The sequence below is a fragment of the Stutzerimonas tianxiuensis genome (assembly GCF_053470365.1).
The window spans coordinates 230,421-461,106 of sequence record NZ_JBPVWS010000002.1 but is presented as its reverse complement, the minus strand read 5'-3'; the positions used below and the strand labels follow the sequence as shown (position 1 = coordinate 461,106).

Sequence of the window (230,686 nt, the reverse complement as noted above, 5' to 3'; positions counted from 1 at the left end):
GTTGTTCAGCTCGAACGAGGGGTTTTCTGTAGTCGCACCGATAAATATAAGCGTGCCATCTTCGACATAGGGGAGGAATGCGTCCTGCTGGGACTTGTTGAAGCGGTGGACTTCGTCGACGAAGAGAATCGTACGTCGTCCGTACTGGGCCGCCTGCTGTTTAGCAATCTCGACTGCTTGCCGGATCTCTTTCACACCGGCTAGCACCGCCGAGACGGTTTCAAAATGAGCGTCCGAGACTTTCGCCAACAACCGGGCAAGTGTGGTCTTACCAACTCCAGGCGGCCCCCAGAACACCATTGAGTGCAAAGCGCCCTGCTCGAGGGCCTCGCGCAACGGCTTGCCACGCGCCAACAGGTGCTCCTGCCCGACATATTCATCCAGGCTGGCGGCGCGCAGGCGCGCAGCAAGGGGTTGGGCGACAGGTTCACGACTGAACAGGTCCATCGGCGACGCAAGCCTCTGATGCAAACGGCCTGCAGGAAAGCAGGCCGTGTAGGTAAACGGAGTGGCGAGCAGCTGTTACTCGGAAATGACGTCAGCCCCTTCCGGTACTTCGAAGGTAAACAGGTCAGCCTTGAGTGGCTGGTTCAACTTGACGCCCTGAAACAGGATATTGGTGCGCTGACCAACGCCATCAACCATTTGCATGTCGTTGATCACCCCACCGCGGAAAGACAAGCGAAGGCTGTCGAACAGCGTGTCCTTGGCTTTCGGCTTGAGAGTGAAATCAACCACTTCGCCCGCCTCTTGATGCGACACCTCGAAATTCTCGTTGATCGCCGAGACATCACCCGACAACAGTAATGCAGGGGTATGCGTCAGGCGCTGATCGAGCGTCTGGATGGTGACCTGTTCCAGATCCGGATCGTACAGCCAGACTTTCTTGCCGTTGGAAACCAGCAACTGCTCCATCGGCTCATCGGTGTGCCAGCGAAACTGGCCAGGGCGCTTAAGCGACATTTCACCAGAGGTCTCCTGCAGCTGGGTTCCAGTGCCATCCAGAGACAATTGAGAAAACCGGCCGGTCAAGGTTTCGGCCTTCTGCAGCAAGCCCGTCAGGCGCTGCACAGAAGCCGCCTGGTCAGCGTGAGCTGGAGCCAGGGTAAAAAGCAGAGCGGATGCAAACAACGCACGAATCAATTGCATGATGCCCTCGGCGAACTAGTCGCGGGTAGGAGGCGGCGCGAGCACTTCGCGCGAGCCGTTAGTGTTCATTGATGTCACCACGCCCGCCATTTCCATGGCTTCGATCATCCGCGCGGCGCGGTTGTAGCCGATCTTGAGCTTGCGCTGAACGGCAGAAATCGATGCGCGGCGACTTTCGGTAACAAAGCGTACCGCCTCATCGTAAAGCGGATCGTCTTCACTGTTCTCACCGCCGCCTTCGCCTCCGCCGCCATCGAAGCCGCTACCGGCCTCTTCCACGCCCACCAGAATTTCTTCGATGTAATCAGGCGCACCGCGAGCCTTCCAGGCTTCAACCACGCGATGAACCTCTTCATCGGAAACGAACGCACCATGGACGCGAATCGGCAGCCCGGTGCCCGGTGGCAGGTAAAGCATGTCGCCATGCCCAAGCAATTGCTCGGCGCCGCCCTGGTCGAGGATCGTCCGCGAGTCGATCTTGCTCGACACCTGGAACGCCATACGAGTCGGAATGTTGGCTTTGATCAAACCCGTGATGACGTCCACCGAGGGCCGCTGGGTCGCCAGGATCAAGTGAATGCCCGCTGCCCGCGCCTTTTGGGCAATGCGCGCAATCAACTCCTCGACCTTCTTGCCGACGATCATCATCATGTCGGCGAATTCGTCTACCACAACCACGATGGTCGGCAGTTTCTTCAGCAGCGGCGCTTCATCTTCCATGCTTTCGCGGCGATACAGCGGGTCGGTCAGCGGCGTACCGGCCTCCTCCGCGTCTTTCACCTTACGGTTGAACCCGGCCAGGTTACGCACGCCCATGGCCGCCATCAGCTTATAGCGCCGCTCCATTTCGGCGACGCTCCAGCGTAGCGCGTTAGCGGCTTCCTTCATGTCAGTCACGACCGGGCACAGCAGGTGCGGGATGCCTTCGTAGATCGACAGTTCGAGCATCTTCGGGTCGATCATGATCAACCGCGCATCTTCCGGCGTCGACTTGAAAAGGATCGAGAGGATCATCGCGTTCACACCGACCGACTTACCTGAACCGGTGGTACCGGCAACCAGCAGGTGCGGCATCTTTGCCAAGTCAGCAATCACCGGCTTACCGCCGATGTCGTGGCCAAGCGCGATGGTGACGGGCGATTTGGCATCATCGTAGGGCGCCGACGAGAGGACCTCGGAGAAGCGCACTATCTGGCGATCCTCGTTAGGAATCTCGATACCAACAGTGGTCTTGCCGGGGATTACCTCAACGACGCGCACGCTGATGACTGCCAGCGAGCGCGCAAGATCCTTCGCCAGGTTGGAGATGCGGCTGACCTTGACCCCAGCGGCCGGCTGGATTTCGAAACGCGTGATCACCGGGCCAGGGTGAACCGACTCGACAATGACCTCTACCCCGAATTCCTTCAGTTTGATTTCCAGCAGCCGCGACATGGCCTCAAGCGATTCCGGCGAGTACTGTTTCTGCTGTTTTTCCGCCACGTCCAGTAGCGACAATGGCGGCACGCTGCCTTCGATCAGCGGATCGACGAACAGGTTGGCCTGCTTCTCCTTTTGCACACGCTTGCTTTGCTCGACCGGCTTTTGCGGTGCGGCGGGAGGAATCACGGGAGGCGGTCGCTTGTCACGCTCGCTCATGTGCTTGCTCAACGACTCTTCGCGCTCCAGTAGGCGCTCCTTGACCTTGGCCCGTTCCCGCTGATCCGGAAGCGAGCTGGCGACGTCGTTTACCACATCGTCGGCTTCGCGCAGCTGCGCAACAATCTGCTTACGCTCGTTACGAGCAGACCACCAGCGACTGAAGAAACTCTGAATCAGTTCCACCAGGTCGAGGGTGATCTTGCCGGTAAGGTCCATAACTTTGAACCATGAAAGGTCCGTAAACACCGTTAGGCCAAATAGGAAGAATGCCAGCAGCAGCAACGTGCTGCCTTGGACATTAAGCGCTGCCTCTGCGAGCTGGCCCAAGCTCTCGCCCAACGCCCCACCCGCAGAAGCAGGCAGACCATCTGCAAACTGGAAGTGGATATAGGCAAGTGCGGATCCGGAAAGAATCAAAAAAACGAGCCCGATCAGCCGCCAGGAAAACAGCCACCCATTCCAACTCCAGGGTTGGTGACGCGCACGAAAGATCTGCCAAGTCTTGACGCCTAGCAACAACGGAAACAGGAAAGCAAAGTAGCCAAGGGCCATGAACAGCACGTCGGCAAACCAGGCGCCAGCGCGGCCGGCGGCGTTCTGGACCTGCTGGACATTGCTGGTATGCGTCCAACCAGGATCGGAGGGATCGTAGGTAAGCAGTGCCATCCAAAGGTAGGCACAAAGCGCGCCGAGCGCGATCAGCGCACCCTCTTTGAGACGGTAGTGCAGCTGCTGGCGCCAGACGGAAGCTGGCGCGGTAGAGGAGGTATTCTTCAAAACGCTTTATTTCCTGCGCCTGCGGCGCGCTCTATGAACCGTAATCTGCCTGAACTTGCACATTGTACGGGTTTGTCGATTCGATGGCATTGCCGGTTCCGTGCCGGCTTGGGCTTTTGTCCGTGCTTCGGTGTAGCATAAACGCCAGTTTTTTAAGCGTGACTCGACTGGAGCACGCTTCTCCATTGGCAACAAAGGCTTATGAGGGCTTTTTATGAATGAAGTCAAGCATTCACGTCTGATCATCCTCGGCTCGGGCCCGGCCGGTTATACCGCCGCCGTCTATGCAGCCCGGGCCAACCTGAAACCGGTGATGATCACCGGCATTCAGCCTGGCGGCCAGCTGACAACCACCACAGAGGTCGACAACTGGCCGGGAGACGTCGAAGGCCTGACTGGTCCGGCACTGATGGAGCGGATGCAGAAACACGCAGAGCGTTTCGACACCGAAGTAGTCTTCGATCACATCCACACCGCCGAACTGCAGCAGAAGCCCTTTATCCTCAAGGGCGACAGCGCAACCTACAGCTGCGACGCCTTGATCATCGCAACCGGCGCATCGGCCCAGTATCTCGGCCTGCCATCAGAAGAAGCGTTCGCAGGACGAGGCGTGTCGGCATGCGCCACCTGTGACGGGTTCTTCTACCGCAACCAGGTCGTGGCCGTGATCGGTGGCGGCAACACCGCTGTGGAGGAAGCGCTGTATCTCTCAAACATTGCCAAGGAAGTGCATCTGATCCACCGCCGCGACAAGCTGCGCTCCGAGAAGATCCTGCAGGACAAGATCATGGAGAAGGCAGCCAATGGCAACATTCGCCTGCACTGGAACCACACGCTTGAAGAGGTGCTGGGCGATGCGAGTGGCGTAACCGGAGTGAGACTGAAGAGCACCGAGTCCGGCGAGGAGCAGAAGCTCGACCTGGCAGGCGTTTTCATCGCTATCGGACACAAGCCCAACACGGACCTTTTCCAAGGCCAACTCGAGATGAAAGACGGCTACCTCATGATCAAGGGCGGCAATGAGGGAGACGCGACAAGCACCACTATCCCAGGCGTGTTTGCTGCAGGCGATGTAGCCGATCACGTTTATCGCCAGGCGATCACTTCGGCCGGCGCTGGCTGCATGGCCGCGCTCGATGCCGAAAAATATCTCGACCTGTAAACCTTCTACGGGCGGATGCGCCATCCGCCCCCGTGACTATCAATATGCTGACCTGGCTGCAGCGCGACGACCTGTCGTTCCCCCCCCTCGAAAAAGCCATGCGCGATCCCAACGGGCTTCTCGCTGCAGGAGGCGATCTCTCGCCTGAGCGTCTGCTTGCAGCCTACCGTCACGGCTGCTTTCCCTGGTACCAGGAAGGACAACCACTCCTCTGGTGGTCACCCGACCCGCGCACCGTCCTCTACCCCGAAGAACTGCATGTCTCACGCAGCCTCGGCAAGAAATTGCGGCAAGGTGCATTCAGCATCACCTTCGACAAAGCGTTTAGAGACGTCCTTGAAGGCTGTGCCGGCCCACGGAACTACACCGACGGCACATGGATTACCCTACCGATGCAAGAGGCTTATCTGAAGCTGAATCAACTCGGCATCGCCCACTCAGTTGAAGTCTGGCAAGACGAACGGTTGGTCGGAGGCCTCTATGGCCTCGCAATGGGTCGACTATTCTTCGGCGAATCAATGTTCAGTCGAACGACCGACGCGTCCAAGGCGGGATTCGTGACATTAGTGGAACGTCTCCGCGACTGGGAATTCAAATTGATTGACTGCCAGATGCACACGCAACACCTAGCCAGTTTTGGCGCGAGAGCCATACCACGCCAGACCTTCGCCAAGACGCTAGCCCACTATCTGGATGAACCCAGTACGGCCCGATGGGAGCCCTAGTCGACGAAGCCAAGCTGACCTACACTGATTTCAAGATTTTCGAGAGCTGCCCATGACTTCACTGGCTCGTCTCAAGTTCTACGCAACACAGCCTCACGCCTGCAGTTATCTGCCCGACGAGCAGGCCACTACGCTCTTCCTCGACCCCAGCCAGCCGATGGACGTACAGGTGTATGCAGAGCTGTCCGAAATGGGCTTCCGGCGCAGCGGTGACCATCTCTACCGCCCACACTGTCAACGCTGCACCGCTTGTATTCCAGCACGGATACCCGCCGACGGGCTGCAACTCAATCGCCAGCAGAAACGTATCCTCAAGCGCAACGCCGACCTTACCGTCACCGACGTCCGCCCTTCGTTCACCGAGGAGTACTACGCGCTCTACGCAAACTATATTGAACAGCGCCATGCTGACGGTGATATGTATCCGCCGAGCCGAGATCAGTTTCATACCTTTCTGGTTCGCGATCTGCCGTTTTCACGATTCTACGAGTTTCGCCTGGAAGGACGTCTGCTTGCGCTGGCGGTGACGGACCTCCTGCCCAACGGTTTGTCCGCTGTTTACACCTTTTACGACCCCAGCGAGGAACGTCGCAGCCTAGGCCGCTTTGCAATTCTCTGGCAAGTTGGTGAGGCGGCCCGCCTAGGGCTGAAGGCGATCTACCTGGGCTACTGGATCAAAAACTGCCGCAAGATGAACTACAAGACCGAATACAGACCAATCGAGCTGTTGGTTAACCAGCGCTGGATAACTCTAACCTGAGCTCTTGGCTCTCGGGGTCCTTTCAGGCACAATACTTGCCGCTTTTACCCGGGCATTCTTCGCACCGGGTCTATCATTGGACACCGAGGGCTTTACTGAATGTCGAAAGAAGACAGCTTCGAAATGGAAGGTACTGTCGTCGACACCCTGCCCAACACCATGTTTCGTGTGGAGTTGGAAAATGGGCACGTCGTTACTGCGCACATCTCCGGAAAGATGCGCAAGAACTACATCCGGATTCTTACCGGTGACAAGGTTCGCGTTGAACTTACGCCTTACGACCTGAGCAAAGGCCGCATCACTTACCGCGCCCGCTGACAGGACGCGAGCATGAACGCCCGGCATCGACCGGGCTTTTTTGTTGGCGGTCGCGCAACGGAGCGATCCAGCTCGCCCGGTTGCGTCAGCAGGTACGGCGCCGCGCTTCTCCTGGATAGGCGCCCCGCCGTCACCATTAACAGAAACGCCCGGCGATGCCGGGCGTTTCTGTTTCGGGGCGTCAATGTGTTAGGCCAGCTCGGCAGACGTTTCGAAGTCGAAGTACGGCTCGCCATCACGTATGTCGATGTGCACCACCCCACCGTGCTCAGCCAGCTCCCCGAACAAAATCTCCTCAGCCAGCGGCCGCTTTATTTTGTCTTGGATCAGACGAGCCATTGGCCGCGCACCCATTTGCACATCATAGCCACGCTCAGCCAACCAACCACGCGCCGCATCCGACACCTCAAGCGTGACGTGCTTATCCTCAAGCTGCGTCTGCAGCTCAATGAGGAATTTGTCGACGATGCTCTTGATGACTTCGTGACTGAGGCGGCCAAACTGGATGATCGTGTCCAAGCGGTTCCGGAACTCCGGTGTAAAGCTCTTCTTGATCACTTCCATCGCATCTGAAGCGTGATCCTGATGCGTGAAGCCAATTGAAGCTCTGGCCGCGGTTTCCGCTCCGGCATTGGTCGTCATGATCATAATCACGTTACGGAAGTCAGCCTTGCGGCCGTTGTTATCCGTCAGGGTGCCATGATCCATAACCTGCAAAAGCAGATTGAAGACTTCAGGATGCGCCTTCTCGATCTCATCTAGAAGCAGAACGCAGTGCGGCTGCTTGGTGATCGCCTCGGTTAACAATCCTCCTTGATCAAAGCCAACGTAGCCTGGCGGCGCACCGATAAGCCGAGACACGGTATGGCGCTCCATATACTCAGACATATCGAAGCGAACAAGCTCTATGCCAAGCGCCCGCGCAAGCTGCCGAGCTGCTTCTGTTTTACCGACTCCGGTAGGGCCGGCGAAGAGGAACGAGCCTACCGGCTTATCTGGAGCCTTCAGCCCTGCACGCGATAGCTTGATCGCCGTGGACAGTGAATCGATAGCGTCATCCTGACCGAATACGGTCAGCTTCAAGTCACGCTCCAGATTGCGCAGCAGCTCCTTGTCTGAGGTGCTCACATGCTTTGGGGGGATGCGCGCAATCTTCGCGACAATGTCTTCAACCTGCTCGACGTCTATCCGTGAGACGCGTTTGTCTTCAGGCTGTAGACGCTGATAGGCGCCCGCCTCATCGATTACATCGATTGCCTTGTCCGGCATGTGCCGGTCATTGATGTACCGAGAAGCGAGTTCCGCTGCAGCGCGAAGCGATTCGTCGCTGTACTCAATATTGTGGTGCTGCTCGAAGCGACCCTTCAGACCTCTCAAGATACCGATTGTGTCTTCAACGGACGGCTCTGAAACATCGACCTTTTGGAAGCGACGCGCGAGCGCCCGATCCTTTTCGAAGATGCCACGGAATTCCTGAAAAGTGGTGGACCCAATACAGCGGATCTCTCCAGATGACAGCAACGGCTTGAGTAGATTTGACGCATCCATCACACCACCCGAGGCGGCCCCGGCCCCGATAATGGTGTGAATTTCATCAATGAACAGCACAGCCTGCGGACGCTTGCGAAGCTCGTTCAAGAGCGCTTTAAAGCGCTTTTCGAAATCCCCGCGATACTTCGTACCAGCCAACAAGGCGCCAAGATCGAGCGAATAAACCACGCTGTTGGCGAGCAGCTCGGGCACTTGATTGTCGACGATGCGCTTGGCGAGGCCCTCAGCAATCGCAGTTTTACCCACCCCGGCCTCACCAACCAGCAACGGATTATTCTTGCGGCGACGAGCCAAAATCTGAGCGACTCGCTCGACCTCATGCTCACGGCCGACTAGCGGATCGATACGACCCTGACGAGCCAAGTCATTCAAATTGCTTGCATAAGCATCGAGCGGGTTGCTCGCTGTAGAGGATTCACCGCCCTCCTCATCCTGCATTTCCGCGTCGCCATCAGGATTGCCATTGTTACCCGGCACCTTGGAAATACCATGAGCGATGTAATTGACGACATCGATGCGAGCCACGTTCTGCTGCTTTAGCAGGAATACCGCCTGGCTTTCCTGCTCGCTGAAGATCGCAACCAGCACGTTGGCTCCAGTAACCTCACGCTTACCCGAACTCTGGACATGAAAGACCGCTCGCTGCAATACCCGCTGAAAGCCCAGGGTTGGCTGGGTTTCACGCTCGTCATCATGCTGTGGAATCAATGGTGTCGTGGAGTCAATAAATTCCTGGAGGTCGTGACGCAGTTTATCGAGGCTGGCTCCGCAGGCGCGCAAAACCGTTGCGGCCGCTTCATTGTCCAGCAGGGCTAGCAGAAGGTGCTCAACCGTCATGAACTCATGACGTTTGGTGCGCGCCTCCTTGAAAGCCAGATTCAGTGTGACTTCGAGCTCACGGTTCAACATAGCTTTCACCTCTTACCCAGCAGTCGGGTTTAACCGTCCTTCTCGATCTCACAAAGCAACGGATGCTGGCATTCCCTTGCATATTGATTGACCTGCATTGCTTTGGTTTCAGCGACGTCGCGCGTATAGACGCCACAAACGGCCCGCCCTTCGGTATGAACCGCCAGCATGATCTTGGTGGCCAGCTCCCGATTGTGATTGAAAATTCCCTCGAGCACCTCCACGACGAAATCCATCGGCGTGTAGTCATCATTAAACATGACAACTTTGAACATCGGTGGTGCCTTCAGTTGCGGCTTGGCTTCTTCGACCGCCAGGCCAGAAGAATCGTCGTCCGACGGCTTCGGACGATCCTGATTGAATGTTAGTCGAATCTTGGGAAATGCACGCATGCGTATAACAGTTCTAGATCGGGGCGCCGAGGCCGGGTAAATAGAAGGGCTTCACAGCCACCTGACGAGTCGCCTTGACTATCGGCAAAACGATGATACAAACAGTATGTGCCACAACGGCAACGGGCTGCGCATGTGGGCCATGTGCTGCATCAGCGCGGAATGAAATGGATGTTACTCCAGTGATGGACTCCTTTGCAGAGGGATAACAGCATGCTAAGCGGTAAGGTCAAGTGGTTCAACAACGCTAAAGGCTACGGATTTATCGTAGCAGACGGCGGCGATGAGGACCTGTTCGCCCACTACTCGGCCATTCAAATGGAAGGGTACAGAACTCTGAAAGCTGGGCAAGCGGTCATGTTCGACATACTGCAAGGTCCCAAGGGCCTACACGCAACCAACATACGGTCGCTGCAAACCACTGCGGAGGCAGTTGCGCCTGCCTCTCAGGACTCGACCGTAGACGCCTGACGCTAGGCAACAAAAAGGCCGATCATTGATCGGCCTTTTTGTGTTTCTCCCGAACAGTTACATGTGGGAGATCATGGCGTCGCCAAATTCAGAGCAGGACATAAGCTTCGCGCCGTCCATCAGGCGCTCGAAGTCATAAGTTACTGTCTTGGCAGCGATAGCGCTTTCGGTCGCCTTGATAATCAGATCCGCAGCTTCCAGCCACCCCATGTGACGCAGCATCATTTCCGCCGAAAGGATCAGCGACCCCGGGTTGACTTTGTCCTGACCCGCGTACTTTGGCGCCGTGCCGTGCGTGGCCTCAAACATGGCAACCGTATCCGAGAGATTGGCGCCCGGCGCGATACCGATGCCGCCTACTTCCGCTGCCAACGCATCGGAGAGGTAGTCACCGTTCAAATTAAGGGTTGCAATAACGTCGTACTCGGCGGGACGCAGCAGGATCTGCTGGAGCATTGCATCAGCAATGGCATCCTTGACGACGATATTCTTACCTGTGGTGGGATTCTTGAATTGCATCCACGGGCCACCGTCCAGCAACTCTGCACCGAACTCGTCGCGTGCCACCTCGTAGCCCCACTCCTTGAATGCGCCTTCGGTGAACTTCATGATGTTGCCCTTGTGCACCAAGGTGACCGAGCTACGGTCATTGTCCACTGCATATTGCAGCGCCTTACGCACCAGCCGCTTGGTCCCTTCCAGCGAAACCGGCTTGATACCGATACCGCAGTTTTCAGTAAAGCGGATCTTCTTGACGCCCATTTCTTCAGTTAGAAACTTGATGACCTTTTCGCACTCAGGGGAACCGGCCTTCCACTCTACGCCCGCGTAAATGTCTTCTGAGTTCTCGCGGAAGATGACCATGTCTACATCGGCAGGCTTCTTCACTGGGCTAGGCACACCGGTAAACCAGCGAACCGGACGCTGACATACATAAAGATCAAGCTCCTGACGCAGCGCGACGTTCAACGAGCGAATGCCGCCCCCGACCGGAGTGGTCAGCGGCCCCTTGATCGACACCACAAAATCACGCACTACATCCAGGGTTTCCTTGGGTAGCCAGGTGTCCTGGTCATACACCTGCGTTGCCTTCTCACCTGCATAGATCTCCATCCAGGCGATCTTGCGCTCACCGCCGTAGGCCTTCTCTACGGCAGCATCGACTACCTTGATCATCACTGGGCTAATGTCCACGCCAATACCGTCACCTTCTATATAAGGGATGATCGGATTGTTGGGTACGTTCAGAGTGTTATCGGTATTGACGGTGATTTTGTCACCGCTGGCAGGCACCTGGATCTTTTGGTATCCCATGCTGGACTCCGTTTTGTGGTTAAACATTAAACAGTGGTCATCTTCGAAGAGTAACCCAGTTGAATCGGCCAGAACCATATGTTCATTCGTCGTATGGCCAAGGCATTCTTTGACAACGGGCGTCGGTGATATACTGCTTAGGTGACTAACGAGTCATGAGAGGCAGCCGATCTTTGACGAGATCCTTGCCTTTGCACCGCCAGGCTGCCAACCGCAGCCGGTCGGATCAAACACTCAACACTCCAGTGGTGCTGCATCCAACATCATCGCGGCGAACCTCGAGACTGGCACGGCTGACGCAGCCAGGGCGCCTACCTGCGCACTTCGAGTTTCTGTGCACGCTCAGCAAGAGAGAGTCAACTCTACATGTCCACCCGCTCGAAGATTATCTACACCTTCACCGACGAAGCCCCGGCGCTGGCCACCTACTCGCTTCTGCCAATTGTAGAAGCCTTTGCCGCCTCCGCTGATATAGCCGTCGAAACACGTGACATCTCTCTCGCAGGGCGCATTCTTGCAAGCTTTGCTGACCAGCTGGATGCCGATAAAGTAGTAGACGATGACCTGGCCATGCTTGCCGAGCTGACGAACCAGCCGGACGCCAACATCATCAAGCTGCCCAACATCAGCGCCTCCGTACCTCAGCTCAAGGCGGCTATCGCCGAACTGCAAGCCTTGGGCTATAACCTCCCCAACTTTCCAGAAGATCCGCAAACAGAAGCGGACAAGGAAGTGCGTGCACGCTACGGCAAGGTGCTCGGCAGCGCGGTAAACCCCGTCTTGCGAGAAGGAAACTCTGATCGGCGCGCACCAGCGGCCGTTAAAGCCTTCGCTCGCAAGCACCCGCACTCTATGGGCAAGTGGAGCAAGGCGTCGCAGTCGCATGCGGACTACATGCGCGGCGGCGATTTCTTCTCCAGCGAACAATCCATCACCATGGAAGCAGCCGGCGATGTGCGCATCGAGTTTGTCGGCAAGGATGGTAACGTCGAGGTCAAGAAGCAGCTCGCCCTACAAGAAGGCGAAGTGCTCGACGGCATGTTCATGAGCTGCAACAAGCTGCGCGAATTTTTCGAGCAAACGCTGCAGGATTGCAAAGAAACCGGCGTTATGTGGTCACTGCACGTCAAGGCGACCATGATGAAAATCTCGCATCCGATCGTCTTCGGCCATGCCGTTAGCGTTTACTACAAGGACGTCTTCGACAAGTACGGCGAGCTCTTCAAAGAACTGGGCGTTAATCCGAACAATGGAATCAGCAGCGTCTACGACAAGATCAAGTCGCTGCCCGACTCCCAGCAGGAAGAGATCCTTCACGACATCCACGCCTGCTATGCCGAGCGTCCTGAAATGGCGATGGTTGACTCTGTCAAAGGCATCACCAACCTGCACATCCCGAGTGATGTGATCGTCGACGCCTCCATGCCCGCCATGATCCGCAATTCGGGTCAGATGTGGGGCAAAGACGGAAAGCAGAAAGACACCAAAGCGGTGATGCCGGAGAGCACCTATGCTCGCATCTACCAGGAGATGATCAACTTCTGCAAAACCAACGGCGCCTTTGATCCTGTGACCATGGGCAGCGTACCGAACGTTGGCCTGATGGCACAAAAGGCCGAAGAGTACGGCTCTCACGACAAGACGTTCGAGATGCAAGCGGACGGCATCATGCGTGTCGTGCTGGCCGACGGCACCGTACTGATGCAGCACCCCGTGGAGAAAGGCGACATCTGGCGCGCTTGCCAGACCAAAGACGCACCAATTCGCGACTGGGTCAAGCTGGCCGTGACCCGCGCGCGCCAATCTGATACGCCGGCGATTTTCTGGCTTGACCCAGAGCGCGCTCATGATCGCGAGCTGCAGAAGAAGGTTGAAACCTACCTGCAGGACCATGACCTAGCTGGCCTCGACATCCGCATGATGGGCTACAACGAAGCCATCCGCGTCAGCATGGAACGCCTGATTCGTGGCCAGGACACCATCTCCGTGACCGGCAACGTGCTGCGCGATTACCTGACCGACTTGTTCCCGATCATGGAACTCGGGACCTCAGCGAAGATGCTGTCTATCGTCCCTCTTATGGCCGGTGGCGGCATGTACGAAACCGGTGCCGGTGGCTCTGCACCCAAGCACGTCCAGCAGCTGATCGAAGAAAACCATCTGCGCTGGGACTCGCTGGGCGAATTCCTGGCGCTGGCCGTGTCACTGGAAGAGACCGGCATAAAAACTGACAACGTCAAAGCCAAGCTACTTGGCAAGACGCTGGACGCTGCTACGGGCAAGCTGCTCGACAACAACAAGTCCCCGTCTCGCCGCACCGGCGAACTGGACAACCGCGGCAGCCACTTCTACCTGGCGCTGTACTGGGCGCAGGAGCTCGCAGCACAAACCGAAGACGCCGACCTGCAGGCCCAGTTCGCCCCCCTGGCGAAGCAGCTGAAGGATAACGAAGAAGCCATTCTTGCTGAGCTGGCCGAGGTGCAGGGTAAGCCAGTCGACATTGGCGGCTACTATCGCTCGAACCCCGAGCTGACCAGCAAGGCGATGCGCCCTAGCGCAACGTTCAACGCTGCGCTCGCCGCCCTTGCTTGATCAGGGCTGCTGTTACTGACGCATGAAACTGAACCCCGGCGCTAAGCCGGGGTTTCTTTTTTCGGACGTGCCCAATGCGCTGTCATCGAAGCTCGATAAAATGCAGAGGCCAAAAATGACCTGGCACCCACACATCACCGTGGCGACGATTGTCGAAGCCGATGGCCGCTTCCTCATGGTCGAGGAATCAAAAGGCGGTCGATTGGTACTCAACCAACCGGCGGGACACCTAGAGCCCGACGAGACATTACGCCAGGCGGCGGTACGCGAAACCCTTGAGGAAACCGGCTGGGAAGTCCAGCTTGAGGGCGTAGTGGGAATCTACCTTTACACAGCCCCAAGCAATGGCGTGACCTACCAGCGCGTTTGCTTCTCGGCCTCGCCGATTCGCCATGACTCGCAGCGCGAGCTCGACACTGGCATTGTCGCCGCCCTCTGGTTGACTCGAGACGAACTGGCCCGGCAACCAGAACGTTGGCGCAGCGAGCTGATTCTTCGCTGTATTGATGACTACCTGACAGGCCCGACCCACGACCTCGCAGTCATCCGTGACTGATCGACCTTAACCGCTGGCTATGCCGGCCTGTTAGAATTGATGCTTTGCAGTTAATCCTGAGTCTTTATGCCTGATTCACCGCTCATTGCCCCTGAAAACCTGCGCGTCATCGTCGGCATGTCCGGCGGCGTCGACTCCTCGGTTTCCGCCCTGCTTTTGCTTGAACAGGGATACCAGGTCGAAGGCCTGTTCATGAAGAACTGGGAAGAAGATGACGGCACCGAGTACTGCACTGCGCGGGAAGATCTCGCTGACGCTCAGGCCGTCTGTGATCGGATCGGCATCAAACTGCATACAGCGAACTTTGCCGCCGAGTATTGGGACAACGTGTTCGAGCACTTTTTGGCTGAATACAAAGCCGGAAGGACGCCGAACCCGGACATTCTTTGCAACCGCGAGATCAAGTTCAAGGCGTTTCTTGATTATGCCCTGGCGCTCGGCGCCGATCTGATTGCCACCGGACACTACGTGCGACGCCGCGACATTGATGAGCGCAGCGAGTTGCTCAAGGGCCTAGACCCGAACAAGGATCAAAGCTATTTCCTTCATGCTGTTGGCGGCGAGCAGCTGGGCAAGACACTGTTTCCGGTAGGCGAACTAGAAAAGCCCGCAGTCCGGGCAGTTGCCGAAAAACACGGCTTGGCGACGGCAAAGAAGAAGGACTCGACAGGAATCTGCTTCATTGGCGAACGCCGGTTCAGCGATTTTCTCAAGCAGTATCTGCCTGCTCAGCCGGGCGACATCGAGACGATTGAAGGCGAGATCATTGGGCGCCATCACGGCCTCATGTATCACACCATTGGCCAGCGACAGGGTTTGGGAATTGGCGGCCTTAAGGATGCCAGCGACGAGCCCTGGTATGTTTTGAACAAAGATCTTGAACGCAACGTGCTGGTAGTAGGACAAGGCAATGATCACCCCTGGCTGTTTTCCCGCGCCCTGCTGGTGTCGGAAATTTTCTGGGTCAATCCGATCGACATGTCCACACCCTTGCGACTCTCAGCCAAGGTTCGCTACCGCCAAAGCGACCAGACCTGCACGCTGGAGCAGACCGATAACGGCTATCGAGCGGTCTTCGAGGAGCCGCAACGCGCCGTAACGCCTGGCCAGTCCGTGGTGTTCTATGACGGCGAGGTCTGCCTCGGTGGCGGCGTGATCGAAACTGCAGAGCCCTGGTTCGCTGGAGCCCGCCCATGACGCCGCGACAGGAGCAGCTCGTTGCCCTCGGCGCTGTATTCGAAGCTGCGGCACTGGTTGATCGAATAGCCCGAACCGGCCAGGTACCAAACGCTGCCTTGGCAAACCTGCTAGGCAGCCTATTGGTTCGAGAAGACAAGCCTGCTCTGGAAATCTATGGCGGCGATGACTTGAACCTTCGGGAGGGCTATCGAGCCCTAATCGGCGCACTGGAACGAGACACCAGCAGTCTGCAACGCGAGCCGCTGCGCTATGCGCTGGCGATGATAGGCCTGGAACGGCAACTGGATAAACGTAGAGACCTGTTACAGGTGATCGGTAGTCGCCTGGACCAGATACAGCAGCAGGCCGACCACTTTGGCCTGACGCACGAGAATGTGATCGCCTCATTTGGTGGACTGTACCAAGACACACTTAGCACCTTTCGCCAGCGTATTCAGGTCCAAGGCGATATGCGCCACCTTCAGCAGAGCGACAACGCCGCCAAGATCCGCGCGCTTCTGCTGGCAGGCATTCGTTCGGCGCGGCTCTGGCGCCAGCTTGGCGGGCACCGGTGGCAGATGGTATTCAGCCGGCGCAAGTTGCTCGACGAGCTCTACCCTATGCTCCGCTCGGAATAAGCCGCGACAGGTGGCTCGATAAGCAATGTCGCCACTGCAGCAGTCTACCCTTCGCTTTCATGTATAATCTGCGCCCTCTTTTCGTTGCTCGACTGTCCGAGAATGCCCTTTATGCAGCTTTCCTCGCTCACCGCGGTTTCCCCTGTCGATGGCCGCTACGCCGGCAAAACCAGCGCCCTGCGCCCCATTTTCAGTGAGTTCGGTTTGATTCGCTGCCGTGTCCAGGTTGAAGTTCGCTGGTTGCAGCGATTGGCGGCGCATGCCGGCATTCCTGAAGTGGCGCCCTTCTCGGACGAGGCCAACGCCCTTCTAGATCAGCTTGCCGAGAACTTTCAAGTCGAGCACGCCGAACGCGTCAAGGAATTCGAACGCACGACCAATCACGACGTGAAAGCTGTGGAATATCTCCTCAAGGAGCAAGCCAAGCAGCTGCCTGAACTGGCCAAGGTCAACGAGTTCATCCATTTCGCCTGCACCAGTGAGGACATCAACAACCTGTCCCACGGACTGATGCTGCGCGAAGGCCGGGACGAGGTGTTGTTGCCGCTGATGCGCCAACTGGCGGATGCAATCCGCAGCCTGGCCATCGCCCACGCCGATGTGCCGATGCTCTCCCGCACGCACGGCCAGCCGGCGTCGCCCACCACGCTGGGCAAGGAGCTGGCAAATGTGGTTTATCGTCTCGAACGCCAGATTGCACAGGTGGCGGCAGTACCACTGCTCGGCAAGATCAATGGCGCCGTCGGTAACTACAATGCCCACCTCTCAGCCTATCCCGACGTTGACTGGGAAGCTAACGCACGTGAATTCATCGAAAACGATCTTGGTCTTTCCTGGAACCCGTACACGACTCAGATCGAACCGCACGACTACATTGCTGAGCTGTTCGATGCAGTAGCACGCTTCAATACGATCCTCATCGACTTCGACCGCGACATCTGGGGCTACATCTCGTTGGGTTATTTCAAGCAGCGCACCGTCGCTGGCGAAATCGGCTCTTCGACCATGCCTCACAAGGTCAACCCGATCGACTTCGAAAACTCGGAAGGCAACCTCGGCATTGCCAATGCACTGCTCAGCCACTTGGCGAGCAAGTTGCCCATCTCGCGCTGGCAGCGGGACCTGACCGACTCCACCGTACTGCGCAATCTGGGTGTTGGTTTCGCTCACAGCATCATTGCGTACGAAGCCAGCCTCAAAGGTATCGGCAAACTGGAGCTCAACGAAGCGCGCATTGCCGAAGACCTCGACGCGTGCTGGGAAGTACTGGCCGAGCCGATCCAGACCGTCATGCGTCGGTATGCCATCGAAAACCCCTACGAGAAACTCAAGGAATTGACCCGAGGCAAAGGCATCAGCCCCGAGGCGCTGCAGACTTTCATCGAAGAACTGGATATGCCCGCCGAAGCCAAGCAGGAGCTGCGCAAACTGACTCCGGCCGCCTACATCGGCAACGCGGCCGAACAGGCCAAGCGGATCTGAGCGACCCATTTTTTGCACGCCCGGCTGTGCCGGGCGTTTTTATTTGCGGCTCTTAATAGAGCAAGGTACCTGGCATGACTTCCGACACCCCTTTGCAAATCCTCGGCGGGATCAGCGCGCGCGAGTTTCTTCGTGACTACTGGCAGAAAAAACCCCTACTGGTCCGCCAGGCCATTCCTGGGTTTGAAAGCCCGGTGTCTCCAGACGAATTGGCCGGTCTTTCGCTGGAAGAAGAAGTCGAGTCGCGCCTGGTCATCGAGCATGGCGACACGCCTTGGGAACTCCGCCGAGGACCGTTCAGCGAGGACACCTATCAGAACTTGCCAGAACGAGACTGGACTCTGCTTGTACAGGCCGTCGATCAGCTGGTGCCGGAAGTCGCCGAGCTGATCGAGCATTTTCGTTTCCTGCCAAACTGGCGAATCGACGACGTCATGGTCAGCTTCGCCGCGCCGGGCGGTGGTGTGGGTCCGCATTTCGACAATTACGACGTTTTCCTGCTACAGGCCCATGGACAGCGGCGCTGGCGCGTAGGACAGATGTGCGACAGCGAGAGCGCAATGCTCAAGCATGCCGACCTGCGCATACTTGCCGATTTTCAAGGCACTGACGAATGGGTTCTCGAGCCAGGCGACATGCTTTATCTGCCACCGAGACTGGCTCATTTCGGCACTGCCGAAGACGCATGCATGACCTACTCGCTGGGTTTCAGAGCACCCAGCGCAGCGGAGGTTCTAACCCACTTCACCGACTTCCTCGCGCAGTTTTTGCCAGATGAAGAACGTTACAGTGATGCAGACCTCCTCCCGATCGAAGACCCACACCAGATCCAGAGCGATGCGCTGGATCGTTTGCGAGCGATGCTCGCCGAGCATATGGGTGACGAGCGCTTGCTGCTCACCTGGTTCGGGCAGTTCATGACCGAGCCGCGCTATCCAGAGCGAGTACAGGGGCCGGAGATTGACGAACAGGCAATGCTGGCAGCGCTTGAGGATGGCGCCATACTGGTCCGCAACCTGAGTGCACGGCTGGCTTGGAGCGAGGTAGACATCGGCCTGTTGCTGTTTGCCAGCGGCCAAAGCCGACTGCTGCCAGGGCACTTAAAAGAGCTGCTGAAATTGGTTTGTTCCGCCGACGCGCTCCATGCAGAAAACCTCGCTGGGTGGCTGAGCGATGAGGATGGGCGTAATCTCATGCTGCAACTGGTCAAACAAGGAAGTCTGGAGTTTGCTGATGAGTGACATAGAAGTTCGCATCGTCGACTGGCAGCAGGACAACGCCGACCTACGCCGGATTCGGGAGACTGTGTTCATTGCTGAGCAATCGGTACCGCCCGAATTGGAATGGGATTCGGATGATGCTGAGGCCGTGCATTTCCTAGCTCTGGAAAGCGGCTATCCGATCGGTACCGCCCGACTACTTAATGACGGACACATTGGTCGCGTTTCGGTACTGCGCGACTGGCGAGGGATGAACGTCGGCGGCGCGCTGATGAAAGCGGTTATTAACGAGGCCGAGCGGCGCGGCCTCAATGAACAGCGACTCACCGCCCAAGTACACGCCACGTCGTTCTATGAGCGTCTTGGCTTTAAAGTCGTCAGCGAAGAATTTCTCGAGGCCGGCCTCCCCCACGTCGATATGCTAAGAAAGAGCCACTAGTTATATGGCGCATGACGACCCGGATCACTCTGTCAGTAAAGACGCCCCGTCGATGATCGAGTTCCAGTCACCGGGTCGTTTCCAGATTGACAACCCAGCGGCAACGCCAACACCGCTTCCAGAATGGAGCGCAGCGCCGTTTTCGCTAGGTGTCGATACAACAATTCAGCCATTCCATGACATGACTGGAGCACGTGAGCACGCGCTTTCGCTGATTGAGCAAGTCAGGCGCAACCTGAGCATCTACACACCAGATCTGGAACCCTGGTTGTACAACCACAGCAGCATTCAAATGTCATGCTCGCGGTTTTTGCGGGCGCATCCACGCAATCGCCTGCGTATCCTGGTGGGTGACTCGTCTCGCGCAGTCATCGAAGGGCACCGCTTGGTCACCCTCAGTCGCAGGTTAACCAGCAACTGCCGCATTCGCAGCGCTCATCCGGATTATCCAATACAAGCCTCCGCATTTCTTATAGCCGATGAATGCGGCGTGCTGATTCGACCGAACGCTGATCAATTCTCTGGTCATGCGTTATACCGGGACCCAGGGCGTGCTCGCCAACAGCAAAGGCTATTCGATGCCGCCTGGGACCGTAGTCTCCCTGATCCCGATATGCGGAGTTTTCTATTATGACTCGTAACGTTCTCGTTGCCTGCCTGTTGATCATTAGCTCGACGCTGCAGGCCGCGACAGAGGTCATTCCTCTGGATTTCCGCATGGCTGAAGACGTCCTACCGATTGCTCAATCAGTGGTAGGTGATCAAGGCAAGGTCGACGCATATGGCAACCAGCTGATCGTAAATGCACCGCCAGCTGTAATCACTGAATTGCGCGAGGTGCTGACCAGGCTCGATACTGAACCCCGCAGATTGCTCATCAGCGTCGATACGCAAAACACGGCTACAGGCATCGAAAGTGGCTACCGCATCGACGGTGCTACGCGCATCGGCGACGTCGAGATCCAGAGCGGACGCGGCGAGAACAGAGGTCGGGACCAGGTGAGGATTATTCGTCACAGTACTAGTAGCCAAGGCGGCGGAGTTCAACAAGTGCAAGCCACCGAGGGCTATCCGGCGCTGATCCAGGTAGGTCAAAGCATCCCAATCAACACCACGGGGAGCGATGGCTACGGGCAGATCTATCAGCAAACGCAGTATCGGGATGTAACTCGGGGCTTCTACGCCACCGCTACGGTCCAAGGCGACCGGGTGCAGGTGACAATCAGCAGCCATAACGACCGCATGAGCAATTCTCAGCCAGGCGCGATCAATATCCAGCAAACCGATACTCGAGTGAGCGGGCGGCTTGGGGAATGGATTGAGCTCGGTGGCGTCGACGAATCCGCAAGCTCTAGCGAGAGCGGCCTGGCACGCAGATATTCCACCGGCGGTCGCCAAGACCTATCGCTACGACTCAAAGTAGACACGCTGAATTAAAAAGGTTCAGCGGCGAAACACCGCTAAGTTAAAAAATGTAGTGCCTACTAAAGTTCACTACAAAACATTTGACGAACACTTTTCGCCAGCGCATTATGGCTCCGCTCCCGCTAACCAGGGGCCCTGAAGAGGGTCTCCGGATCGCACTCAGCCAACCAGCAGAGGCGTTCCGTGACTGTACTGCCCACAAGGCGGACTGACGAGGTTGCGACTGGAACGAGTCGTCCTGAGGGACGGGGAAGCGATTAACGCATCAGCTCGAGACATCAGTATGCTGACTCACTCAACGGCCCACGCGTCGCTGTGTGCAGGAATGCCACGATCATTCCACAGCTAACCGAAATCTCTTGCGGTCGTAACTGCATACCCTCCTCTCCTTGGTTCAATCCTCGTCTCGGTCGATATTTCGACGCTCTGCCGCGTGTTGCCCGCATCATCAGCGCAAACACGCAGGTTTCAGTGGGAAAAGTCGGTGCTCAACCAAACACGAATCTCTTTGAAGGATTGACCATGTCCGCTTATCAAAACGACATCAAAGCCGTTGCCGCTCTGAAAGAAGCAGCTGGAAGCAGCTGGAGCGCGATTAACCCTGAATCCGTAGCTCGCATGCGCGCTCAGAACCGATTCAAGACCGGTCTGGAAATTGCGCAGTACACTGCCGACATCATGCGCAAGGACATGGCCGAGTACGACGCCGACACGTCCGCCTACACGCAGTCCCTCGGCTGCTGGCACGGCTTCATCGGTCAGCAGAAGCTGATCTCCATCAAGAAGCACCTGAAGACTACCAACAAGCGTTACCTCTACCTGTCCGGCTGGATGGTTGCTGCTCTGCGCTCCGAGTTCGGCCCGCTGCCGGACCAGTCCATGCATGAGAAGACTGCCGTATCCGACCTGATCGAAGAGCTGTACACCTTCCTGCGTCAGGCTGACAGCCGCGAGCTGGACCTGCTGTTCACCGCGCTGGACGCTGCTCGTGAAGCTGGCGACAACGCCAAGGCTGCCGAAATTCAGAATCAGATCGATAACTACGAAACCCATATCGTACCGATCATCGCCGACATCGACGCTGGCTTCGGTAACCCGGAAGCCACTTACCTGCTGGCCAAGCGCATGATCGAAGCAGGCGCTTGCTGCATCCAGATCGAAAACCAGGTTTCCGACGAGAAGCAGTGCGGCCACCAGGACGGCAAAGTAACCGTTCCTCACGCCGACTTCCTGGCCAAGATCGCCGCCGTCCGCTATGCATTCCTCGAGCTGGGCATCGACAACGGCGTTATCGTTGCGCGTACCGACTCCCTGGGTGCCGGCCTGACCAAGCAGATCGCAGTGACCAAAGAGCCTGGTGACCTGGGCGACCTGTACAACTCCTTCCTGGATTGTGAAGAGGTCTCCGCTGCCGATCTGAACAACGGTGACGTGGTTCTGAACCGCGAAGGCAAGCTGCTGCGTCCTAAGCGCCTGCCGAGCAACCTGTTCCAGTTCCGCAAAGGCACCGGCGAAGCCCGCTGCGTCCTCGACTGCATCACTTCGCTGCAAAACGGCGCCGACCTGCTGTGGATCGAAACCGAGAAGCCTCATGTTGGCCAGATTGCAGCCATGGTTGACGAGATCCGTAAAGAGATCCCGAACGCCAAGCTGGTCTACAACAATAGCCCGTCGTTCAACTGGACCCTCAACTTCCGCCAGCAGGTGTTCGATGCATTCGTTGCCGAAGGCAAAGATGTCTCAGCCTACGATCGCGCCAAACTGATGAGCGTCGAGTACGACGAAACCGAACTGGCTCAAGTTGCCGACGAGAAGATCCGTACCTTCCAGAAGGATGGCTCCGCTCACGCCGGTATCTTCCACCACCTGATCACCCTGCCGACCTACCACACCGCCGCACTGTCGACCGACAATCTGGCAAAAGGGTACTTCGCAGATCAGGGCATGCTGGCCTACGTCAAAGGTGTACAGCGTCAAGAGCTGCGTCAGGGTATCGCCTGCGTCAAGCACCAGAACATGGCTGGCTCCGACATCGGCGACAACCACAAGGAGTACTTCGCTGGCGAAGCGGCTCTGAAAGCGAGCGGTAAAGACAACACCATGAACCAGTTCCACTAAAAGCTGGATCTGACCCAGACACCGTCTGGGTCAATGGTCTGCAGATGCCTTGGCATCTGCCTAAAGGCTGCCCCTTAAAAGGGGCAGCCTTTTTGTTTGTGCAAGCGCTGCAATCTAGGCATGGGCATCACCTCAGTCGCCATACGAGCTCCTCTACTTTGACACCCCCAAGCATTACGCTGCAGAGCAGCTGCAGATGCTCGGGAATATCCGTTCTGGATCGAAACTTGTGAGCGGGCTGCGGCCGCCCAATAAGGAATACTGTGCAGGCATACTCCCAACCTGCCGAACGCTTGGTTCATAGCGGTATGCCGCTAGCAAACTCCCCTGAGGCAGCAGAGTGACGCACCTGGCATCTACCTCAGAGCATCATGCCACTGGCAAGCAAAGAGGCGGACTTCCATACATCGGAGCAATGATTGTGGCGGCTGGGAGAAGGAACTGTGAGGAACAGATACACGCCGAACGCCCGTGACGCGGGCGGCAGCCCTCAGGGTTATCAAGATGTGCGCCTTTCAGATAGCGCCTAGGGGCGATGGGTGCTGACGCTACTCACGTAGCACTTCCAAATGAAAAGGCGCTCACGATTGACATAACCGCGTGGCGACAAAAGCAAAAAACCCGATGCCAGAGTCTGGCATCGGGTTTTTTTATAGCTAGAAGGCATCTAAGACTTGCCAGGCGCCGGCTGAGCTAGCAAAACAAGATCATTAACGAACCTGTGCTTCGACTTCTGCTTCCACGCGACGGTTAATCTGACGCCCTTCTTCAGTGCTGTTGTCAGCAACCGGCCGGGTTTCACCGTAACCGACGGAATCGACACGCTGGCTCTCAACGCCGTACTGGTTAACCAGTACTTCGCGAACGGCCTGGGCACGACGCTCGGACAACCGCTGGTTGTACTGATCGGTACCCACCGAGTCAGTGTGACCCTCAACGGTAGTGTTGGTCTGAGGATACTGCTGCATGAAATCAGCCAGATTCTTGATGTCGTTGTAGCTTTCTTCGCGAACACGCGCCTTGTCAAAATCGAATTTGACGTCCAGCTCGACGCGGACCAGTTCCGGTTCCGGCTCTGGCTCGTTGTCGACCATAGGTGCTGGCGCTGGAGCCGGGGTCGGCTCGACCTGTGCAACCTGCTGCTGAGCACCACCACCGAAGTTCAGGCCAACGCCTACGCCAGCCATCCACTCGGCTTCGTCCGCGTCGATGTTGTACATGCCGTCAACACTTGCCTTGGCAAAGAAGTTTTCGGTGAAGTAGTACTTCACGCCCGTACCGACATTGGCAAAGGTGCTGTGATCACGACCGCCACGCGCGGCTTGACCGATGCTCTGGTGAGCTGCCCCGGCGGACACATAGGGACGCAGACCGACACCTGGCTGACCGAAGTGATAGGTAGCATCAAGGGAAGTCAGGCTGCCTTTGATGTCCTTATGACCGCCCGCGCCAACAGGGTCTTGGGACGTCAAGTCATGGTATTCGCCATATGACAAACCAAGCGAAACGTCATCAGTCAGGAAATAGCTAGCGCCAGCCCCGTACAGTTCGCCGTCACGCTGCACATCGCGCGAGCTATCGGTGAAATAATGCTTACCGAATGCCTCCACCTCTACGGCACCTTGGCCTTGGGCCAGCGCGCTAATAGAAGTGGCGGCAACCAAAGAGCCAATTACAACGCCTAAGGTGTTTTTAAGCTTCATCCGTAAATCCCCATCTGGTGGTGAGTATCAGAACAATCTAAGGAAACCGGCTAACTGCAAGCCCAAGCTGTTCGCTAACAATAGGACAGCTTAATGCCATTAAGTTTCAGCGACTCCCGAGAATTTTTCGCGCAATTTATCAAGCGCTCGTTTGTAACGCATCTTCGTTGCGCTTAGTCCCATGTGCATGATGTCGGCAATTTCCTGAAACTCCAGTTCCGCGACAAAACGCAAAACAAGAATCTCCCGATCAATCTGATTCACATGAACGAGCCACTTGTCTAGCTCGGGCCTTTGTTCAACGCTGGGAGCCTTTTCGTCGGATGCTTCCTCGACAGGATCAAGGCTCAATGCATCAAGTAAACGCCGCTTGCGACGCTCCTTTCGGTATTGGGTAATGCACTCGTTATAAGTGATGCTATATAGCCATGTTTTAAACTTCGATTTACCTTCGAAGTTCTTCAAGCCATATAAAACCTTAAGCATCACTTCCTGACAGACGTCATCTGCGTCTCGGTCGTTTCCCAAATACCGCGCACATACATTGAAGAGCGTGCGTTGATAACGGCGCATTAACTCTTCATAGGCGCGTGTTATATGAAACAGCTCGGCATGGGCACGCTGCACCAGCTCCTCATCGGAGAGCTGGCGGGGGTCGTAGCTCATGGTCGGCGGTTGGGCTTTAGTCAAGACGCTTCGAACCGGCAATAATCGTGGCGGCCGTTTGCGGTAACCCGCAAAAGAGGCGGCGCACTTTAACAGAATACCGGGCCTAACGGCTGCCTACGCGCTGCTCAAGCAGCACTCTATTTGCAACCGAGATCAGCTCGCCCTCATCAGTGAGCAGCAAGGTTTTCGCTGTCCCGATCTCTTCAATCGAACCCTCCAGCTCTTCGATGCGCACCCTTTGGCCAACCTCATATAGTTCACGCACGTAGATGCCAGCGAGAATCTGACTCACCAGCTCTCGGCTGCCAAGGCCGAAAGCCAGCGCAACAGCCAACCCAATGGATATCAGCGCGATGGCAATAACGTAGTTGAGCAGCTCCGTCTTTACCTCGAGCTGACCGATTGCCACCGAGATGATGATGATGATCACCAAGCCTTGCGCAATCCGCCCGAGCCCAGCGGAGTATTCAAGGCCGACGCTCTCCGCAGCTCCTCTCACCAGCCCATTGACCAGCTGAGCCAGCAGTATGCCAACCAACAGAATCAGCCCCGCGCCAAAAACCTTAGGCACATAAAGCGCGAGCATATCGAGTGTTGCCGAAACGCGGGCGAGGCCCAGGGATTCTGCAGCCGACACCAAGAAGATCAGCAACACGAACCAATAGACAATCTTGCCGATCAACACCGAGATCGGCATGCGAATACCTGCACGCCCAAGCAGCTTTGTCGCCCCGGTACCGGCAACCAACCGGTCCAGTCCTATTTTGGCTAGGACCTTCGACAGCAGCGTGTCCAAAAGTTTGGCAACCACAAAACCGATAGCTACGAGCAACAGCGCCCCGAACAAGCGCGGGATGAATGCAGCGACGGGTTGCCAAAGAGCGCTCATAGCACCCAGAAAGCTCTGGCTCCAGGGATCAAGTTCCATGATCAATCGGCCTTATTGAAAGAGGTACGGGAATCGGAATGACGACGGGTAACAGCCGAGGTGTGCGGAGCGCCGCTATTGAAGGCGATCATAACGCCCTGCAGCCAGTGGCCAATCAGGCCAAACAGGTCGCCAGCACCCACCTGTCGATTAGCTGTTTTCAGAACACGATCCAGACGGGCATCGTCGTGACGCTCCGGCTGCGTATTGAGCATGTCCCGCAGGGATTCTTCAAAGGGGTCGTGCATGGTATACCTCGACAACAGTGTGACTCTGACGGCTCAGCCCTACGAGTAGTCACATCACACCCATTTCAGCCGGCGAAAGATCCACCACTGAAAAAACGCAACCGCTCCAATGAGCACACAGGCTATTGCGAACCCATAAGGGTTTTCGGAGCCAGGGATGCCGCCGACATTGATCCCGAGCAATCCGGTAAGAAAACTCATCGGCAGGAAAAAGCCGGTAATGATGCCGAGCAGGTACATGGTTCTATTCATTCGCTCGCGCATTCGCCTTTCTTCGGCTTCAAGCACCAGATTGACGCGCTCACGGACCAGCTCCAGCTCTTCCAGGTAACGTATCAACCGGTTGCTAAGCTCATTCCAGTAGTCCGTATCGTCGTCGACAAACCACGGCAGTCGATTGCGTGTCAGCTGCGCATAGATTTCGCGCTGCGGTAGCAGGAAACGGCGCAGACCAGCCGCCTGGCGCCGCAATGACAACATCTTGTCTTGTGGCGGCGTGTACCGTTCATCCGTCTCGACTCTGTCCTCTTCTGCATCCAGTTTTTCGGTCAGGACGGCGACGAGTTGATCAACCCGATCGGTAAGCGCGTCAGCCAGGCTCAGTAATACTTCGGACGCCGTTTTCGGACCAACTCCAGTTTCCAGTTGATGAAGCACCACCTCGGTCGAGCGCAGCGGCCGCAGGCGCAACGAAATCACTCTGCGCGCATCGGCAAAAACACGTAGCGAAACCATGTCCTCAGGCTCGGCGTCGGGGTTCAGGTTTACGCCCCGCAGAAACAGAAGCAACTCGTCGTCGGGCAGCGAAAGCAAACGCGGACGAGTATTTTCCTCCAACAATACGTCGCAGGCGAACGCACTCAAACCGCTATGGTTGCGCAGCCAAGCCTGTGCTTGTGCCTGACTTCGATCCCAATGGAGCCACAAGCTTTCATGCTCGGCCAATTCCAGACTGGAGATGTCCGTATAGCCAATCCTGCGTGCACCGCCTTGCCCGTTCAACACAAGGGCATGCAGAAGCCCTGTACGCCCTAGTTCATCATGCAACGGCCCCGCCTCCTACAAATCGCAAAAAAGCCCGGCATTGCCGGGCTTGATCAACCGACGCCCCTGCTCAATCAGGCATCTTGAGCTCTTCGGGCGAAACGATAATACCGTTGTTGTCGGCATACACGTATTCACCAGGGCGGAAAGTAACCCCGCAAAACGTCACCGGAACATTGAGGTCGCCGATGCCGCGCTTGTCGGTTTTCATCGGATGGGTAGCCAAGGCCTGAACGCCCAGTTCCGTCTGCGCGATCACGTCGACATCACGTATGCAACCATAGATAACCAGACCTTCCCAGCCATTGCGTGCCGCCTTTTCGGCAAGCATGTCACCAAGCAATGCGCGGCGCAGCGAGCCGCCACCATCAACTACCAGCACCTTGCCAGTACCGTCGAGATCCACCTGCTCCTTGACCAACGAATTGTCTTCGAAGCATTTGATGGTGACGATTTGACCGCCGAAGGAGTCGCGGCCACCGAAATTACTGAACATCGGCTCAACCACCTGCACCAACTCGGGGTAGGCATCGCAGAGATCAGGGGTGATGTATTGCATGGTAAGTTTCCTTATTCTTGAAACGCGTCCGGCGTTGGACGTAAACATCCACCATGGACAAGCAGTTCGGTCACCAATCTCTATCACCGAGTCCCGCAGCAATCGCTACAACAGTCCTGGCAAAGCCGCGCCTAACGCGACAGCGGTAGACGGCTGAGATTATGACGCGATGGAGATCAAGCAGAAGGGCGACAATCACCCTTCTGCCGTTCTGCTGCGTTTATTTGATTTCGGCGTCCGCCAGGAAGAACCAGGTATCGAGTACAGAATCCGGGTTCAGCGATACGCTTTCAATGCCCTGCTCCATCAGCCATTTGGCCAGATCAGGGTGATCGGAAGGACCCTGACCACAGATGCCGATGTACTTCCCCGCTTTATTACAAGCTTCGATCGCGTTCGCCAGCAGCTTCTTGACGGCCGGGTTACGCTCATCGAACAGATGAGCAATGATTCCGGAGTCACGGTCCAGACCAAGCGTAAGCTGGGTCATGTCGTTTGAGCCAATGGAGAAGCCGTCAAAGAACTCCAGGAACTCATCTGCCAACAACGCGTTGGACGGCAGCTCGCACATCATGATGATGCGCAGCCCGTTCTCGCCACGCTTGAGACCGAACTGTCCCAGGATGTCGATAACCTGGGAGGCCTCGCCCAAGGTGCGCACGAAAGGCACCATCAGTTCGACATTGGTCAGTCCCATCACGTCACGAACCTTGCGCATCGCACGGCATTCGAGCTCGAAGCAGTCGCGGAAGGATTCGCTGATGTAACGCGATGCGCCGCGGAAGCCGAGCATCGGATTTTCTTCTTCCGGCTCGTAAAGCTTGCCACCTATCAGATTGGCGTATTCGTTGGACTTGAAGTCAGACAGCCGCACGATGACTTTTTTCGGCCAGAACGCAGCCGCCAGGGTGCTGACGCCCTCGACCAACTTCTCGACGTAGAAGTCGACCGGGTCGCCGTAGCCGGCAATGCGCTTCTCGACACTGCTCTTCACATCAGCCGGCAAGCCATCGAAGTTGAGCAGCGCCTTGGGGTGGACACCGATCATTCGGTTGATAATGAATTCGAGACGCGCCAGACCGACGCCTTCATTGGGCAGCTGGGCGAAATCAAACGCACGGTCCGGGTTACCGACGTTCATCATGATCTTGAACGGCAGTTCCGGCATAGCGTCGATAGAGTTCTGACGGATGTCGAAGCCCAGCTCGCCCTCAAAGATCAGGCCTGTGTCGCCCTCGGCACAGGTGACGGTGACCCGTTGGCCGTCCTGAAGCAACTCGGTGGCGTTACCGCAACCGACCACTGCAGGGATACCCAATTCGCGAGCGATAATGGCCGCGTGGCACGTGCGACCACCGCGGTTAGTGACAATGGCGCTAGCGCGCTTCATCACCGGCTCCCAGTCAGGGTCGGTCATGTCGGAAACCAGCACATCGCCCGGCTGAACCTTGTCCATCTCGGAAACGTTGTGAATGATCTTTACCGGACCTGCACCAATACGCTGACCGATGGCTCGGCCTTCGACCAGTACCTTGCCTTTCTCCTTCAGCAGGTAACGTTCCATGACGTTACCGCTGCTGCGGCTCTTAACTGTTTCAGGGCGCGCCTGGACGATGTACAGCTGATTGTCATCACCATCTTTTGCCCACTCGATGTCCATCGGGCGGCCATAATGCTTCTCGATGGTCATCGCCTGATGCGCGAGATTAGCCACTTCCTCATCGGTCAGGCAGAACCGCATGCGGTCAGCCTGGTCAACCTCGACGGTCTTGACCGACTTGCCGGCACTCGCCTCTTCCCCGTAGACCATCTTGATAGCCTTGCTGCCGAGATTGCGGCGCAGGATGGCTGGGCGGCCGGCTTCGAGGGTGTGCTTGTGTACGTAGAACTCATCTGGGTTGACCGCACCCTGGACAACAGTCTCGCCGAGGCCATAGGCACCAGTGATGAACACGACGTCGCGAAATCCTGACTCAGTGTCCAGCGTAAACATCACGCCTGCAGTGCCGGTCTCGGAGCGAACCATGCGCTGAACACCCGCTGACAGCGCGACCAACTTGTGGTCGAAGCCCTGATGGACACGGTATGCGATTGCACGGTCGTTGAAGAGGGAGGCGAAGACCTCCTTGGCAGCACGAATAACGTTGTCGACGCCACGGATGTTAAGGAAGGTTTCCTGCTGTCCGGCGAACGAAGCGTCCGGCAGGTCCTCCGCAGTCGCCGAAGAGCGAACTGCAACCGCCATGTGCTCATTGCCACCGGCCATTTCAGCAAATGCGGTTCGGATGTCGGCATCTAGCTTGGGAGGAAATTGCGCCTCCATGACCCAGCCGCGGATCTGCGCGCCGGCTTTGGCAAGCGCGTTGACGTCGTCCACGTCCAGCGCATCGAGAAGCTCATGGATTTGCTCGTTAAGACCGCTAAGCTCCATGAAATCACGATAGGCCTCGGCGGTAGTGGCGAAACCACCAGGTACCGAAACACCTGCACCTGCCAGGTTGCTGATCATCTCGCCGAGGGAGGCGTTCTTGCCCCCTACACGCTCAACATCATGATTGCCGAGCTTATCGAGGGAAACTACGTACTCTACCAAGGTGATCTCTCCACGTTGTGTTGGAAACTCGGTTCGTGCCCATCCGCGGCACGGTGGCCTGGCCCTGCAAAATAAGTAACAATGCCTGCCAATCGAGGCTCGGCGAAGGGGCCTACTATAGCTGAGAACCGTTCTTGACTTAAGGTCCCAAGCGCAATGAAACGAACTGCATTTTTCATATCCGACGGTACCGGGATTACGGCCGAAACGCTCGGCCAAAGCCTACTGGCACAGTTCGAAACCATTACTTTCACAAAGCTCACGCGGCCATATATCGATACGGCTGAAAAAGCGCGGGCAATGGTACAGCAAATCAATAAGGCGGCGGACAGCGACGGCGCCCGACCGATCATATTCGATACGCTGGTAAACCAGGAGATACGTGACATCCTGGCCGAGTCCAATGGATTCATGATCGACATTTTTTCATCCTTCCTTGCCCCGCTGGAACATGAACTGATGTCACGTTCTTCCTATTCCGTCGGCAAATCCCATTCGATCAGCCATAACGCCAACTACATGGAGCGAATTGACGCTGTCAATTTCGCTCTGGACAACGATGACGGTGCCCGCACGCACTACTATGACAAGGCCGATCTTATTTTGGTCGGCGTCTCCAGGTGCGGCAAAACGCCCACCTGCTTGTACATGGCAATGCAGTACGGCATCCGGGCCGCCAACTATCCGCTGACCGAAGACGACATGGAGCGCCTGCAACTTCCTACCGCCCTCAAGACCCACCGCGACAAGCTGTTCGGTTTGACCATTGACCCTGACCGTTTGACCGCCATTCGCAACGAGCGCAAACCAAACAGCCGCTATGCCAGTTACGCCCAATGCGAGTTCGAAGTTCGCGAGGTCGAGAACTTATTCCGTCGCGAGAACATCAACTACATCAACTCGACCCATTTCTCGGTGGAAGAAATATCCGCCAAGATTCTTGTCGAGAAAGGCGTGGAACGCCGGCTCAAATAGCTGCCGTTTTGCTAGACAACAAAAAGTCCGCTTTGTGCGGACTTTTTTGTTATTCAACTCCAACCGAACCCGGTTCCGTCGCAAATCAGTCGTCGAGTGTCGTTATATCGTCAGAAGGTATCGCCGGGCACACACACACACCCCTCCATCAATATTCGAGCGCTGCGGCTCATGATCGCTTTGGTTACGCTCCACTGACCGTCGACCTGTTTTGCCTCTGCGCCGACACGTAGCGAGCCGGACGGATGGCCGAAGCGCACCGCCTGAGGCTCGCCGCCACCAGCAGCCAGATTGACCAGCGTACCCGGGACCGCAGCTGCCGTACCAATGGCCACCGCGCACGTACCCATCATCGCGTGATGCAGCTTGCCCATCGACAGAGCGCGGACGAGAAGGTCCACTTCGGTCGCATCAATGGTTTTTCCACTTGAGGTTCGATACGTTTTAGGCGGCGAGACAAAGGCTACCTTCGGCGTGTGCTGACGGGTCAGCGCTTCGTCCGCGGTCTTGATCAAGCCCATGCGCAACGCACCGGCCACACGAATCGACTCCAGACGAGACAGAGCGTCCGGATTGCCGTTGATGTCCTCACGCAGTTCGGTGCCCTGGTAGCCGATGTCCTCGGCATTGACGAAAACCGTCGGGATGCCCGCACTGATCATGGTCGCCTTGAGCGTACCGATGCCGAGAACCTCCAGATCATCCACCAGGTTGCCGGTGGGGAACATCGAACTACCCTCCTCGCCGTCATCGGACGGATCGAGGAATTCGAGCACGATCTCGGCAGCGGGAAAGGTCACGCCGTCCAAATCGAAATCACCGGTCTCCTGCACCTGGCCGTTGGTGACCGGCACGTGGGCGATGATGGTTTTGCCTATGTTGGCCTGCCAGATCCGAACCACGCAGGTGCCGTTTTTCGGAATGCGCTCGGCGTCCACTAAACCGGCATGCAGCGCGAACGCACCGGCGCCGGTTGAAAGGTTGCCGCAGTTGCCACTCCAATCGACAAAGGGCTTATCGATCGACACCTGTCCATAGAGGTACTCGACGTCGTGTTCAGGCCGACTGCTCTTCGACAGGATGACGCATTTGCTGGTGCTCGACGTGGCCCCGCCCATACCGTCTATGTGCGCCGAATACGGGTCGGGGCTGCCGATCACGCGCATGAACAGCTTGTCGCGCGCAGCGCCCGGCACTTGGCAGCTTTCCGGCAGGTCCTGCAGCCGGAAGAACACGCCCTTGCTGGTGCCGCCACGCATGTAGGTCGCGGGAATTCTGACCTGGGATACATGAGCCATGGAAATCTCGTCCTCATGAAACCGCTGCCACCGGCTGGCCACAGCGCAGATGAAAGATGCAATCGCCGCCCCGCTTCAGTACATGAGGTTGCACCGAAGCAGAGCGGCCGATTGGTAGTCACGCCTGTCCGAGGAAGTCCTTGGCGAAACGCTGAAGCACGCCGCCGGCCTCATAAACGCCGACTTCGGCCGCGGTGTCGAGGCGGCAGGTGACTGGGACACGGGTCTCTTCACCGCTCTTGTGGCGAATGACCAGGGCCAGGTCGCAGCGCGGCGACAGTTCACCTTCAATATCGAAGGTTTCCGTGCCATCGAGACCGAGGGTCAGGCGAGTGGTGCCAGCCTTGAACTCGACGGGTAGCACGCCCATGCCCACGAGATTCGTACGGTGAATGCGCTCGAAGCCTTCGGCGACGATTACCTCGACACCCGCCAGGCGCACGCCCTTGGCAGCCCAGTCACGTGAGGACCCCTGCCCGTAGTCAGCGCCAGCCACAATGATGAGGTTCTGCTTACGAGTCATGTAGCTCTCGATGGCTTCCCACATGCGCATCAACTTGCCTTCCGGCTCGACGCGCGCCAGCGACCCCTTCTGCACCTTACCGTCGACCACGGCCATCTCATTGACCAGCTGCGGGTTGGCGAACGTCGCCCGCTGCGCCGTGAGGTGGTCGCCACGATGGGTCGCGTATGAATTGAAGTCTTCCTCCGGCAGGCCCATTTTCGCCAGGTACTCGCCGGCGGCCGAGTTCAGCAGAATGGCATTGGACGGCGACAGGTGATCGGTGGTGATGTTGTCCGGCAGGATCGCCAGCGGACGCATACCCTTGAGCGTACGCTCGCCGGCCAGCGCACCTTCCCAGTACGGCGGACGACGGATGTAAGTGGACATCGGACGCCAGTCGTAGAGCGGGCTCTTGGCTTCCTCGATGGTGCCCAGATCGAACATCGGAATGTAGATCTGCTTGAACTGCTCCGGCTTGACCGAGGACGCGACGATGGCGTCGATCTCCTCGTCGGACGGCCAGAGATCCTTCAGGGTGATCGGATTGCCGTTCTTGTCGGTACCCAGCACATCCTGTTCGATATCGAAACGTACGGTACCGGCGATGGCATAAGCGACTACCAGCGGCGGCGAGGCAAGGAAGGCCTGCTTGGCGTACGGATGGATACGGCCGTCGAAGTTGCGGTTGCCAGAGAGGACTGCGGTGGCATACAGGTCGCGCTCGATGATTTCCTGCTGAATCACCGGATCTAGCGCACCGGACATGCCGTTACAGGTGGTGCAGGCGTAAGCGACGATGCCGAAACCGAGTTTTTCCAGCTCGCTCAGCAGCCCAGCTTCTTCCAGGTACAGCTTGGCGACCTTGGAACCCGGCGCGAAGGAAGTCTTCACCCAAGGCTTGCGCACCAGCCCCAGCTCGTTGGCCTTCTTGGCCAGCAGGCCGGCCGCAACCACGTTGCGCGGGTTGGAGGTGTTGGTGCAGCTGGTGATGGCAGCAATGATCACCGCACCGTCCGGCAACAGGCCTTCGGCCTCCTCCGCCCTGGCCGCAGCCAGCATGTCTTCGTCGGCGATGCCACGCTCGTGCAGCGCCGAGGTCGGCAGACGCTTGTGCGGGTTGGAAGGGCCGGCCATGTTGCGCACCACGCTGGACAGGTCGAATTCGAGCACGCGCTCGTATTCGGCACCTTCCAACGCGGTTGCCCACAGGCCCGTTTCCTTGGCGTACTGCTCGACGAGCGCAACCTGCTCCGGCTCGCGACCGGTCAGTTTGAGGTAATCGATGGTCTGCTGGTCGATGTAGAACATCGAAGCGGTGGCGCCGTATTCCGGACACATGTTGGAGATGGTCGCGCGATCGCCGATGGTCAGGCTGTCGGCGCCTTCGCCGAAGAACTCGACCCAGGCCCCGACCACACGTTCCCTGCGCAGGAACTCAGTCAGCGCGAGGACGATATCGGTGGCGGTGATGCCAGGCTGACGCTTGCCGGTCAGACGTACGCCGACAATGTCAGGCAGGCGCATCATTGAAGGTAGACCGAGCATCACGGTTTCGGCTTCCAGGCCGCCAACGCCGATGGCGATCACACCCAGCGCATCGACGTGAGGAGTGTGCGAGTCGGTGCCTACGCAGGTATCCGGAAAGGCCACGCCACCGCGAGCCTGAATCACCGGCGACATCTTCTCCAGGTTGATCTGGTGCATGATGCCGTTGCCGGCCGGGATCACGTCGACGTTCTTGAACGCGGTCTTTGTCCACTCAATGAAGTGGAAGCGGTCCTCGTTGCGTCGCTCCTCGACGGCTCGGTTCTTTTCGAACGCATCGGCATCGAAACCGGCAAATTCCACCGCCAGCGAGTGGTCTACGATCAACTGAGTCGGAACAACCGGGTTGACCTTCGCCGGGTCGCCGCCCTGCTCCGCGATCGCATCGCGCAGACCGGCGAGGTCGACGAGCGCGGTCTGGCCAAGAATGTCATGGCAGACGACGCGTGCCGGATACCAGGGAAAGTCGAGGTCGCGCTTGCGCTCGATGATCTGCTTCAGCGAATCGGTAAGCGCTTCGGGCTCACAGCGACGCACCAGCTGTTCGGCCAGGACGCGGGACGTATAGGGCAGCTTGTCATAGGAACCCGGTTGAATCGCTTCGATCGCCTCGCGGGTATCGAAGTAGTCAAGCCCAGTGCCAGGCAAAGGTTTGCGGTGTTCTGTATTCATGCCGAAAGAACTCAATTCAGTAATGTTCTGTGGGGCAAGGTTTGGGGAGCCCGGCGACGAGCTCCCTCGCTCCGATCAACGCTGGGCGATCGGGACGACCTTGCGCTGCTCCGGACCGATGTACTCGGCGCTCGGCCGAATGATCCGGTTGTTGCTGCGCTGTTCGAACACATGGGATGCCCAGCCGGTAACGCGCGAGCAGACGAAGATCGGCGTAAACAGCTTGGTCGGGATGCCCATGAAGTGATAGGCGGACGCATGGTAGAAGTCGGCGTTCGGAAAGAGCTTCTTCTGCTCCCACATGGTTTCGTCGACGGCGACCGAGACCGGATAGAGCACGGTGTCGCCCACTTCATCGGCGAGCTTTTCGGCCCAGACCTTGATCACCTCGTTGCGCGGGTCGGAAACGCTGTAGATCGCATGACCGAAGCCCATGATCTTGTCCTTGCGCTCGAGCATGCCGAGGATGGCTTCACGCGCTTCTTCCGGGCTCTTCCACTGCTCGATCATGTCCATGGCCGCTTCGTTGGCGCCGCCATGCAGTGGGCCACGCAGCGAACCGATAGCGCCGGTCACGCAAGAATAGAGATCCGACAGCGTTGAGGCGCAGACGCGGGCCGTGAAGGTCGAAGCGTTGAACTCGTGCTCGGCATAAAGAATCAGCGAGACGTTCATCACCTTGACGTGCAAGTCGCTAGGCTTCTTGTCATGCAACAGCGCGAGGAAATGACCGCCCAGGGTCTCTTCGTCGCTGGTGCAGTTGATGCGCACGCCATCATGAGTAAATCGGTACCAGTAGCACATGATTGCCGGGAAAGCGGCCATCAGGCGCTCGGCCACATCGCGCTGCTGGTCGAAGCTGAGCTCCGGCTCCAGCGTGCCGAGCACCGACGAACCGGTACGCATGACGTCCATCGGATGCGCACTGGCAGGGATGCGCTCGAGCACTTCCTTTAGCGCCTGCGGCAGGTCCCGCATGGTCTTCAGGCGACTTTTGTAATCGGTCAGCTGCTGTGTGTTTGGCAACTCGCCGTAGAACAGCAAGTAAGCCACCTCCTCGAAATCGCACTCGGCCGCCAGCTCACGTACGTCGTAACCGCGGTAGGTCAACCCGGCACCGGTCTTGCCCACGGTACACAGGGCAGTCTGGCCGGCGATCTGGCCACGCAGGCCTGCGCCACTCAAAACTTTTGCTTCAGCCATTGCTATCTCCTTCTTGGATTTGTTCTGGATACTGCAAATCACGTTGAAAAATGAACCGCACAGCCCCCGCTGGCTCGCAGCGGGGGCTTTCTGTCAGCTCTTCTTCTGAGCGAACAGTGAGTCGAGGTGCTGCTCGAATGCGTGGTAGTTGATGCGATCGTAGAGCTCCATGCGCGTCTGCATGGTGTCGATCACATTTTTCTGAGTACCGTCACGGCGCAGCGCGGTGTAGACATTCTCGGCCGCCTTGTTCATGGCGCGGAACGCCGACAATGGGTAGAGCACCAGGGACACATCGACGCCGGCCAGCTCTTCGGTGGTGTACAGGGGCGTTGCACCAAACTCGGTGATGTTGGCCAGAATTGGCGCCTTCACGCGGTCGGCGAAGGTCTTGTACATCGCCAGCTCGGTGATGGCCTCGGGGAAGATCATGTCGGCACCCGCTTCGATGCAGGCGGCGGCGCGGTCCAGTGCGGCATTCAACCCTTCCACCGCCAGCGCATCGGTACGCGCCATGATCACGAAACTGTCGTCGGTACGTGCATCAACAGCCGCTTTGATGCGGTCGACCATTTCCTGCTGGGTGACGATTTCCTTGTTCGGGCGATGGCCGCAGCGCTTGGCCCCGACCTGATCCTCGATATGGATCGCCGCCGCGCCGAACTTGATCATCGACTTGACGGTACGCGCCACGTTGAACGCCGAGGAGCCGAAACCGGTGTCGACATCTACCAGTAGCGGCAGGTCGCAGACATCGGTGATGCGACGCACATCGGTCAGCACATCGTCGAGACCGGTGATACCGAGGTCCGGCAGCCCCAGCGAGCCCGCGGCAACGCCGCCGCCGGACAAGTAAATGGCCTTGAAGCCGGCGCGCTTGGCCAGCAAGGCGTGGTTGGCATTGATGGCGCCAACGACCTGCAGCGGATGCTCGCTGGCCACCGCGTCACGGAAACGCTGACCGGGGGTAGGAAGTGTCATGCCTCACCTCTTGGTTGTGATGTCTGTTGTTGAGCAGCCAGGTAGTGCCGCTCGATATTGCGCTTGGAAGCGCAGATGTGGCGCCGCATCAGCAGCTCCGCCAGCTCGCCGTCACGGTCGGCGATGGCATCGAGAATCCGGTGGTGTTCGGCGAACGCCTGACGCGGGCGGTTGGGCGTTGCGGAAAACTGGATGCGGTACATACGGACAAGTTGATACAGCTCGTCGCACAGCAACTTGGCCAGCGTGCGATTTCCGCTGCCCTGGATAATCCGGTAATGGAAGTCGAAGTCGCCTTCCTGCTGGTAGTAGCCAACGCCGGCCTGGAAGGCCTCATCGCGTTCGTGGGTGCTCAGTACCTTGCGCAGGTCTTGAATTTCCGCCTCGCTCATACGCTCGGCCGCCAGGCGACAGGCCATGCCTTCCAGTGACTCACGGATCTCGTAGAGCTCGATCAGCTCCGCATGGCTGAGCGACACCACCCGTGCGCCCACATGCGGCACGCGAACCAGCAGCTTCTGCCCTTCCAGCCGGTGGATCGCCTCGCGAAGCGGCCCGCGACTGATGCCGTAGGTACGCGCAAGCTCAGGCTCCGAGATCTTGCTACCGGGCGCGATGTCGCCTTTTACAATGGCCGCCTGAATCCGTCGAAACACGTGCTCGGAGAGGGTTCCGCTGTCCACCTGATCAAGGCGAGGGACTTCCAGCGCATCCAGCATATTGTTGACACCTCAGCCATTTATGGCCACAACTTAGCCCCGAGAACGCTCTTGGTCAATGATACAAAAGTAGATTGTCGACAATCAGCTTGCCGATACTGAAGTCGCCTGGCCCCATGGCGCCGCAGTACGGCTGGAGCCTAGCTTCGTGATCTGCCGCCCATGCTAGAATGCGCCGCTATATATGCCACGTCCGGCGCTCGCTCCGACGTGCTTCAGCCTGGCTCGTTGTTCCGGCCGCTTTTCCGACTCGACTACCTGGATTTATGAGCACCAAAACCCGCCTTCTATTGCTCTGCCTCTTAAGCGCCCCGCTCTTGTCACAGGCCGATGACAAAACGATCTACGGCCTGAATGAGCACGTGGCATTGCCGGATTTTGGTCTGGAGGTGCCAGCCAAGCTTGATACCGGCGCCCAGACTGCCTCGCTCAGCGCGCGCGACATCGAGCGTTTCAAGCGCAACGGAAAAAGCTGGGTGCGCTTTTACCTGGCTATTGATGAAGCCCATGACCGCCCTATCGAACTCCCGTTGCAGCGCATCAGCAAGATCAAACGCCGTGCGGGTGACTTCGATCCAGAGGAAGAGAAAACCTATACGCCGCGCCCGGTTGTTGAACTCAATTTGTGTATGGGCAAGGCAAAACGCAGCATCGAAGTGAACCTCACGGACCGAAGCGCATTCCAATACCCACTTTTGATCGGTTCCGATGCGCTCTCTCGCTTCGGTGCCTTGGTCGACCCTGACCTTAAGTACGCTGCTGGCAAACCCGGCTGCATTATCGAATCTGACGCTGACGAGTAACCCCATGCGCGCACTTACCCTGCACCTGAAAATCCTGATTCTTTTGCTCGTCTCGCTGGGCATCGCAATCACCGCCTACCAGATCTTCATCTTGGGCATTCCGGTGACTGAAGATGAAACCGATGACCTTTGGAATATTGACGCCAAAGTCGAATTCCAGGCCAACCCGCGCGAGCCGGTGAAGCTGCAGATGTACGTACCGCCGCTCAATCAGGAATTCGTCAGCCTCAATGAGAGCTTCATTTCCAACAACTATGGCGTGAGCATCAATCGTGCCGATGGCAACCGCCGGGTTACCTGGTCAGCGCGGCGCGTCAATGGCAAACAGACGCTGTACTACCGACTGGTACTGACCCGACGCTATAGCGGTGAACAAACCAAGGCTACCGGCCCGATCTTCCGTGACAGCATTCCGGTTGAAGGGGCTGAGAAAATTGCGGCAGAAGCATTGCTATCACCCATTCGCCAGCATTCGGCAGACGTTGAAACCTTCATCAGCGAAGCCATCAAGCGGGTTAACAATGCCAATGACGACAACGTCAAGCTGCTGCTTGGCGGTGACGCTTCGACGCCCAACAAGGCAAGGGTGATCGAGCTATTGCTGTCCATAGCCCACGTTCCCATGGAGCGCGTACACACGGTTCGCCTGCAGGCCGACATGGCGCAATCTCCGGAGCTCTGGCTGCGGAGCTTCAACGGTGACAAGTGGCTGTACTTCAATCCGGAAACCGGTGAGCAAGGCCTGCCGGATGACCGCCTGGTCTGGTGGACTGGCAACGAGCCGCTGATGAACCTCGAAGGCGGACGTAACCCGCAAGTCACCTTCACGCTAAACAGCAGCGAGATGAACGCCATCCGCCTGGCAAAGCTGACTGACGAAAACACCGACGCAGACTTTCTCGAATATTCGCTTTATGGGCTGCCACTGCAGACCCAGCAGACGTACCAGATCATGATCATGATTCCGATCGGTGTTCTGGTGATTCTGATTCTGCGCAACCTTGGCGGCCTGCAGACACTGGGTACCTTTACACCAGTGCTGATTGCTCTGGCTTTCCGTGAAACCCAGATCGGGTTCGGCATCATCCTGTTCACCGTCATCACGGCAATGGGTCTGTCGCTGCGCTCGTATCTTGAGCATTTGAAACTGCAGATGCTGCCACGCCTGTCAGTGGTGCTCACGTTCGTCGTAGTGCTGATCGCGGTGATCAGTCTGTTCAGCCACAAGCTTGGGCTCGAGCGCGGCCTATCCGTTTCACTGTTCCCCATGGTCATCCTGACCATGACCATCGAGCGCCTCTCCATCACCTGGGAAGAACGTGGCGGCGGTCATGCATTCAAGGTGGCGGTCGGTACGCTCATCGCAGCGGCGCTGGCATTCCTGCTGATGAATATTCCGGAGCTGACCTACTTCATGTTCACCTTCCCGGCAGTGCTGCTGATCATGGTTGGCTTCATGCTTGCGATGGGTCGTTATCGCGGCTACCGCCTGACCGAACTGTTTCGTTTCAAAGCCTTTTTGAAGGATTGAGCCATGTTCGGTCTAATCAAGACGTGGAAGGCACTCGAAGCCAAAGGCATCATGGGCATCAATCGCCGCAATGCGGACTACGTGCTCAAGTACAACAAGCGCAACCTGTATCCGATCGTCGATGACAAGATCATCACCAAGGAGCGAGCAATCGAAGCCGGTATCGATGTCCCGGAGATGTACGGGATCATCGAGACCGAGCGTGATATCGAAAAGCTCAAGGACATCGTCAAGGACCACACCGACTTCGTGGTCAAGCCGGCACAGGGTGCCGGCGGTGACGGCATCCTCGTCATCGCTGATCGTTTCGAGGGGCGTTATAGAACGGTGTCAGGAAAAATCCTGACACACGACGAGATCGAGCATCAGATCTCCAACATCCTCACCGGGCTGTATTCGCTGGGTGGGCACCGCGACCGCGCTCTGATCGAGTACCGCGTAACCCCCGACCCGATCTTCAAAAGCATCAGCTACGAAGGCGTGCCGGATATCCGCATCATCGTCCTGATGGGCTACCCGGTCATGGCCATGCTACGCCTGCCAACTCGGCAGTCCGGCGGCAAGGCCAACCTCCACCAGGGCGCAATTGGCGTCGGAGTGGATCTGGCGACGGGCATCACGTTGCGCGGCACTTGGCTGAACAACAAGATCACCAAACACCCAGATACCACCAATGCTGTAGACGGCGTACAACTGCCAAACTGGGACGGTTTCATGAAGCTTGCAGCCGGCTGCTACGAGCTTTGCGGCCTTGGCTACATTGGTGTGGACATGGTACTGGACGAGGATAAGGGACCGTTGATCCTCGAACTCAACGCGCGCCCGGGCCTCAACATTCAGATCGCCAACGACTGTGGCCTGACCCACCGCGCGCATGCCGTGGAGAACCGCGTCGAGGAGCTCAAGAAAAGCGGGGGGCAGGAAACCCCAGAAGAGCGCGTGCGATTCGCTCAAGAGCTTTTTGGCCACATCCCGGCTCACGATTAAGCCATAGCCCGGTCTATTGGCCGGGTCACCCCCCGAACGAAGCACATCATGCCCCTCTGCACGCTTCACGCCCTTCCCTATCGCCCCGATCCAGCCTTTTGGTTCGAGCGCATTCGCCATGCGCCAGGCGCGGTGCTGCTCGACTCAGGCCGCCCTGTGGCGGAACGTGGCCGATTCGACCTGCTCAGCGCTTGGCCAATACAGGTGTTAGACCCGAGCGCATCGGAAACAGGGGACGCATTTTTTTCAAGACTACGAGAGGCGCTCCGATCACTGGGTGACGCCGAAGCGCCTTCGGGCACTGACCTACCCTTCGTAGGTGGCCTGCTGGGCTATATCAGTTACGACTTCGGCTCGCGACTGGAAAGGCTGCCCGATCATGCTGCCGATGACCTGGGCCTACCGCACGCCCGGTTCGGCGTCTATGCCTGGGCCTTAGTGAACGATCACCAGCGTCAAACCACGCACCTGGTCTTTCATCCGTCATTGGTCCAGGCGGAACGCAGTCGCCTGACCACCTTGTTCGAGGCTGATTGGGCATCCCCACCCTCGACGTTCAGCTTGTCGTCAGCTTTCGTCGCGGACCTGCTGCCCAGCGAATATCAAGAGGCTATCGCGCGTATTCAGCGGTATATCCAGGCAGGTGACTGTTACCAGGTGAACTTCGCCCAACGGTTTCAAGCGATCTATAGCGGCGATCCGTGGCAAGCGTTCCGCCTCTTGCGCGACGCCTGCCCGACCCCCTTCGCCGGTTTCATGACGATGGCAGAAGGCGCAATCGCAAGCGTCTCCCCTGAGCGTTTCTTGCGCGTGAGCGACAGGACAGTTGAGACCCGCCCGATCAAGGGCACCCGTCCAAGAAAACTGGACCCGAAAAGCGATCTTGCTCAAGCCGACGCGCTGATGGCCAGCACAAAGGACCGGGCAGAGAACCTGATGATTGTTGACCTGCTACGCAACGACCTAGGCCGCAGCTGTGAGATCGGAAGCGTACGGGTTCCGGAGCTTTTCTGCCTGGAAACCTACCCCAATGTGCATCATCTGGTTAGCAGCGTCACTGGCCGACTCGATCCGAACAAGGATGCGCTTGATCTGCTCACCGGTGCCTTTCCGGGCGGATCGATTACAGGCGCACCGAAGATTCGGGCCATGGAAATCATCGATGAGCTAGAGCCGACTCGCCGCTCCATTTACTGTGGCTCACTGGTCTATCTGGACGTGCGTGGCGAAATGGACAGCTCTATTGCGATCCGCACTCTTCTGTTCCGCAAGGACGGCGTGTATTGCTGGGGCGGCGGCGGAATCGTGGCTGACTCGGCGTGGCAGGCCGAATATCAGGAGACGCTGGACAAGGTGAGCGTGTTACTGAGAACCCTGGAGACGACGCTGGCGTCATAGGCTCCACGGGTCTTGGACAGCTACCGTGGAGCCTGGTCGTTTAGAGCGTCAGCTTGCGGTTAGATGCCTTGATGAATTCTTGCTTGAGCGCGTCGAAAGTATGCACCGCGGGAAACTGCGGGAACTCGCGAATCACTTTGTCCGGTGCATGAAAGAGGATGCCAGCGTGCGCCTCGGAGAGCATGGTGGTGTCGTTGTACGAGTCGCCTGCTGCGATGATGCGGTAGTACAGGCTCTTCAGCGCAATGACCGACTGGCGCTTGGGGTCCTTCTGACGAAGCTGGTAATCCACGACGCGATCCGATTCGTCAGTGATCAAGCGATGGCAGAGCAGCGTCGGAAAACCTAGCTGACGCATCAGCGGCTGCGAAAACTCGTAGAAGGTGTCCGAGAGAATGACCACCTGGAAACGCTCACGCAGCCAGTCCACAAACTCGATGGCACCATCCAGCGGCTGCAATGTGGCAATAACCTTCTGGATGTCCGATAGCTTCAGGTTGTGCTCATCCAGAATACGCAGCCGCTGCTTCATCAGTACGTCGTAATCAGGGATGTCGCGCGTGGTTGCCCGCAACGATTCAATTCCAGTGGCCTCGGCAAACGCGATCCAGATTTCCGGAACCAATACCCCTTCAAGGTCGAGACAGGCGATTTCCACGGACGCGCTCCTTACAGCAGAAAAATTGAAGCGGCACTCTAACGGCAAGGTCTCTGCGAAGCAACGCGCTGCTTATGCCACAAAGAATGGACGCTCTTCCTTAAACGTTATTTAGGGTAATAAAGACTCTTTGTTACCATCGCGCAACAGAGCGCCAAGCGCCAACCAAGGAAGCCGCCTGATGAGCCAAACCATTAATACAGCTGAGCTGGCAGCCTCATATGCCGGCAAATCCCCGCAGGACATACTCAAACTTGCCTTCGATCTCTTTGGGGATGATTTGTGGATCTCGTTCAGCGGAGCCGAGGATGTCGTATTGGTCGACATGGCCTGGAAGCTGAACAAGAACGTGAAAGTGTTCAGTCTCGATACCGGACGACTGCACAGCGAAACCTATCGGTTCATCGAGCAGGTCCGCGAGCACTATGGCATTCCCATCGAGTTCATGACGCCAGACCCGGCGTTGTTGCAGCCGATGGTTAACGAGAAGGGACTGTTCAGCTTCTACCGAGACGGCCATGGCGAGTGCTGCGGGATTCGCAAGATCGAACCGCTTCGCCGCAAGCTGTCAGGCGTGCGCGCTTGGGCGACGGGCCAGCGCCGCGACCAAAGCCCGGGAACACGCAGCCAGGTTGCGGTTCTGGAAATCGACAACGCGTTCTCGACACCCGACCACAGCCTGTACAAATTCAATCCGCTGGCACAGATGACCAGCGAAGAGGTCTGGGGTTATATCCGTATGCTCGAGCTGCCCTTCAATAGCCTTCACGAACGCGGGTTTATCAGCATCGGATGCGAGCCTTGCACACGCCCAGTGCTGCCGAACCAGCATGAGCGAGAGGGGCGCTGGTGGTGGGAAGAGTCGACCCAGAAGGAATGCGGCCTACACGCCGGGAACCTGATCGCTAAAAACTAACGATCTACGCCGGACTCTCTCTATCAAGGGGATTCTAAACGGCCCCTTGCCGAGCCTGGCGTACTGTTGTCGGTTTAATGGATGGGATGGCGGCCGGATTAGAAGGTCGGTAGGTCGACATCCATGAACAATTCATCCAGCTCCACTTTGTTTTTGCATTGCACAGCTTTCTCGAGCATTTCTCGATCAAGATGCGGGGCAAAGGTTTCGATGAAGTCACACATGAAGCCGCGCAGAAAGGTGCCCCGACGAAAACCGATTTTGGTCACGCTGGGCTCGAACAGCTCGCTGGCGTCAAGCACGACCAGATCCGGGTCAAGCTTCGCGTCGACGGCCATGCGCGCGACGATTCCGACACCCAACCCCAGACGTACATAGGTCTTGATGACGTCGGCATCGGCGGCGGTAAACACCACCTTTGGCGACAGGCCCCGGTGGCTGAAGGCTTCATCCAGCTTGGATCGCCCGGTGAAGCCAAACACGTAGGTCACGATTGGATGTTCGGCCAAGGCTTCCAGCGTGAGCTTCTGCAGCTTGGCCAACGGATGCCCCTGGGGCACAACAACGCAACGGTTCCAGCGATAGCAAGGCATCATCACCAGATCGCCAAACAGCTCCAGCCCTTCAGTCGCAATGGCGAAATCAACGGTTCCGTCAGCCGCCATCTCGGCAATCTGCATCGGCGTGCCTTGATGCATATGCAGCGAGACATCCGGGTATTGCTTGATAAATGCACTGATCACCGGCGGCAGAGCGTAGCGCGCTTGCGTGTGGGTTGTGGCGATGCTGAGCGTGCCGCGTTTTTCATTGGAGAACTCCTGCGCAATCTGTTTGATGCTTTCGCACTTGCGCAGAATTTCTCCAGCGGTGGTGATTATTCGCTCGCCGGCTGGCGTAACCCGGGTCAGATGCTTCCCACTGCGCGCAAATACCTCCACGCCCAGCTCGTCTTCCAACAGCCGGATTTGTTTGCTGATACCGGGCTGTGAAGTGAATAGGCTTTGCGCCGTTGCCGAGACATTGAGGTCATGGTGCGCCACCTCCCAGATGTAACGCAGTTGCTGAAGCTTCATAGAGATCCCTCAAAGGCCAATGGCGCCCGGACGCCACCCATGTTTTTATAACGTTATGCACCAGAATTGAGAAATTCTAGGCCATTTCCATATGAATCGCCGGTAGACCGCTGCTTGATCTGACATACCAGCGCGGCAAGCCTGACGCGTCAATCCAGTCGAGCCACCTACCAAATCACACCCCACCCGCCGGCCACAGGCCTCGAGTCATGGCTGGACTTGATTGAGCTTAGCAGCCGGGAAACAAATCACTATGCACCGAGCTCGCCCTGCCACCTGCCGCGCCGGGGGTGCCAGGCCAGCTTGTCAGTGCGTGCGCGCCGACAAAAAACGCAGAGCTTGATACAGCGCCTCTGTTTTCGGCATCGCGAAACCAGCATCTGCCGCAGCGGCCAGCGGAGCCGCATAGATCGCATCGAGCTCCATCGGGCGCCCCTGCGCATGATCGTGGTACATGCTCGGCAGATAGTCGGGCATTTTATCGGTGAACGTCATCATTCGATCCACAAGCGCATCGGGTAGCGGTAGGCCACAGGCAGCGGCGGCGCCGCAGGCTTCCAACATGATCGATTTGACCAAGGCTCGGCTGTCAGGGTTTGACATCAAGGGTGCTGTGCTGGCATCGAGCAGGACGGAGAGACCGTTATACGGCAGGTTCCACACCAGTTTCTGCCACCGCGCCTGTGCGAGATTCGTGGCTGCATTGGAATCGATGCCCGCCGCTCGAAACATGGCAGCCGCTTCTTCTACCAGCCTCTGCTGATCAGCTTCACTGGCCGGCCCAGAATGGTAACCAATGTTTACCCCGCCTAGTGCCTGATGCTCGACGACACCCAACGCCGAGCGGTGCGCACATATCAAACAGAGGCCACCCAGCAGATGAAGGTCACTCGGAAGCGCTTGGCGCAAGGTCTCTTCGACGCCCAGACCGTTCTGCAACACCACGACCTTGGCGTCTTCCGCTGCAGCCTCGGCAATCAGAGGGGCCAACTCTTTATTACTGGTGCTTTTCGCTCCGATCAACAACCAGTCGCATTTTGGCATCTGGGCGGCAGTGCGATACGCCTGGACAGAGTCCAGGTGCATTGAGCCATGCACCGCGCTGTTTATCTGCAAGCCGTTCTGCAGGACCGTCTCGTACTCGCTTCGCAGAAGAAAGTGCACATCGTATCCCGCCCGAGCGAGCATCGCGCCGTAAAAGCCGCCAATGGCGCCTGTACCAATGATTCCGATTCGAATGTTGGGAGCAGTCATGCAAGGACTCCAGCGGCAGATCAGTGAGGCGCCATGATGGGGGCGCGAATAAACGACCACCTTATCAGCGTCCACAGACAGCGCCCAGTGGCTATAAACAGCGGCATGACAGAACAGGTACCAGCGATATCCGGCCAGCCGTCCGACTTCAAGATGATTGTCGAGGCAACGCAATACGCGATAAGGTTCCGCTCCCCGCTGCGCCCTCAAGCTCTGCTCCGCCGCACCGGGATTGGCTGGCGGACGGCATCTGTGACCCCGACGAGAACACGATGGCTGATTTACCGATCGACGACCTTAACGTTTCTTCCAACGAGACACTGATCACTCCAGATCAGTTGAAGCGTGAAATCCCGCTGACTGCTGCTGCGTTGGCGACCGTCTCCGAAGGGCGACAGGTGATACGCAACATTCTCGACGGCAAGGATCATCGCCTGTTCGTCGTGGTGGGACCCTGCTCGATTCATGACCTGAAGGCCGCGCACGAATATGCCGAACGCCTCAAGGTGCTAGCCGACAAGGTTTCCGATAGCCTGTTTCTGGTCATGCGGGTGTACTTCGAAAAGCCACGCACGACGGTCGGCTGGAAAGGCCTGATCAACGATCCTTACATGGATGATTCGTTCAAGATTCAGGATGGCCTGCATATTGGCCGCCAGTTACTGCTCGACCTCGCCGAGATGGGTTTGCCGACTGCTACCGAAGCCTTGGACCCGATTTCCCCACAGTACCTGCAGGACCTGATCAGCTGGTCGGCCATCGGTGCACGTACCACCGAATCCCAGACACACCGAGAAATGGCCTCCGGCCTGTCCTCTTCGGTGGGTTTTAAAAATGGCACCGATGGCAGCCTGACGGTTGCAATCAACGCGCTGCAGTCGGTTTCCAGCCCGCACCGTTTCCTGGGCATCAACCAGTCCGGCGGAGTGTCCATTGTCACCACCAAAGGCAACGCCTACGGTCATGTTGTGCTGCGTGGCGGGAACGGCAAGCCGAACTACGATTCGGTCAGCGTTGCAGTATGTGAACAGGAATTGAGCAAGGCTGGCATCAAGCCGAACATCATGGTCGACTGCAGCCACGCCAATTCAAACAAGGACCCAGCCTTGCAGCCACTGGTGATGGACAACGTGGCCAACCAGATCCTAGAGGGCAACAATTCAATCGTGGGTCTGATGGTGGAAAGCCACCTGGGCTGGGGCAGCCAGCCCATTCCCAAGGATTTGAACGATCTGAAATATGGCGTCTCCATCACCGATGCCTGCATCGACTGGGAAGCCACCGAAAAAGCGCTGCTCGGCATGCACACGAAGCTGAAGGACGTTCTGCCTAAACGCGCCCGCAACTGACGCTGTCAGAGTTGGAAAAAACGCCGCTTGCCGGCGTTTTTTTATTCCCGGTCAGGACCGTCCGCAGCGCCCGCCTGCCGTTCGATATACCACTCAACATACGAGCAGGATGGAATAACCGTATATCCCTCGCGCTCGGCGTATTCCAGCGCATGCTGGGTCAACACCGCAGCCACACCTCGACCACGAAGCGCATCGGGCACGAAGGTTCGATAGATATCAAGCGTCTGCTTGCCTAGATCAACATAGGCCAAGTAAGCGCGATGGCCATCCACGACTGTCTCGAACTGGTGGCTCGTTCGATCATGATGGATATTCAGCTGTTCGGTCATCTCGCCTCCTCAGCAGGCTGGACCTGCCATGATTGTCTGGAAGTTACGTGGATCACGCTCACGCACTCTCCGTTTTTATTGTTAGCTGGACGACGCATGCTACCGCCAGGCAAGACTTGGCTTCAATTGCTTAAATCATCAGCGCGCTGCAATGAACCGAATGGGCTGTAAACAAACGGTCAACGCCGATAAAAACTGCAACTTTTCGGCACTCGCACCGGTCCATGTAGCGAGTGCAGCGTTGGCTCTGATTGTTTTTCAATCAGTTCGGCCAGCAGATGCAGTTAAAAGAATGAGCATGCAGAAAAAATGTGGTAGCAGCTGCTTGGCTCAGTTTACTTAGCGCAACTAATCGGTAGTATGTGCGCGCCAACTTTCCATAACGGGAGTTGCCATGGATTTCATCCTTAAGGGGAACACGATGAACAACGTTCTGAAATTTTCTGCTCTGGCTTTCGCCGCAGTTCTGGCTACTGGTTGCAGCAACAGCATGACCAAAGAAAGCGAAGCCCGCCTGACCGCGACCGAAGACGCCTCCGCCCGCGCTCAAGCGCGTGCTGACGAAGCGTACAGCCGTGCCGACGAGGCTCTGCAGGCTGCTCAGAAGGCTCAGCAGACTGCTGACGAAGCCAATGAGCGTGCGCTGCGTATGCTGGAACGCGCCAGCCGCAAGTAAGCTTCAGGCAAAAAAAAGCCGACCTGCAATCAGGTCGGCTTTTTTATGGGCGCCTGGTTTTACAGACGCCATATGCAGGCTGCAAAATTCTAGAAGACGGGTTCTTCATGAGTGGCCAGAGCCTGGCCCTGCTCGGCGATCTGGATTGGCAGACCGTCCTCGCCCGCAATAATCTCACGAACCATTTCCCAGTCCAGCTGCAGCGAACCTGCAGGCTCGTCACGCTTGAGCAATGTGTTGATCACCACCGCATGCTTGTCCATGAGCGTCATCTTCTTTTCTTCATCCTGCAGCGGAGTGTGCGCCTCCAAATAGACCTTGCCCTGGCTCACGCCAAATTTGTAAGGCTCATCGATGATCCGCACCGAGGTTCCAACCTTAACCAATCCCGCCAGCTCCAACACGTTGTGGTTGAGCATACGGAAGCAACCATGGCTGACGCGCATGCCGATTCCGAATTTCTTGTTCGAACCGTGGATGAGATAACCGGGCAACGCCAAGCTCATCTTGTAAGGACCAAGCGGATTATCCGGCCCTGGCGGCACCACCTTCGGCAGCGGATCACCGTCGGCGGCGTGTTCGTCGCGGATCGATTGCGGCGGATACCAGGCCGGGTTGCTGGTCATCGCTGAAATTCGCGTGTTACCAACAGGAGAACCCCAGCCTTCACGCCCAATGCCGAGCGGAAAGGTGTGCACCACGTTCTCGCCCTCCGGGTAGTAATAAAGACGGTACTCCGCAAGATTGATCACAACGCCTTCCCGCGGTCCGGGGGGCAGAATGTACCGAGTCGGCAGAATGATGTCGGTCCCCTCGCCTGGCAACCATGGGTCTACGCCCGGGTTTGCCGCAACCAATTCCAGATAGCCCAGATCATGTGTTTCGCCGAGCGCAGCGAAGGTGTCTTCGTACTTGGCCTTGATCACTTGGATCTGCCCGACGACGTCCTCGCCGTCTGGCGGCAGCGGTAATTCGAGTGCGACAGACTGGCTGGCCGAGAATAAAGCTGCGATAGACACACTGCAGGCGACTGCAAACGCACGCGAGAGCATTCAGGGGTTTCCTTGGGAGAGTGTTCGTGTTGCGCCGATTGTACTCGAAGCACCGGCGGACGCCGACCTACCAGGCGCTGACGGCAGACGGAAGGCCTTTTCTTTGGGCGCTGAGTGCATCGCGACACGCAGGGCAAAGTCGGCGATCCTTGAGCACGGAGCGCTCGATATCTTTCCAGAGCGGGCGCGCTGGCAGAAAACCTCCGCACAGCGTGCGATCAACCTGCCCGCTCAACTCCAGCTGCCGTAACGCCAGGTGCAGCCGATTCTCCCGACAAGCAAACAGGTCGAACTGCTCGTCTGGAACGATGAGGCGATAGGCAAAAAGGGTCCAGGCTGGGCGCGGCATCTGAGGCTCCGATTCGAGGGGCGCGACAGTAGCCGCGCGCACGCTTCAAAGCAAGGGTTCGAGCACCGGCCAGACGTTGTCCAGCAGCCGCTGCTGGGCACCCGCAGTGGGATGAATGCGATCGGCTTGCATCAGGCCCTCAACACCCCCAACCCCATCGAGTAGAAACGGGACGTATGGCAGGTTCCGCTCGGCTGCAAGCGAGTCGAACGCTTCCTCAAAGGCGCGTGTGTAGCGTTGCCCCAAGTTCGGCGGCAAACGCATCCCGAGCAACACGACATTGGCATCGGCGTCACGTGATAGGTCGACCATTGCCGACAGATTTCTGTTCAGTTGCTTCGGCGACTGGCCGCGAAGCCCGTCATTACCCCCCAGTTCAATGATGACTACCTCCGGATCGTATTCCGCCAGCAATGCGGGCAACCGCGCCAGCCCCCCCGCACTGGTATCACCGCTGATCGAAGCATTCACCACCCGATGGTCGAGATTCTCTGTATCAAGGCGTTGCTGGAGCAGCTGTACCCAGCCCTGGCTGGTTTCCAGCCCGAAAGCGGCGCTGATACTATCCCCGACCACCAACACCGTTCCCGCCATGGCGCCCTGAGCCCAGCACAGCAAAACCAGGACCCCACCTCTCAGCCAATTTCGCATCGGATTCTCCATGAGCACCAGCATTCTTTACGCCCGGAACCTTAGCAAAGCGGTACCCAGCGCGGAAGGCGAGTTGGCGATACTAGACGATGTGTCGTTGAGTCTCGACAAAGGCGACAGCCTTGCCATCGTTGGCACTTCAGGTTCCGGCAAATCGACGCTACTCGGTTTATTGGCTGGCCTGGATCTGCCGACATCAGGCGAGGTACACCTGGCTGGTCATCTGCTTGGCGCGCTAGACGAAGACCAGCGCGCCCGTGTGCGGGCCGAACATGTCGGCTTTGTTTTTCAGTCGTTTCAGCTACTCGACAGCCTCAACGCACTGGAAAACGTCATGCTTCCGCTTGAGCTGCACGGCCGTTCCAACGCACAGGCGAAAGCTACCGAGTTGCTCGACCGGGTCGGCCTTGGTGCCAGGCTGCACCATTATCCAAGGCAACTGTCAGGCGGCGAACAACAGCGCGTCGCTGTCGCCCGCGCCTTTGCCGCCGAACCCGCGGTGCTGTTCGCCGACGAACCGACCGGCAACCTCGACAGCCACACCGGCGCAACCATCACCGAACTGCTGTTCGAGCTCAACCGGGAGCGAGGCACTACATTGGTGTTGGTCACCCATGACGAACGCCTGGCCCAACGCTGCCAGCGCCTGCTTCGCCTGGAAGGCGGTCGCCAACTCGTCGACGAGTTGAGTCAATGAAGCATGTGCCCATCAGCCGTTTGGCAAAGTTAGCGCTGCGTCAGCTGTTGCGAGATGCGCGAGCTGGCGAGTTGCGCGTGTTGTTTTTCGCATTGCTGATCGCCGTTGCGGCCAGTACAGCCATTGGTTATTTCGGTGCGCGCCTGAACGACGCCATGTTGTTGCGCGCGACCGAATTTCTGGGCGCCGACCTCGTACTGCGCGGCAGCGCGCCCGCCGAGCCAGAGCAGATCGAAGTAGGCAGGCAAATACAGCTCAAGCACGCTCGCGTGGTTGAGTTTTCCAGTGTCGTCGCCACGGACGACAACCTGCAGCTGACCAGCGTCAAGGCCGCTGATGACAGCTATCCGTTACGCGGTGAGCTTCGCAGTGCAGCGGCGCCATATCAGCCCGAACAGCCCGGAACAGGTCCGAAGCCCGGGCAAGCTTGGGCCGAGGCACGCTTGTTCGCCGCTCTGAACCTCCAGATCGGTGACTGGATTGAAGTTGGTAACAAGCCGCTGCAGCTGACTCGCGTGCTGACCTACGAGCCCGATCGCGTCGGCGATTTCTACAGTTTGACACCACGCGTGCTGATGCACCTGGATGATCTCGAAGCCACCGGCGTGGTACAGCCGGGCAGTCGCGTGCGCTATCGCGAACTCTGGCGAGGCTCCCCTGAGCAACTGGCAGATTACGAAGAAGCAATCAAAGCTGATCTGCAACCGCACCAGCGCATCGAGACTGCCAAGGACGGAAACCGCCAGATTGGCGGCGCACTGGGACGCGCCGAACGCTACCTCAACCTGGCCAGCCTCGCCGCTGTGCTGCTCGCGGGGGTGGCGGTGGCGCTATCAGCCGCACGCTTCGCGGCGCGCCGTTTCGACGCCAGCGCGCTGTTGCGCTGCCTTGGCTTGTCACGCCGCGAAGCATTACTGCTCTATACCTTTCAGCTCGCCTACCTCGGTTTGGTTGCCAGCACAGCTGGCGCGCTACTGGGCTGGGCCGCACAACATGGACTGTTTTTCCTGTTACGTGAACTCGTCGTGAGTGAAGTGCCGCCCGCCACGCTTTGGCCGGCGCTGGCTGGGATTGCGACCGGCCTGGTTGCACTGGCGGGTTTCGCCCTGCCGCCGCTGGCCGCGTTGGGACGTGTGCCCCCGCTGCGGGTTCTACGCCGCGACATGCTGCCGATCCCGCCGAGCTCCTGGCTGGTGTATGGGGCCGCCGTTATCGCACTCGGCTTGATCATGTGGCGCCTCAGTCTGGACCTGAAGATTACCCTCGCGCTGCTAGGCGGCGGTCTGCTCGCCACCGTGGTTCTCGGTGGACTGCTGTTGCTGGCATTGAAGGGGCTGCGTCGGGCGCTGTCAGGCGCATCACTGACATGGCGTCTTGGCTTAGGACAGCTACTCCGTCACCCACTGGCGGCAGCTGGTCAGTCGCTGGCTTTCGGGCTGATACTGCTCGCCATGGCGTTGATCGGTTTGCTGCGCGGCGAACTGCTCGACACTTGGCAAAACCAGTTGCCGGATGACGCCCCCAACCATTTCGTACTGAATGTCCTGCCCGCCGACCGCGACGCGTTCGCCGCACGCATTGAGGCCCTCTCTGATCACGCGGCTCCCCTGTACCCGGTAGTCCCAGGTCGCCTGGTTGCCATCAACGGCGAACCGGTGCGCCAGTTGGTAAGCAAGGAAAGCCAGGGCGAGCGGGCGATTCGTCGAGACCTGAGCCTGACCTGGGCCAAGGACTTGCCGTCCGACAATCGGCTGACTGCCGGCCAATGGTGGACCGGAGCACCAGGCGAACTGCCTGGCGTGTCGGTGGAAGCCGAGCTGGCCGAAAGTCTTCAAATCCAGCTGGGCGATCGACTCAGCTTCACCGTTGGCGGGCTCACCCGCGATGTCAGCGTGACCAGCTTGCGCGAGGTCAACTGGGACAGTTTCCAGCCCAACTTCTACATGATCTTCGAGCCGGAAACCTTGCAAGACGTGCCCGCCACCTACATGACCAGCTTCCACCTGCCGGAAGGCAAGGACCGCGAATTGGTGAAGCTGGCCAGGGACTTTCCGTCTGCGACGATATTGCAGGTCGAAGCCTTGCTCAGCCAGTTACGCAGCATCCTGGCGCAGGTCTCGCTAGCGGTCGAATATGTGCTGATGTTCGTGCTGGCGGCAGGCCTGGCGGTATTGTTCGCCGGCCTACAAGCAACGCTGGACGAACGGATTCGTCAAGGTGCGCTGCTTCGGGCGCTGGGGGCGGAGCGGAAATTACTGCTCAGAGCCAGACGTACCGAATTCGGCGTATTAGGCGCCGCCAGCGGTGTGCTCGCAGCGTTGGGTTGTGAACTGGTCAGCGCCCTGCTCTACCACTTCGTCTTCGATCTTCGCTGGCAGCCCCACCCGTGGCTGCTTTTGCTGCCCCTGATCGGCGCGCTACTGGTGGGCGCTGCGGGTGTGCTGGGTACGCGCCGAGCACTTAACGCCAGCCCGCTGAATGTGCTGCGTGAAAATTGACCGGAGCAGGCAGCGGGTTGGACTGCCTGTAGAATCCCCAGCCCGTGCCTGAACTGGAAACGCCATGAGCCGTTATCGTCCACCTCGCCCTGCCGGTACCCCTCTGATCACCCCCGAAGGCGAGGCAAGGTTGCGAGCCGAGCTGCATGAACTGTGGCATGTAAAACGGCCTCAGGTTACCCAGTCGGTCAGCGAGGCAGCCGCGCAAGGGGACCGTTCGGAAAACGCTGAATACACCTACGGCAAGAAGATGCTGCGCGAAATCGACAGCCGCGTGCGTTTTCTGACCAAACGGCTGGAGAAGCTCAAAGTGGTCGCAGAACGGCCCAGCGATCCCGGAAAGGTCTATTTTGGCGCCTGGGTGACTGTCGAGGATGAAGACGGAGAACAGGCCCGCTACCGTATCGTCGGCCCCGATGAGCTGGACCTGCGCCAAGGGCTGATCAGCATCGATTCACCGCTGGCGCGCGCTTTGGTGGGCAAAACGCTGGATGCCGAAGTCCAGGTGCAGACGCCTACCGGACCGAAGCTCTGGTACATCACCGCCATCGACTATCCATGACCAGCTAGTTGCTTTCGGACCTATTGGTCACAAAATCTCTCGATCTAGTGGATAAATTCGGTCAACGTGCGCGCTATCACCTTCCCACCCAGCCGCTTGTTCCATCTGGTAACAGACGTTTCGCTGATGCCGCTATGCCCACTAAGTTTCCGCGTAGGCGAGCCAGCGTGCCAGAGCACTTCACCCAGTCGCTAGACAAACTGGCACGAATGCTGCGCCGGTTATCGCTGCAGTACGCGCTAGGCGCGGTGAATGGCGAGGGATTGCCCAATCTCCAGTCACCCTAGATGAGTGCATTCATGAATAAGAACAAGACAGTGTTTGCTCTATGCCTCGGGACCGTAATGGCTGTTTCCAGCCAGGTCCAGGCCGGCCTATTCGGCTCCAGCGGCTATACCCAGACGCGTTATCCAATAGTGCTGGCGCACGGCATGCTCGGTTTCGACAGCATACTTGGCATCGATTACTGGTACGGCATTCCCCAGGCGCTTCGACGTGACGGTGCCCAGGTGTACGTCACTGAAGTCAGTCAGCTCAACACCTCGGAGCTTCGTGGGGAGGAGCTCCTGCAACAAGTCGAGGAGATCGTCGCGATCAGCGGCAAACCAAAGGTGAATCTGGTCGGCCACAGTCACGGCGGACCGACTGTGCGCTACGTCGCTGCGGTCCGTCCCGACCTGGTGGCGTCGGTCACCAGCGTAGGCGCGCCGCACAAGGGGTCCGATGTTGCTGATCTGATACGTCAGATTCCGGAAGGCTCCGGTGGCGAAGCCATCCTCGCCGGCATCATCAACGGAATGGGCGCATTGATTCACTTCCTTTCGGGAAGCACCAGTACCGAACCACAAGACTCGCTCGGTACGCTTGAATCGCTCAACAGCGAAGGTGCTGCTCGTTTCAATGCGAAGTATCCGCAAGGGGTGCCGACCAGTGCGTGCGGCGAAGGCGCCTACAAGGTCAACGGTGTGCGTTACTACTCCTGGAGCGGCACCAGCCCGCTGACCAACCCACTGGATGTGAGTGACGCCATGATGGGAGCAGGCTCGCTGGCATTTGACGAGCCCAATGACGGGCTCGTTGGCCGTTGCAGCTCGCATCTGGGCATGGTCATCCGCGACAACTACCGGATGAACCATCTGGATGAAGTCAATCAGGTGTTTGGCCTGACCAGCCTGTTCGAAACCGATCCGGTGACGGTGTATCGGCAGCATGCCAATCGGCTGAAAAACGCAGGTCTCTGAGGCTCCGGTGGGGCCTACTGGCCCCACCTTCTGACTAGAAGGCATCCTGATGAAACTTATCGCCGCCCTGTTTGTGCTGACGCTGCTGATCGGCATTGTGATGAACGGCAGTGCCCCGCCCGACTCAGAACCTGCCCAAACGCAGAGCCGCACCGAGAACGATCGGATCAATACCAGCGAGACCCGTCTACCAGAGCGCTCAGCTCCAATTCCGCGGCCGCGGACAGACGCACTTGGCCGCCTGCCAGGCTCCTTTGCCGGCACCCAAGTGGACGGTCGACTTCAGGTTGACGCCGCCGGAAAGCTGATCATTGATGCAGAGATACGCCGCGTATTCGATTACTTCCTTGCCTCAATTGGCGAGGAGCCCCTGGAAACCAGCGTAAACCGCCTACGTCGCTATATCGAAGCGCAGCTGCCCACACCTGCAGCAGGCCACGCCACCCAGCTGCTGAGCCAGTACCTGGACTACAAGCGGCAGCTGCTGATGCTGGAACAGCAGCATATGCAGCAGGCAGACATAGACGCCATGCGCAACCGGCTGCGAGCAGTTCAGCAGTTGCGTGCAGGAATATTCGATGACCGGGTCCATCAGACCTTCTTCGGTCTGGACGAGGCAGCTGACCGCTTCATGCTGGAACGCCTGGCAATTCGTCACGATCCAAGTCTTGATGCGTCAGGCAAGGGCGCCGCACTGGACCGTTTGCGCAACAACCTGCCAGCGGAACTGCAGGATCCGATGGCGGCACAGATGCAAGTACAGCTGCGCGAACAGACCCGCGCATTAGCAGCCAGTGGTGGCAACCCCACGGACCTGCGCCAGCTACGCCAGCAATTGGTTGGCAACGCAGCCGCAACCCGTCTGGAGCAGCTCGACGCCAAGCGTCAAGCATGGCAGGCCCGCGTCACCGCCTACCGCGAGGAAAAACTTCGGATTGAACGCAGCCGGGGCCTCGGCCAAGCGGATAAACGTGCCGCCATTTCCCGCTTGGCGACCGAACGTTTCACCGAGCATGAACGTCAGCGCCTTCAAGCGGCTGAGCAACTGGTTGCGGCTGAGCGCGGCTGAGCGTTCAGTTGCCGGCGCTTTGCGGGCCACCCTCGAGCAGATACCGCTCGCGGGTATAGGCCAGGTAATACTTGTTCACGGCATTGACGTAGCTGACCACACCCATGCCCATGGTCGACATGGCAACGCGCTCGACCTGAAAAAACCATTGATCAGGATTGAGACCTCGACGCCGCGCTTCCGCACGCAAGCTCTGGACCCGCTGCGGACCGAGGTTGTACGCGGCCAGCACAAACGCCATGCGCTCGCGCTCATTCAGCCTGGGGCTGGAGAAAAATGATTTGCGGATGCTTGCCAGATATTTCGCGCTGGCCAGCACATTGTTGTCCAGTTGGCCAATGTCCTGCACCCCCATGCTCCGAGCGGTCGCTGGCGTTACCTGCATCAGCCCGGTGGCGCCGGAGGCTCCGCGCGCAGATGGGTTTAGCGTCGACTCTTTGAAAGCCAGAGCCGCCAGGTTGAGCCAGTCAATCTCCTGCCCCTGAGCATGCCGCTGCAAGGTCGGACGCACCTTTTCCAGGCGCTGTCTGCCGACACGATCGAGCGGGTACTGAACCCGATAGAGCCTGCGGTAGACGCGAACAAATGCCGCGTCCTGGTTATCCGGCGCGTTGTAGGTCTGAAGAAAACGGTCGATGCTCGCGCGCAACATCCCCGCATCCTTTTGCACAAACCAGTGCATGTCAGCGGGAGCGCCCAACGTCAGCGTCGACTCGATGCGCAATTTCGGAAGCACTTTGACCCATCGCTCTGCAATCGGCTGCTCCACCACCGTTGCCGGATAGACGCCGGCCTGTACCATCTCCAGCACGTCTTCCACCGCCAGCGTGGGATCGACCCATTCGACGGCAATCGGTGCCCGCCCAGCTTGCATCAAGGTTCTATTGAGCTTGTCGAGAGCGGAGCCTGCGGCATTGCCAGCGGACAACGCCAAGCTACGACCGGATAGCTGCTCGAAACTGTGATAGCGGGGACCACCCTGCCGACTCACCAATACCATCGGCACCGGACCGATTAGCGAGCGACTGCGGCTCAGCCTGCGTATCGTTCCTTGCGGCAAGATTTCCCCGGGCGCGACCAGATCGCCCTCCCCGCGCTGCAGCGCGCCGAGCAGCTGATCCTTGGCCTTGGGAATGATCTTCAAGGTGATCGGAGGCCCTTTCGACCCGCGATTGAGATGCTGCTCGAACGCACGCAGGCGTACATACTCAACACCAATAGCTTCGCCTTTAACCTCGCCGGAGCTATTGCGACTTTGATTGACCAGCACACGCAAAACGCCGCTGCGGCGGATGTCCGCAAGATCGCGTACGGTATCGCCCGATTGCCAGGCCTGCGGCCCCATCACCCGCGCAGACGCCGGCCAGGGCATAAGCACGAGCAGACACAGCAGCAAGGAAAATAGTCGGGTCATTTCCGGATATCGGCTCGAATCAGACAAGCTATACAGCGGCTACCCCGCCGCAGGGTGGCGAAGATTGTCACAGCCTTGGCCTGATCGCCAGCAACACCTTTTCATCTACATTAATTATCATGCTCAAGTGGCTGATTTTAAAGCATATATTTTGATCTCATAAGCGAGACATTTCATGCAGCTTGTCGACATCGGAGTCAACCTTACCCACCCTACCTTCGCCCGAGACCCACGCGCGGTCGTAGATCGTGCCCACGCAGCGGGCGTTGCCCAGCTCGTCCTGACGGGCACCAGCCTCGACGAAAGCGAATCGGCGTTAGCACTCTGCCGGGAGCTGGATGAAGGCGGACATCGGCTGTTCTGCACAGCAGGCATTCACCCTCATGACGCGAGCCAATGGACTTCCAGTACCGGCGCACAGCTCAAGGCCCTACTCGGCGAACCCGAGGCACGCGCGGTTGGTGAATGCGGGTTGGATTTCAACCGGGACTTGTCTCCTCGCGCGCAACAGGAGCGAGTGCTTGAAGAACACCTGCAATTGGCAGTAGAAACCGGCCTGCCGGTGTTTCTTCATGAGCGCGACGCCGACCAACGTCTGGTACAAATCCTCAGGCCGTTCCGTGATCTGCTCAGCGCTGCAGTGGTGCACTGCTTTACCGGCGAAAAACGCGCCCTCTACGCCTATCTCGATCTCGACCTGCATATCGGCATCACCGGTTGGATCTGTGACGAGCGCCGCGGCACCCACCTGCACCCATTGGTGCGCGACATTCCTGCGACCCGTTTGATGCTCGAAAGCGATGCCCCATATCTGCTACCGCGCACGCTGCGACCCAAGCCCAAGGGTGGCCAGAACGAGCCAGCGTTTCTTCCTGAAGTGCTTCGTGAAGTGGCCCGGCACCGCGGTGTCAGCGAAGAACAGCTGGCGCAAAGCACGACGCATTGTGCTCAAGAATTCTTTCGCATACAGCCGATTAATGAGGACTGAACTGACTCAAGCCCAACACGTTTCGGCCGTTAACAGAACGGGTTCGCAAAAAAGCGGCGATGCCTCCGCGCGACGAACCGTTCCGGTCATCGACATAAGAAGAGCATGCAATGGCTTTATGGATTCGCGATCTGTCACTGAAGTACAAGTTCTGGGCGCTGAACCTGGTGTCGTTCGCTACCACCCTGCTGCTGGTGCTCTTTGCCCTGCAACTTGAACAGCAGTCGCGAAGCCAGGACGCCCAGAACAACGCGCAGCAGATAGGGGCACTGATACAAAGCTGGCCGGAAGGCACAGCAATGCCCACGGGTGGTGCCATTCAGGTGTTTCCGGCTGGCCAGGCCATCACCATCGAGGGGCGACCAGTAGCCGCCCGCCAGGGGTGGGTAGCCATCGAGCATGACCGTCTGTTCGACACTACGCCGGTGCTGGGCGCCCAGCTTGTGACCAGACCGGGCGGAGAAACCCTGGCTGTGCTGGCGCGCGTGCCCAGTGCCATACAGCTGCTGGGTGAACATTTTCTGAGCTATGCCGTTGCTGTTGCTGTGCTGATGTTGGTGCTGCTGGCCGCATCACAGCTGCTGATTCATTTCCTCCTCAGCCATCTCAATACACTCAAGAATGTCATGGTGCATGTCGAGCGCAGCGGCGATCTTGCGATGCGGGTGCCGTTGGCGAGCCGTGATGAAGTGGGCGAGATGGCAGCGGCATTCAACGCCATGCAGGCCGGTTATCAGCGCATTGTCGGCACCGTAGCCCAGGCGGCCACCCGCCTCGATGAAGGAGCGGCTCGCCTTGCAGCGAGCATGGGTGAGGTCCGCCAGGGCATGCTCGGCCAGCAGAGCGAAACCGACCAGGCCGCAACCGCGATCAACGAGATGACCGCCACGGTCTACCACATCGCCGAACACGCCAGAGAGACGCGCGACCAATCACAGAGCGCGGACCAGCTTGCGGGCAATGGGCAGCAGGTCGTAGGGCGAGTCGAGCGCTCGATATCCAGCCTGTCGCAGGGCGTACAGCAGACTGCCGAAACCATCGAGCAGCTTGCCGCCGACAGCCAGAAAATCAACGGCGTGGTCAGTGTCATTCACAGCATCGCCGAACAAACCAATCTGTTGGCATTGAACGCAGCCATTGAAGCGGCACGTGCGGGGGAAATGGGCCGAGGCTTCGCGGTGGTTGCGGATGAAGTGCGTAGCCTGGCCAAACGCGTTCAGGTATCCACAGACGAAATCACGCAGATGATCGCCGGGCTGCAGGGCATGACCCGCGACGCCGTCGAGTTCATGCAGGAGAGTTCGCTCAAGGCGGACGACTGCGTGCGCGAGGCACGTGAAGCAGGACTTGCACTTGAAGCCATCACCGCAGCGGTGGCACAGATGCGCGAGAGCAACACGCAGATTGCCGTCGCCGCCGAGCAACAAAGCGAAGTTGCCGAGGAGCTGAACCGCTCGGTCACCGGCATTCGCGACGTTACTGAGCAAACCGTTCAGCAAACCGTCGAGTCGGCGAACACCAGCGCTGAACTCGCAGCACTTTCCGGCGAACTCAGCAAGGCGATCCACCAGCTCAAGCTCTGAGCGCATCAGCCTGTACGGATGACGTGCCTGCCCGCGGGTTTAACGACCCAGCGGGCAGCGTCCTAATTAACCGAAGACGGTTACCGTTTGCCGACTCAGGGCAATCAGCTCACCTTTGCCGGTCCATAACGCCGCGGCGCAATGACCGTAGCCGTCCTGAGCGTGCTCGATCACCGCGCGGTATCGGCACCACTCGTGAGTGTCGATTATTGGCAGTGGCTGAACAAATTCGATAGCCCAGGTCAGCGAGCTGCCCGGCGCGAAACTGTTCAGATGAGGCAGCACTGCTGGCGGCCACGCGTCGACGAGCGCCAGCAGATGCGAGACGGTTACCGGCTCCCGGTCGACCTCGCCACGCTGACGAACCCATCCGCCCATTTCCCGTGAGGTATTACCAGAGAAAGGCAGACCACCGATGCCCCAGCGCATGACCAGATGGCGAGTGAACTCAGGTGTGGCGCCGCTGATGTAGGGCAACTCCTGACAGGCCTCCACCGGTGGCAGTTCAGGCGCCGGCTCAGCTTCCACCCTGACGGTAGAGACACGCGCCGCACCAAAACTGCCTTGCACCAATGTGACTACCTGCCCGTTCTGCACGGCACGGCCGAGCACCTGACTTACCGCCTTGCCTTCGCGCAGCACCTCGGCCTCAAAGCTAACGGGCACATCAACCGCAAGCGGCCCTACAAAGCTGATGGACAGCGACCGCACCGGGCGATCACTTGGCACCTTGGCCTGCATGGCTTCGAATACCAGCGCGGCGGCCAGCCCGCCGAAGCCGGCTCGCCCCTGCCCCCAGCTGGAGGGCACGACGACATCTTGAGGAGTTTCACGCACGGCTTGTAGCAGTTCGGACAGGGTCATTCCCAACCTCGGCTCGTTATTATTGGGTTTATCTTATCGCCGCACCCACCAGCACAGAAATCGGCGAAAGATCGGTGATGTCATGCCATCGCGACCAGCTATGGCTTCTCGCTGTCGATGTCACGCCGCCTTTTGCTCCCACTGCCACGCCAGGGTAGCTGTCGGCGCAACCTGTAGAGCGCAGCCTTCATCTCGGCCAGCTCGGTTGGCTGCCCCCCATAGCGGGCTTGTTCATACAGCCCGGAAAACCTCTGGATCTGGGCAGCAACATCCGGCAGCTGCTCTGCCGCGCGTTGTGCGAAGTCGCGCGCGCCCTCACCCGACTGCCGCGCTATGCCATGTCGCGCCAGCAGCTGTTCGAAGCGCTGGAACTGACGCAGCTGAGCATCCAGTTCCCGGCGCCAGGGCTTCAGGAGCGCAAGCGCCAGCAGGACAATCAGCAACGCACCCAGGGCGACCATCATAAAACCGAGATTACGGGCGTCGACCTTGCCGAACAGGCCTCGCAACACTTCCAGCTGTCGTTCGCCCTGGTAATTCAGCACCCAGCGCTGCCAGCCATAATTAAGACTGTCCCAACCAAACCGCAAGTCGTTCAGCCAGCTGATATCACGGTAGCGCCGGAGGTCCATCATGGCGCCTTCGATCAGATCCTGCTCAGCGCCAAGCGCCTCCTCCAGCCCTCGTTCGATACGTTCCGGCGCGACCTGAAAGGTCGGATCCACACTGACCCAACCGCTGCCCGCCTCCCAGTATTCGACCCAGGCATGAGCATCGAGTTGACGCACCGACAGGTAGTTGCCCGACGGGTTGACCTCCCCACCCTGATAGCCGGCGACCACCCGCGCGGGAATGCCTGCTGCGCGCAGGACAAAGGTCATCGCGCCTGCGTAATGCACGCAAAATCCGTTCAAGGTCTCGAACAGGAAACCGTCGACGATATCCTCGCCAACGGGCGACGGACGCAACGTATAGCGGTAGGGCTGCTGGTTGAAATGGCTAAGCAGTGCTTGCACGGTTGCCTTGGGTGTCTGGTGCTGACGCCGCAGTTCTGCGGCCCAGGCCCTGCTGCGTAAGTTACCCGATAAGGGCAGCTCTAGAGCCCGTCCGAGGGTCGTTGGTGCAGCGTCTGGTTCACGCAGCGCCTCCGGCCAGGATGTCGCCCGGTACAGCAGCGGCTTCTCAACCGGCCGTGGGCGCGCCAGATGGAAGTCGCTCATCAGTCGCACGTCGCCTGCATCTACCTGCGCTACGTCTAGTGCATACAACCAAGGCCGCCCACTGGGCTGCATGACGATGCTGTACTCAACCGGCGCGCCCCGCGGCGACCACTCGGGGGCTCGTGGAAGCTGCGATGAAAAAGACTGAGACCACCGCCGGCCATCGAAACGCTCGAAGGTGACCGCACGCCAGTACAGTTGGTCCCGCTCGGGGATCGGGCCTTCAAAACTGGCGCGAAACGACAGTGCATTCGAGCGACTCAGTTCGGCCATGTCGCCCGGCGACATGCTGTCAGCCAGCCCCGTCACGCCGCGATCCTTCGGCTGCGGCAATGACCAGAGCGGTCCCAGCCGCGGAAAAAGCACAAACAGGACCAGCATTAAGGGAATCGCCTGCAGGAGCAAAGCGCCTGCCAGTCGCAGCGTTGGCCAGGGATGTGTGCCCACCGGACTCTGCTGCAGGCCTATCATCGCCGCCAGCAGCGCGACGATTGGTGCCAGACTGTAAAGCCCGGCGAGCAGCCCGTCATTGAACAAATAGCTGGTGACCACAGCAAAGAAGCCAAGAAACACCAGGACAAGGGCATCGCGACGGCTGCGCATTTCCACCAGCTTGAGGATGAACGCCGCGATGAGCAACACCACGCCGGCGTCTAGCCCAATCAACCCCCCGCGCGAAAAATAGACGCCAAACGCAGCGCCTAGCATCATCAATGCTTTCACCCAGCCCCGCGGATATCGAGCGCGCATGCGAAAAATCTGCACCCGCCAGATCGCGCAACCCAGCCAGAGGCCAATGATCCACAGCGGCAGATGAGCCAGATGCGGCAAGATGACCAGCACCTGGGCTACCAACAGCCAGATCAGGCCGTTGCGCGGAATGGGCTGCAGGCTGCTCATTTCGGCTCCACTGATGGCTGTCCGAACAATGCCAATGCCCGAAGGCTGCGGTTGCGGTGCTCTACGCCAGCGCCAGCTTCGATGGTGTCGTCCGCGACACGGAGGGCGAAGGGCTGCTGGCGCGCCGACAGCTCCACTACCCAGTGGCAGAGCAACGACAATCGGGATTCGACATCGCCGTCGAGTGCAGCAAAATCCAGTAATGGGTCCTCGCCGGACAGCGCAGTGAAATCCTTGACCAGCAAGCCTTGCCCTCGAGAGTAGGCTTTCCAGTTCAAACGTTTTCTCGAGTCGCCTGGTTGCCAGGGGCGCAAGCCTTGGTAATCGTCGATGCCGCTGCCTTGCGCCAGCGAACCCTTAGCGCTCTCTTCGGCGTGCCCGCCGGTTTTTGGCGGCTCGCCTGCGACTGGGCGTGGATAGACCAGTGCGGCCTGCTGCAGGTCTACCCAGCTCCAAGCCACTAGAATGCCCAAGGGAAACCTGCTTTCCACACGTAACCGTCCTGGTCTCAACCAGCCACGGTGCTCGGTGGGCAAGCTCAGTTCTAATTCGCAGGTCCCTGCTGCCGGCACGTCCACCAACTGCAGGCCACTTTTAGGCCAACCCACCGAGACGGCCTGGTACAGGCGGCCCCGGCTTTCCAGGCGCACCCGCAAGCGTGCCTGCTCGCCGAGGAAAACCGCTTCCGAGCCCCCCGCTTTCAATTCGAGCCCTGCCAGATTGCGCCAGGTATGCAAAATTGCCACGACAAATACCGAGCCCAGCAAAAATGTCAGTGCGTAAGCCAGACTGTTCTCGTAGTTAATCGCGGCAAGCAACATCAACAGCAGCGCTACCAGGAAACTCATCCCGACCGCCGTAGGCATGATGAAGATGCGACGCTGGTTGAGGCGCACACTAGGGCCTGGCGGTATGCGTTTCAGCAGCCAGCGATCTCGTATCCGTGGTAGCACTCGCATATCCGCCCCCGTCAGTCCGGCAGAGGCGGCGTCACAGCGCCGGCACTTCGCGCAGCAGCCATTGCACCAATGCGCCGCCGCCATGTCCGGTGGCATCGGCGCGTTCGCGCAACCGATGGCCAACCACCGAGGGCAGCACCGCCTGGACGTCTTCCGGGATTACATAGTCTCGGCCGTCGAGAAAGGCCCAGGCACGGGCTGCCGCCAGCAGCGCCAGGCTCGCACGGGGTGACAAGCCCCAGGCGAATTGCGGCTGGGTGCGCGTGGCCTCGACCAGGCGCAGAACGTAATCGACCAGAGCATCACTGACGCGAACGGCGCTCACCGCCTGCTGGATAGCAGCTAACTCGGCGCGATCCAGCTGGGGTTGTAATCGGGCGAGCAAATCGCGACGCGAATCGCCGAGCAGCAATGCTTTCTCCGCCGCTTTAGCCGGGTAGCCCAGCGAAAGGCGCATGAGAAAGCGATCCAGCTGTGATTCAGGGAGGGCAAATGTACCGCCGGAGCTGACCGGGTTCTGCGTGGCGACCACGAAGAAGGGCTCGGGCAAAGGTCGCGTCGCGCCCTCGATCGTTACCTGCCCTTCTTCCATGGCTTCAAGCAACGCACTCTGGCTCTTCGGTGTAGCCCGGTTGATTTCGTCCGCCAGCACCAGCTCGGCGAAGATCGGTCCCGGATGAAACACAAACTGAGCGCTTTCCTTGTCAAATACCGAGGTGCCGAGAATATCGCCCGGCAGCAGGTCGGAGGTGAACTGGATGCGCTGGAAATCCAGCCCCATGACCTTCGCAAGCGCATGGCTCAAGGTCGTCTTGCCCATACCGGGCAGGTCCTCGACCAGTAGGTGCCCCCTCGCCAGCAGGCAGGCCATGGCTAATCGCACCTGCGATTGCTTGCCGAGCAGCACTTCATTGACCGACCGCAGACAGACTTCCAATCGGGTGCGCATGCAACTCTCCTTTGTTTGTTCCTTCGATCCTACTGACCCGGCCAGCGCAGGCAAAGCGGTGAAACTTGGTGTTGCGAACTTGTGATACGTCACTTGATCCGGCGGGTGACGACGCCACACCGCTTCACAGCTTGGGTCGCTTCCTGACCTAATCGATCAGAAACATGAGTGCCTGCTAGGGTCGCTGCATCTCGAAACGCTCGCGCGTATAGCTGTACGCCGCACCGCCCAGCCTGCCAACCAGATCAAGCCGGGCCGAATCGACGCGACCTCGCTCATCGAGAACACTGTCGTCGATGTGCGCCAACAACACTTCGGCGAAGATGAGCTGACAATTAGGCGACTCGGGCGGATACGGCAGGATCTGCGCTACGCGACATTCGAAGGCAACCGGCGCACCGGCGACCCGCTGCACCTTCACGAGGCTAGCCGGTTCGCTGGCAATCACGCAGTGCTCAAACTCGCTGATGCCGTGTGGCAAGGTAGCCGCAGAGGCGTTCATCGCTTCGGCTTGCTCGGCGCTGACGAGCTGAACAACGAGCTCCCCTGTCTCGTTCGCGTTCCGGGCGGTGTCTTTTGGTAGGCCGTCTTTCAAGCCGACGTTGATCAGCAACGTTGGAGGGTTACTGCTGATGACCTGGAAGAAGCTGAACGGGGCAAGATTGCTGACGCCCGAGGTCGAGCAAGTCGAGACCCAGGCAATGGGTCGCGGCGTAATGGTGGACGTTAGCCAACGATAGGCCTCGACTGGTGCCAGCGTGGAAAAATCAAGCTGCATGTAGATCCCTGCTGAATCGGTTCCGTGATTGCGTGGAACCGATGGATAAGGAAGTGGCAGCCAGGCGACCGCCACAACATGGCAACAACATCAGCGTCCTGCGCGCGACTCACGCAGATAGAAACGGGCCTTCTTGGCCTTCTCCACGCAGCCCTGGTAGGCCTCGAATTGTTGCTGGGTCTTGGCGCCGGTCAGCAGTGCCATCGCCTTGGAATAGCTGACGGTGCCGGCGAAGCCTTCCGCCTCGGCCAGGCTTTGCTCTTCCCAGGCGGCGTTCAGCTGAGATGCACAGCTGTCTCGGTAGGCAGTCTTGGCGGCGCAACCGGTCAGGGTCAGTGCCAACAGCGATAGACAGATTAAGTTCTTCATCCCTAGATCCTCGTTTTGAGACCTGCTCAGTGTTGATGACCCGCAGCGCGCTCGCGCAAGAACTCGACGACCGCGTTTTGCTCACCAGCGAACTCGATTCTGGCGGCCTTGTTTTCACGCTGGTAGGCATACATCGGATCGTAGTACTGCCTCAACAACGCCTCGATCCATCCGCGGTGCAGATCAACCGAACCCGTACTTGCCTGTTCGGCAAGTGCCTGATCCATGATCGCTGCCAGCCGTGTGTAGCATTCGCCGCCGAGCCGCTTGCTGATATTGACCAGGCTTTGCTGCAAACGCTCGGCAAATGCGGTGAAACCTTCGTCGCCGAACTCGGTGGTGAACTCTGCACAGAGATCGATCACATAGTCCTTGAGGATACGATCAACCCGGCCCTCGAAACTGTCTTCGAGCCAGACCAGGGGATAGTGCTGCATACCCTGGAACAAGGGCAGCGGGATAGAACAGCGTCCGACCAGCCGCGCTTCATCTTCCAGCACGAACTGCCTGGCACCGGCTTTCTGCATCTTCAACAAGCGGATCGCCAGAGCGTTCTCGAAGTCGATCTGCACCGGCTGCGGGGTGGCGCGCTTGCCAAAGCTAGAGCCGCGATGATTGGCAATGCCTTCCAGATCAACTCCGTCTTCCAAACGCGCCAGCACCTCGGTTTTACCCGTCCCGGTCATACCGCCGACCAGCACGAAATTGTCATGCGCGGCCGCACGCTCTATGGTCTCCAGCAGAAAATGGCGCATCGCCTTGTAGCCACCGGTCACGCGCGGATAGTCGATCCCCGCCTCGGTCTTGAGCCACTGCTGGACCAGCTGCGAGCGCAATCCACCGCGGAAACAGTAGACATAGCCCTGAGGGTTGTTGCGCGCGAAGTCTGCCCAAGCCTGAATACGCTCGGCCTTGACTTGACCACTCACCAGCCGGTGGCCCAGTTCTATAGCCGCTTCCTGCCCCTGCTGCTTGTAACAGGTGCCAACCTTCTGGCGCTCGAGATCGTTCATCAGCGGCAGGTTGACCACGCCAGGGAACGCGCCCTTGGCAAACTCCACAGGCGCTCGTGCGTCCATCATCGGCACATCGTTAAGAAACAGCTCGGCAAAATTATCGGTATCGCCACGCATCAACGTACCTCGACGGCAAAGGCGCCGGCTTCGATCAACTCACCGATCGGCTGGAGCATCAGGCCGAGTTCAGCGGCAACTGCGAGGAATTCGGCCTCCCCTTCAGGGGCAACGGCGACCAACAATCCGCCGCTGGTCTGCGGATCGCACAACAACTGCTTCTGCACTTCGTCAATGGGAGCAATACGGTCACCATAACTCTCGAAGTTGCGCCCCGTACCGCCAGGCACACAGCCCTGTTCGAGGTAATACTCGACACCTTCCAGACGCGGCACGTGAGCGTAATCGATGCACGCAGTCACAGCGCTGCCATCAGCCATTTCGACCAGATGCCCGAGCAGCCCGAAACCGGTGACGTCCGTCATCGCACGCACGCAGTCGAGCTTGCCGAAGCGGCTACCAGGGGTATTGAGCGTGCACATCCAGTCACGCGCCCTGCCGACATCCTCGGGTCGCAACTTGGCCTTTTTCTCCGCGGTCGTGAGAATGCCTATACCTAGGGGCTTGGTCAGATAGAGCTTGCAGCCAACCGAGGCTGTGTCGTTACGTTTCATCTGGTTCTTTCTGACCAGACCGGTCACAGCCAGGCCGAATATCGGTTCGGGCGCGTCGATCGAATGCCCGCCGGCTAGCGGAATGCCTGCGGCCTCACACACGGCTCGGCCACCCGCGATGACCTCGCGTGCCACCTCAGGCGGCAGCACGTTGACGGGCCAGCCAAGGATGGCGATCGCCATGAGAGGATCACCGCCCATCGCGTAGATATCACTGATGGCGTTGGTCGCGGCGATACGGCCGAAGTCGAAAGGATCGTCGACGATTGGCATGAAGAAATCGGTAGTCGATACCACGCCGCGTTCTTCGTCGATGCCGTAGACCGCGGCATCATCACGCGAGGCATTTCCGACCCACAGGCGGGGGTCAAGGTTCTGTGCCCCGCTGCCGGCGAGGATCACGTCCAGCACCTTGGGCGAAATCTTGCAGCCGCAGCCGGCACCGTGGCTGTATTGGGTGAGGCGGATGGGTTCGCTCATCTGGGAAAGACTCTCGTGATGCTGGCAAAACGGGCGTCGATTGTAGCAAGGCTGGTGACCACATCGCTGCGGCGTGAGCCGAAGGGATTGCACGGAAACGACCAGCTCCTCGCTTTAGCTTGAAGCTTGCAGCCTGAAGCTGGAAGCTATCGCCCAACGCCAATAGGGAGAACTACATGGGCAACAAGGTCGCACTGGTGTTGGGGTCGGGGGGGGCTCGCGGTTACGCGCACATCGGCGTAATCGAAGAACTCGAGACCCGGGGCTACGAGATCACCTGTGTCGCAGGTTGTTCGATGGGCGCAGTCGTAGGCGGGATCTACGCAGCCGGGAAGCTTGGGGAATATCGCGAATGGATTGAAAGCCTGGACTACTTCGACATGCTGCGATTGGTCGATCCGAGTTTCAGCCTCGGGGCGATACGCGGCGAGAAGATTTTCGGACGCATCAGGGAGATGCTCGGCTCGGTCAACATTGAGGATTTGCCAATCCCATTCACGGCCGTCGCCGCCGACCTGACGAATCAGCAGGAGATCTGGTTTCAGGAGGGCAATCTGGAACTGGCGATGCGCGCCTCGGCAGCTATCCCGAGCCTGTTCACGCCGGTCATGCAAGGCAACCGAATGCTGGTCGACGGCGGCATACTCAACCCACTGCCCATCGTGCCGGTGGTCTCTAGCCACAGCGACATCATCATCGCCGTCAACCTCAACGCCAACAACCATCGACAATACCCGCTGCCGGAAGTAATCCGTCCAGGACGCTTCGATGCCATGGTCAGCTCGATCAGCTCACACCTGCCGTTCTGGCGCAGCAAAGGGCTCGAAGAGCATATTGCCGAACTCGCTGCCGTTGGTGGACCTGGCGAGGCCCAGCCGCCGGCCGCCCCATCAGGGCAAAGTGCGCCGAAGTCGGCCGAGGGATCGATGGTGATTGATGTGGGCGGTCCGGCATCATTGCTGGAGCTCATCAACCAGAGCTTCGAAGTGATGCAATCCTCATTGACCCAATACAAGATCGCTGGCTATCCGCCCAACGTCCTGGTGAACATCCCCAAGCGCGCATGCCGTTTCTACGAATTCTACAAAGCCCCTGAGCTGATCAAGCTGGGACAGATCGTTGCCAGCGATGCGCTGGACAAATACGAGAGCGAGCAGCTCTAGCGGCTCGAACCTGCGTAACCGACCGGCAACAGAGCTGCCAGCAACAGTCAGCTAGTCGCGTACCGCTGCATCTTCCAGTTGATCACTCGGACGCTTTGCTGGCGAGACGATGCCTGGCACTTCCTTGACCAGCCAGTCTTCCAGCAGGCTGTAAGCAACTGCCAAGAGCGTCGGACCGAGGAAAAGCCCCATGAAGCCGAACGCCAACACGCCACCAAACACGCCAAGCAGCACCACCACCAAGGGCAGGTTACCGCCGCGGCTGATCAGGTAGGGTTTCAGCACGTTGTCCACGCCACTGATGATGAACATGCCCCATATCCCCAGAAATACGGCCATGCCGTACTGACCCTGCCAGGCAAGCCAGAGCGTGGCGGGGCCCCAGATCAGCGGCGGCACCATCAGGAAACTGAAAGCGAAGGTCAGCAGACCGAGGATCAGCGCACCGGGTATGCCGGCAATGCTGAATCCGACGTACGCCAGAATCGCCTGGGCAGCCGCGGTGCCGATCACACCGTTAACGACACGCTGAACCGTACCGGCTACCAACTCCAGGTAGTGATCAGCGCGGTCACCAATCAGTCGATGCAGCAGACTATGTACGAACGCAGCCAGTTTCGGCCCATCTCGATAAAAGAAGAACACCAGTACCAGGCTGAGCGCCAGTTCCAGCATCCCACCGCCAACGCGTGCGCTGCGCACCAACAACCAGTTGCCCACCTGACCTATATAAGGCCGGATCGTCGCGAAGAAGGCCGTACCTTGCTCATCCAGCGTGTTCCAGAGACTCAGCAGGTTGTCGCCAATCAGCGGCAATTCAGCGAGCCACGCCGGCGGTGGCGGCAGCCCCTGCACCTGCAGATTGTGCACCAGCACGTTGACCTCGCGGATCTGGTCAGCAATGTTGAACCCCAACCAGACCAGCGGCACGGCTACCAGGACCATCCATCCGCCCGTTAAAAGGGTGGCGGCAAGCGTGGAATTGCCGTTCATCCATCGGGTGAGTACGCGCATGATCGGCCAGCTGGCGAATGCCAGCACCGCCGCCCAGAAGAGCGCTGAGGCAAACGGGGCCAACACCCACACGCAGGCGCCGAGCAACACCAGGAGCAGAATCTGCACCAGCAGACGATCGTTGTTGAGCATGGTGTTACCTATGGAAGAAGGTGGCGCACTTTAGAGCAAAGTGCGCCTGGAAGAGCAGTGGCTTTTGCAGACTGAAACGGAGCCTCAACGCAACAACGTGATCCGCAGCCCATCCTCGTCGGTGGCTTCTGCTTCGATGCGCCGCGCCTTGATCCTCTCTTGCGTCAGCGCTTCGTACCAAGCCGCTGCGCCCTTGCCTCTCAATGCGACCCGTATCGTACTATCGAGCCGCAGCACGTTCGCCAGCAGCGCCCCCCACTCTGCCGTGGGCTCTTGTGGTAATCGCGGCAGCCAGAGTTCGCCGGTGCTTTTCAACTGACGCAACAGGGTGCCCGGATTCGGCAGGATAATACCGAGCGGCTCATCCGGCTGGAACTGCTCCACTTGCAGATAGGGACGGCCGTTGCCACGGGTAACGCCATAGAGCGCCATGAGCCGATCCGAATCGCCTGGCAGGCGCGCCAGCAGGTAAGCCTGCCTTGCCTCCGGGCCGTAAAGTGTCGAGCGGTGAAACACTTCATTAGCCCACAGGCTGCTCGACCCGCATTCACGCCCCTCACACCAGAAGAGCAGCTCAGCACCCTCTTGCAACAGGCGACTCCGCGACCGCTCGAAGGCCTCTATGCCCGTATGGACGTCGGGCAACCTATAAGTCACCGCCGTCAGATAGCCGCTGGCGGTGATCTGATCGCTCATTCGTAGCCGCCCACTGATACGCCGAATCGAATCCAGAGGATAGGTTCGGTCCAGCACGTCGCGCTCTTTGAAGGCCACAATTTCAGACTGTGGGTATCGTGGCAGCATGTCGAAATCTCGGCTGCCCGGAAGATCTGCCGCTTCAGTGATGCCGACAGCCAAAAACAGCCCTGTTACCGATATAACTCGCATACGGCACCTCAATGGAGCACCGCCGTCGACGCGGTCCGACCGTTGGAGATGGCAATGGTATGGAAGTTAATCATCGAGGTGGTCCCTGCTGAAGCGATGGCCCAGCGTCACCAGTTGCTAAAAGCAAGTCAAGCAGGGCTTTGCGACAGATTCTTGCGTAACGCCGTCCTGCCTCGGCTCAGCCTGCGAAGAACGGATTGAAAACGGCCGCCACCGCCTCAGCACCCAGCTGATTATCCAGGTGCAAATGATGGCCGCCGGGAAGGCGATGCAGCTCGAACGGCAAGGTCTGGATTAATTCGACCATGGCTGGCTGGTTGAGCAACCCTTGCTCCGCCAGGATCAGGCTCGCCGGGCAAGCTACGCAATGTACGAATGCTAAAGCATGAGCGCGGGTCAGTCGCATCGATGACGGCAGCATCAAACGCGCATCAGTTCGCCAGGTATAGCCTCCTGGAACCGGCATCAATCCTCGCTGCGCAAGCCGCTCGGCCGCCTCGTGACTAACCGCCCCCACGCCTTTCATGCGTGCCGCGACAGCCTGCTCGAAGGTGGCGTAAACCGGCTTTCGCTTGTCGTCCACGGCGAGCAACTTCTGCAGCGATTCACCAAGCTTCTGTGGCGCAGTTTCGGCTTCGCCGGTAAAGGGAATCACCCCATCGATCAATGCCAGCCGCTCGACCCGCTCAGGCATGGCACCGGCCAGCAACACCGACACGATGGCGCCCATCGAGTGTCCCAATAAAGAGAACCGCTTCCAGCCGAACTGCTCGGCCGTCTGCAGTACATCATGCGCATAGTCCCAGATGTTATAGGCGGCACCGAGCGGTCGATGATCGGAATGGCCGTGTCCTGGAAGATCTAGCGCAACGATGCGGAGACCCTCGAGCAACGGCGCCAAACGAGAGAAGGTAGCCGCATTGTCCAACCAGCCGTGTAGGGCAATGACAGGCTGGCCGTCCTCCGGACCGTACAGGTGGGCAGCGACCTCGATATGGGGCAGGCTTAGCCGGATCTCTTCGAACGTAACACTCATGCAGCACCCCTTCTGTTCGATTCGCTCCAGCGAGTGAACAACTGCCTGAGCAGGACCGCGGTGTCATCCGGTCGCTCAAGCGGAAACATATGCCCACCAGGTAAGGTGTGTGCCTCCCCGTGGGCAACCAGTCGCAACAAATAGAGATGATGAGGCAGCACCACGCGGCTCTGACGCCCGCGCACCACGGCCAGCGGCATTTTCAGTGCATGGGGCCAGCCGGGCGTCACATGGGGCACGCTGCGATAGATCCGAATCTCCGTTTCCGGATCGAAGCGCAAGCGGACGCCTTGCTCGGTGGGCTCCAAACCATGCTCGACATACGCATCCAGGCAGGCAGGATCAAAGGCGCGAAACAGTGCTTTGCTCGCGAAGTAACGTCTCGCTTCGTCGACGCAGCTGAACTGCTCGCGACGGCCCAGGGTACGGCCGGCGGGCGTAAGGCGATCAATGAAACCAAAACGTTTGCCCGCCCAGATCAGCGTCTGGTCGAGCCAGGTCGGCATGGGTGAATCGAGCATGACCACCCCACGATAAAGCTCCGGGCGTTGCAGGGCAGCGTGGTAATGCAGCATTCCGCCAAGCGAATGCCCGACACCCCAGACCGGCTCCTGCAACTCGACCAGCTGCTCAATAAGCTCTTGCACCAGGTTCTGCCAATTGTCATTCACCGGAAAGCGCGGGTCATGACCGTGCTGATCGAGGTGGGTAACGGCGTACTCGGGCGTCAGGTTTTCGAACAGCTTGTGATAGGTAGCCGATGGAAAACCGTTGGCGTGAGCGAAAAAAATGCGTTGCGTCATGGGTTCTAAGCAGCTGAATGGAAACGACGGCCATTGTCTGGCGCCCCTTCCCTTAACGGCAATCGGCCGAAGCGGCAGAAGCAAAGGCAGTCCTGCCAAACAAGGGCGTCTACAACGTCCCTACAGGTTGTGGGCTATTTTCGCCAAGAGGTACGACTGCAACGGTCAAACGCGAGATACAGCTCAGCTTGCCGTCATCTCCGTGCAGCCGGATATCCCAGACGTGACTGGAGCGTCCAAGATGAACCGGTCGGCAGACTGCAGTGACACGGCCGCTACGCACCGCGCGGATATGGTTGGCGTTCACTTCCAGGCCGACACAATAGAATCGGTTGGGGTCGATGCACTGATAGCTAGCCATTGAACCAACGGTCTCAGCGAGCACAACCGAAGCGCCGCCGTGCAGCAGACCATAAGGCTGGTGGGTGCGGGAGTCGACAACCATGCTCGCCGTGAGACAGTCCTCTTCGACTGCTTCGAAACGAATATCGAGCAGTTCGACAATGGTGTTCTGCCGGTTGGCGTTGAGTTGTTCGAGGCTCGGTGGACGTTGCCAGATGCTCACGTGTGTCGCTCTCCTGTTTTTATCATTGTTTATGGATCATCACCTGCAGCAGTAGGCGCAGCATAGATAGGAAGCCGTTGACTTCAGACCGGGTGCCGCAGCCCAACCAGGTGCATCAACCCCGCCGCCACATGTTCCCCTTCCAATTCCGCCAGGCTGGCGGTTGCCATTGGTATGGGCGCTTCACGGTGACCACTGACCAGCCAGCCGCCGAACACACCGACAAAGGGCTGATGAGTGACCAGCAGCACATGCTGTTCGCTGCGACGATCAAGATAGAGCAGCGCATCGGCCGGGTCAGATTCCGGCGTCAGCCAGGGTACGGTTTCAACTGGACCGCCGAAACCGAGTGTCTGCCGAACAAGTTCAGCGGTCTGTTGGGCTCGCTGGTAGGGGCTTGCCAGAATGGCCTGCACCGGTCGCCCTTGCAGATGCGCGGCAGCGCCCTCCACTTCAACTCGACCGGCTGCAGTGAGGTTACGCTCGGCATCAGTGCGGTTCCGGGGCTCAGCTTCGCCGTGGCGTAGCAGCCACAACCTCACGGCTGAGGCTCCTGCTCCGAAGGGGCCGGTTGCACGGGAGGAGCTGCATCCCGGTCGGCTGGACGCGGCTTGGGCCAGTCGGACATTGGCCAGGGTTTACGGTCCGTATTGAAGGTGCCAAAACGACCAATTTGCGCCACGTACTGGCTGAGGCTGTCACCGAGCTCCAGCAAGCTGTCATTCGCTTTGCCGTTAACCGCCTGCAGCACCAGCTGCGCCACGACAATGACCAGCAATACCAATTCAGCCAGTTGCCAGACAAAAAAGAAAACCAGCATCCAGAGTGCGCGCAGAATCAGCGACTCGCGCTCTGCGCTGCGTTGTGATGTGTTCATTGATAGCTCCGTTGTCGTATCAGAAACCGTCGGTGGAAATGAAATCGACGTCAGTCTTCGGTTCGCCGCGCATCAGCAGCGCAATGACCTGATCCAGCGTACGCCCCTCGAACAAAATGGCATGCAGACCTGCGACCAGCGGCATGTAGACCTGCAGCTCCTCTGCCTTGACCTTCAAAACCTTGATGGTGTTGACGCCTTCAGCGACTTCACCCAGCCGTGAGACGGCCTCATCGAGACTCAACCCCTCGCCGAGGGCATAGCCCACCTGAAAGTTTCGGCTTTTCGTTGAGGTACAGGTCACGATCAGATCACCTACTCCGGCCAAGCCGAGGAAGGTCATCGGATTCGCTCCGAGCCTAACAGCAAAACGGGTCATTTCGGCCAGGGCGCGAGTGATCAGCATGCTACGGGTGTTTTCTCCCATACCGAGCGACGCGGCCATGCCGGCCATGATGGCGTAAACGTTTTTCAATGCGCCACCAAGCTCGACGCCAAACCGATCCGAGCTGGCATAGACCCGAAAGGTCCGCCCGTGCAGCGCCTGCTGCACACAACGGCAAAGCGCCTCGTCGTCACTGGCCACAACCGTCGCAGTTAAAGCGTGTTCAGCCACTTCGCGCGCCAGATTGGGCCCTGATATCACGCCGATGCGGGCCTGAGGCGCGATCTGTTCCAGGATCTGACTCATCAGCATGAAGCCTTGCGCCTCGATGCCTTTAGTTGTGCTTACCAACATCTTGCCCGACAGCTGCTCTGCGAAGGGGGAAAGAGCCTGGCGCAAGGCACTGGAGGGCAGCGCAACAAAGATCAGCCGACAATCGGCCAGCGTCTGCCCTAGATCAGTGACAGCGTTTACGGCCGGCAGCAGCGTCACGCCTTTCAAATAGCGCGGGTTCTGGCGGTGCGCTCGAATACTCTCGGCCTGCTCGGCATCGCGCATCCACAAGCGGACGCTGTGACCGTTCTCGGCGAGCAGGTTTGCGATGGCGGTTCCGAAGCTGCCGCCGCCAAGCACCGCGATGGGTTGCTGTTCAGTCATGAGGGATCCGTTTAGGCACCAAGTGCAATGGCCGGCATTATACGTGCCGCTTCGAGCGCAACCAGTGCAAACCCCTATACCCGCGGAATCATCAGATTACAATTTCCGGCCGATCTACCGAGCTGTGTCGCAGACGTAGCAAGGAGACATTCCCCAATGGTCTATACAGAGGCAGAACGTCACATGGTCGTGGTGACGGGTCAGGAGTGTTAAAGTATGGGCCCGTTTCCACCATGGTCGTCTCGTGGATGGTCGAAACGAGCGGTACTCATGTCCCTGCGCTGTGACTTTAAGCGCAAGGCAGCAGTCTATGACTAGTCTTATGACCGGACTCGCTATTGTCGAGTCGGATGAATGCAGCAAGCCCTCCATAAAGGGACCATTGAGGAATACGCATGACCAAACAACAGGCCTTTACTCGGGAAGATCTGCTCCGTTGCAGCCGCGGCGAGCTGTTCGGCCCCGGTAATGCGCAACTGCCGGCACCGAACATGCTAATGGTCGACCGCATCGTTCATATCAGCGAAGTCGGCGGCAAGTACGGCAAGGGCGAGCTGGTTGCTGAGCTGGATATCAATCCTGACCTCTGGTTCTTTGCCTGCCATTTCGAAGGGGACCCAGTCATGCCTGGCTGCCTGGGCCTCGACGCCATGTGGCAACTGGTCGGCTTCTACCTAGGCTGGCAAGGCAACCCAGGCCGTGGTCGTGCGCTGGGATCTGGCGAGGTCAAATTCTTCGGTCAGGTCCTGCCGACCGCCAAGAAAGTTACCTATAACATCCATATCAAACGCACCATCAGCCGCTCTCTGGTTCTCGGCATCGCCGATGGCACCGTTAGCGTGGATGGTCGCGAGATCTACAGTGCCGAAGGTTTGCGTGTCGGCCTGTTCACATCTACTGATAGCTTCTGAAGGACTTCCGCATGCGTCGCGTCGTAATCACCGGCCTGGGCATCGTTTCATGCCTCGGCAATGACAAAGACACCGTTTCCGCCAACCTGCGGGCCAGCCGCCCCGGTATTCGCTTCAATCAGGCCTATGCCGATATGGGGCTGCGTAGCCAGGTCTCCGGCTCGGTCGACCTGAACCTCGAAGAGCTGATCGACCGCAAGGTTTTGCGCTTCATGGGCGATGCGGCGGCTTACGCCTATCTGGCGATGCAACAGGCTCTCGAAGATTCGGGGCTCAGCGCCGATGATATCTCCGATCCACGCATCGGCCTGATCGCCGGCTCCGGCGGCGCTTCCACCATCAATCAGATGGAAGCCATCGACATCCTTCGCGAAAAGGGCGTCAAGCGCATCGGCCCATACCGCGTACCGCGCACTATGAGCAGCACGGTATCCGCCTGCCTCGCAACGCCGTTCCGGATCAAGGGCATCAACTACTCCATCGCCTCGGCCTGCGCGACCAGTGCGCATTGCATCGGCCATGCGATGGAGCAGATTCAGATGGGCAAGCAGGATGTCGTCTTTGCCGGCGGCGGCGAGGAAGAACACTGGAGCCAGAGCTGCCTGTTCGACGCCATGGGCGCCCTGTCCAGCCAGTACAACGCGACGCCGGAAAAGGCCTCGCGGGCTTACGACGCCAAGCGTGACGGTTTCGTCATAGCCGGCGGCGGCGGCATGGTGGTGGTTGAAGAGCTGGAGCATGCGCTCAAGCGCGGCGCCAAGATCTATGCGGAAATCGTCGGTTACGGCGCTACTTCCGATGGCTACGACATGGTTGCGCCGAGCGGCGAAGGCGCACTGCGCTGCATGCAGCAGGCGATGGCCACGGTCGAAGGTGACATTGATTACCTGAACACCCATGGCACCTCGACACCAGTGGGTGACGTCGCTGAGAGCAAGGCCGTACGCGACATGTTCGGCGATAAGATCCCAGCTATCAGCTCGACCAAGAGCCTGTCCGGACATTCGCTGGGCGCTGCAGGTGTCCACGAAGCGATCTATTGCATGCTGATGATGCAGGGCAACTTCATTGCTGGCTCGGCCAACATTGAAGAGCTCGATGCAGAGGTTGCCGATATGCCGATCGTTCGCGAAACCCGTGAAGATGCGAAAATCGACACCATCATGAGTAACAGCTTTGGCTTTGGCGGTACCAACGCAACGCTGGTACTGAAGCGCTGGAAAGGCTGATCGATTCCTCGCTACAAACAATAACGGCGCCTAAGGGCGCCGTTATTGTTTGTGGTGGGTTTTGTTCACTGGTAGATCACGCCGGATCGAGTAGCCTAAGCGGAACGCGACCTAGCAGACGCAGGCGGTTCAGGACGTCTGCACAGCGCCTTCTACATCTCCGTGCGCCATGCACGATGCTGCGGTAAAAAGCGCATCCGTCGACGAGTTCAACGCGGTCTCGGCGGAGTCCTGGATCACGCCAATGATGAAGCCGACCGCAACGACTTGCATCGCCAGGTCGTTAGAAATTCCGAACAGGCTGCACGCCAGCGGAATCAACAGCAGCGAGCCGCCTGCAACACCAGACGCACCGCAGGCACAGATCGCCGCCAGCAGACTGAGCAGAATTGCGGTTGGGATGTCCACAGCGATACCCAGCGTGTTAACGGCCGCCAGCGTCAACACTGTAATGGTAATAGCCGCACCGCCCATGTTGATGGTCGCGCCAAGCGGAATCGAAACCGAATAGGTGTCTTTATGCAGTCCCAGTCGCTCGCACAACTGCATGTTCACCGGGATGTTGGCTGCTGAGCTGCGGGTAAAGAATGCGGTTATGCCACTCTCCCGCAAACAGGTCAGCACCAGTGGATAGGGATTCCCACGAATCTGCCAGAACACGATCAGAGGGTTAACCACCAGCGCCATGAACAGCATGCTGCCGACCAACACCATCAACAGCTGTAGGTAACCGGCCAGCGCTGCGAAGCCGGACTCAGCCAGGGTACCGGCTACCAGTCCGAAAATGCCCAGCGGGGCAAACCCGATAACAACCTTGACGATAAGGGTCACGCCTTCTGACATATCGGAGATCAGATCGCGGGTGCTCTGACGGGCATGCCTGAAGGCAAATCCAAGTCCGATTGCCCACGCCAGGATACCGATGAAATTGCCTTCAATCAGCGCATGGACTGGGTTATCAACCACGTTGAACAACAACGTTTTTAGAACAGCGCCTACCCCCGCAGGCGGTATGACGTCATTCGCCTGGCTGACCAACGTCAAACTCGTCGGAAACACGAAGCTGGCGATAACCGCAACGATTGCAGCGCTGACTGTACCCAATGCGTAGAGAACCAGGATTGGGCGAATGTGCGTCGGCTGCCCCCGCTTGTGGTTAGCCAGTGATGCAGTGACCAGGACGAAGACCAATACCGGCGCGACAGCCTTCAATCCCGCAACGAACAAATCACCCAGCAAACTGACCGACGCTGCGGTCTCAGGCCACAGCCAGGCCAGAAAACAGCCGGCAACAAGCCCAACGACGATCTGTGTAACAAGGCTGACTCGGTTGTAAGCGCGGAATAACTGGGTTGAAAGGCTAGACATGATGAAGTCTCGGCGTAGACGGCTGGGTCAGGCGAAGCCAATCGCCCTGGAAGCGACAGCCAATGCCTTGCGAAAAACGCCGAATGGTACCCATCTCCTCGCGCCCTGCCCAGCTTTGGGGCGAAACGGATAGTCGAACTCTCGAACCAATGGTGCTGAATACGTTCCTTACCAAAGCGATAGCCTCGGCGGAGCTGGGCGCTGAGTGCTTGACCGATACACGCGTCGGCCTTGAGATCGCCACCGTGCGTGTACCTCATTCATCACTGCCTCATCTCACTCACCGCGGCCACGGTTTCGCGGCAGCACATCAAGGAAATTGTCTCGCGCCACCTTCTGCGCTGTAGGTTCTGACAAAGCATCAAGGAAAGGATCAAATGCGCGCATTGCTTCGCCGACCCCATCAAACCGGCCAACCACATCCGATCCGATCATGAAGCGCGTCGGATGGCGCTCGACCAAGGCCACCCAGGCTGGGTCGACATTACCCGAACGATCCAGTAGGTAAGGCTCCAGCATGGTCCATGACAGATCGATATACAGGTTTGGGTAGTCATCAAGCAGTCGCTTAACGGTAGGCAAGAGAAAGTCGAGCTTCTTCTGATGACGATACAACTCCATACTCGTCCCGGCATGCGCCCAGATGAAACGGGTATGCGGGTGATTTCGCAGCGGCTCTTCGAGCTCCTCAAGATAGAGCGGATTGCGCTCGCGCTTGGAGGTGATGTTCGAATGCAGCATCACCGGCAGATCGAATTCGGCTGCAAGGTGATACACGCGCGTAAGCGCTTCATTGTTGGCGCGCGGCGTGTCGCCCTGGGTCAGGGCGGTTATATCGTCATGCCGAGTAAAGACCTCGCCTAACCCCTGCCATAGCCCAGGATCGAGATCCAGCATCCGACGGATGTGCGCATCGGCATTTTTGTCGTTTGGATTGAACCCTGACAGAAACGGGTGGAAGCGTTTGCGCTGGTCTTCGTCCAGCTCTTTAAGCGCGGCCGCAACTAACACATCGGTCGCGCTGTACCAGTAAACGGCGGCGTCATCCCCGGCGTAGTATCGCGGACGCTTAGGCTCGTTCTCGTGCCACTTCTTCGCAACCGGAATGCCGCTGATCATCACGTGGTCAATGTTGCTCTCGTCCATGGCCTTGAGCAGTTGCTGCATGCCATCGGTCTCTTGGAAAAAATCGACGAAATGAAGATGTGAATCGCTGTAGTGGTAATCCCGTGCCTGCACCGGCGTGACGGTAACAACCAGGCACAGCGCCGCGAGACAGTTTCGTATATTGAGCAACCGATGTCCTCCTAGTGAACAAGCGGATAGACCGTGCCGCCTCGTAGCGGTTCATAACGCCGCAACGGTACCGACGACAAAGCCCCGCGCCGCGTTCGAAACAAAAAAGGCCCGTCAATGACGTAATGCTGTTCACTTAAGCATTTGAGCCCTGACGGGGCTTCCCCGAAAATCCGATGTCAGGTCCCTGGCATCGGATTTTTTATGTCTCTGCAACAGCAACTGCTCGACTTAGGTGAACTGTTCAACTTCTCGATGTGGTCGCCAGCCGCCTCAAGGAGGAATACAAGGTCGAGTGCGCCTACGAGGCGATCAACGTCTGGTCGGCGCGCTGGATCGAATGCAGTGACGAGAAAAAGCTCAAGGAGTTCAAGGACAAGGCCTTCGAGAACCTGGCGGTGGATGGCGGTGGCCACCTCACCTACCTGGCGCCGACCCGGGTCAACCTGAGCCTGATGGAAGAGCGCTGGCCGGACGTGAAATTCCGCGCCACCCGCGAACACCACTAACCCCCTGCCAGCCAAGTCGGCTTGGCCGTGCAACGCGGCCAAGCCGAACACTTTTTGCCAGACAACGCGCCTCTTTAACCTAAACTGAGTAGGTTTATCCGTTCGTTCACATAACGCACGCCTGAGCCCGTGACAAATCGCTGAGCTGCACTCAAGTTCCGCCCAGCCACGACGATACAAGCTCACACTGCCCTTCCTTGCTCCGAGGTGAATATGTCCATTCGCAATGTCCGCGTGGCCACGCGTGCCGGTGTCGGTTTTGCCCTGCTTGCCCTGCTGGTTCTGCTGGTAGGCAGCTTTTCCCTCGGGCAGATGCGCAACTTGCACAGCAAGGGTGAATACATCAACACGATCACCCTGCCCAGCCTGCAAACCATCAACAACATCAGCACCGACATCCTGCGCATCCGTGTGCTCACCCTGCGCCTGATAATCCAGCGTGACGCCAGCCAGCAACAGCAAACCATACGCACACTGGAAGAGCTCAAACAGGAGCTGCAAAAAGACGAAGCGCGCTATGAAAGCCTGCTGGAAGCCGACAACGAGCGCGCCATGTTCCAACGCCTGGTCAGCGCCCAGCGCGCGTACATGAGTGAGCAACAGCGCATCATCGAACTGGTACCGCAGGGGCGTCATGATGAAGCCCTGGCCGCAGCCAACGGCCCGCTCAACCAACATGCCGACGCCATGTTTCGCGCCCTCGACGAACTGACCCAGTTCAACAATGACAACGCGGCGGCGGCGCAAAAACAAAGCGAGGCGATTTATCAGAGCGCCTTCAACCTGGTAGTGGCGATCATCGTCGCCGCCATCGCCCTGACCATCCTGCTCGCCGTACTGCTCACCAACAGTATCGTGCAACCGCTGCGCAAGGCCGTCGGCGTCGCGCAAGTCGTGGCCAAGGGCGACCTCTCGCAAAGCATCCAGCTGGAAGGCAACGACGAACTGACCAGCCTGATGCGCGCCCTGCAGGAGATGCAGCAAAGCCTGCGCAGCACCATCCAGCAGATTGCCGATTCCTCGACCCAACTGGCCTCTGCCTCCGAGGAGCTGCACGCGGTCACCGAAGACTCCACGCGAGGCATGCACCAGCAGAACAACGAACTGGAGCAGGCAGCCACCGCGGTCAATGAAATGACCGCAGCGGTCGATGAAGTCGCGCGTAACGCCGTCAGCACCTCGCAAGCCTCGCAAGCCTCGAGCAAGACGGCCGAGCAGGGCCGCGACCAGGTGCTGCGTACCGTCGATTCCATCGACAGCCTGGCCGAAGACGTCACCCAGACTGCCGGCCAGGTGGAACAACTGGCCGACAAGGTACGCGACATCAGCAAGGTGCTCGACGTGATCCGTGCGATTGCCGAACAGACCAACCTGCTGGCACTCAACGCCGCCATCGAAGCCGCACGCGCCGGCGAGCAGGGTCGCGGCTTTGCCGTGGTGGCTGACGAAGTGCGCCTGCTGGCACAACGCACCCAGCAGTCCACCCAGGAAATCGAGCAAATGATCGGCGGTATCCAGCAAGGTACCGACCAGGCCGTGAATGCCATGCGCCATAGCAATGAACGCGCCCGCACCACCCTCGACGTCGCCCGCGCCGCCGGCGAGGCACTCGACCTGATCGCCCGCTCGATCACCGAGATCAACGAGCGCAACCTGCTGATCGCCAGCGCCTCCGAAGAGCAGGCCTCGGTGGCCCGCGAAGTGGACCGCAACCTGGTGAATATCCGCGACCTGTCCCTGCAAACCTCGGCCGGCGCCAACCAGACCAGCGCCTCCAGCCAGGAGCTGTCACGCCTGGCCGTGGAGCTGAACAGCATGGTCAGCCGCTTCCGCCTGTAATCCGGCCAGCGACGAAAAAACCCGGCGCCAGGCCGTAATGCTGTTCACTTAAGCGGAGCAGCCTTTCGATCCACTGGATAACGGGTCTTTGAGATCTTCACCGTCCTTGGTCTTGATGGCCTTGGACGGTGATCCAGAAACAGCCCACCGATTCCTGCTCTCAGCTCCGACAATCGTCTTCCTGTTGCTGAAACCGGGTTGGCCGCCGCCATCACGATCAATTGCACGGCGATGTATTGGGCTACTGGTTTGAAGCGGATGTCGCCCGGAGAGCGGCCGAAGGCGACGGCTGCCTGACCGGCTTCGCGGCGGATGATGTTGTAGGCCAGCAACAAGCCCCAGACCTCCTGGTAGACCAGCTCCGTTACCTTGCTGCGCAGGGTCATCGCATTCTGCTGCAGAGAGCTTTTGATATCCCGGAAGCCCAGCTCGATCTCCCAGCGCTCCTGATACAGCTCGGCGATGGTCTTGGCGCTGTAAGTATCCGCAGGCAGTGAGGTGAGCACTGTCTTGATCTTGTCCTTCACGGCGTAGCTGACTTCACGCACCTCCCAGTGCGTCGGCAGGTCGGGGTTGCGCTTTCGTGCCTGTGCCGACACCTTCATGCGCAGCAAACGATCGCCCTTGCCGTAACGAGCGACTTCCTCGCTAACCAGCCCTTGGCGGGCCGGAATCAGCCAGTGCCGGCTTTCCCCTGCGGCGCCCAGGCGCAACAGCAAGTCGGCACTCCAGAAGCCCTTATCGAACAGCGTCACCGACTGATTGGGAATCTGCTGCATAAACTCATCGGCCAAGCGCATCTCACTGCGCCGGTAGGGACTCACCTGCGCATCCAGAATCAGGTGCGAGCGCACGTTCATCAGGGCTACCAGTCGCAGCATGGGAAACGGCGTCTGGCGCTCGGTGGAGGTATTGCCGGAGCCGAAATGCTCTCGGAGTTCAGGCGTGTCTGGGGTGCGCAGGAGTGCGCCATCCACGGCCAATACTTGCAGGCCCTGCCAGGTATCGCCCTCATAGCGCTCGCAACCCCAATGGTTACCCGTCTGACGAAACAGCCACTCAACCGGATCGGCACCCAATCGTTTACGCGCCTCGGTGACACCGCTTCGGGCCAGCAGGTCGTGAGAGGCCAGCCCCTGGGCACAGATATTCAGGCGTCGTGCGACCTCATGCACCGGCTCGTCACGGAACAAGGCCATGCCAAGCACCAGCCAGAGCACCTGATCGCTGGGCAGACGCCGCCGCCTTATGGTGGCCTGGGCGGACAAGTCCAGAGCGGATGCCACCCACTCGATCGGGATGTTTTGGGTGAAGGTGCTCAGATCCGAGAAGTTGAACAGTTCACCTAAGTCGAGCAGTTGCTGTTGCAGAGACATAAAAAATCCGATGCCAGGGACCTGACATCGGATTTTCGGGGAAGCCCCGTCAGGGCTCAAATGCTTAAGTGAACAGCATTACCGTCAATGACGGGCCTTTCAATGACACAGCTAAAGGTTAAGCGGACAGCTCAACCAGGAGCTTGTTGAGACGCTGCACATAAGCCGCAGGATCTTTCAGGCTATCGCCAGCTGCGAGTGCCGCCTGATCGAAGAGGACGTGTGACAGATCGGAGAAGCGATCTTCGTCCGGCTCGGCATCAAGCTTCTCTATTAGAGGGTGTGCCGGGTTGATTTCAAAAATCGGCTTCGACTCCGGTACTTTCTGTCCGCTGGCTTCAAGAATCTGACGCATCTGCAGGCCCAGGTCTTGCTCACCGATCGCCAGGATTGCCGGCGAATCAGTCAGACGGTGCGACACTCGCACCTCTGCGACCTCGTCACCCAGCGCAGTCTTGAGACGCTCCACCAGTCCTTCCTTCGCTTTGGCAATCTCTTCCTGAGCCTTCTTGTCTTCTTCCGTATCCAGCTTGCCGAGGTCAAGGTCGCCGCGCGCCACGTCAACGAACTGCTTGCCGTCAAACTCGGTCAGGTAGCTCATCAGCCACTCATCGATGCGGTCAGTCAGCAGTAACACCTCGATGCCTTTCTTGCGGAAGACTTCCAGGTGCGGACTGTTTTTAACCTGCGCATAGGACTCACCGGTGAGGTAGTAAACCTTGTCCTGACCTTCCTTGACGCGGCCCAGGTAGTCAGCCAGCGAAACGCTTTGCTCACCAGAAGCATCTTGGGTGGAAGCGAAACGCAGCAGCCCCGCGATCTTCTCCTTGTTGGCGAAGTCCTCCGCAGGGCCCTCTTTGAGAACCTGGCCGAACTGCTTCCAGAAGTTCTTGTAGTCTTCCGGCTTGTCTTTGGCCAGCTTGTCCAGCATGTCCAGCACGCGCTTGGTCAGCGCCGACTTCATCGAATCGATCACCGGATCCTTCTGCAGGATCTCGCGGGAAACGTTCAACGAGAGGTCATTGGAGTCGACTACGCCTTTGATGAAACGCAGGTACAACGGCAGGAACTCATCCGCCTGATCCATGATGAAAACGCGCTGGACGTAGAGTTTCAGCCCCTTGGGCGCTTCGCGCTGATACAGATCGAAAGGCGCGCGGCCAGGCACGAACAGCAGCGAGGTGTATTCAAGCTTGCCCTCGACCTTATTGTGGCTCCACGCCAAGGGATTCTCGAAGTCGTGACCGACGTGCTTGTAGAACTCCTGATACTCCTCGTCCTTCACCTCGGTGCGGGGACGGGTCCAGAGTGCACTGGCTCGGTTGACGGTTTCCCACTCAGCCTCTGCCGGCTTGTCTTTCTCCTCGCCATGAAACTCCTTCGGCAATTCAATCGGCAGTGCGATGTGGTCGGAGTACTTCTTGATGATGTTGCGAAGGCGCCAACCGTCGGCAAATTCCTCTTCGCCAGACTTGAGGTGCAGAACGATGCGGGTGCCGCGCTCCACCTTTTCGATGTTGGCAACCTCGAAATCGCCCTCGCCCTTCGAAGACCAGTACACGCCCTCCTCTGCAGAGGTCCCGGCACGGCGGCTGAATACTTCAACCTGCTCCGCGACGATAAAGGCGGAATAGAAGCCGACGCCAAACTGACCGATCAGATGCGAGTCTTTCTTCTGGTCACCGGTCAGATGCTTCATGAAATCAGCCGTACCCGACTTGGCGATAGTGCCCAGGTGGGTAATGACATCTTCGCGGTTCATACCGATGCCGTTGTCATCAAGCGTGACAGTCTTGGCATCCTTGTCGAAGCTGACGCGAATCTTCAGGTCCGCCCCGCCCTCAAGCAGCTCAGGCTTGGCCAACGCTTCGAATCGAAGCTTGTCGGCGGCGTCCGAGGCGTTGGAAATCAATTCCCGAAGGAAGATTTCCTTATTCGAATACAAGGAATGAATCATCAGGTGAAGCAGCTGCTTCACTTCGGTCTGGAAGCCCAGGGTTTCTTTGTTTTGAGTCTCCACACTCATCGTCTTGCAAACTCCACTTCGTCAATGGCACGGACCGCGACTGCGGCGATGACAAGCAGATGGGGTCTTGCGCGGGAAATTCAAGTGCAGCCCTTGCAAGGCGAGCTGCAGTCTTTCCTGGAGTAACGCTCGAGGCGCGAGCTAGGGTTCTAGCAGTTCGATCAGAACGATGTCGTCAGGACTTAAATTGAAAACCGCCTCTCCGGCGCCCTTCAGCCTTTGCCGGATAGCCAGATTGCCGTCTCGATCCAGCCCTTGGAAGCGCCCTTCCGCGACTCCCCCTCGTTTGGTCTGTGCGCGTACTTGCAGGTGCTCGTAACGCTCCGGATTGCGCAGCAACCGGGCCAGGGAAAACCGCTGGCGACGATCGACTCGGGGCGATGCAGTGCTGTCCGGCAGCGACGCTCCTTGGGTAGCGGTATGCTTGAGCGGCGTTTCGGCTGCGGCGCTCAGAGGGGGAAAAGTGTCATCTTCTACCGCCCAACCCTGGTCACCCTTGCTGATAGCCAGGTCGAAAAGCTGCGCCGCTCCCTCAATCTTGGCGCTTATCGAGAGCACCAAGCTCGACGCGGGTAAATTGACAGGCGCTACGCTTTCGATGTTCACATCCCGCGTCTCGAACCGTCGCTGCAAATAATCACCGGCCACATAAGCTAGGGTATCAACCGAGTCATGCGTAAGATCCACGCGACCCGCGCGATAGCGAAGGTTGTCGGTGAACAGTTCGACCTGCCCGCTGAGGCTTGTTTGATAATGGGCCGGCAAGACCAGGTGGAAGTCACCGATCAGCTTGTTCGGCGGCGCTGGCTGCAGGTTCAGGTGAAGGGTATAGCCGCTCTGAATTCGGCGTGCCTCTGGAAGCTCCTGCTCTGGACGCATCCAGTTGATTTCGACCACGGGAGCAGGATCAACGTCCTGAGGAAGCACATCGACCTGTATAGCCCCAGATGGCTTTGCACCGAGGCGAATGCTCACTTCCTGCCGAGCGAACAACTGGTCGCCTTCACGCAGTGTCAGCACGCCATCAACGTAGCTCCCGAACTGAGGACTGAATGAACGACCATCAAGCTCGCCGTGCAAACGAAAACTCAGCTGTTGACTCTGAGTCTGTTCATCAGGCTCAAGCCATTCAAGACTGGCAATGGCCGCAACTCGCTCCGGCTCGTGGTTGGCGAGCAAGGTAAATCCGACCACAAGAGGGATAACGCCCAAACCGGACAGCCCCACCGCCTTCCGAGCGACCTTCCAATGCCGAGCTACATACACCAGGGTTACCGGAGGCAGTAGGCTGCCCACGCCCCACAACAAGCCTGTACCGAACGCCAGAACAACCAACCAGATCAGGCCCGCCAGGATCAGCAGTAGCCCACCCAGTATCAGCAACGCATCCATTCAACACCTTCGAGACAGCTACAGTAGCGCCGGCGGCTGGCCTGTCAGGGCTCGTTGACCTTGAAATGGCAACGCGCAGTCGCGATTGGCTCAGCCTGGTTGGTTTGCCAGGCTGTCACAGCAACATTGGCTACACGACGTCCCTGGCGCCAGACCTGGCAGGCGGCAAAGGTGTCACGATAGTGACCCGCTCGAAGATAATCTATCGAGAAGTCGATGATTTTGGGTAAATGTGGTGCGCCCATGAACATCAACAGATGGAGCATCGCCGCATGTTCCATGAAGCCCGCAATCACGCCGCCGTGGATCGCCGGAAGCGTAGGATTTCCGATGTTGTCCTGATTCTTTGGAAGGCGGAACACCATTTCATCGCCCAGTCGCAAACACTCAATACCGATTAGACGGGCGTACGGCACCATTTTTAACAGTGCGTCATAGTCATTGCTGGCGTGCGCTTCACTGACCAAGGCATCGAGATCGAGTACGCTCATTGCGGTGCCTCCGAACCTGTCATCAAGCCATTCTTGCCCATGCGCATGAAGGCGCCGACTACGTGGGCAATCGGCTCATTGATATCGCGCTGGTAAGCGACTCCACGGGTAAAAATGACCGTCGGCGTCACGCGGTAGCACTCGGCAAAGCCAAACACGTCATGATTGGGCTCGGCGGGATGCATGTAATCGATGCGCAGATCCAGTGTGGGGCAGATCTCAAGCTCAGGCAGCGCGCATGCCGTCGAGATGCCACAAGTGGTGTCCATCAGGGTGGTAATCGCTCCGCCGTGAACGAGACCGCTTTCGGGATTGCTGACGATCTTTTCACTATAGGGGAGGCGCAACGTGAGCCCCTTGGTATCCGCATGCTCGACACGCATACCGAGCACCTGACAGTGACGTAACAGGGAAAGGAAGCGCTGGGTACGCTCCAGTATCAGACTATCGCTCATGCGGACTCTCAGAAAAGATCAAGCCAAGCAGTTTACCGGCTCTCCCTGCGCAAGCCCTACTCCTTAGGTTGCTCGACAGGCAATGTTGGCGTGAACACCATGACTTCAAGTACATCGGAATGAAATTCGCGGCGATAAAGAACCAGCACCACGCCGCTGGTCACCATCATGAAGAACCAGGGATGGATGAACCAGGACAAGGTAGCCATACCGAAGTAATACGCCCTCAGACCGAAATTGAACTGGTTTGCAGCCATTGAGATAACCCTGGCAGCCCGCTCGGCGAAAGACTTGCGCTCAAGATCGCTCACATTACGCTCACCCGCCATGGGTGCCGAGGCCACCAGCACTGCAGCGAAGTTGTACTGCCGCATGCACCAGCTGAACGTGAAAAAGGCATAAACGAAGACGACCGCCAATGCCAACAGCTTGATCTCGGAAAGCCCACGGCTGACCGGCTGCGCAAAGGGCAAGTCTGCCAACAGCGAAACAGCACGTTCCGACGCGCCGAGCGCGGTCAGAATACCGGCCAGAATGATCAAGGTACTGGAGGCGAAAAACGCCGCGTTGCGCTCCAGATTGCCGATCACATTGGCATCGGCAATGCGGTTATCGCGCAGCAACATGCGTCGCATCCAGTCTTGGCGATAAAGGTGCAGGACGCTGGCGAGGCACGCCGTGTCCCTGCCTCGCCAGCTTGCGTACCGGGTGTAGCCGGCCCAGCACAGCACGAACCACGCGACTGCGATCAGATGAGGCAGCAGATGACTGGGAATAGGCATGACGATCCCTCTGGGCACATGCGCGTCATTATAACCAGCGGAACCGCTGACCAGGCATCCAGGCGATCAGCCCTACCCCGGGACCAACGGACCTCACGTTGCTAGACGCCGCTTACCAGCCAGTCGATCCATTGCGAACGCAATCATTAGCGTCACCAGCACCGGAACCAGCCAGCCCATGCTCTGCGCGGCTAAGGGTAATCGGGTGAACAGAACGGGAACCAGCTCGGTGAAGCCTGCAGCCGACAGCCCATCCGCAACACCGAAGACCAATGTCACTGCCATCACCGGGACGAAAACCCGACTAGGCGAAACCCAGCAGCGATCCAGCAGATTCAGCGCCACCAGCATGATCGCCAGTGGGTAGAGTCCGACCAGCACGGGCACAGAGACACTGATTAGCTGTGTCAGGCCCTGATTGGCCACCAACAGGCTGAACAGCGTGAATACCACCACAACAGTGCGATAACCAACCGGCATCAAACCGCTGAAGAATTCGCCACAAGCAGTCGTCAGCCCAACCGCTGTCGTCAGGCAGGCCAGCGTAATCACGATCGCAAGCAACAGGCTCCCTGTAGTACCGAAGGTGTGTTGCACGTACGTAGTCAGAATCTGAACACCGTTTTGTGCCTCGCCAGCGATTCCCTGACTGGTTGCGCCCAGATAGAACAACGCCAGATACACCAGTGACAATCCAAGCGCGGCTATGGCACCGGCAACCATTGAGTAGCGGGTTACCAGCGCCGCATTGGACACACCGCGATCACGGATCGCTGTTGCGATCACGATGCCGAATACTAGGGCGCCCAGGGTGTCCATGGTCAGATAGCCTTCCAGAAACCCCTTAAGCAACGGACCGCTGCGGTAGCTCTCGGCAGTGACGCCAATGTCGCCAGCCGGCGCGAACACGGCCGCGCCGCCCAGCACAAGCAGCGCCGCCAATAGAACCGGCGTGATGAACTTGCCGACGCGGTTCACCAGCTGACCTGGATTTACTGCAAGGAACAACGTCGCCGAAAAGAACAGCGCCGTATAAACGAACAGGGGAATGGCAGCGTTGCCGGTGAAGGGTGCAATTCCCATTTCAAACGACACCACTGCCGTTCGCGGTGTCGCGAACAGCGGCCCGATGGCCAGGTACACTGCGACAGCTAGCAGCGTGCCGGCACCGCGGCCCAGCGGAGCGGTCAAGCGATCCATCCCGCCACCGACCCGCGCTAGCGCGACCACAGTCAGCAAGGGCAGGCCGACGCCTGTCAGCAGAAATCCCAACGCAGCAAACCAAAGTGACTGTCCCGCAGCCATACCGGCACTGGGTGGAAAAATGATGTTGCCAGCGCCGAGAAACAGCGCGAACGTCATAAAGCCAAGGGCCAGCAGATCGAGACCTTTCAGTCGAGTCATTGAACTATCACCACTACAGAAGGTTCCGGCACGAGTAACGCGCCAAGCGCTTACTTCCAGATACGACTACGCCGAGCCGCCTGAAAAAAAGCACGCACCTTAATCGAAATCGCCCTTAAGGGCGAGGAGTCACAGCCCCATGAGAGGCAGCGCAAAGCCGGCCGACTGCTGCTCGGGTTAGCTACGACGGAGCAATGCCACCGATGCCATCCTGCAGAAACAAAAATGCCAGTCAGACAGGGCTGACTGGCATTTGGCACGCAAGCTGAAAATCAGGCCTACTTGGCTTCCCAGCCAGTGACTTCCGCCAGCGCTTTACCGATATCGGCAAGCGAGCGAACTGTCTTCACGCCTGCATCCTGCAGCGCTGCGAACTTCTCGTCTGCGGTGCCTTTGCCGCCGGAGATGATCGCGCCAGCGTGCCCCATCCGCTTGCCCGCAGGCGCCGTAACGCCGGCAATGTAGGACACTACCGGCTTGGTGACATTGGCCTTGATGTAAGCAGCAGCCTCCTCCTCAGCAGAACCACCGATCTCGCCGATCATGACGATCGCCTCGGTCTGCGGGTCTTCTTGGAACAGCTTGAGGATATCGATGAAGGTCGAGCCAGGAATGGGGTCGCCACCGATACCCACGCAGGTGGACTGACCGAAACCGGCATCAGTGGTCTGCTTGACCGCTTCGTAGGTCAGCGTGCCCGAACGAGACACGATGCCGACCTTGCCCGGCATGTGGATGTGACCAGGCTGGATACCGATCTTGCACTCGCCGGGCGTGATCACGCCCGGGCAGTTCGGCCCAATCAGGCGAACGCCCATTTCGTCGCACTTGATCTTCACTTCGAGCATGTCGAGGGTCGGAATACCTTCGGTGATGCAGACGATCAGCTTGATACCGCCAAACACCGCTTCAAGAATCGAGTCCTTGCAGAACGGTGCTGGCACGTAGATCACTGATGCATCCGCGCCAGTCGCCGCAACCGCTTCTTTGACCGTATTGAAAACAGGCAGCCCCAGATGCGTAGTTCCACCCTTACCCGGGGTAACACCGCCGACCATCTTGGTGCCGTACTCGATAGCCTGCTCGGAGTGGAAGGTGCCCTGCGAGCCGGTGAAGCCCTGGCAAATGACCTTGGTGTCTTTATTGATCAGGACGCTCATTACTTGCCCTCCGCGGCTTTGACGACTTGAATGGCCGCATCGGTCAAGCTGGTTGCGCCGATGATGTTCAGACCACTTTCACCCAGCATCTTGGCGCCAAGTTCGGCGTTGTTACCTTCAAGGCGCACAACTACTGGCACCTTGACGCCGACCTCTTTGACCGCACCGATGATGCCTTCGGCAATCATGTCGCAGCGAACGATGCCGCCGAAGATATTGACCAGAACCGCCGCAACGTTTTCGTCCGACAGGATGATCTTGAAGGCCTCTGTCACGCGTTCTTCAGTTGCGCCACCGCCGACGTCGAGGAAGTTGGCAGGCTTGCCGCCGTGCAGGTTGACGATGTCCATAGTGCCCATGGCCAGACCGGCACCATTGACCATACAACCGATGTTGCCTTCCAGAGCAACATAGTTCAGTTCCCACTTGGCTGCGTGAGCTTCACGCGGGTCATCTTGCGAGGGATCCTGCATGCCACGCAGCTTGGGCTGGCGATAAATGGCATTGCTGTCGATATTCAGCTTGGCATCTAGGCAGTGCAGGTTGCCGTCTTTCTTGATCACCAGCGGATTGACTTCCAGCAACGCCAAATCGTAGTCGACGAACAGCTTGGCCAAGCCTACGAAAATATGGACGAACTGCTTGACCTGATCGCCTTTGAGCCCAAGCTGGAACGCCAGCTCACGACCCTGGAATGGCTGAGCGCCAACGAGCGGATCAATGGTTGCCTTGAGGATTTTTTCCGGCGTGTCGTGAGCGACTTTTTCGATGTCGACGCCGCCTTCGGTGGAGGCCATGAAGACCACCCGGCGAGTGGCACGGTCAACGACGGCACCCAAGTACAGTTCTTTATCAATGTCGGTGCAGGCTTCTACGAGAATCTTGCTGACCGGTTGTCCGTTGGCGTCGGTCTGGTAGGTCACCAGGCGCTTGTCCAGCCACTGCTCGGCGAATGCTCGGGCTTCGTCTTTGCTGCGGACGAGTTTGACGCCACCCGCCTTGCCGCGACCACCGGCATGTACCTGTGCTTTGACCACCCACTCGGTACCGCCGATCTGATCACAGGCTTCAGCCGCTTCTTTAGGGCTATCGATCGCGTAGCCCTTGGAGACCGGCAGTCCGTACTCGGCAAACAGTTGCTTACCCTGATATTCGTGAAGATTCATCTTAGCTACCGTTCGGTTTGATGTGCATCAGACACCACATTGCTGCGGCGTCACCTCAAGTCGCTGAAAACTATCGAAGATACCTTTCAAAGACCTGTCATACCTTGCGCGAAGGTATTCGGCGCCTGCACCGGGCCTGGAAGCCCAGTGCATGCCGCCGTTTGTTGCTACGCGGTTAGCGCTTCTTGCGGTTGGCGATGTGAATGGCGTGACCATTTACCGCCAGTGCAGCTTCGTGAAGCGCTTCGGACATTGTCGGATGCGAGAACACCATCATGCCAAGGTCTTCGGCGCTAGTGCCAAATTCCATGCCGATTGCACCCTGCTGTACCAGCTCGGCTGCCGCTGGCCCCATGACATGCACGCCCAGAACACGGTCAGTCTTGGCATCAGCGATGACCTTGACCAAGCCAGCTGTGTCGTTTGCTGCCATGGCACGGCCACTGGCGGCGAACGGGAAGGTGCCCACGTTGATTTCGACGCCCTCGGCCTTCAACACCTGCTCGGTCTTGCCCACCCATGCGATTTCCGGATGGGTATAGATGACCGATGGAACCAGGTCGTAGTTCATTTGCGATTTATGCCCAGCGATCCGCTCAGCAACCATCACACCCTCTTCCGAGGCCTTGTGCGCAAGCATTGCTCCACGGACAACGTCTCCAATGGCGTAAACACCCGGAACGCTGGTCGCGCACTGATCATCCACGAAGATGAAGCCGCGCTCATCCATATCAACACCCGCGTCAGCAGCGAGCAGATCGGTAGTCACCGGACGGCGGCCAACTGCAACAATCAGCTTGTCGAAGGTCTGCTGCTGCTCGCCTTCTGCATTGGTGAAGTTGACCGTGACCTGATCGCCATTGACTTGGGAACCAGTGACTCGGGCGCCGAGCAGAATTTTCAAGCCCTGCTTGCTCAGCACCTTGAAAGCCTCTTTCGAGATCTGCTCATCCGCGGCAGGCAGGAACTTGTCCATCGCTTCAAGGACAGTAACTTCGGCCCCCAGACGCGCCCATACCGAACCCAGCTCCAGTCCGATAACGCCAGCGCCGATTACACCAAGCTTGGCTGGAACGCTTTGGAAATCCAGTGCGCCCGTGGAGTCAACAATGATGTTCTGATCAACAGGTGCTGGCGGAATGTCGACCGGCTTGGAACCCGAAGCCAGGATGACACTATCTGCCGCCAAAACTTGCGCGTTGCCGTCGAGCCCGGTGACTTCAACCTGCTTGCCGCTGAGCAGCTTCCCGTGACCTTCGAAAACAGTCACGCCATTAGCCTTCATCAGGCCGGCAACGCCGCCAGTCAGGTTCTTAACGATCTGGTCCTTGCGGGCGACCATGGTCGGAACATCCATGGCCACTTCGCCAGTGCTGATGCCGTGGACCTTGAAGCTCTCGTGGGCTTCGTGGAATTTGTAGGAGCTGTCCAGCAGCGCCTTGGATGGAATGCAACCGACGTTCAGGCAGGTTCCGCCCAGCGCGGTCTTACCTTCCTTGCCCTGATATTTTTCGATACAGGCGGTCTTCAGACCCAGCTGCGCTGCGCGAATGGCTGCAACATAACCGCCGGGGCCGGCACCGATCACGACGACGTCGAATTTCTGGCTCATTACGAATCCTCTTGAGTGCAGCAAAAAAATCAAAGGCCACAGACAGCAGGCCCAGCAAATGACTAGCCTGCCAACTGCAGCCCGCGACGCTTGTTAGATGTCCAGCAACAGACGCGCCGGATCTTCCAGCAGGTTTTTGATGGTCACCAGGAAGCTCACCGCTTCCTTGCCGTCGATCAGGCGATGGTCATAGGACAGTGCCAAGTACATCATCGGCCGGATAACCACCTGACCATTTACAGCCATAGGACGCTGCAGAATGTTGTGCATGCCCAAGATAGCGGCCTGTGGCGGGTTCACGATCGGGGTCGACATCATCGAACCGAACGTACCGCCATTGGTGATGGTGAAGGTGCCGCCAGTCATTTCATCAATCGACAGCTTGCCATCACGCGCCTTCTTGCCAAAGGTGGCGATGCCGCTTTCGACTTCAGCCAGGTTCATCAGTTCTGCATTGCGCAGGACTGGTACAACCAGGCCACGATCACTGGAGACTGCGACACCGATGTCCTGATAGCCGTGGTAGACAATATCGGTGCCGTCGATCGACGCATTGACTGCCGGGAAACGCTTCAACGCTTCAACAGAGGCCTTGACGAAGAAGGACATGAAGCCCAGACGCACGCCGTTGTGAGTCTTCTCGAAAAGGTCCTTGTACTTCGAACGAAGCGCCATGACTTCGGTCATGTCGACCTCATTGAAGGTCGTCAGCATCGCCATGTTCGACTGAGCCTCGACCAGACGCTCGGCAACCTTCGCACGCAGACGGGTCATCGGCACTCGCTTCTCTGTGCGATCACCGCCGGCTGCAACAGGAGCAGCAGCAGTACTGGCAGCAGGCTTGCTAGCAGCCGGAGCGGACTTCTTGGCTTCGATAGCGGCAACCAGGTCTTCTTTAGTGACGCGACCGTCTTTACCAGTACCCTTGACGCTGTTTGGGTCAATGCCGTTTTCCTCTGCCAGCTTGCGGGCAGCAGGCGCGAGGATGGCATCATCAGCGCCGGCTGCCGGTGCCGAAGCTGCAGGGGCTGCCGGAGCGGCGGCTTCAGCAGGCGCCGACGCGGCGGGAGCAGAAGCTGTAGCACCTGCGTCGAGCTTGCCAAGCAGCTCACCGCTGAGCACGGTGTCCCCTTCGTTTTTAACGATTTCGCTCAGCACGCCATCCGCTTCTGCCAGCACTTCCATGACAACCTTGTCGGTCTCGATGTCGACAATGAGTTCGTCACGCTTTACCGCATCGCCCGGTTGCTTGTGCCAGGTCGCAACGGTGCCGTCAGCAACCGATTCCGGAAATTGAGGGGCTTTGATCTCGATAGCCATTAGCTGGGTCCTATTGATTCGGTTTTTACATCGAGGCCGCGATGTTCGCGGCCTCTTGCAAGAATGATTAAACGGTGAAGGCGTCCTGCAGCAGTTTTTCCTGCTGTTCGGCGTGCATGGAGGCGTAGCCGACCGCAGGCGCTGCAGAAGCTTCACGCCCCGCGTATTGCAGGAACAGCTCCTTCTTGTGTGCGACCGCAACACGACGCATATGATGCTGGCTGCAATACCAGGCGCCCTGGTTCATAGGTTCTTCCTGACACCAGACGATATTCTTGATGTTCTGGTAAGGCGCAAGCACCTCAGCCAAATCATCTTCTGGGAACGGATACAGCTGTTCCAGCCGAACGATGGCGATATCATCACGACCCTCATTGCGGCGCTTGTCCAGCAGATCGTAATAAACCTTGCCACTGCACATGACAACGCGTTCGACCTTGCCCGGATCGATCTGATCGATCTCCGGAATCACGGTCAGGAAGGAACCTTGGGTTAGATCTTCCAGCGTCGAGGTCGCCAGTTTATGACGCAGCAGGGACTTCGGCGTCAGCGCTACCAGAGGCTTGCGCAGAGGACGGATCGCCTGCCGGCGAAGCATGTGATAGACCTGAGCCGGGGTTGTCGGCACGCACACTTGGATGTTGTGCTCGGCGCACAGCTGCAGATAGCGCTCCAGACGTGCTGACGAATGCTCTGGCCCTTGCCCTTCATAACCGTGCGGCAACAGCATGGTCAGACCACACAGCCGGCCCCACTTGTGTTCGCCGCTGGTGATGAACTGATCTATTACGACCTGTGCACCGTTGGCAAAGTCACCGAACTGTGCCTCCCACACCACCAATGCGTTCGGCATGGTAGTGGCATAACCGTACTCAAACGCCAGCACCGCCTCTTCCGACAGGAAGGAGTCGTAGAGGTCGAAGCGAGGCTGCCCTTCGTACAGATGCTGTAGCGGGATGTAAGTGCTGCCGTCCTTCTGGTTATGCAACGCCGCATGGCGGTGCGAGAAGGTTCCACGGCCCACGTCCTGGCCGCTGATACGAACCGGGTGGCCTTCGAACAGCAGGGTTGCATAGGCCAGTGTCTCGGCGTAGCCCCAGTTGATGGCGAGCGCACCGGCACCCATCTTCTGGCGATCTTCAAGAATTTTCGAAACCTGCCGCTGAACGACGAAGCCTTCCGGCACAGCCAGCATCTTGCTGGACAGTTCCTGCAGCGCCTTTAATTCAAAACGCGTGTCATAGCGAGCAGTCCAGGTATGACCCAGGTAAGGACGCCAATCAACAAACAATTCCTTGTTTGGCTCTTTGACCAAGCTTTTTACCACGTGAAGACCGTTGTCCAACGCGGCACGATACTCGTCGACCTTGGCCTGAACGCGTTCATTGTCGAGCACGTTGGATTGCGTCAGCGCATCGGCATACAACTCACGTGTAGTGCGCTGCTTGGCGATCTTCTGATACATCAGTGGCTGAGTTCCGCTAGGCTCATCCGCCTCGTTGTGACCACGACGGCGGTAGCAGATCAGATCGATAACAATGTCGCGCTTGAACTGCATCCGATAATCGACAGCGAGCTGGGTGACGAAGAGAACAGCCTCAGGATCATCCGCGTTCACGTGGAAGATTGGAGCCTGGATCATCTTTGCAACGTCGGTCGCATACTCAGTGGAGCGCGCATCTTCTTGTCTGTTGGTGGTAAAGCCAACCTGATTGTTGATCACGATCCGGATGGTACCTCCCGTGCGATACGCACGAGTCTGGGACATCTGGAACGTTTCCATCACAACGCCCTGCCCCGCCACGGCGGCATCACCATGAATCGTGACCGGCAAAACCTTGTCGCCCGCCACATCACAACGACGATCCTGCCGTGCACGGACGGAGCCTTCAACGACCGGCGAAACGATTTCCAGGTGAGACGGATTGAATGCCATCGCCAAGTGTATTTCGCCACCCGGAGTCATAACGTTCGACGAAAAGCCTTGGTGATACTTCACATCGCCGGAACTGAGCCCTTCGACCTTTTTGCCTTCGAATTCGTCGAACAGGTCGCGCGGGTTTTTGCCGAAGGTGTTAACCAGTACGTTGAGACGGCCACGGTGGGCCATGCCAATGACGATTTCCTTGGTGCCATAAGAACCTGAGCGTTGGATGATTTCATCCAGTAATGGAATCAGACTCTCACCACCTTCCAGTCCAAACCGCTTGGTTCCCGGATATTTGGTGCCCAGGTACTTTTCCAGGCCCTCAGCTGCCGTCAGCCGCTCAAGCAGGTGACTCTTGATTTCCGGTGAAAAAGACGGCCGACCACGAACGCTTTCGAGTCTCTGCAGAAACCAATTGCGCTGGTCTGAATCAACGATGTGGGTGAACTCAGCCCCAATAGTGCGGCAATACGTCTCTTGCAGCGCCTGGTGAATTTCACGCAAGGTTGCCTGATCTTTGCCCATGGCAAGGTCGCCGGTACGGAAAACCGTATCCAGGTCAGCGTCAGTCAGGGCGTAGTTGTTGATTGCCAGGTCGGCAGGCGCCGGCCGTTGCTGCAAGCCGAGCGGATCAAGCTGGGCTACCTGATGGCCACGCATCCGGTACGCTTGAATAAGACGCAGGACTTCGACCTGTTTCTTCTCATGCTCGCTACTGACACTACTGGCCGAAGCAGGCTGAGCGCGGCGTTGGTTTTTGGCCAACAGCACGAAGTGATCGCGGATTGTCGAATGCGATACATCGGACGAAGCGCCACCGCTGACGGGCAGCTTCTGGAAATAGGTGCGCCACTCTTCGGGCACAGCGTTGGGATCGTGCAGGTAGAGCTCGTAGAGCTCTTCCACATAGGCAGCGTTACCACCGGATAGGTGGGCACTGTCCCACATGCGCTGCATTACGCTTTCTTGCATGTCTGGTCACCTTCGATAAGGAGACACCACCAGCGTGGAGACCGCAGCATGACTTCCCAAGTTCTGAAGCAGCGACCCAGGTAAAGCCACTACGGACCGCGCAGATAGTTTCCGAGAACCACCCCGGATGCCCCTGCTGGTCATCAAATTTTCAGAGCGAAACCACGGCTTTGTGAGCTGGGGTTCCTACTAAGACTACGGCGCCGAGTTGAACTCAGGCGCCGTAGGTGTCGCGGTAAAGCATTAAAGGCCTGCGACTACTATTAATACTCGCAGACGCTTTGGGCGCATCAGGTTGCGCTCTGCAGCAGCATATTCCGCACATGGCCAATGGCCTTGGTCGGATTCAGCCCTTTCGGGCAAACGCTCACGCAGTTCATGATGCCCCGGCAGCGAAACACGCTGAACGGATCATCCAAAGCAGACAGACGGTTCTCGGTCTCGGTGTCGCGGCTGTCGGCTAGGAATCGATAAGCCTGCAGCAGCGCAGCGGGTCCGAGAAACTTGTCTGGATTCCACCAGAAGGACGGGCAGCTTGTGGAGCAGCAAGCGCAAAGGATGCACTCATACAGACCGTCAAGCTTTTCCCGATCTTCTGGACTTTGCAGACGTTCGATAGCCGGAGCCGGGGTATCGTTCATCAAATACGGGCGAACCTTCTCGTACTGCTTATAGAAGATGCCCATATCGACCGCCAAGTCACGAATAACTGGCAAACCGGGTAGGGGACGAACAACCAGCTTGTTGCCTTTGACTACAGACGAGAGCGGCGTGATGCAGGCCAGCCCGTTCTTGCCGTTCAGGTTCATGCCATCGGAGCCACAAACGCCTTCGCGGCACGAGCGACGATAGGAGAAACCCTCGTCCTGCTCTTTGATAAGGGCAAGCACGTCGAGCACCATCAGGTCCTTACCGTCGGTATTGACCTGAAAATCCTGCATGTAGGGCTTTGCGTCTTTATCCGGGTTATAGCGATAAACGCTCACTTGCAACATATCGGCGACCTCAGTAAGTCCGAACCTTAGGTTCGAAAGTCGGAACAGTCTTCGGAGAGAAGTTCACGGCACGCTTTGCTACGCGCTTCTCACCCGGAAAGTACAGGGTGTGGCACAGCCAGTTTTCGTCATCACGCTCTTCGAAATCTTCGCGGGCATGTGCGCCGCGCGATTCCTTGCGATTTTCCGCAGCGATGGCAGTTGCCTCAGCCACTTCGAGCAAGTTCTGCAGTTCCAACGCTTCAATACGCGCGGTATTGAAAGCCTGGCTCTTGTCAGAAATTTTAACGTTAGCGATGCGCTGGCGAAGATCAGCAAGCTGAGCAATACCCTTCTGCATGTATTCGCCGGTACGGAATACACCAAAATAGTTCTGCATGCAGCTCTGCAGCTCTTTACGCAGTGAAGCGACGTCTTCGCCCTCTGTCCGCTCGTTCAAGCTGGCGAGACGATTCAGAGCAACGTCCAGGTCGGTTTCAGTCGCACCGCGGTGCTCGATACCATCCTTCAGAGCTTTTTCCAGATGGAGACCGGCCGCACGGCCGAAGACAACAAGGTCAAGCAGCGAGTTGCCACCCAGACGGTTGGCACCATGAACCGATACGCATGCCACTTCGCCTACCGCAAAAAGCCCGTCGATAATCTTGTCATTACCGTCGGCATCCTGGGTCATCGCCTGGCCATGAATGTTAGTGGCGATGCCACCCATCATGTAGTGACAGGTCGGAACCACAGGCACCGGAGCAGTTACAGGATCAACGTGCGCGAAGGTCTTCGACAGCTCACAGATGCCAGGTAGACGACTGTGCAGAACCTCCTCACCCAAGTGATCGAGCTTCAGCATCACGTGGTCACCATCCGGACCACAGCCGTTGCCAGCCAGGATTTCCTTGACCATCGATCGAGCAACAACATCACGGCCAGCCAGATCTTTGGCATTTGGCGCGTAACGCTCCATGAAGCGCTCGCCATGCTTGTTGATCAGATAGCCACCCTCGCCGCGGCACCCTTCTGTCACGAGTACGCCAGCACCGGCAATACCAGTCGGATGGAACTGCCACATTTCGATGTCTTGAACCGGCACACCAGCACGCAGCGCCATACCGATTCCATCACCGGTATTGATCAACGCATTGGTAGTCGATGCATAGATTCGACCGGCACCACCGGTCGCCAGCACAACAGCCTTGGAACGGATATAGACCGTTTCGCCGTTTTCGATGCAGATCGCGATGATGCCGACGATAGCGCCATCCTGGTTCTTCACCAAGTCTACGCCATACCATTCGTTGAGGAAGGACGTTCCCGCCTTCAAGTTGGCCTGGTACAGAGTATGCAGCAACGCATGACCGGTACGGTCAGCAGCTGCGCAGGTACGAGCCGCCTGACCGCCCTTGCCGTAGTCTTTGGACTGACCACCGAATGGGCGCTGGTAAATACGACCCTGCTCGGTACGGGAGAACGGCAGCCCCATATGCTCGAGTTCGAACACAGCTTCCGGACCAACTGAACACATGTATTCGATAGCATCCTGGTCACCGATATAGTCGGAGCCCTTGACGGTATCGTACATGTGCCAGCGCCAATCGTCGTTCGGGTCAGCCGAAGCGATAGCGCAGGTGATGCCACCTTGCGCGGAAACAGTATGCGAGCGCGTCGGGAAAACCTTGGTAACCACCGCCGTTTTGTGGCCACCTTGAGCCAACTGCAGCGCGGCACGCATGCCCGCGCCACCACCACCAATAATGATGGCGTCATAGGAAAGAGTACGAATGCTAGCCATGGATCAGATACCCCAAAGAATCTGCACGCCCCAGACGAAGAAAGTGAACATGGCTATGCCACACACCGCCTGGAAGAGAAAACGCACGCCGGTTGCCCACTTACCGATAGCCATGCTGGTCAGGTAGTCAGTGGAAATCGTCCACATACCAACCCACGCATGAACGCTGAGGGCAACGAGTGCAAGGAGACTGAAGATGCGCATCCACTGAGCAGAGAACAACCCATGCCACTGAGCGTAGTCCAGCCCCGGATTTGCCATGAGGTATCCGATCAGGAACAGAAAATAAGCCGCCAGGACCACCGCTGAAACGCGCTGAGCCATCCAGTCATAAAGACCCGAGCGGGAAAAGTTGGTGACATTGGTTACCATATCCAAACTCCCGCCAGAACGATCAGCACCGCCGATACGGCCAAAACGATTTTCGAGCCTAGCTTCCCGCCTTCCAGCGTTTCGCCATGGCCGGTATCCATGACCAGATGGCGCACACCGGCCACCAGGTGATACAGCAAGGCAGAGAGCAAAGCCCAGACCACCAGCTTAGCCAGCGGACTACCGAGATACGCCTTCACATCTTCAAAGCCTTCGACAGAAGACAAAGAGACATCAAGCGCAAGCAGTAGAACGGCCACACCAACAAACAAGATCACGCCGGAAATGCGGTGAAGGATTGAGGTGTAAGCAGTGATTGGGAGTTTTATTGTCCTAAGATCTAGGTTTACAGGTCGTTGGCTTTTCACGGCTTTTTATCACACTTGAGAGCCCCGAAACCGCAGGGCAAAGTTGTTGGGAAGAGCACGCAGCGGTACCCGCCACCCACGAGTGACAACCCACAGGAAACTGCCTGTAAGGCCCCTGCCGGTCGGTCGCCGATTATAAACAGTTAGGTCGCTAATGACAATGTGGTGAAGTGCCACTAAAGGCGGATGGCGCCTGGGTTTGTAATTCGCGTAAATAGCCTTTTCTGTGATGCGAATTCACCCCTAAACCCCTCTACAGCTGGCGGCTCGCCCAAATTGACTTTGTGATTTATCTCACTATAGTGATGCGGGCCCTGCGTGGGGGGCCATGATGATTCCAAGCATAAAACAGGAGGCCATACATGGCTGACAACAAAGCGCAGTTGATCATCGAAGGCGCAGACGCCATCGAACTGCCCGTTCTATCCGGCACCGTAGGGCCCGACGTAATCGACGTACGAGGCTTGACCTCCACGGGTCGCTTCACTTTCGACCCCGGCTTCATGTCCACCGCCTCTTGCGAATCCAAGATCACCTATATCGATGGTGACAAGGGTATTTTGCTACACCGCGGCTACCCGATCGAGCAGCTGGCCGAAAAAGCTGATTACCTCGAGACCTGCTACCTTCTGCTCAACGGCGAACTGCCAACAGCTGAAGAAAAAGCGAAGTTCATCAGCACCGTCAAGAACCACACAATGGTTCATGAGCAGCTCAAGTCCTTCCTTAACGGCTTCCGCCGCGACGCGCACCCGATGGCTATCATGTGCGGCGTTGTAGGCGCACTTTCAGCCTTCTATCACGACTCCCTAGACATTAACGACCCACATCATCGCGAGATCTCCGCGGTCCGCCTGGTCGCCAAGATGCCGACTCTCGCTGCCATGGTATACAAGTACTCCATGGGTCAGCCGATGATGTACCCGCGAAATGATCTTAACTACGCCGAAAACTTCCTGCACATGATGTTCAACACACCGTGTGAAGTGAAGCCGATCAGCCCGGTCCTGGCCAAAGCCATGGATCGCATCTTCATTCTGCACGCAGATCACGAGCAAAACGCATCGACGTCCACCGTACGCCTTGCCGGCTCTACTGGCGCCAACCCTTTCGCATGCATCGCGGCAGGCATTGCAGCACTTTGGGGCCCAGCACACGGCGGCGCCAACGAAGCCGTACTCACCATGCTGGATGAGATCGGTGATGTTTCGAACATTGAGGCATTCCTGGCCAAGGCCAAGGACAAGAACGACCCGTTCAAGTTGATGGGCTTCGGTCATCGCGTGTACAAAAATTTCGATCCACGCGCAAAGGTGATGAAGCAGACCTGCGACGAAGTACTGAGCGAACTCGGCATCAACGACCCGCAGCTTGAACTCGCCATGAAGCTTGAAGAGATCGCCCTGAATGATCCCTACTTCGCCGAACGCAACCTTTATCCGAACGTTGACTTTTACTCCGGCATCATCCTCAAGGCGATTGGCATTCCGACTAGCATGTTTACAGTGATCTTCGCACTGGCACGCACAGTCGGCTGGATATCGCACTGGAAAGAAATGATTGCGATGGGGCAGAAGATCGGTCGCCCACGCCAGCTGTACACTGGCCACCCGCAGCGCGACCTGCCTCGCTAAGTTAGAGCAAAGCGCCAACCTGAAGTAGGCCTATAGGCCTTCAGGATAAGGCACCCTCAGACGCCCGGCGCCGCACGCCGGGCGTTTTCTTGTTAGGCAAAGCAAGTTATCCCACAGTGCATTTTGCGGATCAAATACACGCAAACCTACGTATTTATCGTAAGCACGTCGGCCGCCAAGGCAACCATCTCACCCTCATCGAGCCACACCGCCAGCCCCCTCCTTCCCAGGTCAATAGCCGAAACCAACCTGGCAACCCGGCTAGTGTAGTGGTCTACTGATCCCAGACACCGATTTTGGCGAAAATCCTCGCCATCAAGAGGTGCTCGATGAGCAAGCAACGACGTACGTTTTCCACCGAGGCAGCTGCCTTGGCACTAGATCAGGGCTACAGCCATATCGAGGCCTGCCGTTCGCTGGGCGTCGTGGACTCGGCATTACGCCGCCGGGTGAAACAACTCCAAGACGAGCGCCAGGGCGTTACCCCAAATAGCAAAGCACTGACACCCTAGCAACAGAAACTCCAAGAGCTAGAGGCCAGGATCAATCGGCTGGAGCGGGAGAAAGCAATATTAAAAAAGGCTACCACTCTCTTGATAGGACGAACTCGATCGTACGCGCCGATAGACCACTTGAGTGAGCAGGAGCCGGTAGAAGTGGTCTGTTCAGCCTTCGATGGGACGCGGTCTTGCTACTAGGCCCGTCGCCTTCGACGTCGCCTTCGACGTCGCCGTGTCGATGCTCGCCGCGTCGCGCTACGTAGTCGGGCCAGCGAGTTGTTTAGCCAAAGCCGAGGCCTGGCTGGCAGCCGAAGCATCCTGGGCATGCCGCACGAGGACGGCGTGGCGATTGGCCGTTTCCGTGTGCGTAGACTGATGCGTGAGTTGAGGCTGGTCAGCAAGCAGCCGAGCGCACACGCCTACAAGCAGGCCACGGTTGAGCGCCCGGGATATCCCGAATCGGCTGAATCGCGATTTCGCTGTCCAGCGCCCGAACCAAGTGTGGTGCGGCGACATCACCTACGTATGGGTGCAAGGTTGTCGGCACTACCTGGCCGCAGTGCTGGATCTGCACACGCGTCGGGTGATTGGCTGGGCGTTCTCCGCCAAACCGGATGCCGAGCCGGTAATCAAAGCCCTCGATATGGCCTACGAGTAGCGCGGCAAGCCAAAGCAGATGCTGCTCCATTCGGATGCAGCAGAGCATGAGCCGCCGAGGAAACTGCTGGGACAACTCGCCGATGGAGCGCCTGTTTCGCAGCTTAAAGTCAGAGTGGATTCCGGCAACTGGCTACCTGACGGCACAGGAAGCTCAGCGGGACATCAGCCACTACCTGATGCACCGCCACAACTGGATCAGACCGCATCAGTGCAACGGCGGGCTACCACCGGCGGTGGCCGAAGAGAAACTTAACCCACTGCCCGGGACGGGTTGACCACTACATAGAGCTCTCTGGCGACAAGTTCGCAAACAGGCGATCCATGCTGTTTCCCTTTGCCCAAGCGATACAGGTGGCGATTCGAGCCCAAACATAGCTCAGCCCGCGCCCAGCAGCTTGACGAGGGGTTTTGCTGGTATTTTGCAGGCCCCAGAAATAAAAAAATCCAGCCACCGCGAGGTGACTGGATTTTTTAGGTTTTTTTGGTCGGGACGGAGTGATTCGAACACTCGACCCCTTGCACCCCATAAAGGTAATTCATGATCCATTACCTTACAAAGAAATCCAAAGCAAGAGATGTAACCCAGTAAAAACAGGCCATCCAGGGATTTCTCTGTCCAATCGCATGCAATAGGATACCAAGCAAGCCTACGAGAAACGGTGACCAAACGGTGACCGGGATTGGCGAGGATGCGATGGCTACGATTACCGACAAACAAATGAATGCAAAGCCAGATAAGCCGACTTGGCTAATCGAAGATGCGCCGCGTGGTTGCGGTCGCTTCATGGCAAGGCTACGACCGAATGGGGAACGCCATTTTTACTTTCGCTACACGAGCTCAAGCAGTGAGCGCATTTTCCTTCCGCTTGGGGTGTATGACCCAGCCGGGGTAGATGGATTAACCCTAAAGGAAGCCCGGACGAAGGCAGGCGAGCTTTCGCGTCTCTATCAGGGTGGAATTCGCGATCTGCGGGAGTACATTCAGGCCGAAGAAGATGATCGAAAAGCGGCTCGTGAAGCAGAGCAAGCCCGAGTTGCAGCCGAGAAAGCCGCTGCAGAAGAAGCACGGGCTCGACAAGCCGCCAGAAAGACCGTCCAAGACCTATTTGATCACTGGGCCAAGGTTGATTTGATCAACCGTAAAGACGGCGGAGATGAAGTACGCCGCATGTTCAATAAGGACGTCTTGCCACTCCTAGGCAGCATACCTATCGATGAGGTAAAGAAAGGCCATATCACCGAAGTGACGGACGCTTTGCTTGCCCGTGGCGTAAATCGGATGGCCAAGATGATCTTCAGCCTTATGCGGCAAATGTTCCGATTCGCCGTTGATAGGGACTTAATCGATCACGACCCTACCGCTAGCATCCGCAAAGCGAAGATTGGTGGCAAGGACGTTGAACGAGACAGGGTGCTGAACGACGAAGAACTTCGTGCTTTAGCGAGGCAAGCACCAGCAGCCGGTCTGCTCCCCTCGACAGAGGCAGCAATCTGGATTGCGCTCTCTACCTGCTGCCGTATTGGCGAACTAATAAATGCTCGTTGGGATAATGTCGATCTGGATACCGGTATTTGGCTTATCCCCCCAGAAGACAGCAAAAATGGAAAGGCTCACAGTATCAGCCTCTCCAAATTTGCGATTCAACAATTCGAAAAAATCAAAATTTTATCTAACAAAAGTCAATGGTGTTACCCCAATACAAAAAATACCGGCCCTGTCTGTTCGAAGACCGTGACCAAACAATTGGGGGACAGGCAGCGCCAAACAAACCAAAAAGTAATGAGCAACCGCAGCGCCAACGCTCAAGCTTTAATTCTAAAAGGAGGAAAATGGACTCCACACGATCTAAGGCGGACAGGTGCAACTTTGATGACTGCGCTGGGTGTTATTCCTGAGGTAGCAGAGCGATGCCTAAATCATACCGAAGAAAATAAGGTGAAACGAACATACCAACGTCACAGCTATACAAAAGAAATGGCTAATGCTTGGAACATCCTTGGCGACCACTTATCAAATCTCCTTCAAAAAGATGATTCACATTTTAATGGCTAGCTCAGAATCTGGACTAAAGAATGGAAAACAGCAATAGCCAAATAATACCTATCACAGAAATTCGGAAAGAATATAAACTCTCAGAGTCAGAGCTGAAAGAAAATCTTATTCAATTAAAAATAGACCTTTTAGTTCGTCGCCCTGGAAATTGTGATATTTACACATCCGGCTCAGCAATCATTCTAAATTCAAATGAACCAAAAACCATAAAAGACCATTACAAGAAGCGAAAAGGGACACCATTTAGCGACGAGCATGACTCCTGCAACAAGCTAAGCGAAAATGTGCTCTTTTTAACTATATCCCTCACAGATTGGCTTGATGCGATAAGTTTCGGCAAGACGTTAGTAAATAAATTCCAATCAATTTACCTTCAGACAACTGAAGGAACACTTACAAAAAAATCAGCACAACAGTTATTTAGAAATGCTCACTCGCCACTTACACCAATATTTATTGACTCAGGAGTATTTCTGTCATCACGAGCAGGAGAGCCATCATTAATAGATTTCCCTTTAACCGAAAACGACATCCATATAACGTCTGACGCATATAGCTCACTAAAGGCCAAACTAACTGGCGACACAAATAGCGAGGCAAACTCAACTATCAAAGACTACTGGATGTCCGAAAAGCTCTTAGTTCTCAACAGAGCGTCTGATTTATTCTTTTCAAGAATAAACCATAACAATCGAGATGAAATTCTCAAAAATATTGAAGACTGGCTAAGCGAAAAATGGAACACCCCTAAAGCTCGCCTTATTGAGCAAGCAGCCTTATCTGTGATCCCAGATGAGCTTTATCGATCAGCCCCAAAAAAAACAAGCAACAAAGTAACTGGTAATCATCGATCAAGCGCACTAACCATAATCAACGAAACTGCAAAAGCTGTCGAAGATAATTTCTTGAAGAAAGGCGGAAGGCGGGACAAAGCACAAACAATAGAAAGCGAACTCATCAATAAACACGGATTCACAAAAATTATGGCTACCGCAGCCACCACCATCATCAGCTTAAAAGTAAAAAAGACAAACAAATAACAGCCTTTAAAGTTCAGAAGCAACCAATCTATAGAGCTTTCTAGGGCGCCCTCTCTTCACTGTATTCTTCTTGGGCATATTACCTCTAAAGAAAGCTCTCCCTTTACATGGAGACAAACGAACCCAGTAATCAATTTTAGTAAGATAAGATGCCACACGATTTTTTAAAGCATCTCTACACCTCGTCTGATCAAAATTAATCATACCTATTCCCAAGTGCCGATATTTCGTCTTCACAGCGTTACAGTTAAAATATGTCCCTGCGCCAGCTGTGACAGAATATTTCCAATGCTCTCCCACCATTTTGCCCAATACACCATCTTGACGACGAACTGAACCGTTATAGAACAATAACAGATGGAGATGAAACCCTTTCAACTGCCCATACTCAAGCTTGCAGGCGAATCCAAGAAGGCTATCAGCTGGCTTTCCCTTGTAAAGATCCCTTTGCATCGCAGCCCAATGCGCTTTCACAAGAGCTAGCTTTTCATCAAATCTATCGTCTTTGTTAAAGAAGTCGGCGCGATAAGAAAGATCAACTCTGACCACAAGCAACCTAGAGTGCTTATCGAAAAGTGCATCTATGTAACTATCCAAGCTGTCTGATCTTTTTTTTGATGCCTTATAAAACCGGCCTTTCAATTTTTTGAAAGCCTTGCCGGACATCTCACTTCGTGCAAAGCAAACGAGACGGTTCATTGCTTCTGAAAAGACCACAGCATCCTTATCAATCAACCTCTCCCAACCATCAAACATAAATGATTCATCGAGACGCTTAATGCATTTATAAAAAACCTCAATGTAAGGATTGACCTCATGAACTGGAAAATGATAATCAAACTTATATACACCTTGAAGTAAACTCAACACAAAATCATTCCCCAGCCTTTTAGCTTTTATCCTCACAACCCCTCTCTCAATGAAGCATGTAAAAAGATTACTCTCTTTACAAATCTCCAAGCGCCTCATCATTTTTTCAATCCTACGCAGATCAAGCAACAAGCTTTCCTCTAGCCTTAGTAGAGGAATCTCTTCAAGATCCTCTACTATCAATCCTGTTACACCTTCATAATCAATCCAGTCTTTATCCTCATACATCATGAATCACCATTACCTCTAACAATGCCATGATGTTGGCATCATGGCATTAAGCATTAATGTAAAGCATCATTGAACTAGATAACCATATGGCTATAGTTAATTAACTATTAAATTAAATAGTAAACCAAAAATTAATACCAACAAGATGCTCATGAATTTAGAGTATTCACAACAAAACTTTGAAGGCAGAGAGGTCCAATCAGACTTAGATCGTTGAGAAGTTAGTGGAATTCACGTAAATCGGTATGGCCGGCATAACGCCCTGCCTTGGGCTGACATCCACATAAATTGTCTTATCACCAGGCCATGAACAATATTGTACAACTCCATTACTTACGAGATAACCAAGCAATCTATCAATAGTATCTTTCTTTCTAAACTTAACCGGTCCATACTGCCTAATATAATTTTTTTTAATCACCCGCCTACCAGACATTCGCAACGTATCTAGCCAAACATCCAACTCTCGCGCGTCAAAATTCTCCCTGGCTGCACAGCTAAATAATTTTATAAAATTATCTGAGTACCACTTAGCGACACCCTCGGCTGCTTTCAGCGTACTGATTGAGATATTTCCAGTAAACCCTTCAAAATAGTGGAACAACGCTGCCAGTCGACAAATTACATCCGCAAGTTTTGAAGCATGATCTCCCAACCCATCCATCAATCCATTTTTGCAAATCTTTGATTCGATTTCATTTGCAATGCCTATCCAATACCGAGAAGCATCATCATCAAAATGTATTAGATCCCTTCCAAAAGCCTTAGCTTCAAATTTCTTCAAATTTCTTACCAGAAGTTGTTCAATGCGCTCATTGAATTTATCCACACACGACCATGTCGCTGTTACACCGTCAATAAACCTGGTGCCTTGCTTAGATTGAGGGCGGCATAATAAGAATCTTGCCAACAGTCCGGAGCCTCTTGACTGCTCTCCCTTATTTTTCATGTACTCTGAAAAAGCACTGTCTTGCACCATCATTGAAACTGTCAACCGCCCTCCAATAAGCTGAAAGCTTTCTGATGCCTTACGATCAACCGTAATACTATCTCCACTCCAAATTGTATTTTGCTTTGAAAGATCGTTAAAAGCTCGACCACCTAGAACCGCTCCCCCCTCACTAGAAACCAAACCCGCCGCAGGCAAGTTTTTATACATTCCATAAAACAGAGCTTCAGATGTTGAGTCCTCATAAAGTATTTTGAATTCTTTTGGCCTCACTGGAAACTCACGACCTAGCGTAACTAGTGCCTCTTCAGCCTCCTTAGTCGATAGTCCTTTCGACATTTGTTTTTCAATATTCCTTAGAACCGCTTTACGCCTAACGGACCAACCGTCATGCGCCGCCCTCCAATCCTGCAGCTTTGCGGAGAACGCCACGGCCTGTTTGGATTGAAACTCCCTAATAGATCTTAAAAAAACGTTGTCAGCCGTAGACTTTCTTTCTCCTGAATTCGCTATAGCTAAAAGCATCAAGGAAACAGGAACCTTCTGATTGTTCGGCTTATTTACGTCTATGAGCCCCTGCAAAGCTATGGAGGCTGCTGTTAATGCAGCATTCAAAAGCAGCCCTCTCGGCGCTTGTATATTGCGCTCCGCCTCATTTATTGCAGAGCTCAACAACGGCAGCGAACTAATTGAAATTCGATCATCGTCTAGCACAACATCACACTCTTTATTCCACTTTTCACCTCTATAGCTCATACCTTTCTCCAGTTGACATTAGACCTACTTACCCATCCCCAATAGCAATCTATTGCGCACCGTTTTCCCTTGATGAAACTATGCACTTCTCAATCCATAAATCTATTTCGGATTCTATCCATCGTACTGCCCCACTCCCAACACGCACCTGCCTTGGAAATTTCTCATCGTAGTGCGGTGAACTTGCATCTAGCTTGTTGTAAATAGTTGACCTTGAAAGTCCTGTTCGATTTAAAACATCTCTAAGACGAAGCATTACCAATGGCTCTAATCTTTTGCTGGACATAATTGCGTTCTCCTTTTGATTGGTTGCGCAGATCCTATAAGCCATGAATCTAGATCCAAAGAAAAATGAGCTAACGTTGCCTAACGTTATGAATTTTGAAAAGGGTAAACAGCATTCCAGCTACTAATAGCTGGAATAGCCATCAAACCTCAGAGCCGTGAGTTCCTAGTTTTGTAGGCCAAACCTGATTCAAAAAGATTTAAGAGATGTATTACCCATAGGAAGACGGGCACGAAAGGCTCGTTTCTACCTTTGGGTATCTTCTTTTGAACAGGAGTCTGAATGATGAGTATTTGCTGTCCTTCCTGCGGTTCTCTTCGAGTCGTGGCTCGCAATCATGGTCGCAAGATCGGCGGTGCTGTCGGTGCCGTTGGCGGTACAGCGAGCGGAGCAGCCGGCGCTATGGCCGGTGCAAAAAGCGGCGCTCTTATTGGGGCTTTCGCTGGTCCAGTAGGGATGACGCTGGGAAGCCTAGCGGGCGCGATTCTAGGTGGCCTGGCAGGTGGAACTGCCGGGGGCCTTGCCGGAGCCAAGATGGGTGAGGAGATCGATTCTCACGTACTCGACAATTATGAGTGTCACCACTGCGGCACTGCTTTTACACAAAGTGATCGCTGACTCCCTTTACCAATCAATGAAACGTTATGACGTATAAACCATAAAGGAGTACTGCAATGGCTCATCTCGTCGAAGCCATGGCCTACGCTGGCGCCACCCCTTGGCACGGCCTAGGCAACAACCTGCCGCAGAAACAACCTATTGAAATCTGGCAACGTGAAGCCGGCATGGACTGGCAAATCCTGGAAAGCCCTGTGCACTTCAAATCGGATGCCATCGGTCACTTGGGCACGATCCATTCCTTTCCGGAACAGAAGGTGCTCTACCGTTCAGATACTAAGGCTCCGCTTTCGGTGGTCTCCAATCGTTATCAAACAGTGCAGCCACGCGAGGTACTGGAGTTCTACCGGGATCTCACCGAGGTCTCCGGCTACGAGCTGGAAACCGCTGGTGTGCTCAAGGGTGGGCGCAAGTTCTGGGCGCTTGCACGCACTGGGCAAGGCACGGCGATCAAGCGTAACGACCAGGTCAACGGCTATCTGCTTTTGGCTACGTCGTGCGACGGTACCTTGGCCACCACCGCAACGCCGACCACTGTTCGCGTGGTGTGCAACAACACCCTGACCATCGCCCTGGACAGCACCAGCCGAGCGATCAAAGTGCCGCACAACACTCGCTTCGATCCGAATATGGTAAAGAAGCAGCTCGGTATAGCCGTCTCGCAATGGGACGACTTCATGTACCGCATGCGCCATCTGGCTGAGCGCAAGGTGCAGTGGCATGAGGCAATGGGCTTCTTTATTAACGTCATGTGCGAGGTCAGTCCGACCAGCCAGCTTCCTGAACAGCTGCCCAACGAGCGCGCCCTGCGCAAGGTTCAGGAGCTGTTCGAAGGCCGTGGCCGGGGCAGTCAGCTGGAGTCGGCCAAAGGCACTGCATGGGGTTTGCTCAATGCCGTGACCGAATACGTAGATCACGAGCGGCGTGCACGCAGCACCGAATACCGGCTGGATTCTGCTTGGTTTGGCCAAGGCGCACAGATCAAGCAACGCGCCCTGGATGCAGCCCTGCAACTCACTGCCTAACCCGCCCCATCTCAACCGTATCGCCCGGTCAGCTTCACGCTGGCTGGGCGTTTTTATGTCTGCAGGAGAAGCATGATGTCAGCCATTTCATTGAACCGCAGCCCCAGCAACTCCCGACCAGCTCTACGCCTGATCAGCACCAAGGAATTGCCTCGCGAAGACTGGCTGCAGATCCGCAAGCAAGGCATCGGCAGTTCCGATGCAGCTGCAGCCGTCGGCCTCAACCCCTACAAGTCGCAGCTGGAGCTGTGGCTGGAAAAGACCGGACGCGATACCGGACTGCCAAAAACCGATCCTGATGATGAGGACAGCCCAATGTACTGGGGCAACGTCTTGGAACCCATTGTGGCGTGGCACTACAGTAAGCGCACCAAAAACAAGGTCCGCCGCGTCAATGCCGTACTGCAGCACCCTGATCCGGAGCTGTCCTGGATGCTGGCCAATATAGACCGAGAGGTTATCGGTGCCGACGACGTGCAGATCCTCGAATGCAAGACAGCCGGCATAAACGGGGCACGCCTCTGGAAAGAGGGCGTGCCGGAATATGTGCAGTTGCAGGTGATGCACCAGCTCGCCGTTACAGGCAAGCAGGCTGCCGATGTGGCGGTTGTGCTCGGTGGGCAACACCTGGAGATTCATCGCATTGAGCGAGATGAGCAGATGATTGCTCGCCTGATCGAGCTCGAACACCGTTTCTGGCAGTACGTGGAAACGGATACCCCACCACCCGCTGACGGTTCAGCTTCGGCCGAGACCGCTCTACGCTGCCTGTTTCCAACGGATTCAGGCGAGACCGTTGATTTCAGCGGTCATGCTGGATTGTCAGCGGCTTACATTGAGCTCAAAGCACTGCGCCAAGCGATTGCCGATAAGGAAAAGCGTGAAGCCCAGCTCAAGCAGATGCTGCAACAGGCCATGGGCGAAGCGGGTCGGGCTGATTTCACCGGCGGATACATCAGTTGGCGTAAAGCCAAAGACAGCATCGGCTTCGACGTGGCCCGGCTACTCAAGGAGAGACCGCACCTAAAAGCCAAATATTCGCTGATCAAACCCGGCGCACGGCGTTTCTTGGTCGGCTAATTTCAACCTCTTCATCACTCCCCCCCTAGGCCAGCCCATGCAGTTCGCGCTGTGTGGCTGGCCTTTTTTCATTTCCAGGAGAACCACCATGCTCAAAGGTCTGGCTATTACTCCGCCGGTGCTCGGGCGGATTTCCATCGGCAAGGTCATCGAAAAGAACGGCAAGCGCCTGCCGGAAAAGGACGATCAATTCACCATCACTTCCCAGGTACAGAGCCGCGACGGTTGGCTAGTGCATCCGCTCAATGATGAGCTGCGCCAAGGTAAAGACGACAAGCTGCGCAGCATTCCGGTACGTCTTTTGTTCAATGAACCGGAGCTGAATTTCCGAGCGGATTACACACTTTTTGACCGGCAATCGGGTCGCCCCGTTTGCGTAGGCAATGGCGAGACCTGCAAGCGGGTTAACCAGGACGGCATGCAGGTACTGCCCTGCCCTTCACCGGATGCCTGCTCGCTGGCTAAAGGCGGTGCCTGCAAGCCGTATGGCCGGCTGAACGTGGTCATTGGCGACGAGGATCCGCTGGGCAGCTTTGTGTTCCGCACCACCGGCTTCAACAGTATCCGCACCCTGGCCGCTCGCCTTCACTACTTCCAGGCCATCTCCGGCAACCGCTTGGCTTGCCTGCCGTTAGAGCTGCGACTACGCGGCAAGTCCACTCGCCAGAGCCACGGCACGCCGATCTTCTACACCGACCTGACAGTACGCAGCTGCATGGACATGACTGAGGCGCTGCGCTTGGCCGGTGAGCTCGATGAACAGCGGCAAGCGGCGGGTTTCGATCAGAACGCGCTAGACGAAGCGGCAAAGCGCGGTTTCGGCAACGGCGCCTTCGAGGACAGCGAGGAAGACGTCGGCGCCATCGTCGAGGAGTTCTTCCCCGCTGAAAGCAGCAGCGATGAGCACCGCTCTAGATCCACCACTCACCCCTCGGGCAAGCCCAGCCTGGCTGAAAAGCTAGAAGCCCAGCACCAATCCCTGAATGCCTGAGCTGACCACCCTGCCAAAGGAGCTGATGATGAGACTGCACAAAATCAAGGCCGGCGAGACCGCTGGCACCTACCTGATCGAATCGCCGGTCACCGAAGCCGACATCCTACTGATGGCCAAACAGCTGGCCAGCTTACGCCTGCGCCGGGGACGACAACTGACCGCGCCACGGGATGTATTCAGCCACCTGCAGGCCGTGCTGGAGGCCTATGAATACGAAGTCTTCGCTCTGCTGATGCTGGACAGCAAGCACCGGGTCATTGCCTTCCACGAGCTGTTCAGGGGCACCTTGGATGGTGCAAGCGTCTACCCCAGGGAAGTCGTCAAGATTGCTCTGGAGCACAACGCTGCTGCCATGATCCTGGTTCACAACCATCCTTCCGGCGATCCCGAACCTAGCCAGGCGGATCGCGCGCTGACCATCAATCTAAAGGAAGCGCTGAGTCTGGTCGGGGTGCGAACTTTGGATCACGTCGTCGTCAGCCAGGAAGGCTGCGTGTCGCTTGCGGAACAGGGCTGCTTATAAGAGCAACCGAATCCAATACGGCGCTTCCGGCAGTACCTTGGGTCGGTCGTGTGCCAGCCCAACAGCGATTCGGAATTCTGGATGAACTAGCGTGAGCAGCCGCTCGGTTGCTCACGCTAACCGCGGCATCTTTTTTTTGCGCGTTCGCATTACGTGGGCGTGATAAAGCGTGCAGACGGCACCCATGCGTATTTTCGAAACCGAGGCATACTGGCCGCCGATGCAGAAGATAGGTCGGCCTAGCATGACTGGATAACCGATACGACCCAGCCACGGGCCATATCGGCACCGACACTATACGGAAGCTAGAGCAGGTCTCGCGACGGTCCCCGGAAGCTCCAGGGCCTTGAGTTTCTGCTGAACAAGCCTGACTCTCTCCCTGCTGGCCCGTATTTCATCGCTCTTTCCGTCTATTTCCGCGACGATTTTCTCGAACTGTTTGATCTGTGGAGCGAAGAATTCAAACACTCGCTCATCGTTACCAAGCACATCATATATGTCTTTGAAAGCATCCTTGATTAGTTCGGCAATCGAAGCCTTTGTCTGCAAAAGCTCTTGCTCTAGTTCACGCTCCTTATAGGCTCCGTAAAGATCTGCCCCAAGCGTAAAGGCCGCGCCCGCCGGCCCCGCCCACTTGGAGATATTCCCCGCTAGCTTTGTTGCTTCCCACGGCTTGAATTTATAGACGTAACCCGTCAGCTTGCCGAGTGTGTCGCGTGCGACAAATATGGTGGCCTTGATAGCCTCAGGGCTTACGCCTGCAAGGCTCTTTGCGGCTCCGCCCAATGATTTGAGTGCGCCCTGCCCCATGGAGCTGACAAAGCTCTCGCTTGAGTTGAGCTGGCTTCCAATATCCCGCGAAAGGCGGCTGGTCACAGCAGACGACATGTCGAAGAACCTGTCGATCACGGTCTTGATTTGACCATGCAATATGTACCCTGCGCCTTGTTCAGAATAACCAATCTCGTCGTCGAGAAAGCCCCGAATATCCTCGAGCGCCAGCGGTCGCAGCCGCCCTAGCAAACGACTTTCGAGCCCCCGAAGCTCGTTGAAGGCTTCTCCGGCCAAACGCTTTACCTCGCGTCTTCCTTGGCTGATATCGTCCCTGATGCGAGCAGACTCCTGTTCATTCTGCTTAGCAAAAACCTCCAACTCCATCAACTGACCTTCTGCATAGGCCACTCTCTGGCCCACCAGATCCCTGACGACGTCCAGTCCCGTCTTAGCAATAAGCACTTCGGGCACGTTCGTTTTAAGAATCTGACCGGTCACAGCCTTGAGATCGTTTATTCGGGAACGACTTTCATACTGCTCGGGCTTACCGAACCAGAAATTCAGGCCGCGGCCATTTGGGTTGGAGGCAATGCAACAGATGTTTAGGCGAGCCATCTCGTCAGGACTGAGGTTCGCAGCTCTCTGCAGCTTCGCCTTGAGGTTGTCTTTTTTTATGACGGCCTGTTCCTGGAACAGAGCCTGCTCGGTGAGATCCGTAACCTCGTCCATCTTGTTAATCACGAACACGGTCGAGGTCAGCTTGTTGAGGTCGCGCAGTACCCACCTGACTATATCGGTGTGACTGTCCTTCAAAGGATTGGTCGCATCCACCACGTACAGAACAAGGTGAGCCTCGGATATGTAACGTTTGGTGACGTCCTCATACATCACCTGCTCCCCATCAATATTCTTTTCCTTATCGCCAAAGAGACCGGGTGTATCGACGATCTCACACTTGTCCGGCAAACCCTCGGGCTTATAAATCGCCAGGCGGTCGGAAGACTCATCCATGTCGATTTTCATGTCATCCATCACCTTCCCAAGCCAAGCGGCGATGACGCTGGTTTTCCCATCGGAAAACGCCCCGAGCAATGCAACTCGGAGCACATCGGACCGAACAGACTGCAGGGCCGAAGCAATCTTTTGAAGATCGTCGTCTACATCGATGCCAACCTTGCCAAGCTCAACCACGACTTCGCGGAGATTTTCGAGCGTATCGATGGCAGCCTGCTTTTCAATATTGAACTGCTTGAATTGTTCCATATGGCATCTTCTCTAAGTTTTCTTTTAACTTTGTCATCATCGCGATCTGTTTTTCGAGTATCTTCTCTGGCCGACGCAAGCTGTCATACAGATCATCTACCTGGGAAAGCATGTCCTTGTAGAAGGCGCCTTCGATTGTGACTACGAGACTTTCAACCTCCTTTTCTAGCCCCTGCAGGACTTCGTCCTGAACTTCCTCAATCTTTTCTCTCACCTGCGACTGGGCCTTTCTGATGCGTTTGTCCTTGCCGCCAAACAAGCTCACCAGACTCATGAGCAGTCCAATCGCCGCACCTACTGCCGCCCCGATTGCATTGCCTACTCCCGGAAAAGCGCTACCAATACCGAAACCGGCCATCGCATAGCTGCCGATCTGAAAGGCCATCGAACCAAAATCAAGGAGCCCGAGTCCCCAACCCAAGTCGTCTTTGCTCTCTAGTGCCCACTTGTGGCCCGCCTTAAGATCCACACGTTGTTGAAACTCAACACGTTGAACATCCTCAATCAAACGTGTCATTGCCTGCTGAAGCAGTTGCTGCAACTGCTCAACATTTTCAACCAGATTTTTTTCCACCCCCTTGGCAGCATCCTTCTGGAGTTTCCTGTAGGCTCGACCGATCTCATCCTGGATACGCTCACCCTCACCGAAGTGCTCGGCGACAATTTCGTCAGACCTATCAATCAGATCGTTAAACAGCCCAATCCACATAGTTTTTCGGCCGGCATAGACCAGTCGCTTGAAGCTCTTGAGCGATTCATCAAAGGCAGAGCGGCATTTTTCGAACTCGGGCTCAATGCTGAGCATGAAGGCCCGATGCCCATTCAGGCATTCATGGAGAACGGTCAAGTTCTCGGCAAGCAACTCTCTCACCTTGATTTTGTTGCTTTCGACAATGTCGTCTCTAAACGTATCGATTCTGCTATGCAGGACTTGAGCGACAGCCTTTATCTGGCTGAATTCATACATTTGCCTCGTCGAACCGAAGTACTTCAGGTAATTGCGCTGCTGAATGACTAGGTCACGATTACGGGTGGGATCAATGGTTGTACTGGCCGTCTTCGCGTCGTAGGCCAGCGAAGAGAAGGCCAGCAAACCCTGTACGCAATGGCCCGACAGCAGAACCTCTGTTCCTAACACCGACTCCAGTACTTCAACCGTCTGCTCCAACGCAGCGCCAGCTCCACCCTGCTGCGCCAGTGAAAGACGATCCTCCTCGAATTCATACGCATCGGCACTGCCGCGCACATTGAATAGGGGGCAGACTTTCGTACCGCGACGTAGATACGAGCGGATCTTTTCTGCCGTGGCCCTTTCCGGTTTTTTGTGCGTTCCGTTGACGTAGAAAACCAGATGCGCCCTGGCAATCGCCTTGCGAACCTCGTCAACGTACCGCGCCTCATCACCCTCAATCCCCGGAACATCGACAAGCAGAAAGGTCTTATCCCTGTAGTTGAGGGTGTACGTCGTATTGCCCTTGGTGAAATCGGCTTCACCGGTTCCGATGATAGAGCCATCTACCCGACGTGCCGATTGCCTGTGCCGTTCGAACTCGACCAGCAGCTGCGTCAGCCTGGGAAGGTCATCATTGAGCAATGGCCGTAGCACCGGTGAAGCGGCTTTTAACACTATTTGCTTCGGGCTTTCGGGCACAGGTGCCGGAACCGGAGTATTGCGCGTAGCGGCATCGAACAGATCGCCGAACTCCTCAGGACGCCCCATCTCAACCCCCGATCAGCATGCTGAAGATTGCATAAGCGCCTGCTCCAGCTGCGAGACCTGCCGCCGCAGCGAGCGCCAGCATTCGCCTGACTCTTGCGCTCATATCTTCCCGAGCAATCTTCAGGCGAGCCTCCGCCTCATCTTGAACAATCGCGGAAAGCTGCCTTGTGCTCTCGCGAATGGATGCAATCTCGGCGGCGTGCTCGGCGTAAACTTTGTTCAGTCCGGCACGCACCCTTTCAATGTGTTCAAGCAGCGCGCACTCGAAGGAAGCGAGGTTTTGATCGTTCTCCTCCAAAAGCTTCCGGCGTGACTCCTCCTTGAACAGGATCCGAAGCGATTCGATGATCGTGCTCTTGCCCGCGTTTGTTTCACCAAAGAACGCCATGGTGAATCTGTCCCATTCAGCATGCTCTTCAAGAAACTCCAATTCCTGATCGAACCCTTCCTGTATTCCACGAAGTCTGAGCATCATGTTGCTCAGTTGTTGCTGGCCGTCTTTATGGTCCACCTTTAGCTCAGCAATGTCCGCCATGGCATTGGCTATGCTCTGGGACACATCGCTATATAAGCGGCTGAAATTTTCGGCGGTGCTGGTCATTATCATGCTCTCTAATTAAATTGCGCAGCGGTCTAGCCGGGCGATTAGGGTGCTCTAGGCTCTGTACAAAAAGTCGATCAGCCTTGGAAAGAAGAGCTGAAGCGGCCTCGAAAAATGCTTTCAGACTCAAGATTCGGCATGTTTCGCTCGTTCTTGAGGCTTGTAGATCAGTTCAAGTCTTTCCGCAGCAAAACCTAACGCAGCGGCGTATCGGTCCCGCTTTCGGTCGTTCGGTACATCTTGCGCAGAGACTCAAGTCGCTGCCTTATTTCGTCCACCCAGACTTGGGGCGCATGTACGTGAATCTGGTCGTTCAGCCCGAAAATCCACCAAAGCGTTTCCCTATCCAGTGGCACATGTGCGACGAGCCGTGGCCAATCACTACCGGAGCGCACGCTAATAGTTTGCTCACAGCTCAACGGCGTCTCTCTCAGCAGGGCGGCGAGCTGAGGGTGGACATCGGCAATGAGTTCGACCTGCTCATCGCCCTCGCGTAAATTGAAAACGCCACTCGCGATGTATCGGTCAACATCGAAGTCTTGATGACGATCGGCAGCGAGGTTGAGGATTTCGGCTTGGTGAATACGGTGAAGCGCAAATTGGCGGAGATCACCGTAGCCCTCGACGGAACCCAGCAGGTAGCTGATAGAGTGACGGGAAACTAGGCCTGCTGGATATATTCGGAGACTCGTCAGCGCCTCCTTGCTGCGGCTGCAATAGCCAATTTGAAGCTGTCTCTGCGTCAATAGCGCCTCAGACACGATTCCCCATACGCCAGGTACCAGCTGTGCCGGCAACAGCGTTTTGCCGTTGGGCAATGCCCGTACACGACGCGCCCAGTCCGCCAGACCGTTCCGACCCAGACCGTCGAGGTAGTTGCGTGCTCTGTGAAACTGCGGGCGCAACTGATCAATCACACCTTGGGGAAGAAGCGTCGCAAGATGGCTTTCGGACAAATAGAGCGCCAATGCGGTTGGCGTATCCATCTCCAAGAGGTTCAGCGGCGCATTGCGAGTGAAGCTCCAGCGAAAAGGCGTCTCGCTGTCGTCGCATTGCAGAGAGAACGGTGTAGAGAGTCGATGCAGGTCGCGCTGAATTGACCGGAGCGTGACAGAGAAGCCACGGTCCCTTAATTTCTCTAACAAGGTAGGCGTAGCAATCCGTCGAGGCTCGGTTGGAATCAACCGTAGCAGAGCGAAAAGCCGGAGTAGCGTATCCTTCGCTTCAGACATAGAAATCCTTAAGGTCTGCTTGCGCGCCAGAATCGCAGCGTCAAATAATAGCAATCGTATCAAGCCCCGATATCACAGCGCCATCACACAAGTGCAGCAGCTAAGGAAACGCATCAAGTCTCGAGCTCATACGCCGTGGGGGGCCAGCTCCAGCACGCCTCGTTGGTTGCGCTGTAACGCCATACCGGGCGAAGCAAGCCCGAGAAGAGCTAAACGCAACCTCAGCAGGCGCTCAGCCACCCTCACTTCACGAATGCAACCGGAAGAACTGCTCGAGCCGGGCCTTTAGTATCTCCCGCTGCGAAGCAGGTACGTGCTTCAGCGACTCGCTTCCACACTTAGGACACTGGGTGAACCAGTCGCGCCCTATGACAAGCGCATCACTTAGCGGGATAGTAGTTTTTGTCCAGGAGCAACGGGTGCACATGAAGGTAAAGGGGTGGGGTTGTCTTGGCATCTCGAACGCTCGTAACCAATTGGTGCAGTCAAGCTAATCGAAGCAGGCGACAGACGGTGTCGCAGGTGCTGCTGCTTAATCACCCTGAACGGATGCTCGACTTTGGATCGTGTCTGCGCCTTGGCTGTTCTTGATCTTGCGCTCGGCCTTGTAAAGGGCACTGCGTTTGCTCAAATGCGTGTAGCTGCTGCTCGGGGCTGCGATCTGCCAGATGACCTCGCGCCCTTCACCCTCGGGGCGCTTCTCCACTCCAATGTATCCCGCGTCAGCACAGGCCACGCTGTCCGGCGCGCCCGCCACGCTGTGCACCAGCCCCGACTCGTCATCCACACCGATGTGGGCCTTCATGCCGAAGTAGTACTGGTTGCCCTTCTTGGTCTGGTGCATCTCCGGGTCGCGCTTGCCGTCCTGGTTCTTGGTCGAACTGGGTGCATGGATCAGCGTGGCATCGACGATAGTGCCCTGGCGCAGCGACAGGCCGCGATCCCCCAGGTAGCCATTGATTACGCCGAGGATGCCGGCTGCCAGCTCATGTTTCTCCAGCAAGCGACGGAAGTTGAGGATGGTGGTTTCGTCGGGAATACGCTCCAGGTTCAGCCCGGCAAACTGGCGTAAGAACGTGGTCTCGTACAGCGCCTCCTCCATCGCCGGATCGCTGTAGCCGAACCAGTTCTGCATCAGATGTACACGCAGCATCGCCATCAGCGGATACGCTGGACGGCCCCTTCACCCTTGGGGTAGTGCGGCTCGATCAGGGCAACCAAACCCCTCCACGGCACCACCTGATCCATCTCGATCAGGAACAACTCGTTACGGGTCTGCTTGCGCTTGCCGGCGTACTCGGCGTCTGCAAAGGTCATTTGCTTCATCGGGAAACTCAGGCAACGGGATCGGCTATTTCACCAGAAACGGGAAGTCTTCTTCAGGATTTCCCTAAGCATCGGGGACGAATAAAGCACCTCTACTTGTTGCCGTTCAGGTCAGCCAACCTCCCCAAGTACCTTGGCTTATTTTCAGAACTGTACTCATCAAGAATAGACCTAACTAGCCCCTCAACATTCCTCACGCGAGCTGGATCCTCAGTGATATATCCAAACGGAATTGGCACAGGGTAACGGTCAGGCACCACAAGATGATAGATAACTACTGCAAAGCAGCCGCTCAGCATAAAGACCTCTAGAGGCGCCAAGGTTTCAGACTCAACAAAACCGTGCAAATACTCTTTCGCTTCTGCGCAATCGTTATTAGCAGCCTTTTTCGACTGCCAATCTTTGCTAGACGACAGGGGAATCAGAATCTCCACCTCAAAAGCATGCCTGTCGTTTCGCTTGCTTTTCAAACCCGCAAACTCAACGAACTTACTTAAAGCTTGACCATGGCGAGAGCTTTTACCCCACAACCCATGGGAGCATGGCGCGAGCCAGGTAAGTCTTGTGGCAACCTCACGCTCAGAATCAGAAGTTTTCTCATGGTGCTTTTTCAATAGGGAGCACACCTGATCCCAATTTCTATTCAGCTGTAAAGAGCCATAGATTCTTACATCGCCACGGCGCTCATCCAAACCAAACGACAATGCACGTTGAGCAACCCCTCTGAAATCCATCCATCCACTCGAAAGAGTATCAATCGTTTCTGAATCGCCTAACCTATCTGCCAATCGAACAACATCATCAACATTGTCGCGCCCATTAAGGCTATGCAGCATAGCTGCACGGCGCTCAAAATACTCTTCTTCCTCGGCTATCCCCTTTTTCACCTCAAAACTCAAATCGAGACTATCTGCATCAAGGCACAGTGCTTCCTCAACAAGAAAGCACACATCTGAGCTCTTCCTCACATCGCTTATTTTGTACAATTCCGGGACAGAATCTTGCTGATCCTGTCCTGTCAAATCACCGCGACGAAATATCTCGTGCAAATTATTCTGAAATGCGCCAACAGCCCTTTGCTGTGAAACAGCCCTAACTTCAACACCGGCATCTAGAAGGACTGCTCGCTTTGTACTTGCCGATGAAATCCTCCCTCCAAGATAGGAGAACGTTAGCAAGTCAAAAGTGAATGATCTTCGATACTCCTGCCTAGACTTGACGCTAGGAGAATCTTCATTTCCTGAAAAAAGTCGAAGCCCTTTCTCTGAAAGAGCAATCCGCCCATCTGGCTGGACAGAGACCTCTCCCTTCTGGAAAAAGGGAGTCAGTGCCGCACTCAATTCTTTCGAAGTGAAACCGAAGTATCTAGCTATATCAGCCGACATCAAAGGCGAGACTTTCAACAAGCGCAGCAAAAACTCAGAAACGAATGGAAGCCCTCCCTTCTCAATCAGAGAATATTCAATTCTGAACTGCTGCGCTGGCACACAGATATCAACCTCAAACAAAACCAAAGCGTCACCAGCCATCATGCAGCTCCTTTTGCATTTTCTACCGATGCAATCTTGTAGCGTTCACCATCCTGACGATCTTGAATATAAGTGGCAACTTTACCCAACGGCAGCTCCGCATTCCGCCCAGCCCACATACTCATGTCACCGACAATAACCAAACGATCCATGGCGCGGGACATTGCCACATTTATTCGATTCGGCAACCGTAAGAAGCCTGGAGAAAGATCTGCAGAGGATCGCGTCAGAGAAACAATGACAATGCGATTTTCTTTTCCTTGATAACTATCAACAGTGTCAATCTTGACCAATTTTTTGAAATCTTCCGACCATGTCTTCTCGGCAAACTTTTTACGAACCAACTTCTTCTGCTCAGAATACATACAGATAATCCCGATAGGAGGCTCCATGGTTTCGGTCATTTCTTCCACCAGTGCTGAGCTGAATTCCATATCACTTTCGATATCTTTGAGCATCCTAATTATGGAGTTTGCCTCAGCATGGTTTACCAAGCTTGTGCTACCTTGCTGCTCCGAGTGATTAGCTTGTTTCCCGAGAACGCCCGTATCTAGCCAAGTTACGATTGAGCCGATAACATCTGGGGCATTCGAAAAGCATTCCGGCACAGGCCGCACACCAGTCATTAGCTCACCACCGTAGAAAACCTCCGAAACTAGATCCCCGATCGGTGGTTGCATACGGTACTGAACCTTCAGAGTGGCACTGACACCTCGGCCATAAGCAGACTCAAAAGCGCGCTCAAAATCGCTACGCATGATCCGCCGAAAATCGTCCGATTGACTATGTAGTCCCAAATCACGGGCGATGGCCTTGAGATGCTCGTCTGCATAGGTTGGGGGAAGCTGCCGATGATCCCCTACCAACAGGATTCGGCTTCCCACCTGCATGGCAATCGCCAGCTCGCTAGGTGAAGAACGTGCAGCCTCATCGATAATGACCCAGTCAAACCGGTTTTCAGCAAGCTTCAAGTGCGGTAGACCAACACCTACACAGGTTCCACAGACAAGTGTTCTGGCGCGCATTAGAAACTCATCGTAATTGGCGCCATCAGTGGCAATACGTTGCAGCAACTCCTCAGACAGCTTGATTAGATCCATGCATCGCTTAAATTCATGCGGCCTGACACCATGGCTGGCGGTAACACTGGCATAGGCCTGCTCAAGCATATTCCGAGCAGTCGACTCTGGGGCTGCAGAGATACCATAGTCACTGGCAAGCGCCTCAAGCAGATCCTCTTGCATTCGACTCAGGCTTGCACTCAATTGCTTGGACTCGAGAGTTCCCTCACCAGCGTCTTGCAGATCCTTATCCAGGCGCTCAATGCTTTTGACCAGTCCGTGAATCCTCGACTCAAGCTCAACCAGGCTCGCGATAAACCCGGCGCTAACCCCAAGCGAGGGAGCCATCAGAGACAAACGCCTTTTTAGCTCAGCGCTAAAGCTCGATTGTTGCTGGGTGACAATCGACTTGGAATAGACATCCTGCAACTCATCTGAGACTACCTGTTCGCGGTTGCTGAAACGAACAACATCGAGATCGGTATTCAATCTGCGGCAGTGGGCACGAATGCGCTCTGCCGCAGTATTTACAGCCTCATGCGACTGGCTAACAAGAAGGATATTCCTAGCCCCCTCTTCACTTATCAGGTAGTGGCAGAATGCGGCAATAAACTCAGTCTTACCGGTACCGGGTGGCCCCTGCAAAAAACCCACTGGCCCGTTTGTTACCAACTTTGAAAAAGCATCCTTCTGTGCATCATTGAGACCTATAGTCTGCCCGCTTGAAGTCTCTCGTTGGTAGACTGCGAAACCTTCCTCAGTTGGCGGCACAGAAAATCGCTCAGGAACTATACTGCAGCCTTCGTCAAAATAATCAACCAGCCCTGTTACAACTGATTGACGGCCCAAAATACGCTCTATCGCGCGCTTACGCCGGGTCAGCGATGACCTGTTTTTATTGCTTTGAAGATAGAGCACATCATCAGCTTTAATAGCAGCTCTGGTTTTTCCTGAGTACACTAAACACAGTGCAGATTTTGTACTCTTACGAAGATCTACCTCACCAAGATTGATTTGCTTTTCACCGTCTTTCTTGATGAGATTAATTTTGTCATCAGTCTCGAACGACTCTAAAATCTCCCCATTGGCTGTATATGGAATCATGAGACCAGTTTTGTCTTTATTAAAGACAGGCTCACCCGACACTTCAAGTGTTGGTAGCCCCTCGACCTCTGTATCCATAATAGCTTTCCAGACTTTGCTAGTCTGAATAGACCTCACCTTTATCTCTGGAACATGCTCTTCTGGGATATCAATGTCAGCAGCCAAATCGGTGGAGTTTTGCGCACCTTCGCCCCACTGATTTTCTGAGGAAGCACGAGCAGCATCCAGAATACTGGCAACAAGCTCATCAAACGCCAGATTACTCCCCATAAAGACTGACAGCTCTTTAAGGCTGCTAATGTTTGTAACAGCAACATTAATTTCGACATCAATCTCAAAGTCTGCGTTACGCTCAATCCAGTGCGGCACAGCCTCCTGCTGACTGGGCTTAAATCCCCTAACGAAGGTTTTCGAGACCTTCTCATATGCAGCTGAAAAACTTCCACCCACGCCACTAAAAGTAACAACAGCCTGTTTAGCATCCTTGGCATCAGGCTTGACGCTGACAAAAAGGCGTCCATTGTCAGGATAAATAGCGTAATTGAGAGAGTCATTTCCGCGAATAGCTACTGAGATGATCTGCCTAACTTGCTTCGGACAGAACTCGCGATTAAGAGCATCATTAAATCGCTCTAGTGCAACGAAGCCTGATTCGCTCTGTAACTCCTCATTAATTGCCTTACGTAGCTCAGCCAGATCATGTTCCCCTGGCTGATCCCAGTCCATTCCGAGCAACTCTACAGCCATACGCATAACAGCAAAGTTATCACGCTCGAAAGGTGTGCAACTTTCGGCTAGAGGGCTATATCGATTATTAAAAGGTTCGCTTCCTGAAACTGTAAGATCCGGAAGATCTAGCAGGTAGATCTGTGCAGGCTGCCCATCATCAACTGGCACTATGACTTTGATATTTCCAGGATGGAGATCTCCGTGAGTCAACTGCTGCTCATGCAGACACTCAACTGCAGAAATCAAATTACGGATCAGCTCTTCGGCTCGTCGCGAGCTCAGCTGTGATAATTCGCTCCAGTGTTGACCATCGATAAATTGTTGAACTAAAAAAGGAGTACCGCTCCTTTCGTATCCAAACTGATCTATCCTAGGCAAAAATTCGTAGCCACTTTTATTCAGCAATTCTATTTTTTCAAAAAAGCTGAGCAACAACGGACCTTGCCCTCCCTGCGGAGCATCTGCATGGATTGTAGGCCATAGCTTTACAATGCAATCACCCGACCGATAAACCTCCTTCTCAGGGGTATCAATGATTTCCTCATCCGCCGGATAAATTTTGTAAACCCTGACGTTTGAAGCGGAAAAACGCTCAAGTTGTGACTGATCGAAAGCAAACTGCTCTGTATCTTCTGGTGTTACCTGGTTCAACTCGTCCAGCAACTCACCGGCGTTGGCGTAGCGTGAGCTTGGATTGTGCTCCACCGCCTTGGCGAGAACGCCTGCGTACCATGTATCCGAACCCAGGATGTCATCCCGAACGCTATCGATGTAATCGGCATTCAGCTTGAGAGGTAAAGACTTGGCTTGAGCCAAGTGCCAGCAAAGGAGTCCAAGCGCGAAAACGTCGCGGTGGAACGGCGTACCACCGTGACCTTCATCAGTACGATCTTCTGGAAGAGCAATAGAGCCAATACTCAGTTGATCACGACGCGGCCCAACCGTACCTGCTGGCTGATGATAGGCTGCAATGAAGTTGGACAAAGCAATGGCGCTGGATGGCGAGAACCATACGCTATGGTCGCCCAAATCACGGTGAGCGACCTTAAATCCGTGCATGGCAGCGAACTGCGCGACCAAGATCTTGGCCAACTTTACCCGTTCACTCTCCTCATAGTTCTGCGCATATCGATTGATGAATTCGTTGAGCCGGTAGTGACTTGCCGGAAGCTCGCACAGCTCAGAAAATTCTTGAGTAACGGACTGCACGGAGGGGTTTCTGATAGGACGCAGACAACGTTTTGCCAACTCATGATCCCGCTGTCCAAGATAGACCAGAACATCCCGCTCCCTGGAAAGAATCTTGAACCGCCCCTCTGGGGTTTTGGCATCTACATCATCAAGCTTATTGAAGTCCCACAAACGTAAAAGAGCACGATCGGCCTTGTTATTTTCGTTTGCAGCCTCGTACTCAACATAAACCTCGCCGGGATGCTTGAAAATCGGCTCCCCCTGCGCTCGGAACCCGTCAACCATGAGTTCCTTCGGCTTGACACTTCCCTGATTGAGCAGCTGATCAAACACATCAAAATACTGATTCAGACCTGCCGCCTCGGGATGCGGGCGAAACTTATTATTAAATAGACGCTCGTTGGCCAGCTTCACGAAGTCATCGAGATGCATTACATGCTCGAGTTCATTATCAGGTAGCTGATCAAACGTACACTTACCGCTCAATACCACGCAAAATTTGATATTTGGCACAATGCCCTTCGGAAATTGCTGCCTAACTGCATTGAGCTTTTTCTTGAGTAGAAAGACTTTATTCTGAGTAACCGATATTGGTGAGCGATCACGCTCATCACCATCCTGGTACCACTTGCCACCATGGCTGGTGATAACACCATTCCAATGCTTCAGCTCAACTATGATGACGTTTTTATGGGTCACAATGACAAGATCGAACTCGCCTTCTTTACCGCGCGAGTCCGCAAAACGGAACCCTGCATACCCCTTCCAAGGCCACATACCAGAAGGATGATCGGCCCCTTTACCTTTCAGAGACAGATTACTGAGCTGCTGAGCCAGAGACTTACCACCCGTTGGAGCGACCGTACCAGGTTGTTCTAGTTCAGGCTCGCCCTTGAAGGCCTTACGCATGCTCTCGATAGCTTCGACCTCATGCCGCAGCAGGCCTCCTTCCCAGTAACGTACTTCCATTTCTAATCTCCATAACTGCCCCACCGCAGCTCATTTGGGCGGAGCAAAACTTCTGTGTCGAGCGCAGCTTACTGATACAAACAAGCGAGGCTCAGCCCGAAGGAAGACAATCTATTGACTTGTTGAAAGATAACGGCGAAATGTCATCGATCTCGCCGGCATCAAGTTATCGGTGTGGGTTAATATCTCGCGCTGCAATCCTGCCCTTAATCCAGTCCTGGATCTCACTCTCAAGCCAACCAACACTGCGGCCTACCAATGGGACGGGCCTCGGAAACCCGTCCTCACTGATGAGCTTGTAGATTGTTGATCGAGCAAGGCCGGTCGTCTCGATAACTCCGCTGAGACGGATAATTTTCATATCAAGCTTCTTCCTTCAACCACAGAACGGCGAGCGAGATTCGACTGAACTGCTTGAAATCACTATCCACGGAGTACCGTTCTCCCAGCTCACGATCAATTTCCTTCTGGCTTAAGCACTCAGCAAATTTCAGCTCTTGTACAAAGGCTTCATCCAGCAGCACCGCTAAATTATGCGCGTCACCTGCAAGAATCTCTCGAATAGCACGTACCAACGCCTCGGCTGAATAGACGTGCCGAAAAGTCATGCACTCATTGTCCGCGATGAGCTTATCTGCCTCATCAGCCAGCAGATCCTTCATGGCCGAATTCAGCAGCTTACCTGCGAAGTTCCACCAAACTGCATTGCCATCGGTATCAAAGATCAGAGTGCTTCTACCCGACTCCATCCATCCGTACTGATCACGGAGATCGGCAAGCAGCCCTTGAGCCCTGGATGAAAGACCTTCTGGAACGAGATCTGAAATCAACACATCAGCAATCGCACGACACAGCTCATATCTCAGCGGCTGCGCATCACTAACCCATTGCGACTTACCGCGTACCTCTGAAGGCTCGACAAAGGCTTTTTTCCGCGGCCAGTCGATATAGGTCGTCTGCCAGCTGCGCCCACCTAGCGTAAGCAGCGCCGGGCCGTTATCACGGACAGCGAAGGTCAGTTGGTGAACCTCACCTAGCTCTTGCTTACCCCAAAAAACCTTGACCATGGGGGGCGTCGTGAAGACCGAAAAGAGCTCCATGAAGTTCTTCTCACCAAACGCCCTCTCGCCGGCCTTGCCAATCCCGATGAGTCCCTCATCAGAGTGCAATATCCCGGCCCCAAACATGTAGCTGATAACACCAGCCCGGTCATCGGGCGTGACTCCAGCAAAACCAGGCATGCGCCCCACCCACTGATCGACGTCGGCTGCGATGATGCCTTCTTGCTGAAGCGCCAATGCCATCGTTTGCTGCGCATAGATGTGCATTGGCCTCGCGGGCGGTTCGATAGGTTCGACATACCCCTTCCGCCATAGCTGCAACAATGCCAAAGCGCGAAGAAACGCATCTTCCTTGGTAGCCAGAAACAGACAGTTTCGAGAGCTGCCCGAGCGTCTGCCAGTGCGGCCAATACGCTGCAGGAACGAAGCAACCGTGTACGGGGCATCGATCTGGATCACCCGATCGAGGTCGCCCACATCGATACCCAACTCCAACGTCGAAGTAGAAACGATGACGCAGTCATTACCTTGGGAGAACGCTTCTTCAGCAGCTCTCCGCTCCTCCAGGCTTAAGGAACTGTGCGAGATGTAGGTGGCAACACCTAGGCAACGCAGCTCAACTGCAAGCTCCTCAACCTTGGAGCGGCTATCCACGAAGACGAGACGCTTCTCGCCCTTGTGCAATCTTGAAATCACAACTGCTGCGTTCTTCAGCGACCCAACCCAATCGACCTGGACGTCAGGAATCACATTGTTCTCAGCAGGAGGGTTGATCACGCTTCTTCGGGCATTACAGCTACCGGCAAGCCAATCGCAGAGCGTGTCAGGATTACCTACGGTTGCTGAGAGCCCTAAGCGCTGGATTTCTCGGCCTGCTAAAACGCTGATTCGCTCCAGGACAGACAGCAAGTGCCAGCCACGGTCATCACCGGCAAAGGCATGAACCTCATCAATAATCACTGTCCGCACGTTGGCAAAAAGCTGCTGATGATCAACCTTGTTGGAGACAAGCATGACCTCCAACGACTCAGGTGTTGTCAGCAGAATGTCCGGTGGCGAGGCCACAATCTTGGCCTTACGCGCGGCACTGATATCGCCATGCCATAGGGCGACGCTGCGCCCCAGGAGATGTCCGTAGTAACTCAATCGCTGCTCAAGGTTATTGAGCAGCGCCTTGATCGGGCAGATGTAGAGAACAGAAAGGCCTTCCCAGCTCTCACTGAGCATGCGTGAAAACACCGGAAAGCTTGCCGCTTCGGTTTTTCCGCCAGCCGTTGGCGCCAACAGAATCGCGTGCTCGCCATCCAGAACGGGCTGAATGGTGGCCTCTTGCAAAGGCCGCAAACCGTTCCAACCCAGAGAGTTGACGATGTGGTGCTGCAAGGCAGGGTGGAGCTTGTCGAACTCACTCATGCAACAAAGCTCCAATCAGGCAGCTCAAAGATCGAGCTCGATATCATCTACCGAGCTTGCCGAACTGGTAGCGCGCTCGACCGATGTCAGCTCGGTATCTGAAATGGTCAATGCGTAGTGCTGTCGCGGATTGAAGTCTTCGAACTGGTCAATACGATCCAGGACCTCACCCACCAGCTTTTTCAGGAAAATCCGCGGTGCAATTCCGACCTTGCCGCCCAGCTTACCGGTCACCGCCTTTGCCAGCTCAGCGATGTAGTCATCGTCTGCCAGCCGCAGAATGCGGTCAGCCATAGCGCTGTTATCGGCATACAGGTTGCGCACCTTGCGACCAACCTCCTCCAGAGACTCCTGGCTGAAGCCACGAAGGCGAATTTGCACGGCGCGAGGATTATCGAACCGAGCATCAGTGGTGAAGTCGACCGCCAGACGCTGAGCTAGAGGAGACAGCCGCTGGACACCCATAGGGCCATCGTAGAAGGCTGGAGTGCCAGTGATCACTAGATAAAGGCCAGGGAATCGCCCAGAGTCCACTTCGTCCATCAACTGACGCAGTGCGTTCAGGCTCTTGTCGCGAACATCTCCCCGCATACGCTGGAGTGTTTCAACCTCATCGAGCACCAGCAGCAGACCAGGATGCCCTGAATCCTTGAGTATGGTTAGAACACCTTGCAGGAAGCTTAACGCGCCGAAATGATCGATGTCGCCCTTGATCATTGCATAGCGCTTAACCGCAGCAGAAATGTTCGGCTGACCTGCCATCCAGGCCAAAAGCCCGTTGGCGATCTCTTCCTGGCCTTCAAGGAGTGCTCTCCGGTAGGCACGTAGAGTTAGGGCAAATGCAGGTGCAGAGCGCACCACTTCGCCCAAGCGCTTTTCCATCAGTAAATCAGTGGCATCGATCAACGCTTCGGAGTCATTCGGATCGATGTCATGCTGGGCCAGTACATCCTCTTCAAGGGTGTAGAACCAGGCTTCGACGATATTCTGAAAAGCGCCCGAGGGCATATCTGGCGTCGTCAAACGCTCCATCAGACGCCGATAGACCGTCTCCAAGCGATGCAGCGGCGTCTCAGTCTCGGAAATTTGTACCTCGGCGCAGGCAAAGCCGAGTCGGTGTGCTTTTTCACGGAGCCAACGTGACGCAAAGGTTTTACCGCTGCCGTACTCGCCACGAATAGCCTTGAATACCGCCCCGCCTCGACTGACCTTTTCCAGCTCCTCATCAAAGGCGCGCTCGAAGGGCAACAAGCCAACAGCTAAGGCATCTAAACCATACTGCGGCACAGTTCCACGCCGCAGAGCGTCCAGAATATCCTGACGACGTTGTTGGCTAATCGACATGCCTACACCCTGTAGTTATTGAATTTCAAACTGCTTCTTCAGATCTGCAACGTTCAAGCGAACTGTCTGAGAATCACGCTCGACTGAAAGGATTGGATAGCCATCCACATTGAGCAGTTTCTGAGCTCCCGCGAGAAACCCACGAATCCGCAGTTTCGGGATCAGCAACTGGGAACAAAGCACCGCCTCCATCACCTGCCAGCGATGCTTCTCCATCAGCCTCAGCAGCCCCTGCATTTGTTCATCACTGATCGCTGTGCGGCCTGCCCTATCACGAACTTGGCCATAGACCGGCGAACTGAGCAACTCAGCAACCCAATCGCTTGTAGCGACCACCGGAGCGCTTTTGCTCAAGGCTTTGGCTGGCGATGCAAAGCCGAACATGTCCTCGACAACCTCAGCCACAGCCTGCTTCTTGCCAGCTGCTTTCTTGGTGGGTGCTTCGACAGCTACGGTGGGCTCATCAACCGCGCTCGGCGTGTCTGACTGAATGGCCTTCGTCGAATACCACCAGGCTGGCAGTCGTCGAGGCACCTCACGCCAACCCTCTACCCTTTGCCGCGTGGCGGCATTGATATAGACCCCAAGCGGTATCACTACCTCCTGGAGCGAACCACCACCGTGGTAACCATGGTTCTTACTTCGGGTGTAACGCAGGCGTTCTGACCAAGGCAGGATCACCTGTTTATTGGCCGTCACGACACGCTCACCCGACAACTGGACTTCCAGCTCAGAGGGAACAATGCCAGGGGCCACCGGGTGGTAGCGCTCGCCGTTCTCGTCGGCTGACTGCTGGTAGACTGAATCATGATCCAGCACGTGACCGTGATCACTGGTAATGATCACCACACGGCCAGCCTCGCGAGCGGCCTCCATGACATGCCGCAGCAAGGCCACGGTTTCAAAGGACCAATCGACCTTAACTTGCGAGCTACTGGACAGCTGATCATCGATCGCATTGATCACCACCGCCAGAACTCGGTGCTCCGTACCCGCAATTATCCCCCGAACGTTGCTGTGCAAACTGCCAGATCCAGACTGGGACAAATCCTGCTTATGGAACACTTGCGGTGGGAACTTGGTGGAGGCCAGCTTTTTTAGCTGCGGGTGGCTACTGAAAGCCTTCTTCTCGTCGTTGGCATTGCCCTCACACAGAGCCCCCGATAGCAGCGAGCAACGGCTGACCTGAGTCACAGTGGGCAAGGCTGCAACCAGACATGCATCGCCCTGTGCGCCAACGGGCTGTAGCTCCAACCAATGATTACGGGTGAGGTCTGCGCTTAACTGCCTGTAGACGGCTTCGCTCATCCCATCCAGCACAAGCAAAAGCACTTGCCCCTGCTCGGCCAATGGTGCAACCAGATCATCCAGGGCCCGCTCGACGGGAATGAATCGAGCAGGCAGATGATCACCGCGAGCGATGCTTGCCAGTTGCTGCCCGAAAGCCTGGTTTTGCCGTTCCCTGTAACGCCCAACGTGCTGCGAGAGCTTCTGGTAGACCGTACTTAGAGACTCCTCAGCATCTCCAGCCCAAATTTCGGTTCGTGCCCAATCGCAAAAACCACCCTGCTCGATGTAATCGCCGATCAGGCTAACTGCAGTTCCGTCCACGTTAGGCGCCTGCTTGAGCCAACGTAGAAGGCGCATGGCCATATTGGCCCGAGCAACAGTCTCGCTGTAGCGATCCAAGCCAGCCAGACGATGCCCCTCTATCTGCTGCAGAGCGAACTCCGCAGCTATGGAGTCGCCACCATCCAGAGCTTGATCCAAGGCAGAAGCAAAAGCGCTAAAGCGAGCATGTAAACCGCAAGGCAACAGCGCGGAATGCTCGGCGGCAGCCTGCATATCCAAGCTTGCAAGAATCTGCTCTGCTTTCGACAAGAAGCGTGCATAGCTAGGGAAACCGAGAGCACCTATCCATTGCCTGACCAGGACAACTGCGACCTCACCCAGTGGCTGCAGGACTCGGAATTCGATCTTCTTCCCACCCAAAAAGCGCTCACGGAAAATCCCACGACTGATATGCAGCTGAGTTAAATCAAGCGCTTGCAGACGTTCAATATCCGAGGAAAACAGCACGGAGCACGCCAAGGCGACGGCGAGCAGATCACTCCCCTGATCATTCAGAAGCAGCGTCGATACCACCTCATGAGTGTCGGGCAGGCCTCGGGCCAACCAATCCCCAAGGTTGTCTCGAATATCGCCTGGCAGAGCCGTAATCAGTGCACTGACATCACCCTTAGTGCTCCAACTCAACACCGACTGCAGATCCAACGTGGCTTCTTGGTAGTTCAGATGAGCCATGGCGATAGCACGCCAGGCTGTCTCCTCATCCAGAATCTCGCCGAAGCTGATTTTCCCCTGATAGTGTTCAACACCATTGAGCATCGCCTCAGCTACCCAACGGCTCTGCTTGCGTGTTAGACGAGGATCAATGTCCCTGACACGAATCAGTTGCTGCAGGGTCTTCCAAGGGCTTATCCGCTGCGGCTCGTTGCGCCAAATTCTGGCCAACACGTCCATAGCCAAATCCGTCTCGGCAAAGCCCGACAGCAGCACAAGACGCTCTGAGCTCTCCTTCCGATCTTGTTGATGCTTGACCAAGGCCTCTCGCATCGCCAACTCAGAGACGCAGTAGATGGCCCTGACTTTTCGCCCTTCAACAACTTGCTCTACAGCTAAAGCCGCTAAAGGGTTTGGCCACACTAATGCCACGCAGTCAGCCTCAGCGTCACGCTGAAAAACTGCCTGCAGTTGGGTCACCACCGGCATCGGCAATGTCGCGCTCGCCTGCATGATCGACATCACCTCAATCCCCTGCCCCATCCATGCGCACAATGCTGTAGCTCACATCCAGCACATAGCCGTCCTGCAATTTGCTCTCAATCTCGGCGAACAAAGTGCGCGCCTGCTTGCTGGTCAAACCGCTCTGCTGAACCTGCTCCAGCACCTTTCTGCCACCGGCACCTTTGATACTGGTATCGGCAGGCAGAACGTTCTGAATGACCGGCGGAACGACGTTGCGCGTCAACTGCGATGTAGCATCTGCCTGAGCTTGACGAAGCGCTTGGGCCAGCGCCGTCACCAGCTCATCCGCGGTCAGCGCAGCACCAACACGCTGCTTAATCTGCAGCGCCTCAGCTGCGCCTGACTTCCAAACGGTTTCCAGCAGTTGCCAGTTATTGTCCTGGATCGCCTGGGTCACGCTGGCAGCGCTGACGATACTTTTGGCGAGAGCCATCGCGTTGGTGGGCGGCTGAATATCCGCCAGCGCAGCGATCAGGTCTGCCCCCTGCTTACCCTGCAAGGTCTGCAATAGACTCACGGCATACTCGGCATTGCGCAGACGATTGCATTGCGCCCCCTGATTAACCCGGCTCAATGCGCCTCTGAGCTCAGTAACCAGTTCCTCACAATGCCCAAGCTGGCGCTTAACCTCATCCTGCACATCTTTTTCCAGTGCATTCTGATGGTTGGCGGTACGCAGCTTGTTAGGCGTCAGGCCGAAGATGGCGGAAGCGTTATCTACGCCCAGCTTCCAGATGTTCGGCTCGGCCAGATCCTGCTTGGTCAGCAACAGGTTATCCGGCATGTCCTTAAGCGTCGGCTCATAGTCTTGACCATGCAACGAGAAGGCGTACTGGCCATGCTCGGCAAACACCATGATCAGCAAGTTCTGCACAATGTCCGGCAGCCCTTTGGGTGTCGGCTGATCAATGGCCGAACGTAGGCGCTTCACCGTCACTGGATCCACGGCGTATTCATCCTTGGCCAGCTCACGAGTCATATGCTTCGGCCAATCATCCTTAAAGATGAAATGCCGCTCGTGCATCTCGCCAAGCTTCAGTGGCTGTGCAATCGAACGCATGATCGAGCGCAACGGCGTGTCGATATCGATGCGGCCATTACTGGCATGCACAGCCCGACGCAGCTGCTCCATCACCTTCCCAAGGTCAGCGAGCCTGACCTCACCGTCAAACTCAGGGTGATCCGGATATTGGAAGCTAAGCGCCTGGTTAAGTAGGTGCTCGAAGGCCGCACGCAGATTACTGCCCACCGGCAGCTGCGGAGTAAATCCTGGCTCCAGCGAATAAACCTGGCTTTCCAATTGTACCGAATCATCCAGCGAGCCCGGGATCGGTTGTGCCGCACCGAATGCACCCATGAGGTAATCACGGATACGCTGGCGCAACTGGCTGCGTTGGTTATCGAGAAGCGTCCGCGCTTGGGCCCGCTCAAGTGGGCTCAGATGCTTACTAAAGGAGACGAAGCGATCTTCGCTTTTCAGTACGTGCTCAAGCGTCACCAAGGTTCCCAAATCACGCTGCGCCGACTGGCTAAAAAAATACGGCAACCAGCACAGCGTCTGTGTCGCATTACCAGTGGCTTCGTACTCCTGGATGCGTGCCCTATCGCTCGCGGGAGAGTGGTTGCCCTGGTCAAACGGAAAGTCGACAAGCACCTTCCAATCATCACCACGCGCCTCAAAGGTGGTGAAGTCGGAAATCTCGCGGATGTTCTGGAACATCACCTCAACGGTACGACGAGTGCCGCGCCAGGCGAAGGGGTGCTCAATAAACAGCTGATTGTCATCCTGAACGCCGAACGCTTCGAACAGCAAATCCTTGGTCAGCTTGCGGCGAGCGCCATCGTTGTCATGGATTTTCGCCTGCTCAAGAATGCTTTCGGTATCCACGCCTGAAAGCTGAATCGCGATGACAGGGTTGGAGTCATCACTGATCTTGATCTCACCGACTCGCCCCGCCCATTTGCGGCACTTCTGCAAAACGGTCTGCGCTTCACGGCCAGGAATCGGTGACTTGATGGTGCCGTGGTTCAACGCAGCGAGCTTGTTGGCCGTGAGCTGCTTGAAGCACTCCACCTCAGGAACCAGCGCCGACAACAACAAGGTTTTGATCAGGCGCATGTCGTTGGTAAAGGCGCGACGGCCTGGATCGTTCGCAGGCAGCTCCAGCAGCTGATCGAGCTTGAGGTTGTGTTCTTCCTCGAGTAGTGGCACCAGCTTGCGCTCGAACAAATGGCGAGCATTATCGAAATGCATGCGCATCACTTCTGAGAACGGCTCAGCCTCGGAGGCGATTACGTCGTAAAGGTCACCGACCGGAATGCAGCCGCCGAGCTCAAGAGTTTCGCGCTGATCGACCAACAGCATCAGCATGACCTTAAGCGCAGTACGCTCGCGCTGAAGAGCGGAAGAAAGCGCCACCAGGGCCTGCACCAGAGCAGGACTGAAGGGATATAGCGAGCGGAACATCTCGCGGTCACCTTGGTTGGTCAGCAGGATTTCCTGCACCTCGCTGCGCAAACCGGCATCCATGGCCGCAAATGCACTGTCGATTTCCGCCTTGGCAGCTGCATTGATCGGCTTGAGCAAGCGGCGCTCAGCAATCACTGGCAGGTTCCGGTCTTCCAGGGTGATGGTGTGGAAACGACCATCCCAGTACTTGAGCGAGTCGCTCAGTGCTTGCTGCTCAGCGCCGTTGTACTGATCCCCCACGAACTCACGCAGATCACGCTGACGGGCAATAAAACTGGCCATGGGCAACGCACGCTGCTCACTGGCTTCAACCAGCTTCACCACTTTCTGAATGTTGTTGGCGATAAAACGCTGATCGGACAGGTGACTGGCCAGCCAGAGGATCAGCTCATCGAGGAACAGGATGATCGCGTCGTATCCGAGCGCTTTGGCATGCTCCGTCATGATGCGCAGGCCTTCATCGAAATCGACATAGCCGCCGTACTCGCTGTTGGCCATATCCGCCATGGAGCTGTAGAAGGTGCCGATCAGATCCCCAACCAGACGAGCCTTATCGTCCGCGCCGGCTTGGTCATTGAGTACTGCATCGAAGCTGGCTGCCTCCCAACCAGTCGAGAGATCACCCCAGCCATCGTCCTCGGCCGCTGCTGCGCCTTTGTTCAATGTGGCGAAGAAATTCGCATCACCCATATTGCTACGCAGTTGCCGCGCATCACGGAACAACCGGTCACTCATGTAGAAGCCAGGTACCGGTGCATCTGGGTGCAGGTGCTTGATATGTCGCGCATAGCCACCTAGCACACCCGCCTCAATGCTGGCGGCACCGATCATGTGGTAGGGCACCAGCAGGATATTAGTTTGCTGCAGCCACTCATCATGCTTTGCTACAGCCGGCGCCAGCTCGTTGATCGCCCGGGCCTGGGGATTGCCCTGCAACAGCAGATGCAGCACCGCCATAAAGTGCGACTTACCGCTACCGAAGCTGCCGTGAAGGTAAGCGCCCTTTTGGCGGTTCTGGTTGCCCACAACAGTGCTCTTGATAAAGCTCAAGGCATCGTCGAACGAGCGCTGCAGCTGTGGCGTCACCACATACTGCTCCAGCGTTTGACTGATAGCTGCATCAGCCAAACCACTGGACAGGTTAAGAACAAAATCACCCCGTTGAACCTTTTCTGGGATCTCGATCAACTCTTTAATCAATGTCATGCTTCAAACCCCAGAATCAGTTCTGCTCAGCCACTTTCTTTTTGCGACCGCCACGTTTTCCAGCTACTGCAGCCGGCTGCCAGCTCAAAAGGTCGGCCCGAGTAATTTCCAAATTACGCAGTTCTTCGAGAAGAAAGCCCTCGTAGTAATCACCCATGCGCTCGCCGAACTCGGGATCCACCTCGTTGTGCCATTGCTTCAACCAGGGGATCAACTCATCCAGCGCCACCAGCATGGGCATCAGTCTCTCAGCATCCCAGCCCTCGCCCTCTTTGCGATCCAGATACCAGGCTGCAATGGCCTGAGCACGTTGCAAATGGTTAAGGCCGGCCCAGCCGATCACCAGCGTGCTATCGCCGCCTTTTTCGCAGCCTGGTAGCGAGAAGAAGCGCTCTTTAGGGACATCCAGTTTGCCGCGCAGCGGCCAGTAGCTGGGCTTACGGAAATCGGTGGACTTGTATTGCGGGGGCAGCGGAATGTCACCTACTCGCTCGGCCTTCTCCAGCTTTGCTTTCGCCAAGGCTAGGTCGTATTTAGCTTTTCTTTCAGGATCTAGAGTGTCTTCCTCGGATAGCGGCTGAGCGACACCGTAACGGACGTCGATAGCGTCTTCGAGGCGTTGTTTTTCCCAGGTTTCTTGCCAGGCTCGAAATTTCGGTAGCGCCTCAACCTTAAGGCGAGCAGCAGCCATTTGGGGCACGCTGTCGCCGTCCACCAGATCAGAAACGAGTGATTGGAGATCCAAAGTATTGCCGCCGCAATAAAGCTCAGCAACACGAAGAATATCGGTATTGCTACGCAGGCGGTCAGCCAGCTGGGCACATGTTTGCAAATCAAAATTCTGACAAGACTGCTCCAGGCGGCTCAATAGCCATTCCTTCAAGGCTGCCTGCAGCCTGCTCTCCCAGCTATCAAGGTTCCAACGGCGCTTGTACTCAGGCTGCTCGACCAGTGCAACCCACAGGTTTTGCTCTATGGCTTGCATACGGCGCTCAATCAGGGCCCGATAATCTGCGGGCCAGTGTGCCGGAATCTCCGTTATTGGCGTACTACCGTGACGTTCGAACCAAGTGGACTCCATCTCGCCTGCAGCCATCTTTCGGGCCAGATGAATCTCAAAGGCACGTTCTCCCAATCTAACCTCGGGAACCTCGCCCTGATAGCTCATAGCTTCGTTGATCAAGCCGTAAAGGGAGTAGACATGCCAGTCCAACTCTTCCTGCAAGGCAATCATCTGTGCCCAGACACGATTCTCAGCAACCCTGGCAAGGGCTAATGCCTCCAAAAGGTTTGACTCACTGGGCTTAAGGCAAAACCGGGGGCCACAGGCTATAAATTGCTTGCCTAAAGCATCCAACTTTGCAGCCATGCCCTTAATGATATTTGAGACATCTTCTACGATGGGAAACTGATTCAAGCCAGTACCCGTGAATTCGTAGAAATTCTCAAATGCTACAGTCGTCTGCCTCGCCCCCTTTCCATCAACAGTGCTGCCTTTGTTGTGAAAAACTTGCTTCATCCAAAAGCAAGCAGTTGAGCTATTAAGCAAGCCAAGCAAGGAAAAGCACTCTTCCTCGACAGCACCCTTTGACAACTTTATTACAGGTGCAGAGCGGTTAAATACCTTTCCGCCGCTATCCAAAACGAAGTGATTGTGAGTAGCTACAAAAGCGAACCCAATCGACAAAGGCTGTTTGTTTCTCTCTACTGGTATCTGGTGATATTCAGCATAGTGACGTCCCGCATCTTTGTAACTCAGCTTACCGAAGGTCTTTCTCGCCCACAGCTGGGATCTAATTGGCCAAAGATACTTTGTCTGTTCCTGATCGACTTCCAAATCGATTTCAGCGTTATAGGGAAAAATCACTGTCGTCGCCGAGCATAAAGCCCAGTCCCTTACCAGATCCCCCTCAACTAATTGGCGGTTACTTCGTGGGAACCTACACGCATTCAATCTGCAAGTAGGTACGCCGAATGCCTCATCCTCACCAAGAATAGCCCCGAAACCGATGGACTTTACCTTTGAAGACAAGGTTACATGTTCGCCATCAATCAGTGCTTTCAATTCAGTGGCACCACCACCACCGACACTCCAAGGATGACTGGCGAAGGTTTTCCGTTTTTGATCTACAACACTGATGTAGTGGCTTTCACTTCCAACCTTTGATAACAAGCTAACAATAGACGACCATACTTTACCAAACGCTGCATTTTCGGGAGTACCAGGCTCACCACGGACTCCCAACACTGAGCGAACAACCTCACTTTTCGGCAACTGATTGCGAGCAAAAAGAATCACTGTCGGTGTGCCATGACCCGGAATGTAAGCACCAGAAGTATCAATCACATGGGTCAAGTCTTTACGCGGAAGGTAGCTTTCAATCAGCTTCTTGCCAAATTCTCGCTTCATAAAACTGTTGGAGGTAATCAACCCTACAAAACCAGCAAGTTGGTTACCGTCAGACCACAAAGCTAGATCAAAGAATCGCTCAGTAAATGGTACTCCGAGAGAATATTTGCGATGACAGGTTGGGTACTTATCCCGGTACGCCTGATTCAATGCCTTGTCTTTTACCGTAATATAGGGAGGATTACCCACCACAACGTGATAGCGCTGTCCAAGAATTTTTCTGAGCTTTTCAGAATCCTCCACCTCGTATACATGCCTCCTTTCATCATCCAGCAAACCGCCCTGGATACCCTGTCCCTGCCACTCAAATCTACGGCCATGCAACAGTGAGTCGCCACACGCCAAATTGAATTTAAACTTAGGGGCATCCTTGATCTTAGTGCTGCCTGAAGCTTTCATGGCAGCAATTAGCAGGCGGAACCGGCAAATGGCAATGGCATAAGGGTTGATATCGGTGCCATGCACTACATTCAACGCCCGCTGCGCCAGTTCACGGGTGTTAGTGCCTGGCTCTCGCTTCAGCCATTGGTTGAACACCCGCTCGAAGGTCGTCAGCAAAAAGTGGCCCGAACCACAGGTCGGGTCGATCAGACGCAGATCCGGCAGACCGAAAGTCTGAATCGCCGGCTCCAAGGTGTAATCGAGAATAAAGCTCTCAACAAATTCCGGGGTTTGCAGCAGCGCATAACGCTTGCGCACTGATTCAGAAAGATCCTGGTAGAGGTCACCCAGGAAGCGGGTATCCCATTCCTGGTCGGTAAAGTCGTGGAGGATCTCACCGCTGTCTGCATCGATCTTCTGGAAGAAGTCGATCAGACGTTTGGCACCATCAGCCGAAACCGGAATCTGCCAGAGGGGGTTATGGCGATGATCCAAGAGCTCCGCGATCACCGGATATTTTTCCAGCTCCGCGAATAGATCCAGCAGGTAGTGCCGCTCTTCAAAGGCGGGGTTCTCGTTGAAGTAAGCCACCATGCGCTCTTTAGCCTGCTGCAAGGCATTTCGCCCTTGCGCATCCTTCACCGGCCCAGCCAACACCGGCTCAGTCAGCAAGCCGTTGTCCTCCAGAAATCGCACGAACACACAGGTCAATACCCAGGCCACTGCGGCCTGGGTTATTTGCGCTTCACGCCAGGAAACGAAGTGCTCGGCGGTGCGTTCAGCCTCAACTGCCGCGCGATATTCGCTCTGCAAATGTTCACTGAGCTCCGAGTTGGACTCGCTGTAGGCGAGGATGTCCTTCTCAACATGCGGTAACAGGGACTGCAGGTTTTTCAGAAGATCGGCACGGTTAATCACAGGTAAATCCTTGTGCATGTGGCCCATTACCTGAAGGCACTGGACCTGCTATCAATTTTTCTTAGGCAGTGGTTTTGACTGCCTGAGGCAGTGACTGGGAATCGTCAAGCCAGCTACTGGGAATATGGGCAAACTCTTTGCTACCTGCGCCTGTAGGCACCAATACGTCATCGATCATGGCCGCGGAACGCTGCGCATCGACGGCTATCAGCAGAACTAACCCAGGCACTGCGATACCTCTGCCGCCACTCACGCTGAACAGCTGTTGGCGCAGGTCATTCAGCCATGTTGTCACCAGCTCATAGCGCGCCAGCAGCCCTGGCTCCGTCAGAAGCACTGGTTGACCGGCCTGCAGAATCTCCTCAGCCATGCCCGGTAACGCACGCTGCACAAGGCGCTGCAGGTTCTGCCAATCGCGTGAACTGTGCTCACAGGCATCTGCCTTGAGCACCACTTGCCAATCCGGAGCTTTGGGCATGCTGGCGCACACAGCCTGCACATGGCGAAGAAGCAGCTCATCAAAGCTGATGCGCTTAAACGGATAGTCTCGGCAGAGTTTTTTCTGCGTTTGCCACCACTGACGAGGCCTTACGGTCAGCGCGAGGAAGTGGGAGGCAGTCACTACCTTCTCCAGCATCAAGCCGAGCTCTTTAACCGACTTGAGTGTGGTGGTGTCGTCTTCGCCTTGTTGAGTCTGGCTGTAGTGAGTAGAACCAGCTGATGCGAAGCTGGTCATCCCTGCGCTTGGCAGGCAGTAACCGCCTCTATCGCCGTTGGCAAATTCAAAACTGCCATTCCACTGGAAACCGATATCCAGGGAGCGCACCAACTCATCCAGCTCTGGGCGGCCAGGTAGCTCCTGCGCTGCGGGATAGCGGCCGGCTACACGGGTCTGGATGTCTTTGACAGTAAGCGCCTTGCTTCCCAATAGCGCGCCCTGGGCCAACTCCAAAGCAAGCTTGGCGGGCATCCCTCGTGGATAGAATTCCACACGGCTGGATAGTGCTGCACTCTCGGATGCAGCTGCAGCCAAACGCAGAAGTCGGTGGTTGCTAAGACCTGCAAATGATTCTGGCGCTGGCACAGCACGGATCTTCTCCAGCGTACGAACGGGAGCAAGTAGTGGCAGCTGGCGAGCACACTCATCTGCCAGGCTGCCCAGGTCGCAAGCGTAATCGGCCAGTTCCTCCCCTCGCCCCTGACGATTATCGGCGATCAGGAAACGGTTACCGGAGCGACGCAAAAGCCAACGAGGCTCCTGCTTACTCAATTCCGTTTCTACGGCTGCCCGCACAACGGCATAGGCCCAGCGCTCACGCAGTGGGCTGTCTTGTACCGAGCCGCGACGAAGCAGGATTGCGTCAGCCACTTCGACAGCAGTCATCACGCCGCCGTTATCTTCCAGCAGGCCGACGATGTCTTCTCTCAAGTCCGTAATCGCTTTGGTCTTGCCCCACTGGGTCAGAACCTTATCGACCAACTCGCGCACCAGCAGAGTCTCAATGCCGAGGTGGCCGCTGATGGCTGCCGGCGTAGGCCAATGAACGTTGTGAGAGCCCTTGGGCGCATCCTCGTCCAGTCGCCCCAGGTATTCGTTAAGAAAGCTCAACCGAGTCTGATCAGTGGACTTCGGCAGAACCTGCTGGAACAGACGGTCGACACTTACAACGCTGGTGTCACCGCTATCCAATTGCTGAACCTGCTGGCCGTCCAGAAGGCGCGCCTGAAGCTGACCGATGACATCGGACAGCTCATTACGGGTCTTCACCCCCACTCCGGTCCAAACCCGAACGCGGGAGCGGTTCAGCTTGATGAGGTCAGCAACGCTATTGATATTCCGGCGACTGAGGGTATCCAGCGCTTGTGGGCTGAGAGCCAACAATCCTATTTGCGTATCCAGCTGAGCTTCGCTGATGGGGCAAGTACGCTCCAGCGGCTGCTGAGTCGTGTGCAGAGACTCACTGCGCGCATCATGGAATGTCTTGCGCCACTCACGCAGCATCTCGCCTGCACTGGCAAAGCGCTTGCGCACATCACGAACCAAGGCTCGCTTGAAGAACTCAACCATGCGGTCGCGAATGCTCGGATCGAAGACGGTTCGGTCGACTTCCAGCTCACCCTCAAGCTGATGCGGTAGCCCTTCAGAGGACGTCCATCCGGGCAACGCGCCAGCGGCCATCTCGTAAAGGGTCAGCGCAACGGAGAAACGCTCTGCATGGTCGTCCCAACGGCGACGGCCAGGATCACGAATAAACGGATCCATGTAGGCCAACGTGCCGGCACTGATATTGTCAGCACCGACACTGGACAGGGAGAAGTCAAAAAGCATGAGGTGAAGAACGCTGCCTTGCATCACCAAGCCGATATTCTCTGGCTTGATATCACGATGCACCAACGCCTGGTCTTCTAGATGCACAACCGCACTGAGCAAGTCGTCACCGAAGCGCTCAAGCAACTCCAGCTGCACAGCGCCGACATGGCGGAGGCGCTGAGCCAGGGTGCCCTCGGTCGCGTAGTCGAGCAGCAGAGCGGTATGGCCAACGATATCCAGGGTCTTGTAGTAAGGAACAATGGCCTGGTGACGCAATCTGGCCAGCACCTCACCCTCTTTCGTAAGACGGCTGTTGTGGTCAGGTGTCGAAGCGATCTTCAGAACGCGAGACTGCCCCTGGTAATCGACCAGGAACACGACTGAGCACGCACCTTTGCCAAGCGGCTGAATAACCTGGAAGCCTCCCGGCAGGAGGTCCCCTTTGCGAGCTTCAGTTGGGTTAGTTCGAAGCGTGTTCGGCTGACTAACCTCGTCCTCAAGGTCGTCCAGCCGTTTGATGAACTCACTGACCGATTCCAACCGGCTGCCGACATCAGGGTGCGTGGCGTACTGCACCAGGTACTGCATAGCCTCGCTTGCACCGTTGATCTCATCAGTAACCTGCAGGCCACTGCCTCGGCGCAGCTTGTCCAGTAACTCGATGTCAGTTTGCGCGGGCTTCTTTCCAGTAAATAAGTGGTAGGCGATCGCACCCAGGGAGAACACATCCAAGTGCACACCGTCTGCAGCGCCAGTGTGCGCTTCCAGCGCGACATAAGGCCCGGCCTCTTCATGCACAAGGTTGCTCAGGCGGGTTAGCGCGCTGATGTTGCGCGACTCACTCTCGAATATCCGCTCGGCAGTGGCCCAGTTGCTGATTTTGACACTGTACTTCTCATCGCCCAGAGGCTTCACCCAGATGCACTGAGGACTCAGGCCACGGTGATAAAGCTTTTGCCCATGCGCATACTGCACAGCCTCAGCAATTAGACGAAGCAGGTAGGTGGCCTGAACGGTATCCAGGCGCCGATCCTTACCCAGATGCATGAGAAGATGGTCAAGACGAAATGCCTTGGGATCATGCTCATAGACCAGTGCGGGGCCGCTGTCGTGATTCTGAAATTCGTGCGCTCGCAGAATTCCTGGATGCTCAATACCCTCAAGCAGGCGGAACTCAAGCTTGGCCGCTTTTTCGAGCCGAGAAACCTCTTCCTGCGGCTTACCCTGGGTCAGATAAATACGAACCTTGCGCTGCACTCCAAGATCCGGGTGCAAGGCGAGCCAATCCTGATAGGTATCGGATTCGTCGAGTAGGCTCTGAAGCTCATAGCTGCCCACACGACGCATGCGCACGGACTCTTTAATGCCCGCTTCCTCTACAGCGCGTGAGATGACTTTGGCTGCATAAGCGGTAATCTGCCGATGCCTCCAGTTCTCATCGATTAGGGTGATTTCGCGGAGCAGCTCTTGCCGATTGACCACACCTTGGCGCGCATTACCTTCCAGCTTGATGACCAGGTCCTCTGCAGAGAGGAACACCAAAGCATCAATAAAAGGCACGGTTTCCTTGCTTCGATGAAATGAAGGCTGCAGCTTAAGCAGAGACGCCAGCTTTTGCGCTTTGCGCCGAGCAAGCAAGCGCGGATTATCGAAGATCTTCTGCCCACCCTTAGGCAAAGGTCTTTCCCAAACCCAGTTGGCAGCGTCACCACTAATGGTTCCAGGATGGGATTTGATCTCAATGAGGTACATCCCCTTGGGGGTGAGCACCATGAGATCAACTTCGTTGATGGAGCCGTCTTGGGCAATGAACTCAAAATTGGCCCACGCACGATAAGGATCGTGGTCAGGGAGCAGCTGCTTGGCAAACTCCAGCGCTTCCCGCTCCCATGTGTAATCGGATTGGGTGATCTGCTTCCAGAGTTTGTCCATCAATGGCCATCCTTGTTAATCGGCTGACGTTGGGAAGGTCAAGAGTATCCGTAAGGGATCGCTTACCATTTCCGCTCTACTTACTGCGGTTTCGCCCCAGCTCTACTCTTCAAGACTACCGTAAGCGAGTACCTAACATTTAGCTAACGGTGACCCAACGGTGACCAGCATGAGCAAATCTTAACCTGCGGCAATAAATAGCGGGCATAAAAAAATCCAGTCACCGCTAAGTGACTGGATTTCTTGAGGATTTTTGGTCGGGACGGAGTGATTCGAACACTCGACCCCTTGCACCCCATGCAAGTGCGCTACCAGGCTGCGCTACGCCCCGACAATGCCTTCAGCTCTGCTGAAAGCGAATCGAACTATACACTAAGCGACTGAATATGTGAAAGTTTTTATGCCAGGCATTTAATTTTTAAGCACCTGAAGCACATCCTCAAGCTCGGTGATCATCTGCCGAATAAGCTGCTTATATTGGGTCGTATCCTCACGTGCCTCATCACCTGACATCCGCTGGCGAGCCCCACCAATCGTAAAGCCCTGCTCGTAAAGCAACGAGCGAATCTGCCGGATCATCAGCACGTCCTGGCGCTGATAATAGCGTCGATTACCACGACGCTTCACAGGGTTCAGCTGGGGAAACTCCTGCTCCCAATAGCGCAACACGTGCGGTTTTACAGCACACAGCTCGCTAACTTCACCGATGGTGAAATAGCGCTTGCCAGGTATCGTTGGCAGTTCGTCGTTATGACTTGGTTCCAGCATAGGCTTCGACTCTGGCTTTAAGTTTTTGCCCTGGCCGGAATGTCACGACACGACGCGCCGTGATCGGAATTTCCTCACCGGTTTTCGGGTTGCGCCCTGGGCGCTGTCGCTTGTCGCGCAGGTCAAAGTTGCCGAAACCGGACAACTTCACCTGCTCGTTATGCTCGAGCGCCTGTCGGATTTCCTCGAAAAACAGTTCGACCAGCTCCTTGGCCTCGCGCTTATTCAAGCCTAGCTCTTCATATAGACGTTCCGCCATTTCAGCTTTCGTCAGAGCCCCCATACGCTATTTCCTTAACGTGGCGTTGAACCTTTCTTCCAGGGAGGAGAGGATTTGCTGCATAGCACCACTCACCTCATCGTCGTTTAGAGTGCGCGAAGGGTGTTGCCAGGTCAAGCCGACTGCCACACTTTTGCTAAGAGGATCAATACCTTTACCTTGGTACACATCAAATAGCTTGAGGTCCGTCAGGTTCTCGCCTGCCGCGCCGCGAATGCATAGCAACACGTCGTCAGCCGGGATATCACGCGCCACCAAGATGGCCAGATCACGGCGCACCTCAGGGAAGCGAGACAGTTCACTGAAGCGCGGCAGTCGGCCTTCACTGATCTCAGATACGAGCAGCTCGAACAGATAGACCGGCTGATCGATTCCCAGCGTCGCAGCCAATTCCGGATGAAGACTCCCGATATAACCAACCAAGCGTTCATCCCGCTCGATTCGAGCCGTCTGACCGGGGTGCAGCGCTGGATGTTCAGCAGCGACAAACCCATACGAGACAGCATCGCCGGCAAAACCAAGCAAGGCCTCGACGTCGGCTTTCATGTCATAGAAGTCTGCGGCTGCTCGTTCATTGCTCCAGGCCTCTGGCAGGCGGCTCCCAGTAATGGCGCCCGCCAGCATCGACTCCTGCATCAACGCGCCCAGCTGGCCGACGAAACGCAGCCCGGTTTCGAACAGCCGTATGCGCGTTTGCTGACGATTGAGGTTGTACTGCAGCGCCTTGATCAACCCCGGCCAGAGCGTGGCGCGCATCGCCGCCATGTCCGAGGAAATCGGGTTGGCCAGCTGCAGCGGCTCGACACCAGGGCTGAACAGCTCGAACATTTTCGGATCGATAAAGCTGTATGTGATTGCTTCCTGGTAGCCACGAGCGACTAGCAACCGGCGCAAGGCGGGCAGTCCAGCGAGCGATTCAGGGCTGGCCTCCGGCGCGAGACGTGCCTGGGGGTAGCGAACCGGCAAGCGGTCGTAGCCATACAGACGCCCCAACTCCTCAATCAGATCCACCTCGAGACTGATGTCGAATCGGTGACTGGGCACGCTGATTTCCCAAGAATCTGGACTCAGCTCAACTACCCCAAGACCCAGGGCCGACAACAGAGAGACGACCTGATCGGCCGCCATGCTCAACCCGAGCATCTGCTCGATTCGATCCTTGCGCAGCAGGATTGGGGGAACAGTCGGAAGATCGACTTCACTGGCAGCCTCGATGACAGGGCCTGCGCTGCCACCCACAACCTCCAACAATAGCGCAGTAGCCCGCTCCAGGGCTCGACGTGCCAACTGAGAATCGACCCCGCGCTCGTAACGATGCGACGCATCGGTGTGCAAGCCGTAGGAGCGAGCCTTGCCGGCGAGCGCAATGGTGTCGAAAAAGGCACTCTCAAGGAACAGATCTTGAGTCGAGCCGCTGACACCGCTGTGCTCACCGCCCATCACACCCGCAATCGCCAGGGCGCGCTGATGGTCAGCGATGACCAGCGTATCGCTCCGCAATGTTACTTCCTGCCCATCGAGCAATACGATCTTTTCCTGCTCCGCTGCCATCCGCACCCTGATTCCGCCATTAATTTCGGCTAAATCGAAGGCATGCAGCGGCTGGCCGAGCTCGAGCATTACATAGTTGGTAACGTCCACCACCGCGTCAATACTGCGGATATCGGAGCGACGCAACCGCTCGACCATCCACAGCGGCGTAGATCGCGACAGGTCAACGTTACGAATTACCCGCCCGAGATAGCGCGGACAAGCTTTCGGCGCGAGCACCTCTACGGGGCGCACCTCATCATGGCTCGGGGGCACGGCAGCGATTTCGACGACAGTTACTGCTGCGTCATACATCGCACCAACTTCGCGTGCAAGCCCAGCGATCGAGAGGCAGTCGCCACGGTTCGGCGTCAGCCCAATCTCGATGCTCGCATCGTCCAGACCGAGATACGATCGCAAATCACTACCAATCGGAGCGTCGCTAGCCAACTCCATCAGCCCACTGTCATCGGTACCGATTTGCAATTCGGTTTCCGAGCAGAGCATGCCGTTGGACTCGACGCCGCGAAGCTTCGCTTTCTTGATTTTGAAGTCGCCCGGCAGTTGGGCGCCAATCATCGCGAAGGGGACCTTCAGACCAGCGCGAACGTTCGGCGCGCCGCAGACCACCTGCAACACCTCACGCCCATTACTGACCTGGCACACCCGCAACTTGTCTGCATCGGGATGCTGTTCGGCGCTCACCACCTCACCCACGACAACGCCGCTGAACTCGCCGGCAACCGGGACGACTGCATCGACTTCGAGGCCCACCATCGATAGCCGCGCCACCAACTCCTCGCGGGAAACCTGCGGATTGACCCACGTACGCAACCACTGCTCGCTGAATTTCATCCTGCTCTCCTAATGATTCTTTGACTGGACTCGGAACCTAGCGAAATTGCGCCAGAAACCTCAGGTCGTTATCGAAGAACAGGCGTAAGTCGTTGACGCCATATCGCAACATGGCAAGTCGCTCAGCCCCCATACCGAATGCGAAGCCTTGGTACTTTTCTGGGTCAATACCGGACATGCGCAGCACATTTGGATGCACCATGCCGCAGCCCATCACCTCAAGCCAGCCGGTCTGCTTGCAGACGCGACAACCTTTACCGCTGCACATCACACATTGCATGTCCACTTCAGCCGACGGCTCGGTGAAGGGGAAGAACGACGGCCGAAAACGGACCCCCAACGGTTTCTCAAAGAACACTCGCAAAAACTGCTCGATTGTGCCCTTTAGGTCCGCAAAGCTGATGCCCTCATCGACGAGCAAGCCCTCGACCTGGTGGAACATAGGCGAATGAGTGATATCCGAGTCGCATCGGTAGACACGCCCGGGACAGACGATACGAATGGGCGGCTGCTGCGACTCCATCGTACGGACCTGAACTGGCGAGGTATGGGTACGCAACAGCATGTTGGCGTTGAAGTAAAAGGTGTCATGCATCGCCCGCGCTGGGTGATGACCAGGGATATTGAGCGCTTCAAAGTTGTGGTAGTCGTCTTCAACCTCCGGCCCCTCGGCAACACTGTAGCCAATATGACTGAAGAACTGTTCGATCCGCTCTAGCGTACGCGTCACCGGATGCAGCCCGCCGGAGACCTCTCCACGGCCGGGTAATGTCACATCGATCCGCTCAGCAGCGAGCTTGGCGCTCAGTGCAGCTTGCTCAAGACCCGCCTTCTTGGCGTTCAACTCGTCCTGAACACGGCTCTTCGCTGCGTTAATGAGCGCACCGGCCTTTGGGCGCTCTTCCGCGGACAATTTACCCAGGGTCTGCATGACCTGAGTCAGCTCGCCTTTCTTGCCGAGATACTGAACCCGGATCTGCTCCAGGGCGGTGATGTCTTGACTATGTTGCACAGCCTCAAGCGCTTGCGAGACCAGTGCATCCAGGTTTTCCATGTACAACCTCCAGAGGTTCTTGCAGAACCGCACCAGACGATCAGCACTCAGGCTTTACGCGAGGTGCATTTTTGCAAATGCCCCTTCAGATACGAAATAGGGGAAGAGCACAAGGCTCTTCCCCTATCGGTGACGCTACAAATCCGAAGATTCGATTGTCGATGGGCTTAGGCCAGAGAAGCTTTAGCTTTTTCGACAATGGCAGCAAAAGCTGCTTTTTCGTTCACTGCCAACTCGGCCAGAACCTTACGGTCGATCTCGATAGCCGCTTTTTTCAGGCCAGCAATGAAACGGCTGTAGGACAGACCGTTTACACGAGCACCGGCATTGATACGAGCGATCCAAAGAGCGCGGAACTGACGCTTCCGCTGACGACGGTCACGGTAGGCATATTGGCCAGCCTTAATCACCGCCTGCTTGGCAACACGGAACACACGCGAACGAGCGCCGTAGTAGCCTTTGGCGAGTTTCAGAATTTTCTTGTGACGGCGACGAGCGACGACGCCACGCTTAACACGAGCCATGAGTTATTCCTCTGAGTCTTGACCGATTAACGAACGCGCAGCATGCGCTCTACTTTTGCGTTGTCAGACGGGTGCATCAGAGATGTACCACGCAGCTGACGCTTACGCTTGGTAGACATTTTGGTCAGGATGTGGCTCTTGAAAGCGTGCTTGTGCTTATAGCCATTTGCCGTCTTTTTGAAGCGCTTCGCAGCGCCACTTTTAGTCTTCATCTTTGGCATGTTCGGTACTCCACAGTGTGGGTGATTTCAAATAACCGCAAGGCCTGCCAGTGCCCTGGTGGTTACTTCTTCTTCTTGGGAGCGATGACCATGATCAGCTGGCGTCCTTCCATCTTTGGATGCTGTTCGACCGAACCGTATTCAGCCAGGTCACCTTCGACCCGCTTCAACAATTCCATCCCCAGCTCCTGATGCGCCATCTCACGACCGCGGAATCTCAACGAAACCTTGGCCCTGTCCCCGTCACTCAGGAAACGTACCAGGTTGCGTAGCTTGACCTGGTAGTCGCCCTCTTCCGTCCCTGGACGAAACTTCACTTCTTTAACTTGGATCTGCTTCTGGTTCTTCTTCGCTGCAGCGACCTGCTTCTTCTTTTCAAAGAGGTGCTTGCCGTAATCCATGATCCGGCATACAGGAGGAACGGCATCGGCGGAAATTTCCACCAGATCCAATTTGGCTTCTTCAGCTATACGAAGCGCTTCATCAATCGAGACGATGCCAACCTGCTCGCCATCGGCACCAATCAAACGGACCTCACGAGCCGAGATATTCTCGTTGATCGGGGCCTTGGGTGCAGCTCGTTTATCCTGTCTCATTTCACGCTTAATAGTCATTACTCCAATTCTTGGCGACCACGCCGGGAAACCGCTTGTGCCAGCAACTGCGTGAAGTCATCCAAGGGCATGGAGCCCAGATCAACGCCTTCGCGGGTGCGCACAGCAACGGCTCGTGTCTCAACTTCCCTGTCTCCAATAACCAAGAGATAGGGAACCTTGAGCAAGGTATGCTCGCGGATTTTAAAGCCGATCTTTTCGTTTCTCAAGTCAGACTTGGCACGGAAGCCGCTTTGACTGAGTGTTTTCTCCACTTCAAGAGCGAAATCCGCCTGCTTGTCAGTGATATTCATCACCACAGCTTGCGTCGGAGCCAACCAGGCCGGGAAAGCACCCTCATAGTGCTCGATCAAGATACCGATAAAGCGCTCAAACGACCCTAGAATCGCGCGATGCAGCATGATCGGCGTTTTTCGGCTGTTATCCTCCGCGACATAGCTCGCATCGAGACGCTGGGGCATGTTCGGGTCGTACTGCAAGGTGCCGCACTGCCAGGAACGCCCTAGGCAGTCGAGCAATGTAAACTCGATCTTCGGGCCGTAGAACGCCCCCTCACCCGGCAAATACTCCCAAGGCAAACCGGCTGCGTCCAGCGCACCCGCCAACGCAGCTTCGGCGCGATCCCAGAACGCATCGTCTCCGACACGCTTCTCAGGGCGCGTTGACAGCTTTAGCTTGATATCACTGAAGCCGAAATCAGCATAGACCTGCATGGTCAGCTTGATGAAATCAGCTGCCTCGGCACTGACCTGCTCTTCAGTACAGAAGATGTGCGCGTCATCCTGAGTAAAACCACGAACGCGCATGATCCCGTGCAGCGCACCGGAGGGCTCATTGCGATGGCAGGAGCCAAACTCAGCAAGACGCAGCGGCAACTCACGGTAACTCTTGAGCCCCTGATTGAACACCTGAACGTGGCAGGGGCAGTTCATCGGCTTGATCGCGTAATCGCGGCTTTCCGACTCAGTGGTAAACATGTTTTCAGCGTAGTTACCCCAGTGCCCGGACCTCTCCCACAGGCTGCGATCCACAACTTGCGGTGTTTTGATCTCCTGGTAGCCGTTCACACGCTGCACGCCGCGCATGTACTGCTCGAGCACTTGATAGATGGTCCAGCCATTCGGGTGCCAAAACACCATGCCCGGGGCCTCTTCCTGCGTATGGAAGAGATCAAGACGTTTGCCAATCTTGCGATGATCCCGCTTTTCAGCCTCTTCAATGCGCTGAATGTAGGCCGCTAGCTGCTTCTTGTCCGCCCATGCAGTGCCATAAACGCGCTGGAGCTGTTCGTTCTTCGCATCGCCACGCCAATAGGCGCCGGACAGCTTGGTCAACTTGAATGATTTGAGGAAACGGGTGTTAGGCACATGAGGACCACGACACATGTCGACGTATTCTTCGTGGTAATACAAACCCATTGCCTGCTCGTCGGGGATGTCCTCTACCAGGCGCAGCTTGTAGTCCTCGCCGCGCGACTGGAAAACATTGATCACTTCTTCACGCGGCGTAACCTTCTTGACCACGTCATAGTCAGTGTCGATCAGCTCCTTCATACGCTGCTCGATTGCAGCCATGTCGTCCGGCGTGAACGGCCGCTCGAAAGCGATATCGTAATAGAAGCCCTCGGCGATGACCGGGCCGATAACCATCTTCGCAGCAGGATAGAGTTGCTTGACTGCATGCCCAACCAGATGTGCGCATGAGTGACGAATGATCTCCAGCCCCTCGTCATCCTTCGGAGTGATGATCTGCAGGCTCGCATCGCGCTCAATCAGATCACAAGCATCGACCAATCGACCGTCCACCTTGCCCGCCAGGGTGGCCTTGGCGAGACCTGCGCCAATTGACTGAGCGACCTCAGCGACGGAAACGGGATGATCGAATGAACGCTGACTACCGTCAGGAAGAGTAATGATGGGCATGGCGCCTCCTCTCCTAGTGGTGACCCCTACCAAAGGCCACGTGGGTTGGGATGAGCCAGGAAAGCGATCCGTCGAATAACCTGCCGCACAGTGGCAGGAGCCTAAGCTGATCGAGGCGGATCGAAGTCACTGGAGATATACGGAGCACGGATGCTTTCAGAAAGCTGCCGCACTGACAAGCAAGGCATAAAAAAAGGGTCGCAAGCGCGACCCTTTTCGGAATTGGTAGGCACAATTGGATTCGAACCAACGACCCCCACCATGTCAAGGTGGTGCTCTAACCAACTGAGCTATGTGCCTCCGATGGACGCGCATTCTAGAGATTCGCCCGGGAGAGTCAAGCGCTTTTTTTCGCCAAGCTACTGATATCCGTAATTTTTGTATAAGCAGGCCGTAAGCTGTCGTTGCTATGGCGTTCTGCCGCGCTCTCGCGATAGCATCGGCGTAAAGTATTTTAAACGGGACAGTCAGAATGTCGCACACACCCTACCCAGCCTCCTACTACGCTGCCTCGGCAAACCCAGCACCTGCTCGCGACCACCTGAGCGGCGATATCGAGACCGACGTCTGCGTGATCGGCGCCGGTTATACCGGACTGTCGACTGCGTTATTCCTTCTTGAGCATGGATTTCGGGTTGTCGTGCTCGAGGCCGCCAAGGTTGGTTTTGGGGCGTCGGGACGCAATGGCGGCCAGATCGTTAATAGTTACAGTCGTGATATTGATACAGTCGAGCGCAGCGCCGGCTCGGAAGCTGCTCGGTTGATCGGAGCCATGGCGTTCGAGGGTGGGCACATCATCCGCGAACGGGTGGCGCGTTATGGCATCGACTGCGACTTGAAAAGCGGAGGCGTGTTTGCCGCTTTCAATGCCAAGCAGATGCACCACCTCGAGTCACAGAAAACGCTATGGGAGCGTTACGGCTACGACCAACTCGAGATGCTTGATCAAGACAGCATTAGAAACGTTGTAGCGTGCGAGCGATACACTGGCGGGATGCTGGACCACGGCGGTGGCCACATCCACCCGCTCAACCTTGCACTAGGTGAAGCTGCGGCCGTCGAATCGCTCGGCGGGGTCATCTACGAACAATCCCCTGCTGTTCGCATTGATCGAGGAAGCAGTCCGCGGATCCATACGCAGCACGGCCAGGTATCCGCGAAGTTCATTGTCGTTGCGGGAAATGCCTATCTTGGAGGACTGGTCCCGGAACTGGCAGCCAAATCCATGCCCTGCGGCACTCAGGTTATTGCTACAGAGCCACTCGAATCTGAGCTAGCTGCAACCCTCCTCCCCCAAGACTACTGCGTGGAAGACTGCAACTACCTGCTTGACTACTTTCGCCTGTCTGCGGATAAGCGATTGATCTATGGCGGCGGAGTGGTCTACGGCGCTCGCGACCCGGCCGATATCGATTCGATAGTCCGACCGAAAATGCTCAAGAATTTCCCACAACTGCGAGACGTCAAGACAGAGTTCGCATGGACAGGCAACTTCTTGATGACGCTGTCGCGCCTGCCGCAGGTCGGCCGACTTGGAGACAACATCTACTATTCCCAAGGTTGCAGCGGACATGGTGTGACCTACACCCATGTAGCAGGAAAAGTTATAGCCGAAGCGCTACGAGGGCAGGCCGAGCGCTTTGATGCCTTTGCCAGCTTGCCGCATTACCCCTTTCCTGGTGGACAGACATTCAGCGCGCCATTGAGCGCTCTCGGCGCCCTCTATTACAGCCTGCGCGACAGAATGGGCTTTTGAGGCTTCATCGCACAGGACATGCGGGCGGCGCTTCACAGGCGCCGCGCTCTTTGGACCCCGGGGGCAACGCCACCCGGAATCGTGCATCCTTCGGCGCCAATCGAACCGCACAAGCGCGGGCTGCAGATGCATGCACAGGGCATCCCCGCTCCGCCAATACATGCGAAAGATTAAACCAGCCAGGTGCGAATGAATTGTCCAGCTGCACACTGGTTCGCAGGGCTAGCTCCGCTGCGTCCTCCTCGCCTACCGCATACCGAGCGTTCGCCAGCACGAACCAAGACAAGCCCGTGGACCACCGTTGCGCAGCCGTTTCATAAGCGGCCCGAGCTGCACCAACATGCCCCGTCTGCTCTAGGTCATTTGCAGCCTTTAGCCATACAGTTTCCTGAGCAGTACGTGGCAACTGGTCAGGCGCGACGGTCACCACGGCCCATCGACTGCCCTTCGCCCAGCTTCTCTCGAACTGGCTAAAACTTCCGGTCCAGCGCCGTGTAGCCCCAGAGCGCAGCACAATGGTCTGCGCGGCCAGGTCATACCCCACCACAACCGCGAAATGCCACTGAGGCCAGCGATCAAAAGCGAGATTCTGCAGCACCAGAACGGGATTTCCCGCTGCGACTTCCGTCAGCACCGCTTGCAGTTGTGGCTCCAGTGGGTAGACCAGCAACTCGTGAGATCTAGCAGCCGCAACCATTTCGACCTGCAGGCTACCTTTGCGCTGCGGAAGATATACCCGCTCCACAAGCTGTTGCGGCTCAGTAGCGACGCCACGCTGGGTAAGCATAGTGGCAAGCGCTGCCGGCCCGCATTGATAGTCTTCCTGCGGGAAGAATGGCACTTCATCTAGTTCAACCCGCTCAGGAAGTCCTGAAGCTCCAACCGGGACGATTGGCGTTCGCGCACACGCCCCGAGGAGGATTACCGCAAACAGAAGTATCAATCGCGCCATCAACGATTGATACAGTTGACGAAGTTGAAGATGTTGGTGGCACAGAGCAGATCGGTCACTATGAAGATGACGAGAAACAGCACGATGATCCCAACGACTCCAGCACCGGCCGGCGCTTGATCCAACTGTTGATTGAATTGCGCAAGTTCTGCTGGTGTCAGGCTGTTGATGCGCTGTTCGACCTGATCTTGCTCAACGCCCATCGACACCAGTTTCTTCTGAACATCTTCGTTCTCAAGCATTGTCAGCAATTGCTGGCGATCTACCTGCTGCTGTTGTTCGGCAATTACTTCTGGGCTACCAATCATCGCCGCCTGGGCCAGTGGTATCTGAGCGAACAGCATGAAATGCATCGCTGCCAAGAGAGTGGCTACACGCTTCATCACGGATGAATTAAACATGGCGCAGTTCCTTTTTTATTGGCGGCCCAGTGCGGTGCGCAATGTGCCCTCAACGGTAAGACGGGGCAGCTGTTCCGCCAGTTCCCTTGTCCGCTATGGTTAGCCATCAGCAGACTCAACATGCCGACCCAGATCGGTTTTAACGATCAAACAGAAGGAGAACGCGTATGAACCTCGTCCGACCTGCCGCATTGATAGCATGCTGCAGCATCCTGATTGGCTGTCAGCCATCGCCCAGCACAGCGCAGGCAACTGGAGGCAGCGAGAGTCAATGCGACGCTTCTTTAGTTCAGACATTTGTTGGGGAGCAGGCGAGCCCGGAGCTACTCGATCAGGCGCGCCGAAAAAGCAAAGCCGCGACGGCTCGTATTGTTCGACCCGGAGAGGTAGTTACGCTGGAATACAACGCGCATCGGCTAACGCTGACGACAGACGAGTCGCTGAAAATTCAACGAATCAGCTGTGGTTGAGCAAAACCATCTTTCGCAGCCAAGAGCCCATAGAGCCGTTCGGATTCCTGCATAAAAACGATACGGACGGCAGCAGGCAGACTAGCCGTCATGCCTGCCGATCGCCGCGCTCAATGCGCCATTGCCCTCGTCCGCAAGCGGGTTGCGGAAAACGATTTCGGTGGGGCTAACAGGAAGTACAGGTCGTACTTCTTGATGATCATCTGAGCCAGCAACGGGGCTGCAAGCCCGACCAACGTTCCGACAATCAAGTGTACAGCGATGGAATCAATACCCATGAAGCTTCCGAGGATAACCCTAACGCCGCTTCCCGCGAGAATATGCATCAGGTAAATGGTCATTGATGAGGCGCCGATAAATAGCAGCCAGGCCATGCGAAGCCGACCGAGCCACATTGATAGAGCTACCACAAAAAGGATGGAAACAGTCGCGAGCGAGAGCACGGGCCATCCTCCCACCTCCCAGCTCAAGCCGAACGTCACGTGAAACAGGTATTGCCCGGCGACAAACGACGCGCCGAGCAACAAAGTGAGCGGGACATGTCTGGCGAGAAAGTACGCCTTGATCTCGTTAAACCAGATACCGAGCGCAAAAAACACGGCATTACCAAAGATAAATTTGCCGACACTGCCGACAGCCAGATCTCGACTGAGCACGTAAAGCACACCGAAAACCAGCAAAAGCGGTAAAAAGTAGCGACGGCTAGCCTTGGCATAGACAAAAGAACAGACAACGAAAACCAAAAACAGCGCGTACAGAAACCAGAACTGCGCCCGTGGTGACCAAAGCAATGAAAATACCTGCCCTAACGTGACATCACCGTTTGTGTAATTCGACAACACCACCTCTATCAGCCCCTGCAGAAGTGACCACACGATAAAGGGGTAGATGATGGTGTCTACTTTGTTGATGATCAGACCGGCTTTACCGCGTTTTACAAGCGAGTCGTAAAAAAACAACCCCGACAGAAAGAAGAACAGGGGCATGTGGAAGCTGTAGATGACACTGTCGACTAGCAGGTACTCGTCCTGATCCATCGGCAATCCGGCATTGAAGACCCCACGCGCAACATGCCCGTAGACGACAAGAATGATCCCAATGGCTTTGGCATAATCGACCCAGGCGTTTCTCTCCTGCATCCTATTTCTCCTTAGTTATGGGCAAGATCAGACACATCACAGCCAGATTTGCGAAGACGGGAAAAGTAGACAGTGAAAAAACCAATCAGTTTGTCCATCGCGCCGAGCCGACCACATTGGCCGACGTAATGCACCAGCTAGGCGTGGCCTCTGACTGGTTACCAGTCTGCCCTGGCCAAAGCAAACCAGGGCTCCAGGGTACGGCCTCGCTGGAAGAGAAATGCCGCAGGAACACTCCAACGAATTTCATGTCCTGCCTGCACTGACCGAAGGCCTGAGACCATTCACTCCCTGCCCGCAGGCAAATGCAACGCAACAGAACGGCGCAGGACTGACAAAAAATAATTCGTCCTGGCTTTCAACTAATCGACCGAGCACCCAGGTGTTATAGACCGGCTGACAAAGGAGTATTTGATGGCTCAGAGCTGGCTGGCGAATTGTTCGATCCTGCTACTGGCGGGCGGGCGCGGACAACGCATGGGCGGACGGGACAAGGGGCTCGTGGAGTGGCATGGGAAGCCGCTTGTAGCGTGGCCGCAGCGCATCGCCCGCCCCCTTACAGATGACCTCCTGATCTCGTGCAATCGCAACCAGACACAATACGCAGCGTTTGCCGACCGACTCGTTGGTGACGACGTCGCGGATTTTCAGGGGCCACTTGCAGGAATACGAGCGGGCCTCGCAGCAGCCAGGCATCCGTGGCTCATGGTGCTGCCCTGCGACGCACCTCTGGTCGACGAAGCACTGCTTATACAACTGTACGCTACGGCAAAGCTAGAGCCTGAGACGCCGCTGATGACCCGACGAGGCGCCCAATGGGAGCCCTTGTTCTGCATCATACCGGTCAGTCTCGCCCCCGCCATCGAGCACGCTTGGCAGAAGGGGGAGCGAAGTAACCTTAAGATTTTGCTGACCTTGCAAGCACGAGCACTTGATCTCGATGTAGACGATTCGCGCCTGGCTAATCTGAACTCACCCGAGCTGCTTTTGAAGCAGGCGCCTTCGGCGGGAACTTAGCCTTGTAGGCTGCCGTCACAGACGCAACTACAGAGGAGAATTATTATGCGCGCAGTCACCGGTTCCGCACTGGCAGTTCTGGTTGGGATGGCACTCCTAACCGGCTGCTCAAGCCCTAGTGTCATCACGCTTAACGACGGTCGCGAAATTCAAACACTGGACCAGCCTGAATATGATGACGAGGCAGGCTTCTACGAGTTTGAAGGAATCGACGGCAAACCGGGCAGAGTAAACAAGGATCAGGTTCGCACCGTTCAAGAGCTCTAGCTCTTTTCTTTTACACGCCAAGCTCGTGTTTGGCCTCAGAAAAAGCCTTCGCTAACGCTTGTGAAGCAAAACTTTTTCTGTAAAATGCGCGCCATCTTCGGAGCGTAGCGCAGCTTGGTAGCGCGTCTCGTTCGGGACGAGAAGGTCGCTGGTTCGAATCCAGTCGCTCCGACCAAAATCCCGCACAGGCTTATTTAGCCTAAAAAAACCGGCCCTTGAGCCGGTTTTTTTGTTTTTAGATGTGGACAGAAGCTTAACTGTGAACCCACCTAAATCAACTGCCTAACATGACCTCTGGCGACCAACGTTCACTTCAGCTCACCGCTGATATCCTAGCGTCGCAGGAACCAGACTACCTGCTCAACCTCGAACGGCCAATCCAGTTCGGCGCCCGTGTCGACACGACGTAGCACCGGTATGCGAAGGCCATAATCGTCTACCCAGTCCGAGCGCTCCGCGATATCTAGCAGCTCTACCAGCAACCCATTCTCCACGAGCGGTAGTACTACCGCCTCGGCTTGCTCACACAAGTGGCAGCCCAGCGTTCCGAACAATTGGCATTCCGGCAGATGCATAGTCAAGCGCTCAACCTAAAGGGCATGCCAATTCTAGCAGGCGGATCACGGTGCGGCAGCAGCCCGTAAACATCTCATTCTTTTGGACTACTCCGAATAAAAAATGTGACCTTGAGCCCACTCAAACGAGGGTTTGATTTTGCGAATCGACGCGCCGCTGGCAAACGGCTAGGATGCTGCAGCCCAAGCGACCGGAGAGTCACAGGGTTGGAGGCTGAGGTACGTAACGGAAGTGGCGCTCAGGCCACGTTTAGTTGGTCGAATACAACTTCCCGACGAGTCAACCAAGGCCCCGCGATTAAGCCTCAAAGACTAAGGTCTAAAGGCTCAAATACTGAGGTAGTGTTTTATTACACGGCGCCAAAGAGCGACTTCAGAGCATCATCCAACGAGGAGAAATAAGAAATGCTCAAGACCCCAATCGCCCGGGGCGTGGCCCTTGCCACTCTGGGAGCAACACTGGCTATTCCAACTATGGCTCAAGCAGCCTTTGTTGAAGACACCAAGGCTGGTTTGGAACTGCGTAACTTCTATTTCAATCGCGACTTTCGTCAGGACAATCTGACCAGCGCGAATCAATCGAAGCAAGAAGAATGGGCGCAAGGCTTCATCCTACGCGTTGAATCTGGCTACACCGAAGGCACCGTAGGTTTTGGTGTTGACGCACTCGGTCTGCTGGGCGTCAAGCTGTATTCCAGCGAAGACACTGCCGGCTCAGGCTTGATGCCTAGCTCCTTCGGAAACGAAGCTCCAGATGACTTCTCTGAATTTGGACTGACTGCGAAAGCCAAGCTCTCCGAAACAGTACTTAAGGTCGGTACTCTCCAACTGAAAAATCAGGCCATCGGCACCAGCGACAGCCGCTTGCTTCCTCAGGTCATGCAAGGCGCACAATTGGTTTCTAAGGAAATCAAAGATCTCACGCTCGAAGCCGGCTATGCCAATCGCATTAATCACCGTGACTCTACCAACTATCAGGTCATGGCTGTCAATACTGGTGGACGTCGGGGCATCACCATTGATGCCGGCGCAACAAACGAATCTGATGAATTCGTATTCTTAGGCGGTAACTATAAGCTGATGGAAAACCTGACAGCAGGTTATTACTACAGCAACCTAGAAGACCTGTATAAGCAACACTCGTATAACCTCGTCCATGTTCTGCCACTTGGCGACAAGCAGTCTTTGAAGACAGACTTGCGCTATGCACGGTCAACCGACGACGGTAGCAGCAATGTTGACAACAAAGCCCTCGGAGCGATGGTCACCTACTCTTTGAGCGGCCATAGCATTGGCCTGGGTTACCAGAAAATGAGTGGCGACACTGGATTCGCGTATCTGGCTGGCGCAACCGATCCGTTTCTTGTGAATTATGTTCAGATCAACGACTTTGCTAACGAAGATGAAAAATCTTGGCAGGCACGCTACGACTTTAATTTCGCTTCGATTGGCATTCCCGGCCTGACCTTCATGACCCGCTACGTCACTGGCGACAACTTCGAGCGTAGCGCTGGCGTAGAAGGAAAAGAGTGGGAACGTGATATGGACATTGCTTATACCTTCCAGGAAGGCGCGCTTAAAAACCTGAACCTGAAATGGCGTAATGCGACCGCCCGTAGCAATGGGACTGGTAACGATATCAACGAAAACCGCTTGATCGCGAGCTACACCATCCCGCTGATGTAATAAGCGAATGCTGCAGCAAACTGAGTAGCAATGGAAACCCGCGTCAGCGGGTTTTCTTTTTTCCGGAGTCTGATCATGCTGGGGAAGCAATACGTCCGCCAGGGCAGCGTAAGTGCTGCAGCCCCATTCAAACGGAACGGGAACCTTGTACCAGCTGCACGCTCGAAACCCTAAGCGCCGGGACCTATCGTTCCTGCGAGACTCAAGAGGAACTGCAGATGTCTACTGAATCGACTTTTGGCACCAGCGACAACACGCCCATCCCTGATGGAGCAGCTGGAACCGACACCTCATCTCTGATCAATAAGTCAGCTCATCGCCGCAACCTGCAGGCGGCTCAGAATGCGCTCATTGAAGAATTCCACACCCTCATCGGTGATACCGAGCGCCTGTTGAAACACACTCAGGATACGGCGGGCACTCAGACCGAAGAGCTCCGCGGCAAGATCAACGCCAACCTTAGCCGTGCGCGTCAAATGCTCAAGGACCAGGAAGGCACACTGAAAGAACAGGGCCAAGCGGCTATCCAGTGCACCGAGGAGTATGTTCATACTCACCCGTGGCAATCGATCGGGATCGCAGCGGGAGTTGGCTTTCTCTTCGGCCTGATCACCCGCCGTTAATAATGTGGGGAACGGATCCAATGGAAACCAGACACGCTGACGACGCCCCGACGCCGTCCATCAAGAAGATGGGCAGCGCGCTTGCTGGCCTCGTACAAGGGCATCTGGAGCTCATCGGAATTGAGATTCAGGAAGAGCGAGCCCGGGTATTCAAGCTGTTCCTTCTTGCCAGTATCAGCTTGATCCTCGGGCTGCTGATTCTCGTTGGGCTATCAGCTGCAATCGTGATCGCCTTCTGGGACAGCAACCCTATCGCCGCCATTCTGGTTCTCTGTGCTATCTACGCAGTTGTGCTGGCCGTCTGCATCAGCCGCGCCGTGCGCATCGTCAAAGAAAGCGTCTCGCCTTTCCAGGCGACGGTCGAAGAATTGGCCCGCAACCGGGAGCGTTTACTGCCATGAGCCTACCGTTAAGTAGCTCCGGCGATTTAGCCATGCGCAAGGACCTTGTTCGCTTGCGCATGGAAATGAACCGCCAACAAGTTCTATATCACTCACAGCCATTGGTTCACCCCTTCCAACGAATCAAGGGAATGGTCGCGAGCCGTAGCCATGGCGCTTCCTCAGAGCACCATAACGGCAAGGGCCCGCTGATGATTGCAGCAACCCTGGGGTTAACCCTGTTCGGCCGTCGACTGGGCAAGGTTGGCAAACTGGCTAGAGTAGGGATGATGCTTTACCCCCTCATCCGCAGGCTGCGGCATTAAGGGATAAAACATCTGCTCAGCAGGCGAAGCAGAGCCGATCAATATCTCAGCAAATGCGGATGGTCTAGCGATCAGCAACTCTGTAGGCTGACAGCCAGTTACTGATTGGTCATTGGGCGGTTCGGTTGCGTGCGTCGAGCAAGCTGCTGCGCTGGCAAGCCGCCCCCATCTGGCGACATCAAGGAGATTGCTCTTTGGACTGGCACACGCTGCTGAATCGAGAGCGGCTCGGAAAATCCGTACACAGCAATGAAGAGCTTGGTCGAAGTCCGTTTCATAAGGACCACGACAGAATCATCTTCTCTGGAGCGTTCCGCCGGCTTGGACGCAAGACTCAGGTCCATCCGGTCTCAAGCAACGACCACATTCATACGCGACTTACCCACTCGCTGGAAGTCAGCTGCGTCGGCCGCTCGCTCGGCATGCGTGTAGGTGAAGTGCTCCGGGATGATATGCCAGAGTGGTGCAGCCCGGCGGATCTCGGCATGGTCATTCAGTCCGCCTGCTTGGCGCACGACATTGGCAATCCACCGTTTGGTCACTCTGGAGAGGATGCAATACGCCACTGGTTTCAACAGGCGGCCGCGCGTGGCTGGCTGGACGACATGAGCGATGCCGAACGTGCCGATTTTCTCAATTTTGAAGGCAACGCCCAAGGTTTCAGGGTACTTACACAGCTCGAATATCACCAGTTCGACGGCGGAACGCGCCTTACCTACGCAACACTAGGAACTTACCTCAAGTACCCTTGGACATCACGCCACGCCGAAGCGCTTGGCTATAAAAAACACAAATTTGGTTGCTACCAGAACGAACTGCCGCTATTGGAGCAGATAGCAGCCAAACTCGGCCTACCGAAGTTAGACGAACAACGGTGGGCGCGTCATCCCCTTGTGTATCTGATGGAAGCTGCGGACGACATCTGTTACGGGCTCATCGACCTCGAAGATGGGCTTGAAATGGACCTTCTGGAGTATGCCGAGGTGGAAGCCCTACTGCTGAATCTGGTGGGAGATGACGTACCTGAAACATACAGGCAGCTCGGTCCCGAAGGCTCACGTCGGCGCAAGCTGGCTATCCTCAGAGGCAAGGCCATCGAACACCTGACTAACGCTGCTGCAGAAGCCTTCGTCGAGCAACAGCAAGCGCTGCTGACAGGATACCTCACCGGGGATCTGGTTGAGCATATGCATGGGCCAGCCAAACAATGCGTTCTGCAGGCCAAGGCGCTGGCCAGGGAAAAGATATTCCAAGACAAGCGCAAAACGCTGCATGAGATTGGCGCCTACACCACACTTGAGATCCTGCTTAACGCTTTCTGCGGTGCAGCGCTCGAGCAACACGGCGGTCGAACGCCATCGTTCAAGAACCGCCGCATCCTGGATCTGCTCGGCAATAACGCGCCAGATCCTCATTGGCCGCTGTATCAGGCATTTGTTCGAATGATCGACTTCATTGCAGGCATGACCGACAGCTACGCGACCGAGATGGCCAGCGAAATGACCGGACGCTCGAGCCCCACGTGAGCCTGATAAATAGGTCGCCATGGAAGGTTATTGGCTGGCAACCTGGCCGGCCCGCCTGGGGGGCTGCCGCGGTCGCCGGCCTGGGTTGTGCCCTGCCCCTGCTGCTCGGTTTATTCAGCGGGCATCCAGGTTTCCTTTGGGCAACAGTCGGCGCGTTCCAAGCAGCCAAGGCGAACCCACTCCACCGCCTCGGCATGCTGCGAATGCTGCTCTTGATCGGGCTTGGCGCTGGGAGCGCTGGGCTCGGCTTCTGGTCAGCCCCCCACCCGCTTGTCAGCCTCGGCCTGTTTGCCTTTTATGGATTGCTGCTAGCGTGGCTGCAGCGATATGGCAGCGAGGCCGGTAAGCTCGGCATAGGCCTGGCGATTTGCTTGTGTCTAGGCCAAGGTCAGCATGGCATCGGGGACTTTAATAATCCTCAGGCCATTGCGGCGCTGTTCGCCCTCGGAGGCCTTTGGGTCACCCTTCTGGCGTTCGGTCTCCGAGGCATGCATGGCCTGCGCATGTGGCCTTACATGCCGCGACTGTTGAGCATGTTAAAAGTGTTACGTCGCCGGGCGCGGCGAACACCAATTCGCCAATGGCGCCTGCACGCGATTACTTACATTCTGGCTGCGGCGACTGGCGGCCTGATCGTGACCCTGGCAGATCTGCCACGCGGCTACTGGCTGACACTAGCCGTGTTCACCACGCTGCAGATGGACCTGCAACGCAGCCTCATTCGCGCCCTACAGGCCGGCATTGGAATCTTCTGTGCAGCAGCAATACTGATCTACATGGGCCACAGCCTGGCCGACCCACCCATGATGGTGATGATCATGTTGCCGCTCGTCATGCTCAGCAGGGCATTCCAGGCACATCACTATGGCTTGTTTGTCCTGCAGACAACCTTGAGTTTTCTTCTGCTGGCCGAAACCTTGGCGCAAGACTGGGAATTGCCACAGCTGCGCCTGATCAACGCAGCCATCGGGGTCGGCGTGGCGCTGTCTGTTACCTTGCTGATGTATCTACTGCGTCGGCTGGTCACCCGGATTGCATTGCGCAGATCCAGGCAAACAGCCGTAACCGATCAGGGCAAGGATGACTCGATCATGCCTTAGCGTTGATCTCGTTTTCCGGGTACCAAACGTCCATCAACGGGCTTACGTTGAATTCGGACAGTTCGTTGCGACTCTTGAGCCAAGCCTCGATCTGACCGCGCTGCTCTTCGTTGACCGAGCCACGGCTTGCGAGGCAGACGAAACCGTAATCTTCGCCACCAACATAGCCCAGACCATTGGTTTCGATGGCTTCGTTCAGGAAGGCTTCAAGAAACGCATCGACCGCCTTGGCCTCAAGGCCGTCACGGTAGGTCAGACTGACCTCGAAACCCAGTTCCTGGAATTCGTCGACACAAAGTTTTTTGCGCAAACGACGCGAGCGATTGGTAGCCATTGATTCGGTCCTTAGATAACGATGATGACGGCGCGCACTCTAACAGCAACAGGAGGCTTGTGCGATTGCAGCGCCGGCCTGGTGGCCGATACTCCGACCGCTGATTACTTGCTTATCTTTGTTTGCAGGGAGACGAGCCAGACGTCTACGCTTGTCGGATGAGAAGCATGTCACTTCTCGGACGTGGGCATAATAGCCCGCCCTCTTTTCCCTGAACGCTGTAGGGAACCGCTATGTCATTGATTTCGAGCCTGTCTGCACCAGCCAACCGGAGCCGCGCGACCCGTCAGTTGCGGTCCCGCCTCGCCGCTGCCGCGCTGACGCTGCCACTAGTGATTCCGGCCTTCGCCGAAACGGTCAATCAGACCTTACCAACCCGCGTGGTACAGGCACTCAAGACAAACAAGATCGAAACCAGCGCCCTTTCCGTAGTCATGCTTCCACTCAACGGCACCGGATCACCCACCTTTGTTAATGCGGATGTCTCAGTCAACCCCGCTTCGACCATGAAGCTGGTCACGACGTACGCCGCGCTGGAACTGCTCGGGCCCAACCATCAGTGGAAAACAGAGTTCTATGCTGACGGGCCGATTGAGAACGGCACGCTGAACGGCAACCTTTACCTCAAGGGCGGCGGTGATCCAAAGCTCAACATGGAAAAGCTCTGGTTGTTGCTGCGGGACCTGCGGGCCAATGGCGTCGAGACCGTTACCGGTGATCTTGTCCTTGACCGCAGCCATTTCGTGCAACCCACGCTGCCGGTATTCGACGACGACGGCAATGACAAGAACAAGCCTTTCCTGGTCGGACCGGATGCGTTGTTGGTCAACCTCAAGGCACTTCGTTTCATTGCCCGCAACGATGGCGGGAACGTGAAGGTTCTGGTTGAACCGCCAATCGCCACAGTTCAGATCGACAATCGCATTCAGGCCTTACCAAAAGCAAAATGCCCGGGATGGCCCGACATCCGCTACAACCCGATCGAAAACGGTAAAGGGGTGACCGTGGTGGTCACGGGCAAGCTCCCGGCTGGATGCAGCGGACAAACCTACCTTTCAGTACTGGACCATCAGCGCTACGCCGCCGGTGCCGTTCGCGCGATCTGGAAAGAGCTTGGCGGCACCATTCTCGGTGAGGATCGAGTAGCACCGGTGGCAGCTGACGCCAAGATGATCGCGCGAGCTTATTCGCCAGATCTGGTGGAGATCATTCGCGACATCAACAAGTACAGCAACAACACCATGGCACGACAGTTGTTCCTGAGCTTGGGTGCTGAGTTCCGTAACGAAGCGGATGCAGATGACTCCATGGCCGCGCAGCGTGTGATACGTCAGTGGCTGGCAAAAAAGGGGTTGATTTCGCCGCATCTGGTCATCGAGAACGGATCTGGCCTGTCGCGGGCCGAGCGCGTCAGCGCGCGAGAGCTGGCCAGCTTGCTACAAGCCGCATGGAAAAGCCCATACGCCGCCGAATTCATTTCATCGATGCCCTTGGCTGCGGTGGACGGCACCATGCGCAAGCGGCTTCGTAATACAGGGGTTGCCGGCAAGGCTCACGTCAAGACCGGAACGCTGAACACGGTGCGTGCGATCGCTGGGTATAGCCGCGACAACGACGGCAATACCTGGGCTGTCGTCGCAATCCTCAACCATCCTCGCCCGTGGGGCGCTTCCTCGGTGCTGGACCAGGTGTTGGTCAGTCTCTATAACCGTCCCGGCAACGAAAATACCGCGCAACGCTAGTCCATTCAGTGCCACCGTCGCGACACCACGCCGGCACTGAATTGAACTGGATCACTGGCGCAGCGAATCAGCTGCGTGATGGCGATGCCGGTGGATACCGAAACGCAGCACCCTCCCTAACAGATCAGCGCGCTTGGAGTTTCCAGGCGCGATGAATCTTGCTGTTGCGGCGGAAATCTTCATCCAGAGTGGCGCCGGTAATTTCCTCCACGGCGTAGCGCTCGGCAACGCCCGGATCGAGGACGAATTTGCGAAAGTTGTTGGAAAAATACAGCGTGCCGCCAGCGGCCAGTCTAGCCATCGCCAGGTCGAGCAAGGCGACATGATCACGCTGGACATCGAACACCCCTTCCATGCGCTTCGAGTTGGAGAACGTTGGCGGGTCGATAAAGATCAGATCGTATTCGCCACGGTCCTCCTCCAACCACGCCATGACATCGGCCTGCTCCAAACGCTGTCGATCCGACAGGCCATTGAGCGCCAGATTGCGCCGCGCCCAATCCAGATAGGTTTTTGACAGGTCGACACTCGTCGTGCTGCGAGCGCCGCCCTTCGCCGCGTGAACCGTCGCGGTAGCGGTGTAGCAATAAAGGTTCAAGAAGCGCTTGCCTGCCGCTTCGCGCGCAATGCGCTGGCGCATCGGCCGGTGGTCGAGAAACAGCCCGGTATCGAGGTAATCAGTGAGATTCACCAGCAGCTTGACGTCGCCCTCTGTGACCTCAACAAAGGTGCCTTGAGTGGCTTGGCGCTCGTACTGCCGCGTTCCGCTCTGGCGCTCACGACGCTTGACCACCACCCGGTCCTGAGGAATACCCAAAGCTTGCGGGATAGCGCCTAGGGCGTCGTAGAGTCGTGCCTGGGCTTTCTCGGGATCGATCGAGCGCGGTGGCGCGTATTCCTGCACATGCACCCAGTCGCCGTAGAGATCAATGGCCAAGGCATACTCAGGCATGTCTGCATCGTACAAGCGATAGCATTGAATGCCTTGCTTGCGAGCCCACTTACCGAGCAGCTTCAGATTCTTCTGCAGCCGGTTGGCGAACATCTGCCCGCCCTCACTGAGGCGCGCCAATTCCGCTACGGGTTTCTCTTCGCTCTTGCTTTCAGCGGTGGCCGCTCGCTGACCAGTGACGAACTGATCCAGCTCGACCTTGATCAACAACAGCTTGCAAGGCAGTGCCCCGTTCCAGAAAGCGTATTGCTTGTGGCTACGGATGCCCATGCGCTTGCCCAGATCCGGGGCTGACGTCAGCACCGCAGCCTCCCAGCCGAGACAGGCCTGGCGTAGTCGCTCGCCAAGGTTCTGATACAAGTAGACCAGACTCGCCTCATCGCCCAGGCGCTCACCATATGGTGGGTTGCAGATGACCAGGCCCTTCTGATGTTGATCCGGTCTAGGCTCGAACGTCGCTACATCGCCTTGGTAAACACGGATCCAGCTCGCCAGCCCAGCGCGCTCGATGTTGTTCTTTGCGGGCTGGATCAGACGCGGGTCCGCCTCGTAACCTCGAATCCACAGCGGCGGTCGGGCCATGCCCGCGTCGGCACGCGCCTGGGCTTCGGCGTGCAGGCGATTCCACAGAGCAGGCACATGGCCGAGCCAGGCACTGAACCCCCAGCGCTCACGGCGAAGATTAGGGGCGATGTCCGCCGCTATCATCGCGCCTTCGACCAGGAAGGTGCCGACGCCACACATTGGGTCGGTCAGAGCGCCGCCAGCAGCAGCGATGCGAGGCCAACCCGCACGGATCAGTACGGCCGCTGCAAGGTTCTCCTTGAGCGGAGCCGCACCCTGCTGAAGACGGTAGCCACGCTGGTGCAGGCTATGCCCAGACAGGTCCAGGGACAGCACTGCCTGCCCCCGATCAAGACGCAGGTGGATGCGCAGGTCCGGGTTCAGCTTGTCGACACTGGGTCGCTCGCCGCCTGCGGTGCGGAGCCGATCGACAATGGCATCCTTGACCTTCAGAGCGCCAAAGTGAGTGTTGTCGATCCCGGAGCCATGGCCGCTGAACTCAACCGCCAGACTACCCGTTGCTGCGAGATGCTCCGCCCAGTCGACCTGATGAACTCCCTCATAGAGGGTTTCGGCATTCACCGTGGAAAAACGCTCGATCACCAACAACACCCTGTTGGCCAGCCGAGACCACAGGCATAGTCGGTAGGCGACCTCCATGCTGGCAAAGCCGCGAATCGCGGCGGTCTGCTCACGCGCCTCCTCGAGCCCGAGCTCCTTGGCTTCTTCGAGCAACAGGCCCTCGAGCCCTTTTGGGCAGGTGAGGATAAGTTCGTGGCGATCAGTCATGGCATGTCCAGTTAATTTGTTCGATCCGGTTGAGCACTCTCCCAGATCTCGTGTCGATGTTCGGGCGGTTTGCGGCTGTCTTTCGTCGCGAAGCAGACGCTGCGGTACCACTTTGGCAGTGCGGGGAGCGCTCCCCGCCTGCCTTATGGGCGGCACCACGGTTTGGTGACTTACTTATTACAAAACGATCATTCCCGCTTGGCAGTCATTGGGTTAGAACTCGACTCAGTCCGGCATCGCAACGATGCCGGAAGAACCCGCCACGCCGGCAGCGGGCTTCACTGGCAGTCTATCTGCCGACCTCGCCATGAGGACAACGGAAACACCAGTCAACCACTGAGGGCAATACCCAATGAGAAGACTCAAGCGTGATCCGATGGAACGAGCATTTCTACGCGGTTATCAGCATGGCATACACGGTAAATCTCGCGATCTCTGTCCTTTTTCTCATCCCGAGGTACGCCAAGCCTGGATTAACGGCTGGCGGGAGGGTCGCGGCGACAACTGGGACGGTCTGACCGGCGCAGCCGGCATTCATCGATTGAACGAACTTCACGCGGTCGGCTGACACAATCACACCGACTTCGACTAGCACGCCCCATCCGGGCGGCGGGCTTGAAGCCCGGGGCTCCCATCGGGAGCCCCACTGAAGCACAGATTAACGATTCGCACTCTTCTGAGATTGCAGCGCAGCGATGGCGTCCACCGCCTCGCGAATCAGCGCAGGCCCCTTATAGATGAATCCCGTGTAGAGCTGCACAAGACTTGCGCCGGCTTCGATCTTCTCTGCCGCATGCTGCCCTTGCGTGATACCACCGACGGCAATGATAGGCAGGCGGCCCGCCAGGGTTTGTGCTAACACACGGACGGTATGGGTGCTCTTTTCACGAACAGGGGCCCCGGAAAGCCCGCCCGCTTCGTCGGCGTGCGCAAGACCCGCCACGCCGTCACGGCCAACCGTTGTGTTGGTCGCAATGATTGCATCCATGCCGGCCTGGAATACCGCTTCGGCAACCAGTCGGATTTCCTCATCGGTCATGTCGGGCGCGATCTTGATGGCCAGCGGAACACGCTTTCCATGGAGCACTTCGAGGTCTTCGCGGCGCTGGCCAAGCGCATCGAGCAGTTGCTTGAGCGAGTCCCCGAACTGCAGGCTACGCAGCCCCGGTGTATTGGGCGAACTGACGTTCACTGTGACATAGCTCGCCTGGTGATAGACCTTGTCCAGGCATAGCAAGTAATCATCCTGAGCGCGCTCGACCGGGGTGTCGAAGTTCTTGCCGATGTTGATGCCCAAGATGCCCTTGAAACGAGCCGCGTCGACCCTTTCCAGCAGCGCGTCGACGCCATGATTGTTGAAGCCCATACGGTTGATAATAGCTTCGGCCTCGGGCAACCGGAAAATACGCGGTTTGGGATTTCCCGGTTGTGGCCTTGGCGTCACAGTACCCACCTCGACAAATCCAAATCCCAGCTGCGACATTCCGCAGATCGCCTCGCCGTTTTTGTCCAGCCCCGCCGCCAGCCCAACAGGGTTCGGGAAATCCAACCCCATCACCCGCACCGGCAAGCTCGCCGGAGACTTATTCAACATGGTGTTAAGGCCTAGACGGCCGCCCGCGCCAATAAGATCGAGCGACAGCTCATGAGACGTCTCGGGCGTAAACTTGAAAAGTAGCTGGCGGGCCAGGTTATACATACGCAGCCTAGATCCTGGAAAGTGTGGCGCGAGAGTATAGCAGGCGGGCATTGCGCGCAGCGGGCTACAACGTGGCGCCCGTGATCGAATTGCTCGACGAAGCGCGCCTAATCAACCCGTCGCAAGCGAATCAGTTTGCCTTCAGGCGCAAACTCCATCTCGAATGAACCAAACACGCCGGCTGTTGTCAGAAAGGGTCGCAGGTGATGTGCCGGCAAGCTGACGCTCGTCCCTTCCCGGCTTTTGATCAGGATACGATTGGCGCGCCCCTGATAGACCGCCAGCAGTTTTTCGGCGGGCAGTGCAATATCCAGCAAGAGGCTTGGCATGGAGGCTCCCTCATTGATCAACGCAGCGATGTTGCCATATCGGCCCTCGGACAGTGATCTGTCATTGAGCCGAGATCCCCAATTCGATAGACAAAAGCTCGGCAAATACGGTGCACAGGGCGCACGGCTCTGCCACACTTCGACCGTTGCCCTATGCGTTCGTCTTCCATGATGGGCCTGCCCGAGCCGATGCCGCCCGTGACTTCCCGAATCGTCAGATTTGCCCAACGCCTTGGATTGACCGGCAAATCACCGCGCCAGATCCTTGAGCACGCCAGCCAGATCAGCTTGCCATTTGCTCCCCTCTCGGAGCCGGCACCGAGCATCTTCTGGAACGACGGCCCTTGCCTGCAACGATTCGTCGATTTACCGAGAAGCGCCCTTTCCGGCCCCATTCAGGAAGACAAAGCCAAGGCTCATGCAGCCTTGACACGGCTCGTGCGCCAGGAGCGCAGCGCCTACCCGGCGCTCGATTTGAGACAGGTCGACGGCCTCGGCGGGCAAAGCCCCGACGAAGCGACCTATCCGACGTTCGAGGCGCTTGCCGCCACACCCGCCTGCCGTCAGCTACGGGTCATCAGTTACAAGGACTTCGTGCGGACCATCACCTCCGCATTGCCTGAATTCCAGACACAGGCCCCGATCGAGCTTCGCCAAGCCAGCTGGCTTGGCGAGCGGATTTACTGGAGCGGTGAGCACCATGCTGAAGCCTTCGCCAGCGCCATCGCCTATGCACGGTTACGCGGGCTGGAGGTCAACCTGCCCTGCGAACTCACTGATTACCGGCTTGATGCAGCCGGACTACAGGCACTCGACAGCGAATACCATGCCGTCACGATGCCGGCACAAGCCTGGAGCGATCGCGCCTTCATGGGGCTGCTGCTTGAGGCAAAGATTCCCTATGCTCGCTTGACGCTGCTGCGCAACGCGAATAACTCAGAGCTACTTCTGCTGGACAAGCGGCAACCTGCTGCGAATGCTTTGGGAGAAGGGCTTAAGCTCGCCGGTGCTCCGGACATGGTGCGCTACTTGCGAGACCTGCCACAGATCACTCGGTTCCGCCTTGGCAACCGGGCCGTACATACCGACTGATCCAGCAACGCCACTGCCACGAAGCTCGCGAGCCTCTGCCCAACACCGCCTCCATGACGCAAAACGCCGATGCATAGACATCGGCGTTTCATTTCGCGTAACAGCCGCCAGGAAACCCAGCGGCATATCACAACTAGCGTCTGGCGCTTTCCAACGCGAGGTCTTGCAGCTCGCGACCGGCGACAGCATACATGGCGTAATCCACGCTACTGGCACTGCGCAGTTCGACCAGCATTCGCCGCCAACGCTCGACCTGATATTCCCGCTGCTCCAACCATAGCTGAACGCGAGCATCGAGATCGTCAGGCGCGTCGCTCATCTGCAACACCGACACGGTGATAGCGCGCTGCTGACTGTCCAGATCATCGCGGAAGCCTTCCCTAGCCAGCGCTTGCCAATTATTTTCCACCGGCAGACCGGTGACCTGCTGCAGGTACCAAGGTAACTCCAGCGCACCGCCCACGGCGAAGTAAGCCGCTGCGACCTCAGCAGGTGGCTGCCCGGTTTCATCAGCGGCCTCCAGTATCGGCAACAGCGTGTACAGATGGTTGGTGCCCGCGACCATCCGGGCCAGCAACTCGGGCACACCTGCGTCGGTGTAGCGCTCGTAGCGCGCTTGCCAAAGCTCGCGAGTTCCGCCCTGCAGCAGCGCGTCGAGTTTCAAACCGAGCGCTGCGACGCGCGGCCCAAAGTGCCCGACGTCACGTGCCGCATCCAGCTCACTGCGACGATTGCGCAGGAACCAACGGGTCGCCCGCCGTCCCAGCCGCATCAGTTCATCCATGAGGTTGAGCTGCAGTTCAGACGGAACCTTGTAATCCAGCGCTTCGATCTGTCGGAACCAATGAGGCAGATGGAAGATATCCCGCACGATCACGTAAGCGCCTGCCACGTTGGCGGCGCTCAGGCCTGTAGCCTCTCTGAGCCGCTGAACGAAGGTGATGCCCATGTTGTTGATCAGGTCGTTGGCGATCTGAGTGCTGACGATTTCGCGTTTGAGACGGTGCTGCAGCATCGCCGGGCGATACTGCTCGGCCAGCAACTGCGGAAATGCGCTCTCCATTTCGCGCGCCAGATAGGCGTCGTCCGGCACGCGCGATTGCAACAGTGCTTCCTTCAGCTCGATCTTGCTGTATGAAATCAGCACCGACAGCTCAGGCCGGGTCAAACCCTTGCCCAGATTCGCGCGCTCAGCCAGCATTTCATCGCCAGGCAGGAACTCAAGCGCACGATCCAGAAGACCATCGGCTTCCAGGGAACTGATCAGTCGCTTGTACTCACTGCCGCCCTCATGAGCGCGATGCTCAGCCTGCGACAGCGCCTGGGTCTGCTTGTAATTGTCGTGCAGCACCAATTCGGCCACCGCGTCGGTCATCTCGAACAGCAACTGGTCACGCTGCTTGCCGGTCATGTCCCCCGCACTAACGATCTCATTCAGCAGAATCTTGATGTTGACCTCATGGTCGGAGCAGTTCACCCCGCCAGCGTTGTCGATGAAGTCCGTGTTAGCGGCACCGCCATGCAAGCAGTATTCGACGCGTCCCAGCTGAGTGATGCCCAGGTTGCCGCCTTCGCCGATAACCTTGGCTCGCAGCTCGTTGCCGTTGACCCGCAGGATGTCGTTGGCCTTGTCGCCCACGTCTGCATGAGTTTCCGCGGTGCTCTTCACATAGGTTCCAATGCCTCCGTTCCAGAGCAGATCCACCGGTGCCTTGAGCAACGCGTGGATGAGCTCGGCCGGGGTCAGCTGATCCGCTTCGATGTCGAAACGCGCCTTCATCTGCGGCGTGATCGCGATACGCTTGGCCGAGCGAGGGAACACGCCGCCTCCCGCGGAGATCAGTGATGCATCGTAGTCGGTCCAGGAGGAGCGCGGCAGATCGAACAGGCGTTGGCGCTCGACAAAGCTGCGCGCAGCGTCCGGGTCGGGATCGATAAAAATGTGCAGATGGTTGAAGGCAGCCACCAGCTGCAAGGTTTCGGACATCAGCAAGCCATTGCCGAACACATCACCAGCCATGTCGCCGATGCCGATCACGCTGACGTTGTCGCGCTGCACATCGATGCCACGCTCGCGGAAGTGCCGCTGCACTGAGACCCATGCGCCCTTGGCGGTGATACCCATTTTCTTGTGGTCATAGCCGGCGGAGCCACCGGACGCGAAGGCGTCGCCCAACCAGAAGTCGTACTCCGCAGCGATGCCGTTGGCGATGTCGGAGAAGGTTGCGGTGCCCTTGTCGGCCGCCACGACGAGATAGGGGTCGTCCGCGTCGTAGCGAAGCACGTTGGCCGGCGGTACGACGTTGCCGTCTTTGAGATTGTCAGTGATGTCCAGCAGGCCGCTGATGAAAATCCGATAGCAGGCTATGCCTTCTGCCAGCACCTCGTCACGAGACCCATTGGTAGGCAGACGACGTGGCACGAAACCACCCTTGGCCCCTCCGGGCACGATGATCGCGTTCTTCACCTGCTGCGCCTTGACCAGACCCAGCACCTCGGTGCGGTAGTCTTCTTCACGATCAGACCATCGCAAGCCACCGCGCGCGACCTTGCCGCCACGCAGATGGACGCCTTCGACGCGAGGTGAATAAACAAAGATTTCGAATTTCGGCGCCGGCCGTGGCATCTCAGGGATCGACCGCGGATCGAGCTTGAAGCTGAAGTAGCTCTTCGGCTTGCCGGCCGCGTCCATCTGATAAAAATTCGTCCGCAGAGTCGCTTTGATTAGGGCCAGGTAGCGCCGAAGGATGCGGTCTTCATTGAGCACCGCCACGTCATCCAGCGCCGTGATGATCGCCTGCTCCAGCCGCGCCTGCTTGTCGGCAAGATCTTCTTCGCCGAGTTTGCGCGCCAGGTAGAAGCGCATCTTGAACAGCCGCACCAGCTCACGAGCGATGTCGGTGTGGTTGAGCAAAGCGCTGGCGATGTAGCCCAGGTCGAAGCCCATGCGGATCTGCTTCAGGTAGCGGCCATAGGCGCGTAGCAACGCAACCTCGCGCCAGGTCAGCCCGGCGGTCAGGACCAGCCGGTTGAACGCATCGTTCTCCGCCTGACAGTTGTTGATCGCGATGAAGGCATCCTGCAGCGGTTCATTGATCTCCATAAGATCAATTTCGAGCCCCTCTGCGTAGGTGAACGCAAAGTCGTGAATCCAGTATTCGCGGCCATCCTTGCGCCGCAGGTGGAACGGAAACTCGCCTAGCACGCGTAGCCCGAGGTTCTCGAGGATCGGCAACATGTCCGACAACGGCAGCGACGTGTTCAGGTGATAGAGCTTGCAGTGCAGGCGATTTTCCACCGCCGTGATCGGCTGGTAGAAGCTCATCACCAACGGGCGCTGCTCGCTGAGACTGAGCACGTGCTGCATATCCACAGCCGCCGAATGCGGCGCGAAACGTTCACGGTATCCCGCGGGGAAGCCTTTCGGGAAATCAGCAAGTATCCCGGTGCCCTGGGCTTCGCCGAAGCGCTCAATGACCACGCTCGTGTAGTCGTCCTGCCAGGTTCGGCAAGCTTGGACCACCTCGTTTTCCAGCTGGACCGGATCGAACTGCACCTGCTTGCTCGGGTCCAGACGCAGAAGGAACTGCACGCGGATCAGCACGGACTCGGAAAAGTAGGTGGAAAACTCACAGCCGCTGGCTTCCAGACGGTCTACCAGAACCTGCTGGATGCGCAAGCGGGTTTCGGTCGAATAACTGTCGCGGGGAACGTACGCCAGGCAATAGCAGAAGCGTCCATAGGGATCGATACGCAGGAACAGGCGCAGCTTGTTGCGCTCCTGGATCTGCACGATGGCGATGGCTGTGCTGAACAGCTGGTCGAGCGTCATCTGAAACAGCTCGTCGCGCGGCAGCACTTCGAGAACCTGAGTCAGCTCCTTGGCCAGATGCGCCGAATCATCGAAATGCGAACGCTGGATGACCTCTGCCACCTTGCTGCGAATGTAGGGTATCCGACGCACGCTCTGGGTATAGACCGACGAGGTAAAAAGCCCGAGGAAGCGGCATTCCCGGGTTACGCGACCCTGCTCATCGAATTCGCGTATGGAGACGAAATCCGGGTATGCCGGTCGATGCACCCGGCTCGGAGTAGCCGCCTTGGCGAACGACAGCAGCAGCGGCTCCTGCAGATAGGCCAGCGCTGGCGGCATGATCAGTTGATCGTCGGCTTCAAGTCCGGTGCGCAGGTTTCGCGACAGCCCCAACAGGGATGCCTCGTCATAAATGATGCGGCCGCCCTCCCCCTGTTCGACAACCGTGAATTCCTCATACCCCAGGAAGGTGAAATGGTCTTCGGCCAGCCAGCGCATGAAGTCCATGCTCTCAGCCAGCTGGGCGTGATCGGCCGGTTGCAGCATGGCCAGACGCGCATGATGCTCTTCGGCCTTCGCCTTCATCGCCGGGAAATCACTGACGGTCAGACGGACGTCAGCCAGAACGCCGTGCAGCGACTGCTCCAGTTCGTGCAAGGCCGCCGCACTGGCGCAGCGATCGATCTCGACAAATATCAGCGACTCGGCGCCGCTGCCTTCACCCGAACTGCCCTTCGGCAGCAATTCGACCAAGCTGCCGTCACCGTTCCGGCGGACCTGCAATACGCTGTTCTGCAGGGTGTGAATAGCATAGCCACGACGGGTAAGCTCCATGCGCACCGAGTCGACCAGAAACGGCATGTCCGGGTGCAGCACTTCGACCACGCTGTGGGTCGATTGCCAACCGTGCTTCTCATAATCGGGGTTGAACACCTGAACGACAGGACTGCTTGGGTCGAAGCGCTCCAACAACCGCCAACTCGCCAGCGTTGAGCCGACCAGGTCGGTCATGCGCCGCTGAGTCAGCTCGGGCAATGCGACGATTCCGAAGAACTGTTCGGCGAAGAGCCCCACTTGTGGCAGGAGTTTCTCGTCGACATGCTGTGCCAGGGCCACTTTCAGTTGTTGCTGAAAATCGGCTTTGCTGGCAGCTGTAAAGAACGCCATTTTTTCGCTCCATTCTGGCTTTGAATTCGACTAGGGCAGTCGCGGGACCTGACCGGCAACGCAACCTGTAAGTTCAACGTTAGTTCAGCGGACCGGGAATGCACCCAGTAGGGCCTCCTTTGTCTGGCGCCGCCAGCGACCGCCCGGTCACATTTAATTGAGTTGCATGACCAATGGAGACTGGCGCTGGCCATCCTCAACGCTGCGTGACGAACTTGCCGAGCCGCGCATAGCCTGCCCCTCGCTAATGAATTAAAGTCGTGCTGGTCGAGCGTCCGCCCCGACACGCCCCTGCAGAAGAGCTCAGCGATGGACCACCGTGAAGCCATAGTCGCGCTGCGACAATTTCTTTCCACCCAGATTCTCGGCCAGGAACGGCTGATCGAGCGCCTGCTGATCGCTTTGCTCGCTGACGGCCACCTGCTCGTCGAAGGCGCCCCGGGGTTAGCTAAAACACGGGCAATCAAAGAGCTTGCAGGCGGCCTTGAAGCGGAATTCCATCGCATCCAGTTCACACCCGACCTGCTGCCAGCTGACATTACCGGAACTGAAATCTACCGACCGGAAACCGGCAGCTTCGTCTTTCAACAAGGCCCCATCTTTCACAATCTGGTGCTGGCCGATGAGATAAACCGAGCGCCCGCAAAGGTGCAGTCGGCGCTGCTCGAGGCCATGGCCGAACGGCAGGTCAGCGTGGGTCGCAGCACCTACGATCTGTCACCGCTCTTTCTGGTAATGGCCACGCAAAATCCCATCGAGCAGGAGGGCACCTATCCCCTCCCCGAAGCGCAGCTCGACCGCTTCCTGCTCCACGTAAAGCTCGGTTTCCCCGATGCGTCGGTGGAACGACGCATTCTGCAACAGGCGCGCGGCGAAGCGATCAACGGCGAAACCGCCCCGGAACACCGCGTCTCCCAACAAGCGATCTTCGCTGCGCGCAAGGAAATTCTCGGCCTGTACATGGCGGACGCGGTGGAGGAGTACCTGGTGCAGTTGGTCATGGCGACCCGCACCCCGGCCAAATTCGACGCTGAGCTGGCGGGCTGGATTGCCTACGGTTCCAGCCCGCGCGGCTCGATCTCGCTCGATCGCTGCGCCCGCGCTCATGCCTGGTTGGCGGGACGGGACTTCGTCAGCCCAGAGGACATTCAAGCGGTGCTGTTCGATGTGCTGCGCCATCGTTTGATTCTCTCGTTCGAAGCGGAAGCAGCTGGTATTGATCAGGACCGCGTCCTGCAGCGTATTCTCGACGTGGTCGCGGTGGCCTGATGCAACCCTCGCGGCCCACCGACGACAGCTCGGTGCATTCAGGGCCCGGCGATGGCGTCCGGGTAAGCCTCGCCGAGCTGATCGACATGCGTCATCGAGTCCGCGAAGTGCCCTTGTTTTCCAGCCCGCATCGGCGCAGCCAGTTGGTTGGCCTGCACCATTCGAAGTTGCGCGGACGAGGGGTGGATTTCGATCAGGTGCGCATCTACCAGGCCGGCGACGATGTTCGCACCATTGATTGGCGAGTTACTGCACGGACTCAGGAGCCGCATACCAAGCTATTCCACGAAGAACGTGAGCGACCCATTTACTTACTGGTCGAGCAGAGCCCGCGGTTGTTCTTTGGCAGTGCTCGGGCCTTCAAGTCGGTGGTGGTTGCCCAGGCTGCCAGCCTGGTGGGATGGGCCGCGCTAAGCCACAACGATCGCGTCGGGGGCCTGGTATTCGGACACGGCGATCAGCACGAGATCAAACCCCGGCGTAGCAAGCAAAGCCTTCTGCAATTGCTGGACCGTTTGGCGCGCGCCAATGCCGGCTTGCAAGCCGACCAGTCTGACGATCCAGAGGCCTTCGGCCTGGCGCTCAGACGCGCACGTGAAGTGCTGCGTCCAGGTAGCCTGGCGGTGATCCTCTGTGATGAGCGCGCCCTGAGCGATGCAGCAGAACAGCAGATGAGCTTGCTCGCGCGTCACGTCGACTTATTGCTGATTCCTGTCTGTGACCCACTCGACCACGCGCTGCCAGCGGCTGGACTGTTGCGCTTTGCGCAGTTCGGCGCTCGGCTGGAACTGGACACCCATGATGCGGCGCTGCGACAAGCCTACCGGCTGCAAGGCGAAGCCCGAAGTGCGCGCTGGAAGCGTCTGGCTGACCGTTTGCGCCTGCCTTTGATGCCGCTTGATACCCAGCGCGAACTGGTGGAGCAAATGCGTGAGCACCTCATCGGGCAGCAACAAGGCGCCCTCAGATGAATGCCCTCGAGCTTGAACCCCTGATCACCCCAGCAGCCGTGAGTTGGTGGCCACTGGCGGCTGGCTGGTGGTTTCTCGCTGCCCTGTTGCTCAGCCTCGTTCTGCTGCTGAAACTGCAGCCCTGGAAAAGACTTCAGCTCGCTAAGCGAAAGGTGACCGCCCAGGACGAACAACTGCTCGACCCGCAACGTCAGACGGCTCTGCTTGAACTCGCCCAGTTGAGCAAGCCATACAATGGCCAGCCAGCCAGTCACTGGCTGCAGCAACTCAATGCGCTACTGAAACGCCTTTGCCGGATCCGCTACCCAGACGATCACCCCCATACATTGAGCGGGCGTGCCTGGCTGGCCTTTCTCGACAATCGGTGTCCGGCCGCGGGATTGACGCGCTGGATGGTACTGGTTGAAGGCGCTTACCGCGCCGAGTGCCGGCTGGACGACAAGGCCATCCAGGGCCTTGAACAGTCCGTGCAGATCTGGATTCGCAAGCATGTTTGAGCTGGCCTGGCCGTGGGTCTGGCTACTGTTGCCGCTGCCCTGGCTGCTGCGCTGGGTCTTACCCGTATCGGAAAGCGGCGACGCAGCATTGAAGGTCGGCTTTCTGGCCGAGCTGGAAACGCTGGCTGGCCGCCGCGCCGCGATCGCCCTGCCTGCCTGGCGGCAACAGCTGCCCTACTTGTTCATCTGGTGTTTGCTGTTGCTCGCCGCCGCCCGCCCGCAATGGCTCGGCGAACCGCTGCCGCTTCCCACCAATGGCCGCGACCTGTTGCTGGCGGTCGACGTGTCCGGTTCAATGGACTATCCAGACATGCAGTGGCAAGGCGATGAGGTCAGCCGGCTGGAACTGGTCAAACACCTGTTGGGCGACTTTATTGCCGGGCGAAGCGGCGACCGCGTCGGGCTTATCCTGTTTGGCAGCAAGGCCTACCTGCAGGCGCCGCTGACTTTCGATCGACAAACGGTACGCACCTGGCTCGATGAAGCTGCGGTCGGCATCGCTGGCAGCAACACAGCCATCGGCGACGCCATCGGCTTGGCCGTCAAGCGCTTGCGCGAACGGCCGGCCAACAGTCGCGTACTGGTACTGATTACGGACGGCGCGAACAACGGTGGCGAAGTCGAGCCTTTGATCGCGGCTCGCCTCGCTGCGGTCGCCGGCGTCAAGGTGCATACGATCGGCATCGGTGCCGAAGCGGATGACAGCCTGCTCAACCGGTTCGGTTTCAACCCCGGCGGCGACCTGGACGAAACGACTCTTCGCGCGATTGCCTATGAAACCGGCGGCGAGTACTTCCGAGCGCGTACAAATGAAGAGCTGGAGGCAGTCGGTGCCACCCTCGACGAACTCGAGCCGGCCGCCCAGCAGCCGGCTCAGGCACGCGTCGCCACAGCGTTGTACGCCTGGCCATTGGCAGCAGCACTTCTGTTCAGCTGGCTGTTGGTCGCGCGCAGCGTCTTGCCTTTGTCGCTGCGTCAACTGGGCGCTCGGAGCAAGCGATCATGAGCGAACTTCTGCCCTACCTGCTCAGACCGTTCTGGTTGATCGTATTGCCGCTGCCGATATGGCTGATGTGGCGTTTATGGCATCGTCAGCGCCAGACCGGTCGCTGGCAGCGCCTGTTGCCCGAAGCTTTTCATACCGCTCTGCTCACCCGCGGCAAGCTGCGTAACAGCAAGCTTCCTTGGATCCTCCTCGGCAGCGCCTGGCTGCTGGGTTGTCTGGCGTTGCTAGGGCCAAGTTGGCAGCAGGTCGAGCAACCCAGCCTGACACGCGCGGACCCGTTGGTCATCTTGCTGGAGACCACCCCGGCAATGCTGGCAACCGATGTGCAGCCGAGCCGACTCGAGCAGGCCAAGCGCAAGATCCTCGATCTGCTGCAGACCCGCCAGGATGCCCAGACCGCTGTGGTGGTCTTTGCCGGCAGCGCTCACACCCTGGTGCCCTTGTCCAACGATATGGCCACCACGCAAAACCTTCTGGACGCATTGCAGCCCGATCTCATGCCCGAACCCGGCCATCGTGCTGACCTGGCGGTGGCGCAAGGCATTGCCCTACTGCAACAAGGCGCCAATGGCGCTGGGCGCCTTCTGCTGATCGGCAGCAGTCTGAGCGAGCCGGAGCGCGCATCGATTGAGCAGCAGCTGGAAGAAAACGAGCAGTTGCTGCTTCTGTTAGGCATCGGCACCGAGCAAGGTGCTCCGATTCCTCTCGAGGACGGCAGCTTCCTCAAGGATGACAAAGGTTCCATTGTCATCCCCCGGCTGGACGACAATGCCATGCGGCGTTTCGCCAGCCAGATCGGTGGTCGCTATCAGCAGGCTCGAGTCGATGATGCGGACCTGCGCAACCTCGGCTTGCTCGAAAGCAACGGAAAGCTTGTGGCTCAAGACGAGACCACCCGTCTCGACGCCTGGCAGGACCAAGGCTACTGGCTGCTGCTCCCTCTGGTGTTGCTCGCCGCCTTCGCCGGGCGCCGGGGTTGGCTGTTCTGCTTGCCGCTCGTCCTCTTCGTCCCGCAACCCGCCAGCGCCCTGAGCTTTGACGACCTATGGCTGCGCCCCGATCAACAGGGCATGCGCCTGCTGGAATCTTCTCGCCCAGGCGAAGCCGCGACCCGCTTCGAAGATCACCGGTGGCAGGGCTATGCCCGCTACCAGGCCGGTGACTTTGCCGGCGCCGCCGAGCAGTTCGGCAAGGGCGACTCCGCAGCCGATCACTACAACCGAGGCAATGCCCTGGCCCGCAACGACGAGCTGCAAGCCGCCATCGAAGCCTATGAACAAGCCCTGGAGCTGGATCCGGGCCTGGACGTCGCGCGGCGCAATAAAACCACCGTCGAAGAGGCCCTACGACAAAAAGAGGCTCAAGCTGATGCCGATCCCGACGCGTCGCCACCCGAGGAATCGACATCCGAAGCCGAGCAGCGCAAGCAGCCTCGTGGAAGCAAAGCGCCAGACACCTCGTCGGACTCGACAGATCAAACCACGGCACAGGCCCCGCCAGAGCCAGCTGGCGAGGTGTCGAGCAAAACACTGAACGAGGGCCCACCCGAGTCCGAGCCAGTCGCGACCGATCAGCAGATGGCACAAGCACAGGAAGTGCCGGTCGATCCCGAGCAGGATCAGGCAATGAACCAATGGTTGCGCAAGATCCCGGACGATCCCGGCGAGCTGCTACGGCGCAAGTTTCTTTATGAGCAACGCAAACGGCAGGAATTGAATCAATGATGCGCTGGATGACACTGGTGTTTCTGCTCCTGCTGGGCTTGCAAACCCACGCTGCCACTTTGGTGGCCCGGGTCGACCGTACCGAGCTGAGCCTGGACGAAACTGTGGAGCTGACTCTGGAAACGGCCGACGGCACCGCATTTGGCAAGCCCGACCTGCAGCCCCTCGACAGCCTGTTCAAAGTATCCGGGACACGTCAGAGCAACCAACTTGCCGGGACCACCGGCGATGCACAGGCGATTACCCAGTGGCAGGTTACGCTCCAGCCGCTGCAGACCGGCTATGTCGTCATTCCGCCGTTGCAGCTCGGCGATGCCCGTAGCGAGCCAATCACCTTGCATGTCACCGAGCCCAGTGCCAGCGACAGCGACCTGCTTGCCCCCATATTCATCGACGCCAGTCTTGATCAGGAGGTCGCCTACGTGCAGGCGCAGGTGCTGCTGACGCTGCGTATCTACCACTCCGTATCGCTGTACGACGACAGCACCCTGTCACCGCTGCAGATGAACGATGCGCTGGTGCAGCGGCTGGGCGAACCACGCACTTATGAAAAAGACATCAACGGCGTCCGCCACGGTGTGATTGAAATCCGCTATGCGCTATTCCCACAGAAAAGCGGCGAGCTGACAATTCCCGCACAACTGTTCAGCGCCACGGCCGTAGCACCGTCGACCGGTGATCAGTATGGCTCGAGGTTCGGACGTTCGACCCAGGTCAAATCACCCACCATCCCGTTAACTGTAAAGCCCAAGCCATCTGACTATCCCGCCGACGCCGCCTGGCTGCCGGCCCGAAGCCTGACGCTGGTCGAAGCCTGGAGTCCGGAACCAGGGGATGCTCAGCTGGGCGAAGCCCTGACCCGCAGCTTGCTCTTGAAAGCTGACGGATTGACCAGCAGCCAGCTGCCTCCAATCGCCTCAACCAAGCTTCCGGGGCTGCGCAGCTACCCCGACCAGCCGACCCTGAACAACGAAGTCACTGCCAACGGTGTCAGCGGCAGTCGCGAACAGCGCGAAGCCCTGGTCGCGACGCGCACCGGAGAGTTCCAACTCTCGCCCGTGGAAGTCATCTGGTGGAACACTCTGGAAGATCGCCTGGAGCGCAGCACGCTGCCTGGTCGCACCCTGCTGGTCGCCGACAATCCGGACCTGCAACAGCCCGCCATCGAGACGGCGGACATGCCGGAACAGCGAGAGGCGAGACGGCTATGGCCCTGGCAGCTGAGCAGCGCATTGCTGGCATTGACGACCCTGCTCGGCTTTGGCTTGTGGCTGCATGCGCGCAGGCAGCCAGCGGTGATCCGCACAGTGCAGACCGGCCCGACTCCGCGCAGCCTGCTGGATGATCTGAAACGCGCCTGCCTGGCCAACGACACCCAGGCCACCCGACATGCGCTCGATGCCTGGGCGCGGCAGCAGCCTGAAACGCTGGCCGATATGGCGGCCCGTTTCGAGCCGCTGTCCGATGCCCTCGATGGGCTTAATGGTGCGCTGTACAGCGAGACCGGTCAGCGCTGGCAAGGCGAAGCCTTGTGGCAGGCCATTCAGAACCTGCCCGCAGGTCAGGCTGGCGATGCCGAACGCGAAGCCAGCGCGCTGCCGCCGCTGTATCCGCGCTGAGCTGACGGACTTCCCATATCCGGTCGCGATCAGCCGTCTTGCCCTTTGCTGCGAGCTCGTGCACCAGTTAGACGCGTCTTGCACCGTCCTTGGCATGTGGCTTGCTAAACCTGAACCAGACATCCCGCTTCGCACCGGTTCCCTCCCGGACGGTGCGCGCTTCGCATGGCAAAGGTTTTCTTCAGCATGACCGATCTCTCCCCTTCGCTCCGCCCTGACGCCAAAGCCTGGGTCGCCGGCAGCGACGCGCCAGAAAAGCACGTCGTGAACCTTGGTTTCATGGCGCTGACCGATGCTGCATCGCTGATCGTCGCCGCCACCCAGGGCTTTGCGCAGCCCTACGGCCTCACGCTCAACCTGCAACGGCAGAGCTCCTGGTCCAGCGTGCGAGACAAGCTTGTGGAAGGCGAACTGGATGCCGCTCACGGACTGTACGGCCTGATATACGCCGTGCATCTGGGGATCGGAGGCAGTGCGCGTAAGGACATGGCCGTACTGATGGGGCTGGCGCAAAACGGACAGAGCATCAGCCTCTCCAGTGAGCTGAAAGCAGCCGGCGTGACCGATCCCGATGCGCTCGGCAAATGCGTGCGCCAGAGTGGTGCAAAACTCACGCTTGCTCAGACATTTCCCACCGGTACTCATGCGCTCTGGCTCTACTACTGGCTGGCCGCCCACGGCATCCACCCGCTGAAAGACGTACGCACAGTGGTGGTGCCGCCGTCGCAGATGGTCGCCCATCTACGGGCGCGACGCATCGACGGCTTCTGCGCCGGCGAGCCCTGGGGCGCCCAGGCCATTGAAGAAGACATGGGTTTTACCATCGCGACCAGCCAATCGATCTGGGCCGACCATCCCGAGAAAGTGCTCGGCTGCACGCGCGAATTTGTCGACCAATACCCCAACACCGCCCGCGCGCTGGTGATGGCCATCCTCGAGGCCAGCCGCTTCATCGATGAGAGCCAGGAAAATCGCCGTAGTACTGCACAGCTGATTGCCGGCAGCGACTATGTCAATGCGCCCGTTGCGTCCATCGAATCGCGCTTTCTGGGTCAATATGAGGACGGCCTTGGCCATGCCTGGCTGGACAAGCACCCGCTGCGTTTCTTCGGCAACGGCGAAGTGAACATGCCCTACCACTCCGACGGCCTCTGGTTCATGACTCAGCTGCGCCGCTGGGGTCTGCTGCGTGAAGATCCGGATTACCTTGCCGTGGCGCAAAGCGTCCAGCAAACCAGCCTCTACCGCGATGCAGCGAGCGCTTTGAATATCGCCGTACCCGACTCCCCCATGCGCAGCGCTATGCTCATGGACGGCAGTCGCTGGGATGGCAGCGATCCGGCGGGGTACGCGCGCAGCTTCGCGCTGCATGCCTTGGGCGACACCGCACCACACCCCAAGCCTTGAGAAGGGAGACTGTCATGCTTCGCGTTCTCCTGATCGACGACACCCCGCGCAAGGTCGGTCGCCTGCGCACCGCTCTGATCGAAGCCGGCTTCGAGGTGATCGAGGAATCCGGTTTGACCATCGACATGCCCGAGCGGGTCGAAGCGATTCGCCCCGACGTGGTGCTGATCGACACCGACTCCCCCGGCCGGGACGTCATGGAGCAGGTGGTCATGGTCAGCCGTGACCAGCCGCGGCCCATCGTCATGTTCACCGACGACGACAACCCCGATGCCATGCGCCAAGCCATCCGCGCCGGCGTCAGCGCCTATATCGTTGAAGGCATCCAGGCCCAGCGCCTGAAACCCATTCTCGACGTGGCCATGGCCCGCTTCGAAAGCGACCAGGCAATCCGCGCGCAACTGCATGCACGCGACCAGCAACTGGTCGAACGCAAGCGCGTCGAATTGGCCAAGGGCATGTTGATGAAGATGCGAAGCTGCAACGAGGAAGAGGCCTACACCCTGATGCGCCGCCAGGCCATGAGCCGTCAGCAGAAGCTGATCCAGGTCGCTGAGCAGATCATTGCGATGAACGATCTGCTGGGTCAGTGATCCGCAAATCTCAGCGCGCTGGTCTCGGCGAGGCCCAGACGGGGCTATTAGCCGAGCGGATGCCTGCTGTGAACCTTGCGGGACTCAAGTACCGATCGTTTTCGGCTCTCGACCAGGCCCAACGAGCCTATTGCTCGCCGACTGCAACACGTTGCGCCAGCCGCCCCCTAACCACTCCAATCGCGTCCGAATGACGGGCGCCACTGCGCCCGCCATTTCCAAGCAGCTCTTCCATGCAAACGAACCAAAACGGAGCCAAGGATAGAATTGGGTGCACGGCTATTGCACCGAGCGATCGCCAGGAGTGCCAAGCCCGCACGTCCAACGCATGTTCAGCCTGGCCGGTTGTTTCAGACGTAAGCCGTTGTATTACATAGATCTTCCTAACACCCTAGTCGCCAAAAAAATCTCAGATTAAGAATTGGCAAGCCCCTTGCAATCCCTCTGTTACCACGTCTTCAGGTCGCCAACGGCGGTGATCGGGACGAATTGACAAAGGCGTCAACGGTGCTCGCTCTGCTCATGCAGAGGGTGCTTCCGTTACGCCTTTTTTTCGTTTCGCGATTGAGGGATAGATCATGCGCAAGACCCGCCGTACTTTGTTGAAAACGCTGGTGGCCAGCATTGGCTGCTCTGCCCTGCTGCAACTGGTGCCGATGGCCGCCTGGGCGGCCGAGCCAGAGAAGGAGGAACTCAAGCTCGGCTTTATCAAGCTCACCGACATGGCGCCACTGGCGATTGCCTATGAGAAAGGCTTCTTCGAGGACGAAGGGCTCTACGTCACGCTCGAAGCGCAGGCCAACTGGAAGGTGTTGCTAGACCGCGTCATCGATGGAGAGCTGGACGGTGCGCACATGCTCTCCGGCCAGCCGATCGGCGCGACCATCGGTTTTGGTACCAAGGCCGACATCATCACGGCCTTCACCATGGACCTCAATGGCAATGCCATCACCATGTCCAACGCGATCTGGGAGCAGATGAAGCCCAACGTGCCGATGGCAGACGGCAAGCCGGTGCATCCGATCAAGGCCGACGCACTCAAGCCGGTGATCGAGCAGCTCAACGCCAGCGGCAAGTCCTTCAACCTGGGCATGGTGTTCCCGGTATCCACCCACAATTACGAATTGCGCTACTGGCTCGCGGCCGGTGGCATTCACCCCGGTTACTACGCACCGAAGAAAGGCGACATCAGCGGACAGATCGATGCCCAGGCGTTGCTCTCCGTTACGCCACCGCCGCAGATGCCTTCGACCATGGAAGCCGGCACCATCCATGGCTACAGCGTCGGAGAGCCATGGAATCAGCAGGCGGTCTTCAAAGGCATCGGCGTACCTGTGGTTGCTGACTATGCGATCCGCAAGAACATGTCGGAAAAGGTCTTCGGCGTATCCAAAGCCTGGGCCGAAGCCAATCCCGAAACGCACAAGCGTCTGGTCAAAGCGCTGATCCGTGCAGGCAAGTGGCTGGACGAAGACAACAACGCCAACCGCCACGAAGCGGTGGAAATCCTCTCGCGACCGGAATATGTCGGCGCCGACGCCAAAGTTATCGCCAACTCCATGACCGGCACCTTTGAATTTGAGAAAGGCGACAAACGCGAGGTGCCGGATTTCAACGTGTTCTTCCGTTACAACGCGACTTACCCCTACTACTCCGATGCCATCTGGTACCTGACGCAGATGCGCCGCTGGGGCCAGATCGCCGAGGCCAAGCCGGACAGCTGGTACCTAGACATGGCCAAGCAGGTCTATCGCCCGGAAATTTACCGCGAAGCCGCAGCGGCACTGATCGAAGACGGGCTGATGACAGCCGAGGACTTCCCCCCAGCAGATGAAGACGGCTTCCGCGAGCCACTGGCGGACACCATTGATGGCATCGCTTATGACGGCCACACGCCCAACGCCTATCTCGAACAGTTCGCGATCGGCCTGAAAGGCGATACCACGCTCTGATTCCGCCTACGGGAGCCATGCGCGGCTCCCACCTTTCGGAGGACATGTCGATGAGCAATCCCGCCGTCGTGCAGAACATAAAAGAAACCCTTAGAGCTGGCCGTCAGGCCCGCATCAAGCGCTGGCTGCCGCAGGTGATCATGCCGTTGGTGGGCGTCTTTGCCTTCCTGCTGTTCTGGCAGTTGGTGGCCTCGAACATCCAGACCAGCCTCGGTCAGTTTCCCGGGCCGAGCCAGGTGGCCGAGCAGTTCAACGGGCTGGTCGATGCGCATATCCAGTCGCGGGAAAAAGCCGAGGCGTTCTACCAGCGTCAGGAGGACCGCAATGCGGCCAAACTGGCCAAGAATCCCGACGCCGAGGTGAAGATTCGCCCGTACACCGGCAAGCCGACCTTTTTCGAGCAGATCTTCACCAGCCTCTATACGGTGATGACCGGCTTTGCCATCGCCTCGCTGATTGCCGTGCCGCTGGGCATCGTCTGCGGGTTGAGCAAGACGGTGTATAGCGCGGTGAATCCGCTGATCCAGATCTTCAAGCCGGTGTCGCCGCTGGCCTGGCTGCCGCTGGTGACCATGGTGGTCAGCGCCGTCTACGTCAGTGACGACCCGCTGATGGCGAAATCCTTCGTCACCTCGGCGCTGACCGTAGCGCTGTGCTGCCTGTGGCCGACGGTGATCAACACCACGGTGGGCGTGGCCAACCTCGATAAGGATTTGCAAAACGTCAGCCGCGTGCTGCGCCTGTCACCGCTCAGCCATGTGCACCGGATCGTGCTGCCCGCTGCGATTCCGATGATCTTCACTGGCCTGCGCCTGTCGCTCGCAACCGGCTGGATGGTGCTGATCGCTGCCGAGATGCTGGCGCAGAACCCCGGCCTCGGTAAATTCATCTGGGATGAATTCCAGAACGGCAGCTCCAACTCGCTCGGCCGGATCATGGTCGCAGTGATCGTCATAGGCCTGATCGGCTTCGCCCTGGATCGCATCATGCTGATGCTCCAGCGCCGCGTGAGCTGGGATAAGAACGCAGACCTGCGCTGAGAAAATCACATGAACAATGCCCATCTCGAACTCACCGGCGTCGGTATCAGCTTTCCCACTGACAAGGGACTCTACTGCGCGCTGCAGAACGTCAACCTGCGCATCGCCAAGGGCGAGTTCGTTTCGCTGATCGGCCACTCTGGCTGCGGCAAGTCAACGGTGCTCAACATCGTCGCCGGCCTCTATCAGGCCACCACTGGCGGCGTGATCCTCGACGGCCGTGAGGTCAACGAGCCCGGCCCGGAGCGCGCCGTGGTGTTCCAGAACCACAGCCTGCTGCCCTGGCTTTCCTGCTACGAGAACGTTGAGCTGGCGGTGCGGGAAGTCTTCAAAGGCCAGAAGAGCAAACGGGAGATGCGTGACTGGATCGAGCACAACCTTGAGCTGGTGCACATGACCCACGCCCGCGACAAACGTCCCAGCGAAATCTCCGGCGGGATGAAACAGCGCATAGGTATCGCCCGCGCACTGGCCATGCAACCCAAGGTGTTGCTGATGGACGAGCCCTTCGGCGCCCTCGATGCGCTGACCCGCGCGCATCTGCAGGACTCGCTGATGGAGATCCACGCCGACCTTGGCAACACCGTGATCATGATCACCCATGACGTTGACGAGGCCGTGTTGCTCTCGGACCGCATCGTGATGATGACCAACGGCCCCTCTGCAACCATCGGTGAGATTCTGCGCGTCGAGCTCAAGCATCCTCGCGACCGCATGACCCTGGCCCACGACGCCCAGTACCACGCCTACCGGGCGCAGGTTCTGGAGTTCCTCTACCAGCGCCAGCAGCGGCCTGCGGCCTGACAAGTCTCCAGGAAGCTAATCGAGAAAGGATCACGAGCATGGACAGAGCCTTGAACGCCACGCGCCCGACGCAGGCCGTATCGCAAGCCACCACCGCTGCCCTGCAGTCGTACATGGATTGGCTATTGCTCGCTGCCTGGGCCATGGCCTGTATGGCGGGGCTGTGGCAGCAGCAACTGCTGTCGCTGGCCCTCGCCTGTATCGCCGCAGGTCTGCAACTGGCCCAACAGCGCAAACGCCGCGAGCATCAGCGCCACAGTGAGCATTTGCTGGCCGTGCTCGGCCAGCAGCAGGGGCTCAACGAGCCTCGTGAGGATCTGGTCGCCGCCTTTGGCGCTCAATCGCTGCGCAGCGAACGTTTACGAAGTGAAGTGCAATTCGCCAGCGATGCCCTCGAGCGCATGGCCGCAACCGCCGAGCACAGCAGCATCGGCCAGGGCGAGCGAGTGCTGGCGATGACCGAAGCCAGCAAGGCGCTGAGCCACAACCTGGAGCAGGTCAGCACGCTGGGCCAGCAAGCCATGCAAGCCTTTGCCGACACCCACCGGCAAAGCCAGGCCGGCCGCGACAACGCGATGTCGGTCAGCACCCGCATGACCGAGGTACGCCAGAGCATGCAGCGCACGTCGGATGCGGTCGGCCAGCTTTTGCAGGACACGGCTGCCGTCGGCAAAGCCGCACTGAGCATCCAGAACGTCGCCAAACAGACCCAGTTGCTCGCCCTGAATGCGTCCATCGAAGCAGCGCGAGCCGGCGAGCACGGTCGCGGTTTCGCGGTGGTGGCCGACGAGGTCCGCCAGCTGGCGCTGACCAGCGACTGCGCCGCCCAGGACATCACCAGCGTGGTCGCCACGACCGGCAACGCAGTTCGCCGCGTCGAGGCCGAGGTCGTCCAGCACCAGCAACTGCTCGAGCAAAGCGGCGAGCAAAGCAGTGCCTTGGCCGCTGAACTCGATCAGTTAGCGCGGCGCAGCCAGCTGAGCCTGGCCGAACTCGATCACCTGCAAATAGCCCTCGACGAACAGCGACAGGGCAACCGCCTGTTGCGCGACCAGCTGGATCAGGTCGAGACCGGCGTCGAGCGCCAACGCACCCAGGCCGAAGAGCTGCACAGCCTGACCCTCTACCTCACTCGTCTCAGCCGTACGGAAGCCTGACCATGGAAGTATCGATCGCCCTGATCCTGGCCGCCGGCCTGGTGCTGCTCGGCAACCATCTCAGTCGCATTGCAGCCGAGCGGCATCGCAAGCGTCTCAGCGCAACCGATGTCCAGGCGCTGCAGCATTCGCTGGAAGTTCTTCAATTCGTGCAGAAACACCGTGGCCTGGGTGTCCAACCTGATGCCGCAGCCGCCGCGCAGCGGTTGGAGGTTGCGAGCCATATCGATCGGCTCTGGCAGGAGTGGAAAGGTGAGGAAAACCGTCCGGCGATGCGCGCCCTGTGGCAGCAGATCCGCCGGAACCCAGCGGATTTCGAGCCGCACTGCATCCTGATCGAGCAACTGCTCGAAAGCATTCATGTGCTTGAGCTGCGCCTTGTCTTCCAGGGCAATCCGCAGGTATCCGGCATGTGCGAGGCCTGTCGCGCACTGGAAGACCTCGGACGTTTGCGCGGCCTGGCAGTGCGTGCAGCCAACTTCGAAAAGTGCCCATTGGATATGCAGATCCAGATGCGCTATCTCTGCCTGCGCCTCACCGGCCCGATCAGTGGCGACAGCCTGCGCAACCTCATCGAACATCTGGAATGCAACCTGATCGACGCACCGCGGGTCAGCCTGGCGCCAGCCGAATGCTACGCGCTGATCACCCCGATCATCGATGAGCGCTTGCAAGGCATTCGCCATAGCATCGCCTGACACCGCGCACGCGATATCAACAGGCCGGATCAAGCTTGGTGCTGACGTGCAGAGGCGTACAATCCGCCTCCGCACGTCGCGCTGCCAACCAGCGCCAAACACAAGCAACGAGAGCATCATGGCCCGCCTGACCCTGCAGTTTCCCGAAGACCAGTTTTGCTTCAGCACCCAGCTGACTGTTCGCATCACCGATATCAACGCCGGCAACCATCTGGCCAACGACTCGATGATCTCGATGATTTCCGAGGCCCGTGCGCGCTTCCTGTTCGCCTATGGCATCGCCGAGACCAGCAAGGATGGCGGCGGCATCATCGTCACCGACCTGGCCACCACCTACAAAGCCGAGGCCCATGCACGGGACGCCCTACTGTTCGAAGTCGGCGTCATGGATTTCAACAAGTACGGCGGCGACATCACCTTTCGTATCACCCGGCCGGCGGACGGCACGCTGATCGCCATGGCCAAGTCCGGCTTCGTCTTTTACGACTACGTGCAGAGCCGCGTTGTCGCTATGCCTGAGGCATTTGCCGCCAAATTCCCGCGGGTGAACCGGATCGACTAGATCAACCGTTGTCGTCACCGAGCTGCAGCAGTCGCTGCACATCCTCGCGGTGGCAGAGCTCGGTACCGGGGCGCATCACGGTGGCGGTCCCGGCGGCGATACCGTAGCGCACGGCCTCGTCCAAGCTGCGCCCTTCGGCCAGCCCCAGCACGATGGCACCGAGCATGCTGTCGCCGGCGCCTACCGCACTGACCACCGGAACCTGGGGCGAGCGCAGCCGCTGCAATTGCTCGCCGCAAGCCACCAGCGCCCCATCCGCGCCCAGCGACAGCACGATGATCTGCGCACTGCCCCTCGCCATCAGGCCGCGCAGCGCTTGCTCCTGGTCCAGTTCGCTGGTGATCGGGCGACCGACCAGAGCAGAAAGCTCGTTGAGGCTCGGTTTCAGCAGGTATGCCCCGCCCTGACGTGCAGCGTAGGCCAAGGGCTCGCCAGACAGGTCGACGACCAGCCTGGCGCCGATGCGGCGCGTCAGGCTGAGCAGATCATCGTAGAACGTAAGCGCCACACCCGGCGGAAAGCTCCCACTCAGCACCAGATAAGTCGGCACCGGGTCCAGCGAGGTCAATACATCGAGACAACGTGCCAGCTCCTCGGAGGACAAGGAGGGCCCAGGCAGTACAAAACGGTACTGCAGCCCGGTCTCAAACTCGTCCACCGTGAAACTTTCACGGGTGTCCCCAGCGATTGAAACGGGTCGGTGCGCCAAGCCAAGCTCATCCAGCGCACGTGTGAGCAGATCGCCGAACGGACCGCCCGCGGGATAGACGGCCACCGCCTCGCCACCCAGCGTGTCGACCACCCGCGCGACGTTGATCCCGCCGCCACCCGGGTCGTGGCGCGGCAGCGAGCAGCGTAGCTTTTCGGTGCTGGTTACCCGCGCAGTGCTGACGGACAGATCCATTGCCGGGTTCAGGGTCAGGCTGGCAATAACGGGCATCGATCACTCCTCGAAGCTTGGCAGGTAAAGCCTAACAGCCGACGTCAGGACAAAGACAATCGGCAAGACATTGCCCTGAAATGGCGCCCACCGCACAACGGCTGTGCAACCAAAGTCGACCGACCTGGCGAGGCCAGCGACACGAGCCCCATGGAACGGGGCTGGAGGCTGACTGGCACGTTAGATGCTTCGCAATCGACACGGTAGGCCAACGGCGGTCTCCATCCTAAGACAAAGGCGTCGCACCATTCCTGCTCCGGCAGGCGTGATGCGGCGCCTTTTTGTTTTCGCCTCGAAGTTGGGGCGGCCTCTTTTGCACAAGACGAATGCCTGGAGCCCACCCGATGAATACCAGTTTCTGGAAAGCCGGCCACACGCCGACCCTGTTATCCGCTTTTCTCTATTTCGACCTGAGTTTCATGGTCTGGTACGTGCTTGGCCCGCTTGGCGTGCAGATTGCGGCCGACCTCGGCCTCACCACCCAGCAGCGTGCCTTCATGGTCGCCACGCCCATCCTTTCCGGTGCAGTGCTGCGCCTGGTGCTGGGCATGCTGGCCGACCGCACCTCCCCCAAGACCGCCGGGCTGTTCGGTCAGGTCGTGGTGATCGCTGCGCTGTTCGTGGCCTGGCTCCACGGCATTCACAGTTATGAACAAGCCCTGTTGCTCGGCCTTTTCCTTGGCATGGCAGGAGCCTCCTTCGCCGTCGCCCTGCCACTGGCTTCGCAGTGGTATCCACCGCAGCATCAGGGAAAGGCTATGGGCATTGCCGGTGCGGGCAACTCCGGTACCGTTTTCGCGGCGCTGTTCGCACCTGTGCTGGCGACGATGTTTGGCTGGAGCAATGTGTTCGGTCTCGCGCTGATTCCACTGGTCCTGGTGCTGATCATCTTCGCTACGCAGGCGAAGAATGCACCGAATCGTCCGGCGCCAAAGTCCTTTGCCGACTACATGAAAGCCCTCGGCGACCGAGACAGCTGGTGGTTCATGTTCTTCTACAGCGTCACCTTCGGCGGCTTCCTCGGTCTGGCCAGTACCCTGCCGGGCTATTTCCATGATCAGTACGCCTTCGACCCGGTCAAGGCCGGCTATTACACCGCCGCCTGCGTCTTTGCCGGCAGCATGCTGCGCCCGCTCGGGGGGGCACTGGCCGACCGAATCGGCGGGATCCGCTCGTTGCTGGTGATGTACACCGTTGCTGCCGTTTGCCTGTTCGTTGTCGGCTTCAATCTACCGAGTTCGACGGCTGCACTGGCCTTGTTCGTGGTCGCCATGCTCAGCCTGGGAGCGGGCAACGGTGCGGTGTTCCAACTTGTGCCACAACGCTTCCACAAGGAAATCGGCGTGATGACCGGCCTGGTCGGCATGGCTGGCGGCATTGGTGGTTTCCTGCTCACCGCAGGTCTCGGCGCCGTCAAACAGGCCACGGGAGACTATCAGCTGGGCCTCTGGCTGTTCGCCAGCCTGGGTGCGCTGGCGTGGTTTGGCCTCTATGGTGTGAAGCGCCGCTGGAGAACCACCTGGGGTTCTGCCGCGATGACTGCCGCCCGCGTCTGAGTTCATCCAGGCAACACTCGGAAGGCAGGCCTCAGGGCCTGCCTTCGTCGTTCGTTTTTGCAGGCGCGCCATTGGAGTTTCCCCCATGCCCTTGCAGCTGTCGTTTGGTGAAGCCACCGCCACCGGCCCTCGCGAAGAAAACCAGGACGCCCTGCGGATCGTGACGCCGACCCCTGGCCTTGCTGCCAGCAAGGGGGCGCTGTTCGCCATCGCCGATGGCGTCAGCCACTGCGCTGACGGCGGCCTCGCCGCTCGGGCGACCCTGCAGGCATTGGCGACCGACTACTACGCCACGCCGGAAACCTGGACCGTCGCGCAGTCGCTGGATCGACTGTTGGTCGCGCACAATCGCTGGCTACAGGCCAATGGTGGCGGGCTGCCTTTGCTGACCACGCTGACCGCGCTGGTACTGCGCGGGCGCCGCTTCACCCTCGCCCATGTTGGCGATTGTCGCGCCTACCGTTGGTTGGATGGCGAGCTGCAGCGGCTAAGCGAAGACCATGTCTGGGAACAACCCGGCATGCAGCACGTGCTCAAGCGCGCGATGGGGCTGGACCAGCACCTGGTGGTGGATTATCTCGACGGCGAACTCAGGCTTGCCGAAAGCTTTGTGCTGCTGAGCGACGGCGTCTGGGCCAGCATTACCGAGGGCGATATTCAGAACATCCTGCGGGCCGAGCCGGATCTCGCGCGCGCGGCCCATGCGCTGGTCCATCTCGCCCACCAGACCGGCAGCCAGGACAACGCCAGCGCGCTGCTGCTCCGGGTCGACGAACTGCCGGAAACGGCGCTGGCTGACTCACTCGTGCAACTGGCGAGCTGGCCCCTGCCGCCAAAGCTGCGCCCGGGGCAGGTGTTCGAAGGCTGGACAGTCACGGCGTTATTGGCCGAGTCGCGGCAATCGCTGGTTTACCGGGTCAGCGATCAGCAGGGTCAGCCCTGGCTGTTGAAGACCTTGCCGCCAGGTCGTCATGACGAGCCTCAAGCCGGGCCGGCACTGCTGCAGGAAGAATGGTTTTTACGCCGCGTCGCTGGCCGGCACTTTCCGGAAACCCACGGCCTGCCGCAGCGCCAGCACCTGTACTACGTCCAGCGCGAGTACAGCGGCCAGACCCTCGCCCAGCAGTTCACCCAGCAGGGCCCGATGGCGATGGTCGACTGGTTGCAGCTGACGCCACGCCTGATTCGCGCGCTGGGCATGTTGCATCGGCGCAACATCCTGCACCGCGACATCAAGCCGGAAAATCTGCACAGCGATGATGCCGGTGAGCTACGCCTGCTGGACTTCGGCCTCGCATACTGCCCGGGCCTATCCCAGGATCAACCGCACAACCTGCCGGGTACGCCGAGCTATATCGCCCCGGAAGCCTTTGCTGGCGCAGTGCCAAGCCGGGAACAGGACCTCTACGCAGCCGGCGTCACGCTTTTTTATCTGCTCACAGGCCACTACCCCTACGGCGAAATCGAAGCCTTCCAGCGGCCGCGTTTCGGCAACCCGGTGCCGGCCAGTCGCTATCGCCCCGACCTGCCCCAGTGGCTGGACGACATGCTCAAACGCGCCGTCGCGGCTGATCCCTCACAGCGCTTCGAAACCGCGGAAGAATGGCTGTTGACCCTGGAACAGGGCGAGCGCCTGGCAGGCGCTGCACCCAAGCTGCCGCTGCTGGAGCGTGAACCGTTGAAGGTCTGGCGCAGCCTGGCCTTGTGCTCACTGCTGTTGAACCTGGTCATGCTCGTCTGGTTGACGAAAGGCGCTTAGCGAACGACTCGCCGTCAAATGCTGACGCGTCGGACGATCAAGCCTTGCCGAGAAACGCGCGTCAGCTGCCGCACACACTCCTCCAGACGCTCTGCGCTCGGCGCCTGGACTACCGCCAGGTCAAAACTGTTGGAGGCGAAGTGCGCCAGCGATTCATCAGCTCCGGTGAACTGAACGACAAAGGCGCGCGGCCTGCCCCAGCGCTTCGGCCAGCCGTCCAGATAGCGCAGAAGCGAGGGCTGATGGCTACCGCCAAGGAGGATTTTTGGATTGCTACGAACCAGCCCGCCAGTGATCGGGGCCAAGCGTAGAGGAGCGCGTTGCAGTGCATTCATTGGGAGAAGTCCCGCCTCAAGAATTCCGCTGGGCAGCGGTGGGAGGCGACACCGAACCAGCGCTTTAGCGGTATTTCGAAGCCTTCGGCTCCAGGCGCCCCGCAAGTAGCTGACTAAATCGGCGCATGGGCTGAACAATAGAAAAGCGGCACGGCGGCTGTCAACGGCCAATTTCCGGCAGGCCTTGGTAGCGGTCTGCACCAGTGCTGCGCAGAGCGCTTCATCGGGGTGCAATAAATCGTCAATTGCGTTCGCATAGCGGCAGCTAAACCGCTGAAAACACTCAAAAGACCGGTTGGCACAGCCTCTGCATTACCTGCCTCACATAGGCCAGACCTTCAACGTGGAGGGTCGGGCTCCGAATACGGAAAAAAGGACAAAGGCGTCCTCACTGGGAGATCAGTGGGACGCCTTTTTTCGTTCTGGATTTTTACAACGGCACGGCAGGCAGCTATCGACTGCTCGGTCTAGGGGGAGAACGGCATGAAGAAACTCAAGCTGGTGATGATCGGCAACGGCATGGCCGGGGTACGCACCCTGGAAGAGCTGCTCAAGCTTGCCCCCGAGCTTTACGACATCACCGTGTTCGGTGCCGAGCCGCATCCCAACTACAACCGAATCCTGCTCTCCCCTGTGCTGGCCGGAGAGCAGACCTTCGAGGAGATCGTGCTCAACGATCTCAAGTGGTACGCCGACAACAACATCCGCTTGATGCTGAACCGCAAAGTGGTCGAGATCGACAGAGTCAAGCGCCGTGTAATCGCTGAGGATGGCAGCGAGGCGGAATATGACCGACTGCTGATCGCCACAGGGTCGAATCCCTTCATCCTGCCAGTTCCCGGCAATGATCTGGAGGGCGTGATCGGTTATCGCGACATCGCTGACACGCAGGCGATGATGGACGCTGCCAAGACCCACAAGCACGCCGTGGTAATCGGTGGCGGACTGCTTGGGCTGGAAGCCGCCAACGGTCTGAAGCTGCGCGGCATGGACGTCACGGTTGTGCACATCGGTGAATGGCCGATGGAGCGCCAGCTCGATAAGACGGCCGGCACCCTCCTGCAGAACGCCCTGGAAAGCCGCGGCTTGAGCTTCAAGATGAAAAAGCAGACCGCCGAGCTGATCGGCAACGAAGCCGGTCGGGTCAAGGCCGTGCGCTTTGCCGATGACGAGGTCATCGACGCCGATCTGGTGGTGATGGCCGCCGGTATCCGACCCAACAGCGCGCTGGCCGAAAGAGCCGGCATTCCCTGTGACCGCGGCATCCTGGTCAATGACACCCTGCAAACCTATGACCCGCGCGTGTATGCCGTCGGCGAGTGTGCCAACCATCGCGGCACAGCCTACGGACTAGTGGCGCCGCTGTTCGAGCAGGCCAAGGTCTGCGCCAACCACCTGGCGATGCTCGGTTTCTCCCGCTACCTCGGCTCGGTGACCTCGACCAAGCTCAAGGTCACCGGCATCGACCTGTTCTCCGCTGGCGATTTCCTCGGCGGTGAAGGCACCGAGACCATCACCCTCTCCGACCCCATCGGCGGGGTCTACAAGAAGCTGGTGATCAAGGACAACATCCTCGTCGGCGCTTGCCTGTACGGCGACACCGCCGATGGTGGCTGGTATTTCCGTCAGGTTCGCGAAGGCCACAATGTAAGCGAAATCCGTGATCACCTGATGTTCGGTGAAGGCGCCATCGGTGACACCGGTCATCAGGGTCAGAACAAGGCGATGGCCATGCCCGACGGCATGGAAGTCTGCGGCTGCAACGGTGTGTGCAAGGGCGACATCGTCAAGGCGATTCAGGAACACGGGCTGTTCTCCGTTGACGACGTGAAGAAGCACACCAAGGCGGCCAGCTCCTGCGGCTCCTGCGCCGGGCTGGTCGAACAGATCCTGATGAACACCGTCGGCGGTGCGGCGGACGTAAAGCCCAAGAGCGAAAAAGCCATCTGCGGGTGCAGTGATCTGCCGCATGGGCAGGTGCGCAAAGCCATTGTCGAGCAACACCTGATCAGCATTCCGGATGTGATGAGCTACCTGAACTGGCGCACGCCCAACGGCTGCGCCACCTGCCGCCCGGCGTTGAACTACTACCTCATCTCCTCCTGGCCGGGCGAAGCGAAGGACGACCCGCAGTCGCGCTTCATCAACGAGCGCGCCCACGCCAATATCCAGAAAGACGGCACCTACTCGGTGGTGCCCCGCATGTTCGGCGGCGTGACCAATGCTGCCGAGCTGCGCCGCATTGCGGATGTTGCCGACAAGTACCAGGTGCCGATGGTCAAGGTCACCGGTGGCCAGCGCATCGACCTGCTGGGCATCAAGAAAGATGACCTGCCGAAAGTCTGGCAAGACCTGGACATGCCGGACGGCCACGCCTACGGCAAATCCATTCGCACCGTGAAGACCTGCGTCGGCAAGGAGTTCTGCCGTTTCGGCACCCAGAATTCGACCGCGCTGGGCATCGATCTGGAGAAGGCGCTGTTCGGTATGTACTCGCCGCACAAGGTCAAGCTGGCCGTCTCCGCCTGCCCGCGCAACTGCGCCGAATCGGGCATCAAGGACGTCGGCATCATCGGCGTGGACTCGGGCTGGGAGCTCTACGTCGGCGGCAATGGCGGGATCAAGACCGAGGCCGGTGAATTCTTCGTCAAGGTGAAAACCGCAGAAGAAGTCGCCGAATACAGCTTTGCCTTTCTTCAGCTCTACCGCGAAGAAGCCTTCTACCTCGAGCGCACCGTGCACTACATGCAGCGGGTCGGCCTGGAATACATCAAGAAGGTCGTTCTCGAGGACGAAGCCCGGCGCAAGGCGCTGGCCCAGCGGCTGATGTTCTCGCTAAGTTTCGAGGGCGACGGCTGGAAGAAGGCCATCGCCGAGCAATCGTTGAAGAAAGAGTACGAAACCATCCAGTTGACCCAGATCGAGCCGGCATGAGCGGCCGCCGTCAGCTCCAGCCGATCACCCCATCGCGAGGAAACACTCCATGAAATGGTTCGATATCTGCTCCCTGGACGAGATCAACCCACTCGGCGCACGCATTGTCGCCGGGCCGAAAGGCGACATTGCGGTGTTCCGTACCGCCGACGATCAAGTGTTCGCGCTGGACGACCGCTGCCCGCACAAGGGCGGCCCACTGTCCCAGGGCATCGTGTTCGGTAAGCAGGTCGCCTGCCCGCTGCACAACTGGCAGATCAACCTCGACAGCGGCGAAGCGGTCGCGCCCGATGTTGGCTGTGCCCATCGCCATGAAGCCCGCATCGAGAACGGTCGCGTGCTGCTTTCGCTGAACAGCGCAACGGAGTGCGCCTGAGCGTGGCGGGCAACCGTAGGGTGGGCCGGGCGGCGCTCCGCTTCAGCCCACCAACCCGCGCAACCGCAGCTCGGGTTATAGAAGAGAGATGCGTGCTGGAATTTCAATGTTGAAGACCGTTGCTAAAGCCAAGCCACGGTGGGCTAAAGCCCACCCTACGGTTAGGGAATCTCATCAGGAGACCGCGCCATGCAAATGACAACCGCCTCTACCTGCTGCTACTGCGGCGTGGGCTGCGGCGTGCTGATCGAGCACGACGGCGAGCGCATCCTTGATGTCAACGGCGACCCCAGCCATCCAGCAAACTTCGGCAAACTGTGCAGCAAAGGTTCGACCCTGCACCTGACCGGCGATCTCGACGCCCGGGCGCTCTACCCCGAGCTGCGCTTGGGCAAAGCCCTGGCCCGTACACGTACCGGCTGGGACAGCGCGCTCGATCATGCTGCCAATGTATTCGCCGAGACCATCGCCGAGCACGGGCCGGACAGCGTTGCCTTCTATATCTCCGGGCAGTTGCTGACCGAGGATTACTACGCGTTCAACAAGCTGGCCCGCGCGCTGGTGGGCACCAACAACATCGACTCGAATTCGCGCCTGTGCATGTCCTCAGCCGTGGTTGGCTACAAGCGCAGCCTCGGTGCCGACGCGCCACCCTGCAGTTACGAAGACATTGAGCAAAGCGACTGCGTGCTGATCGTCGGCAGCAACATGGCCTATGCGCATCCGGTGCTGTTTCGCCGCCTCGAAGAAGCCAAGGCTAAACGACCCGAGATGCAGATCATCGTGGTCGATCCACGCCGCACCGACACCGCCGAGCTGGCCGACCAGCATCTGGCGATTCTTCCGGGCACGGACGTCGCACTGTTCCACGGCATCCTGCACATACTGCTGTGGGAGGGATGGATCAACCGGGACTTCATCGAAGCCCACACCGACGGTTTCGAGGACCTGAAGCGTCTGGTGCGCGATTACAGCCCGGTCCTGGTCGCGGACCTCTGCGGCATCAGCGTGGCCGAGCTGCAGGATTGCGCGCGCACGATCGGCAGCGCGCCGAGCTTCCTTTCGCTCTGGTGCATGGGCGTCAACCAGTCCACGGCCGGCAGCGCCAAGAACAGTGCATTGATAAACCTGCATCTGGCTACCGGGCAGATTGGCAAGCCTGGCGCCGGCCCCTTTTCGCTGACCGGCCAGCCCAACGCCATGGGCGGCCGCGAGACGGGCAGCCTGTCCAACCTGCTACCCGGTCATCGCGAAGCTGGCAATGCCGAGCATCGCGCCGAGGTCGCCGACTATTGGGGCGTGCCCGCACTGCCGGAAACCGCTGGTCTCTCGGCCATCGAGCTGTTCGAGGCGGTGCGCAGCGGAAAGATCAAAGCACTGTGGATCGCCTGCACCAACCCCGCGCAATCGATGCCGGACCAGCAGAAGGTTCACGAAGCCCTGGCGGCTTGCCCGTTCGTGGTGGTGCAGGAAGCCTTCTTCACCACTGAAACCTGCCGCTACGCTGACCTGCTATTGCCCGCCGCCAGTTGGGGCGAAAAGGAAGGCACGGTGACCAATTCCGAACGCCGCGTCAGCCATGTGCGCTCGGCCATCGCCGCACCGGGTCAGGCGCGTGCCGACTGGTCGATCACCTGCGATTTTGCCCGGCGGCTGGAAAGCCTGATGCGTCCCGGTCAGGCCAGCCTGTTCGACTTCAACAACCCAGCCGCGCTGTTCGACGAATACAAGCTGCTCACACTGGGCCGCGACCTTGACCTGTCCGGCCTCAGCCACAACGTGATCGACCGCCTCGGCCCGCAGCAATGGCCCTTCCCCGCCGGTGCTCGGCAAGGCACGCCGCGACTCTACGAAGACGGCGTGTTCCCGACCGACAACGGCCGCGCACGTTTCCTCGCCGAGCAATATCAGGCGCCGAAGGAGAAACGCGAGGCGCGGTTTCCGTTGACACTGAACACCGGCCGCCTGCGTGATCACTGGCACGGCATGAGCCGCACCGGTACTGCCGCTCGGCTGTTCGGCCATGTCGAAGAAGCGCTGCTCAGCATGAACGGCGATGACATGCGCCGTCGTCGCCTGCTCGATGGCCAACTGGTCAAGGTGCGCAGCCGCAGAGGCGAATTGCTGTTGCCGGTTCACAAGGACGACAGCCTACGTCCGGGCCAGGCTTTCCTGCCGATGCATTGGGGTGACCGCTTCCTCAAGGGCTTGGGCGTCAACAGCCTCACGCTGCCGGCCTTCGACCCGATTTCCAAGCAACCGGAACTCAAGCACGCCGGGGTCGAGGTGGAAAAGGTTGAGCTGCCATGGCAGCTCTTTGCCCTGGTCGAAGGCTCCGTGCAGAAACGCTTCGAAGCGCTGCGCCCGCTGTTCGAAGGCTTCGCCTACGCCAGCTTCAGCCTGACCGGCCGCGAGCGGCCGGCGCTGGTGATCCGCGCGGCATGCAACGAGCCGCCTAGCCGCACGCAACTGGCGCAACTTGAGCAACTGCTCGGCCTAGATGAAGGTCCTGTGCTGGTCTATGACGACCCGCGACGCAGCGTCGGCAAGCGGGTGCGTATCGAGGATGGCCGCATTGTCGCCCTCAGTCTGTCCGGCGAAACCGCCGCGCGCGACTGGCTCAAGCAACTCTGGCACGACGGCAAGGCCGACCAGGCACTGCGCCGCTGGTTGCTCGCGCCATTGAGCACGCCGCCAGGCGGCGACGTGCGTCCCGCCAAGACGCTGTGCAACTGCATGAACGTCAGCCAAGACGCGATCTGTTCAGGCATCGAGCGGGGCCTGGATTTGAATGGATTGAAGCGGGAGCTGGGGTGCGGCACCAGTTGCGGCTCCTGCGTACCGGAAATCAAGCGGCTGCTGGTGAAACAACCGGCAGTGGCTTGAACATCAACAGCTGGCGATGCATGGCGCGTCGCCGACGTGATTAAAGCAACAGGTGAGGTGGAAACATGAGCGCAAAAGTCTGGCTGGTTGGCGCGGGGCCCGGTGATCCGGAGCTGCTGACACTCAAGGCCGTACGCGCCATGGGTGAGGCACAGGTCGTACTGATCGATGATCTGGTCAATCCCGCCATTCTCGAACACTGCCCCAACGCGCGGGTGATCCCAGTGGGCAAACGCGGCGGCTGCCGGTCGACACCACAAGCCTTCATCCATCGGTTGATGCTGCGCTATGCACGCCAGGGCAAATGCGTGGTGCGCCTGAAAGGTGGTGATCCATGCATTTTCGGCCGCGGTGGCGAAGAAGCCGAATGGCTGGCCCAGCGCGGGATAGAGGTCGAACTGGTGAATGGCATCACCGCCGGCCTGGCTGGTGCCACACAGTGCGGTATCTCGCTGACCCAGCGCGGCGTGGCACGCGGCGTGACACTGGTTACCGCGCACACGCTCGACGGCAGCAGCCCCGAGTGGCATGCGCTGGCGCAAACCGGCACCACCCTGGTCGTCTACATGGGCGTGAGCAGCTTGCAGCAGGTTCAGCTCGGTCTCATGGAAGGCGGCCTGTCGGCCAGCACCCCGGTGGCGATGATCGAAAACGCCTCATTACCGCAGCAACGCGAATGTCGTTCGCAGCTCGGTGCGATGTGCACTGACGCAGCCGCTTTTCAGCTCAAAAGCCCAGCGATTCTGGTCATCGGCGAGGTCTCGGCGCAGGCCGTAACGCAGGTTTTGAGCCGAATCGCATAGCCTGCGTGCATTGGACTCACACACGCGTTTGATTGGTTTGGTGGCCATGATGGCAATGTGATGGTAGTTTCCGCGCCCCACATTTAGGCACGGAGCCAACCGATGAAAACGCCCGCATATTTCGCTGCCCTAGCTGCTGCAGCTTTGCTGACAGGCTGCGTCGTGCAAAGCACGTACACCAAGACCGTAACGGTGACAAAAGACCCGAGCGGAAAAGTGTTAAACATCACCGAGACCGAAACCGTGGTGCAGCCTGCCCAGGGCTATCCAGTCAAGTTGCAACTGATCAAGGACGTTCAGCCATAACTGGGTGCGTCATTTGCAGGTCCAGCGGGATATAAAAAAACCGCGACCCTGAGGTCGCGGTTTTTTTGTCACGGTTCGAGCATCACGCCTTCTGCCGCAGCTTCTCCGGTTTGATCAGGAAGCGCGCCAATGCAGGCAGCAGCCAGATCGCGCCGACCATGTTCCAGAGGAACATGAAGGTCAACATCAGGCCCATGTCAGCCTGGAACTTGATCGCCGAGAACACCCAGGTGAACACACCGATGGCCAGGCAGATGCCGGTGAAAACCACCGCCTTGCCAGTCGACTTCAGGGTTTCGTAGTAGGCATCCTGCAGCGTCATGCCCTGGCGCAGGTAGGATTCCAGACGGCTGTAGATATAGATGCCGTAGTCCACACCAATACCCACCCCGAGCGCGATCACCGGCAGCGTCGCGACTTTTACGCCAATCCCCATGAAGGCCATCAGCGCGTTGCCTAGGATGGAGGTCAGCACCAGCGGCAGGACGATGCACAGGGTCGCAGCGACAGAGCGGAAGGTCAGCAAGCACATGAAACTCACCGCTGCGTAGACCGCAATCAGCATGGTGGTTTCGGAGGCGGCGATTACTTCGTTGGTCGCTGCTTCGATACCGGCATTGCCTGCAGCAAGGACGAACTCTAGCCCTTCGCGGTTGTTTTCCTCGGCGAACTCGCGGGCCGCAGAAACAACATGCTCCAGCGTCTCGGCTTTGTGGTCATTGAGGAACACCAGCACCGGCGCGAGCGAGCAATCGCTGTTGTACATGCCTTCGGCACGCGCGATGGAGCTGTTCAGCACGAACTGGTTACGAGACAAGGTCTCCCACTTCAGGCTGCCCTCGTTCATGCCTTTGATGCTTTGCCGTGCCACGGTGACCATCGACACCGCTGACTGGACACCCTCGGTGTTCTCCATTTTCCACATCAGCTCGTCCATGGCGGCGAGCGTGTCGTAATGGGCGCAGCCCTCGGGCGCCGTTTTCACCATCACCACCAGCACGTCCGAACTGGTCGAGTAGTTGCTGATGACGAAGTCGTTGTCGAGGTTGTAACGCGAGTCCGGGTGCAGTTCCGGTGCGCCCTGGTCGAGGTCACCGATCTTCAGGTTCTGTCCGTACCAAAGTCCACCACCCACGGCGAGCAGCGCGATGACAATGGAAATCGGCGCGACGATCGGGTTGGCAAAGTTGGACAGCAGACGCCAGAACGGGTGGTTACGCGCAGCCTCCTCGCGAGCCTGCTTGACTGCACGCTGACTGATGCCCATGTAGGAAATCGCCACCGGCAGCAGGATCAGGTTGGTCAGGATAATGACCGCCACGCCCAGCGAAGCACCGATCGCCAGTTCGCGGATTACCCCGATATCGATCAACAGCAGGGTCACGAAGCCGACGGCGTCGGACGCCAAGGCCACCATGCCAGGAATGAACAGTTGGCGGAACGCCATCCGTGCCGCAGCTAACGGGTCGTCGGTTTCGCCGGAAGCCATGGCGATACCGTTGATCTTCTGCACGCCATGGGAGATCCCGATGGCAAATACCAGGAACGGCACCAGCATCGAATAGGGATCGAGCCCGAATCCCAGGGTGTGCAGCAGACCAAGCTGCCAGGCCACGGCAATCAGGGTCGTCACCACCACCGCGATGGTGCTCTTGAAGCAGCGGGTGAACCACAACAGCAGCGCCAGCGTGATGCCAATGGCGACAAAGAAGAACAGTGCGACGCCGACCAGACCATCAATCAGGTCACCGACCTTTTTGGCGAAACCGATGATGTGAATCTCCACATTCGGATTCTGCGCCTCGTACTTGTCGCGAATCTTCTCTTCCAGTTCGTGAGAGAACTTCTGGTAGTCGAGCTTGATCTGCTTGCTGCGATCATCCGGATCCGAGTAGGACTCCATCAGCGGCACGTCGATGATGCTGGACTTGAAGTCGTTGGCGACCAGACGCCCGACCTGACCGGACTTGAGAATGTTGCTGCGAAGGTCATCGAGACTTTCCGGCGACCCGTCATAAGTCTGCGGAATGACCTCACCGCCGGCGAAGCCCTGCTCTGTCACCTCGGTCCAGCGAACGCTGGGACTCCAAAGCGACTTCATGTTGGAGCGGTCGACACCCTGGATATAGAACACTTCGTCATGGATCTGACGCAGCGTTTCCATGTAGTCCTTGGCGAAGATGTCACCGTCCTTGGCTGCCACGGAGATCCGCACCGTGTTGCCCAGATTGGCCAGATCATCGCGATGCTGGAGCATGTTCTGAATGTACGGATGCCCCAGCGGGATCATCTTTTCGAAGCTGGTCGAAGGACGAACCTGGGCAGCCTGGTAGAACAGGAATACGCTGATCAACAGGCAGACAAGGATCACTGCCGGTCGATTGTTGAATATCAGGCGCTCGAGAAACGACGCCGGCTTCTGCTGATGCTTGGTCATGTTGGCTCCGGCTTATTGTTGTTGTGCAGGCAGGTTGGCGCCGGTCGGCGAAACGATCCTGACACCGCTCTGCCCGACGAGGATCAGGTTGCCGTCCGGATTGGAGACGACGCCCGACAGAGAGCGCCGATCAGGGCGGCTGAACAGTTTGAAGCTCTTTCCGCTGTCCTCGCTACTGAGCACGGTGCCACCGTGGCCTACCACGACGATGCGTCCATCGGCCAGCCTGTTGCCATCAGCCAGTCCCGACTCGACCGCATCACCATCGTCCAACAGCTCGATGGCTTGCCAGCTGTCGCCAAAATCGGTTGAGCGGAACAGGTTGCCGCGCAGGCCAAACGCGACCACGACACCCGGTTCGCCACCGCCAACAACGCCGAAGAACGAGCCCTGATAAGGCGACTCAACGCGCTCCCAGGTCTCACCCATGTCGGCGGAGCGGAACATGCCGCCCATCTCGCCGACGATGAACAGGCCGGACCCGGGAATCTCGGCGATGGCATTGAGGTGAGAGCCGTCCTCGTTGTCCAGGCGGTCGGCAACGTCTTCCCAGTTCTCGCCGCCGTCGGTGGTTTCCAACAACACGCCGTAAGCGCCGGTGGCGAAACCGTGCTGGGCATTCTCGAACCAGACGTCGAGCAGCGGCACTTCGCCCTCGCGGTTCTCGTACTGCTGCGTCCAGGTCTGACCGCCGTCCGTAGTGCCTAGGATCAGCGCGTCGTGACCGACCGCCCAACCGTGCTGTTCGTCAGCGAAATACACCGCCGTCAGCAGCTGCCGGGTAGGCACCTTGGCCTGTGTCCAGTTGGAACCACCGTCGTCGGAATAGAGGATGTGGCCGCGATCACCGGCCGCCACCAGACGCTTGCCCGCATGGGCAATATCGAGAAGCAAGCTGGTGGCGGCTTGCTGCGATTCGATCGCATATCGAACGCCCGGCTCGGCAGGGTTTTGGGCCTGAGCAGGCGCGGCTAGAAACAGGATGGAGAGAACACTGCAGAGCGAGAGCGTTCTTGCCAGCGGCGATTGACTACGGAACATCGGCGTGCGTGTCGTTTTTTCCACGCGGCCAACCGGTGTGCGCCACATGACGGGCTCACTCATACATACCCCCTTTATTCTTATTAGGTAAGGCCTGCGTAGGAAGGCAGGCGAGGCCATGCTATAGGGCTTTCGAAAGCGGCGGCAATTGGCTGGACGTTATGTTTTGTTAAGCATGGCTCAATGATGTTGCGTGATAGGTATGCCTTATGGCACGGCGCTTGGCGCTCTTCTTCTCCGGCATTGGAAGGGGATGTCTGATCGCGACCGGCTAGCACCTCTGTGAACGAAAAATCCCGCGGCAAGCGCGGGATTTTCGATAGTCATGGCCTCAAGTCGCAACCCTGATCAGGCAAGGCTCTTGCTTACCACCTCGTAGACATCACTCGACAACTCACCGGACGCCAGGATGCGTTCCAACTCTGATTTCATCAGGCCCTGACGACCGGCATCGTACTTGCGCCAGCGGGTCAGCGGCGCCAGCAGCCGTGAAGCGATCTGCGGATTGAGCTTGTTGAGTACGATGATCTGGTCAGCGAGGAAGCGGTAACCGGCGCCATCGGCCCGGTGGAAGTTGACCAGGTTCTGATTGGCGAAGGCCCCGATCAACGCACGCACCTTGTTCGGGTTCTTCAGCGTGAACGCCGGATGCTGCATCAGATGCTGGACGCGCTCCAGGCCACCCGGTTGCGTATTGCCGGCCTGGACGCTGAACCACTGATCCATAACCAGCGGGTTGTCCTTGAAGTGCTCAGCAAAGGCTTCCAGTGCCTTGGCGCGCTCGGCCTCGAAGTCTGAATTGACCAATACCGCCAACGCCGTCAGGCGCTCGGTCATGTTATCGGCCTGCTCGAACTGGTCCACGCACGCGGCCACCACGTCAGGCTTGCCGCTCAGCATCAGGTAGGACAGCGAGATGTTCTGCAAGGCGCGACGAGCAAAATGGCTGGCTTCGGCGACATAAGAAGTCTGGCGCGACACCTCGCGATTGGCCTGATAACGCTTCCAGAGCAGATCGAACAGCGCGGTAGCAATGCCTTGGCGCGCGAAGTCGCGTGCCGCATGGATGGCATCGACATCCGCCATCTCACTGATTTCGGTGAGGTAGGCCTCGCTCGGCAGTGACAGCATCTCGGCTACCATAGCCTGATCGAGGCGCTCGTCCTCCAACTGGCTGCGCAATGCTTCGACCAGACGCTGATCAAGCTGCAGCGCTTCGCCGCGCTGGTGCTGGCCGATCATCTCCTGCAGAACCTGAACCGACAGCTGCTGGCCCGCTTCCCAGCGGTTGAAGCCGTCGGAGTCATGCTGCATCAGGAACATCAGCTGATCGCGGCTGTAGGGGAAGTCCAGCTTCACCGGCGCGGAGAAACCGCGCAACAGCGACGGCAGCGGCTGCTCTGGCACGTCGACAAAGGTGAAGGTCTGCTCAGGCTGGTCGACTGCCAGCACACGGGTAGTGCCCACTGCAGCGTCTTCGCCTTGGAGGCGCAAGGCGATTTCATTGCCCTGCCCGTCCAGCAGGCCCAGCGAAACCGGGATGACGAACGCCAACTTCTCGCTCTGCCCAGGCGTAGGTGGGCAGCTCTGGCGGAACGTCAGGCCGTAGGTTTTTGCGGTGGCGTCGTATTGCTCGCTGACAACCAGACGCGGTGTGCCAGCCTGGCTGTACCAGCGCTTGAACTGGGTCAGGTCGGCGCCGTTGGCGTCTTCCATGGCCTTGACGAAATCGTCAACAGTGACGGCCTGGCCATCATGCCGCTCGAAGTAGAGGTCGCTGCCCTTGCGGAAACCCTCCTCGCCCAGCAGCGTCTGGATCATGCGAACCACTTCGGCGCCCTTCTCGTAAACGGTCAGGGTGTAGAAGTTGGAGATTTCGATGAAGGATTCCGGGCGTACCGAATGCGCCATCGGGCCGGCGTCCTCGGCGAACTGATGGGTGCGCAGGTAGGACACGTCCTCCACCCGCTTAACAGTCGGCGAGTTCATATCAGCGGAAAACTGCGAGTCGCGGAATACCGTGAAGCCTTCCTTCAGCGACAGCTGGAACCAGTCGCGGCAAGTCACGCGGTTGCCCGACCAGTTGTGGAAATACTCGTGAGCGACGATGGCCTCGACGCGCTGGTGAGCAGCATCAGTGGCCGTTTCGGCGCGCGCCAGCACGGCGCTGGAGTTGAAGATGTTGAGGCCCTTGTTCTCCATGGCGCCCATGTTGAAGTCGTTGACCGCGACGATCATGAAGATATCCAGATCGTATTCGCGGCCGTAGGCTTCCTCGTCCCACTTCATGGACTTCTTCAGGCTGTCCATGGCGTGCTGGCATTTGTCGACATTCTCCGGCTCGACGTAGATGCGCAGCGCTACATCCCGACCGCTCATGGTGGTGAAGCTGTCCTCGATACACCAGAGGTCACCCGCCACCAGGGCGAACAGATAGGCTGGCTTCTTGAACGGATCTTCCCAGGTCGCCCAGTGACGGCCGTCGTCTTCTTCGCCGCTGGCCAGCGGGTTGCCGTTAGACAGCAGGATCGGATAGGCCTGCTTCTCGGCGCTGACCGTCGTGGTGAAGGTGCTCATCACATCCGGGCGGTCCAGGTAATAGGTGATCTTGCGGAAGCCCTCGGCCTCACATTGGGTGCAGAACATGCTGCCGGATTTGTAGAGGCCTTCCAACGCCGTGTTGCTTTCAGGGTGAATCACCACTGTGCTGTCGAGGGTGAAATTCGCCGCGTCGGGCTGCAGCGTCAGGCTTTCTTCGCAGATTTCGTAATCACCCAGGCCGAGCGGACGGTCGTTGATCGACAGGGAGATCAGCTCGAGATCCTGGCCATCCAGCCGCAGGGAAGGCAGACCGGCACCCGCCTCCGGGTTGCGCCGCATGACCAGCTGCGCATGGACCATAGTGCGGTCCTCGTACAGCTCGAAGGTCAGGTGGGTTTCATCGATCAGGTAATCCGGAACCTGATAATCCTTGAGATGAATGACTTTCGGTTGTTCGGTGCGCATCGGCTGGGCCTCTTCGAGGCAGCTAAAAGCGGCGAGCTTGAAGCTGCAGGTGAATAGCATCTGTTGGGCGGATCGTCATGCGTGATCCAACCAGTAGCTGCATGATCGATCCGTAGGGTGGATGTCGCTTTCTACATCCACCAATTCTGCCGCTGTGTTCATTTGGGTGGATGGCCACCCGTGGGTCGCCACCCGGTGGATCGGTGACGCGTGATCCACCCTACGCCGCGCTGCTTGCAGCTACCTGATACGACGTGAACTTGCGAACGTTGATAACGCCTGTATCGAGAATCAGATATTGACCCTTGATGCCCCGCAGGGTGCCTTCGACCACCGGCGTCTTTTCCAGGTCCAGGCTGACGATCTTGGTTGGGTAGGCCTCAACGGGGTAGCGGATCTCCAGCACCTGTGCATCGGCCACTGGCTGGATCGCCTGTAGCCCGTAGCGCTGTTGCAGCTCCCGCAACCCTTCGGCGCAGGCATCAAAGATCTGTTCACGGATCTCGACCAGATCAATGGGCTCAGCATCGCCCTTGAGCAGCGCGCGCCAGTTGGTGCGGTCTGCCACCTGACTGCGCAACAGGTCTTCGACCATACCCGACTGTTGTCGAGTCGCGACGCGCATGATCGGCAGCGCCTGGCTGGCGCCCTGATCGAGCCAGCGCGTCGGCAGTTGCGTAGCACGTGTGATGCCAACCTTGATGCCCGACGAGTTGGCGAGATACACCACATGGTCGGTCATGCAGAAGTCCATGCCCCACTGCGGATCGCGGCAGGTGCCGAAGTCGTGGTGGCATTTTTCCGGGCTCATGATGCAGATGTCGCATTGCGGCAGTTTCTTGAAGCAGGGATAGCAATAACCCTGGCTGAAACTCTTGTTGGTCTTACGGCCACAGTGGCTGCAATGGATGGCGCCCAGGTACTCCAGCCGAATCGTCTTGCCGATCAGTGGATTGACCGGCACCAGCGTGTCGTTCAGGCGGAAGGAATACTGGGCCTGATCACCCAGTTGAATCGACATCTTGCTCAGGGCGCCGCGTCCCAGCTCGAGCATCAGTGTCGGGTCCCGGAAGCGGGTGAAAACAGGCTGGTATCGATAGGCGCCTTGTTCTTGCTCTTGGAGGCGCATTCCTGGCCACCCATGTAGCCGGTGCGTTCCTCTTCCGGCAGGTTCTTCATCTCCCAGGCAATCATTGCGCCGAGGCAGGTTTCTTTCTGCTCGGGCGTCAACTTACGGCCGTCGCTCCACTTGCCCAGCTCGACGGCGGTCTTCAGGTTTTCGTAGATTTCAGGGGTGATGTTTTCGATGGCTTCGATAAAGGACGACATGACCGGCTCCCGGGGAAACGAGGGCGCATTCTACCGAGCGGCGCGGTTTTAGGGAAAACCGATCAGCCGTTGTGCTGCACTAGACCGCGGCCCTGCGGCGCGACAGCAGTCCCCCTAGAATGCCCGTCAGGCAGCCGGCCACCAGCCCGCCAACGTGGGCTGCGTTGGCAATCGCCAAGGCGCCGAAGCTGACCACTTCGATCACGCCCGTCAGGCAGATCACCAGCCAGACCAGCATCAGCACCACAACGCCTGGGGGCAACCGGTAGGCCTCGTCGGGCGACAGTTTCTGGAACAGCCAACAATGCCCGAGCAGTCCGTACAAGACGCCGGAAAGGCCGCCAAATAGGCCCGGGCCGCCGTAGGTGTATTGCGCCATGTTGGACACGACACCGAACACCAGCGTCAGGCCAAGCAACATCAGCGCACCTTGTCGATATTCGATGCGCCGCCCGAGTTCCCAGTACCACATCGAGTTCATGGCAAGGTGCAGGAAGCCGAAATGGACGAAGATGGGTGTCACCAGTCGCCACCACTCCCCGGCGGCCAGCGTCTGCTCAAGCGTCGCAAAGTAGGCGTAGTCACCGTCGATGCGGAAGTCACCAAAGCTGAACCAGCGGATGGTCTCGAAGTTTTCACCAAGAATGGTGATCGCGGCGGCGATCATCGTCAGCAACAACACGGCTGCTGTCAGCGGGCTGCGGCGAAGGCTGGCTAAGAAACCGCCGCCCCGGCGTGCCGGTTGTTCGGCTACCACAGCGCCATCGCCCCTGGGGTAGCGCTGATACAGCTCTCGGACCTGTTCAGCGGTTGCCGCCGGTACCCGCAACACCTGCTCGCCGGACTCTTCGGAGACCCGGCAAGGGACCTGCAGGCGATGCAACAAGGCGATGAATCCGCTCAGGTCTTCTGACAATGGCAGGCGCAGCGCCTCAACGATGTTCATCTATCGCTCCACGTCTACCCAGACGAACTTCGCTGGGTCGAGTCTGGTTTCCTCATCGAGCCGGTAGGCGACGAGCTTGCCGTATTTCACCGCGCTGTAATCAAGACAGGCGAGGTTGGGCCGGATCGGCGCCGGCGTTCCGCTGCGCCAGTAGTGCCCGACAAACAACAGCGGGTCATCGGGGCCATAGAGCAACAGTTGGTTTTTTTGGCTTTCGCTGAGCGGGATCCGCGCAGCCTTCTCCGGCAGGCCGTCTGGCTGAAAAACGATATCGCCGTAGGTCTGCGGGTTCTCTTCCCAGAACTTCGTCCTGAAAAAACTGCGGGTGAAGCCTTCAGCACTGGTCAAGGTCAGGCCTTCCGGCAGCGGCATGTCGGTGCCGCGCAGGAGCCGGTCCAGCGCCTTGGCAGCGAAGCCCTGGCTGAACGCGGCGTCACGCAGAAAATCCAGATCGACGCGACCCTGGCTCAGCCGCAGTCGCAGCTGACTGATCACAGCGTTGTCCCAGCACGCATGCACGACGCGAAAACGCTCGCTTTCGAGGTACAGCGGCAACGTCATGAACCATTCGCGGAAGGCACTCCACTCTTCCGAATATTGCTCGAACTGCTCAAAGGTATGCTGCAACAGCATGGCGTAACGCGGCGTGTGATCACGAACGAAGGTCTTGCCGCTCTCGGGCGGTGCCGGGGTATACCAGCCCAACGCGTTGAATTCATGATTGCCCATGATGCAATGCGCCTGCCCCGCTTCAACCATTGCATGGACCAAATGCAGTGCCTCGCGAATCCGAGGGCCGCGATCGATGATGTCGCCAAGAAAGATCACTTGCCGGCGTGGATGCCGCCACACATCTCCGTGGTGACGATAGCCCAGCTGCTCGAGCAGGCGGGTCAAGGTGTGGGCACAACCATGCACGTCCCCGATCAGGTCGTAGCTGCGCTCCGGGTCGACAAACACTATTCCCCTCCACCGAGTCGGCTGCCCCAGCCAAGTTTGGTGCGGCAGACCTCGTAATAATTGTGGTCAAGCGGGTGGATCAGGTGAAGCTTTTGCGGTTTCTTGCGCACCGTGACGGTATCGCCTGGCGCACAGGTGAAATGGTTCTGCCCATCACAGGAGACCTGCGGATAGATCTGCATGTTCGGGGAAACGACGATTTTCAGCTCGCTGTTGCCATCCACCACGATCGGCCGGCTGGACAAGGTATGCGGGTACATCGGAACAACCACGATCGCATCCAGGCGTGGGTGCATGATCGGCCCGCCGGCGGACAGCGCATAGGCCGTAGAGCCTGTGGGGGTGGCAATGATCAGCCCGTCGGCCTTCTGACTGCAGACGAACTGACCATCGATGTACAGCTCGAACTCGATCATCCGGGTCGACTTGCCGGGATGCAGCACCACGTCGTTGAGCGCGTCGCCTTCACCGATGGACTCCTCGAAGCGCCGCACCTGAGCCTCGAGCAGGAAACGATTCTCGAGGGTGTATTGCCCACTGAGCACCTCCGCGACCTTCTCTTCCAGCTCATCGGGGCGGATATCGGTGAGAAACCCAAGGCTGCCACGGTTGATCCCCAGCACCGGGACCCGATGTTTGGCCAGCGCACGCGCCGCGCCCAGCAAGCTGCCGTCGCCACCCACCACGATCACCAGATCGCAGGAATCGCCGAGACGCTGCCGCGACGAGGTCTGCATGCCATGGCCAGGCAGCACCTCAGCGATGTTTTCTTCGAGAATCACGTGCAGATGGCGCTCCACGAGGAATCTCTTCAACCGGCGAATGGTATCCAGCACCTGGGAACTGCCCAGGCGGCCGATGATGCCGATATTGCGGAACTGATCCATTGAAGCTCCCTGAGGCGAGACGGGTGACAAGCAATTGCGCAACAGAAGAAACACCGACCGGCCGAAGCTTAACAGGCACTGATTTGGTGTCGCGTAGGCACACTCAAGTTCAACGCCCTGTGTTGACCTGGATGCCCTGTCGCAATGCAGCCGACGAATTATGGGCGAAAGCTGGAAGTGGCAGCAAACCAACCTCGGCTATGCTGCTTGCATGAATCTTCCTTGTCTTGGTGATCTGCTTCCCAGCCTGCAGCACCCCGCCGTGCGGGATCTCGCCTGGGCGCTGCTTTCGCCACCTTTGCTGAGCGAAGCCCCGGCACCGCAGCGACACCCCCTTACGGCCAGCCGCTGGGCTGAGCAGCCTGATGAACTGGCGGACTGGCTGCGCCTGCTCGACACGCAGCCGGGCGTTCTTGATGCCTGGCTTGCACAACGCAGTGTTCGGCGGCTGGGCCTTTATTACGAGCGACTCTGGCAATTTGCGTTGTGCCAGGCGCCGGATATCGATCTGCTGGTGGCAAATCTGCCGATCCGTCAAGGCGGTCATACCCTGGGCGAACTGGATCTGCTCCTGCGCGACCGGGAAGGCGTCCATCACCTGGAACTGGCCGTTAAGTTCTACCTTGGGCTGGACGGCGACAGCGCACGGCACGATCGCTGGCTGGGCCCCGGCAGCCACGACCGGCTCGATATCAAGCTGCGGCGACTTTGCGAGCATCAACTCAGGCTGCCGTCGGAGCCCGCCGCGCAGCTGCTGCTCAGCGAGCTGACCTGCGCCCAGATCAACAGCGCACTGTGGCTGGGCGGCTATCTGTTCCGGCCGCTAGCAAGCAGGTGCTCTGCGCCTGTTGGCGCCGACCCAAGACATCTGGGCGGGCGCTGGCTGCGTCACCAAGACTGGGCCAGCTTCGCTGGATACGACGATCGCGCCACCTGGCAACCGCTACCCCGGCATGCATGGCTGGCACCTGCGCAGATGCCGCTGGATGACGTTTGGAAGCGGGCCGATTTCGATCGTTGGCTCAGCGCAGTAGAGGGTCAGCGCCAGGCGAAAATGCTGGTGCGCCTGGAGCCGCAGGCGAACGGAACCTGGCTCGAACAGGAGCGCCTGTTCCTGGTACCCAGCGCCTGGCCGGCTCACTGAGCCGCAGCTGACGTGAAAACGTCATCGGCATCCTGCAGACTTGAGCGGCGACAGCAGTGCCGCCTCCTTTCACCGCAAGGGTCAGCCTCGATGAGCTCGGACCAGCTCCATTCAAACGCCCCGGAACACTCGAATCCGTGGACAATTTTTATGTTATTCCTGCGCCTGGGTCTGACCTCATTTGGCGGTCCGGTGGCGCATCTGGGCTATTTCCGTGAAGAGTTCGTCCACCGCCTGCGCTGGCTCGACGAGCAAGGCTATGCGGACCTGGTTGCGCTCTGTCAGTTTCTCCCCGGCCCGGCGAGCAGCCAGGTCGGGATCGCCATAGGGTTGCTGAGGGGCGGCTATCGCGGTTCGCTGGCGGCCTGGACGGGATTCACCCTGCCCTCAGCAATAGCGTTGGCATTGTTCGCGCTTGGCGTCGGCCGCTGGGGGGACAGCTTGCCGGACGGAGTCCTCCACGGACTGAAAGTCGTCGCGGTCGCGGTCGTGGCTCAGGCGGTGTGGGGAATGGCGCGCAATCTGTGCACCGGTGGCCAGCGTATCGCTATCGCCCTGCTGGCTGCATGCGCTGTTCTGCTGTTGGCCAGTGCCTGGGCGCAGCTGGTCGTCATTGCCATCGCCGGTCTGACGGGGTTGCTGTTGTTTCGTCCGGCTGCGGCGTCCGGCCTGACGCCCTTCCAGCCTCGCGTGAGCCGAACAGCCGGCGTCTTGGCGTTGCTGCTGTTCTTTGCCTTACTGCTGCTGCTGCCCGCCTTGGTTGCTGTCTCGAGCAACCAGCTGGTGGCGATGGTCGACAGCTTCTACCGCGCCGGGGCCTTGGTCTTCGGGGGAGGCCATGTGGTGCTGCCGCTACTGCAAGCCGAAGTCGTGCCCAACGGCTGGGTCAGCAACGACACGTTTATGGCCGGTTACGGCGCAGCCCAGGCGGTCCCAGGACCGCTGTTCACCTTCTCAGCTTTTCTCGGGGCCTCAATTGGCAGCGGCAGCAGTCTGATCAACGCCGCGCTGTGCCTGATTGCCGTGTTCATCCCCTCGTTTCTACTGGTATTTGGCGCTATGCCTTTCTGGGATCGTCTGCGCGCCAATCGAAGGATGCAGGCTGCACTGGGCGGTGTGAATGCGGCGGTGGTCGGCCTGTTACTTGCTGCGCTGTACGATCCGGTGTGGACCAGCACGATTTATGGCCCTGTTGACATTGTCCTGGCAGCGATTGCTCTGGCGGCCCTGATGGTGTGGAAGTTGCCGCCCTGGCTGGTGGTAATGGCCGGTGGCATCGGCGGCTGGCTACTTGTCATGCTGAGCTAGGATCACATCGGCTCAGCCGCTGAGTTCGGTACGTCCGCCGGAACGTGCGAGGTAACCGTTACCCTGCTCACAGAGCAACATCGCATAATCCTCCGCCGACAGCCCGTCGAGGCCGCCCCGCAGCGGATACGCGCTGAAGCCCAACTGCGTCAGCAGAAACACCGCGCTGGCGCTGCGTTTGCCGCTGTCGCAGTAACACAGGTACAACCGATCCTGCTTCAGCAATCGCGTCTTCAGCCGCAACAGATGCAGTGGCATCGTCAGCGCTTGCTGGGCATGCCCCCGCTCATACTCTTCCAGCAACCGGACATCCAGCCATTGAGCACCCTGCTCGATCAGCGCGTTGGCCTCCTCGAGGCTGAGCTCGTCAACCACCGGCGCTTTCAATAGCGCAACGAAATTCTCGCGCGCCAGCTTCAGCACGCAGCCATCCTCGATCAGCGTAACGGTGGCGTTACGCGGTGCGTCGGTCAGCAGCGCTTCTTCCCCGAAGCAGGCTCCGACGTCCAGCTCCGCCACTACCTGGCTGGCGCTGCCAAGGCCGGTCATAACCTCGGCGCGGCCACTCTTCAGAAAGTAGCAACAGTCGCCGGCCTCCCCTTCACGCAGCAGCACGTGGCCGGCCGGAAGGTCGATGGTTTCGAGCTTGGTAAGCATGTCGCGTACGTTTGCCGGGGGCACCTTGGCGAACAACGGGTTTTCCAGCAACGCTTCGAGCCAGTCGGTCAGTTCACCTGCCGTTGCCAGCTCCAACAGTAGATCGGCATTGGCATGCTGCCATGTCACAAGGCGCTCGAGCTGCGCACTGTCGATGCACAACACGCTGGCATCTTCCAGGGCGCAGACTTTGTTCAGCCGTACGCCGGAGGCAAAAACATGGCAACTTTCAGACGAGCCCGCAACCAAACGACGCTCGCCATCCGGCGTCAGCTGCAACAGGGTGCCGCTGAGGAGAAAATAGCTCAGACCCGACGGCGTCTGCTCATCGAACAGCACCTCGCATGGCGCGAGGGTATGCGGCACCAACTGATGACGAATCTCCTGCAGATACCGAGACGGCAGCGTGTTGAGCGGAATCAGGCGTTGGAGCAGATCCGAAGCTAGCGGCTTGTTCATCCATGAATTCCAAGGGAGCGAGAGGTCAGCGCAGCAGCTCCTCCAGTTGCGCCTCAGCAGCTCTCCTGCCCTGCAGACCACCAGTGTGCACGAAGATGAGCCGCGTACCAGAGGCAAAATAACCGCCCTGTACACTAAGGCGCAATGCCATCATCGCCTTGGCCGTGTAAACAGGCTCCAGCGGCACCCCTGCCATCGCTTCGGTCTCCAGCAGGAACCGAGCCAGCGGCTCGTCGAATCGACCGAAGCCACCGCGGCAGGCATCGATCAGCTGATACCCAGAATCAGCTGTGCCAGCGTCATGCAGCAATCGACTCACCTCGTCCGCTACACCGTGCGAAGGCGGGCCTGCCAGGGCTCCATGGACCGTTCTCCTGCGCTGCTGCGCCTCGCCGATCACCAACCCGGCCAAGGTGGTACCGGTGCCCGCAGCAAGCCACCAGCCGTCGTAATCCGTCCAGCCTAGGGCGGCCAAGCGAGTTTGCACGTGACCGACCAACGGAGCGCAACCCAGCGCACCAGCAAGCCCGCCGCCACCTTCAGGCACGCTGTAGTAGTTGGGATACCGGTCGCGCCAGGTATCGAAGAAATCCGCCCGGTGCCGATTGCGATACCCCCCATAACCCAGCCAGTGCAACTGCATGCCGAAGCGCTGCAAGTCTTCGACAGTCGCTGTTTGCTGCGCATGGCCGCGCAGCAGCCCAACGCTGCCCAGGCCGTAACGCTTGGCCGCCGCTGCCAGCGCATGCAAGTGATTGGAATGAGGGCCGCCAACGCTGAGCAGCCCTGACGCGCCGCCGGCCTGTGCCGCACCGAGGTGATGGACGAGCTTGAACCACTTGTTGCCGGACAGCTCGGGGTCGATCAGATCCAGGCGCAGCATGGCAACCTGAACATCGGCTGCGTGCAGCCAAGGCAAATCAAGCCGCTGCAGCGGTATCGAGGCCAGACTGGGGATGGATACAGAAATAATAGAGACCCTGTCAGCTACCAGTACGCAGGCGATCCTGAGACCGGTGCCTGGCGCAACAGTTGGACTCGCCGATCACGAAGCGTGCGGGTGAGTCGACCTTATCCAATGGCATGTTGCAGCGCTCGCCCGTCGAGAGACTGGCCACACAGGTTGGTTGCTGATAATGCTGAACCCACTTGCCGTATTGCTCCTCGGAGACACCGCATTTAGCGGCGGCATAGGCCAGGGGATTCTCCTGATAACCCGCCATGTCCTGCAGCGCGATTGTCAGATGCCCGGCGCCTGGATGATAAGCCATGAATATCACGCCGAGCCGGGTAAGACGTTCAAGCACCCGGTCACCAGTCTGCTCGGTCAGCACCCCGACCTGCTTCTGCAGCGCTTCGATCTCATCCTGAAGCTGCGCATCCAGTTCGTTGCGATAAGCCAGCTCGACGTCCCGGATAGCAACCTGTTCCTTGTACTCGGCCACCGCTGCGGCGACTTGCACCTGCACCTCGGTGCAGAAACGCGCCCGGGCAGCGTCAGCTTCGTCGCGACTGTTCTGCTCAACCGCACGCAACTGCCGGCTCATCTCTTCGCGGGTCTTCTGGAAGCCCTCGGCCTGCTCTGCGAGCTGCGCGCGAAGTTTCACTGTCTGCTGCTCCTGCTCAAGCAACTCGCCACGCAATCGAGCCAGTTCGTTCTGCAGCGTTGCTTGCTGTTGAGCGGCCAGCTCTCGAAGTTTGCCGAGGTCGGCCTCACGCAACTGTTCCAGGCTGGCAATGCGCAAACGCTGCTGTTTGATCAACTGCGCAGCCTTGAGTCGTTGTTCCTTTTCAAGCTGCTCGGCGCGGCGAGTGGCGACCTGCTTGGCCGCGTCCGGCGCGTACCAGGTATCTTCGGCCACCATTTGCAGGCGCTCGGCGGGCACGGCTTGCGATGCCTCCTCTTCGACCAATAGCCCCAACTGGTTGCGCTTGATGCGATCACGCAACATGACGAAGTGATTCTTGCCAGGCGTCAAGTCCGGGTCCCATAAGTGCATCTGGTGCCAGGACACCGGACACTGGCTACGGCATGCCAGGCGAATCGGCCCGGCGCCGAGGTCCGGCCCGCGCCCGGTGCGTTCGGCAAGGCTGCGCAGCGGAATATTCCAGCCACTGTCGGCTGATCCGTCCTCGTCGAAATCGAGATAGAAGAAAACCGCCGCGCGAATCTGTAGCCGAGGGTTGATCAGCACATACGCGACCCGCATCTGCTGATCGGCAAATTCCCGCATGCTCACCACCCCATCGAGCATGGCCTCGAACTCGGGGTAGAGCATTTCCTTGCAGACGCCGCCATCATTAAAGAACAGTACGGCCTCGACCGTCTGCGGTTTGATCTGCATGCTCGGCTTCCTCAACAACTTGAAACGGCCCGCGGGAATCCGCGCTGCGGGTTCGTGGCGCCCCGCTAGCCCATGGTTGGCGCAAAGTGTAGGGGAAAAAGCGAAACCGGCAATGTGACTGGGTTGGCAGCGACTTCGGCGCCAGGAGCAGCTGTCGAAACGCCACCGACAAAGTGTGAACGGGTCGGACTAAGCCGGTCGGCCTTTCAGTGCTGCGAGCTGAGGTGCCAGGCGCCGGCCCATCTCCTCACCGAGCGCCTGCAGTCCGCTCATCGGCCGAACCATCACTTCGAAATCGGTGATCAGCCCCGCTTCATCGAAGCGAATCATGTCGATGCCCTTGAGTTGGCGGTCACCGACGCGCGCGCTGAACTCCAGCACGACATCTGCCCCATCGGCGCTCGCCAACTCGCGGTGGTAGGCAAAATCTTCGAACACCGTCACCACTGTATTAAGGATCAGATTGACCGCTGCCGCGCTTTCGTAAGGCAAGAAGGCCATCGGCGAGCGGAACACCGCCTGTGGATGCAAGAGCTCCGGAAGCCGGCTCAGATCTCCTGCTGCAATCATCTGATGCCACCGTTTCAAGGTTTCGCCAGCGGCCGGTTGTAGCGCAAGGGATGTACTCACATCGTCGCTCCTATACGAAAAAGTCCCGCCAAACAGACTGTGTGAGAAGCGGGACTTGTCTGGATCAGACTTCAGCGGCCAACCGTGAACCCTGGTTGATGGCGCGCTTGGCATCGAGTTCTGCGGCGACATCGGCTCCGCCGATCAGGTGAACCTGACGCCCGGCCGCCTCGAGTTCGGCCTGCAATTCACGCAATGGGTCCTGGCCGGCGCAGACAATGACCGTATCAACCGGAAGCACCTGCGGCTCGCCATCGGCCACACGGATGTGCAGGCCTTTATCGTCGACCGCCAGGTATTCAACGGCGCTGATCATCTGCACGTGCTTGTTCTTCAGCCCCGTGCGGTGAATCCAACCGGTTGTCTTGCCCAGGCCGTTGCCCACCTTGGACTTCTTGCGCTGCAGGAGATAGACCTGCCGTGCCGGCGCATGCGGCTCCGGCTGAACTCCGGCAACCCCACCCCGAGCTTCCAGCGCGAGATCGATACCCCACTCGCGCCAGAATGCCTCTCTGTCGAGGCTGGTCGACAGGCCGTTGTGTGTGATGAATTCCGACACGTCGAAACCGATCCCACCGGCCCCGATCACCGCCACATGTTGCCCAACGGGCTTGCGTTGCAGGATCGCGTCGATGTAGCTGATCACCATTGGATGATCGATACCTGGGATATCCGGTGTGCGCGGTGCGATACCGGTTGCCAAAATGATCTCATCGAAACCGCCCGCCAGCAGGTCAGCCGCACTGACGCGGGTGTTCAGACGGACATCGACGCCAGTGCTCTGCAGCTTGCTCTTGAAGTAGCGCAGGGTTTCGAAGAACTCTTCCTTGCCCGGCACACGCTTGGCGATATTGAACTGACCGCCAATCTCACTCGAGGAGTCAAATAGCGTCACCTGATGGCCACGCTCCGCTGCTACGGTAGCAGCCGCCAAGCCAGCCGGGCCCGCACCCACCACCGCTATTTTCTTTATCGTGGTGGTGGGGATGTAATTCAGCTCGGTCTCGTAGCACGCCCGTGGATTGACCAGGCAGGTGGTCAGTTTGCCGCTGAACGTATGGTCCAGACAGGCCTGGTTGCAGCCGATACAGGTATTGATAGTGTCGCTGCGGTCCGCGGCCGCCTTGTTGACGAAATCAGGATCAGCAAGGAACGGACGCGCCATGGACACCATGTCTGCATCACCTTCTGCCAGGACCTGCTCGGCTACTTCCGGCGTGTTGATGCGGTTGGTAGTGACCAGCGGAATGCCGACCTGGCCGCGAAGTTTCGCCGTTACCTTGGTAAAAGCCGCGCGCGGCACCTTGGTGGCAATCGTCGGAATACGGGCCTCGTGCCAGCCAATTCCGGTGTTGATCAAGGTGGCACCGGCTTGCTCAATGGCCTTTGCCAGCATCAGTACCTCGTCCCAGGTGCTGCCGCCTTCCATCAGATCGAGCATCGAGAGGCGATAAATAATGATGAATTCGGAACCAACCGCTTCGCGTACGCGACGGACGATTTCAACCGGTAGACGCATACGGTTTTCGTAGCTGCCGCCCCACCGGTCGGTGCGGTGGTTGGTGTGGGCTACCAGGAACTGGTTAATGAAGTAGCCTTCTGACCCCATGATTTCGACGCCGTCATAGCCAGCCTCCTGAGCCAGGCTTGCGCAGTTGACGAAGTCACGGATCTGTTTTTCGATGCCCTCTTCGTCCAGCTCGCGTGGCGTAAAGGGGTTGATCGGCGCCTGGATGGCGCTAGGTCCTACCAGCTGAGGGCTGTAGGCATACCGCCCGGCGTGGAGAATCTGCATACAGATCTTGCCACCCGCCTCGTGCACTGCCTGGGTGACCACCTTGTGCTCTTCTGCTTCCTCTTGAGTCGACAACTTGGCTGCTCCAGCGCGTACCGAACCTTCCTCGTTAGGCCCGACCCCACCGGTGACGATCAGGCCAACACCTCCACGGGCCCGCTCGGCGAAAAAGGCGGCCATGCGCTCGAACCCGTTAGGCATCTCTTCCAGGCCGGTGTGCATCGAGCCCATCAGTGTTCGGTTGCGCAGCGTGGTAAAACCAAGGTCCAGCGGAGCCAGCAGATGCGGAAAAGCAGTCATGTTCGTTCCTCGATCAGGCGGCACAGCCAGTGCCAGTAATACTTCGGTCGGTCGCCACGCCTCTGTTGGGCGCAGTCGCAATGCCGTGACGATAAACAGCACCTGCCGCGCGCTCAATGACCGAAAATTACAACTATCTGACTGAAACGCGCAAAACGCTTGGCAAACGGCAGCACGATGCCTAGGCTCTGCGCAACACCTTCGGTTCTGTATCCCATGCGCACCTATAGCAAGTTGCTCGGCGTCGCCGTTGTCGCCCTAGCGGCGCTCGTCATCTATCTCGACTGGACCCGTGATCGTCGCAGTGGGCCTCTGCTGTCCGATCTCCGGATCTTGCCAATCGAGAGTCAGGGCCAGCCGAGTGAGACCGGCAACCTGCTCGGCATCGAGACCCGGCTGATGCCGGCGGACTACCAGAGCCGAGAACGATTGCGGTTGAAGTTCTCCACCTACCTGGACCAGGCGCGAGCAGCCGGATTGCTGAATGCGCGAACCGTTGTAATTCTGCCCGAGCATGTCGGCACCGGCTTGTTCGCCCTCGGCGAGAAGCCTGAAGTCCAGCAGGCCCGTACGCTACGCGACGCCATGCAATGGATGGCGCTGAGCAATCCATGGGACTACCTGCGGGCGTTGCTGGATAACGAAGGGGATGATCGCCGCACCGAAGCGGTACTGAAGCTCAAGGCACGGAAAATGGCCGATGATTATCAAGAAATTTTCGGAGGTCTGGCGAAAACGTATGGCGTGACGCTCGTCGCCGGCTCGATCGTGCTGCCTGAACCCTATCTGGACGAGGGTCGACTGCGAAGCGGTAGCGGGCCGCTTCGGCAGGTCAGCCTAACGTTTATGCCAGACGGCGATGTGCTGGGCCCGCTGCAGTACAAGAAGCATCTGAGCCGTTATGAACGCCGTTACAGCGAAGCGCCTGCGGAGCTAGCCCCATCGGTGCTCCAGACCCCAGCTGGGCGTTTGATCGTGCTGCTCGGCTGTGACGGCTATACACGACACGTCTCCGAAGAAGCCGAGCTGCTGGCGGTGCCGGGTGCGCGTGACGAACCGCTGAACACCTGCGGCGCGAACCTGAGCACAACGGCAACATTGGCACGGATGGAGGTGCAGACACTCGGACTACCCTGGAATCTCGTGGGTTCACCTCGCAGACCGACAAGACACCTTCACGGCGAGCCGGTGCGATTGAACAACCTGTGGCTGCCAAGTCGGCTATGAATCATCAACGGGTTCGCCTCGGTGATCTTTCGGTCGGCTTCGTGCACAGTTTGGTCAGTGCCTTGCAGGAACAACACATCGACCCACAGCCGCTGCTGGACGCGTACGGCCTCGACCATGCGCGGCTGTCGGAGCCGCGAGCGCGACTGTCCATCCCCCGCTACATGCGGCTGGGTCATGCGGCCATGCAACTGGTGGGAGATCCTGGGCTTGGGCTCGAAATGGGGCGGCTACGCAAGGCCGGTCACCTCGGACTCGTCGGGGTGACCTCGGCCCAAGCCCCTACGGTGCGCGAAGCCGCACGTGCGCTGATTCGCTACGAGCCGCTTTACGCGAGCAACTACCGCGGCGCCTCAGGGTTTCATGAGGATGCGAGCGGTGCCTGGCTCAGGTTCTATTCGATCAGCCCATACAACTGCTACAACCAGTTTGTCGTAGACACAGTATTGGCGAGCTGGGTTACGCAACTTGGTGCGGTCGCGGGCCAACCGCTCACTCCGGTTGCGGTACAGATCGAATTTCAGCGCCCCAACTACGCCGCGCGTTACGAAACGTTTTTTGGAAAACCCGTCGAGTTCGCAGCGGAGCACAATCAGCTGCGGTTGGATCAGGCGACGCTGGCGCTCCGTAACCCGGAACACTGCCCCGGCACCTGGCGCCAGCTTCTTGAGCTTTGCGAAGCTGAACTGGAGTTCCGCACCCGCACCCGCAGCCTCCGCGAGCGCGTGGCTCAACTGCTCGGGCCAATGCTTAAGGGCCAGGAACCTGATCTGCAGCAGGTCGCAGGACGGTTGCAATTGCCGCCCTGGACGCTGCGTAGAAAGTTGGATGAAGAAGGCACCAGCTACCGAGCGATTCTCAACGACACTCGGCGAGATCTCGCCATGGCTTACATCCGCGACACCGAATCGGCGTTCGGCGAGATCGCCTGGTTACTCGGGTTTTCTTCGGCGGAAGCCTTTCAGCGGGCGTTCAAACGTTGGAGCGGACAGACGCCGGGAGAGTATCGGCGCGCACAACGGCGCGCCGAGTGATCTGTCAAAGCTCGAACGCGTCGTCAGCAGGCTCTGGCCCATCCTGCTCAGATGCATGCCATTCGAGTATTTCGTCTTGATAGTCGTCCATAAAAACGATCCTCTTCTCAGGTTTGCCTAGTTCTGCTTTTCAAAGTCCATGCCAGCGAAACTAACCTGCATACATGACGGAAACATGAAGCACTTCACAGCGCGGATGACCATTAAATAGCCTGAGCAGGCTGTAGCCACAACGCGCCATATCGCCGCACGTTAGCTCATAGGCTCTAGCTCGATGCTCAGGGCGAGGTCAAGCCCGCTGCAGTCATCGCCTGTCGGATCAGCCAGGCCACTACTCCCAGGGCGAGTACGCTTGCTGACCAGATCAGAACCAACCAGGTCATGCGCTTCCACAGCGGCTTGGGCTCGGCTGCACCGCTTTCGTGCTTGTTTTGCATATATCGCTCCGTGACGGCCCGTTTCAGTGATAGCCGTCTTCTGCACTGACCTTTCCGCGAAACACGTAATAGCTCCAGGCGGTGTACATG

General features: G+C 57.9%; 189 protein-coding genes, 3 tRNA genes and 3 pseudogenes (2 of these 195 only partly in view). 82 read left to right on the top strand and 113 right to left on the bottom strand.

From position 1 onward, the window contains the following. The 3 genes from ACSSNI_RS04770 to ftsK form a co-directional block, all read right to left on the bottom strand. On the bottom strand, positions 1–447 hold the 5' end (the start) of the coding sequence (locus ACSSNI_RS04770; RefSeq protein ID WP_200639497.1) for a replication-associated recombination protein A. The gene continues 879 nt to the left of window position 1, outside the view; the window shows 447 of its 1,326 coding nt (coding positions 1–447); it begins with the start codon at positions 445–447; its stop codon lies beyond the left edge, outside the window. A gap of 75 nt (positions 448–522) precedes the next feature. After that, positions 523–1,149, bottom strand: a complete 627-nt coding sequence (gene lolA, locus ACSSNI_RS04765; RefSeq protein WP_102836343.1) for an outer membrane lipoprotein periplasmic chaperone LolA — start codon at positions 1,147–1,149, stop codon at positions 523–525. A gap of 15 nt (positions 1,150–1,164) precedes the next feature. Then, positions 1,165–3,567: a DNA translocase FtsK gene (gene ftsK, locus ACSSNI_RS04760; RefSeq protein WP_200639496.1), complete on the bottom strand. Its 2,403-nt coding sequence runs from the start codon at positions 3,565–3,567 to the stop codon at positions 1,165–1,167. A 214-nt stretch (positions 3,568–3,781) separates the two neighbouring features. Here ftsK and trxB point away from each other — a divergent pair, with 214 nt between their 5' ends. The 4 genes from trxB to infA all read left to right on the top strand — a co-directional run bounded on the left by trxB (position 3,782) and on the right by infA (position 6,532). Next, positions 3,782–4,729, top strand: a complete 948-nt coding sequence (gene trxB, locus ACSSNI_RS04755; RefSeq protein WP_148926088.1) for a thioredoxin-disulfide reductase — start codon at positions 3,782–3,784, stop codon at positions 4,727–4,729. Positions 4,730–4,773: 44 nt separating this feature from the next. Continuing rightward, positions 4,774–5,454, top strand: a complete 681-nt coding sequence (gene aat / locus ACSSNI_RS04750) for a leucyl/phenylalanyl-tRNA--protein transferase (protein WP_200639495.1) — start codon at positions 4,774–4,776, stop codon at positions 5,452–5,454. A 52-nt stretch (positions 5,455–5,506) separates the two neighbouring features. After that, on the top strand, positions 5,507–6,214 hold the full coding sequence (locus ACSSNI_RS04745; RefSeq protein WP_102836340.1) for an arginyltransferase: 708 nt from the start codon (positions 5,507–5,509) through the stop codon (positions 6,212–6,214). A gap of 99 nt (positions 6,215–6,313) precedes the next feature. Continuing rightward, entirely contained in the window at positions 6,314–6,532 is a 219-nt protein-coding gene (gene infA / locus ACSSNI_RS04740; protein WP_002553999.1) for a translation initiation factor IF-1, read from the top strand. Between the two features lie 189 nt (positions 6,533–6,721). On the opposite strand, the gene clpA is transcribed toward infA, so the two are convergent. Both clpA and clpS read right to left on the bottom strand, forming a co-directional pair. Continuing rightward, a complete protein-coding gene (clpA, locus tag ACSSNI_RS04735; protein ID WP_102836339.1) occupies positions 6,722–8,992 on the bottom strand; it encodes an ATP-dependent Clp protease ATP-binding subunit ClpA in 2,271 nt (756 codons plus the stop codon). 29 nt (positions 8,993–9,021) lie between these two features. Next, entirely contained in the window at positions 9,022–9,384 is a 363-nt protein-coding gene (gene clpS, locus ACSSNI_RS04730; RefSeq protein WP_102836338.1) for an ATP-dependent Clp protease adapter ClpS, read from the bottom strand. Between the two features lie 213 nt (positions 9,385–9,597). Between clpS and cspD the strand changes: the two genes are divergently transcribed. Next, a complete protein-coding gene (gene cspD, locus ACSSNI_RS04725) occupies positions 9,598–9,855 on the top strand; it encodes a cold shock domain-containing protein CspD (protein WP_148926090.1) in 258 nt (85 codons plus the stop codon). Positions 9,856–9,912: 57 nt separating this feature from the next. Here the strand turns inward: cspD and icd are convergent, their stop codons facing one another. Beyond that, positions 9,913–11,169 (bottom strand): NADP-dependent isocitrate dehydrogenase, encoded by a 1,257-nt coding sequence (gene icd / locus ACSSNI_RS04720; protein WP_200639781.1) that lies wholly within the window; start codon positions 11,167–11,169, stop codon positions 9,913–9,915. A 366-nt stretch (positions 11,170–11,535) separates the two neighbouring features. Between icd and ACSSNI_RS04715 the strand changes: the two genes are divergently transcribed. From ACSSNI_RS04715 to ACSSNI_RS04670, 10 genes are all read left to right on the top strand, one after another. Beyond that, entirely contained in the window at positions 11,536–13,761 is a 2,226-nt protein-coding gene (locus ACSSNI_RS04715; protein WP_200639494.1) for an NADP-dependent isocitrate dehydrogenase, read from the top strand. A gap of 115 nt (positions 13,762–13,876) precedes the next feature. Beyond that, positions 13,877–14,317: an NUDIX hydrolase gene (locus ACSSNI_RS04710; protein ID WP_148926092.1), complete on the top strand. Its 441-nt coding sequence runs from the start codon at positions 13,877–13,879 to the stop codon at positions 14,315–14,317. A 66-nt stretch (positions 14,318–14,383) separates the two neighbouring features. After that, positions 14,384–15,514, top strand: coding sequence for a tRNA 2-thiouridine(34) synthase MnmA (gene mnmA / locus ACSSNI_RS04705; protein ID WP_200639493.1), 1,131 nt, complete (start codon positions 14,384–14,386; stop codon positions 15,512–15,514). After that, entirely contained in the window at positions 15,511–16,134 is a 624-nt protein-coding gene (hflD, locus tag ACSSNI_RS04700; protein ID WP_200639492.1) for a high frequency lysogenization protein HflD, read from the top strand. Before mnmA ends, hflD begins: the two co-directional genes overlap by 4 nt. A gap of 111 nt (positions 16,135–16,245) precedes the next feature. Further along, positions 16,246–17,616 carry an adenylosuccinate lyase gene (gene purB / locus ACSSNI_RS04695; RefSeq protein ID WP_200639491.1) on the top strand — a complete coding sequence of 457 codons (1,371 nt, stop codon included), beginning with the start codon at positions 16,246–16,248 and terminating at the stop codon, positions 17,614–17,616. A 74-nt stretch (positions 17,617–17,690) separates the two neighbouring features. After that, on the top strand, positions 17,691–18,857 hold the full coding sequence (locus tag ACSSNI_RS04690; RefSeq protein WP_148926095.1) for a ribosomal protein uL16 3-hydroxylase: 1,167 nt from the start codon (positions 17,691–17,693) through the stop codon (positions 18,855–18,857). Continuing rightward, complete coding sequence (locus ACSSNI_RS04685; RefSeq protein ID WP_200639490.1) at positions 18,850–19,275, top strand: GNAT family N-acetyltransferase; 426 nt, start codon at positions 18,850–18,852, stop codon at positions 19,273–19,275. Before ACSSNI_RS04690 ends, ACSSNI_RS04685 begins: the two co-directional genes overlap by 8 nt. 4 nt (positions 19,276–19,279) lie before the next feature. After that, entirely contained in the window at positions 19,280–19,909 is a 630-nt protein-coding gene (locus ACSSNI_RS04680) for a DUF7931 domain-containing protein (RefSeq protein WP_200639489.1), read from the top strand. Next, entirely contained in the window at positions 19,906–20,712 is an 807-nt protein-coding gene (locus ACSSNI_RS04675) for a secretin N-terminal domain-containing protein (RefSeq protein WP_200639488.1), read from the top strand. The genes ACSSNI_RS04680 and ACSSNI_RS04675 overlap by 4 nt, the downstream gene beginning before the upstream one ends. 510 nt (positions 20,713–21,222) lie before the next feature. Then, positions 21,223–22,818, top strand: a complete 1,596-nt coding sequence (locus ACSSNI_RS04670; protein WP_102836327.1) for an isocitrate lyase — start codon at positions 21,223–21,225, stop codon at positions 22,816–22,818. A gap of 710 nt (positions 22,819–23,528) precedes the next feature. Here ACSSNI_RS04670 and ACSSNI_RS04665 read toward each other — a convergent pair. From ACSSNI_RS04665 to ppsA, 7 genes are all read right to left on the bottom strand, one after another. Further along, positions 23,529–24,521 (bottom strand): OmpA family protein, encoded by a 993-nt coding sequence (locus ACSSNI_RS04665; protein ID WP_102836326.1) that lies wholly within the window; start codon positions 24,519–24,521, stop codon positions 23,529–23,531. Positions 24,522–24,620: 99 nt separating this feature from the next. Next, a complete protein-coding gene (sigX, locus tag ACSSNI_RS04660; protein WP_148926099.1) occupies positions 24,621–25,211 on the bottom strand; it encodes an RNA polymerase sigma factor SigX in 591 nt (196 codons plus the stop codon). Between the two features lie 82 nt (positions 25,212–25,293). Then, entirely contained in the window at positions 25,294–26,118 is an 825-nt protein-coding gene (locus tag ACSSNI_RS04655) for a mechanosensitive ion channel family protein (RefSeq protein ID WP_200639487.1), read from the bottom strand. A 2-nt stretch (positions 26,119–26,120) separates the two neighbouring features. Next, positions 26,121–26,366: a CrfX protein gene (locus tag ACSSNI_RS04650; RefSeq protein WP_102836323.1), complete on the bottom strand. Its 246-nt coding sequence runs from the start codon at positions 26,364–26,366 to the stop codon at positions 26,121–26,123. 54 nt (positions 26,367–26,420) lie between these two features. After that, positions 26,421–27,413 (bottom strand): zinc transporter ZntB, encoded by a 993-nt coding sequence (locus ACSSNI_RS04645; protein ID WP_102836322.1) that lies wholly within the window; start codon positions 27,411–27,413, stop codon positions 26,421–26,423. A gap of 67 nt (positions 27,414–27,480) precedes the next feature. Next, positions 27,481–27,969, bottom strand: a complete 489-nt coding sequence (gene rraA / locus ACSSNI_RS04640) for a ribonuclease E activity regulator RraA (protein ID WP_102836321.1) — start codon at positions 27,967–27,969, stop codon at positions 27,481–27,483. 220 nt (positions 27,970–28,189) lie between these two features. Beyond that, complete coding sequence (gene ppsA, locus ACSSNI_RS04635) at positions 28,190–30,562, bottom strand: phosphoenolpyruvate synthase (protein WP_148926102.1); 2,373 nt, start codon at positions 30,560–30,562, stop codon at positions 28,190–28,192. A 156-nt stretch (positions 30,563–30,718) separates the two neighbouring features. Here ppsA and ppsR point away from each other — a divergent pair, with 156 nt between their 5' ends. After that, positions 30,719–31,537, top strand: a complete 819-nt coding sequence (ppsR, locus tag ACSSNI_RS04630; RefSeq protein ID WP_148926103.1) for a posphoenolpyruvate synthetase regulatory kinase/phosphorylase PpsR — start codon at positions 30,719–30,721, stop codon at positions 31,535–31,537. Positions 31,538–31,647: 110 nt separating this feature from the next. Here ppsR and prpF read toward each other — a convergent pair whose 3' ends face one another. The 5 genes from prpF to ACSSNI_RS04605 form a co-directional block, all read right to left on the bottom strand. Beyond that, positions 31,648–32,835 (bottom strand): 2-methylaconitate cis-trans isomerase PrpF, encoded by a 1,188-nt coding sequence (gene prpF / locus ACSSNI_RS04625; protein ID WP_200639486.1) that lies wholly within the window; start codon positions 32,833–32,835, stop codon positions 31,648–31,650. A 118-nt stretch (positions 32,836–32,953) separates the two neighbouring features. Then, positions 32,954–35,557: a Fe/S-dependent 2-methylisocitrate dehydratase AcnD gene (gene acnD / locus ACSSNI_RS04620; RefSeq protein WP_200639485.1), complete on the bottom strand. Its 2,604-nt coding sequence runs from the start codon at positions 35,555–35,557 to the stop codon at positions 32,954–32,956. A 75-nt stretch (positions 35,558–35,632) separates the two neighbouring features. Next, positions 35,633–36,760 (bottom strand): bifunctional 2-methylcitrate synthase/citrate synthase, encoded by a 1,128-nt coding sequence (prpC, locus tag ACSSNI_RS04615; protein ID WP_148926106.1) that lies wholly within the window; start codon positions 36,758–36,760, stop codon positions 35,633–35,635. A 93-nt stretch (positions 36,761–36,853) separates the two neighbouring features. Next, positions 36,854–37,741, bottom strand: coding sequence for a methylisocitrate lyase (prpB, locus tag ACSSNI_RS04610; RefSeq protein WP_159967995.1), 888 nt, complete (start codon positions 37,739–37,741; stop codon positions 36,854–36,856). Then, a complete protein-coding gene (locus ACSSNI_RS04605; protein ID WP_102836314.1) occupies positions 37,738–38,460 on the bottom strand; it encodes a GntR family transcriptional regulator in 723 nt (240 codons plus the stop codon). Before ACSSNI_RS04605 ends, prpB begins: the two co-directional genes overlap by 4 nt. 266 nt (positions 38,461–38,726) lie before the next feature. Here ACSSNI_RS04605 and rloA point away from each other — a divergent pair, with 266 nt between their 5' ends. The 4 genes from rloA to pabB are packed head-to-tail and all read left to right on the top strand — an operon-like array spanning position 38,727 to position 43,179. Next, positions 38,727–39,263 carry a retropepsin-like aspartic peptidase RloA gene (rloA, locus tag ACSSNI_RS04600; protein WP_148926972.1) on the top strand — a complete coding sequence of 179 codons (537 nt, stop codon included), beginning with the start codon at positions 38,727–38,729 and terminating at the stop codon, positions 39,261–39,263. A gap of 4 nt (positions 39,264–39,267) precedes the next feature. Next, entirely contained in the window at positions 39,268–40,794 is a 1,527-nt protein-coding gene (gene rloB / locus ACSSNI_RS04595) for an osmotic stress tolerance membrane protein RloB (RefSeq protein ID WP_102836312.1), read from the top strand. Positions 40,795–40,797: 3 nt separating this feature from the next. Next, on the top strand, positions 40,798–41,781 hold the full coding sequence (locus tag ACSSNI_RS04590) for an alpha-L-glutamate ligase-like protein (protein WP_102836311.1): 984 nt from the start codon (positions 40,798–40,800) through the stop codon (positions 41,779–41,781). A gap of 48 nt (positions 41,782–41,829) precedes the next feature. Then, on the top strand, positions 41,830–43,179 hold the full coding sequence (gene pabB, locus ACSSNI_RS04585; RefSeq protein ID WP_200639484.1) for an aminodeoxychorismate synthase component I: 1,350 nt from the start codon (positions 41,830–41,832) through the stop codon (positions 43,177–43,179). Between the two features lie 40 nt (positions 43,180–43,219). On the opposite strand, the gene thrH is transcribed toward pabB, so the two are convergent. After that, positions 43,220–43,837 (bottom strand): bifunctional phosphoserine phosphatase/homoserine phosphotransferase ThrH, encoded by a 618-nt coding sequence (gene thrH / locus ACSSNI_RS04580; protein ID WP_200639483.1) that lies wholly within the window; start codon positions 43,835–43,837, stop codon positions 43,220–43,222. Positions 43,838–44,018: 181 nt separating this feature from the next. On the opposite strand from thrH, the gene ACSSNI_RS04575 reads away from it, so the two are divergent. After that, complete coding sequence (locus tag ACSSNI_RS04575) at positions 44,019–44,753, top strand: phosphoadenylyl-sulfate reductase (protein WP_200639482.1); 735 nt, start codon at positions 44,019–44,021, stop codon at positions 44,751–44,753. A gap of 98 nt (positions 44,754–44,851) precedes the next feature. Here the strand turns inward: ACSSNI_RS04575 and cysB are convergent, their stop codons facing one another. Next, the gene (gene cysB, locus ACSSNI_RS04570) at positions 44,852–45,826 is read right to left on the bottom strand and encodes an HTH-type transcriptional regulator CysB (protein WP_102836307.1); all 975 of its coding nucleotides are present in this window, start codon (positions 45,824–45,826) and stop codon (positions 44,852–44,854) included. Positions 45,827–46,132: 306 nt separating this feature from the next. Beyond that, complete coding sequence (locus tag ACSSNI_RS04565) at positions 46,133–47,080, bottom strand: putative 2-dehydropantoate 2-reductase (RefSeq protein ID WP_200639481.1); 948 nt, start codon at positions 47,078–47,080, stop codon at positions 46,133–46,135. A gap of 272 nt (positions 47,081–47,352) precedes the next feature. Here ACSSNI_RS04565 and ACSSNI_RS04560 point away from each other — a divergent pair, with 272 nt between their 5' ends. Continuing rightward, positions 47,353–48,429, top strand: coding sequence for a 3-deoxy-7-phosphoheptulonate synthase (locus tag ACSSNI_RS04560; protein WP_102836305.1), 1,077 nt, complete (start codon positions 47,353–47,355; stop codon positions 48,427–48,429). Positions 48,430–48,470: 41 nt separating this feature from the next. On the opposite strand, the gene ACSSNI_RS04555 is transcribed toward ACSSNI_RS04560, so the two are convergent. Beyond that, positions 48,471–48,761, bottom strand: coding sequence for a GNAT family N-acetyltransferase (locus tag ACSSNI_RS04555; protein ID WP_200639480.1), 291 nt, complete (start codon positions 48,759–48,761; stop codon positions 48,471–48,473). A gap of 421 nt (positions 48,762–49,182) precedes the next feature. Between ACSSNI_RS04555 and ACSSNI_RS04550 the strand changes: the two genes are divergently transcribed. After that, positions 49,183–49,437 (top strand): Lpp/OprI family alanine-zipper lipoprotein, encoded by a 255-nt coding sequence (locus ACSSNI_RS04550; protein WP_029404583.1) that lies wholly within the window; start codon positions 49,183–49,185, stop codon positions 49,435–49,437. An 89-nt stretch (positions 49,438–49,526) separates the two neighbouring features. Here the strand turns inward: ACSSNI_RS04550 and ACSSNI_RS04545 are convergent, their stop codons facing one another. The 3 genes from ACSSNI_RS04545 to ACSSNI_RS04535 form a co-directional block, all read right to left on the bottom strand. Then, positions 49,527–50,489, bottom strand: coding sequence for a L,D-transpeptidase family protein (locus ACSSNI_RS04545; protein WP_200639479.1), 963 nt, complete (start codon positions 50,487–50,489; stop codon positions 49,527–49,529). Between the two features lie 67 nt (positions 50,490–50,556). Further along, positions 50,557–50,838, bottom strand: a complete 282-nt coding sequence (locus ACSSNI_RS04540; RefSeq protein ID WP_102836302.1) for a hypothetical protein — start codon at positions 50,836–50,838, stop codon at positions 50,557–50,559. 45 nt (positions 50,839–50,883) lie between these two features. Further along, positions 50,884–51,489 (bottom strand): arylesterase, encoded by a 606-nt coding sequence (locus ACSSNI_RS04535; protein WP_200639478.1) that lies wholly within the window; start codon positions 51,487–51,489, stop codon positions 50,884–50,886. A 10-nt stretch (positions 51,490–51,499) separates the two neighbouring features. Here ACSSNI_RS04535 and ACSSNI_RS04530 point away from each other — a divergent pair, with 10 nt between their 5' ends. The 5 genes from ACSSNI_RS04530 (at position 51,500) to ACSSNI_RS04510 (ending at position 57,556) form a co-directional block, all read left to right on the top strand. Continuing rightward, entirely contained in the window at positions 51,500–52,186 is a 687-nt protein-coding gene (locus tag ACSSNI_RS04530; protein ID WP_200639477.1) for an ABC transporter ATP-binding protein, read from the top strand. Next, positions 52,183–54,684 (top strand): ABC transporter permease, encoded by a 2,502-nt coding sequence (locus ACSSNI_RS04525; protein WP_200639476.1) that lies wholly within the window; start codon positions 52,183–52,185, stop codon positions 54,682–54,684. Before ACSSNI_RS04530 ends, ACSSNI_RS04525 begins: the two co-directional genes overlap by 4 nt. A 64-nt stretch (positions 54,685–54,748) precedes the next feature. Then, complete coding sequence (gene greB / locus ACSSNI_RS04520; protein WP_102836298.1) at positions 54,749–55,246, top strand: transcription elongation factor GreB; 498 nt, start codon at positions 54,749–54,751, stop codon at positions 55,244–55,246. 344 nt (positions 55,247–55,590) lie between these two features. Beyond that, the gene (locus ACSSNI_RS04515) at positions 55,591–56,487 is read left to right on the top strand and encodes a triacylglycerol lipase (RefSeq protein WP_372239408.1); all 897 of its coding nucleotides are present in this window, start codon (positions 55,591–55,593) and stop codon (positions 56,485–56,487) included. A gap of 49 nt (positions 56,488–56,536) precedes the next feature. Next, positions 56,537–57,556, top strand: a complete 1,020-nt coding sequence (locus ACSSNI_RS04510) for a lipase secretion chaperone (RefSeq protein ID WP_200639475.1) — start codon at positions 56,537–56,539, stop codon at positions 57,554–57,556. A 4-nt stretch (positions 57,557–57,560) separates the two neighbouring features. On the opposite strand, the gene ACSSNI_RS04505 is transcribed toward ACSSNI_RS04510, so the two are convergent. Next, a complete protein-coding gene (locus tag ACSSNI_RS04505) occupies positions 57,561–58,970 on the bottom strand; it encodes an MltF family protein (protein ID WP_200639474.1) in 1,410 nt (469 codons plus the stop codon). A 175-nt stretch (positions 58,971–59,145) separates the two neighbouring features. Here ACSSNI_RS04505 and ACSSNI_RS04500 point away from each other — a divergent pair, with 175 nt between their 5' ends. Both ACSSNI_RS04500 and ACSSNI_RS04495 read left to right on the top strand, forming a co-directional pair. Further along, positions 59,146–59,958 (top strand): TatD family hydrolase, encoded by an 813-nt coding sequence (locus ACSSNI_RS04500; RefSeq protein ID WP_200639473.1) that lies wholly within the window; start codon positions 59,146–59,148, stop codon positions 59,956–59,958. 110 nt (positions 59,959–60,068) lie between these two features. Further along, complete coding sequence (locus tag ACSSNI_RS04495) at positions 60,069–61,541, top strand: methyl-accepting chemotaxis protein (RefSeq protein WP_200639472.1); 1,473 nt, start codon at positions 60,069–60,071, stop codon at positions 61,539–61,541. 66 nt (positions 61,542–61,607) lie between these two features. On the opposite strand, the gene ACSSNI_RS04490 is transcribed toward ACSSNI_RS04495, so the two are convergent. From ACSSNI_RS04490 to selD, 8 genes are all read right to left on the bottom strand, one after another. Then, the gene (locus tag ACSSNI_RS04490; protein WP_200639471.1) at positions 61,608–62,405 is read right to left on the bottom strand and encodes an acyl-CoA thioesterase; all 798 of its coding nucleotides are present in this window, start codon (positions 62,403–62,405) and stop codon (positions 61,608–61,610) included. 98 nt (positions 62,406–62,503) lie between these two features. Beyond that, positions 62,504–64,525, bottom strand: a complete 2,022-nt coding sequence (locus tag ACSSNI_RS04485; protein ID WP_200639470.1) for a transglutaminase TgpA family protein — start codon at positions 64,523–64,525, stop codon at positions 62,504–62,506. Beyond that, complete coding sequence (locus ACSSNI_RS04480; protein ID WP_200639469.1) at positions 64,522–65,484, bottom strand: DUF58 domain-containing protein; 963 nt, start codon at positions 65,482–65,484, stop codon at positions 64,522–64,524. The genes ACSSNI_RS04485 and ACSSNI_RS04480 overlap by 4 nt, the downstream gene beginning before the upstream one ends. Before the next feature lie 31 nt (positions 65,485–65,515). After that, positions 65,516–66,433 carry an AAA family ATPase gene (locus tag ACSSNI_RS04475; RefSeq protein ID WP_148926127.1) on the bottom strand — a complete coding sequence of 306 codons (918 nt, stop codon included), beginning with the start codon at positions 66,431–66,433 and terminating at the stop codon, positions 65,516–65,518. 175 nt (positions 66,434–66,608) lie between these two features. Continuing rightward, the gene (locus ACSSNI_RS04470) at positions 66,609–67,211 is read right to left on the bottom strand and encodes a flavin reductase family protein (protein ID WP_200639468.1); all 603 of its coding nucleotides are present in this window, start codon (positions 67,209–67,211) and stop codon (positions 66,609–66,611) included. 90 nt (positions 67,212–67,301) lie between these two features. Next, positions 67,302–67,580 carry a hypothetical protein gene (locus ACSSNI_RS04465; protein WP_073299532.1) on the bottom strand — a complete coding sequence of 93 codons (279 nt, stop codon included), beginning with the start codon at positions 67,578–67,580 and terminating at the stop codon, positions 67,302–67,304. Between the two features lie 26 nt (positions 67,581–67,606). Beyond that, entirely contained in the window at positions 67,607–68,713 is a 1,107-nt protein-coding gene (gene mnmH / locus ACSSNI_RS04460) for a tRNA 2-selenouridine(34) synthase MnmH (RefSeq protein ID WP_200639467.1), read from the bottom strand. Next, positions 68,713–69,747, bottom strand: coding sequence for a selenide, water dikinase SelD (selD, locus tag ACSSNI_RS04455; protein ID WP_200639466.1), 1,035 nt, complete (start codon positions 69,745–69,747; stop codon positions 68,713–68,715). The genes mnmH and selD overlap by 1 nt, the downstream gene beginning before the upstream one ends. Positions 69,748–69,923: 176 nt before the next feature. Between selD and ACSSNI_RS04450 the strand changes: the two genes are divergently transcribed. Next, entirely contained in the window at positions 69,924–70,910 is a 987-nt protein-coding gene (locus ACSSNI_RS04450) for a patatin-like phospholipase family protein (protein ID WP_200639465.1), read from the top strand. Positions 70,911–70,961: 51 nt separating this feature from the next. Here ACSSNI_RS04450 and ACSSNI_RS04445 read toward each other — a convergent pair whose 3' ends face one another. From ACSSNI_RS04445 to ACSSNI_RS04410, 8 genes are all read right to left on the bottom strand, one after another. Next, positions 70,962–72,056 (bottom strand): AI-2E family transporter, encoded by a 1,095-nt coding sequence (locus ACSSNI_RS04445; RefSeq protein ID WP_148926132.1) that lies wholly within the window; start codon positions 72,054–72,056, stop codon positions 70,962–70,964. 84 nt (positions 72,057–72,140) lie between these two features. Next, entirely contained in the window at positions 72,141–72,944 is an 804-nt protein-coding gene (locus ACSSNI_RS04440) for a DUF4892 domain-containing protein (protein ID WP_200639464.1), read from the bottom strand. Positions 72,945–73,122: 178 nt separating this feature from the next. After that, a complete protein-coding gene (locus ACSSNI_RS04435; protein ID WP_200639463.1) occupies positions 73,123–73,980 on the bottom strand; it encodes an alpha/beta hydrolase in 858 nt (285 codons plus the stop codon). Then, on the bottom strand, positions 73,977–74,783 hold the full coding sequence (locus ACSSNI_RS04430) for an alpha/beta fold hydrolase (RefSeq protein ID WP_102836281.1): 807 nt from the start codon (positions 74,781–74,783) through the stop codon (positions 73,977–73,979). Before ACSSNI_RS04430 ends, ACSSNI_RS04435 begins: the two co-directional genes overlap by 4 nt. A gap of 109 nt (positions 74,784–74,892) precedes the next feature. After that, positions 74,893–75,348 carry a hotdog fold thioesterase gene (locus ACSSNI_RS04425; protein ID WP_102836280.1) on the bottom strand — a complete coding sequence of 152 codons (456 nt, stop codon included), beginning with the start codon at positions 75,346–75,348 and terminating at the stop codon, positions 74,893–74,895. An 83-nt stretch (positions 75,349–75,431) separates the two neighbouring features. Continuing rightward, a complete protein-coding gene (sixA, locus tag ACSSNI_RS04420; RefSeq protein ID WP_102836279.1) occupies positions 75,432–75,890 on the bottom strand; it encodes a phosphohistidine phosphatase SixA in 459 nt (152 codons plus the stop codon). After that, positions 75,887–76,225 (bottom strand): DUF4389 domain-containing protein, encoded by a 339-nt coding sequence (locus ACSSNI_RS04415; protein ID WP_102836278.1) that lies wholly within the window; start codon positions 76,223–76,225, stop codon positions 75,887–75,889. Before ACSSNI_RS04415 ends, sixA begins: the two co-directional genes overlap by 4 nt. Positions 76,226–76,244: 19 nt before the next feature. Beyond that, positions 76,245–77,267, bottom strand: coding sequence for an NAD(P)H-dependent glycerol-3-phosphate dehydrogenase (locus ACSSNI_RS04410; RefSeq protein ID WP_200639462.1), 1,023 nt, complete (start codon positions 77,265–77,267; stop codon positions 76,245–76,247). Positions 77,268–77,662: 395 nt separating this feature from the next. Between ACSSNI_RS04410 and fabA the strand changes: the two genes are divergently transcribed. Next, positions 77,663–78,178 (top strand): 3-hydroxyacyl-[acyl-carrier-protein] dehydratase FabA, encoded by a 516-nt coding sequence (fabA, locus tag ACSSNI_RS04405; protein ID WP_045426348.1) that lies wholly within the window; start codon positions 77,663–77,665, stop codon positions 78,176–78,178. 11 nt (positions 78,179–78,189) lie between these two features. Beyond that, on the top strand, positions 78,190–79,407 hold the full coding sequence (fabB, locus tag ACSSNI_RS04400; protein WP_200639461.1) for a beta-ketoacyl-ACP synthase I: 1,218 nt from the start codon (positions 78,190–78,192) through the stop codon (positions 79,405–79,407). Between the two features lie 129 nt (positions 79,408–79,536). Here fabB and sstT read toward each other — a convergent pair whose 3' ends face one another. Then, positions 79,537–80,775 (bottom strand): serine/threonine transporter SstT, encoded by a 1,239-nt coding sequence (gene sstT, locus ACSSNI_RS04395; protein ID WP_200639460.1) that lies wholly within the window; start codon positions 80,773–80,775, stop codon positions 79,537–79,539. 276 nt (positions 80,776–81,051) lie between these two features. After that, positions 81,052–82,062 carry an amidohydrolase family protein gene (locus ACSSNI_RS04390; RefSeq protein ID WP_325166591.1) on the bottom strand — a complete coding sequence of 337 codons (1,011 nt, stop codon included), beginning with the start codon at positions 82,060–82,062 and terminating at the stop codon, positions 81,052–81,054. Between the two features lie 263 nt (positions 82,063–82,325). On the opposite strand from ACSSNI_RS04390, the pseudogene prfC reads away from it, so the two are divergent. After that, a pseudogene (prfC, locus tag ACSSNI_RS04385) lies at positions 82,326–82,580 on the top strand (peptide chain release factor 3); the annotation flags it as partial. A 213-nt stretch (positions 82,581–82,793) separates the two neighbouring features. Further along, a complete protein-coding gene (locus ACSSNI_RS04380) occupies positions 82,794–84,419 on the top strand; it encodes a methyl-accepting chemotaxis protein (protein ID WP_448258975.1) in 1,626 nt (541 codons plus the stop codon). A gap of 44 nt (positions 84,420–84,463) precedes the next feature. On the opposite strand, the gene ACSSNI_RS04375 is transcribed toward ACSSNI_RS04380, so the two are convergent. From ACSSNI_RS04375 to sdhC, 16 genes are all read right to left on the bottom strand, one after another. After that, positions 84,464–85,795, bottom strand: a complete 1,332-nt coding sequence (locus ACSSNI_RS04375) for an IS4 family transposase (protein WP_448258974.1) — start codon at positions 85,793–85,795, stop codon at positions 84,464–84,466. Positions 85,796–85,913: 118 nt separating this feature from the next. Beyond that, on the bottom strand, positions 85,914–87,821 hold the full coding sequence (gene htpG / locus ACSSNI_RS04370) for a molecular chaperone HtpG (protein WP_200639459.1): 1,908 nt from the start codon (positions 87,819–87,821) through the stop codon (positions 85,914–85,916). 141 nt (positions 87,822–87,962) lie between these two features. Continuing rightward, a complete protein-coding gene (locus ACSSNI_RS04365) occupies positions 87,963–89,213 on the bottom strand; it encodes an MFS transporter (protein WP_200639458.1) in 1,251 nt (416 codons plus the stop codon). 44 nt (positions 89,214–89,257) lie between these two features. Beyond that, positions 89,258–89,704 (bottom strand): PaaI family thioesterase, encoded by a 447-nt coding sequence (locus ACSSNI_RS04360; protein ID WP_200639457.1) that lies wholly within the window; start codon positions 89,702–89,704, stop codon positions 89,258–89,260. Further along, complete coding sequence (locus ACSSNI_RS04355; RefSeq protein WP_200639456.1) at positions 89,701–90,159, bottom strand: PaaI family thioesterase; 459 nt, start codon at positions 90,157–90,159, stop codon at positions 89,701–89,703. The genes ACSSNI_RS04360 and ACSSNI_RS04355 overlap by 4 nt, the downstream gene beginning before the upstream one ends. 56 nt (positions 90,160–90,215) lie before the next feature. Continuing rightward, positions 90,216–90,941 carry a DUF599 domain-containing protein gene (locus ACSSNI_RS04350; RefSeq protein WP_200639455.1) on the bottom strand — a complete coding sequence of 242 codons (726 nt, stop codon included), beginning with the start codon at positions 90,939–90,941 and terminating at the stop codon, positions 90,216–90,218. Between the two features lie 93 nt (positions 90,942–91,034). Beyond that, on the bottom strand, positions 91,035–92,345 hold the full coding sequence (brnQ, locus tag ACSSNI_RS04345; protein WP_200639454.1) for a branched-chain amino acid transport system II carrier protein: 1,311 nt from the start codon (positions 92,343–92,345) through the stop codon (positions 91,035–91,037). Positions 92,346–92,623: 278 nt separating this feature from the next. Further along, the gene (gene sucD / locus ACSSNI_RS04340) at positions 92,624–93,505 is read right to left on the bottom strand and encodes a succinate--CoA ligase subunit alpha (RefSeq protein WP_200639453.1); all 882 of its coding nucleotides are present in this window, start codon (positions 93,503–93,505) and stop codon (positions 92,624–92,626) included. Next, complete coding sequence (gene sucC, locus ACSSNI_RS04335; protein ID WP_102836266.1) at positions 93,505–94,671, bottom strand: ADP-forming succinate--CoA ligase subunit beta; 1,167 nt, start codon at positions 94,669–94,671, stop codon at positions 93,505–93,507. Before sucC ends, sucD begins: the two co-directional genes overlap by 1 nt. Before the next feature lie 175 nt (positions 94,672–94,846). Beyond that, a complete protein-coding gene (lpdA, locus tag ACSSNI_RS04330; protein WP_200639452.1) occupies positions 94,847–96,283 on the bottom strand; it encodes a dihydrolipoyl dehydrogenase in 1,437 nt (478 codons plus the stop codon). 93 nt (positions 96,284–96,376) lie between these two features. Then, positions 96,377–97,603 carry a 2-oxoglutarate dehydrogenase complex dihydrolipoyllysine-residue succinyltransferase gene (odhB, locus tag ACSSNI_RS04325; protein ID WP_200639451.1) on the bottom strand — a complete coding sequence of 409 codons (1,227 nt, stop codon included), beginning with the start codon at positions 97,601–97,603 and terminating at the stop codon, positions 96,377–96,379. Between the two features lie 67 nt (positions 97,604–97,670). Continuing rightward, positions 97,671–100,502 (bottom strand): 2-oxoglutarate dehydrogenase E1 component, encoded by a 2,832-nt coding sequence (locus tag ACSSNI_RS04320; RefSeq protein ID WP_200639450.1) that lies wholly within the window; start codon positions 100,500–100,502, stop codon positions 97,671–97,673. Between the two features lie 290 nt (positions 100,503–100,792). Continuing rightward, entirely contained in the window at positions 100,793–101,497 is a 705-nt protein-coding gene (locus ACSSNI_RS04315) for a succinate dehydrogenase iron-sulfur subunit (RefSeq protein ID WP_045426311.1), read from the bottom strand. 10 nt (positions 101,498–101,507) lie between these two features. Next, entirely contained in the window at positions 101,508–103,280 is a 1,773-nt protein-coding gene (sdhA, locus tag ACSSNI_RS04310) for a succinate dehydrogenase flavoprotein subunit (RefSeq protein ID WP_200639449.1), read from the bottom strand. Between the two features lie 3 nt (positions 103,281–103,283). Next, positions 103,284–103,652 (bottom strand): succinate dehydrogenase, hydrophobic membrane anchor protein, encoded by a 369-nt coding sequence (gene sdhD, locus ACSSNI_RS04305; protein ID WP_200639448.1) that lies wholly within the window; start codon positions 103,650–103,652, stop codon positions 103,284–103,286. Beyond that, positions 103,646–104,020: a succinate dehydrogenase, cytochrome b556 subunit gene (gene sdhC / locus ACSSNI_RS04300; protein WP_159968054.1), complete on the bottom strand. Its 375-nt coding sequence runs from the start codon at positions 104,018–104,020 to the stop codon at positions 103,646–103,648. Before sdhC ends, sdhD begins: the two co-directional genes overlap by 7 nt. A 362-nt stretch (positions 104,021–104,382) precedes the next feature. On the opposite strand from sdhC, the gene gltA reads away from it, so the two are divergent. The 4 genes and pseudogenes from gltA to ACSSNI_RS04280 all read left to right on the top strand — a co-directional run bounded on the left by gltA (position 104,383) and on the right by ACSSNI_RS04280 (position 109,907). Further along, positions 104,383–105,654: a citrate synthase gene (gltA, locus tag ACSSNI_RS04295; RefSeq protein ID WP_200639447.1), complete on the top strand. Its 1,272-nt coding sequence runs from the start codon at positions 104,383–104,385 to the stop codon at positions 105,652–105,654. A 329-nt stretch (positions 105,655–105,983) separates the two neighbouring features. Next, positions 105,984–107,089, top strand: a pseudogene (locus ACSSNI_RS04290) (IS3 family transposase). Between the two features lie 419 nt (positions 107,090–107,508). Then, positions 107,509–108,867, top strand: coding sequence for a tyrosine-type recombinase/integrase (locus tag ACSSNI_RS04285; RefSeq protein ID WP_010794541.1), 1,359 nt, complete (start codon positions 107,509–107,511; stop codon positions 108,865–108,867). Positions 108,868–108,887: 20 nt separating this feature from the next. Next, a complete protein-coding gene (locus tag ACSSNI_RS04280; RefSeq protein ID WP_146029399.1) occupies positions 108,888–109,907 on the top strand; it encodes a hypothetical protein in 1,020 nt (339 codons plus the stop codon). A gap of 6 nt (positions 109,908–109,913) precedes the next feature. On the opposite strand, the gene ACSSNI_RS04275 is transcribed toward ACSSNI_RS04280, so the two are convergent. From ACSSNI_RS04275 to ACSSNI_RS04265, 3 genes are all read right to left on the bottom strand, one after another. Beyond that, positions 109,914–111,005, bottom strand: coding sequence for a YagK/YfjJ domain-containing protein (locus tag ACSSNI_RS04275; RefSeq protein ID WP_448258973.1), 1,092 nt, complete (start codon positions 111,003–111,005; stop codon positions 109,914–109,916). 208 nt (positions 111,006–111,213) lie between these two features. Further along, entirely contained in the window at positions 111,214–112,713 is a 1,500-nt protein-coding gene (locus tag ACSSNI_RS04270; protein ID WP_375666568.1) for a YfjI family protein, read from the bottom strand. Between the two features lie 49 nt (positions 112,714–112,762). Continuing rightward, positions 112,763–112,969 carry a helix-turn-helix transcriptional regulator gene (locus ACSSNI_RS04265; protein WP_003298461.1) on the bottom strand — a complete coding sequence of 69 codons (207 nt, stop codon included), beginning with the start codon at positions 112,967–112,969 and terminating at the stop codon, positions 112,763–112,765. Between the two features lie 704 nt (positions 112,970–113,673). Here ACSSNI_RS04265 and ACSSNI_RS04260 point away from each other — a divergent pair. From ACSSNI_RS04260 to radC, 4 genes are all read left to right on the top strand, one after another. Next, positions 113,674–114,642 carry a DUF932 domain-containing protein gene (locus ACSSNI_RS04260; protein ID WP_102829205.1) on the top strand — a complete coding sequence of 323 codons (969 nt, stop codon included), beginning with the start codon at positions 113,674–113,676 and terminating at the stop codon, positions 114,640–114,642. A 75-nt stretch (positions 114,643–114,717) separates the two neighbouring features. Beyond that, on the top strand, positions 114,718–115,722 hold the full coding sequence (locus ACSSNI_RS04255; protein WP_102829206.1) for a YqaJ viral recombinase family nuclease: 1,005 nt from the start codon (positions 114,718–114,720) through the stop codon (positions 115,720–115,722). An 88-nt stretch (positions 115,723–115,810) separates the two neighbouring features. Further along, positions 115,811–116,713, top strand: coding sequence for a recombination directionality factor (locus ACSSNI_RS04250; RefSeq protein ID WP_102829207.1), 903 nt, complete (start codon positions 115,811–115,813; stop codon positions 116,711–116,713). Between the two features lie 28 nt (positions 116,714–116,741). Next, positions 116,742–117,239 (top strand): RadC family protein, encoded by a 498-nt coding sequence (gene radC / locus ACSSNI_RS04245; protein ID WP_448258972.1) that lies wholly within the window; start codon positions 116,742–116,744, stop codon positions 117,237–117,239. Between the two features lie 294 nt (positions 117,240–117,533). On the opposite strand, the gene ACSSNI_RS04240 is transcribed toward radC, so the two are convergent. The 24 genes and pseudogenes from ACSSNI_RS04240 to ACSSNI_RS04125 form a co-directional block, all read right to left on the bottom strand. Continuing rightward, positions 117,534–119,276, bottom strand: coding sequence for a LeoA/HP0731 family dynamin-like GTPase (locus ACSSNI_RS04240; RefSeq protein WP_102829208.1), 1,743 nt, complete (start codon positions 119,274–119,276; stop codon positions 117,534–117,536). Further along, entirely contained in the window at positions 119,248–120,996 is a 1,749-nt protein-coding gene (locus ACSSNI_RS04235; RefSeq protein ID WP_232249129.1) for a P-loop NTPase family protein, read from the bottom strand. Before ACSSNI_RS04235 ends, ACSSNI_RS04240 begins: the two co-directional genes overlap by 29 nt. A 1-nt stretch (position 120,997) precedes the next feature. After that, on the bottom strand, positions 120,998–121,597 hold the full coding sequence (locus tag ACSSNI_RS04230) for an OLD family protein (RefSeq protein WP_003298470.1): 600 nt from the start codon (positions 121,595–121,597) through the stop codon (positions 120,998–121,000). Positions 121,598–121,791: 194 nt separating this feature from the next. Continuing rightward, positions 121,792–122,829, bottom strand: a complete 1,038-nt coding sequence (locus ACSSNI_RS04225) for a helix-turn-helix transcriptional regulator (protein ID WP_010794547.1) — start codon at positions 122,827–122,829, stop codon at positions 121,792–121,794. Between the two features lie 525 nt (positions 122,830–123,354). Further along, positions 123,355–124,155 (bottom strand): annotated as a pseudogene (locus ACSSNI_RS04220) (IS5 family transposase); the annotation flags it as partial. 92 nt (positions 124,156–124,247) lie between these two features. Then, a complete protein-coding gene (locus ACSSNI_RS04215) occupies positions 124,248–125,687 on the bottom strand; it encodes a hypothetical protein (RefSeq protein WP_375666562.1) in 1,440 nt (479 codons plus the stop codon). Then, positions 125,684–130,738 carry an AAA domain-containing protein gene (locus ACSSNI_RS04210; RefSeq protein ID WP_375666560.1) on the bottom strand — a complete coding sequence of 1,685 codons (5,055 nt, stop codon included), beginning with the start codon at positions 130,736–130,738 and terminating at the stop codon, positions 125,684–125,686. Before ACSSNI_RS04210 ends, ACSSNI_RS04215 begins: the two co-directional genes overlap by 4 nt. A gap of 166 nt (positions 130,739–130,904) precedes the next feature. Next, positions 130,905–131,099: a helix-turn-helix transcriptional regulator gene (locus ACSSNI_RS04205; RefSeq protein WP_375666558.1), complete on the bottom strand. Its 195-nt coding sequence runs from the start codon at positions 131,097–131,099 to the stop codon at positions 130,905–130,907. Between the two features lies 1 nt (position 131,100). Continuing rightward, positions 131,101–133,212 (bottom strand): DEAD/DEAH box helicase, encoded by a 2,112-nt coding sequence (locus tag ACSSNI_RS04200; RefSeq protein WP_448258971.1) that lies wholly within the window; start codon positions 133,210–133,212, stop codon positions 131,101–131,103. 24 nt (positions 133,213–133,236) lie between these two features. Further along, on the bottom strand, positions 133,237–134,556 hold the full coding sequence (gene brxD / locus ACSSNI_RS04195; RefSeq protein WP_448258970.1) for a BREX system ATP-binding protein BrxD: 1,320 nt from the start codon (positions 134,554–134,556) through the stop codon (positions 133,237–133,239). 15 nt (positions 134,557–134,571) lie between these two features. Then, positions 134,572–137,361, bottom strand: a complete 2,790-nt coding sequence (gene pglZ / locus ACSSNI_RS04190; protein WP_448258969.1) for a BREX-2 system phosphatase PglZ — start codon at positions 137,359–137,361, stop codon at positions 134,572–134,574. A gap of 4 nt (positions 137,362–137,365) precedes the next feature. Then, positions 137,366–141,040 carry a phage resistance protein gene (locus ACSSNI_RS04185; RefSeq protein WP_448258968.1) on the bottom strand — a complete coding sequence of 1,225 codons (3,675 nt, stop codon included), beginning with the start codon at positions 141,038–141,040 and terminating at the stop codon, positions 137,366–137,368. A 16-nt stretch (positions 141,041–141,056) separates the two neighbouring features. Continuing rightward, positions 141,057–144,767 (bottom strand): BREX-2 system adenine-specific DNA-methyltransferase PglX, encoded by a 3,711-nt coding sequence (pglX, locus tag ACSSNI_RS04180; RefSeq protein ID WP_448258967.1) that lies wholly within the window; start codon positions 144,765–144,767, stop codon positions 141,057–141,059. Between the two features lie 43 nt (positions 144,768–144,810). Continuing rightward, positions 144,811–148,992 (bottom strand): BREX system serine/threonine kinase PglW, encoded by a 4,182-nt coding sequence (gene pglW, locus ACSSNI_RS04175; protein ID WP_448258966.1) that lies wholly within the window; start codon positions 148,990–148,992, stop codon positions 144,811–144,813. 254 nt (positions 148,993–149,246) lie between these two features. Then, positions 149,247–149,323: transfer RNA gene (locus ACSSNI_RS04170), tRNA-Pro, on the bottom strand. A gap of 80 nt (positions 149,324–149,403) precedes the next feature. Continuing rightward, on the bottom strand, positions 149,404–149,760 hold the full coding sequence (locus ACSSNI_RS04165) for a MerR family transcriptional regulator (protein ID WP_025242142.1): 357 nt from the start codon (positions 149,758–149,760) through the stop codon (positions 149,404–149,406). Continuing rightward, positions 149,741–150,043 carry an integration host factor subunit alpha gene (gene ihfA, locus ACSSNI_RS04160; RefSeq protein ID WP_003282572.1) on the bottom strand — a complete coding sequence of 101 codons (303 nt, stop codon included), beginning with the start codon at positions 150,041–150,043 and terminating at the stop codon, positions 149,741–149,743. The genes ACSSNI_RS04165 and ihfA overlap by 20 nt, the downstream gene beginning before the upstream one ends. Positions 150,044–150,046: 3 nt before the next feature. Continuing rightward, on the bottom strand, positions 150,047–152,425 hold the full coding sequence (gene pheT, locus ACSSNI_RS04155; RefSeq protein ID WP_200639428.1) for a phenylalanine--tRNA ligase subunit beta: 2,379 nt from the start codon (positions 152,423–152,425) through the stop codon (positions 150,047–150,049). A 37-nt stretch (positions 152,426–152,462) separates the two neighbouring features. Then, a complete protein-coding gene (pheS, locus tag ACSSNI_RS04150; RefSeq protein WP_200639427.1) occupies positions 152,463–153,479 on the bottom strand; it encodes a phenylalanine--tRNA ligase subunit alpha in 1,017 nt (338 codons plus the stop codon). A 167-nt stretch (positions 153,480–153,646) separates the two neighbouring features. Continuing rightward, on the bottom strand, positions 153,647–154,003 hold the full coding sequence (rplT, locus tag ACSSNI_RS04145; RefSeq protein WP_019339387.1) for a 50S ribosomal protein L20: 357 nt from the start codon (positions 154,001–154,003) through the stop codon (positions 153,647–153,649). 26 nt (positions 154,004–154,029) lie between these two features. Then, positions 154,030–154,224: a 50S ribosomal protein L35 gene (gene rpmI / locus ACSSNI_RS04140; RefSeq protein ID WP_019339386.1), complete on the bottom strand. Its 195-nt coding sequence runs from the start codon at positions 154,222–154,224 to the stop codon at positions 154,030–154,032. A gap of 62 nt (positions 154,225–154,286) precedes the next feature. After that, positions 154,287–154,838, bottom strand: a complete 552-nt coding sequence (gene infC, locus ACSSNI_RS04135) for a translation initiation factor IF-3 (protein WP_019339385.1) — start codon at positions 154,836–154,838, stop codon at positions 154,287–154,289. Continuing rightward, the gene (gene thrS, locus ACSSNI_RS04130) at positions 154,838–156,760 is read right to left on the bottom strand and encodes a threonine--tRNA ligase (RefSeq protein WP_200639426.1); all 1,923 of its coding nucleotides are present in this window, start codon (positions 156,758–156,760) and stop codon (positions 154,838–154,840) included. Before thrS ends, infC begins: the two co-directional genes overlap by 1 nt. Before the next feature lie 223 nt (positions 156,761–156,983). After that, positions 156,984–157,060 (bottom strand) — tRNA-Val (locus ACSSNI_RS04125). Positions 157,061–157,232: 172 nt separating this feature from the next. Here ACSSNI_RS04125 and ACSSNI_RS04120 point away from each other — a divergent pair. After that, a complete protein-coding gene (locus ACSSNI_RS04120) occupies positions 157,233–158,516 on the top strand; it encodes an NAD(P)/FAD-dependent oxidoreductase (RefSeq protein WP_200639425.1) in 1,284 nt (427 codons plus the stop codon). Positions 158,517–158,520: 4 nt separating this feature from the next. On the opposite strand, the gene ACSSNI_RS04115 is transcribed toward ACSSNI_RS04120, so the two are convergent. Next, entirely contained in the window at positions 158,521–159,471 is a 951-nt protein-coding gene (locus tag ACSSNI_RS04115) for a PA2778 family cysteine peptidase (protein ID WP_200639424.1), read from the bottom strand. After that, entirely contained in the window at positions 159,468–159,869 is a 402-nt protein-coding gene (locus ACSSNI_RS04110) for a PA2779 family protein (protein ID WP_200639423.1), read from the bottom strand. Before ACSSNI_RS04110 ends, ACSSNI_RS04115 begins: the two co-directional genes overlap by 4 nt. Positions 159,870–160,036: 167 nt before the next feature. On the opposite strand from ACSSNI_RS04110, the gene ACSSNI_RS04105 reads away from it, so the two are divergent. Next, positions 160,037–160,339 (top strand): I78 family peptidase inhibitor, encoded by a 303-nt coding sequence (locus ACSSNI_RS04105; RefSeq protein ID WP_200639422.1) that lies wholly within the window; start codon positions 160,037–160,039, stop codon positions 160,337–160,339. Between the two features lie 110 nt (positions 160,340–160,449). On the opposite strand, the gene ACSSNI_RS04100 is transcribed toward ACSSNI_RS04105, so the two are convergent. Further along, positions 160,450–161,478, bottom strand: a complete 1,029-nt coding sequence (locus ACSSNI_RS04100; RefSeq protein WP_200639421.1) for an acyltransferase family protein — start codon at positions 161,476–161,478, stop codon at positions 160,450–160,452. 414 nt (positions 161,479–161,892) lie between these two features. On the opposite strand from ACSSNI_RS04100, the gene mobA reads away from it, so the two are divergent. The 3 genes from mobA to ACSSNI_RS04085 all read left to right on the top strand — a co-directional run bounded on the left by mobA (position 161,893) and on the right by ACSSNI_RS04085 (position 162,937). Further along, positions 161,893–162,495, top strand: coding sequence for a molybdenum cofactor guanylyltransferase MobA (gene mobA / locus ACSSNI_RS04095; protein WP_200639420.1), 603 nt, complete (start codon positions 161,893–161,895; stop codon positions 162,493–162,495). A gap of 45 nt (positions 162,496–162,540) precedes the next feature. Continuing rightward, positions 162,541–162,762, top strand: a complete 222-nt coding sequence (locus ACSSNI_RS04090) for a YgdI/YgdR family lipoprotein (RefSeq protein ID WP_200639419.1) — start codon at positions 162,541–162,543, stop codon at positions 162,760–162,762. Positions 162,763–162,860: 98 nt separating this feature from the next. Then, a tRNA-Pro gene (locus ACSSNI_RS04085) sits at positions 162,861–162,937 on the top strand. A gap of 157 nt (positions 162,938–163,094) precedes the next feature. Here the strand turns inward: ACSSNI_RS04085 and ACSSNI_RS04080 are convergent. Further along, a complete protein-coding gene (locus ACSSNI_RS04080) occupies positions 163,095–163,337 on the bottom strand; it encodes a glutaredoxin family protein (protein WP_102836248.1) in 243 nt (80 codons plus the stop codon). 405 nt (positions 163,338–163,742) lie between these two features. On the opposite strand from ACSSNI_RS04080, the gene ACSSNI_RS04075 reads away from it, so the two are divergent. The 6 genes from ACSSNI_RS04075 (at position 163,743) to ACSSNI_RS04050 (ending at position 168,978) form a co-directional block, all read left to right on the top strand. Continuing rightward, a complete protein-coding gene (locus ACSSNI_RS04075) occupies positions 163,743–165,023 on the top strand; it encodes an OprD family porin (protein ID WP_200639418.1) in 1,281 nt (426 codons plus the stop codon). Between the two features lie 218 nt (positions 165,024–165,241). Then, complete coding sequence (locus tag ACSSNI_RS04070) at positions 165,242–165,646, top strand: ElaB/YgaM/YqjD family protein (protein WP_102836246.1); 405 nt, start codon at positions 165,242–165,244, stop codon at positions 165,644–165,646. A 20-nt stretch (positions 165,647–165,666) separates the two neighbouring features. Then, positions 165,667–166,047 (top strand): phage holin family protein, encoded by a 381-nt coding sequence (locus tag ACSSNI_RS04065; protein ID WP_148926190.1) that lies wholly within the window; start codon positions 165,667–165,669, stop codon positions 166,045–166,047. Next, positions 166,044–166,352 (top strand): hypothetical protein, encoded by a 309-nt coding sequence (locus ACSSNI_RS04060; protein ID WP_200639417.1) that lies wholly within the window; start codon positions 166,044–166,046, stop codon positions 166,350–166,352. Before ACSSNI_RS04065 ends, ACSSNI_RS04060 begins: the two co-directional genes overlap by 4 nt. Positions 166,353–166,546: 194 nt before the next feature. Beyond that, positions 166,547–167,878 carry a deoxyguanosinetriphosphate triphosphohydrolase gene (locus ACSSNI_RS04055; RefSeq protein ID WP_200639416.1) on the top strand — a complete coding sequence of 444 codons (1,332 nt, stop codon included), beginning with the start codon at positions 166,547–166,549 and terminating at the stop codon, positions 167,876–167,878. Beyond that, positions 167,875–168,978, top strand: a complete 1,104-nt coding sequence (locus ACSSNI_RS04050) for an FUSC family protein (protein WP_325166584.1) — start codon at positions 167,875–167,877, stop codon at positions 168,976–168,978. The genes ACSSNI_RS04055 and ACSSNI_RS04050 overlap by 4 nt, the downstream gene beginning before the upstream one ends. Here ACSSNI_RS04050 and ACSSNI_RS04045 read toward each other — a convergent pair. Next, on the bottom strand, positions 168,968–169,312 hold the full coding sequence (locus tag ACSSNI_RS04045; protein WP_200639415.1) for a YggL 50S ribosome-binding family protein: 345 nt from the start codon (positions 169,310–169,312) through the stop codon (positions 168,968–168,970). The genes ACSSNI_RS04050 and ACSSNI_RS04045 overlap by 11 nt on opposite strands. 233 nt (positions 169,313–169,545) lie before the next feature. On the opposite strand from ACSSNI_RS04045, the gene dacB reads away from it, so the two are divergent. Next, positions 169,546–171,054 carry a D-alanyl-D-alanine carboxypeptidase/D-alanyl-D-alanine endopeptidase gene (gene dacB / locus ACSSNI_RS04040; RefSeq protein WP_187433559.1) on the top strand — a complete coding sequence of 503 codons (1,509 nt, stop codon included), beginning with the start codon at positions 169,546–169,548 and terminating at the stop codon, positions 171,052–171,054. A gap of 124 nt (positions 171,055–171,178) precedes the next feature. Here the strand turns inward: dacB and rlmKL are convergent, their stop codons facing one another. Next, on the bottom strand, positions 171,179–173,359 hold the full coding sequence (rlmKL, locus tag ACSSNI_RS04035; protein ID WP_200639414.1) for a bifunctional 23S rRNA (guanine(2069)-N(7))-methyltransferase RlmK/23S rRNA (guanine(2445)-N(2))-methyltransferase RlmL: 2,181 nt from the start codon (positions 173,357–173,359) through the stop codon (positions 171,179–171,181). 352 nt (positions 173,360–173,711) lie between these two features. Here rlmKL and rmf point away from each other — a divergent pair, with 352 nt between their 5' ends. After that, a complete protein-coding gene (gene rmf, locus ACSSNI_RS04030) occupies positions 173,712–173,927 on the top strand; it encodes a ribosome modulation factor (RefSeq protein WP_082082129.1) in 216 nt (71 codons plus the stop codon). 90 nt (positions 173,928–174,017) lie between these two features. Here rmf and ACSSNI_RS04025 read toward each other — a convergent pair whose 3' ends face one another. Then, positions 174,018–175,058: a quinone-dependent dihydroorotate dehydrogenase gene (locus ACSSNI_RS04025; protein WP_200639776.1), complete on the bottom strand. Its 1,041-nt coding sequence runs from the start codon at positions 175,056–175,058 to the stop codon at positions 174,018–174,020. A 107-nt stretch (positions 175,059–175,165) separates the two neighbouring features. Further along, complete coding sequence (locus tag ACSSNI_RS04020; protein WP_102836239.1) at positions 175,166–175,387, bottom strand: DUF2835 domain-containing protein; 222 nt, start codon at positions 175,385–175,387, stop codon at positions 175,166–175,168. Between the two features lie 168 nt (positions 175,388–175,555). On the opposite strand from ACSSNI_RS04020, the gene ACSSNI_RS04015 reads away from it, so the two are divergent. Further along, entirely contained in the window at positions 175,556–176,479 is a 924-nt protein-coding gene (locus tag ACSSNI_RS04015) for a DUF6685 family protein (RefSeq protein ID WP_102836238.1), read from the top strand. 133 nt (positions 176,480–176,612) lie between these two features. On the opposite strand, the gene ACSSNI_RS04010 is transcribed toward ACSSNI_RS04015, so the two are convergent. Continuing rightward, positions 176,613–181,460, bottom strand: a complete 4,848-nt coding sequence (locus ACSSNI_RS04010; RefSeq protein WP_200639413.1) for an NAD-glutamate dehydrogenase — start codon at positions 181,458–181,460, stop codon at positions 176,613–176,615. Positions 181,461–181,769: 309 nt separating this feature from the next. On the opposite strand from ACSSNI_RS04010, the gene ACSSNI_RS04005 reads away from it, so the two are divergent. The 14 genes from ACSSNI_RS04005 to ACSSNI_RS03940 all read left to right on the top strand — a co-directional run bounded on the left by ACSSNI_RS04005 (position 181,770) and on the right by ACSSNI_RS03940 (position 196,759). Then, positions 181,770–182,729 (top strand): AAA family ATPase, encoded by a 960-nt coding sequence (locus tag ACSSNI_RS04005; protein WP_148926195.1) that lies wholly within the window; start codon positions 181,770–181,772, stop codon positions 182,727–182,729. Continuing rightward, positions 182,729–183,700 carry a DUF58 domain-containing protein gene (locus ACSSNI_RS04000; RefSeq protein WP_200639412.1) on the top strand — a complete coding sequence of 324 codons (972 nt, stop codon included), beginning with the start codon at positions 182,729–182,731 and terminating at the stop codon, positions 183,698–183,700. Before ACSSNI_RS04005 ends, ACSSNI_RS04000 begins: the two co-directional genes overlap by 1 nt. Then, on the top strand, positions 183,697–184,197 hold the full coding sequence (locus ACSSNI_RS03995; RefSeq protein ID WP_200639411.1) for a DUF4381 domain-containing protein: 501 nt from the start codon (positions 183,697–183,699) through the stop codon (positions 184,195–184,197). The genes ACSSNI_RS04000 and ACSSNI_RS03995 overlap by 4 nt, the downstream gene beginning before the upstream one ends. Then, positions 184,190–185,203, top strand: a complete 1,014-nt coding sequence (locus tag ACSSNI_RS03990) for a vWA domain-containing protein (protein ID WP_200639410.1) — start codon at positions 184,190–184,192, stop codon at positions 185,201–185,203. Before ACSSNI_RS03995 ends, ACSSNI_RS03990 begins: the two co-directional genes overlap by 8 nt. Further along, positions 185,200–186,927, top strand: a complete 1,728-nt coding sequence (locus ACSSNI_RS03985) for a VWA domain-containing protein (protein ID WP_200639409.1) — start codon at positions 185,200–185,202, stop codon at positions 186,925–186,927. Before ACSSNI_RS03990 ends, ACSSNI_RS03985 begins: the two co-directional genes overlap by 4 nt. After that, positions 186,924–188,546 carry a BatD family protein gene (locus tag ACSSNI_RS03980; RefSeq protein ID WP_448258965.1) on the top strand — a complete coding sequence of 541 codons (1,623 nt, stop codon included), beginning with the start codon at positions 186,924–186,926 and terminating at the stop codon, positions 188,544–188,546. The genes ACSSNI_RS03985 and ACSSNI_RS03980 overlap by 4 nt, the downstream gene beginning before the upstream one ends. A gap of 186 nt (positions 188,547–188,732) precedes the next feature. Next, positions 188,733–189,953 carry a CmpA/NrtA family ABC transporter substrate-binding protein gene (locus tag ACSSNI_RS03975; RefSeq protein WP_159968144.1) on the top strand — a complete coding sequence of 407 codons (1,221 nt, stop codon included), beginning with the start codon at positions 188,733–188,735 and terminating at the stop codon, positions 189,951–189,953. A 14-nt stretch (positions 189,954–189,967) separates the two neighbouring features. Further along, positions 189,968–190,546 carry an ANTAR domain-containing response regulator gene (locus ACSSNI_RS03970; protein WP_200639407.1) on the top strand — a complete coding sequence of 193 codons (579 nt, stop codon included), beginning with the start codon at positions 189,968–189,970 and terminating at the stop codon, positions 190,544–190,546. Positions 190,547–191,124: 578 nt separating this feature from the next. After that, positions 191,125–192,498: a CmpA/NrtA family ABC transporter substrate-binding protein gene (locus tag ACSSNI_RS03965; RefSeq protein WP_200639406.1), complete on the top strand. Its 1,374-nt coding sequence runs from the start codon at positions 191,125–191,127 to the stop codon at positions 192,496–192,498. Between the two features lie 50 nt (positions 192,499–192,548). Further along, positions 192,549–193,538, top strand: coding sequence for an ABC transporter permease (locus ACSSNI_RS03960; RefSeq protein WP_102836228.1), 990 nt, complete (start codon positions 192,549–192,551; stop codon positions 193,536–193,538). Positions 193,539–193,547: 9 nt separating this feature from the next. Continuing rightward, positions 193,548–194,342, top strand: coding sequence for an ABC transporter ATP-binding protein (locus ACSSNI_RS03955; protein WP_148926204.1), 795 nt, complete (start codon positions 193,548–193,550; stop codon positions 194,340–194,342). A gap of 38 nt (positions 194,343–194,380) precedes the next feature. Beyond that, the gene (locus ACSSNI_RS03950; protein WP_200639405.1) at positions 194,381–195,499 is read left to right on the top strand and encodes a methyl-accepting chemotaxis protein; all 1,119 of its coding nucleotides are present in this window, start codon (positions 194,381–194,383) and stop codon (positions 195,497–195,499) included. A 2-nt stretch (positions 195,500–195,501) separates the two neighbouring features. Continuing rightward, positions 195,502–196,197 carry a hypothetical protein gene (locus ACSSNI_RS03945; RefSeq protein WP_200639404.1) on the top strand — a complete coding sequence of 232 codons (696 nt, stop codon included), beginning with the start codon at positions 195,502–195,504 and terminating at the stop codon, positions 196,195–196,197. Between the two features lie 118 nt (positions 196,198–196,315). After that, positions 196,316–196,759 carry a thioesterase family protein gene (locus ACSSNI_RS03940; RefSeq protein ID WP_073301959.1) on the top strand — a complete coding sequence of 148 codons (444 nt, stop codon included), beginning with the start codon at positions 196,316–196,318 and terminating at the stop codon, positions 196,757–196,759. 1 nt (position 196,760) lies between these two features. Here the strand turns inward: ACSSNI_RS03940 and ACSSNI_RS03935 are convergent, their stop codons facing one another. Continuing rightward, on the bottom strand, positions 196,761–197,699 hold the full coding sequence (locus ACSSNI_RS03935; RefSeq protein ID WP_200639403.1) for a 1-phosphofructokinase family hexose kinase: 939 nt from the start codon (positions 197,697–197,699) through the stop codon (positions 196,761–196,763). Positions 197,700–198,043: 344 nt separating this feature from the next. Here ACSSNI_RS03935 and ACSSNI_RS03930 point away from each other — a divergent pair, with 344 nt between their 5' ends. Both ACSSNI_RS03930 and ACSSNI_RS03925 read left to right on the top strand, forming a co-directional pair. Continuing rightward, positions 198,044–199,255, top strand: a complete 1,212-nt coding sequence (locus ACSSNI_RS03930) for an MFS transporter (RefSeq protein WP_200639402.1) — start codon at positions 198,044–198,046, stop codon at positions 199,253–199,255. Positions 199,256–199,340: 85 nt separating this feature from the next. Continuing rightward, entirely contained in the window at positions 199,341–201,014 is a 1,674-nt protein-coding gene (locus ACSSNI_RS03925) for a bifunctional protein-serine/threonine kinase/phosphatase (RefSeq protein ID WP_200639401.1), read from the top strand. 14 nt (positions 201,015–201,028) lie between these two features. Here ACSSNI_RS03925 and ACSSNI_RS03920 read toward each other — a convergent pair whose 3' ends face one another. After that, complete coding sequence (locus ACSSNI_RS03920; RefSeq protein ID WP_102836221.1) at positions 201,029–201,349, bottom strand: hypothetical protein; 321 nt, start codon at positions 201,347–201,349, stop codon at positions 201,029–201,031. 483 nt (positions 201,350–201,832) lie between these two features. Between ACSSNI_RS03920 and nirB the strand changes: the two genes are divergently transcribed. The 5 genes from nirB (at position 201,833) to ACSSNI_RS03895 (ending at position 208,654) form a co-directional block, all read left to right on the top strand. Next, on the top strand, positions 201,833–204,283 hold the full coding sequence (nirB, locus tag ACSSNI_RS03915; RefSeq protein WP_200639400.1) for a nitrite reductase large subunit NirB: 2,451 nt from the start codon (positions 201,833–201,835) through the stop codon (positions 204,281–204,283). Positions 204,284–204,332: 49 nt separating this feature from the next. Beyond that, entirely contained in the window at positions 204,333–204,659 is a 327-nt protein-coding gene (nirD, locus tag ACSSNI_RS03910; RefSeq protein ID WP_102836219.1) for a nitrite reductase small subunit NirD, read from the top strand. Positions 204,660–204,848: 189 nt separating this feature from the next. Further along, complete coding sequence (locus ACSSNI_RS03905) at positions 204,849–207,545, top strand: nitrate reductase (protein ID WP_200639399.1); 2,697 nt, start codon at positions 204,849–204,851, stop codon at positions 207,543–207,545. A 65-nt stretch (positions 207,546–207,610) separates the two neighbouring features. After that, positions 207,611–208,348, top strand: a complete 738-nt coding sequence (gene cobA, locus ACSSNI_RS03900) for a uroporphyrinogen-III C-methyltransferase (protein ID WP_200639398.1) — start codon at positions 207,611–207,613, stop codon at positions 208,346–208,348. 102 nt (positions 208,349–208,450) lie between these two features. After that, a complete protein-coding gene (locus ACSSNI_RS03895) occupies positions 208,451–208,654 on the top strand; it encodes a hypothetical protein (protein ID WP_200639397.1) in 204 nt (67 codons plus the stop codon). A gap of 82 nt (positions 208,655–208,736) precedes the next feature. On the opposite strand, the gene ACSSNI_RS03890 is transcribed toward ACSSNI_RS03895, so the two are convergent. From ACSSNI_RS03890 to ACSSNI_RS03855, 8 genes are all read right to left on the bottom strand, one after another. After that, a complete protein-coding gene (locus ACSSNI_RS03890; protein WP_102836215.1) occupies positions 208,737–211,091 on the bottom strand; it encodes an efflux RND transporter permease subunit in 2,355 nt (784 codons plus the stop codon). A 12-nt stretch (positions 211,092–211,103) separates the two neighbouring features. Beyond that, a complete protein-coding gene (locus ACSSNI_RS03885; RefSeq protein WP_200639396.1) occupies positions 211,104–212,195 on the bottom strand; it encodes a WD40/YVTN/BNR-like repeat-containing protein in 1,092 nt (363 codons plus the stop codon). A gap of 285 nt (positions 212,196–212,480) precedes the next feature. Beyond that, complete coding sequence (gene pepN / locus ACSSNI_RS03880; RefSeq protein ID WP_200639395.1) at positions 212,481–215,138, bottom strand: aminopeptidase N; 2,658 nt, start codon at positions 215,136–215,138, stop codon at positions 212,481–212,483. 220 nt (positions 215,139–215,358) lie between these two features. Continuing rightward, positions 215,359–216,192, bottom strand: a complete 834-nt coding sequence (locus tag ACSSNI_RS03875) for a DUF2797 domain-containing protein (protein ID WP_102836213.1) — start codon at positions 216,190–216,192, stop codon at positions 215,359–215,361. After that, positions 216,192–216,467 (bottom strand): YeaC family protein, encoded by a 276-nt coding sequence (locus tag ACSSNI_RS03870; protein WP_045426161.1) that lies wholly within the window; start codon positions 216,465–216,467, stop codon positions 216,192–216,194. The genes ACSSNI_RS03875 and ACSSNI_RS03870 overlap by 1 nt, the downstream gene beginning before the upstream one ends. A 79-nt stretch (positions 216,468–216,546) precedes the next feature. Then, on the bottom strand, positions 216,547–217,413 hold the full coding sequence (locus tag ACSSNI_RS03865; protein WP_200639394.1) for a rhomboid family intramembrane serine protease: 867 nt from the start codon (positions 217,411–217,413) through the stop codon (positions 216,547–216,549). Beyond that, the gene (locus ACSSNI_RS03860) at positions 217,414–218,373 is read right to left on the bottom strand and encodes a metallophosphoesterase (RefSeq protein ID WP_200639393.1); all 960 of its coding nucleotides are present in this window, start codon (positions 218,371–218,373) and stop codon (positions 217,414–217,416) included. It lies immediately after the preceding gene. Next, on the bottom strand, positions 218,373–219,260 hold the full coding sequence (locus ACSSNI_RS03855; RefSeq protein ID WP_045426155.1) for an NAD(+) kinase: 888 nt from the start codon (positions 219,258–219,260) through the stop codon (positions 218,373–218,375). The genes ACSSNI_RS03860 and ACSSNI_RS03855 overlap by 1 nt, the downstream gene beginning before the upstream one ends. 211 nt (positions 219,261–219,471) lie before the next feature. Here ACSSNI_RS03855 and ACSSNI_RS03850 point away from each other — a divergent pair, with 211 nt between their 5' ends. Both ACSSNI_RS03850 and chrA read left to right on the top strand, forming a co-directional pair. Beyond that, a complete protein-coding gene (locus ACSSNI_RS03850) occupies positions 219,472–220,404 on the top strand; it encodes a DUF1853 family protein (RefSeq protein ID WP_200639392.1) in 933 nt (310 codons plus the stop codon). A 90-nt stretch (positions 220,405–220,494) separates the two neighbouring features. Then, entirely contained in the window at positions 220,495–221,712 is a 1,218-nt protein-coding gene (gene chrA, locus ACSSNI_RS03845) for a chromate efflux transporter (protein WP_200639391.1), read from the top strand. Positions 221,713–221,724: 12 nt separating this feature from the next. Here the strand turns inward: chrA and ACSSNI_RS03840 are convergent, their stop codons facing one another. The 5 genes from ACSSNI_RS03840 to ACSSNI_RS03820 form a co-directional block, all read right to left on the bottom strand. Beyond that, complete coding sequence (locus ACSSNI_RS03840; protein ID WP_200639390.1) at positions 221,725–222,828, bottom strand: cyclic nucleotide-binding domain-containing protein; 1,104 nt, start codon at positions 222,826–222,828, stop codon at positions 221,725–221,727. 25 nt (positions 222,829–222,853) lie between these two features. Further along, entirely contained in the window at positions 222,854–223,768 is a 915-nt protein-coding gene (locus tag ACSSNI_RS03835; protein WP_200639775.1) for a 1-aminocyclopropane-1-carboxylate deaminase/D-cysteine desulfhydrase, read from the bottom strand. 43 nt (positions 223,769–223,811) lie between these two features. Then, complete coding sequence (locus tag ACSSNI_RS03830; RefSeq protein ID WP_200639389.1) at positions 223,812–225,173, bottom strand: chromosome partitioning protein ParA; 1,362 nt, start codon at positions 225,171–225,173, stop codon at positions 223,812–223,814. Between the two features lie 189 nt (positions 225,174–225,362). Then, a complete protein-coding gene (locus ACSSNI_RS03825; RefSeq protein ID WP_325166583.1) occupies positions 225,363–225,803 on the bottom strand; it encodes a nuclear transport factor 2 family protein in 441 nt (146 codons plus the stop codon). 64 nt (positions 225,804–225,867) lie between these two features. Then, positions 225,868–227,898: an NADPH-dependent 2,4-dienoyl-CoA reductase gene (locus ACSSNI_RS03820; RefSeq protein ID WP_200639388.1), complete on the bottom strand. Its 2,031-nt coding sequence runs from the start codon at positions 227,896–227,898 to the stop codon at positions 225,868–225,870. Between the two features lie 216 nt (positions 227,899–228,114). On the opposite strand from ACSSNI_RS03820, the gene ACSSNI_RS03815 reads away from it, so the two are divergent. Continuing rightward, positions 228,115–229,125 carry a carbon-nitrogen hydrolase family protein gene (locus ACSSNI_RS03815; protein WP_200639387.1) on the top strand — a complete coding sequence of 337 codons (1,011 nt, stop codon included), beginning with the start codon at positions 228,115–228,117 and terminating at the stop codon, positions 229,123–229,125. Beyond that, positions 229,122–230,159 (top strand): AraC family transcriptional regulator, encoded by a 1,038-nt coding sequence (locus tag ACSSNI_RS03810; protein ID WP_200639386.1) that lies wholly within the window; start codon positions 229,122–229,124, stop codon positions 230,157–230,159. Before ACSSNI_RS03815 ends, ACSSNI_RS03810 begins: the two co-directional genes overlap by 4 nt. Before the next feature lie 278 nt (positions 230,160–230,437). On the opposite strand, the gene ACSSNI_RS03805 is transcribed toward ACSSNI_RS03810, so the two are convergent. Further along, positions 230,438–230,596 (bottom strand): DUF2474 domain-containing protein, encoded by a 159-nt coding sequence (locus tag ACSSNI_RS03805; RefSeq protein WP_102836204.1) that lies wholly within the window; start codon positions 230,594–230,596, stop codon positions 230,438–230,440. A 23-nt stretch (positions 230,597–230,619) separates the two neighbouring features. Next, positions 230,620–230,686 carry the 3' portion of a cytochrome d ubiquinol oxidase subunit II gene (cydB, locus tag ACSSNI_RS03800; RefSeq protein WP_102836203.1) on the bottom strand. Its footprint extends 941 nt past the window's final position, so 67 of the gene's 1,008 nt are visible here — the last part of the coding sequence; its start codon lies off the right edge, out of view — the gene reads right to left on this strand; the stop codon is at positions 230,620–230,622.

Bases quoted from the DNA above. Each gene is read 5' to 3' on its own strand.
- lolA (WP_102836343.1), bottom strand. From the start codon at position 1,149: ATGCAATTGATTCGTGCGTTGTTTGCATCCGCTCTGCTTTTTACCCTG.
- trxB (WP_148926088.1), top strand. From the start codon at position 3,782: ATGAATGAAGTCAAGCATTCACGTCTGATCATCCTCGGCTCGGGCCCG.
- aat (WP_200639495.1), top strand. From the start codon at position 4,774: ATGCTGACCTGGCTGCAGCGCGACGACCTGTCGTTCCCCCCCCTCGAA.
- ACSSNI_RS04745 (WP_102836340.1), top strand. From the start codon at position 5,507: ATGACTTCACTGGCTCGTCTCAAGTTCTACGCAACACAGCCTCACGCC.
- infA (WP_002553999.1), top strand. From the start codon at position 6,314: ATGTCGAAAGAAGACAGCTTCGAAATGGAAGGTACTGTCGTCGACACC.
- clpA (WP_102836339.1), bottom strand. From the start codon at position 8,992: ATGTTGAACCGTGAGCTCGAAGTCACACTGAATCTGGCTTTCAAGGAG.
- clpS (WP_102836338.1), bottom strand. From the start codon at position 9,384: ATGCGTGCATTTCCCAAGATTCGACTAACATTCAATCAGGATCGTCCG.
- cspD (WP_148926090.1), top strand. From the start codon at position 9,598: ATGCTAAGCGGTAAGGTCAAGTGGTTCAACAACGCTAAAGGCTACGGA.
- icd (WP_200639781.1), bottom strand. From the start codon at position 11,169: ATGGGATACCAAAAGATCCAGGTGCCTGCCAGCGGTGACAAAATCACC.
- ACSSNI_RS04715 (WP_200639494.1), top strand. From the start codon at position 11,536: ATGTCCACCCGCTCGAAGATTATCTACACCTTCACCGACGAAGCCCCG.
- ACSSNI_RS04710 (WP_148926092.1), top strand. From the start codon at position 13,877: ATGACCTGGCACCCACACATCACCGTGGCGACGATTGTCGAAGCCGAT.
- mnmA (WP_200639493.1), top strand. From the start codon at position 14,384: ATGCCTGATTCACCGCTCATTGCCCCTGAAAACCTGCGCGTCATCGTC.
- hflD (WP_200639492.1), top strand. From the start codon at position 15,511: ATGACGCCGCGACAGGAGCAGCTCGTTGCCCTCGGCGCTGTATTCGAA.
- purB (WP_200639491.1), top strand. From the start codon at position 16,246: ATGCAGCTTTCCTCGCTCACCGCGGTTTCCCCTGTCGATGGCCGCTAC.
- ACSSNI_RS04690 (WP_148926095.1), top strand. From the start codon at position 17,691: ATGACTTCCGACACCCCTTTGCAAATCCTCGGCGGGATCAGCGCGCGC.
- ACSSNI_RS04685 (WP_200639490.1), top strand. From the start codon at position 18,850: ATGAGTGACATAGAAGTTCGCATCGTCGACTGGCAGCAGGACAACGCC.
- ACSSNI_RS04680 (WP_200639489.1), top strand. From the start codon at position 19,280: ATGGCGCATGACGACCCGGATCACTCTGTCAGTAAAGACGCCCCGTCG.
- ACSSNI_RS04675 (WP_200639488.1), top strand. From the start codon at position 19,906: ATGACTCGTAACGTTCTCGTTGCCTGCCTGTTGATCATTAGCTCGACG.
- ACSSNI_RS04670 (WP_102836327.1), top strand. From the start codon at position 21,223: ATGTCCGCTTATCAAAACGACATCAAAGCCGTTGCCGCTCTGAAAGAA.
- ACSSNI_RS04665 (WP_102836326.1), bottom strand. From the start codon at position 24,521: ATGAAGCTTAAAAACACCTTAGGCGTTGTAATTGGCTCTTTGGTTGCC.
- ACSSNI_RS04655 (WP_200639487.1), bottom strand. From the start codon at position 26,118: ATGGAACTTGATCCCTGGAGCCAGAGCTTTCTGGGTGCTATGAGCGCT.
- ACSSNI_RS04650 (WP_102836323.1), bottom strand. From the start codon at position 26,366: ATGCACGACCCCTTTGAAGAATCCCTGCGGGACATGCTCAATACGCAG.
- rraA (WP_102836321.1), bottom strand. From the start codon at position 27,969: ATGCAATACATCACCCCTGATCTCTGCGATGCCTACCCCGAGTTGGTG.
- ppsR (WP_148926103.1), top strand. From the start codon at position 30,719: ATGAAACGAACTGCATTTTTCATATCCGACGGTACCGGGATTACGGCC.
- prpF (WP_200639486.1), bottom strand. From the start codon at position 32,835: ATGGCTCATGTATCCCAGGTCAGAATTCCCGCGACCTACATGCGTGGC.
- acnD (WP_200639485.1), bottom strand. From the start codon at position 35,557: ATGAATACAGAACACCGCAAACCTTTGCCTGGCACTGGGCTTGACTAC.
- prpC (WP_148926106.1), bottom strand. From the start codon at position 36,760: ATGGCTGAAGCAAAAGTTTTGAGTGGCGCAGGCCTGCGTGGCCAGATC.
- prpB (WP_159967995.1), bottom strand. From the start codon at position 37,741: ATGACACTTCCTACCCCCGGTCAGCGTTTCCGTGACGCGGTGGCCAGC.
- ACSSNI_RS04605 (WP_102836314.1), bottom strand. From the start codon at position 38,460: ATGCTGGATGCGCTGGAAGTCCCTCGCCTTGATCAGGTGGACAGCGGA.
- rloA (WP_148926972.1), top strand. From the start codon at position 38,727: ATGAGCACCAAAACCCGCCTTCTATTGCTCTGCCTCTTAAGCGCCCCG.
- rloB (WP_102836312.1), top strand. From the start codon at position 39,268: ATGCGCGCACTTACCCTGCACCTGAAAATCCTGATTCTTTTGCTCGTC.
- ACSSNI_RS04590 (WP_102836311.1), top strand. From the start codon at position 40,798: ATGTTCGGTCTAATCAAGACGTGGAAGGCACTCGAAGCCAAAGGCATC.
- pabB (WP_200639484.1), top strand. From the start codon at position 41,830: ATGCCCCTCTGCACGCTTCACGCCCTTCCCTATCGCCCCGATCCAGCC.
- ACSSNI_RS04575 (WP_200639482.1), top strand. From the start codon at position 44,019: ATGAGCCAAACCATTAATACAGCTGAGCTGGCAGCCTCATATGCCGGC.
- cysB (WP_102836307.1), bottom strand. From the start codon at position 45,826: ATGAAGCTTCAGCAACTGCGTTACATCTGGGAGGTGGCGCACCATGAC.
- ACSSNI_RS04565 (WP_200639481.1), bottom strand. From the start codon at position 47,080: ATGACTGCTCCCAACATTCGAATCGGAATCATTGGTACAGGCGCCATT.
- ACSSNI_RS04560 (WP_102836305.1), top strand. From the start codon at position 47,353: ATGGCTGATTTACCGATCGACGACCTTAACGTTTCTTCCAACGAGACA.
- ACSSNI_RS04555 (WP_200639480.1), bottom strand. From the start codon at position 48,761: ATGACCGAACAGCTGAATATCCATCATGATCGAACGAGCCACCAGTTC.
- ACSSNI_RS04550 (WP_029404583.1), top strand. From the start codon at position 49,183: ATGAACAACGTTCTGAAATTTTCTGCTCTGGCTTTCGCCGCAGTTCTG.
- ACSSNI_RS04545 (WP_200639479.1), bottom strand. From the start codon at position 50,489: ATGCTCTCGCGTGCGTTTGCAGTCGCCTGCAGTGTGTCTATCGCAGCT.
- ACSSNI_RS04540 (WP_102836302.1), bottom strand. From the start codon at position 50,838: ATGCCGCGCCCAGCCTGGACCCTTTTTGCCTATCGCCTCATCGTTCCA.
- ACSSNI_RS04535 (WP_200639478.1), bottom strand. From the start codon at position 51,489: ATGCGAAATTGGCTGAGAGGTGGGGTCCTGGTTTTGCTGTGCTGGGCT.
- ACSSNI_RS04530 (WP_200639477.1), top strand. From the start codon at position 51,500: ATGAGCACCAGCATTCTTTACGCCCGGAACCTTAGCAAAGCGGTACCC.
- ACSSNI_RS04525 (WP_200639476.1), top strand. From the start codon at position 52,183: ATGAAGCATGTGCCCATCAGCCGTTTGGCAAAGTTAGCGCTGCGTCAG.
- greB (WP_102836298.1), top strand. From the start codon at position 54,749: ATGAGCCGTTATCGTCCACCTCGCCCTGCCGGTACCCCTCTGATCACC.
- ACSSNI_RS04515 (WP_372239408.1), top strand. From the start codon at position 55,591: ATGGCTGTTTCCAGCCAGGTCCAGGCCGGCCTATTCGGCTCCAGCGGC.
- ACSSNI_RS04510 (WP_200639475.1), top strand. From the start codon at position 56,537: ATGAAACTTATCGCCGCCCTGTTTGTGCTGACGCTGCTGATCGGCATT.
- ACSSNI_RS04505 (WP_200639474.1), bottom strand. From the start codon at position 58,970: ATGACCCGACTATTTTCCTTGCTGCTGTGTCTGCTCGTGCTTATGCCC.
- ACSSNI_RS04500 (WP_200639473.1), top strand. From the start codon at position 59,146: ATGCAGCTTGTCGACATCGGAGTCAACCTTACCCACCCTACCTTCGCC.
- ACSSNI_RS04495 (WP_200639472.1), top strand. From the start codon at position 60,069: ATGGCTTTATGGATTCGCGATCTGTCACTGAAGTACAAGTTCTGGGCG.
- ACSSNI_RS04490 (WP_200639471.1), bottom strand. From the start codon at position 62,405: ATGACCCTGTCCGAACTGCTACAAGCCGTGCGTGAAACTCCTCAAGAT.
- ACSSNI_RS04485 (WP_200639470.1), bottom strand. From the start codon at position 64,525: ATGAGCAGCCTGCAGCCCATTCCGCGCAACGGCCTGATCTGGCTGTTG.
- ACSSNI_RS04480 (WP_200639469.1), bottom strand. From the start codon at position 65,484: ATGCGAGTGCTACCACGGATACGAGATCGCTGGCTGCTGAAACGCATA.
- ACSSNI_RS04475 (WP_148926127.1), bottom strand. From the start codon at position 66,433: ATGCGCACCCGATTGGAAGTCTGTCTGCGGTCGGTCAATGAAGTGCTG.
- ACSSNI_RS04470 (WP_200639468.1), bottom strand. From the start codon at position 67,211: ATGCAGCTTGATTTTTCCACGCTGGCACCAGTCGAGGCCTATCGTTGG.
- ACSSNI_RS04465 (WP_073299532.1), bottom strand. From the start codon at position 67,580: ATGAAGAACTTAATCTGTCTATCGCTGTTGGCACTGACCCTGACCGGT.
- mnmH (WP_200639467.1), bottom strand. From the start codon at position 68,713: ATGCGTGGCGATACCGATAATTTTGCCGAGCTGTTTCTTAACGATGTG.
- selD (WP_200639466.1), bottom strand. From the start codon at position 69,747: ATGAGCGAACCCATCCGCCTCACCCAATACAGCCACGGTGCCGGCTGC.
- ACSSNI_RS04450 (WP_200639465.1), top strand. From the start codon at position 69,924: ATGGGCAACAAGGTCGCACTGGTGTTGGGGTCGGGGGGGGCTCGCGGT.
- ACSSNI_RS04445 (WP_148926132.1), bottom strand. From the start codon at position 72,056: ATGCTCAACAACGATCGTCTGCTGGTGCAGATTCTGCTCCTGGTGTTG.
- ACSSNI_RS04440 (WP_200639464.1), bottom strand. From the start codon at position 72,944: ATGCGAGTTATATCGGTAACAGGGCTGTTTTTGGCTGTCGGCATCACT.
- ACSSNI_RS04435 (WP_200639463.1), bottom strand. From the start codon at position 73,980: ATGAGTGTTACGTTCGAAGAGATCCGGCTAAGCCTGCCCCATATCGAG.
- ACSSNI_RS04430 (WP_102836281.1), bottom strand. From the start codon at position 74,783: ATGACGCAACGCATTTTTTTCGCTCACGCCAACGGTTTTCCATCGGCT.
- ACSSNI_RS04415 (WP_102836278.1), bottom strand. From the start codon at position 76,225: ATGAACACATCACAACGCAGCGCAGAGCGCGAGTCGCTGATTCTGCGC.
- ACSSNI_RS04410 (WP_200639462.1), bottom strand. From the start codon at position 77,267: ATGACTGAACAGCAACCCATCGCGGTGCTTGGCGGCGGCAGCTTCGGA.
- fabA (WP_045426348.1), top strand. From the start codon at position 77,663: ATGACCAAACAACAGGCCTTTACTCGGGAAGATCTGCTCCGTTGCAGC.
- fabB (WP_200639461.1), top strand. From the start codon at position 78,190: ATGCGTCGCGTCGTAATCACCGGCCTGGGCATCGTTTCATGCCTCGGC.
- sstT (WP_200639460.1), bottom strand. From the start codon at position 80,775: ATGTCTAGCCTTTCAACCCAGTTATTCCGCGCTTACAACCGAGTCAGC.
- ACSSNI_RS04380 (WP_448258975.1), top strand. From the start codon at position 82,794: ATGTCCATTCGCAATGTCCGCGTGGCCACGCGTGCCGGTGTCGGTTTT.
- ACSSNI_RS04375 (WP_448258974.1), bottom strand. From the start codon at position 85,795: ATGTCTCTGCAACAGCAACTGCTCGACTTAGGTGAACTGTTCAACTTC.
- htpG (WP_200639459.1), bottom strand. From the start codon at position 87,821: ATGAGTGTGGAGACTCAAAACAAAGAAACCCTGGGCTTCCAGACCGAA.
- ACSSNI_RS04365 (WP_200639458.1), bottom strand. From the start codon at position 89,213: ATGGATGCGTTGCTGATACTGGGTGGGCTACTGCTGATCCTGGCGGGC.
- ACSSNI_RS04360 (WP_200639457.1), bottom strand. From the start codon at position 89,704: ATGAGCGTACTCGATCTCGATGCCTTGGTCAGTGAAGCGCACGCCAGC.
- ACSSNI_RS04355 (WP_200639456.1), bottom strand. From the start codon at position 90,159: ATGAGCGATAGTCTGATACTGGAGCGTACCCAGCGCTTCCTTTCCCTG.
- ACSSNI_RS04350 (WP_200639455.1), bottom strand. From the start codon at position 90,941: ATGCCTATTCCCAGTCATCTGCTGCCTCATCTGATCGCAGTCGCGTGG.
- brnQ (WP_200639454.1), bottom strand. From the start codon at position 92,345: ATGACTCGACTGAAAGGTCTCGATCTGCTGGCCCTTGGCTTTATGACG.
- sucD (WP_200639453.1), bottom strand. From the start codon at position 93,505: ATGAGCGTCCTGATCAATAAAGACACCAAGGTCATTTGCCAGGGCTTC.
- sucC (WP_102836266.1), bottom strand. From the start codon at position 94,671: ATGAATCTTCACGAATATCAGGGTAAGCAACTGTTTGCCGAGTACGGA.
- lpdA (WP_200639452.1), bottom strand. From the start codon at position 96,283: ATGAGCCAGAAATTCGACGTCGTCGTGATCGGTGCCGGCCCCGGCGGT.
- odhB (WP_200639451.1), bottom strand. From the start codon at position 97,603: ATGGCTATCGAGATCAAAGCCCCTCAATTTCCGGAATCGGTTGCTGAC.
- ACSSNI_RS04320 (WP_200639450.1), bottom strand. From the start codon at position 100,502: ATGCAAGAAAGCGTAATGCAGCGCATGTGGGACAGTGCCCACCTATCC.
- ACSSNI_RS04315 (WP_045426311.1), bottom strand. From the start codon at position 101,497: ATGTTGCAAGTGAGCGTTTATCGCTATAACCCGGATAAAGACGCAAAG.
- sdhA (WP_200639449.1), bottom strand. From the start codon at position 103,280: ATGGCTAGCATTCGTACTCTTTCCTATGACGCCATCATTATTGGTGGT.
- sdhD (WP_200639448.1), bottom strand. From the start codon at position 103,652: ATGGTAACCAATGTCACCAACTTTTCCCGCTCGGGTCTTTATGACTGG.
- gltA (WP_200639447.1), top strand. From the start codon at position 104,383: ATGGCTGACAACAAAGCGCAGTTGATCATCGAAGGCGCAGACGCCATC.
- ACSSNI_RS04285 (WP_010794541.1), top strand. From the start codon at position 107,509: ATGGCTACGATTACCGACAAACAAATGAATGCAAAGCCAGATAAGCCG.
- ACSSNI_RS04280 (WP_146029399.1), top strand. From the start codon at position 108,888: ATGGAAAACAGCAATAGCCAAATAATACCTATCACAGAAATTCGGAAA.
- ACSSNI_RS04275 (WP_448258973.1), bottom strand. From the start codon at position 111,005: ATGTATGAGGATAAAGACTGGATTGATTATGAAGGTGTAACAGGATTG.
- ACSSNI_RS04270 (WP_375666568.1), bottom strand. From the start codon at position 112,713: ATGAGCTATAGAGGTGAAAAGTGGAATAAAGAGTGTGATGTTGTGCTA.
- ACSSNI_RS04265 (WP_003298461.1), bottom strand. From the start codon at position 112,969: ATGCTTCGTCTTAGAGATGTTTTAAATCGAACAGGACTTTCAAGGTCA.
- ACSSNI_RS04260 (WP_102829205.1), top strand. From the start codon at position 113,674: ATGGCTCATCTCGTCGAAGCCATGGCCTACGCTGGCGCCACCCCTTGG.
- ACSSNI_RS04255 (WP_102829206.1), top strand. From the start codon at position 114,718: ATGTCAGCCATTTCATTGAACCGCAGCCCCAGCAACTCCCGACCAGCT.
- ACSSNI_RS04250 (WP_102829207.1), top strand. From the start codon at position 115,811: ATGCTCAAAGGTCTGGCTATTACTCCGCCGGTGCTCGGGCGGATTTCC.
- radC (WP_448258972.1), top strand. From the start codon at position 116,742: ATGAGACTGCACAAAATCAAGGCCGGCGAGACCGCTGGCACCTACCTG.
- ACSSNI_RS04240 (WP_102829208.1), bottom strand. From the start codon at position 119,276: ATGGAACAATTCAAGCAGTTCAATATTGAAAAGCAGGCTGCCATCGAT.
- ACSSNI_RS04235 (WP_232249129.1), bottom strand. From the start codon at position 120,996: ATGGGGCGTCCTGAGGAGTTCGGCGATCTGTTCGATGCCGCTACGCGC.
- ACSSNI_RS04230 (WP_003298470.1), bottom strand. From the start codon at position 121,597: ATGACCAGCACCGCCGAAAATTTCAGCCGCTTATATAGCGATGTGTCC.
- ACSSNI_RS04225 (WP_010794547.1), bottom strand. From the start codon at position 122,829: ATGTCTGAAGCGAAGGATACGCTACTCCGGCTTTTCGCTCTGCTACGG.
- ACSSNI_RS04215 (WP_375666562.1), bottom strand. From the start codon at position 125,687: ATGATGGCTGGTGACGCTTTGGTTTTGTTTGAGGTTGATATCTGTGTG.
- ACSSNI_RS04210 (WP_375666560.1), bottom strand. From the start codon at position 130,738: ATGGAAGTACGTTACTGGGAAGGAGGCCTGCTGCGGCATGAGGTCGAA.
- ACSSNI_RS04205 (WP_375666558.1), bottom strand. From the start codon at position 131,099: ATGAAAATTATCCGTCTCAGCGGAGTTATCGAGACGACCGGCCTTGCT.
- ACSSNI_RS04200 (WP_448258971.1), bottom strand. From the start codon at position 133,212: ATGAGTGAGTTCGACAAGCTCCACCCTGCCTTGCAGCACCACATCGTC.
- brxD (WP_448258970.1), bottom strand. From the start codon at position 134,556: ATGTCGATTAGCCAACAACGTCGTCAGGATATTCTGGACGCTCTGCGG.
- pglZ (WP_448258969.1), bottom strand. From the start codon at position 137,361: ATGTCGATCATGCAGGCGAGCGCGACATTGCCGATGCCGGTGGTGACC.
- ACSSNI_RS04185 (WP_448258968.1), bottom strand. From the start codon at position 141,040: ATGACATTGATTAAAGAGTTGATCGAGATCCCAGAAAAGGTTCAACGG.
- pglX (WP_448258967.1), bottom strand. From the start codon at position 144,767: ATGCACAAGGATTTACCTGTGATTAACCGTGCCGATCTTCTGAAAAAC.
- pglW (WP_448258966.1), bottom strand. From the start codon at position 148,992: ATGGACAAACTCTGGAAGCAGATCACCCAATCCGATTACACATGGGAG.
- ACSSNI_RS04165 (WP_025242142.1), bottom strand. From the start codon at position 149,760: ATGCTGGAACCAAGTCATAACGACGAACTGCCAACGATACCTGGCAAG.
- ihfA (WP_003282572.1), bottom strand. From the start codon at position 150,043: ATGGGGGCTCTGACGAAAGCTGAAATGGCGGAACGTCTATATGAAGAG.
- pheT (WP_200639428.1), bottom strand. From the start codon at position 152,425: ATGAAATTCAGCGAGCAGTGGTTGCGTACGTGGGTCAATCCGCAGGTT.
- pheS (WP_200639427.1), bottom strand. From the start codon at position 153,479: ATGGAAAACCTGGATGCACTGGTCTCGCAAGCGCTTGAGGCTGTGCAA.
- rplT (WP_019339387.1), bottom strand. From the start codon at position 154,003: ATGGCTCGTGTTAAGCGTGGCGTCGTCGCTCGTCGCCGTCACAAGAAA.
- rpmI (WP_019339386.1), bottom strand. From the start codon at position 154,224: ATGCCAAAGATGAAGACTAAAAGTGGCGCTGCGAAGCGCTTCAAAAAG.
- infC (WP_019339385.1), bottom strand. From the start codon at position 154,838: ATGACTATTAAGCGTGAAATGAGACAGGATAAACGAGCTGCACCCAAG.
- thrS (WP_200639426.1), bottom strand. From the start codon at position 156,760: ATGCCCATCATTACTCTTCCTGACGGTAGTCAGCGTTCATTCGATCAT.
- ACSSNI_RS04120 (WP_200639425.1), top strand. From the start codon at position 157,233: ATGTCGCACACACCCTACCCAGCCTCCTACTACGCTGCCTCGGCAAAC.
- ACSSNI_RS04110 (WP_200639423.1), bottom strand. From the start codon at position 159,869: ATGTTTAATTCATCCGTGATGAAGCGTGTAGCCACTCTCTTGGCAGCG.
- ACSSNI_RS04105 (WP_200639422.1), top strand. From the start codon at position 160,037: ATGAACCTCGTCCGACCTGCCGCATTGATAGCATGCTGCAGCATCCTG.
- ACSSNI_RS04100 (WP_200639421.1), bottom strand. From the start codon at position 161,478: ATGCAGGAGAGAAACGCCTGGGTCGATTATGCCAAAGCCATTGGGATC.
- mobA (WP_200639420.1), top strand. From the start codon at position 161,893: ATGGCTCAGAGCTGGCTGGCGAATTGTTCGATCCTGCTACTGGCGGGC.
- ACSSNI_RS04090 (WP_200639419.1), top strand. From the start codon at position 162,541: ATGCGCGCAGTCACCGGTTCCGCACTGGCAGTTCTGGTTGGGATGGCA.
- ACSSNI_RS04080 (WP_102836248.1), bottom strand. From the start codon at position 163,337: ATGCATCTGCCGGAATGCCAATTGTTCGGAACGCTGGGCTGCCACTTG.
- ACSSNI_RS04075 (WP_200639418.1), top strand. From the start codon at position 163,743: ATGCTCAAGACCCCAATCGCCCGGGGCGTGGCCCTTGCCACTCTGGGA.
- ACSSNI_RS04070 (WP_102836246.1), top strand. From the start codon at position 165,242: ATGTCTACTGAATCGACTTTTGGCACCAGCGACAACACGCCCATCCCT.
- ACSSNI_RS04065 (WP_148926190.1), top strand. From the start codon at position 165,667: ATGGAAACCAGACACGCTGACGACGCCCCGACGCCGTCCATCAAGAAG.
- ACSSNI_RS04060 (WP_200639417.1), top strand. From the start codon at position 166,044: ATGAGCCTACCGTTAAGTAGCTCCGGCGATTTAGCCATGCGCAAGGAC.
- ACSSNI_RS04045 (WP_200639415.1), bottom strand. From the start codon at position 169,312: ATGGCTACCAATCGCTCGCGTCGTTTGCGCAAAAAACTTTGTGTCGAC.
- dacB (WP_187433559.1), top strand. From the start codon at position 169,546: ATGTCATTGATTTCGAGCCTGTCTGCACCAGCCAACCGGAGCCGCGCG.
- rlmKL (WP_200639414.1), bottom strand. From the start codon at position 173,359: ATGACTGATCGCCACGAACTTATCCTCACCTGCCCAAAAGGGCTCGAG.
- rmf (WP_082082129.1), top strand. From the start codon at position 173,712: ATGAGAAGACTCAAGCGTGATCCGATGGAACGAGCATTTCTACGCGGT.
- ACSSNI_RS04025 (WP_200639776.1), bottom strand. From the start codon at position 175,058: ATGTATAACCTGGCCCGCCAGCTACTTTTCAAGTTTACGCCCGAGACG.
- ACSSNI_RS04020 (WP_102836239.1), bottom strand. From the start codon at position 175,387: ATGCCAAGCCTCTTGCTGGATATTGCACTGCCCGCCGAAAAACTGCTG.
- ACSSNI_RS04015 (WP_102836238.1), top strand. From the start codon at position 175,556: ATGATGGGCCTGCCCGAGCCGATGCCGCCCGTGACTTCCCGAATCGTC.
- ACSSNI_RS04010 (WP_200639413.1), bottom strand. From the start codon at position 181,460: ATGGCGTTCTTTACAGCTGCCAGCAAAGCCGATTTTCAGCAACAACTG.
- ACSSNI_RS04005 (WP_148926195.1), top strand. From the start codon at position 181,770: ATGGACCACCGTGAAGCCATAGTCGCGCTGCGACAATTTCTTTCCACC.
- ACSSNI_RS04000 (WP_200639412.1), top strand. From the start codon at position 182,729: ATGCAACCCTCGCGGCCCACCGACGACAGCTCGGTGCATTCAGGGCCC.
- ACSSNI_RS03995 (WP_200639411.1), top strand. From the start codon at position 183,697: ATGAATGCCCTCGAGCTTGAACCCCTGATCACCCCAGCAGCCGTGAGT.
- ACSSNI_RS03990 (WP_200639410.1), top strand. From the start codon at position 184,190: ATGTTTGAGCTGGCCTGGCCGTGGGTCTGGCTACTGTTGCCGCTGCCC.
- ACSSNI_RS03985 (WP_200639409.1), top strand. From the start codon at position 185,200: ATGAGCGAACTTCTGCCCTACCTGCTCAGACCGTTCTGGTTGATCGTA.
- ACSSNI_RS03980 (WP_448258965.1), top strand. From the start codon at position 186,924: ATGATGCGCTGGATGACACTGGTGTTTCTGCTCCTGCTGGGCTTGCAA.
- ACSSNI_RS03975 (WP_159968144.1), top strand. From the start codon at position 188,733: ATGACCGATCTCTCCCCTTCGCTCCGCCCTGACGCCAAAGCCTGGGTC.
- ACSSNI_RS03970 (WP_200639407.1), top strand. From the start codon at position 189,968: ATGCTTCGCGTTCTCCTGATCGACGACACCCCGCGCAAGGTCGGTCGC.
- ACSSNI_RS03965 (WP_200639406.1), top strand. From the start codon at position 191,125: ATGCGCAAGACCCGCCGTACTTTGTTGAAAACGCTGGTGGCCAGCATT.
- ACSSNI_RS03960 (WP_102836228.1), top strand. From the start codon at position 192,549: ATGAGCAATCCCGCCGTCGTGCAGAACATAAAAGAAACCCTTAGAGCT.
- ACSSNI_RS03955 (WP_148926204.1), top strand. From the start codon at position 193,548: ATGAACAATGCCCATCTCGAACTCACCGGCGTCGGTATCAGCTTTCCC.
- ACSSNI_RS03950 (WP_200639405.1), top strand. From the start codon at position 194,381: ATGGACAGAGCCTTGAACGCCACGCGCCCGACGCAGGCCGTATCGCAA.
- ACSSNI_RS03945 (WP_200639404.1), top strand. From the start codon at position 195,502: ATGGAAGTATCGATCGCCCTGATCCTGGCCGCCGGCCTGGTGCTGCTC.
- ACSSNI_RS03940 (WP_073301959.1), top strand. From the start codon at position 196,316: ATGGCCCGCCTGACCCTGCAGTTTCCCGAAGACCAGTTTTGCTTCAGC.
- ACSSNI_RS03935 (WP_200639403.1), bottom strand. From the start codon at position 197,699: ATGCCCGTTATTGCCAGCCTGACCCTGAACCCGGCAATGGATCTGTCC.
- ACSSNI_RS03930 (WP_200639402.1), top strand. From the start codon at position 198,044: ATGAATACCAGTTTCTGGAAAGCCGGCCACACGCCGACCCTGTTATCC.
- ACSSNI_RS03925 (WP_200639401.1), top strand. From the start codon at position 199,341: ATGCCCTTGCAGCTGTCGTTTGGTGAAGCCACCGCCACCGGCCCTCGC.
- ACSSNI_RS03920 (WP_102836221.1), bottom strand. From the start codon at position 201,349: ATGAATGCACTGCAACGCGCTCCTCTACGCTTGGCCCCGATCACTGGC.
- nirB (WP_200639400.1), top strand. From the start codon at position 201,833: ATGAAGAAACTCAAGCTGGTGATGATCGGCAACGGCATGGCCGGGGTA.
- nirD (WP_102836219.1), top strand. From the start codon at position 204,333: ATGAAATGGTTCGATATCTGCTCCCTGGACGAGATCAACCCACTCGGC.
- ACSSNI_RS03905 (WP_200639399.1), top strand. From the start codon at position 204,849: ATGCAAATGACAACCGCCTCTACCTGCTGCTACTGCGGCGTGGGCTGC.
- cobA (WP_200639398.1), top strand. From the start codon at position 207,611: ATGAGCGCAAAAGTCTGGCTGGTTGGCGCGGGGCCCGGTGATCCGGAG.
- ACSSNI_RS03895 (WP_200639397.1), top strand. From the start codon at position 208,451: ATGAAAACGCCCGCATATTTCGCTGCCCTAGCTGCTGCAGCTTTGCTG.
- ACSSNI_RS03890 (WP_102836215.1), bottom strand. From the start codon at position 211,091: ATGACCAAGCATCAGCAGAAGCCGGCGTCGTTTCTCGAGCGCCTGATA.
- ACSSNI_RS03885 (WP_200639396.1), bottom strand. From the start codon at position 212,195: ATGAGTGAGCCCGTCATGTGGCGCACACCGGTTGGCCGCGTGGAAAAA.
- pepN (WP_200639395.1), bottom strand. From the start codon at position 215,138: ATGCGCACCGAACAACCGAAAGTCATTCATCTCAAGGATTATCAGGTT.
- ACSSNI_RS03875 (WP_102836213.1), bottom strand. From the start codon at position 216,192: ATGCTCGAGCTGGGACGCGGCGCCCTGAGCAAGATGTCGATTCAACTG.
- ACSSNI_RS03870 (WP_045426161.1), bottom strand. From the start codon at position 216,467: ATGTCGTCCTTTATCGAAGCCATCGAAAACATCACCCCTGAAATCTAC.
- ACSSNI_RS03865 (WP_200639394.1), bottom strand. From the start codon at position 217,413: ATGAACATCGTTGAGGCGCTGCGCCTGCCATTGTCAGAAGACCTGAGC.
- ACSSNI_RS03855 (WP_045426155.1), bottom strand. From the start codon at position 219,260: ATGGATCAGTTCCGCAATATCGGCATCATCGGCCGCCTGGGCAGTTCC.
- ACSSNI_RS03850 (WP_200639392.1), top strand. From the start codon at position 219,472: ATGAATCTTCCTTGTCTTGGTGATCTGCTTCCCAGCCTGCAGCACCCC.
- chrA (WP_200639391.1), top strand. From the start codon at position 220,495: ATGAGCTCGGACCAGCTCCATTCAAACGCCCCGGAACACTCGAATCCG.
- ACSSNI_RS03840 (WP_200639390.1), bottom strand. From the start codon at position 222,828: ATGAACAAGCCGCTAGCTTCGGATCTGCTCCAACGCCTGATTCCGCTC.
- ACSSNI_RS03830 (WP_200639389.1), bottom strand. From the start codon at position 225,173: ATGCAGATCAAACCGCAGACGGTCGAGGCCGTACTGTTCTTTAATGAT.
- ACSSNI_RS03820 (WP_200639388.1), bottom strand. From the start codon at position 227,898: ATGACTGCTTTTCCGCATCTGCTGGCTCCGCTGGACCTTGGTTTTACC.
- ACSSNI_RS03815 (WP_200639387.1), top strand. From the start codon at position 228,115: ATGCGCACCTATAGCAAGTTGCTCGGCGTCGCCGTTGTCGCCCTAGCG.
- ACSSNI_RS03810 (WP_200639386.1), top strand. From the start codon at position 229,122: ATGAATCATCAACGGGTTCGCCTCGGTGATCTTTCGGTCGGCTTCGTG.
- ACSSNI_RS03805 (WP_102836204.1), bottom strand. From the start codon at position 230,596: ATGCAAAACAAGCACGAAAGCGGTGCAGCCGAGCCCAAGCCGCTGTGG.